The 227,325-nt window shown below is 51.5% G+C and carries 220 protein-coding genes, 2 tRNA genes and 6 pseudogenes (2 of these 228 running past the window's edge); 102 read left to right on the top strand and 126 right to left on the bottom strand.

All coding sequences use genetic code 11. The features are described from left to right. Positions 1-354 carry the 3' end of a TDT family transporter gene (locus NWAT_RS12410; protein WP_013221401.1) on the top strand. The gene continues 801 nt to the left of window position 1, outside the view, so the window shows 354 of its 1,155 coding nt (coding positions 802-1,155); its start codon lies beyond the left edge, outside the window; the stop codon is at positions 352-354. Positions 355-385: 31 nt separating this feature from the next. Here the strand turns inward: NWAT_RS12410 and NWAT_RS12415 are convergent, their stop codons facing one another. The 3 genes from NWAT_RS12415 to NWAT_RS12425 form a co-directional block, all read right to left on the bottom strand. Further along, on the bottom strand, positions 386-2,542 hold the full coding sequence (locus NWAT_RS12415) for a TonB-dependent receptor plug domain-containing protein (RefSeq protein WP_013221402.1): 2,157 nt from the start codon (positions 2,540-2,542) through the stop codon (positions 386-388). A 365-nt stretch (positions 2,543-2,907) separates the two neighbouring features. Continuing rightward, positions 2,908-4,398, bottom strand: coding sequence for an ABC transporter permease/substrate-binding protein (locus NWAT_RS12420; protein WP_232420128.1), 1,491 nt, complete (start codon positions 4,396-4,398; stop codon positions 2,908-2,910). After that, positions 4,391-5,146, bottom strand: coding sequence for an ATP-binding cassette domain-containing protein (locus tag NWAT_RS12425; protein WP_013221403.1), 756 nt, complete (start codon positions 5,144-5,146; stop codon positions 4,391-4,393). Before NWAT_RS12425 ends, NWAT_RS12420 begins: the two co-directional genes overlap by 8 nt. A gap of 311 nt (positions 5,147-5,457) precedes the next feature. Between NWAT_RS12425 and NWAT_RS12430 the strand changes: the two genes are divergently transcribed. The 5 genes and pseudogenes from NWAT_RS12430 to NWAT_RS12450 all read left to right on the top strand — a co-directional run bounded on the left by NWAT_RS12430 (position 5,458) and on the right by NWAT_RS12450 (position 10,662). Continuing rightward, on the top strand, positions 5,458-6,177 hold the full coding sequence (locus NWAT_RS12430; protein WP_013221404.1) for a sulfite exporter TauE/SafE family protein: 720 nt from the start codon (positions 5,458-5,460) through the stop codon (positions 6,175-6,177). Positions 6,178-6,247: 70 nt separating this feature from the next. Further along, positions 6,248-7,219 carry a sigma-54 interaction domain-containing protein gene (locus NWAT_RS12435; RefSeq protein WP_013221405.1) on the top strand — a complete coding sequence of 324 codons (972 nt, stop codon included), beginning with the start codon at positions 6,248-6,250 and terminating at the stop codon, positions 7,217-7,219. A 112-nt stretch (positions 7,220-7,331) separates the two neighbouring features. Next, positions 7,332-8,537, top strand: a complete 1,206-nt coding sequence (locus tag NWAT_RS12440) for a TraB/GumN family protein (RefSeq protein ID WP_013221406.1) — start codon at positions 7,332-7,334, stop codon at positions 8,535-8,537. A 210-nt stretch (positions 8,538-8,747) separates the two neighbouring features. Then, positions 8,748-9,239, top strand: coding sequence for a DUF411 domain-containing protein (locus NWAT_RS12445; RefSeq protein WP_013221407.1), 492 nt, complete (start codon positions 8,748-8,750; stop codon positions 9,237-9,239). A gap of 242 nt (positions 9,240-9,481) precedes the next feature. Further along, a pseudogene (locus NWAT_RS12450) lies at positions 9,482-10,662 on the top strand (RNA-guided endonuclease InsQ/TnpB family protein). 181 nt (positions 10,663-10,843) lie between these two features. On the opposite strand, the gene NWAT_RS17595 reads toward NWAT_RS12450, so the two are convergent. The 5 genes and pseudogenes from NWAT_RS17595 to NWAT_RS16305 form a co-directional block, all read right to left on the bottom strand. Beyond that, positions 10,844-11,014 carry a ferritin family protein gene (locus NWAT_RS17595; RefSeq protein ID WP_232420129.1) on the bottom strand — a complete coding sequence of 57 codons (171 nt, stop codon included), beginning with the start codon at positions 11,012-11,014 and terminating at the stop codon, positions 10,844-10,846. A gap of 105 nt (positions 11,015-11,119) precedes the next feature. Then, complete coding sequence (locus NWAT_RS17600) at positions 11,120-11,290, bottom strand: ferritin family protein (RefSeq protein ID WP_232420130.1); 171 nt, start codon at positions 11,288-11,290, stop codon at positions 11,120-11,122. Positions 11,291-11,379: 89 nt separating this feature from the next. Next, positions 11,380-11,949: an NnrU family protein gene (locus NWAT_RS12460; protein WP_013221408.1), complete on the bottom strand. Its 570-nt coding sequence runs from the start codon at positions 11,947-11,949 to the stop codon at positions 11,380-11,382. Positions 11,950-11,967: 18 nt separating this feature from the next. Beyond that, positions 11,968-12,183, bottom strand: coding sequence for a hypothetical protein (locus NWAT_RS12465; RefSeq protein WP_013221409.1), 216 nt, complete (start codon positions 12,181-12,183; stop codon positions 11,968-11,970). A 345-nt stretch (positions 12,184-12,528) separates the two neighbouring features. After that, positions 12,529-12,759, bottom strand: a pseudogene (locus tag NWAT_RS16305) (DUF433 domain-containing protein). Positions 12,760-12,941: 182 nt separating this feature from the next. On the opposite strand from NWAT_RS16305, the gene NWAT_RS17820 reads away from it, so the two are divergent. Both NWAT_RS17820 and mazF read left to right on the top strand, forming a co-directional pair. Then, on the top strand, positions 12,942-13,172 hold the full coding sequence (locus NWAT_RS17820) for an AbrB/MazE/SpoVT family DNA-binding domain-containing protein (RefSeq protein ID WP_013221410.1): 231 nt from the start codon (positions 12,942-12,944) through the stop codon (positions 13,170-13,172). Next, a complete protein-coding gene (mazF, locus tag NWAT_RS12480; protein WP_013221411.1) occupies positions 13,169-13,504 on the top strand; it encodes an endoribonuclease MazF in 336 nt (111 codons plus the stop codon). Before NWAT_RS17820 ends, mazF begins: the two co-directional genes overlap by 4 nt. A 132-nt stretch (positions 13,505-13,636) precedes the next feature. Here mazF and NWAT_RS18115 read toward each other — a convergent pair whose 3' ends face one another. The 9 genes from NWAT_RS18115 to NWAT_RS12520 form a co-directional block, all read right to left on the bottom strand. After that, entirely contained in the window at positions 13,637-13,828 is a 192-nt protein-coding gene (locus NWAT_RS18115; RefSeq protein ID WP_013221412.1) for a type II toxin-antitoxin system RelE family toxin, read from the bottom strand. Further along, a complete protein-coding gene (locus NWAT_RS12485) occupies positions 13,815-14,015 on the bottom strand; it encodes a hypothetical protein (protein ID WP_013221413.1) in 201 nt (66 codons plus the stop codon). The genes NWAT_RS18115 and NWAT_RS12485 overlap by 14 nt, the downstream gene beginning before the upstream one ends. Before the next feature lie 73 nt (positions 14,016-14,088). Continuing rightward, entirely contained in the window at positions 14,089-14,499 is a 411-nt protein-coding gene (locus NWAT_RS12490; RefSeq protein ID WP_013221414.1) for a hypothetical protein, read from the bottom strand. 366 nt (positions 14,500-14,865) lie between these two features. Then, positions 14,866-15,315 (bottom strand): phospholipase D-like domain-containing protein, encoded by a 450-nt coding sequence (locus tag NWAT_RS17115; protein WP_198342156.1) that lies wholly within the window; start codon positions 15,313-15,315, stop codon positions 14,866-14,868. An 85-nt stretch (positions 15,316-15,400) separates the two neighbouring features. Next, positions 15,401-15,616 carry a type II toxin-antitoxin system HicB family antitoxin gene (locus NWAT_RS12500; protein WP_013221415.1) on the bottom strand — a complete coding sequence of 72 codons (216 nt, stop codon included), beginning with the start codon at positions 15,614-15,616 and terminating at the stop codon, positions 15,401-15,403. A gap of 9 nt (positions 15,617-15,625) precedes the next feature. Next, positions 15,626-15,814 carry a type II toxin-antitoxin system HicA family toxin gene (locus tag NWAT_RS12505; protein ID WP_013221416.1) on the bottom strand — a complete coding sequence of 63 codons (189 nt, stop codon included), beginning with the start codon at positions 15,812-15,814 and terminating at the stop codon, positions 15,626-15,628. Positions 15,815-15,926: 112 nt separating this feature from the next. Further along, on the bottom strand, positions 15,927-16,145 hold the full coding sequence (locus NWAT_RS12510; protein WP_013221417.1) for a type II toxin-antitoxin system HicA family toxin: 219 nt from the start codon (positions 16,143-16,145) through the stop codon (positions 15,927-15,929). Then, on the bottom strand, positions 16,138-16,359 hold the full coding sequence (locus NWAT_RS12515; protein ID WP_013221418.1) for a type II toxin-antitoxin system HicB family antitoxin: 222 nt from the start codon (positions 16,357-16,359) through the stop codon (positions 16,138-16,140). The genes NWAT_RS12510 and NWAT_RS12515 overlap by 8 nt, the downstream gene beginning before the upstream one ends. A 320-nt stretch (positions 16,360-16,679) precedes the next feature. Beyond that, a complete protein-coding gene (locus NWAT_RS12520; RefSeq protein WP_013221419.1) occupies positions 16,680-17,051 on the bottom strand; it encodes a hypothetical protein in 372 nt (123 codons plus the stop codon). Between the two features lie 594 nt (positions 17,052-17,645). Between NWAT_RS12520 and NWAT_RS12525 the strand changes: the two genes are divergently transcribed. After that, positions 17,646-19,472 carry a cation:proton antiporter gene (locus NWAT_RS12525; RefSeq protein ID WP_013221420.1) on the top strand — a complete coding sequence of 609 codons (1,827 nt, stop codon included), beginning with the start codon at positions 17,646-17,648 and terminating at the stop codon, positions 19,470-19,472. A gap of 259 nt (positions 19,473-19,731) precedes the next feature. Continuing rightward, a complete protein-coding gene (locus tag NWAT_RS16785) occupies positions 19,732-19,890 on the top strand; it encodes a hypothetical protein (RefSeq protein WP_157679920.1) in 159 nt (52 codons plus the stop codon). Between the two features lie 140 nt (positions 19,891-20,030). Here the strand turns inward: NWAT_RS16785 and NWAT_RS12530 are convergent, their stop codons facing one another. The 12 genes from NWAT_RS12530 to NWAT_RS12585 form a co-directional block, all read right to left on the bottom strand. Further along, the gene (locus NWAT_RS12530; RefSeq protein WP_013221421.1) at positions 20,031-22,373 is read right to left on the bottom strand and encodes an arylsulfatase; all 2,343 of its coding nucleotides are present in this window, start codon (positions 22,371-22,373) and stop codon (positions 20,031-20,033) included. Between the two features lie 93 nt (positions 22,374-22,466). Beyond that, entirely contained in the window at positions 22,467-23,135 is a 669-nt protein-coding gene (locus NWAT_RS12535; RefSeq protein WP_332309895.1) for a sulfatase-like hydrolase/transferase, read from the bottom strand. 27 nt (positions 23,136-23,162) lie between these two features. After that, a complete protein-coding gene (locus NWAT_RS12540) occupies positions 23,163-25,595 on the bottom strand; it encodes an arylsulfatase (RefSeq protein ID WP_013221422.1) in 2,433 nt (810 codons plus the stop codon). Between the two features lie 293 nt (positions 25,596-25,888). Next, positions 25,889-25,965: transfer RNA gene (locus tag NWAT_RS12545), tRNA-Met, on the bottom strand. Between the two features lie 108 nt (positions 25,966-26,073). After that, positions 26,074-27,162 (bottom strand): redox-regulated ATPase YchF, encoded by a 1,089-nt coding sequence (ychF, locus tag NWAT_RS12550; protein WP_013221423.1) that lies wholly within the window; start codon positions 27,160-27,162, stop codon positions 26,074-26,076. A gap of 12 nt (positions 27,163-27,174) precedes the next feature. Next, positions 27,175-27,756 carry an aminoacyl-tRNA hydrolase gene (pth, locus tag NWAT_RS12555; RefSeq protein ID WP_013221424.1) on the bottom strand — a complete coding sequence of 194 codons (582 nt, stop codon included), beginning with the start codon at positions 27,754-27,756 and terminating at the stop codon, positions 27,175-27,177. Positions 27,757-27,771: 15 nt separating this feature from the next. Next, a complete protein-coding gene (locus NWAT_RS12560) occupies positions 27,772-28,419 on the bottom strand; it encodes a 50S ribosomal protein L25/general stress protein Ctc (protein ID WP_013221425.1) in 648 nt (215 codons plus the stop codon). 94 nt (positions 28,420-28,513) lie between these two features. Continuing rightward, entirely contained in the window at positions 28,514-29,449 is a 936-nt protein-coding gene (locus NWAT_RS12565) for a ribose-phosphate diphosphokinase (protein ID WP_041350744.1), read from the bottom strand. Positions 29,450-29,574: 125 nt separating this feature from the next. Beyond that, a tRNA-Gln gene (locus NWAT_RS12570) sits at positions 29,575-29,649 on the bottom strand. A 17-nt stretch (positions 29,650-29,666) separates the two neighbouring features. After that, the gene (gene ispE, locus NWAT_RS12575; protein ID WP_013221427.1) at positions 29,667-30,509 is read right to left on the bottom strand and encodes a 4-(cytidine 5'-diphospho)-2-C-methyl-D-erythritol kinase; all 843 of its coding nucleotides are present in this window, start codon (positions 30,507-30,509) and stop codon (positions 29,667-29,669) included. 7 nt (positions 30,510-30,516) lie between these two features. Next, positions 30,517-31,107: a lipoprotein insertase outer membrane protein LolB gene (gene lolB, locus NWAT_RS12580; RefSeq protein ID WP_013221428.1), complete on the bottom strand. Its 591-nt coding sequence runs from the start codon at positions 31,105-31,107 to the stop codon at positions 30,517-30,519. Between the two features lie 14 nt (positions 31,108-31,121). After that, on the bottom strand, positions 31,122-32,864 hold the full coding sequence (locus NWAT_RS12585; RefSeq protein ID WP_013221429.1) for a tetratricopeptide repeat protein: 1,743 nt from the start codon (positions 32,862-32,864) through the stop codon (positions 31,122-31,124). Between the two features lie 273 nt (positions 32,865-33,137). On the opposite strand from NWAT_RS12585, the gene hemA reads away from it, so the two are divergent. The 5 genes from hemA (at position 33,138) to minE (ending at position 37,518) form a co-directional block, all read left to right on the top strand. Continuing rightward, positions 33,138-34,400 carry a glutamyl-tRNA reductase gene (gene hemA / locus NWAT_RS12590; protein ID WP_013221430.1) on the top strand — a complete coding sequence of 421 codons (1,263 nt, stop codon included), beginning with the start codon at positions 33,138-33,140 and terminating at the stop codon, positions 34,398-34,400. A 12-nt stretch (positions 34,401-34,412) separates the two neighbouring features. Further along, positions 34,413-35,495: a peptide chain release factor 1 gene (prfA, locus tag NWAT_RS12595; protein ID WP_013221431.1), complete on the top strand. Its 1,083-nt coding sequence runs from the start codon at positions 34,413-34,415 to the stop codon at positions 35,493-35,495. 144 nt (positions 35,496-35,639) lie between these two features. After that, the gene (gene minC / locus NWAT_RS12600) at positions 35,640-36,374 is read left to right on the top strand and encodes a septum site-determining protein MinC (protein ID WP_013221432.1); all 735 of its coding nucleotides are present in this window, start codon (positions 35,640-35,642) and stop codon (positions 36,372-36,374) included. Positions 36,375-36,413: 39 nt separating this feature from the next. Then, positions 36,414-37,220 carry a septum site-determining protein MinD gene (gene minD, locus NWAT_RS12605; RefSeq protein WP_013221433.1) on the top strand — a complete coding sequence of 269 codons (807 nt, stop codon included), beginning with the start codon at positions 36,414-36,416 and terminating at the stop codon, positions 37,218-37,220. Positions 37,221-37,227: 7 nt separating this feature from the next. After that, entirely contained in the window at positions 37,228-37,518 is a 291-nt protein-coding gene (minE, locus tag NWAT_RS12610; protein WP_013221434.1) for a cell division topological specificity factor MinE, read from the top strand. A 199-nt stretch (positions 37,519-37,717) separates the two neighbouring features. On the opposite strand, the gene NWAT_RS12615 is transcribed toward minE, so the two are convergent. From NWAT_RS12615 to hemC, 4 genes are read right to left on the bottom strand one after another with little or no spacing between them, the layout of a single operon-like run. After that, positions 37,718-39,010: a heme biosynthesis protein HemY gene (locus NWAT_RS12615; protein ID WP_013221435.1), complete on the bottom strand. Its 1,293-nt coding sequence runs from the start codon at positions 39,008-39,010 to the stop codon at positions 37,718-37,720. After that, the gene (locus tag NWAT_RS12620; RefSeq protein WP_013221436.1) at positions 39,007-40,707 is read right to left on the bottom strand and encodes a uroporphyrinogen-III C-methyltransferase; all 1,701 of its coding nucleotides are present in this window, start codon (positions 40,705-40,707) and stop codon (positions 39,007-39,009) included. The genes NWAT_RS12615 and NWAT_RS12620 overlap by 4 nt, the downstream gene beginning before the upstream one ends. After that, positions 40,704-41,501 carry a uroporphyrinogen-III synthase gene (locus NWAT_RS12625; RefSeq protein WP_013221437.1) on the bottom strand — a complete coding sequence of 266 codons (798 nt, stop codon included), beginning with the start codon at positions 41,499-41,501 and terminating at the stop codon, positions 40,704-40,706. The genes NWAT_RS12620 and NWAT_RS12625 overlap by 4 nt, the downstream gene beginning before the upstream one ends. After that, the gene (gene hemC, locus NWAT_RS12630; RefSeq protein WP_198342157.1) at positions 41,494-42,426 is read right to left on the bottom strand and encodes a hydroxymethylbilane synthase; all 933 of its coding nucleotides are present in this window, start codon (positions 42,424-42,426) and stop codon (positions 41,494-41,496) included. The genes NWAT_RS12625 and hemC overlap by 8 nt, the downstream gene beginning before the upstream one ends. Before the next feature lie 253 nt (positions 42,427-42,679). On the opposite strand from hemC, the gene argH reads away from it, so the two are divergent. Beyond that, positions 42,680-44,107 (top strand): argininosuccinate lyase, encoded by a 1,428-nt coding sequence (argH, locus tag NWAT_RS12640; protein ID WP_013221439.1) that lies wholly within the window; start codon positions 42,680-42,682, stop codon positions 44,105-44,107. Here argH and gcvT read toward each other — a convergent pair. The 4 genes from gcvT to NWAT_RS12660 form a co-directional block, all read right to left on the bottom strand. Continuing rightward, entirely contained in the window at positions 44,082-45,197 is a 1,116-nt protein-coding gene (gene gcvT, locus NWAT_RS12645; RefSeq protein ID WP_013221440.1) for a glycine cleavage system aminomethyltransferase GcvT, read from the bottom strand. The two genes, argH and gcvT, sit on opposite strands and share 26 nt — an antisense overlap. 149 nt (positions 45,198-45,346) lie before the next feature. Beyond that, the gene (locus NWAT_RS17825; RefSeq protein ID WP_013221441.1) at positions 45,347-45,535 is read right to left on the bottom strand and encodes a sigma factor-like helix-turn-helix DNA-binding protein; all 189 of its coding nucleotides are present in this window, start codon (positions 45,533-45,535) and stop codon (positions 45,347-45,349) included. Between the two features lie 314 nt (positions 45,536-45,849). Beyond that, positions 45,850-46,455 (bottom strand): PIN domain-containing protein, encoded by a 606-nt coding sequence (locus NWAT_RS12655; protein ID WP_013221443.1) that lies wholly within the window; start codon positions 46,453-46,455, stop codon positions 45,850-45,852. A gap of 91 nt (positions 46,456-46,546) precedes the next feature. Then, a complete protein-coding gene (locus NWAT_RS12660) occupies positions 46,547-46,807 on the bottom strand; it encodes a DUF3192 domain-containing protein (RefSeq protein ID WP_041350748.1) in 261 nt (86 codons plus the stop codon). Positions 46,808-46,952: 145 nt separating this feature from the next. Here NWAT_RS12660 and NWAT_RS17120 point away from each other — a divergent pair. Beyond that, positions 46,953-47,174 (top strand): annotated as a pseudogene (locus tag NWAT_RS17120) (IS630 transposase-related protein); the annotation flags it as partial. 106 nt (positions 47,175-47,280) lie between these two features. Next, positions 47,281-47,709, top strand: coding sequence for a transposase (locus NWAT_RS16315; RefSeq protein WP_232420132.1), 429 nt, complete (start codon positions 47,281-47,283; stop codon positions 47,707-47,709). A 3-nt stretch (positions 47,710-47,712) separates the two neighbouring features. Here NWAT_RS16315 and NWAT_RS16320 read toward each other — a convergent pair whose 3' ends face one another. From NWAT_RS16320 to NWAT_RS17625, 5 genes and pseudogenes are all read right to left on the bottom strand, one after another. Further along, positions 47,713-47,859, bottom strand: coding sequence for a VOC family protein (locus NWAT_RS16320; protein WP_198342158.1), 147 nt, complete (start codon positions 47,857-47,859; stop codon positions 47,713-47,715). A gap of 51 nt (positions 47,860-47,910) precedes the next feature. Next, positions 47,911-48,483, bottom strand: coding sequence for an NADPH-dependent FMN reductase (locus tag NWAT_RS12675; RefSeq protein WP_013221445.1), 573 nt, complete (start codon positions 48,481-48,483; stop codon positions 47,911-47,913). A 75-nt stretch (positions 48,484-48,558) separates the two neighbouring features. Continuing rightward, on the bottom strand, positions 48,559-49,338 hold the full coding sequence (locus tag NWAT_RS12680; protein WP_013221446.1) for an acetoin reductase: 780 nt from the start codon (positions 49,336-49,338) through the stop codon (positions 48,559-48,561). Positions 49,339-49,446: 108 nt separating this feature from the next. After that, positions 49,447-49,668 (bottom strand): transposase, encoded by a 222-nt coding sequence (locus NWAT_RS17620; protein ID WP_332309881.1) that lies wholly within the window; start codon positions 49,666-49,668, stop codon positions 49,447-49,449. After that, positions 49,668-50,066, bottom strand: a pseudogene (locus NWAT_RS17625) (IS630 transposase-related protein); the annotation flags it as partial. The gene NWAT_RS17620 and the pseudogene NWAT_RS17625, both read right to left, overlap by 1 nt. A gap of 652 nt (positions 50,067-50,718) precedes the next feature. On the opposite strand from NWAT_RS17625, the gene NWAT_RS16325 reads away from it, so the two are divergent. Together NWAT_RS16325 and NWAT_RS12700 are read left to right on the top strand one after the other, a co-directional pair. After that, entirely contained in the window at positions 50,719-51,747 is a 1,029-nt protein-coding gene (locus tag NWAT_RS16325) for a YbaY family lipoprotein (RefSeq protein WP_013221447.1), read from the top strand. 182 nt (positions 51,748-51,929) lie between these two features. Then, a complete protein-coding gene (locus NWAT_RS12700; RefSeq protein WP_013221448.1) occupies positions 51,930-52,313 on the top strand; it encodes a VOC family protein in 384 nt (127 codons plus the stop codon). A gap of 45 nt (positions 52,314-52,358) precedes the next feature. On the opposite strand, the gene NWAT_RS12705 is transcribed toward NWAT_RS12700, so the two are convergent. Further along, positions 52,359-53,849: an FAD-linked oxidase C-terminal domain-containing protein gene (locus NWAT_RS12705; RefSeq protein ID WP_013221449.1), complete on the bottom strand. Its 1,491-nt coding sequence runs from the start codon at positions 53,847-53,849 to the stop codon at positions 52,359-52,361. Between the two features lie 79 nt (positions 53,850-53,928). Between NWAT_RS12705 and NWAT_RS12710 the strand changes: the two genes are divergently transcribed. After that, positions 53,929-55,050 carry a kinase gene (locus NWAT_RS12710; RefSeq protein WP_013221450.1) on the top strand — a complete coding sequence of 374 codons (1,122 nt, stop codon included), beginning with the start codon at positions 53,929-53,931 and terminating at the stop codon, positions 55,048-55,050. A gap of 46 nt (positions 55,051-55,096) precedes the next feature. Here the strand turns inward: NWAT_RS12710 and NWAT_RS12715 are convergent, their stop codons facing one another. The 5 genes from NWAT_RS12715 to NWAT_RS12735 form a co-directional block, all read right to left on the bottom strand. Then, entirely contained in the window at positions 55,097-56,209 is a 1,113-nt protein-coding gene (locus tag NWAT_RS12715) for a hypothetical protein (RefSeq protein ID WP_013221451.1), read from the bottom strand. Between the two features lie 308 nt (positions 56,210-56,517). Continuing rightward, positions 56,518-56,829 (bottom strand): hypothetical protein, encoded by a 312-nt coding sequence (locus NWAT_RS12720; RefSeq protein ID WP_013221452.1) that lies wholly within the window; start codon positions 56,827-56,829, stop codon positions 56,518-56,520. A 286-nt stretch (positions 56,830-57,115) separates the two neighbouring features. Next, positions 57,116-58,198, bottom strand: coding sequence for an AI-2E family transporter (locus NWAT_RS12725; RefSeq protein WP_013221453.1), 1,083 nt, complete (start codon positions 58,196-58,198; stop codon positions 57,116-57,118). A 100-nt stretch (positions 58,199-58,298) separates the two neighbouring features. Further along, a complete protein-coding gene (gene mdoH / locus NWAT_RS12730) occupies positions 58,299-60,341 on the bottom strand; it encodes a glucans biosynthesis glucosyltransferase MdoH (RefSeq protein WP_013221454.1) in 2,043 nt (680 codons plus the stop codon). Continuing rightward, positions 60,338-61,906: a glucan biosynthesis protein G gene (locus NWAT_RS12735; RefSeq protein ID WP_013221455.1), complete on the bottom strand. Its 1,569-nt coding sequence runs from the start codon at positions 61,904-61,906 to the stop codon at positions 60,338-60,340. The genes mdoH and NWAT_RS12735 overlap by 4 nt, the downstream gene beginning before the upstream one ends. Before the next feature lie 528 nt (positions 61,907-62,434). Between NWAT_RS12735 and NWAT_RS12745 the strand changes: the two genes are divergently transcribed. Continuing rightward, entirely contained in the window at positions 62,435-63,406 is a 972-nt protein-coding gene (locus NWAT_RS12745) for a LysM peptidoglycan-binding domain-containing protein (protein WP_013221456.1), read from the top strand. 150 nt (positions 63,407-63,556) lie between these two features. Next, the gene (locus tag NWAT_RS12750; protein ID WP_013221457.1) at positions 63,557-63,736 is read left to right on the top strand and encodes a hypothetical protein; all 180 of its coding nucleotides are present in this window, start codon (positions 63,557-63,559) and stop codon (positions 63,734-63,736) included. A 356-nt stretch (positions 63,737-64,092) separates the two neighbouring features. Here NWAT_RS12750 and NWAT_RS12755 read toward each other — a convergent pair whose 3' ends face one another. The 4 genes from NWAT_RS12755 to NWAT_RS12770 all read right to left on the bottom strand — a co-directional run bounded on the left by NWAT_RS12755 (position 64,093) and on the right by NWAT_RS12770 (position 69,404). Beyond that, a complete protein-coding gene (locus NWAT_RS12755) occupies positions 64,093-66,096 on the bottom strand; it encodes an AsmA family protein (RefSeq protein WP_013221458.1) in 2,004 nt (667 codons plus the stop codon). A 374-nt stretch (positions 66,097-66,470) separates the two neighbouring features. Beyond that, a complete protein-coding gene (locus NWAT_RS12760) occupies positions 66,471-67,874 on the bottom strand; it encodes a cytochrome b6 (protein WP_013221459.1) in 1,404 nt (467 codons plus the stop codon). 299 nt (positions 67,875-68,173) lie between these two features. Beyond that, entirely contained in the window at positions 68,174-68,698 is a 525-nt protein-coding gene (locus NWAT_RS12765) for a hypothetical protein (RefSeq protein ID WP_041350754.1), read from the bottom strand. A 181-nt stretch (positions 68,699-68,879) separates the two neighbouring features. Continuing rightward, a complete protein-coding gene (locus tag NWAT_RS12770) occupies positions 68,880-69,404 on the bottom strand; it encodes a hypothetical protein (protein ID WP_013221461.1) in 525 nt (174 codons plus the stop codon). Between the two features lie 407 nt (positions 69,405-69,811). On the opposite strand from NWAT_RS12770, the gene NWAT_RS12775 reads away from it, so the two are divergent. Next, positions 69,812-70,249, top strand: a complete 438-nt coding sequence (locus tag NWAT_RS12775) for a PRC-barrel domain-containing protein (RefSeq protein ID WP_013221462.1) — start codon at positions 69,812-69,814, stop codon at positions 70,247-70,249. Between the two features lie 194 nt (positions 70,250-70,443). Here NWAT_RS12775 and NWAT_RS12780 read toward each other — a convergent pair whose 3' ends face one another. Continuing rightward, complete coding sequence (locus NWAT_RS12780; RefSeq protein ID WP_013221463.1) at positions 70,444-71,157, bottom strand: hypothetical protein; 714 nt, start codon at positions 71,155-71,157, stop codon at positions 70,444-70,446. A 384-nt stretch (positions 71,158-71,541) separates the two neighbouring features. Here NWAT_RS12780 and NWAT_RS12785 point away from each other — a divergent pair, with 384 nt between their 5' ends. From NWAT_RS12785 to NWAT_RS16335, 3 genes are all read left to right on the top strand, one after another. Beyond that, positions 71,542-72,594 carry an AI-2E family transporter gene (locus NWAT_RS12785; RefSeq protein ID WP_013221464.1) on the top strand — a complete coding sequence of 351 codons (1,053 nt, stop codon included), beginning with the start codon at positions 71,542-71,544 and terminating at the stop codon, positions 72,592-72,594. A 108-nt stretch (positions 72,595-72,702) separates the two neighbouring features. Further along, entirely contained in the window at positions 72,703-72,870 is a 168-nt protein-coding gene (locus tag NWAT_RS16330) for a DUF1328 domain-containing protein (protein ID WP_013221465.1), read from the top strand. 50 nt (positions 72,871-72,920) lie between these two features. Next, positions 72,921-73,088: a DUF1328 domain-containing protein gene (locus NWAT_RS16335; protein ID WP_013221466.1), complete on the top strand. Its 168-nt coding sequence runs from the start codon at positions 72,921-72,923 to the stop codon at positions 73,086-73,088. Positions 73,089-73,199: 111 nt separating this feature from the next. On the opposite strand, the gene NWAT_RS12800 is transcribed toward NWAT_RS16335, so the two are convergent. Together NWAT_RS12800 and NWAT_RS12805 are read right to left on the bottom strand one after the other, a co-directional pair. Further along, entirely contained in the window at positions 73,200-74,612 is a 1,413-nt protein-coding gene (locus NWAT_RS12800) for an NADH-quinone oxidoreductase subunit N (protein ID WP_013221467.1), read from the bottom strand. After that, a complete protein-coding gene (locus NWAT_RS12805) occupies positions 74,609-76,084 on the bottom strand; it encodes a complex I subunit 4 family protein (protein WP_013221468.1) in 1,476 nt (491 codons plus the stop codon). The genes NWAT_RS12800 and NWAT_RS12805 overlap by 4 nt, the downstream gene beginning before the upstream one ends. Positions 76,085-76,206: 122 nt before the next feature. Here NWAT_RS12805 and tnpA point away from each other — a divergent pair, with 122 nt between their 5' ends. Next, entirely contained in the window at positions 76,207-76,602 is a 396-nt protein-coding gene (gene tnpA / locus NWAT_RS12810) for an IS200/IS605 family transposase (protein WP_013221469.1), read from the top strand. Next, positions 76,603-77,721, top strand: coding sequence for an RNA-guided endonuclease InsQ/TnpB family protein (locus NWAT_RS12815; protein ID WP_013221470.1), 1,119 nt, complete (start codon positions 76,603-76,605; stop codon positions 77,719-77,721). It abuts the gene before it with no gap. 48 nt (positions 77,722-77,769) lie between these two features. Here NWAT_RS12815 and NWAT_RS12820 read toward each other — a convergent pair whose 3' ends face one another. Genes NWAT_RS12820 through NWAT_RS12840 form a run of 5 tightly spaced genes read right to left on the bottom strand, consistent with a single transcriptional unit; the run spans position 77,770 to position 82,114 of the window. Beyond that, positions 77,770-79,728 carry an NADH-quinone oxidoreductase subunit 5 family protein gene (locus tag NWAT_RS12820; protein ID WP_013221471.1) on the bottom strand — a complete coding sequence of 653 codons (1,959 nt, stop codon included), beginning with the start codon at positions 79,726-79,728 and terminating at the stop codon, positions 77,770-77,772. After that, a complete protein-coding gene (nuoK, locus tag NWAT_RS12825) occupies positions 79,725-80,039 on the bottom strand; it encodes an NADH-quinone oxidoreductase subunit NuoK (protein WP_013221472.1) in 315 nt (104 codons plus the stop codon). The genes NWAT_RS12820 and nuoK overlap by 4 nt, the downstream gene beginning before the upstream one ends. A gap of 48 nt (positions 80,040-80,087) precedes the next feature. Continuing rightward, entirely contained in the window at positions 80,088-80,873 is a 786-nt protein-coding gene (locus NWAT_RS12830; RefSeq protein WP_013221473.1) for an NADH-quinone oxidoreductase subunit J family protein, read from the bottom strand. Continuing rightward, the gene (locus tag NWAT_RS12835; protein ID WP_232420134.1) at positions 80,874-81,797 is read right to left on the bottom strand and encodes a complex I subunit 1/NuoH family protein; all 924 of its coding nucleotides are present in this window, start codon (positions 81,795-81,797) and stop codon (positions 80,874-80,876) included. It abuts the gene before it with no gap. Continuing rightward, positions 81,797-82,114: an NADH-quinone oxidoreductase subunit A gene (locus tag NWAT_RS12840; RefSeq protein ID WP_013221475.1), complete on the bottom strand. Its 318-nt coding sequence runs from the start codon at positions 82,112-82,114 to the stop codon at positions 81,797-81,799. Before NWAT_RS12840 ends, NWAT_RS12835 begins: the two co-directional genes overlap by 1 nt. A 232-nt stretch (positions 82,115-82,346) precedes the next feature. On the opposite strand from NWAT_RS12840, the gene NWAT_RS12845 reads away from it, so the two are divergent. From NWAT_RS12845 to NWAT_RS12885, 9 genes are all read left to right on the top strand, one after another. Further along, on the top strand, positions 82,347-83,123 hold the full coding sequence (locus NWAT_RS12845) for a PRC-barrel domain-containing protein (RefSeq protein ID WP_013221476.1): 777 nt from the start codon (positions 82,347-82,349) through the stop codon (positions 83,121-83,123). 107 nt (positions 83,124-83,230) lie between these two features. Continuing rightward, positions 83,231-84,220 (top strand): SDR family oxidoreductase, encoded by a 990-nt coding sequence (locus NWAT_RS12850; protein ID WP_013221477.1) that lies wholly within the window; start codon positions 83,231-83,233, stop codon positions 84,218-84,220. Between the two features lie 89 nt (positions 84,221-84,309). Next, entirely contained in the window at positions 84,310-86,112 is a 1,803-nt protein-coding gene (locus tag NWAT_RS12855) for a thiamine pyrophosphate-requiring protein (protein WP_013221478.1), read from the top strand. A 6-nt stretch (positions 86,113-86,118) separates the two neighbouring features. Beyond that, positions 86,119-87,222, top strand: a complete 1,104-nt coding sequence (locus NWAT_RS12860) for an enolase C-terminal domain-like protein (protein WP_013221479.1) — start codon at positions 86,119-86,121, stop codon at positions 87,220-87,222. 31 nt (positions 87,223-87,253) lie between these two features. Then, a complete protein-coding gene (locus NWAT_RS12865) occupies positions 87,254-88,879 on the top strand; it encodes an FAD-dependent oxidoreductase (protein ID WP_013221480.1) in 1,626 nt (541 codons plus the stop codon). Then, entirely contained in the window at positions 88,876-89,412 is a 537-nt protein-coding gene (locus NWAT_RS12870; RefSeq protein ID WP_013221481.1) for a DoxX family protein, read from the top strand. Before NWAT_RS12865 ends, NWAT_RS12870 begins: the two co-directional genes overlap by 4 nt. Further along, a complete protein-coding gene (locus NWAT_RS12875) occupies positions 89,402-89,854 on the top strand; it encodes a cupin domain-containing protein (RefSeq protein ID WP_013221482.1) in 453 nt (150 codons plus the stop codon). The genes NWAT_RS12870 and NWAT_RS12875 overlap by 11 nt, the downstream gene beginning before the upstream one ends. 9 nt (positions 89,855-89,863) lie before the next feature. After that, positions 89,864-90,781 (top strand): SMP-30/gluconolactonase/LRE family protein, encoded by a 918-nt coding sequence (locus tag NWAT_RS12880; RefSeq protein WP_013221483.1) that lies wholly within the window; start codon positions 89,864-89,866, stop codon positions 90,779-90,781. Continuing rightward, positions 90,778-91,707 (top strand): VOC family protein, encoded by a 930-nt coding sequence (locus NWAT_RS12885; RefSeq protein WP_013221484.1) that lies wholly within the window; start codon positions 90,778-90,780, stop codon positions 91,705-91,707. The genes NWAT_RS12880 and NWAT_RS12885 overlap by 4 nt, the downstream gene beginning before the upstream one ends. Here the strand turns inward: NWAT_RS12885 and NWAT_RS12890 are convergent. Genes NWAT_RS12890 through NWAT_RS12905 form a run of 4 tightly spaced genes read right to left on the bottom strand, consistent with a single transcriptional unit; the run spans position 91,698 to position 96,264 of the window. Then, entirely contained in the window at positions 91,698-93,026 is a 1,329-nt protein-coding gene (locus tag NWAT_RS12890; RefSeq protein ID WP_013221485.1) for a DUF2254 domain-containing protein, read from the bottom strand. The two genes, NWAT_RS12885 and NWAT_RS12890, sit on opposite strands and share 10 nt — an antisense overlap. Next, positions 93,026-94,678 carry a GMC family oxidoreductase gene (locus NWAT_RS12895; protein WP_232420135.1) on the bottom strand — a complete coding sequence of 551 codons (1,653 nt, stop codon included), beginning with the start codon at positions 94,676-94,678 and terminating at the stop codon, positions 93,026-93,028. The genes NWAT_RS12890 and NWAT_RS12895 overlap by 1 nt, the downstream gene beginning before the upstream one ends. Next, entirely contained in the window at positions 94,662-95,303 is a 642-nt protein-coding gene (locus NWAT_RS12900) for a gluconate 2-dehydrogenase subunit 3 family protein (protein ID WP_013221487.1), read from the bottom strand. The genes NWAT_RS12895 and NWAT_RS12900 overlap by 17 nt, the downstream gene beginning before the upstream one ends. Then, positions 95,296-96,264 (bottom strand): hypothetical protein, encoded by a 969-nt coding sequence (locus NWAT_RS12905; RefSeq protein WP_013221488.1) that lies wholly within the window; start codon positions 96,262-96,264, stop codon positions 95,296-95,298. The genes NWAT_RS12900 and NWAT_RS12905 overlap by 8 nt, the downstream gene beginning before the upstream one ends. A 348-nt stretch (positions 96,265-96,612) precedes the next feature. Here NWAT_RS12905 and NWAT_RS12910 point away from each other — a divergent pair, with 348 nt between their 5' ends. Then, positions 96,613-96,990: a sensory rhodopsin transducer gene (locus NWAT_RS12910; protein WP_013221490.1), complete on the top strand. Its 378-nt coding sequence runs from the start codon at positions 96,613-96,615 to the stop codon at positions 96,988-96,990. A gap of 88 nt (positions 96,991-97,078) precedes the next feature. On the opposite strand, the gene NWAT_RS12915 is transcribed toward NWAT_RS12910, so the two are convergent. Continuing rightward, positions 97,079-97,993: a formate/nitrite transporter family protein gene (locus NWAT_RS12915; RefSeq protein WP_013221491.1), complete on the bottom strand. Its 915-nt coding sequence runs from the start codon at positions 97,991-97,993 to the stop codon at positions 97,079-97,081. Positions 97,994-98,269: 276 nt separating this feature from the next. Here NWAT_RS12915 and NWAT_RS12920 point away from each other — a divergent pair, with 276 nt between their 5' ends. Continuing rightward, positions 98,270-98,653 carry a YidH family protein gene (locus NWAT_RS12920; RefSeq protein WP_013221492.1) on the top strand — a complete coding sequence of 128 codons (384 nt, stop codon included), beginning with the start codon at positions 98,270-98,272 and terminating at the stop codon, positions 98,651-98,653. 151 nt (positions 98,654-98,804) lie between these two features. Here the strand turns inward: NWAT_RS12920 and NWAT_RS12925 are convergent, their stop codons facing one another. After that, positions 98,805-99,035, bottom strand: coding sequence for a ChaB family protein (locus NWAT_RS12925; RefSeq protein ID WP_013221494.1), 231 nt, complete (start codon positions 99,033-99,035; stop codon positions 98,805-98,807). Between the two features lie 299 nt (positions 99,036-99,334). Here NWAT_RS12925 and NWAT_RS12930 point away from each other — a divergent pair, with 299 nt between their 5' ends. After that, entirely contained in the window at positions 99,335-100,210 is an 876-nt protein-coding gene (locus NWAT_RS12930) for an SDR family oxidoreductase (protein ID WP_041350757.1), read from the top strand. A 52-nt stretch (positions 100,211-100,262) separates the two neighbouring features. Here the strand turns inward: NWAT_RS12930 and NWAT_RS12935 are convergent, their stop codons facing one another. The 4 genes from NWAT_RS12935 to rssA form a co-directional block, all read right to left on the bottom strand. Then, positions 100,263-100,901 (bottom strand): DsbA family protein, encoded by a 639-nt coding sequence (locus NWAT_RS12935; protein ID WP_013221496.1) that lies wholly within the window; start codon positions 100,899-100,901, stop codon positions 100,263-100,265. A gap of 322 nt (positions 100,902-101,223) precedes the next feature. Then, the gene (locus NWAT_RS12945) at positions 101,224-101,964 is read right to left on the bottom strand and encodes an S-methyl-5'-thioinosine phosphorylase (RefSeq protein ID WP_013221498.1); all 741 of its coding nucleotides are present in this window, start codon (positions 101,962-101,964) and stop codon (positions 101,224-101,226) included. A 13-nt stretch (positions 101,965-101,977) separates the two neighbouring features. Beyond that, positions 101,978-102,523 carry a hypoxanthine-guanine phosphoribosyltransferase gene (locus tag NWAT_RS12950; RefSeq protein WP_013221499.1) on the bottom strand — a complete coding sequence of 182 codons (546 nt, stop codon included), beginning with the start codon at positions 102,521-102,523 and terminating at the stop codon, positions 101,978-101,980. 36 nt (positions 102,524-102,559) lie between these two features. Beyond that, positions 102,560-103,528: a patatin-like phospholipase RssA gene (rssA, locus tag NWAT_RS12955; protein ID WP_013221500.1), complete on the bottom strand. Its 969-nt coding sequence runs from the start codon at positions 103,526-103,528 to the stop codon at positions 102,560-102,562. Between the two features lie 185 nt (positions 103,529-103,713). On the opposite strand from rssA, the gene NWAT_RS12960 reads away from it, so the two are divergent. The 11 genes from NWAT_RS12960 (at position 103,714) to NWAT_RS13015 (ending at position 116,200) form a co-directional block, all read left to right on the top strand. After that, entirely contained in the window at positions 103,714-104,625 is a 912-nt protein-coding gene (locus NWAT_RS12960) for a DUF2232 domain-containing protein (protein ID WP_013221501.1), read from the top strand. A gap of 794 nt (positions 104,626-105,419) precedes the next feature. Beyond that, on the top strand, positions 105,420-106,052 hold the full coding sequence (locus NWAT_RS12965; protein ID WP_013221502.1) for an NAD(P)-dependent oxidoreductase: 633 nt from the start codon (positions 105,420-105,422) through the stop codon (positions 106,050-106,052). 106 nt (positions 106,053-106,158) lie between these two features. Continuing rightward, positions 106,159-106,791, top strand: a complete 633-nt coding sequence (locus NWAT_RS12970; RefSeq protein WP_013221503.1) for an MAPEG family protein — start codon at positions 106,159-106,161, stop codon at positions 106,789-106,791. A gap of 20 nt (positions 106,792-106,811) precedes the next feature. Next, positions 106,812-107,438, top strand: a complete 627-nt coding sequence (locus NWAT_RS12975) for a hypothetical protein (protein ID WP_013221504.1) — start codon at positions 106,812-106,814, stop codon at positions 107,436-107,438. 984 nt (positions 107,439-108,422) lie between these two features. Further along, positions 108,423-108,698 carry an amphi-Trp domain-containing protein gene (locus tag NWAT_RS12985; RefSeq protein WP_013221505.1) on the top strand — a complete coding sequence of 92 codons (276 nt, stop codon included), beginning with the start codon at positions 108,423-108,425 and terminating at the stop codon, positions 108,696-108,698. Between the two features lie 234 nt (positions 108,699-108,932). After that, the gene (locus NWAT_RS12990; RefSeq protein WP_013221506.1) at positions 108,933-109,988 is read left to right on the top strand and encodes an NAD(P)-dependent alcohol dehydrogenase; all 1,056 of its coding nucleotides are present in this window, start codon (positions 108,933-108,935) and stop codon (positions 109,986-109,988) included. A gap of 52 nt (positions 109,989-110,040) precedes the next feature. Next, positions 110,041-110,238: a hypothetical protein gene (locus NWAT_RS12995; protein WP_013221507.1), complete on the top strand. Its 198-nt coding sequence runs from the start codon at positions 110,041-110,043 to the stop codon at positions 110,236-110,238. A 2-nt stretch (positions 110,239-110,240) separates the two neighbouring features. After that, positions 110,241-110,510 carry a type II toxin-antitoxin system RelE family toxin gene (locus tag NWAT_RS13000; RefSeq protein ID WP_013221508.1) on the top strand — a complete coding sequence of 90 codons (270 nt, stop codon included), beginning with the start codon at positions 110,241-110,243 and terminating at the stop codon, positions 110,508-110,510. 778 nt (positions 110,511-111,288) lie between these two features. Further along, positions 111,289-112,317, top strand: a complete 1,029-nt coding sequence (locus NWAT_RS13005) for an HlyD family secretion protein (protein ID WP_013221509.1) — start codon at positions 111,289-111,291, stop codon at positions 112,315-112,317. Next, complete coding sequence (gene rbbA / locus NWAT_RS13010) at positions 112,314-115,073, top strand: ribosome-associated ATPase/putative transporter RbbA (protein ID WP_013221510.1); 2,760 nt, start codon at positions 112,314-112,316, stop codon at positions 115,071-115,073. Before NWAT_RS13005 ends, rbbA begins: the two co-directional genes overlap by 4 nt. 2 nt (positions 115,074-115,075) lie before the next feature. Further along, complete coding sequence (locus tag NWAT_RS13015; protein WP_013221511.1) at positions 115,076-116,200, top strand: ABC transporter permease; 1,125 nt, start codon at positions 115,076-115,078, stop codon at positions 116,198-116,200. 82 nt (positions 116,201-116,282) lie between these two features. Here the strand turns inward: NWAT_RS13015 and arfB are convergent, their stop codons facing one another. After that, the gene (gene arfB / locus NWAT_RS13020; RefSeq protein ID WP_013221512.1) at positions 116,283-116,708 is read right to left on the bottom strand and encodes an alternative ribosome rescue aminoacyl-tRNA hydrolase ArfB; all 426 of its coding nucleotides are present in this window, start codon (positions 116,706-116,708) and stop codon (positions 116,283-116,285) included. Between the two features lie 104 nt (positions 116,709-116,812). Further along, a complete protein-coding gene (locus NWAT_RS13025; RefSeq protein ID WP_049773007.1) occupies positions 116,813-117,460 on the bottom strand; it encodes an arylesterase in 648 nt (215 codons plus the stop codon). Between NWAT_RS13025 and NWAT_RS13030 the strand changes: the two genes are divergently transcribed. Both NWAT_RS13030 and NWAT_RS13035 read left to right on the top strand, forming a co-directional pair. Next, the gene (locus NWAT_RS13030) at positions 117,441-118,160 is read left to right on the top strand and encodes an ABC transporter ATP-binding protein (RefSeq protein WP_013221514.1); all 720 of its coding nucleotides are present in this window, start codon (positions 117,441-117,443) and stop codon (positions 118,158-118,160) included. The two genes, NWAT_RS13025 and NWAT_RS13030, sit on opposite strands and share 20 nt — an antisense overlap. Further along, positions 118,157-120,646, top strand: coding sequence for an ABC transporter permease (locus NWAT_RS13035; RefSeq protein WP_013221515.1), 2,490 nt, complete (start codon positions 118,157-118,159; stop codon positions 120,644-120,646). Before NWAT_RS13030 ends, NWAT_RS13035 begins: the two co-directional genes overlap by 4 nt. A 58-nt stretch (positions 120,647-120,704) precedes the next feature. On the opposite strand, the gene NWAT_RS13040 is transcribed toward NWAT_RS13035, so the two are convergent. After that, a complete protein-coding gene (locus NWAT_RS13040; RefSeq protein WP_013221516.1) occupies positions 120,705-122,657 on the bottom strand; it encodes a hypothetical protein in 1,953 nt (650 codons plus the stop codon). Between the two features lie 245 nt (positions 122,658-122,902). Beyond that, positions 122,903-123,637 carry a ZIP family metal transporter gene (locus NWAT_RS13045; protein WP_013221517.1) on the bottom strand — a complete coding sequence of 245 codons (735 nt, stop codon included), beginning with the start codon at positions 123,635-123,637 and terminating at the stop codon, positions 122,903-122,905. Between the two features lie 410 nt (positions 123,638-124,047). Between NWAT_RS13045 and NWAT_RS13050 the strand changes: the two genes are divergently transcribed. Beyond that, the gene (locus NWAT_RS13050) at positions 124,048-124,842 is read left to right on the top strand and encodes a M90 family metallopeptidase (RefSeq protein WP_013221518.1); all 795 of its coding nucleotides are present in this window, start codon (positions 124,048-124,050) and stop codon (positions 124,840-124,842) included. A gap of 76 nt (positions 124,843-124,918) precedes the next feature. Further along, complete coding sequence (locus NWAT_RS13055; protein WP_013221519.1) at positions 124,919-125,401, top strand: CDP-archaeol synthase; 483 nt, start codon at positions 124,919-124,921, stop codon at positions 125,399-125,401. Positions 125,402-125,633: 232 nt separating this feature from the next. Here the strand turns inward: NWAT_RS13055 and NWAT_RS13060 are convergent, their stop codons facing one another. The 3 genes from NWAT_RS13060 to NWAT_RS17125 form a co-directional block, all read right to left on the bottom strand. Further along, positions 125,634-126,986, bottom strand: a complete 1,353-nt coding sequence (locus tag NWAT_RS13060) for an amidohydrolase (protein WP_232420136.1) — start codon at positions 126,984-126,986, stop codon at positions 125,634-125,636. Next, a complete protein-coding gene (locus tag NWAT_RS17630) occupies positions 126,941-127,366 on the bottom strand; it encodes a hypothetical protein (RefSeq protein WP_232420137.1) in 426 nt (141 codons plus the stop codon). Before NWAT_RS17630 ends, NWAT_RS13060 begins: the two co-directional genes overlap by 46 nt. Positions 127,367-127,432: 66 nt before the next feature. After that, positions 127,433-127,600 carry a hypothetical protein gene (locus NWAT_RS17125; RefSeq protein WP_013221521.1) on the bottom strand — a complete coding sequence of 56 codons (168 nt, stop codon included), beginning with the start codon at positions 127,598-127,600 and terminating at the stop codon, positions 127,433-127,435. A 70-nt stretch (positions 127,601-127,670) separates the two neighbouring features. Between NWAT_RS17125 and NWAT_RS13065 the strand changes: the two genes are divergently transcribed. Next, positions 127,671-128,444 carry a DNA-methyltransferase gene (locus NWAT_RS13065; RefSeq protein ID WP_232420138.1) on the top strand — a complete coding sequence of 258 codons (774 nt, stop codon included), beginning with the start codon at positions 127,671-127,673 and terminating at the stop codon, positions 128,442-128,444. Positions 128,445-128,630: 186 nt separating this feature from the next. Here NWAT_RS13065 and NWAT_RS13070 read toward each other — a convergent pair whose 3' ends face one another. The 5 genes from NWAT_RS13070 to NWAT_RS13095 form a co-directional block, all read right to left on the bottom strand. Beyond that, a complete protein-coding gene (locus NWAT_RS13070; protein WP_013221523.1) occupies positions 128,631-128,948 on the bottom strand; it encodes a hypothetical protein in 318 nt (105 codons plus the stop codon). Between the two features lie 455 nt (positions 128,949-129,403). Beyond that, on the bottom strand, positions 129,404-129,718 hold the full coding sequence (locus NWAT_RS13080; protein ID WP_013221525.1) for a HigA family addiction module antitoxin: 315 nt from the start codon (positions 129,716-129,718) through the stop codon (positions 129,404-129,406). Positions 129,719-129,728: 10 nt separating this feature from the next. Continuing rightward, a complete protein-coding gene (locus tag NWAT_RS16345) occupies positions 129,729-130,010 on the bottom strand; it encodes a type II toxin-antitoxin system RelE/ParE family toxin (protein WP_013221526.1) in 282 nt (93 codons plus the stop codon). Between the two features lie 230 nt (positions 130,011-130,240). Then, positions 130,241-130,537, bottom strand: a complete 297-nt coding sequence (locus NWAT_RS13090; RefSeq protein ID WP_013221527.1) for a HigA family addiction module antitoxin — start codon at positions 130,535-130,537, stop codon at positions 130,241-130,243. Between the two features lie 12 nt (positions 130,538-130,549). Then, complete coding sequence (locus NWAT_RS13095; RefSeq protein ID WP_013221528.1) at positions 130,550-130,828, bottom strand: type II toxin-antitoxin system RelE/ParE family toxin; 279 nt, start codon at positions 130,826-130,828, stop codon at positions 130,550-130,552. 344 nt (positions 130,829-131,172) lie between these two features. Here NWAT_RS13095 and NWAT_RS13100 point away from each other — a divergent pair, with 344 nt between their 5' ends. After that, on the top strand, positions 131,173-131,451 hold the full coding sequence (locus NWAT_RS13100; protein ID WP_232420139.1) for a type II toxin-antitoxin system VapB family antitoxin: 279 nt from the start codon (positions 131,173-131,175) through the stop codon (positions 131,449-131,451). Further along, entirely contained in the window at positions 131,448-131,849 is a 402-nt protein-coding gene (gene vapC, locus NWAT_RS13105; RefSeq protein ID WP_013221530.1) for a type II toxin-antitoxin system VapC family toxin, read from the top strand. Before NWAT_RS13100 ends, vapC begins: the two co-directional genes overlap by 4 nt. A 53-nt stretch (positions 131,850-131,902) precedes the next feature. Here the strand turns inward: vapC and NWAT_RS13110 are convergent, their stop codons facing one another. From NWAT_RS13110 to NWAT_RS13165, 10 genes are all read right to left on the bottom strand, one after another. After that, positions 131,903-132,268, bottom strand: coding sequence for an integrase core domain-containing protein (locus tag NWAT_RS13110; protein WP_095522190.1), 366 nt, complete (start codon positions 132,266-132,268; stop codon positions 131,903-131,905). A 54-nt stretch (positions 132,269-132,322) separates the two neighbouring features. Next, entirely contained in the window at positions 132,323-132,856 is a 534-nt protein-coding gene (locus NWAT_RS13115; protein ID WP_013219491.1) for a transposase, read from the bottom strand. Positions 132,857-132,869: 13 nt separating this feature from the next. Then, on the bottom strand, positions 132,870-133,181 hold the full coding sequence (locus tag NWAT_RS17130) for an IS630 transposase-related protein (RefSeq protein WP_013220071.1): 312 nt from the start codon (positions 133,179-133,181) through the stop codon (positions 132,870-132,872). Between the two features lie 516 nt (positions 133,182-133,697). Then, positions 133,698-133,913 carry a hypothetical protein gene (locus NWAT_RS13130; RefSeq protein WP_013221532.1) on the bottom strand — a complete coding sequence of 72 codons (216 nt, stop codon included), beginning with the start codon at positions 133,911-133,913 and terminating at the stop codon, positions 133,698-133,700. Positions 133,914-134,469: 556 nt separating this feature from the next. Continuing rightward, positions 134,470-135,126, bottom strand: a complete 657-nt coding sequence (locus NWAT_RS13140; RefSeq protein ID WP_013221533.1) for a hypothetical protein — start codon at positions 135,124-135,126, stop codon at positions 134,470-134,472. Positions 135,127-135,401: 275 nt separating this feature from the next. Beyond that, positions 135,402-135,695, bottom strand: a complete 294-nt coding sequence (locus NWAT_RS13145; protein WP_013221534.1) for a HigA family addiction module antitoxin — start codon at positions 135,693-135,695, stop codon at positions 135,402-135,404. Then, positions 135,695-135,973, bottom strand: a complete 279-nt coding sequence (locus NWAT_RS13150) for a type II toxin-antitoxin system RelE/ParE family toxin (protein ID WP_013221535.1) — start codon at positions 135,971-135,973, stop codon at positions 135,695-135,697. Before NWAT_RS13150 ends, NWAT_RS13145 begins: the two co-directional genes overlap by 1 nt. 1,289 nt (positions 135,974-137,262) lie before the next feature. Further along, positions 137,263-138,087 (bottom strand): hypothetical protein, encoded by an 825-nt coding sequence (locus NWAT_RS13155; protein WP_013221538.1) that lies wholly within the window; start codon positions 138,085-138,087, stop codon positions 137,263-137,265. Positions 138,088-138,639: 552 nt separating this feature from the next. Continuing rightward, a complete protein-coding gene (locus NWAT_RS13160; protein WP_013221539.1) occupies positions 138,640-139,659 on the bottom strand; it encodes a metallophosphoesterase in 1,020 nt (339 codons plus the stop codon). Positions 139,660-139,690: 31 nt separating this feature from the next. Then, positions 139,691-141,301, bottom strand: coding sequence for a M48 family metalloprotease (locus NWAT_RS13165; protein ID WP_013221540.1), 1,611 nt, complete (start codon positions 141,299-141,301; stop codon positions 139,691-139,693). Between the two features lie 379 nt (positions 141,302-141,680). Here NWAT_RS13165 and NWAT_RS13170 point away from each other — a divergent pair, with 379 nt between their 5' ends. Beyond that, positions 141,681-143,876, top strand: coding sequence for a hypothetical protein (locus tag NWAT_RS13170; RefSeq protein WP_013221541.1), 2,196 nt, complete (start codon positions 141,681-141,683; stop codon positions 143,874-143,876). 262 nt (positions 143,877-144,138) lie between these two features. Then, positions 144,139-144,474, top strand: a complete 336-nt coding sequence (locus tag NWAT_RS13175; protein WP_013221542.1) for a helix-turn-helix transcriptional regulator — start codon at positions 144,139-144,141, stop codon at positions 144,472-144,474. Between the two features lie 193 nt (positions 144,475-144,667). Here the strand turns inward: NWAT_RS13175 and NWAT_RS16800 are convergent, their stop codons facing one another. From NWAT_RS16800 to NWAT_RS17830, 3 genes are all read right to left on the bottom strand, one after another. After that, the gene (locus tag NWAT_RS16800) at positions 144,668-144,865 is read right to left on the bottom strand and encodes a hypothetical protein (protein ID WP_157679926.1); all 198 of its coding nucleotides are present in this window, start codon (positions 144,863-144,865) and stop codon (positions 144,668-144,670) included. Beyond that, positions 144,847-145,182, bottom strand: a complete 336-nt coding sequence (locus tag NWAT_RS13180) for a helix-turn-helix domain-containing protein (RefSeq protein WP_013221543.1) — start codon at positions 145,180-145,182, stop codon at positions 144,847-144,849. Before NWAT_RS13180 ends, NWAT_RS16800 begins: the two co-directional genes overlap by 19 nt. 244 nt (positions 145,183-145,426) lie before the next feature. After that, positions 145,427-145,555 (bottom strand): hypothetical protein, encoded by a 129-nt coding sequence (locus NWAT_RS17830; protein ID WP_269724256.1) that lies wholly within the window; start codon positions 145,553-145,555, stop codon positions 145,427-145,429. Positions 145,556-145,633: 78 nt separating this feature from the next. Here NWAT_RS17830 and NWAT_RS13190 point away from each other — a divergent pair, with 78 nt between their 5' ends. Next, complete coding sequence (locus NWAT_RS13190; RefSeq protein ID WP_013221544.1) at positions 145,634-145,855, top strand: TA system antitoxin ParD family protein; 222 nt, start codon at positions 145,634-145,636, stop codon at positions 145,853-145,855. Continuing rightward, on the top strand, positions 145,836-146,135 hold the full coding sequence (locus tag NWAT_RS13195; RefSeq protein WP_013221545.1) for a type II toxin-antitoxin system RelE/ParE family toxin: 300 nt from the start codon (positions 145,836-145,838) through the stop codon (positions 146,133-146,135). Before NWAT_RS13190 ends, NWAT_RS13195 begins: the two co-directional genes overlap by 20 nt. Positions 146,136-146,272: 137 nt before the next feature. On the opposite strand, the gene NWAT_RS13200 is transcribed toward NWAT_RS13195, so the two are convergent. The 7 genes from NWAT_RS13200 to NWAT_RS13230 form a co-directional block, all read right to left on the bottom strand. Next, a complete protein-coding gene (locus NWAT_RS13200; protein WP_013221546.1) occupies positions 146,273-146,554 on the bottom strand; it encodes a hypothetical protein in 282 nt (93 codons plus the stop codon). Positions 146,555-146,846: 292 nt separating this feature from the next. Beyond that, positions 146,847-147,251, bottom strand: a complete 405-nt coding sequence (locus tag NWAT_RS13205; protein ID WP_013221548.1) for an excalibur calcium-binding domain-containing protein — start codon at positions 147,249-147,251, stop codon at positions 146,847-146,849. Positions 147,252-147,422: 171 nt separating this feature from the next. Beyond that, positions 147,423-148,109: a hypothetical protein gene (locus NWAT_RS13210; protein ID WP_041350763.1), complete on the bottom strand. Its 687-nt coding sequence runs from the start codon at positions 148,107-148,109 to the stop codon at positions 147,423-147,425. 334 nt (positions 148,110-148,443) lie between these two features. Beyond that, a complete protein-coding gene (locus NWAT_RS13215) occupies positions 148,444-149,442 on the bottom strand; it encodes a YbgA family protein (protein WP_013221550.1) in 999 nt (332 codons plus the stop codon). Between the two features lie 65 nt (positions 149,443-149,507). Next, a complete protein-coding gene (gene prmC / locus NWAT_RS13220; RefSeq protein WP_013221551.1) occupies positions 149,508-150,359 on the bottom strand; it encodes a peptide chain release factor N(5)-glutamine methyltransferase in 852 nt (283 codons plus the stop codon). A gap of 464 nt (positions 150,360-150,823) precedes the next feature. Beyond that, complete coding sequence (locus NWAT_RS13225; RefSeq protein ID WP_013221552.1) at positions 150,824-151,864, bottom strand: response regulator; 1,041 nt, start codon at positions 151,862-151,864, stop codon at positions 150,824-150,826. A gap of 161 nt (positions 151,865-152,025) precedes the next feature. Then, positions 152,026-153,390 carry an NAD-dependent succinate-semialdehyde dehydrogenase gene (locus NWAT_RS13230; protein ID WP_013221553.1) on the bottom strand — a complete coding sequence of 455 codons (1,365 nt, stop codon included), beginning with the start codon at positions 153,388-153,390 and terminating at the stop codon, positions 152,026-152,028. A gap of 205 nt (positions 153,391-153,595) precedes the next feature. On the opposite strand from NWAT_RS13230, the gene NWAT_RS13235 reads away from it, so the two are divergent. Genes NWAT_RS13235 through NWAT_RS13245 form a run of 3 tightly spaced genes read left to right on the top strand, consistent with a single transcriptional unit; the run spans position 153,596 to position 157,446 of the window. Continuing rightward, the gene (locus NWAT_RS13235) at positions 153,596-154,567 is read left to right on the top strand and encodes a complex I NDUFA9 subunit family protein (protein ID WP_013221554.1); all 972 of its coding nucleotides are present in this window, start codon (positions 153,596-153,598) and stop codon (positions 154,565-154,567) included. Between the two features lie 27 nt (positions 154,568-154,594). Further along, positions 154,595-155,806 (top strand): multifunctional CCA addition/repair protein, encoded by a 1,212-nt coding sequence (locus tag NWAT_RS13240; protein WP_013221555.1) that lies wholly within the window; start codon positions 154,595-154,597, stop codon positions 155,804-155,806. Positions 155,807-155,862: 56 nt separating this feature from the next. Beyond that, complete coding sequence (locus NWAT_RS13245) at positions 155,863-157,446, top strand: bifunctional aminoglycoside phosphotransferase/ATP-binding protein (RefSeq protein ID WP_013221556.1); 1,584 nt, start codon at positions 155,863-155,865, stop codon at positions 157,444-157,446. A gap of 11 nt (positions 157,447-157,457) precedes the next feature. Here NWAT_RS13245 and NWAT_RS13250 read toward each other — a convergent pair whose 3' ends face one another. Beyond that, entirely contained in the window at positions 157,458-161,138 is a 3,681-nt protein-coding gene (locus tag NWAT_RS13250) for a hydantoinase B/oxoprolinase family protein (protein WP_041351033.1), read from the bottom strand. 43 nt (positions 161,139-161,181) lie between these two features. On the opposite strand from NWAT_RS13250, the gene htpX reads away from it, so the two are divergent. Continuing rightward, positions 161,182-162,066 (top strand): protease HtpX, encoded by an 885-nt coding sequence (gene htpX / locus NWAT_RS13255; protein ID WP_013221558.1) that lies wholly within the window; start codon positions 161,182-161,184, stop codon positions 162,064-162,066. 37 nt (positions 162,067-162,103) lie between these two features. Here the strand turns inward: htpX and NWAT_RS13260 are convergent, their stop codons facing one another. From NWAT_RS13260 to NWAT_RS13290, 7 genes are all read right to left on the bottom strand, one after another. Further along, entirely contained in the window at positions 162,104-164,191 is a 2,088-nt protein-coding gene (locus NWAT_RS13260) for a GGDEF/EAL domain-containing response regulator (RefSeq protein WP_013221559.1), read from the bottom strand. 54 nt (positions 164,192-164,245) lie between these two features. Then, a complete protein-coding gene (locus tag NWAT_RS13265) occupies positions 164,246-165,013 on the bottom strand; it encodes a lysophospholipid acyltransferase family protein (RefSeq protein ID WP_408634630.1) in 768 nt (255 codons plus the stop codon). A 25-nt stretch (positions 165,014-165,038) separates the two neighbouring features. Beyond that, positions 165,039-165,578 carry a D-glycero-beta-D-manno-heptose 1,7-bisphosphate 7-phosphatase gene (gene gmhB, locus NWAT_RS13270; protein ID WP_013221561.1) on the bottom strand — a complete coding sequence of 180 codons (540 nt, stop codon included), beginning with the start codon at positions 165,576-165,578 and terminating at the stop codon, positions 165,039-165,041. 60 nt (positions 165,579-165,638) lie between these two features. After that, a complete protein-coding gene (gene glyS, locus NWAT_RS13275; RefSeq protein WP_013221562.1) occupies positions 165,639-167,714 on the bottom strand; it encodes a glycine--tRNA ligase subunit beta in 2,076 nt (691 codons plus the stop codon). Continuing rightward, positions 167,707-168,651, bottom strand: coding sequence for a glycine--tRNA ligase subunit alpha (gene glyQ / locus NWAT_RS13280; RefSeq protein ID WP_013221563.1), 945 nt, complete (start codon positions 168,649-168,651; stop codon positions 167,707-167,709). Before glyQ ends, glyS begins: the two co-directional genes overlap by 8 nt. Positions 168,652-168,779: 128 nt before the next feature. Continuing rightward, positions 168,780-172,568, bottom strand: a complete 3,789-nt coding sequence (locus NWAT_RS13285) for a translocation/assembly module TamB domain-containing protein (RefSeq protein WP_013221564.1) — start codon at positions 172,566-172,568, stop codon at positions 168,780-168,782. After that, positions 172,565-174,331, bottom strand: coding sequence for an autotransporter assembly complex protein TamA (locus tag NWAT_RS13290; protein ID WP_041350765.1), 1,767 nt, complete (start codon positions 174,329-174,331; stop codon positions 172,565-172,567). Before NWAT_RS13290 ends, NWAT_RS13285 begins: the two co-directional genes overlap by 4 nt. Positions 174,332-174,657: 326 nt before the next feature. Here NWAT_RS13290 and NWAT_RS13295 point away from each other — a divergent pair, with 326 nt between their 5' ends. The 11 genes from NWAT_RS13295 (at position 174,658) to NWAT_RS13345 (ending at position 183,156) form a co-directional block, all read left to right on the top strand. Then, a complete protein-coding gene (locus NWAT_RS13295) occupies positions 174,658-175,566 on the top strand; it encodes an energy transducer TonB (protein ID WP_041350766.1) in 909 nt (302 codons plus the stop codon). A gap of 47 nt (positions 175,567-175,613) precedes the next feature. After that, positions 175,614-176,177: a YqgE/AlgH family protein gene (locus NWAT_RS13300; protein ID WP_041350767.1), complete on the top strand. Its 564-nt coding sequence runs from the start codon at positions 175,614-175,616 to the stop codon at positions 176,175-176,177. Beyond that, positions 176,174-176,632, top strand: coding sequence for a Holliday junction resolvase RuvX (gene ruvX / locus NWAT_RS13305; protein ID WP_013221568.1), 459 nt, complete (start codon positions 176,174-176,176; stop codon positions 176,630-176,632). The genes NWAT_RS13300 and ruvX overlap by 4 nt, the downstream gene beginning before the upstream one ends. A gap of 28 nt (positions 176,633-176,660) precedes the next feature. Beyond that, complete coding sequence (pyrR, locus tag NWAT_RS13310) at positions 176,661-177,197, top strand: bifunctional pyr operon transcriptional regulator/uracil phosphoribosyltransferase PyrR (protein WP_013221569.1); 537 nt, start codon at positions 176,661-176,663, stop codon at positions 177,195-177,197. Then, on the top strand, positions 177,194-178,168 hold the full coding sequence (locus NWAT_RS13315) for an aspartate carbamoyltransferase catalytic subunit (protein ID WP_013221570.1): 975 nt from the start codon (positions 177,194-177,196) through the stop codon (positions 178,166-178,168). The genes pyrR and NWAT_RS13315 overlap by 4 nt, the downstream gene beginning before the upstream one ends. Continuing rightward, on the top strand, positions 178,168-179,457 hold the full coding sequence (locus NWAT_RS13320) for a dihydroorotase (RefSeq protein ID WP_013221571.1): 1,290 nt from the start codon (positions 178,168-178,170) through the stop codon (positions 179,455-179,457). The genes NWAT_RS13315 and NWAT_RS13320 overlap by 1 nt, the downstream gene beginning before the upstream one ends. Then, positions 179,454-180,329, top strand: a complete 876-nt coding sequence (locus NWAT_RS13325; RefSeq protein WP_013221572.1) for a dihydroorotate dehydrogenase electron transfer subunit — start codon at positions 179,454-179,456, stop codon at positions 180,327-180,329. The genes NWAT_RS13320 and NWAT_RS13325 overlap by 4 nt, the downstream gene beginning before the upstream one ends. Continuing rightward, positions 180,326-181,099: a HesA/MoeB/ThiF family protein gene (locus NWAT_RS13330; RefSeq protein WP_013221573.1), complete on the top strand. Its 774-nt coding sequence runs from the start codon at positions 180,326-180,328 to the stop codon at positions 181,097-181,099. The genes NWAT_RS13325 and NWAT_RS13330 overlap by 4 nt, the downstream gene beginning before the upstream one ends. After that, on the top strand, positions 181,099-181,503 hold the full coding sequence (locus NWAT_RS13335; RefSeq protein WP_013221574.1) for a M67 family metallopeptidase: 405 nt from the start codon (positions 181,099-181,101) through the stop codon (positions 181,501-181,503). The genes NWAT_RS13330 and NWAT_RS13335 overlap by 1 nt, the downstream gene beginning before the upstream one ends. Before the next feature lie 83 nt (positions 181,504-181,586). Further along, the gene (locus NWAT_RS13340; protein ID WP_041351035.1) at positions 181,587-182,342 is read left to right on the top strand and encodes a hypothetical protein; all 756 of its coding nucleotides are present in this window, start codon (positions 181,587-181,589) and stop codon (positions 182,340-182,342) included. Positions 182,343-182,427: 85 nt separating this feature from the next. Further along, entirely contained in the window at positions 182,428-183,156 is a 729-nt protein-coding gene (locus NWAT_RS13345) for a tellurite resistance TerB family protein (RefSeq protein ID WP_013221576.1), read from the top strand. A gap of 10 nt (positions 183,157-183,166) precedes the next feature. Here NWAT_RS13345 and NWAT_RS13350 read toward each other — a convergent pair whose 3' ends face one another. Together NWAT_RS13350 and rsmI are read right to left on the bottom strand one after the other, a co-directional pair. Beyond that, positions 183,167-184,885 (bottom strand): chloride channel protein, encoded by a 1,719-nt coding sequence (locus tag NWAT_RS13350; protein WP_013221577.1) that lies wholly within the window; start codon positions 184,883-184,885, stop codon positions 183,167-183,169. Positions 184,886-185,417: 532 nt separating this feature from the next. Continuing rightward, positions 185,418-186,266: a 16S rRNA (cytidine(1402)-2'-O)-methyltransferase gene (gene rsmI / locus NWAT_RS13355; protein WP_013221578.1), complete on the bottom strand. Its 849-nt coding sequence runs from the start codon at positions 186,264-186,266 to the stop codon at positions 185,418-185,420. Between the two features lie 83 nt (positions 186,267-186,349). On the opposite strand from rsmI, the gene NWAT_RS13360 reads away from it, so the two are divergent. The 8 genes from NWAT_RS13360 (at position 186,350) to NWAT_RS13390 (ending at position 194,452) form a co-directional block, all read left to right on the top strand. Further along, positions 186,350-188,239 (top strand): penicillin-binding protein activator, encoded by a 1,890-nt coding sequence (locus NWAT_RS13360; protein WP_013221579.1) that lies wholly within the window; start codon positions 186,350-186,352, stop codon positions 188,237-188,239. A gap of 18 nt (positions 188,240-188,257) precedes the next feature. Further along, entirely contained in the window at positions 188,258-188,632 is a 375-nt protein-coding gene (locus NWAT_RS13365) for a YraN family protein (RefSeq protein WP_013221580.1), read from the top strand. A 196-nt stretch (positions 188,633-188,828) separates the two neighbouring features. Further along, positions 188,829-189,425, top strand: coding sequence for a phosphoheptose isomerase (locus NWAT_RS13370; RefSeq protein WP_013221581.1), 597 nt, complete (start codon positions 188,829-188,831; stop codon positions 189,423-189,425). Further along, positions 189,422-190,024, top strand: coding sequence for a BON domain-containing protein (locus NWAT_RS13375; RefSeq protein WP_013221582.1), 603 nt, complete (start codon positions 189,422-189,424; stop codon positions 190,022-190,024). The genes NWAT_RS13370 and NWAT_RS13375 overlap by 4 nt, the downstream gene beginning before the upstream one ends. Then, complete coding sequence (locus NWAT_RS13380) at positions 190,014-191,423, top strand: FAD-binding oxidoreductase (RefSeq protein WP_013221583.1); 1,410 nt, start codon at positions 190,014-190,016, stop codon at positions 191,421-191,423. Before NWAT_RS13375 ends, NWAT_RS13380 begins: the two co-directional genes overlap by 11 nt. Before the next feature lie 46 nt (positions 191,424-191,469). Further along, entirely contained in the window at positions 191,470-191,742 is a 273-nt protein-coding gene (locus NWAT_RS16355; protein WP_232420140.1) for a putative signal transducing protein, read from the top strand. 169 nt (positions 191,743-191,911) lie between these two features. Further along, complete coding sequence (locus tag NWAT_RS13385) at positions 191,912-193,129, top strand: HD-GYP domain-containing protein (RefSeq protein WP_013221585.1); 1,218 nt, start codon at positions 191,912-191,914, stop codon at positions 193,127-193,129. Between the two features lie 21 nt (positions 193,130-193,150). Continuing rightward, positions 193,151-194,452, top strand: coding sequence for a putative bifunctional diguanylate cyclase/phosphodiesterase (locus NWAT_RS13390; RefSeq protein ID WP_013221586.1), 1,302 nt, complete (start codon positions 193,151-193,153; stop codon positions 194,450-194,452). 101 nt (positions 194,453-194,553) lie between these two features. Here the strand turns inward: NWAT_RS13390 and lolA are convergent, their stop codons facing one another. From lolA to ald, 3 genes are all read right to left on the bottom strand, one after another. After that, on the bottom strand, positions 194,554-195,213 hold the full coding sequence (gene lolA / locus NWAT_RS13395; RefSeq protein WP_013221587.1) for an outer membrane lipoprotein chaperone LolA: 660 nt from the start codon (positions 195,211-195,213) through the stop codon (positions 194,554-194,556). Between the two features lie 11 nt (positions 195,214-195,224). Further along, complete coding sequence (locus NWAT_RS13400) at positions 195,225-197,675, bottom strand: DNA translocase FtsK (RefSeq protein ID WP_013221588.1); 2,451 nt, start codon at positions 197,673-197,675, stop codon at positions 195,225-195,227. A 229-nt stretch (positions 197,676-197,904) separates the two neighbouring features. Further along, positions 197,905-198,978 carry an alanine dehydrogenase gene (gene ald, locus NWAT_RS13405; protein ID WP_013221589.1) on the bottom strand — a complete coding sequence of 358 codons (1,074 nt, stop codon included), beginning with the start codon at positions 198,976-198,978 and terminating at the stop codon, positions 197,905-197,907. An 84-nt stretch (positions 198,979-199,062) separates the two neighbouring features. Here ald and trxB point away from each other — a divergent pair, with 84 nt between their 5' ends. The 5 genes from trxB to NWAT_RS13430 all read left to right on the top strand — a co-directional run bounded on the left by trxB (position 199,063) and on the right by NWAT_RS13430 (position 206,348). Next, positions 199,063-200,022, top strand: coding sequence for a thioredoxin-disulfide reductase (gene trxB / locus NWAT_RS13410; RefSeq protein WP_013221590.1), 960 nt, complete (start codon positions 199,063-199,065; stop codon positions 200,020-200,022). A gap of 257 nt (positions 200,023-200,279) precedes the next feature. Continuing rightward, positions 200,280-201,113, top strand: a complete 834-nt coding sequence (locus NWAT_RS13415; RefSeq protein ID WP_013221591.1) for a Dam family site-specific DNA-(adenine-N6)-methyltransferase — start codon at positions 200,280-200,282, stop codon at positions 201,111-201,113. A gap of 625 nt (positions 201,114-201,738) precedes the next feature. Continuing rightward, positions 201,739-202,890 carry a hypothetical protein gene (locus NWAT_RS13420; RefSeq protein WP_013220986.1) on the top strand — a complete coding sequence of 384 codons (1,152 nt, stop codon included), beginning with the start codon at positions 201,739-201,741 and terminating at the stop codon, positions 202,888-202,890. Between the two features lie 444 nt (positions 202,891-203,334). Next, positions 203,335-204,627: a hypothetical protein gene (locus NWAT_RS17635; protein ID WP_013221592.1), complete on the top strand. Its 1,293-nt coding sequence runs from the start codon at positions 203,335-203,337 to the stop codon at positions 204,625-204,627. A 491-nt stretch (positions 204,628-205,118) separates the two neighbouring features. Further along, complete coding sequence (locus NWAT_RS13430) at positions 205,119-206,348, top strand: hypothetical protein (RefSeq protein ID WP_013221593.1); 1,230 nt, start codon at positions 205,119-205,121, stop codon at positions 206,346-206,348. A 182-nt stretch (positions 206,349-206,530) separates the two neighbouring features. On the opposite strand, the gene NWAT_RS13435 is transcribed toward NWAT_RS13430, so the two are convergent. Further along, complete coding sequence (locus tag NWAT_RS13435; protein WP_232420142.1) at positions 206,531-207,778, bottom strand: M48 family metallopeptidase; 1,248 nt, start codon at positions 207,776-207,778, stop codon at positions 206,531-206,533. Between the two features lie 89 nt (positions 207,779-207,867). Between NWAT_RS13435 and orn the strand changes: the two genes are divergently transcribed. Then, positions 207,868-208,419, top strand: coding sequence for an oligoribonuclease (gene orn, locus NWAT_RS13440; protein WP_013221595.1), 552 nt, complete (start codon positions 207,868-207,870; stop codon positions 208,417-208,419). A gap of 3 nt (positions 208,420-208,422) precedes the next feature. On the opposite strand, the gene queG is transcribed toward orn, so the two are convergent. Continuing rightward, positions 208,423-209,529, bottom strand: coding sequence for a tRNA epoxyqueuosine(34) reductase QueG (gene queG, locus NWAT_RS13445; RefSeq protein WP_013221596.1), 1,107 nt, complete (start codon positions 209,527-209,529; stop codon positions 208,423-208,425). Between the two features lie 351 nt (positions 209,530-209,880). On the opposite strand from queG, the gene NWAT_RS13450 reads away from it, so the two are divergent. The 4 genes from NWAT_RS13450 (at position 209,881) to mutL (ending at position 215,119) form a co-directional block, all read left to right on the top strand. Then, positions 209,881-211,377, top strand: coding sequence for a bifunctional ADP-dependent NAD(P)H-hydrate dehydratase/NAD(P)H-hydrate epimerase (locus tag NWAT_RS13450; RefSeq protein ID WP_013221597.1), 1,497 nt, complete (start codon positions 209,881-209,883; stop codon positions 211,375-211,377). Beyond that, a complete protein-coding gene (tsaE, locus tag NWAT_RS13455; protein ID WP_013221598.1) occupies positions 211,374-211,841 on the top strand; it encodes a tRNA (adenosine(37)-N6)-threonylcarbamoyltransferase complex ATPase subunit type 1 TsaE in 468 nt (155 codons plus the stop codon). The genes NWAT_RS13450 and tsaE overlap by 4 nt, the downstream gene beginning before the upstream one ends. Before the next feature lie 129 nt (positions 211,842-211,970). Then, positions 211,971-213,362 (top strand): N-acetylmuramoyl-L-alanine amidase, encoded by a 1,392-nt coding sequence (locus NWAT_RS13460; protein WP_013221599.1) that lies wholly within the window; start codon positions 211,971-211,973, stop codon positions 213,360-213,362. A 2-nt stretch (positions 213,363-213,364) separates the two neighbouring features. Beyond that, a complete protein-coding gene (gene mutL, locus NWAT_RS13465) occupies positions 213,365-215,119 on the top strand; it encodes a DNA mismatch repair endonuclease MutL (RefSeq protein ID WP_013221600.1) in 1,755 nt (584 codons plus the stop codon). A 21-nt stretch (positions 215,120-215,140) separates the two neighbouring features. On the opposite strand, the gene NWAT_RS13470 is transcribed toward mutL, so the two are convergent. Beyond that, positions 215,141-218,041 carry a bifunctional diguanylate cyclase/phosphodiesterase gene (locus NWAT_RS13470; RefSeq protein WP_013221601.1) on the bottom strand — a complete coding sequence of 967 codons (2,901 nt, stop codon included), beginning with the start codon at positions 218,039-218,041 and terminating at the stop codon, positions 215,141-215,143. Positions 218,042-218,214: 173 nt separating this feature from the next. Beyond that, the gene (locus NWAT_RS13475) at positions 218,215-219,120 is read right to left on the bottom strand and encodes a LysR family transcriptional regulator (RefSeq protein WP_013221602.1); all 906 of its coding nucleotides are present in this window, start codon (positions 219,118-219,120) and stop codon (positions 218,215-218,217) included. A gap of 258 nt (positions 219,121-219,378) precedes the next feature. Between NWAT_RS13475 and NWAT_RS13480 the strand changes: the two genes are divergently transcribed. The 4 genes from NWAT_RS13480 (at position 219,379) to NWAT_RS13495 (ending at position 222,733) form a co-directional block, all read left to right on the top strand. Beyond that, on the top strand, positions 219,379-220,857 hold the full coding sequence (locus NWAT_RS13480; RefSeq protein WP_013221603.1) for a ribulose-bisphosphate carboxylase large subunit: 1,479 nt from the start codon (positions 219,379-219,381) through the stop codon (positions 220,855-220,857). A gap of 19 nt (positions 220,858-220,876) precedes the next feature. Next, complete coding sequence (locus NWAT_RS13485) at positions 220,877-221,311, top strand: ribulose bisphosphate carboxylase small subunit (RefSeq protein ID WP_013221604.1); 435 nt, start codon at positions 220,877-220,879, stop codon at positions 221,309-221,311. A 76-nt stretch (positions 221,312-221,387) separates the two neighbouring features. Beyond that, positions 221,388-222,338 (top strand): CbbX protein, encoded by a 951-nt coding sequence (cbbX, locus tag NWAT_RS13490; protein WP_013221605.1) that lies wholly within the window; start codon positions 221,388-221,390, stop codon positions 222,336-222,338. A 20-nt stretch (positions 222,339-222,358) separates the two neighbouring features. Continuing rightward, the gene (locus NWAT_RS13495) at positions 222,359-222,733 is read left to right on the top strand and encodes a hypothetical protein (protein WP_013221606.1); all 375 of its coding nucleotides are present in this window, start codon (positions 222,359-222,361) and stop codon (positions 222,731-222,733) included. A 250-nt stretch (positions 222,734-222,983) separates the two neighbouring features. Here NWAT_RS13495 and NWAT_RS17135 read toward each other — a convergent pair whose 3' ends face one another. The 4 genes from NWAT_RS17135 to NWAT_RS13510 all read right to left on the bottom strand — a co-directional run bounded on the left by NWAT_RS17135 (position 222,984) and on the right by NWAT_RS13510 (position 225,375). After that, the gene (locus tag NWAT_RS17135) at positions 222,984-223,244 is read right to left on the bottom strand and encodes an efflux RND transporter periplasmic adaptor subunit (RefSeq protein WP_049773011.1); all 261 of its coding nucleotides are present in this window, start codon (positions 223,242-223,244) and stop codon (positions 222,984-222,986) included. Positions 223,245-223,318: 74 nt separating this feature from the next. Beyond that, the gene (locus NWAT_RS17140) at positions 223,319-223,543 is read right to left on the bottom strand and encodes a hypothetical protein (RefSeq protein WP_198342159.1); all 225 of its coding nucleotides are present in this window, start codon (positions 223,541-223,543) and stop codon (positions 223,319-223,321) included. Positions 223,544-223,628: 85 nt separating this feature from the next. Then, positions 223,629-224,861, bottom strand: coding sequence for a sialidase family protein (locus NWAT_RS13505; RefSeq protein ID WP_232420143.1), 1,233 nt, complete (start codon positions 224,859-224,861; stop codon positions 223,629-223,631). 10 nt (positions 224,862-224,871) lie between these two features. After that, positions 224,872-225,375, bottom strand: a complete 504-nt coding sequence (locus NWAT_RS13510; protein WP_013221608.1) for a TlpA family protein disulfide reductase — start codon at positions 225,373-225,375, stop codon at positions 224,872-224,874. Positions 225,376-225,971: 596 nt separating this feature from the next. On the opposite strand from NWAT_RS13510, the gene NWAT_RS18120 reads away from it, so the two are divergent. Beyond that, positions 225,972-226,169, top strand: a complete 198-nt coding sequence (locus NWAT_RS18120; protein WP_408634622.1) for an IS630 transposase-related protein — start codon at positions 225,972-225,974, stop codon at positions 226,167-226,169. Positions 226,170-226,355: 186 nt separating this feature from the next. Continuing rightward, positions 226,356-226,583, top strand: a pseudogene (locus NWAT_RS18125) (transposase); the annotation flags it as partial. Between the two features lie 96 nt (positions 226,584-226,679). Here the strand turns inward: NWAT_RS18125 and NWAT_RS13520 are convergent. The 3 genes and pseudogenes from NWAT_RS13520 to NWAT_RS16370 form a co-directional block, all read right to left on the bottom strand. Next, positions 226,680-226,982, bottom strand: a complete 303-nt coding sequence (locus NWAT_RS13520) for a TonB-dependent receptor domain-containing protein (RefSeq protein WP_041350774.1) — start codon at positions 226,980-226,982, stop codon at positions 226,680-226,682. Beyond that, positions 226,958-227,134: a hypothetical protein gene (locus NWAT_RS17145; RefSeq protein WP_198342160.1), complete on the bottom strand. Its 177-nt coding sequence runs from the start codon at positions 227,132-227,134 to the stop codon at positions 226,958-226,960. The genes NWAT_RS13520 and NWAT_RS17145 overlap by 25 nt, the downstream gene beginning before the upstream one ends. Further along, positions 227,131-227,325 (bottom strand): annotated as a pseudogene (locus tag NWAT_RS16370) (IS5 family transposase); it runs 554 nt beyond the window's last position. Before NWAT_RS16370 ends, NWAT_RS17145 begins: the two are co-directional and overlap by 4 nt.

Below are 227,325 nucleotides of genomic sequence, written 5' to 3' on the forward strand. Positions count from 1 at the left end.
TTAAGCCTGGAAAAAGCCTTGGACCATTTTCCGCAACTAGCTAGCTTGCAAAATAATCTTTCTCCTTTTATTCATGTATATGTCCCTTTTGTTATCGGTTATGGTTGTTTTTGGGCAATACTAGCGACCCTTATCATGGCCCGTTATGTAAAAGAGAAAAATATTCCTTTTACCCTCGGGTTTTGGGCCTTCGTTTTTCCTGTTGCTGCTTTTGGAATTGCGATATTTTTAACTGCCCAAAACCCCTTATTTTCCTTCCTTAATGGGGTTGCCATTTTTTTATGGGGTACTTCGCTTCTTCTCTGGAGTTTTACCACCTATAAAAACTTGTTGCACCTTCTGCCTAGAAATTAATATATGGGTCTGCCGTTCGCGGCTAAACAAACTAAAACTCATAGCGCAGAGCAGCATAGAAGTTGCGGCCAGGGCCAGGTAAGCGCCGTCCTTGAGGGACATCGCTATTGAGCACGCGGTTAAAGCCTGTTAGGTGGTTAGTATACGTTTTATCGAGTAAATTATTGATTCCCGCAGTGAAGGTAATGCCTTGATTAAGCAACCGGTATTGGCCATAGAGATTAACCAAGACATAGCCTGGAGTCGCTTTATTGGTATTGTTGGGGTTTCCTGGGTCCAAGGTATTGGTATCCGAAATATCTTCCTGCCGATACACCAACACGCTTTCAACGGTGGTAAACCAATGGACCCGTTCATGGGTAAGGGAGAGGCGCAAATTGGGTGGGGCAATACGGTATAAATTATCATCAATATCCCACCGTTTACCCCGGACATAACTCGCCACGCCATCCAACCGCCATTGGGGATGGAAACGGTAGCCGAAATCCGCATCGAGGCCGTAAATCTCGGCATCCACATTGCTAAATTGGAGCGGGGTGGCATCCCCAGCAGCATTGGTGCTGACCGCAATCACCACGGAATCGGTGGCCGGAGTTCCTTGAATATAATCATCGACCCGGCGGTAGTAGGCTTGCGGCGAAAAGTAGGCAGCCTGAGTCTGCCAATCAAAGCCAAATGCCAGTTCGTGGGATGTCTCCGGATTAAGATTCACATTACCCACATAGGCATTCCCATCCCCCAGACCCGCATTGACTTCCAGGGGAATCCAGAGATAACGTTGAATGTAAGTTGGCGAGCGCATCTTCCGCGCCGCGCCGAAAGTCCAGCGAAGAGCGGAATTCATTTGGTAGCTGAGCTCGGCGACCCAGTCCACATTGTTGTTGTTTTGCCCACGATCGGCGCCATTGAATCGATTCCTGAGCATTTGTATCATCTGCGCCGGCATCCCCCCCATGCCCCTGTCGGCAAGCTGAGCGGGAAAGGCGTTGACCCCATCCGCATCCATCTCTACCCGATCATAACGGGCTCCAAGCTGGAGTTCCCAGTTAGAATAAATCTCCTTGGTCCATTCACTAAAGAAGCCATACTTATTTATTTGCGCATTGTTAAAATTAGTCACGAAAAAGGGCGCAAAATCAGGATCCAAGACAGTCGCGTTGTGCTGCGCGGCATGGCCATCGGCGCCTATGGCTAGATCGCCACCCCAGAGGGCGAAGGTGGCCTTAAGGCCGTAGTTGAAATCTTCACTGCCAGCATTCACCAAACGTTTATCATCGCCCTGGCAAAAGGGGGCCGGTAGAGCGCAAAAATTAGCGGCTTGCCGCAACCTAAAATTATTCATTTGATGATCCACATCAGAATAGCCGAACCGGGTTTCTAGCTGGATATCGTTCCAAAACCCCGTATATTTACCTCCTGCCCGATTGGTCCTGATGAAGCTAATATCCATAGGCAGGCTTGGGGTGCCACTATTCTCGGTATCCAGACGTTGATAGTCAGCGCTAAATTCATGATCGCCTGTTTTAAAACCGTACCCAGCGCCATAAGTATTCCGTTCGTACTCGGTGGCCTTGATAGTGCCGTCGCCAAATTCAGTATCGCCACCATCATCCCGGCTACCAAGAAAATGTAACCGATGACGATCATTGGACAAAGACAAAATACCCCCCAAATTATAACCACCATCGACGGAATGGCCTGCTATATCAACATCGCTGTGAAATTCAAATTGCTCGCTGCCGGTAAAATGGCTGGACTTGGTTTTGGCTTCAACATAGCCGCCGATTCCAGAACCCGTACTGACCGACCCAACCCCCCGGGTAACCTCTATTGACTCTACCAGGCTGCGAGGCGCGTAGCTCAGTGGCGGGTCCATCCAATTAGGTCCTCCTGATTCAATAGGCGTACCATTTATCCGCACGTTCATTCGCGGCCCAAACATCCCCCGGTATTGCACCATACCTGCTATCGGTCCATTCGCATTGACATTAGCGCCAGGGACCCGCCTCAGCAAATCGGCCGTATCAGGCGTGGCGAAAGGCTTATTTTCTGCTTCTACCCCCGCACGCTCAACCGGTTGTCCCACCACCTCAAGCTCCGGCAAGGTCACCTCTTCATCCTGGGCAAGCAACGGGGAGGCAGCGCAGGCGGTAGCTACGAGGACGAAAATGGGCGTTCTTTTAAGCATTATTTTTCCCCTGATAGATTTATTAAGCTGAGCAGTCAAACTTAATAAATAGCAAAATTTATGCTAAATATTTTTTATCAAAACAAGCAGGAACTTACCTACGAAGCCCCCAGAATCAGGGATAAAAGTACGGCATTTCCCGTATTTTTCCTCAGAAATACGGGAAATGCCGTACTTCAGCCTTCTCTACGGATGCACGGCACCCACCGCTTGAGGCTTTTTCTAACCCACCCGCAAAATAATGGTGTTTTTCATGGGCACAGCGCCAATGGCCGTCCGTCTTGCAGGGACGGCTGCCCCCGCCTGCGGGTGAGCAGGGCAGCGCGAAACCAACCGTGCTTTTCTCAAAATTTTTGCTAAAATACTTATCTTTTCCGCTCTGCCAACCGCAGCCCTTTAGGGACTATGGCTCGATCCGCCCACTCAAACAGCCCTTGCACCAGCATGGCCAGTCCGGCGGCAGGAATGGCTCCTTCCAAAATAAGACTCACGTCATCCAAGCGAATTCCAGTCAATATAGGTTGCCCATATCCCCCGGCGCCGATTAAAGCACCCAGGGTAGCCGTGCCCACATTGATCACCGCTGAGGTTTTAATACCCGCCAAAATAGCGCGGGAGGCCATGGGCAGTTCCACTAAACGCAGCCTGGCCCCCGTTGAAAGACCCAGCGCTACTGCCGATTCTCGAAGCTGAGGGGAAATATCATGCAACCCGGTATGGGTATTGCGCAGGATGGGTAAAAGACTGTACAGGAATAAGGCCACAACCGCCGGCGGACCGCCAATGCCAAGGAGAGGAATCATGAAAACCAGCAAGGCCAGCGCGGGAATAGTTTGAATAATCCCCGCTATACTCAAGATAATCGACCCTAGCCGGGGCCGGTAGGCTGCGATAACTCCGAGCGGGATGGCGACAACAATGGCGCTTGTCAGGGAAATGCCGACCAAAACCAAGTGCTCCTTGGTATGGCGGTAAAAACGCTGCCAGGCGGTTACCGGAGAGGCTTGCGGGCGATGGCCAAAAGTTTGTTCCAGAAAATTTCCGGCTACCTGGAAATCGGGGACGCGCTCCAGCTTAACCTGGGCATTCATGGCGGCCATGCTTGCCGAATCAAGGCGCCCCTCCAAAGAATGTAAGGCAGTCACTGCCTCTGGCGCCTGTTTCAGCAAGTCACGCCGGTAAAGCAATAGGGCTTTATAGTCGGGAAAGTAATGACGATCATCTTCTAGTACGCGCAATCCATAATAATCAATTTCAGCATCGGTCGAGTAGAGATCAATCACCTGCAAGGAACCCTGCGCTAGTCCCCGGTAAGCGAGATCATGATCCAATCCGCTGACCTGGCGTTGGGGCAACCCATAGCGAGTACGCAGACCCGGCCATCCGTCAGCCCGGGCCATAAACTCATTACTAAATCCCAGCACTAGCTCTGGATGTCTAACCAGATCTGAAATCTTACGAATATTGAGCCGCTCGGCAACCGCTTCTTTCATTCCCAAAGCATACGTATTATTGAATCCCAAGGGACGGCTCATCTCAATTCCCTGGGCCACTAAAAGGCGGCGCAGTTCGGCTTCTTCGGTCACCTGCCGGGAAAAAATTTCGTAATAGAGCGTGCCAGTATATTCAGGATAAATATCGATTTCACCGGTCAGCAAGGCGTTCCAAAGAACCCGCGATCCCCCCAGTTCCCGGCGATGGATCGCGTTCACGCCCGCACTCCGTATCTGCTGAACTACCAGCTCACCCAAAAGAATGGATTCCGTAAACTTCTTGGAGCCAACGATCACCGCGGAATCGGCCAAGCATCCCGAGAATAGCAGCCACAAAGCCAAAGCAAGGCTTGCTTTATTCACTGTGCGGCCTTCCATAAGCCTCCAAGGGCGAACGTTGGGCACGAATAAAGCGTTCTACGAAAGGCGCACCAGGGTTTTCCACTAAATCTCGAATGCTCCCTTGCTGCACGATTCTTCCTTCCTGCAGCAATACGATGTGATCACCAAAATGAGCTGCCTCTCCCATATCGTGGGTCACCATCACCACGGTTTTACCTAACGACCTAAAAACTTCTTTCAGTTCGGCTTGCAGTTCATAGCGGTTCAAAGGATCTAGGGCGCCTAAGGGCTCATCCAGCAATAGCAAGCTTGGATCAAGCATCAATGCACGCATCAAAGCGACTCGCTGACGTTGCCCGCCAGAAAGCTGGATGGGGTATCGGTCCAAAGCCTCGCTGGGAAAACGGGTGAGCGTCACCAGCGCCTCAAGCCGCCGGTGTATCCGCGCTTTATCCCATCCTAGATGCTCGGCCATCAAAACAATATTGCTCCGTGCCGTGAAATGGGGAAACAATCCCCCTTCTTGAATCACGTACCCCATCTCCCGGCGCTGTGCTAAGATGTTGGCGGTGGTTAGGGAGACGCCCTCGAAACGGATGATGCCTGTATCTGGCTGAATGAGCCCTATCATTAATCGCAGCAGTGTAGATTTACCGCAACCGCTAGGGCCGATTAAAACGGTGGTCCAACCTTGGGTAATGGACAGATCCGTAGTATGTAAAGCGATGGTGCTACCGTAGCGTTTAGAAACCGCTTCCAGTTCTAGCATGCCCTTGTACTCTGGAATGGGGGGAGCCGAATATTAAAATTCTGAGCCTATACAGAATAATGTCAAGGAGCAGGATCAATAACCCTCAACAAGTTCCCGCCAGAGAATAATAGTTTCCATATCCTCTAGAAACGGCCCCTTGCGAGTCTTCTTTTGATAATTCCGAATCCATCTACCAGCGGCTATTACTTCATAAACGATGAATACCCGACGGATAATTTGGCCTACGCTTTGCTGGTCGGTTATATAAATAAATGCTTGGCCTTTGATATGGCCTAAAGCTCCCTACTTTTCTATTTATTTTGTTATTTGTGACGCTTTTAGATCCTCTTTTTACCACCTCTTTCACCTTCGCGCTTTTGCTGGGTCTGCTGAGTGGTCTGCATTGTGTTGCCATGTGCGGGGCGATCATCGGCACCCTAACCTTGAGCCTGCCACGGGAAATCCGCAGCGACAAAAAGCGATTGCTCACTTTTGTCTTTGCCTATAATTTAGGCCGAGTCGCAAGTTACATTACCATGGGATTCATCATGGGGCTGCTGGTCGGGTTGCTGGGTTCCCTCAGCCATCCTCTCGTCTTCGGGGTCTCGGGACATGATATATTGCAGGCGGTTTCATCCTTTATCATGTTGGGCACGGGATTGTATCTTGCTAATTGGTTCCCCCGCTTTGCTGTGGTAGAGCGGATAGGGGTTCCTCTATGGCGCCGGCTAGAACCCTTGGGACGGCGGCTAATACCCGTTCGCTCTCGGAAGCAAGCCTTTGTCTTTGGTACCATTTGGGGTTGGCTGCCCTGTGGCTTGGTTTATAATGCCGTTGCGGTAGCCGCCACTACCGGTAGCGGAACCCAAAGTGCCTTAACCATGCTTGCCTTTGGCATCGGCACTCTGCCAACAGTGATGAGCACGGGCATTTTTACCGCTTGGATGGCTCACCTCGCCAGCCTCAATCGCTTGCGCCTCGTAGCCGGTTTAGTCATTATCGCCATGGCCCTGGTTAACTTGCTGGCCGTTGGCTTCTATAAGGGCTAATACGGCTACGGAAAATAGGGTAATATACCGTTTAAATCATCAATAATTAAACGGATAAACAGGTGACGGGATGGATGGGTTTGATTCACTGATTGGTAAAGCGCCGGCTTTCGAAGCCCTTTTGCGCAGCGCACGCATGGTGGCGGCCACAGAGGTGACCGCACTCATTATAGGAGAAACGGGAACAGGTAAAGAGCTGTTGGCACAGGCCATTCATGCCGAGAGCCAGCGGGCAAACAAAGCATTTGCAGCCATTAACTGCGCGGCACTGCCGGAAGGGCTAGCCGAATCAGAACTTTTTGGCCATCGCCGTGGCGCTTTCTCTGGCGCCATCCATGACCATTTGGGACGTTTTCGGGCTGCCGAAGGAGGTACCGTATTCCTGGATGAAGTCAACGAGCTCTCTCCTGCCATTCAAGCTAAGCTGCTCCGCTTCCTGGAATCGGGCGAATGCCAGGCCATTGGCGATACGCGGGTCCAACACTGCGATGTACGGGTTATCGCTGCCACTAATTGCAATCTAAACCAACGAATCCAGGAAGGACGGTTTCGCCAAGATCTTTACTACCGCCTCCATGTGGTGCCCTTGGAGATACCACCCTTGCGGGCACGGGAAGGAGATATCCACAGGCTTTTAAAGCACTTTTGCGCCGTCTTTGCTCAGCACCACCACGGCCTTACGCCAGCGGGCTTTAATGCGGCTGCCTTACGGGTTCTCAACCTCTATTCCTGGCCCGGCAATGTGCGGGAATTGCGTAATTTTTGCGAGCGCATGATGGTGCTATTGCCGGGCCAAATTGTTACCCCTCAAAATCTGCCCTTTAACATTCGCGGCGACTTGAATCTGCTGCCAGAAAAGGGGGAAAAACCACTGATCACCTTGCCAGAAAGCGGTTTAGAACTTGATCGGGTAGAGATGGAACTCATTCACCAAGCCATCGCCAAAACCAAGGGTAATCGCGCTAAAGCCGCGCGGCTGTTGGGTATTAGCCGCGATACGCTCTGTTATCGGCTGCAGAAATACACCCTTCAAACCAATTAAAACAAAACAACGCCAAGGGCATGGTCAACACGGTGCCATACGGACGGACCTGCCCTTTTAGCGCACCTGCAATTATGCCGAACCTGCTAGTTGGCATTCTTATTTTATATAGATGAATAGCACCGAACAGCAACAGCCTCTGAGTATCATTAAATTCGCTGATCGCCAGATTACCCTTCTGGGCACCGCCCATGTCTCGCGAGCTAGTGCCGAGCATGTCAAGGCACTGCTTGCGACAGGGGACTACGATGCCGTGGCGGTTGAACTCTGCCCGAGCCGTTACCAGGCCCTTATCAACCCTAATGCCCTCTCCCGCATGGATCTGCTCGAAGTACTTCGCAAAGGCAAGGCTGCCATGGTAACCGCCAGTCTGGCCCTGGGTGCTTATCAGCAGCGGATAGCCGAGCAGTTCGGTATCGAACCCGGCGCGGAAATGCGCGCGGCCGTCGATTCGGCCCATAGTGCCAAACTTCCCGTATTGTTGATTGACCGAGAAGTCGGCACCACCCTCAAGCGCATCTACCGCAATGTCCCTTGGTGGCAGCGCTTTAACTTGATCGGCGGACTATTTGCCAGCCTAATGTCCCGGGATACGGTCAGCGAAGAAGAAGTAGAGCGCCTTAAGGAGGGAGATGTCCTGGAAACAACCTTCTCTCAGTTTGCAATGGAAGCGGAAAATCTCTACTTACCTCTCATCGACGAGCGGGACCGCTACATGGCGGCCCGCCTCCGGGAAGAAATGAATCAGAATGAATACCGTCATCTCTTAGGGGTCATCGGGGCGGGGCATCTCCGGGGCGTAACCCGTTACCTAGAACAAGACAACGCTACACCCGCGAAAAAAACTATCACCGAACTGGATCAGATCCCCCCCCCGAGCCGTTGGCCTCAAATTATCCCCTGGTTGATCGTGGTTCTGGTGTTGGTTGGCTTCATCTTTGGTTTTTACCGTAGTCCCGAACTGGGCTGGCAGTTGATTATAGACTGGATTTTAATCAACGGTGGCCTGGCTGCCCTGGGCGCCCTCATCGCCGGCGCCCACCCCTTAACCATTGCGGGCGCATTCGCCGCCGCGCCTTTGACTTCCCTCAATCCCACCATCGGAGCAGGTATGGTCACCGCCGCGATTGAAACATTTCTGCGCCGGCCTACCGTGGGAGATTTTAGCCGCCTCCGGCAGGAAACCGTCCATATCAAGGGTTGGTGGAGCAACCGCGTCACTCGGATTCTACTGGTATTTTTACTCAGTACCCTCGGCAGCGCCGTAGGGACTTATGTGGCCGGTTTCAAGATCATTGATCGCCTGACGGGAGCATAATCCCGGTTCCCATAGGACAAGGGGGAATTTCCCGGATTTTCGATTGTCTCACTGTAAGTCTATGGATCAGGACATGCGATTATTTCGCATATCGCCTCCTGAAAATCCATAAAACCTACTGCTGGACGGACTATGTCACTCCCCTTCTTCGCTTTGTGCGACGGGGATCGCGGGTTCGAATTCCGGCAACCTGTCTTTTGGAGCAAATAAATGCGATTAATCTATCAGCTTAGCCTAGGTCTTCTATTAATTTTACCCGTAATCTCTTCCCATGCTGAGGAAGAAAGCGTATGGGACAAGGCCCAGGTCTCCTATTTTGGTCCCTCCAATATCACGGTCTATCGCAGTCCTACCTGCGGCTGCTGTAAGAAATGGGTCGATCACCTAGAACAGCACCACTTCACTGTTAAAGATATCACCACCGATAATATGCAAACCCTAAAGCAACAATATGGTGTTCCCCGGGAGTTGGCTTCCTGCCATACCGCTATCATCAATGGTTATGTCATTGAAGGCCATGTTCCCGCCGACGATATCAAACGCCTCCTTATGGAGAAACCTAAAATAACGGGCCTGACGGTTCCCGCCATGCCGGTAGGCACACCAGGCATGGAAATGGGGGCGAGAAAAGATCCATTCTATGTCCTTCAGTTTAATGAAGCAGGCCAGTCAAAACCATTTAATACCTACCAGAATTACTGAATTTAAAGAATGGATACTACTTAGCGGCAATGGACTGCCGCTTCTTCCCTTGAAGGAATACAGGGATGTATGACGATCCCCCAGCGAGCGTGCGAAGTGAAACTTTGCTGCGAGCGCGAGGGCAAGGTAAAGTGATGTTTGCGGCGGGCAAAATTCGCGGTATCATTGAGGGCGCGGCTAGATAGTGTTGGAAGCGCTACCTAGCCACTTGCCACAGACCCAATAGGAAAAGTATTGAGGCCATGACCGAGCGTGATTCTACCACTATCCAGCGGTCCTATACATTCCGCTTCTACCCCACCAGTGTCCAGCGCCAGCAACTCGCTATGGAATTTGGCCATGCCTGGTGGGTGTGGAATACCGCTTTAGCCTGGCGTGGCCGTCAATACCGAGTGCACGACAAGCGCGTTAGCGGCATTGACTTTAGCCGCCAGCTCACGTTTCTAAAAAAGCTAGGGCCGTACGCGTGGCTGGGCGAGGCCAGCGCTACAACGCTTAATCAAAAGCTCAGGGACCAGGATGTGGCCTTCAGGAACTTCTTTGCTGGGCGGGCCAAGTATCCAAAGTTCAAAAAAAGAGCGCACGGGCAAAGCGTGCGGTATCAGCTAGACTAGCGCCAGGTAGCCAACCTGTATCGTAGCGGCGAATTTCTTAAACTACCCAAGCTCGGGTCGCTCAAGCTCAAGTGGTCCCGCAGGCCCCAAGGCATCCCCAAAATGGTGACGGTTACCCAGGACTGCGCGGGCCGCTATTGTGTCTCCTTCATGTGTGAGGAAACCCTTCAATACCTGCCGCAAAAGCCAAACGGCAGCGGTATTGATTTAGGGGTGTGCGATGTGGTGGTGACTTCCGAGGGCTGGAAGTCCGGCAACCCACGCCACCTACGCAGGCATACCCGGCAACTCAGAAAAACCCAGCGCAGGCTATCCCGCAAGCGCAAGGGAAGCGTTCGTTGGCATCGTCAGCGGATACGGGTCGCCAAAGCCCACGCCAGGGTGAGCAATACCCGCCAAGACTTTCTGCACAAGCTCACCACGGCGCTGATTCGCCAAGCGGGGTTCATTGCCATGGAAACGCTCAACGTCAGGGGCATGATGGCCAATCGGCGCATCGCCAAAGCCTTGGGCGATGTGGGCATGTTTGAGCTCAAGCGGCAACTGGAATACAAGGCTAAGTGGTATGGCCGGGCGTTGGTGCAAGTGGATAGGTGGGCGCCCACCAGTAAAACGTGCTCAGTGTGTGGCGCAGTGCAAGCGGCTATGCCGCTCAAGGTCCGCGAGTGGACTTGCCCGGACTGTAAGTCAGTCCATGACCGCGATATTAACGCGGCTAAAAATATTTTAAGGTTAGCTACACGGTTGGGAGAACCGGAAGTGATGCGCGTGGAGGGGTATACCCACCGGAGGTGGCTTATGGCTGCTGAAGGACTCCGTGGAAACGCGAATTGTAGCAGGCGAGGGAGCTTGTCGGGAACAAGCGAACGAGACTTAGCCGCAAACTCCAAGTCTCGACACATTCCGGCGCGAGTAACAGCGGGTTGCCTGAAACTAATACTCGGCCGAACTATCATGCCATACCATCACCGATGATTTTTTTAGCTGTCCTCAGGCATCGTGGCGATGGCCATGTTGCCAACCTTGCCCCTGCCTTCCGCCTCTTTCAACGCATCGGCGAAAGGCAGGAAGGTGATTATCCATGGATGCTTTTTGTAATTGGGTGAGCACTCTCTGAACGCCTGGATAATCTGTTGTCGATTCAAGCAGCCTATCATACATATTTGCGTTTTCGATTTCCGCTTCGACTCCTATTTGACAGGCTTCCAGAACAGATAAAGGCGCTTCAATTCGTGAAGCCCAATTATCTTCTGGAACAGCAACACCCTATTTTTGAAACAAAGGTAATAATGCTTCGATATGCCGGCTTTCCGCTTCTACGATATTAATGAAGGGACGTATTTCACCGAACTTACGAATGACATGGCGGTATGTTGCACGTGCCTTGTACTCATCGTTAATGGCTTCTATGAGAACATTGCTTACAGTTTCTGACATTGTTTTCTTCTTAAGAAAAAATGCTGAACCTATTTTCGCGCCTGTCGGGTCAAAATTGGGTAGTACCCTAGACCGGAGTGGTCCAGTACCTAGATGAGCGGCTTCACGCCTAGCAGCGTTTCATGAAGCCAGAAAACGATTGCCGCATATACAGCCAAGCCAGCCACAACCACGATAAGGTCGTTTGCTTTCGATTGAGGCATACTAGGTACTGAGCGGGTGACTCGCTTCATCATCGAGATACGATCTACGATGGCCCACAGCAAGAACGACCCGAACAATAATAGGTCGGCTAACGTGCCGTTTACCAATAAGTGCGCCACGGCCCAAATCATCACAGCGACAAGCTGCGGATGTTTTACAGTGTTATTAATTCGCCCAGGAAAGTATGGCGCAAGAAAAAGAATGAATGTGGGCAGCAAAAGAATGGTAACCACATAGCGCAACCAAATAGGCGATACGTAAAGTAAGGTGGGTGCTTGTCTTAGGTCCGCGTAGCCCTTTGATATGAAAATAATCCCAATGAGCGAGATACTGCCATACAGTATTTTCCATCCGATTTCGCTTTTTGCCGCCAATTGATCACGTAGCGGCAAGGCTACGATGGACATAGAATGCATGCCGAAGAATAATGCGAGACCTAGCAAGAATTGCGGCATATAGAGTAGATGGCTCCTTTAGATAAACATTTTAGAGTTTGCGGCTAAGTCTCGCTTGGCTGTTCCCGGCAGCCGTGCTTGCCTTGCTGCAATTCTCGCCTCCACAGAGTCCATGGGCGGCAGCCATACGGCTACCGCCTCCGGTTTGTATACTCCTCCACGGGCATTAAGGTGGTCGGGTACATATGCTGAGTAATTACCTTCAGGTTTCTCGATAACAATTGCGTAGCGCATGCTAATTACCACCTCGATACTCAATCCCTCTAACCACTACGACAAACCCATCTATTTCGACCACGGCAAATATGTCGAGTTGCCCAGCAGCGCCTTCTGTGGCCAATCCAGAATCGAAAAGCAGCGTTTCTATTTGCAGGAAATTACCAGCCCTTGTTTCTCAGAGTAGCATCACTATCCCTCATCCCAACGCTGGAAATCAGCGACGCCGAAGGCGTCCGGTACATGCACTTGATAATTCCATATTTCGATATCACTCGCTGAACCCATACCAATATTACGGACGTGAACTGCTTCATAACCAATCGCATAGTTTCGGCGATAAATTTTGATCCAGCAGGATCTTCATCCTGACTTGAGAACAATGCTATGGCGCGGATCGGCCGCATAGGCTAAACAAGCCAGTATATCTTCCCGCTCCAAATCCGGGAAATCATCAAGGACTTCATCAACGTTTATTCATGAGGCGAGGTATCCCAGCACATCGTAAACCGTTATCCGAAGACCCCTTACGCAGGGCTTCCCCGACCTCTTACTCGGTTCCAATGTTATTCTATCTCTGTAGTTCACAGTCATAGTTTATCCAACTTCTACTTCACACAAGTTCATTATTATTATGATATGAATTGAACGCATTGTTATATGCCTAACCACATCTATACCTATTTGTTCTATGAAGTGGCCGGCTCCATATTGACAGAATGACGAATGTAGCTACAATGTATATACATTATTCAATAGCCTGAAACGAGGTTGTTATGATCGCATCTATCGCAAAATGGGGTAACAGCGCAGCTATTCGACTACCTAAGAAGATACTTGATGCGCTATCTTTGCACATCGGAGACCAGGTGAATATTGTTCAAAGAGGCCGTTCTGTTGTCATCGAGCCCTGCAAGCCCTCACTAGACGATTTGCTGGCTAGAGTAACCCCTCAGAACCGTCACGAAGAAGTCTTCACCGGCCAAGCAGGGCATGAGCTTCTATGAGTCACGCCCCAAACGTGGGAGACATCGTAATAGTTGACTTTGATCCTCAAGCAGGTCATGAGCAGGCTGGTAAGCGTCCCGCACTGGTATTAAGCCCAGTTAAATTTAACAATGTCACCGGCTTTGCTTGGCTCTGCCCTGTTACAAATCAAGAAAAAGGGTATCCTTTCGAAGTTAAAGTTCAAGGAACTAAAAAAACAAAAGGTGTTATTCTTACCGACCAGTTGAAATCGCTAGACTGGTCAGCAAGAAACCTTCACAAAGTAGATAGAATTAACGCTGAATGCTTAACGGAAGTGAAGAGTTTGGTATCGACTATCTTGGGCATATAATGCCGAAGCTCAGTTGCCGCTACGGAGCGAAGCGGAATGTGGGCGGCAAAGTGCCAAGTTAGGTAAGCTTGCGATAAATATCTTTATGATGTCCCACTCTGATAATCTCTATAACCAGAACATTCGAAAATACTAAATAACTCGATAATTTCCTACCCGAATACGGTAGGTGTGCTCACTGCCTCGCAATTTTATGCTGCCTCCAGGATATGGATTTTCAGCTAGCGCTGCTACCGCTTCAAGAACTTTAGGGATAATAGTCTTTGTAAGCTTCCTTAGCTCCTTTCTGGCCGATTGCTTCCATTCGATCCTATATGAGGCCATCTTTTTTTAACTCGATAATCAAGTCTTCATGAGAGATAGCCGGTTCTTCTCTTCTTTCAGCGACAGCAGCTAAATCTTCGATGTCTTCGATCAGTTCTTCAAATTCAGACATCGGAAGAATGACCGATTTCTTTTCACCCTTTTCATCGGTGATGTACTCTAGATGAAGATCATTTAGCTTAATCATTGTATATCTCTATAATTGCTTATCTAACGCCGGAAATCAGCGGCGCGGGTACCCCGTCCGCTGCACTGACTTGTTAGGAGCCTCTGCATGCAAGGCTCAGGATGGAAAAGATGAACGCTGCCGCAGACAAGACTAGAGGCGCTGTGAACCGGAACCATGATTGGTGTAACTCTGCCAGCACTGCCGACAAAAGTGGAAAATTGACTGCATGCTTATCTTTGCCAACCTTAAAAGCAAATAGCTCAACCTTGGAGCCATCATCCTGCCGATAACCGTATTTCTTGTTGAGATGATAATAAAGTCGACCAAATACGATGTCAGGATCAACGTTGAGATCAGATGCGATCACTCGGCAATCTATGGGGGCGTAGATTTTGGATTCGCGCGTTGGCTCGGAGGCTGACAAGTCAAAGTCGCCGAAGTCAATTAAGTAACGATCGTGGATTTTTTTTAAGATTTCTCGATCCGTTGGTGGCCGTTTCATCTAGACTCCAAGTCGCTCCTAACGACAAAGCTCACCGGCAGCAAAAAGCAGAGCGGCGAGGAACGAGGAGCGGCGCTTTTTGCTGTCCGAGTGCATGTGATTGTTAGCACTTTCTTAGGTTTCAATTCGCCATTCTGGCTCTGCCCAATCGGAAGTCCAGTCTAAAGGTTCTGACATTGCAGCTATTTGCCTATACTCATTAAAGAAGGCGTGAACTATGGTTGGCTCAGTAATATAGAGGGCATTTTCTAATGAGTTAGTAGCATTTTTTGTAAAATTGAACGAGCCTGTCCAGACTGCAATGGCTCGATGGTTTCTACTTCATGTTCATTGCTTCCCGCTGAAAACTTTGCAAACACCAGAAACTTATTGTGCATTCTCGTAAATGCTGGTTTTTTTATCTTTATTATGATTTCCAACACATCGCACAGGCTCAATTGACGGGTCAGATGCCACAGATACAGAGCTAAGTATATTTTGGAAGGAATACCGGGTTAGCCCATACTTTAATTTAGAGTATTTGGAACGTAGATCTTTCTTCCAATTACTATTGGCCCCACTATCAGGACGAAGGAAATCTTCTTTTTGGACAATTATAGATACATCGGACAATCTTGATAGCGCCTCAAGAATAGGAGCACTTGTCAGCCATGCCACTGCACCAAATGCGGCATCGGCTTCTAAAATATGTTTGAGTAGCTTGTTTTCGATGTCTCGAAAATATACTGCTACACCAACATTTGAATCGGCACTATTGTCTAATAATTGCTTGTCAAAATTACCATCATTGTCAAGCTGATAGTCATTTAAATTCATGAATGATTTCCCATTTGGTTTATTGTGCTAACGGCTGCCCATCACGGGCCACGACCGAAGGGAGCGGTCCGCATGCATGGGCTTGTTATGCGGTATCCACGTCAACAAGCTCGCTGACGCTGTGCGGTTTCGGCACAGGCTGTCCTTCCTGTTTCAATCCTTCAATGTGGAACTCGATTGCCTCTCTAATGAGTGCTAAAGCTTCTTCGCGAGTTTCTCCTGCTGCTACGCAACCCGGCAGATCGGGAACATATGCTCCGTAGCTTGAGTCGCCTTCCTCAAGAATGACTGTATATTTCATACGCTGTGCTCACTTGTGTAACCCTGCTTGTTTAAGTGCATTCTTCAATGTGCCGACTGGAATATCTACACTTGCCTTGCCGGAAACTGTTACGATCCCCACCTTGGTCGGGTGCCTGAATTGTCGGTGACTGCCTTTCATTCGAATTTGTACCCAACCATCTGCTTCGATGAGCTTGATAAGCTCCTTGACCTTCATCCGTTAACCTTGTTCTTTAGCATGTTCCTGCGCATAACGACCAAGCTCACCTGCTGCTGAGGAGCGTAGCGACGAAGCGGTCAGGTGCAGCGCATTGTTGGGCGATTTCCGCTCATTCAAACTCACTGCGTTGAAGACCTGACTGTCGTATGATAGACATCAGTGTGCCTGCCCTGATTTCTTTATGATCTGGAACTGGTACGGTAACTGTGCTTCCCGATATCTGTTTTTGCATAACTATATGACTTCCACGTTGCCTCACTTTCTCAAAACCGTGGGCTTCCAGTATTTGACAGACCTCTTTACCGGAGAAGACTTTAAGCTTACCCAACTGCTATATCCACATGAGTAATATAAACTTCCTCATGTAGCCGTGACGTTACTTCCTCAGCGGATGCGGCCTCGAAAAATAATTCCAGCGCTTCTTTCAAGTTATTTCTAGCCTCGCCAATAGTATCGCCCTGACTAGCCACATCCACCTCCGGACAGAGTGCTACATAGCCATCGTCTTCCCTTTCAATGATGGCGGTTAGTTTTCTATTCATAGTTAACCTCTCTTTATCTATTTCGTTATATTAAACGCCCAACATGAAATAGACTGACTAACCTGCGCCTTATTATACGCAATTAGCGATTGGCCAATACTTATTTCTATCCTGGTATCAAATAATTATTTATTCGGCCAGCCCCTATTAGCTTTAGCAAATACGCGCGCCATAGGCAAAGTAATTTCGATACTTCTAACCTGATCGACTTGCCTTTATTGAGCTTTTCCGAAAATCTGTGCTAAGGCCCTACTATAAACCCAATCCGATGATGACCATTCAATCCACAAAGGGCAGTGCTATCTTACCCCAAAAGGCGCTTAAAACAGCCCGGCGTATTGAAGCAAGGCACCGAGAAGAAATGCACCGAGAACGCTGCCAAGGCAATACCTTATGGAAATTCCAATAAATGTTCCGGGTGTGGATAGGTACTCGCCTTCTAAAACTTTCTTGAGGTGCATGCCAGCCAATAGCCAAAACACGCCTCCCAGGGCCACCGGAAAAACGATTGCAGCCGGCGGTAAACTACCACTTGCCACATAAACTGCAAGCAAGGGATATCCAAGAATATAGGCTACCGTTCGCGTGGCCTCTGGCGACTTATTTTTAGTTTTAAAAAAACCATAGAGCTCCGCCGCCAGCCAAAATAAAAATATCAGTGCTAACAGAGTAGTTATAATAACGCCTCTCATTGCATTGCCTCCTTTAAAGGATCGGCCTGGCACGCACGGCGCGAGATATTTTTGCTCGGCCAGTATGCGGCACACCCTCGCGCCCGTCGGCTATCTGCTCTAGGAATATGCTCTATTTCACCGTTTAATGGGCGATCATCCTACTCCCAATGTTGTAGAAGTTCCGTTCTCCCGAGAACCGCTTCTATCCTATAGCTGCCATCATGGAGTAAGAGAAACGGTAGCGTTCCATCTCTGAGATGACAAGTTTACGTCTGCATCCTACTCCATATCGTTTAATAGACGGTCCAATGACGATACCATGTCAATAAGTGGATTTTGGCAAAACCCATCGTGGGGCGAGCCCACCGCCTAGCAAAGTCTATCAAGTGAAATGCACGGGAATGAGCGTCCTGGAAAATCCCCGTTTTTCTTCCTTGAGTTTATTGGGTGAACTGCTAGGCTTTTGCCCAGTGTCAATCTACTCAATTTTCCTCATCATCTAAACGCGACCAGAGAAACTACATAGATTGGAATACTTGACGCTGCGGATAAGGGCAAGTCTCCATAGCCTACCGTCCTTATCCTTATTATTTATTTACCAAACAATATCTTATGGAACCTAACTTAATCCTTATTTTTTCATTTATTGTCGTGCTCGGTGTTAGCATCCAGTGGCTAGCATGGCGCTTTCAAGTCCCGGCCATTGTGTTGCTGTTAATGGCTGGTTTCGCGCTTGGACCGGTCTTGGGCTGGCTCAATCCGGAGCAAACTTTCGGCCACATCCTCCCCCCCTTGATCGCCCTCTCGGTGGCTATCATTTTATTCGAAGGCGGACTCAACCTTCAGTGGCACGAATATAAAGAAGCTGGGGTCGATGTAAGGCGTTTAGTCAGCCTAGGATTATTTTTGACCTGGACCCTCAATACAGCAGCAGCGCACTTTATTGCGGATCTCTCTTGGCCCATTGCTACCCTCTTCGGCGCCATCAGTGTAGTCACGGGTCCTACGGTGCTTATGCCGCTGCTAAAACACGCTCGTCTTCAGCGCCGTACGGCAGCGCTGCTTAAATGGGAGGGAATTGTTAATGATCCGCTGGGCGCCTTGCTTGCTATTTTAGTCTTTCAATATTGGGCCGTGTGGTACTGGGTGCTGGAGTCCCCCGAACATGGGATACTCGCGGCGCTAGGCAACCTTGGCCTAGGCTTGCTCGCCGCTATCGGCGCCGGTATCGGCTTTGGCTACTTGTTAAGTTGGGCCTTTCACCGGGGACATGTCCCGGAATTCCTGAAATCTCCCGTGATGCTAGGCGCCGTACTCTTGCTCTATGTGGCCATCAATGCCGTCCAGGAAGAAGCGGGGCTGCTAGCCGTTACCGTGGCAGGCGTCGTAGTCGCCAACCAGCGGCTGCGTAATATTGAAGAACTGCGCCGTTTCAAGGAACATATCACCCTCATCCTCGTTTCAACGCTCTTTATTGTCTTGAGCGCCAATATCGAGCTGGAAACGCTTGCTAGACTCAACTGGCGCAGCCTTGCCTTGCTGGGCATCGCAATCTTCCTCGTGCGGCCCCTCTCCGTCTATCTCGCCACCCTGGGAACCGGGATAAAGTGGCAGGAAAGACTGCTCCTTGCCTGGATTGCTCCCCGGGGCATTGTCGCCGCTTCAATGGCGGGCTTACTAGCCTTTCCCCTTATCCACCAAGGATTTGAAGGCGCCGATCAACTCCTGCCCTTGGTCTTTGCGCTCATCGCCGCCACCGTTATTCTGCATGGTCTCACCATGTCGGGGCTAGGCCGGCTGCTAGGACTTGCCGCTCATAATCCCCATGGCGTACTTATCGTAGGTGCTACCCCTTGGTCTATTGATCTAGCCCGCTCGCTTAAAAAATTAGGCATTCCCGTAATTGTAAACGATACTTCATGGCATCACTTACGGGCCGCGCGCCTATCGAATCTGGAGATATACCGGGGACAAATATTATCTGAAGTTGCGGCAACTTCTCTTGAGCTCAATGCCATCAGCTATGTGCTGGCCGTCACCGCCAACGACGCCTACAATGCTCTTGTGTGTACCCGCTTCGCGCCACAACTGGGCCAGAATCACGTATTCCAGTTGCCTTCCATAGCCAATTCCAGCGAAGAGGATAAAACCTTTGCCCGCTCGGCGCGAGGAAGAATCGCCTTTGATGAAAATACTCAGTATGAAGATTTTATGCGTCACTATTATCATGGTTGGGAATTTCACAACACCCAACTCACAGAAGAATATACCTACGAGGATTACCTTCAGGATCGCCCTCGGGACATGATACTCATCGCGGTGGTAGCTAAAAACGGCCAGCTTACCTTTTATCCCCTTGCTGATTTGAACCCTCCTGAAACGGGGGATACCATCATCAGCTTTAGCCCAGATGACTCTGAAAGCGAGCCAGAAAAATAATATTTTGCTACACGCCAGGTCAAAGATTTTAAAAGGCCCAATTCATACTCCGCCTCTACCCTGCGATCTTGAAGCAGCTATTAAATCGATAGAAATCTACACCCGCACAGGGCATTTGCCGTTCCACTTGGAAGGGTAAGCACCCCCTGCGGGTTGTATCTCTCCCCTATTCGTCTGAAGACAATCCCATTGAAGCGGCAAGCCACAACCGGCTTCTTCGAAAACCATCAACCTCTTTTAGACCGGAACGGATACCAGCTTGCGCTTACCCTTAGAGGCGGGCAAGAACTGGCACCGGGCACCCCATGTGGACATCGAGCAGTTTGTGGCCTGGCAGATATGGGAGCGGAGCGCCAAGGCGCACATCGTGCGCCTTGGCGCTCCAGTTGCTTGGGCTCATTCTACAAAGGGGCTATAAAAAACACCCTCTTACCGAAAAATTATAGTTCCTGCTCGTGCAATGCTTACAAGTCACAATAGGCATCGTCGATGAGTGTAGCCAGATTCGGTCGGCATCCCCGCGGTTACTGGATTTTACTCAAAGACATGGTTAACGGCCTACTTCAACTCGATGACGACCTTCTCGATCTCACCTGTAAAGGGAAATGGTGGCTTGTAATCGTTGATAACGGGTTGTCCGGTATCTGCACCTATACCGAAGGTGTCTATACCAAAACCACCGCCTACCGAGCCGGCCATCTTCTTCTGCGCAACTTGTTCTCCATCAACCAACAGGCTCAGGGTTGCACCTGCACCGAGTTTGCCACCGCCATCGTAAGCAAAATCAACAACGAGGATGGCATCGCCATCAACCACCTTGTTGCCTTTCAGGGTGGTGTAGTCATTGAAGTAGTTGTAGGTAAATACGGGAATCCCTTTATCGATATAGAACGTCATGCCGGCACCTAAACCGCCCCAGGCCATAAGTACGCCCTCGGTTTCCGCGCCCTTTCCTGTGGCATACGCCGTCATGGTCCAGGAACGATTCTTCATCTGCGGCGCAGCCGTCTCGCCGATTCGCGTTGCCCCCGCTGGGTAGGTGAAAACTGTGGCGCCATCTATAGCGCCAGGTACGCCCGGTTTGGGAACAGCAATGCGTGCTGCGCCACGGTCATCAAGGGGATAGACGCCAAATTCCTGGGCAGCCTGGTCAAACTTCGCCTTCATTTCTGCCAGTTTTTCCGGGTTCTTGTCGGCCAGATCGACCGCTTCGGAAAAATCATCCGGTAGGTAATAGAGTTCCCATTGGTCTTGTTCCCAATTGCCGGGCGCATATCCTTGCCGCCACGGGAAGGAATGTTGTGCGTTGGCTTTCCAGCCATCCTCGTAGTAAGAGCGGTTGGAAATAATCTCGAAATATTGCGAATTACGTCCTTTGAAATCCGGATCGCTGAAACTGTTCAGGAAGGAGGCACCTGCCAACGGTACCTGTTCGATGCCGTTGACCGTCTTGGGCATCGGTACGCCGACCGCTTCCAATATCGTCGGCACGACATCGATGACATGTAGAAATGCCTCACGTGGCTTGTCATCATGTTGGATGCGTGCGGGCCAGCTCACTACCATCGGGTTGCGAGTGCCGCCCAAGTGGGACGCCACCTGCTTGACCCACTGGAAAGGGGCATCGCCCGCCCACGCCCAGCCCAAGGGGTAATGGGGTTGCGTGCCGGGTTGACCCACGTCATCAAGACGCGGAATAAGGTCTTCCAAGGGCTTCAGAACACCATTGAGGGACGCGATTTCATTAAACGTGCCGTCCGGACCACCTTCTGCGGATGCCCCATTGTCGCCAACAATATAGATTACCATGGTGTTTTCGGCATCGGGCAATTGCTTGACACCATCAAGCAAACGACCGATTTCGTGGTCGGTAAACGCCATATAGCCGGCGTAGTTTTCCATCAGTGTTGTATAGACACGGATCTGGGTTTCATTGAGTGATGACCACTCGGGTACCCATTCCGGGCGAGGTGTGAGTTTGGTACCTTCGGGAATGATGCCCATTTCCAATTGCTTTTTGAACACCTTTTCGCGATAGGCTTCCCAGCCGTCGTCGAAAGCACCCTTAAAGGGCTCACGCCATTTTGGCGCAGCTTGGTGCGGTGCGTGCATCGCGCCCGGTGCAAAGTACATGAAGAAGGGTTTTTCAGGTGCAACAGCCTTGGCAACCTTCATTCGCTCGATAGCCCGATCGGTCATGTCGGTGAGCAGGTGATACCCCTCATCGGGAGAGGCGGGCGGCTCTATTGCAACCGTGTTCTCGATCAGAACTGGATAATACTGGTCCGTCTCCCCACCGTTGAATCCGTAAAAATAATCAAATCCCATTCCTGTCGGCCAACGGTCAAAAGGACCGGTCATCGTGGATTCCCAACTAGGTGTGTTGTGATTCTTGCCAAACCACCAGGTTGCATAACCGTTATCCTTCAAAACTTCGCTGATCGTAGCCGTCTGTTTAGGAATCATGGTCGTATAGCTGGGGTAACCGGTCGCCCATTCCATCAGAAAGCCATTGCCCGCGGTGTGGTGGTTTCGGCCTGTGAGCAATGCGGCCCGGGTTGGCCCGCAAATTGCCGTGGTATGAAAACGCGTATATTTCAAACCTTCAGCCGCCAACTCATCCAGTTCCGGGGTCGGGATCATGCCCCCAAAGGTTCCAGTCTGGCCAAAGCCCACGTCGTCGAGCAAAATTACAATGATATTCGGCGCGTTCTCTGGTGCCGAGACTGGTTCCTGCCAATCGCCCGTAGAGGTTTTGTAGGTTTTACCGATCTGGCCCTCAAAGGGCGACAACGGTTGCGGCAACTGTGACCTGTCTGGCCAATCCTGTGCTTCGGCGCTTCCTAAAAAAGCACCCAACAGCAGCGCGAGACCGAGCAATCCACTCAGTAATTCCTTCATGTTCCATCCCTCATGTTATTGGTTAGTTGAATTTCTAAGGAACGTCTTATTAACCATGGTTCCTGGTCGTACAATACAATTATGACCAATCCTTCACTTCGAGCTGCCTGGCATGGAGACCTCAATGTTCAGTGGATATTTCGCCAAAACTTTTCCATAGCGGGCGACTTCCTGGCCCATTTGGGTGACGATCGGCAGATAACGGTTTCCAATACCGAAATCCTCCTGCGGATTCTCGTACAGATTCACCATGACGGAACCACCCGTCTCCGAGAGCACGGCACCACTGAACCCTCCCTTAAGACCAAGCGGGAAAATTGCGTTCTGTAACTGAACCACCATATGGTACTTAAACTCATCAATTCGAACCGCCACCAGGTGTGCGTTCATTCCGACGCCCTGCGTCTTGCAACCGGGTTTTTTGAGAATCGATGCAACCGTCGCCGCGCCCTCAAGCCCACCCGACTCTCCGTACATCGGCGGACGCAAAAGGCCATGATGCAAAGGGTTCTCCCCCGTCATGATCGTCGCGCGCGCCGGCGTACAGGACGGCGTCGCATAGGCCGAGGTCAAGATCAAACCCTCGGCTGCGAACTGATCAAGGCTTGGCGTCGCGTTACCCACCGCAATACCACCACCGTTGAAGCCGAAGTCCATCCAACCGACATCATCGGTCATAAAGTACAGGATATTCAGTTTTTTAACGTGGCATTGTTGTAGGCTTTCCTGAAATACTGGGCACTGTACCGTTATTACAGCTATGACTTTGTGGAAGGATGTACAAACCCACTACTTCTTCACGGGCTGAGTGGGGGCAACCTCAAAGATCACATTCTCAATCTTGCCGGTAAAAGCGAAAGGTCGTTGCTCGCGGTAGTCTCCAGCTACCGGGGAGCCCAGATCTTTACCGATGTCCATGGTTTCAGTGGCGGAGAATCGGGCGGGTACCATCTTTTCTATAGCACCCTTTGCTACCGATTTTCCATTGACGAACAGTTCGGCTTCGCCGCCGGTGGGTTCCACGAAGGGCTTGAAGGGGGACTGTACATAGTTCATCGCCACTTCCACTTCGCCCATTGGCAGTTTATCGGGAGATACCAGGTGATATGAATCCCTGCCAAAATAATTGTAGGTGTAGTGAAGTTTGCCGTCCTTCACGTAGAGCGTGTAGCCACCACCGGTGCCGCCACAGGCAATGATGACTCCCTCCGTATTCGGATCGGTGATATTCACCTTGGCCGAAATCTTGTGGGAACGCTGATACGTGGGGGGCGCGCTTCCTTCGGGAATTCGCGTGGTTCCAGGCGAATAGGTGAATTTTGTACGACCGGCAGTCACCGATGGACGAGCCACACCGGCGCGTTCGGCAAAACGGTCATCGAGCGGATAAACCTGATATTTTTTGGCTTCCTGATCAAAGATTTCCACCATTTCGTTCAACTTGTCCGGGTACTTTGCGGCGAGATCATTGGCTTCTGAAAAATCTTCATCAATATTGTAAAGTTGCCAGGTGTTGTATTTCGGATCGGTAAAGCCCACGGAGCCCGTGAGCACCCATGGCGCACCGTGGAAATTGGCCGCTACCCAGCCGTCGTGATAAATGGCCCGGTGGCCACCCGTCTCAAAATATTGGGTTGTCCGCACCTCGTCCGCATCCGCAGAGGCGAAAGTAGAACTCATGTCCACACCAGCCATAGGAATCTGCTCGATGCCATCTACCTCTGCCGGGATTGGAATATGGGCTGCATGGAGGATCGTGGGAACCACATCCACCACGTGGGTAAACTGATCGCGAAGGCCGCCCTTATCTTCGATGACCTTGGGCCAGGATACGACCATACCATTGCGCGTTGCACCAAAGTGCGAGGGTACGCGTTTCATCCATTGGAAGGGCGAGGAGCCTGCCCATGACCAACCAACGGCGTAATGATTCTCGTGCAACGGGCTGCCGAGCTCGTCTATCTTTGACAACTGCTCCTCCACGCTGCCCGGTATGCCGTTTTGGGTCATGATCTCATTGAGGGTTCCCGTCGGCCCACCTTCCGGGCTTGCGCCGTTGTCACCGGCAATATAGATAATGAGTGTATTATCCGCATCGTCGGAATTTTCAATTGCTTGAATAAAACGACCAATCTCGTGGTCGGTATGCGCTACGAATCCGGCGAATACTTCCATCTGGTGCGCATAAAGGCGCTTCTCGTCAGCACTCAGGGAATTCCATGCCCTGATTTCTTCGGGACGGGGTGTGAGCTTGGTGTCCTGCGGAACCACGCCCAATTTTTTTTGCCGTTCAAGTGTTTGCTCACGAAGTTTGTCCCAACCCTGGTCAAACTGTCCCTTGAACTTGTCTATCCACTCCTTGGGTGCGTGATGGGGTGCGTGGGTTGCACCTGTGGACAGGTAAACAAAGTAGGGTTTCTCCGGATTCACAGACTCGTGCACATCGATCCAATCGATGGCGTGGTCCACAAGATCCGTTGTCAGATGATAGCCCTCTTCCGGACTTTTATCAGGTTCTACTGCTTGCGTATTGTAATAAAGCTGTGGCTCCCATTGGCTGGTAGCCGCCCCGTTGAACCCATAGAAGGTTTCGAAGCCCCATCCCATAGGCCAGTGGGTATAGGGTCCTACCGGATTGGACTCCCAGTCCGGGGTGTTGTGGTTCTTGCCGAACATCGCTGTGCTGTACCCATTTTCGCGCAAGGTGTGCGCCACGGTCACGGCATCCCTGGGCAACAGGCTGTTGTACCCTGGATAACCCGTGGAGAGTTCGACAATGGTTCCAAAACCGACCGAGTGATGGTTGCGGCCGGTGAGCAATGCGGCCCTTGTGGGCGAACATACACCGACGGTATGAAAGCGGTTGTAGCGCAGCCCCTCGCTTGCCAACTGGTCGAGTTCAGGCGTTGGCACCGGACCGCCGAAGGTTCCTGGCTGTCCAAAACCGAGGTCGTCGATAAGGATCAATACGACGTTGGGGGCACCCTTGGGAGCCTCTACTGCCTTGGGGAAATCGGGTGTCGATTCCTTGTAAGTCTTGCCTATCTTTCCCTTGAACGGTGGATCTTCCAGAGGAAGATTCGCTCTCTCCTGAGCAGAGGGAACCGTCTGGGAGAGAGGTTCGCTTTGTCTGTTTAGCTCGCCATAGCAGGCAGCGGTAGCGAGTAGAGCAAGGGGAAATAGCAACGCTTGAGTAAGCTTCGTGGGGTGGTTGCGTGACATTGATTTCGGTCCTGTTGCAAAAAATTTGTTAGCGGTGCGCTTGCCTGATTATGGAAAGACAAAGGGTTATATCGCCAAGAGATATCGTCTAGCTTGAGGGACTTAGTCAGATTGAGTATCGCAAGCAAAGACAAACACCAGTCAGCGCCATTGGCGGTAACCCCTTTGATGACCGCTGAGATTACCGCTAGATAGCAATAACCTCTTTGAGACCATCTTGGATATAAAAAAGCCGAAAGCTATTATACTTAACTCGCTTTCCGGCCTTCTGTGCACTTTCTCGGATAGGTAATTGGTGGCTATGGGTGGATTCGAACCACCGACCTCAGCATTATGAGTGCCGCGCTCTAACCAACTGAGCTACATAGCCAAGAAGCTTTGAAGTTTACGATGAGAGCCAGCCGCGCCTAACAACACGACTTCGAGATGGAAAAATATTTTACGTTATCTAGCGGTAAATTGTCCAGAAGAGCAACCATTATACATTGAAGCGAAAATGGATAACGTCGCCATCCTGAACCACGTAGTCCTTTCCTTCAAGGCGCCATTTACCCGCCTCCTTGGCACCCTGCTCTCCCTGGCAAGCAATAAAGTCTTTATAGGAGATAACCTCCGCCCGAATGAAGCCTTTTTCAAAGTCGGTATGAATAACTCCAGCAGCCTGGGGAGCTGTTGCACCCATGGGAACCGTCCAAGCGCGAACTTCTTTCGGACCAGCGGTAAAAAAAGTTTGCAAGCCCAGCAGTTTATAACCGGCACGAATGACCCGGTTCAAACCAGGCTCCTCAATGCCCAACTCCGCCAAAAATTCTTCCTTTTCAGCATCCTCCAGTTGAGACAGCTCCGCTTCAATGGCAGCACACACGGGCACGACCTCGGCTCCTTCCCTGGTCGCGAATTCCTGTAGTGCCTTGAGCCAAGGATTGTTCTCAAAGCCATCCTCGGCCACATTAGCAATATAAAGGACGGGCTTGGAAGTGAGCAAATGTAGGGATTGCAACTCTTTCCATTCCTCCGAGTCAAGCACCAGGGTCCGGACTGATTTACCCTCATTCAGGTGCCCCCGCACCTTCTCTAACAGGCTTTTGAGGACGAGGGCCTCCTTATCCGCTTTTGCCGCCCGGGTTGCGCGGGATAAAGCCTTTTCTACTGTTTCCAGATCCGCTAGGGCCAGTTCGGTGTCGATAACCTCTATATCCCCTAAGGGATCGATTTGCCCGGCTACATGGATCACATTTTGGTCTTCAAAACAGCGTACCACATGGGCAATAGCTTCCGTTTCGCGGATATGAGCAAGAAATTGATTGCCCAGCCCTTCCCCTTGGGAAGCACCTGCAACCAGACCGGCAATATCCACAAACATCATGGTGGTGGGAAGCACTTGTTGAGGACGGACGATGGCAGCGATTTTGTCCAGCCTTGGATCGGGCATGGGCACCATACCCACATTAGGATCAATGGTACAAAAGGGATAATTCTGAGCCTCGATACCCGCCTGGGTAAGCGCATTAAACAACGTGGATTTACCCACATTGGGCAAACCCACAATTCCGCATTTAAATCCCATGAATATGAGCTCCTAGCTTTGACTGTGCAATCGGTGCATGGCCTTTTCCGTGTCGCCCGCCAGCACCTCGGGTAGTACCTCAAACCCAGCACCAATGGCCGTCTCAATGGCTTGCCGATCCTCCCTTGAAGGGCGGTTTAGCACATAGCTCACCACATCCTGACCGCTTCCCGGATGGCCCACCCCTAAACGCAGCCTGAGAAAATCCCTCCGACCAAGGCGGTTAATAATATCCCGCAGGCCATTATGCCCCCCATGGCCCCCAGTGCGCTTGAGTTTGGCTATTCCAGGGGGTAAATCCAAATCGTCATGGGCAATAAGCAAGCGCTCAAGAGGGATTTGGTAGTAATTCAAGAGAGCAAGCACGGCCTGGCCACTGCGGTTCATAAAAGTCGTAGGCTTAAGCAGCCAGAGATCGTGCCCGCGCCAATGAGCGCGGGCATAATCGCCAAAAAACTTCGCCCCTGGCTTAAAGTCAATACCTAGTTCACTGGCAACAGCATCTAGCCACCAAAATCCGGCATTATGACGGGTCTGGGCATACTCTATCCCCGGATTACCAAGCCCAATTAATAACCAAGCAGTGGCAGCCATGGGACGAGCGTCGGCCTATTCGGCATCAGTAGCTTCAACGTCGTCGCCTTCAGCGCCTGTTTCTTCTTCCTCGGCAACAACCCGGGGCTTATGGATAGTGACCACCGGTTGATCGTGGTCTTCGCCAAGCTTCAATGCTGGAATCTCAACCCCCCCGGGGAGTTTCAGATCCGATAGATGCACCGTCTCGCCAACACCTAAATTGGCTAAATCAACTTCGATATACTCAGGTAAGTCTTTAGCCAAGCAACTGACCTCAACATCGTTCAAAAGTCGGGCCACCGTACCGCCTTCTTGCTTCACACCAGGAGCCGTCTCATCACCAATGAAATGCAGGGGCACTTTGATAGTCAGCTTTTGGGCAGCGCTCACTCGCTGCAAATCCAGATGGAGCACTTTGTTAGGATTCACTGGATCTCGCTGCAAGGCCTTAAGAACTACCTTTTCCGCCTTGCCGTTGGCATGAATAGTTAAGATATGGGAGTAAAATGCATCATGGCTTAGATGCCGAAAAAGCAAGTTGTGATCAAAAATAAGAGAAATAGGCTCTTTAGCAGCACCATATAAAACAGCCGGTACCTTGCCGGCGCGGCGCAGGCGGCGGCTCGCACCTTTTCCCTGCTCAGCGCGGACATCGGCGTGGAGTTCAAATAGGTTTTCCATTGTCTTTTAGTCTCCTGTTGACGAATCAAAAGCGCCCCACACGTTATTCTCGCCTTCCCCGCGACCAGGGTTAAGGCACAACGATAAGGGGCATTTATTCCACAAAAAGGGAGCTGACCGACTCCTCGGTACTAATCCGGTATACGGTCTCGGCCAGCATTTCAGCGATACTCAGCTGACGAATCTTACTACAAGCAGCGGCCTCTTGATGCAGCGGGATGGTATCCGTTACCACCAGCTCATCCAGCATGGACTTGTTGATATTGTCTACCGCCGGTCCAGAAAGAACTGGATGGGTGCAATAGGCTATCACCTTGGCTGCCCCCTTTTGCTTAAGGGCGCGGGCAGCCTCGCACAAAGTGCCGGCCGTATCCACCAAATCATCCACCAGTACGCAGGTACGCTGTTCAACATCACCAATAATATGCATGACCTTCGCTTCATTGGGGTGAGGCCGGCGCTTATCAATAATCGCCAACTCTGCTTCCAAGTGCTTTGCCAAGGCACGAGCTCTCACTACCCCGCCCACGTCAGGTGAAACAACGATTAAATTAGCATATTCATGCTTCCAAATATCACCTAGAAGAACTGGCGAGGCATAGACGTTATCCACCGGCAGGTCGAAAAAACCTTGAATCTGGTCCGCGTGGAGATCTACCGTCAGCACCCGGTCGGCCCCTACAACGGTAATCATATTAGCAACGACTTTGGCACTGATAGGGACACGGGCCGACCGGGGCCTGCGGTCTTGGCGAGAATAACCAAAGTAGGGGATCACCGTGGTGATCCGGGCCGCCGAGGAACGCCGAACCGCATCCACCAGAATCAGTAACTCCATTAAATTATCATTAGTAGGCGCGCAAGTAGGTTGAATGATAAAAACATCCTTGCCACGCACATGCTCCATCAGTTCCACCATGACTTCCCCATCGCTGAAGCGACTTACCTGAGCTTTAGTTAGGGGAAGATGGAGATAGGCAGCAATATCCTTCGACAACTGGAGATGGGCATTACCGCTAAGAATAAGCAAGCGAGATGAAGAGCCAGATCCAGTATCGGGAGTTCCTGGAGGGTAAGTACGGAATTTTCCTGTGCGTGTTAGCACTGTTACTCTCAAAGAAGAGGAAGAATAATATTAATCAACACTACCAAAAATGGCTGGGGTGCCAGGATTCGAACCTGGGAATGCGGGGATCAAAACCCCGTGCCTTACCTCTTGGCGACACCCCAACAATACTAAACTATCGTTAACAGCCTGTTTTCTCTAAACAGTCTAACAATAACGAATCATTACAGCCTTTAGCAACAATACCTTGCCAATGGGAAGGCATACATGCTAATGCCGCCAAGGCTTGAGATTTTCCATCAAACGCCGCGAATACACTGCTACCCGTACCTGTCATCCTAGCCGGTGAAAACTGGGACAACCAATCAAGGGCTTCAGCCACCACGGGATAGCGCCCCCGCACCACAGGCTCGCACACATTTTCCCCTTCACCGGCAAGAAGACCCGGTATTGTCATAGGTTTGCAATCCCGTGTCAATTCTGGAGCGGTAAATACCTCACGGGTGGATACGTGAACCGCTGGAGTAACAATCAAATACCAGGGTTCGGGCAACTCAAGCGGCTGCAATTGCTCTCCCACCCCTTCTGCCCAGGCGGCGCGGCCATAGATAAATACAGGCACGTCCGCGCCCAATTCCAGTCCCAATTGGGCCAGTTGGGAGATGGATAACCCTGTTCCCCAAAGATGATTCAACGCCACTAAGGTAGTCGCCGCATCCGAGCTTCCACCACCTAGACCGCCACCCATGGGGAGGTGCTTACGAATTCGGACTTCTACTCCCTGGGAGCAAGCCGTCCTCTGCTGCAAGAGCAAAGCCGCTCGATACACCAAGTCTTGTTCCACCGGCACCGCCGGTAAGGGTGATAAGTGCTCAATACGCCCGTCTGCACCAGGCCGGAATCCCAACCAATCGCAATAATCAATAAATTGAAAAGCGGTTTGGAGCAGATGATAACCATCTTCACGGCGTCCAGTGATATGGAGAAACAAATTTAGTTTGGCGGGAGCAGGCCAAAGCAACACGAAATGCTTACCCTAAATGCCAGTGATCGATAACGAGCCGTAACCGAAGTTTTGGATGCTCTAGAAAGACTTTACCAGGAAGCGCAAGGTTTTCAATCCACTTATAATCCAAATAGCGAATTTGCCAACCGCCTTGGGACAAACGGAGCAGGCGCCCAAAAGAGTCTAAGGACGACTTGGCTACAGGTAATCCTGGTGCTGGCAATCCCAATAACCAATAACGCAGACCACTGACGGGCAACGACCATCCTAAGCGAGTCTCAAGGAGTTCTTCCGCGGAGGTTGCGACCATTGGCTCTTCCTTGGGAGCGCGGAGAGTAACTCTGTCAGGATTGCCATACAATTCCACACTCCCCTGTCCAAGGGGAAAAAGCCACAGAATTTTAAATTCATCACCCCTTTGCGTCCACCGCAAGGTACCCGTCCAAGCCTCTTTGATGGCATTGATTGCTAAGCGTCCACTCAAATTCCAGTCATCAAGTTTTTGCAGGGCAAACTGGCGCTCCTGCCACGTTTGCTGAGGATTGGCGGAAGGAGAAGGTTGGCGAAGGGGCATACAACCCACAAGCAGGATGACGCTCAACACTAGCAAGATCAAAAGTCTGCACCACCTCATTCCTGAAAGCGCTGCATAACTTCCAGAAGCACTTTATTGCCTTGGTTCATTTTAAGCGTATGTTGCCATACTTGGCGGGCGCCTGCCTTATCACCCTTTGCCCACAGCACTTCTCCCAAATGGGCCGCGATTTCCGGGTCTTTGCGAAGCTCCATCGCCTCACGCAGGTATTTCTCCGCCTTATCGTAATCTCCCAAGCGGTAATAAACCCAACCCATGCTGTCAAGAATAAACGCATTATTAGGCTTTAGCTTCATTGCCCGGGAAATATAGCGCAACGCTTCCTCAAGACGTCCCGTTCGATCCGCTAAGGTATAGCCAAGCGCATTAAGAGCCTCAGCATTGCCCGGCTCTAAGGTTATAACCCGCCGCAAATCTTGTTCAGCAATATCCAGCCGGCCTAGGTTTTCTGCCACCAAAGCGCGAGCGTAGAGCAGATTAGTATCATCTGGACGGCTTTGCAGCGCCTTATCATAATGGCTCATCGCCTCTTTATAACGCCCAGCGTTGATAAGAATTTCACCTTCCGCAAGCTGAAACCGATCGGCCTGAGTAGGGAATTTTTTACTTAATAACTGCAAGTGCTGACGGGCAGCCGGTAGATTGCCCCGTTGTGCTGTCACTACTGCCTGGCGAACCTGGGCATCCACCATCAACCTGCCGCCAGTAATCGAAGCATACCAATTAATGGCCTTAGCAGCGTTATTTTGCAATTCGGCTAGCCGTCCTAGATAAAAACGGGCTTGATCTACATTCTGACCCAATGTTAGTAAACGCTGAAAATAGTCTTCCGCCTGCTCATACTCCAATCGTTCCATAGCTAACAGACCTTGCGCCAACAGGACATCTGGATTCTCGGGTTGCGCTTGCTCTAGCTGCTCGAACAGAAGTTCGGCTTTGGCTACTTGACCGGCTTCCATCAGCATTTGCCCATAGACTAAACGTAAAGGAATACTCGCCTCTCCCTTTTCAATCACTGTTTCCAGCGATTGGAGAGCGGCATCCTCCCGTCCTTGCTGCTGGAGAATTCGGGCCCGCATGATCAGGGGCCTATCCGCTTCGGGACGTTGGATAATTACCCGCTCTATCGTGCTCAGAGCAAGATCCAACCGCTTTAACTGTAAGGCAAGGTAAGCGTACCCATAGAGAGCATCTGGATCGTTAGCTTGAAAGGCGGATAGATTACCCATTAACGCCAATGCCGTTTCTGGATCTGCGCTCCCAGCCAACATGGTGGCAATCTTTAAAAAAGTACGTTCACTACTTTCCGGGCTTAGGGCAACCAAATGCTCTAGGTGAGTTTCAACTTCATTGTATTGCTGTTGCCCCAGGAGCAAAGAGACTAAAGCTTGGCGCGCATCCTCGTTGTTCGGGTCCGCTCTCACCCATAACCTGGCCGCCTGGGTAGCTGCACTGATATCCCGGGCAAAAAGGGCGATACGGGTTGCCCGCTCCGCAAGGCGCGGATCGCGAGTCTCTCCCGCTAGCTGCAAGTAAACCTTCATCGCATAGTCAACTTGACCGCGCTGGCCCGCAATGTCAGCGGAAAGCAGTTGATACAGCAGGGCGGGGGTTAGTTCGACATCTGGATAGCTTGTCTCCGGTGTCGTCGCTACTGCTGGTCCCGTGGTATTCTCTTCAGCCTTGGCGGCAGCCGCCGGACGCATTTCCTGCGTAGCACAACCTGCTAGCAGCAACACTACTAACCCAGCGGTCAATCGGAAAGGAGCTTGTTTCATCTATATCTCATCACTCCTAGTGACTTGTTCCCGTAAATTACGAATAATTGGTAATATATAAATTCGCCTTAGGCGATATTTTCGCATATTTAAGCTTAAGGTCCCTTATAAAAATGCTAAATACCATTAAATTTAGTTTGGTTTGAGAGTCAGAGCAAAGATGCTGGGTTCCAGATTAAGGGACTATTTTGAACAGCCTAGATGATAAAATTTGCTCTGTATTTTAAGAGTAACCCCATAATTATAAGCTAGTACGGCTCTTTATTTACTCCTATGCAACTGCTTGCCTTTGGTGTCAACCATAAAACCGCCTCGGTTGCTATCCGAGAACAAATCACGTTTACCCCGGAACGTCTCCCCTCCGCGTTGACGGAGCTTGTGAATCGCAGCGGCGCCAAGGAAGCAGCCATTCTATCCACCTGTAACCGGACCGAACTTTATTGCGGTTGCGCACCGGGGCAACAAGAAGCCGTGATCGAATGGCTGCGCCAATATCACTGCATGGAGCCCAAAATTCTTGAGACTTGCCTCTACACTCATCCAGATCATTCCGCAGTACGGCATCTGCTTCGGGTGGCAAGCGGACTGGATTCCATGGTCCTTGGTGAACCTCAGATTCTGGGTCAAATCAAAGCTGCTTATAGCTATGGACTGGAGGCAGGAACTATTGGCCGGGTATTGGGACGCTTATTCCAACACACCTTCTATGTGGCCAAACAGGTCCGCACCGATACAGCGATTGGTACTAGTCCTGTATCGGTAGCCTTCGCCGCAGTTAGTCTAGCAAAACAGATTTTTGGCGATCTGGAACCCACCACGGCTTTTCTCATCGGTGCGGGTGAAACCATCGAGCTGGCGGCGCGCCATTTATTTACCAACGGGGTTGGGCACATTATTGTTGCTAATCGCAATCTCGATAAAGCTTATCAACTAGCGAACCAATTCAATGGCTATGCCATCCCTCTCACGGAGATGCCAAAACACCTAGCGGAAGCGGATATTGTGATCTCCTCCACCGGGAGCCAACTGCCCATCCTCGGTAAAGGCACGGTTGAACGGGCCTTGCGGATTCGTAAACATCGCCCCATCTTCATGGTAGATATTGCCGTTCCCCGGGATATCGAACCCGAGGTAGGGGAACTACAGGATATCTATCTTTATAATGTGGATGATTTGCAGGAGGTCGTCCAGGAGAACCTCCGCTCCCGTCAGGCGGCAGCTTTGCAAGCCGAGGAAATTATTGATACTCAGGTGGAGTATTTCATGGACTGGGTGCGCACTCAAGATGCCGTACCAGTCATCTGCGCTGTCCGTCAAGAAGCTGATCAGCTACGCAAGGAAGCCTTGGAAAAAGCCCGCCGCCGCTTGGCCCAGGGCCATGACCCGAATGAAGTTTTGACAATGCTGGCCCATAATTTAACTAATAAACTCATGCATGTGCCCACAAGACAACTACGGAGCCTAGGTGCTACAGGAGATGAGCTTGCTTTACAAGCAGCCCTTAAAATTTTCGATGTTGACCACTTCAAAGCTTAAAGAGATCTGTCCATGAAGGACTCTATTCGCAGCAAGCTAGAAACCCTAGCCGAACGACAACAAGAACTCACTGCCCTATTGGCCGAACCGGAGATAGCAAGCGCGCAAAAACAATTTCGTGAACTATCCCAGGAATATGCCCAACTTGAACCCGTTATTAGCTGTTTTCGGGATTTTGAACAAGCCCAAAACGTTCTTGATGAAAGTAAGGCGCTTCTCCAAGATCAAGATCCAGAACTTCGGGTCCTGGCCCAGGAAGAAATTGCCGCTACGGAAAAAAAGCTCGAACGGCTCGACCGGGAGTTGCATACGCTACTCCTGCCTACCGACCCTAATGATAAACGTAATATCTTTTTAGAGATTCGTGCCGGCACAGGGGGGGATGAAGCAGCCTTATTCGCTAGCGATCTCCTGCGCATGTATTTACGGTATGTTGAACAACGGGGCTGGCGAACAGAAATCATGGGGGATAGTCCGGGAGAGCATGGTGGCCATAAAGAAATCATCGTGCGAATCGTGGGTGCGGGCGCCTATTCACGTTTAAAATTCGAATCAGGCGGCCACCGGGTCCAACGGGTTCCTCAAACCGAATCCCAAGGCCGTATTCATACCTCCGCTTGCACGGTTGCTATCATGCCAGAAGCCGAGGAAATCGATGAGATTGACATTAATCCAGCGGATCTGCGCGTGGATACTTTTCGTGCTTCCGGAGCAGGCGGCCAGCACGTCAATAAAACTGACTCAGCCATTCGGATAACCCATCTTCCTAGCGGGATCGTGGTGGAGTGCCAAGATGAACGCTCTCAGCATAAGAATCGGGCTCGGGCCATGTCCCTGCTGCGGACCAAGCTAAAATTGGAGGAAGAAGAAAAACTAGTAGCTGAAGAAACCGCAACCCGGCGTAGCCTTATCGGTAGTGGAGACCGCTCAGAGCGAATTCGCACTTATAATTTTCCCCAAGGCCGGGTGACCGACCATCGAATTAATCTAACGCTTTATAAACTTGATGAAATTCTCCAAGGCAACCTCGATGCGATTATCGATCTATTGGTGGCAGAATACCAAGCTGATCAGTTGGCGGCATTAAGCGATTAAAGGATAGGGGATTTTATTTTCCCCTCCTTGTCTTTCAGCACTCATACCTGTATAAAAGGAAACTTACCCCGTATGAAATGAAAGATACAGTAAGTATAGCCCAAGCAAAACTAGCCGCTCCTATCTCATCCGTATTACCGCTTTATGTCATCCACGGCCTTTGCCCCAAAACGCGCTTTTGAACTTAAAGGCGAGCTATCCGCCCTAAGCGTATTGCGGCTGCAAGATACCGATATGGGACGAATAGCCCGCGAGCTTGCGGCTAAAGTCAAAATCGCTCCTGGATTCTTTTCTAATACGCCGATTGTCATTGACCTTAAGGAACTAGGTGACGGTGAACGCTTGCTCGACTTCGCGGCACTTAAGATCGTACTCATCAAACATGGCCTTGTGCCCATAGGCGTGCGCAATGCCCAAATGAAGGCGCAAGAAGCAGCGACCCAAGCCGGTTTTGCCTTACTTAGAAATAATCCCGCCGGGCATCTTCCGGCTGCAAACACGGAGGGTTCCAGGCGCCAGCGCCACCAATGGAGTTCTGAAGCGCCTCCTCTTCGCAAAAGTCTGATGATCACGCGGCCTGTCCGTTCAGGGCAACAGGTCTACGCACGGGAATGCGATCTTATCGTATTGGCCCAGGCTAGCCCTGGCTCGGAACTGCTAGCAGACGGTAATATTCATGTTTACGGCTCACTGCGAGGGCGCGCGCTAGCAGGAATCCGTGGAGATATAACGGCACGGATATTTTGCCAAAGCTTGGAAGCGGAATTGATTGCCATTGCAGGAAATTACAAACTGATCGACGATACAGAAGATTCGCTCAAGGGCCATCCTGCCCAGATCTATCTGCGGGAAGAGCACTTAATGATTTCACCATTATAATCAAAAAACCAGATCCACAGGCTAGGGAGGATCGAACACGTGACCAAGATAATTGTCGTCACATCCGGTAAGGGTGGCGTGGGCAAAACAACGACGAGTGCCGCGTTTTCCACGGGCCTTGCTATGCAGGGCTATAAAACTGCGGTCATTGATTTTGATGTGGGCCTACGCAACCTAGACCTTATTATGGGATGTGAACGGCGGGTCGTCTATGATTTTGTTAACGTCATCAATCAAGAGGCGCGACTTAACCAAGCGCTTATCAAGGATAAACGTCTTGAAGACTTATATATACTTCCCGCTTCCCAAACCCGTAACAAAGAGGCACTCACTAAGGAAGGAGTAGCACGGGTTTTAGAGGAATTGCGAGAACTAGAGTTTGAATATATCGTTTGCGACTCACCGGCGGGAATAGAACATGGCGCGCTTATGGCCCTTTACTTTGCGGACGAAGCCTTGATAGTCACTAATCCCGAGATTGCCGCAGTCCGGGATTCTGATCGAATTCTTGGCATCATACAAAGCCAATCCCAGCGTGCCGAACGAGAGCAGGAGCCCATCAAGGAACATTTGCTCATCAGTCGCTATAATCCCATGCAAGTCAAGCGGGGAGAGATGTTGAGCGTGGATGATATTCTCGAAATTTTGGCAATTCCCCTACTGGGCGTTATTCCCGAATCCAAAGCAGTTCTATTGTCCTCTAATGCGGGAATGCCGGTTATCCTGGATGAAACCACTGATGCCGGTCACGCCTATTGGGATTCGGTATGTCGCTTTTTGGGCGATGATGTTCCACATCGGTTCATCCATCAGCGCAAGCCTTTCTTCAAACGGCTTTTTGGGTAATATAAAGATGAGTTGGTTCAATTACTTCAGAGCAACAAGGGGAAATTCAGCTCGCACTGCCAAAGAACGATTGCAGATCGTGATTGCTCATGAGCGAATAGATCGCTCTGGCCCCTCTTACCTCCCCAGGTTGCGGGGGGATATCATTGAAGTTATTCGCAAATATATAGAAATTGATGAAGACCAGGTCAAAATTCAGATGGAGCAAGAAGGCGATATGGATGTGCTTGCCTTGAATATTCAACTGCCCGATGCCTCCCCTCTGTTGCCCGAAGCCCGTCATTCTTCTAAGCAATAATTCTTCAACTAGGGGAAGAGCCGCTTTTTGAAGGGCTCAATGGCAGCTATATTATTTAGTTAGCGGTGAAGCAACATCATAGATTTCGCTCTTGAGGCTAGTAACTCCAGGAGCGAGATCTTGCCACGGCCCTACCAACCCTTCTTATAGAGGTAACCACGGCTAAAATGCTCTAACATTTAAAAAGTCTCCTGGATCTCTAGGAAGCAGGTCCCGTCAATTGTGGCGCGGAAGAATCAGCGTCTGATAGGGAAATCTCCCGGGCATTTGCCTTTTCTGGTAAGCTAAATTTAGTGCTTTCCTCCACCGCACCACTGGTAGCCATGGACAACCCTTTACTATAGCACTCAAGCGCCGCCTCCGAATCGCCTATCTCCTCGAGTACTTTCCCAAGTTCACGGTAAGCCTCTGACCTTGGTGCATAAGCAATACTGGTTTCCAAGTATTGCCGAGCCTTGCCCCATAAACCATTATGTTGGGCTAGTCTTCCCAAAGTTAGCAGCAACCAAGGATTATTTCCCTGCTGAGAAAGCCAGGCCTCCGCCCGCGCTAGCTGCGCCACCAGATCTGAGGACTGAACCAATCCATAAAGATAGATCAACTCATCGCTCCAGTTCCCTTTCAGGGTATCCTGGAGGAGTTGCTCCGCTAAATCTTGTTCATTCCGATCAATGAGCGCATAAACATAGGCCGCCACGATTTTTGGATGTTTCCGGAAACGGTTGGGCACCGCCTTCCACCTATCGATTAAAGCGGCATCGCTTTCATTTTGAGCTGCTTCCTGCAAAAGTTCCACATGGGCCATAACCTCTAATGAATGGGCTTCTTCCTTATTCACCAAACGCCGCTTGCATAACTGAGGAAGCAAACCAAGCAGCTGATTCCAATCTCTTTGTTGTAAGTAAAGGGATTTTAGCAGCCTAAGCGGTTGAGAATGCCTAGGGTCCAGGGTTCGCAGATGGTTCAGAATTGCCAATGCCTGCTCAAACTGCCCACTGTTTACTTGCAGTTCCGCCTGAGTCAACTCAACGGCAAAAGTAGCGGCGGGCACGGCCTCCCGAGCCAAACGCAAGTAGTGATCACGCCGCTCGTAAGCACCTTGATTTTGGGCAGATCGGGCAGCGGCAATATAATTGAGCAAGGGAGTATTACTATAGGCAATATCCTTAACCAGAGCCCGTTCGGCCCGGTCCCAATTGCCTTCTTCTATGTCGATTAAACCTTCAATCAGCATTTTGCTAGCACGGGAGCTACGCCGCCGCTGCCGGGTTTTTCCCAATCGCCGGGGGGTTTTCCCTATATGGGAGATGAAGCGCAGTGCTAAATATCCACCGATAAAGGCCAATCCTAAGACGATCACTGCTAATGTCAGCGTCGTTTCTATCATCCATTGACCGTATCCAATAACGAGATAGCCGGAATCATCGTGGGTAAGCAGCTCCAGACCAGCCGCCAGGATCAAAACAATTAAGCCAAAGATAACAGCTTTCATGTCCCGTCTCCTTCACCGCCTCTGGCGGCTTGTGGCTTTATGTGCCTTAATACTTGACTCAACGTCTTCAACGATCCAGCAATATCCGGCAAGGAAGATTCTATAGTCGTCTGTTCTAGCTTAGCGAGCGTATCCTTTATCACTTCAGCCTCAGAACCTTGAAAATAAGTCTGCAACCAACTTTGCGCTAACTCAAGGCTTTGTCGAAAAGCAGCTTCGTTTTTTAGTAAAAGATTTAGCCGGGCTGTCTCTAATTCAAGCCGCAGATTTTGATAGAGGAAATAACGCTCTTCCGGTAGTAAGGTAGGGATACCGCCGCCTTCTGCTTCATGTCGGTGCTTGACCACGACCATGCCCTTGAGGTCGTTCCAGATAACCTGCAAAAATTCCTTGGTTTTCGCAATATAAGTATTGCCTTCCGGTTCCGGAGTCGACTCAGGGGCTTGCTCTTTAGTCTTTGAAGCTGTTTCTGACTCTGCCAAAACCGTTTCTTTGAGTTCTAATGTTTTTACTCGCTCAATAATATTAGTGAGAGAGAGGGCCATACCATCAATATCGGGCTCGGGAACTGCTTTTAGAGAATTAATTTCTTCCGCTAATTTAGCACGTACCGGCGTGAACGCAGGATTAGCCATATCGCGAAGGATCCTATCAGCCGTTTGCAAAGCAACCAGGGCTACGCTTACATTTTGTCCCAATTGCAAGCGTTCATTGGCAATGCGCATGAGATAAGCCGCTTCGGCGATATCCCAATTCCCCGGCTGCGGACCCCTTTCTACTTCGGAACGAAGAAGACTCAGAGTAGACTCTAAGGTCCCCATTCCCTGCTGAAACTTCTTGAGCTCGCCTTTATTCTCCGCAATTTCTTTCTTTAGGTTAGTAACTTCCTGCTGAAGCGATTCTTCTTGTCCAGCAAGCCGTTCATCCATCTCAGAGGCGACTCTTCCGGCAAGTTGCTCATCTACTTGCGCGGCTATGCGGGCATCCATCTGGGGAGACTGGGTCTCTAACCGCTCAGCCAATTGCTCGGACAAAGACTCCCGCGCTTGACGCTCTTTCTCAACCAAGAAGTGCGTATAATAAAGGCTACCTAGTGCTACTAAAATTAGAGCAATGGCCAGTATCACAAACCCTGCCAAACTTTTACCTCGACCCGATCCATCGCTTGCCTTCTCTACTTGGTAGGGATGAGTACGACGAATAGGACGCGCTTTCGGGCTATCTCCTGCAGGAGGTTCTTCCTTTTTGGGCGGCTTAGCCGCGTCTCCGGCTGCTTGGGGATTCTCCGAAAAAGAGACGCTTTTCTCTTTTGGAGTCGATTCTGAAGCTGCTGTTCTTGCCTCAGCCTTCGGATTTTCTGGCTCCGGGGCTTTCGAAGTTAACCTGGCTGCCTTTGTTCCTGGTAAGGCAGCATCTTCGGAAGATTTTCCCGAGGAACGCTCTAGAGGAGGAGTTCCTGTTGGCGTTTTAAAAGCTGATTTATTACTTTCAGATTTCGAAGAAGAAGCACTGCTCTCCTTGGAAGCTTGCTCCGTTGCTTCTACTCTGGGTGCAGCAATAGAAGCCTTGGACTCTGGCTTTTCCAGTCCCGGAGCTTTGGAGTCAACCTCCCCACTAGCCCTCTTAAAATCTGCTTTTTCCGATAATCTGGCTTTCTTTTCTTTCCTTCCCGGCAAGTTCTCTTTTTTATCGCTCATAATTTATCCTCATGTTCAATAATGGTCTGGACGAGAGCGGCATCGCTAGGCTCCTGCGCCACCCATATCTGGGTAAATCCAAGCTCTCTTGCTTGCTGGGCTTGCCGGGAACCGATGACCACCAGCGGGATTCTACGAAGTTCTTTTAGCAGAGTCTCCCCGGCAAGGTGGCAGAGATTTTCCAAAATAGCTTTACTGGTGGTGATCACCACGTCTACCGGAACATTGGTCAGGGCTTGCCGAAGATTAGCGGCCACGGAAGGGGAAGGAAGACAGCGGCGGTATACTTCAGCATATTCGACTTGAGCTCCACGCTTGGCCAACGTCTTTGCTAGCAATTCCCTTCCTCCACTAGCCCGAAAAAGGACGACCTGCTGCCCCTTCATAGCTTGCAATTCATCCATGGCCAACAACGCCTCGCTGTTATAGCCGGAACTAGGGCAAAGATGAGGAGGCAGCCCAAAGTCTTCTAACGCTTGCGCCGTGGCTCGCCCTACTACCGCGATTTTGAGATTTGCAGGCATCTCGCGGCGACAAAGCACCCAAGGTACTCCGCGCTGCACCGCATTAGCGCTGACGAACACAGCCCAGTGAAAATCATCCAAACGGCCAATAATTTCCTCTACTACGGCAGGTACTTCCGAATCGCCGATTTCTACCGTCGGAAAACGTACGGCTTGCCCGCCTTCAAGTTCAATCGCTAGAGATAATTTTTCGGCCTGCTCTGCCGGTCGGGTAACCAACACCCGTCGACCCGCAAGCCGCTGCTGGGAGATGATCCCGCTTTCAGCCACTGTAAACCTCTGCCAGGATCTTATCTGCCCCCCGTCGAAGCAAATCCTCACCCAACGATGCGCCTAAACTCTCTGCATCCCCAGGCATTCCCCATGTTTCTCCTCGAATAACCCGGCCGCCATCGGGCTGCCCCACCAGGGCACGCAGCCTCAGTCGTTCATCTTCTAGCTCAGCATAGCCAGCAATAGGCACCTGGCAGCCACCGGCAAGCCGTGCGTTTAATGCTCGCTCCGCCTGAAGGGTAATCCGCGTTGGGGGATGTTCGAGCACTTTAATAAGTTCCTCGGTAGCGGTATCCCCTTTTCGGCATTCAATGCCGATAGCCCCTTGACCAATAGCAGGAAGGCTGACTTCGGGAGCTAGCGATTCCCTTATTCGGTGGGTTAACTCTAAACGTTTTAAGCCCGCAGTGGCCAAAATAATACCATCAAATTCGTTATTATCTAATTTGGCTAGGCGGGTATTCACATTACCGCGCAGATCCAAAACCTGAAAGTCAGGGCGACGTTCCCGCACTTGGCTTTGCCGGCGCAAACTTGAAGTTCCCAGCCGCGCACCCTCCGGCAAACTATCTAAATCCTGCCAATGATTGGAGACAAAAGCATCTCGTGGGTCGCCGCGCTGGCAAATAACCGCTATATGGAGATTTTCAGGCAAATCTACCGGCACATCTTTCATGGAGTGAACGGCAATATCAGCCTCCCCACTAAAGAGGCCCTGTTCTAGCTCCTTAATGAATAGCCCTTTGCCACCTATCTTGGCCAGGGGCGTATCCAGAATCTTATCGCCTTGGGTACTCATGCGAACCAGCTCTACACTCAAATCAGGATAGTGATGACGCAAGGTATTAGCAACATATTCAGCTTGCCACAAAGCGAGAAGACTCTTACGGGTGGCAATGCGAAGACAGGTCTTTGCACTCATAATAAATACCATTTTACATTGATTTGATAAATTAAAGCTGGTTAAAGAAGAAATGAAACCGGTGCTGGAATTGCAAAACTTGAGTAAATACTTCGCCGAGCGGGGCATTGATCCGAGCTAAAATCAAGGCAAATATTTTATTAACCTGACCGGCTATGGCAGCTTTTCCACAGATATTTAGCGTAAAATTAGTGCAAGATACCTTGATAATAAAAACTTTTCCACTTTCAGCATCCGGAGAATGTCTCTTTATATGAGTCATAACAACATCACTCATGGCAAACCCTGGTCCGGCCGTTTCCACGAACCTACCGATACCTTTGTCGAAGAGTTTACTGCTTCTATCGGCTTTGACCACCGGCTTTACCGGCAAGATATCCACGGCTCCATCGCCCACGCTCGTATGCTAGCCAAGGTAGGCGTACTTTCCAGCGAAGAATGCGAGGCCATCATCCAGGGCCTAGAAACTATTGCCCAAGATATCAGCCGAGGGCAGTTTTCCTGGTCTGTGGCCCTTGAAGATGTGCATATGAACATTGAAGCCGCCCTTACTGAGAGGATTGGCCCCGTCGGAAAAAAGCTCCATACCGGCCGCTCCCGCAATGATCAGATCGCCACCGATATCCGACTCTATCTACGAGATGCCATTGATCTTATCACCGCCCAGCTACAGCGCTTGCAAGAAGGATTGCTAGCGATAGCCGAGCGGGAAGCAGCCACCATCATGCCAGGGTTTACTCACCTACAAACGGCGCAACCGGTCACTTTTGGCCATCATTTAATGGCCTGGTTTGAGATGCTAATCAGAGATACCGAGCGCCTCATTAACTGCCGCCAGCGGGTTAATATCCTGCCCTTGGGAGCAGCAGCGCTAGCGGGAACCACCTTCCCCATCGATCAAGCCTATACAGCCGAGCTGCTAGGCTTTGATGGCATAGCGGAAAACTCACTGGACGCCGTCTCTGATCGGGATTTCGCCATTGAATTTACCGCCGCTGGCGCCCTTCTCATGACCCACTTGTCCCGCTTTGCCGAGGAATTGGTGCTCTGGTCCTCGGCCCAATTTGACTTTATCACTTTGCCTGATCGATTCTGCACGGGCTCTTCCATTATGCCCCAGAAAAAAAATCCGGATGTACCAGAATTGGTACGGGGAAAAACAGGGCGGGTCAACGGTCATTTAGTGGGCCTTCTCACCCTGATGAAAGGCCAACCGCTGGCTTATAACAAGGATAACCAGGAAGACAAGGAACCGCTCTTTGACACCGTGGATACTCTCTTGGGATGCCTGCGGGCCTTTGCGGCTATGATCCCGGCAATCACAACCAATCCCGATAAAATGCGGGAAGCAGCAACTAAAGGCTATGCGACCGCAACGGATCTTGCTGACTATCTGGTACGCAAAGGCGTTTCATTCCGGGATGCCCACGAAATCGTGGGCAAAGCCGTGGCCCTTGCTATCGAACAAAATAAAGATCTGGCCGCGCTCAAGCTGGCTACCCTCCAAAGCTTTTCTCCTGTTATAGAGGAAGATGTCTTCGATGTCCTAACTCTAGAAGGCTCAGTGGCGGCAAGAAATCACTTAGGGGGTACCGCCCCCGCCCAGGTGCGCGCGGCCATCCAACGAGGGCGAAAGAAACTAAGCCCCCTGGCGCCTAACTTGCCTCGATGGACTCCATGAGATCTGCTGGAACACAGGCCCGGCCATTGCGAACGAAGGGCGGTTTAACCATGGCAGCCGGCACCGCCCGCCCCCGGATCTGGACTTCACAGGAGCTATCAGCGCCCACTGGCACGCGGGCGAGGGCAATGGATCGCTCCAAAGTGGGAGAAAACCCACCGCTGGTCACTACGCCTTCCCCCAAGTTAGTGGTGATGGCCTGCCCATTGCGCATGAGCCCCTTGCCCTGGAGCAGCAAGCCCACTTGCTGATGGGGGCAACCCGCGGCTTGTTGGGCTTCTAAAACCGCACGACCTATAAAATCCCGCTCCGGGGGTTTCCAGGCGACCGTCCATCCAAGACCTGCTTCCAGGGGAGTTGTGGCCTCATCCATATCTGCCCCATACAGACACATACCCGCTTCTAGCCTTAACGTATCCCGCGCTCCAAGGCCACAGGGCTTCGCCCCGCCTGCCTGCAAGCGCCGCCACCAGTCCTGGGCTTGTGGGCCTGATAACAATAATTCATAACCATCCTCCCCCGTATAGCCGGTACGGGCAACAAAAAGCCCCTCCTCCCAGGTAGCCTGAAAGCGCTTAAGGTTGGCAACTTTTTCCTTTAAAGATTCGGATAACTGGCCGTGGACCTGGGCGCGGGCTTTAGGTCCTTGAACGGCAATCATCGCTAACTCAGGACGCTCTTCCACTTGAACCTTAAAGGGAGCGGCGTGAGATTCAACCCAGGACAAAACCTTATCCCGGGTTCCCGCATTAGAGATCAAACGAAATTCTTGCTCCGCCATCAGGTAAACAATGAGGTCATCAATAACCCCACCCTGCTCATTAAGCATACAGCTATACAACGCCGTTCCAGGATCGCTCAGCCGATCCACGTTGTTAGCGAGCAACTGGCGCAAAAAAGGACGCACCTTCTCGCCCTTAAGATCCACCACAGTCATATGGGAAACATCAAATATCCCCACCCCCTGGCGCACTGCCTGATGCTCCGCCACTTGGGAACCGTAATGCAAAGGCATATCCCAACCGGCAAAGTCCACTAACCGGGCTCCCGCCGAGCGGTGCAGATCGAATATCGCCGTATGTTTTCCCATGACACACTCCTCCTCAAGGATATTAAATAAGGGCGTAAACCATAGAACCCATGGAAGATTTCGATGGTTCCCGCCCTTGCACGATTAAATTTCTATTTTAGATTTTACCGCCTGAATCGCGAATAAAAGAAGTACTCATCATTGGTTCTTTATCTCTTAGTTTCCCCCGCGGCCCTAATAATTTGGCTGACACGGGAATAACGAAGATCAAAGCGAGCGCCTATTTCCTTCATAGTGTACCCACCACCAGCATAGGCCCGCGCAATGGCCTCACCTTGATCACAGTGCCTTTTGGAAAGAACTTTAGGGATTTTGCTGCGGGCCGCAGAAAGCCACATAATAAAAGGTGTCAGGGAAATTCAATACGTAAAGGCCGAACCATGAATCCAACCCTACCATAAGAATAAAAACAAACAAACTACAAGACTAAACCCTATAGGGATGAGATGATCTATGCTGGCCAGGATTTAACAAGAAAGGCTTTTCCGCTACCAAAAACAAATATTAACAGCCATACTTGTTATATGAAGGAACTTAAAAGAATAGAAGCGCCCATTTTGGTTCTTGCGGTTATAAATTATGAACACACACCCCTTAATGACTAGGGTTTTGTAAGTTAATTAACAGTAGAGGCAATCGTCTCATGGCTTTATTAAGGATGACTAATAGGTGGTTTATAGCTAACGTTTTCAGCCTCTATCACAATATATTTTTGCTGGCGTAATTGTTCAACCAAACCCATTAATTCAGCTTCTGCAAGCTTTTTCATGAACAATGCGTTGATCGTATTTGCTAAAGTTTTAACCTTGCGGGGCCGGGAATGACCACGCGAGGAAAGGCTTTTTACAATAGCAGTTATTTTCTCTTCGGATGAAGTAGCGTTTGAAACACCTAGAAAAGGTATCTCGGATATCGCCTTTTCTCGTTGAGCGTATATCTTTTTTTCTTTCAAATGCCGGATAAGAGGATCGAAGCCGGTATCTTTCGAGATGATGTGAAAGTAGCCCTTCGGGTCCCGCTCCGCTAATTGTCCCACATAGAATGCAATATGAAAATCCAGGGCATTGGAACCATTTCCAGCAATTTTTACGTACTCGGCATTGCCACCTAAGGATTGTAGCGATAAGGCAAAATCAAATGGCACCTTGGTTTGATTAGCGCCTATGAAAACCAGTACTCTACATGGATGGTCCTTGAGAACAGACAAACTCTTTGGCTGAACATTCTCATAATCAATTAATATATAATTATTCTTCACGGGCCATCCTTTTTGCTCACCCTGATTCCTTTATCGGCCACGGGTAAAATGACTTTAGCGCCTACTGAAATGCGGAAAACTTGCCTTCTAATTATTTCACTTCAACCCTTAAATCGGAGAAAAACTGCCTTCCCCACCCAACAAGAATACCCTCCCTGATCATAACGGGCGTCATTTCCTCATCAGTAGTTGTTCCATCAGGAATTCGCTGCGTAACATAGTAAAGTACGAGATAAGTTTGTTCGTTCTCCAGAAAAGAATCTGTTCTCCATGGTTTTCCCATGTGCTGCAACACTTCCTCTTGCGCCATCCCAGTATGGAGTCCATTAAGCCGATCTCGGTTACGAGACACCTCTATTTCCTTGGTATAGTGATTTGTATTAATAATAGGACGCGTTATGTTGTGAAATGACTTATTCGTTGGATATGAGAGAAGCCGTAATCTCGTTTGTAAATAATGGCGGCAGCGGGACAGAGGCGGCGCATATTTTTGTGTTGCACGTTCTACCCTTTACAGGAGGCTTGGCATGGATAATCCGCAGCCCAAGGTGCATGGTTTTAGGCGTGGTAAGATCAATAAATCTGCTCTAAAGAAGCATGTTTGTGTTTATCCTGATATGTTTTTGCATGAACGTGCTGATATTTTTAGTGTTGATACAAGTTCCATGAGCCGCGCTTTAAAGGCGATGCGCATCGTAAAAAAAAGAGCGCGGGTATAGAGCGAGCGCTGTACTATAAAAAGGCAGGCGTTCTGCGAAAAGCTCAGCGCCGAACATCGCATGATGGGCTTTAAAAACTTGATTGACATGGATGAGACAGGCTTTGATGCCCCTTGTTACCGTGATGCGGAATGGGTGCGAAAAGGGCAGAAGATCCTCGGTCTTTGTTCCGGTAAACGTAAACACCGTACCAACCTCATCATGGCGCAGCGTCACAATGGTACCAGGACGCAAAAAAGAATGGCTGGCACCGATGCTGTTTCAAGGATCGTGCAATGCACAGCTTTTTGAAATGTGGGTTGAACAATGCCTGATGAAAGAGCTGCATGAACCCACCATCGTGGTCATGGACAATGCGTCATTTCACAACCATAAACGCGTTCAAGATATTCTGGCCAAGAACTATCACTATGTGATCTCGCTACCACCATATTCACCCGATTTAAATTCCATCGAAAAAACATTCGGAAGCATGAAACGAAGAAGACAGTCTATGCCAATAGGCACGACAATCAATCAGCTTATATTCTCTTAATTCTTAACGCAAATGTCTATAGCCGCCCGCCGAAACAAATGCTGCTTGTGATCCGAAACGTTGAGTCAACTCTAAGCCAAGTACTCCGCAGTAGAAATCCAGCGCGCGTTGCAAAGTGACGACCTTTAAATGCGCGTGACCAATTTTCATCCCAGTGTCAATCGGGCCGGGACTTTAGTTAGTCGGAATTATGAGAAATCATCACTTAGCCTTTGCGTTTTCACGGAGGGTTTTCAACGCACAGCCCCAAGCAATGAGTTGATCCAGCATATCATCAACCGATTTTTGATGGCGCTCGTGCGGCGTGAACTCGCTCATGTTTTGGAAGTCGGTGAAAAGCGAGAACATCACTTGATTGCGGACGTGAGCCATTTGCAATTCGCTTGCTACCAGCCTGAGTTGTTCCACTGCTCGCGCACCCCCGGCGCTGCCGTAACTCACGAAACCTGCTGCTTTGTTGTTCCACTCGGCATAGACAAAATCAAGCGCGTTTTTGAGTGCACCCGGTGTACCGTGATTGTATTCGGGCGTCACGAAAACATAGGCATCGAAGGACGCGACTTTGGCCGCCCACGCTTTAGTGTGCGGCTGGGAGTACTGCCCCATCGAAGGTGGCGCTGGCTCATCGAGCAGCGGCAGGTCGAGCTCTTTGAGATCAACCAGCTCGAACTCGGCATCGCTACGCTGCTCGGCGATGTCATAAACCCAGCGCGCGACGGATTCGCCCACACGCTCCGGACGGGTGCTACCAATAATAACTGCAATTTTAATCATGTTAATTTTCTCGTTAAAAAGTTTTCATTTTAGGTTCGACGAACGTTCTCGCTTTGGAGAACGCGGCATCCAAGCTCAACGATAAACAAGGCCACCGTCAATCAGGGGAGCTTGTCCGGTCATGTAATCCGAATCCGGCCCCGCTAGATAGGAAACGAAAGATGCCACGTCTTCGGGTGTCTGCGCCCGCCCAAGAGCGATGTCGCCGACGAATTTTTCGTAGGTATCGCCGATTTTGGCTCCCGTGATTTCGGCCATGCGCCGGTCAATTTCGACCCACATATCGGTGCCGACAACACCAGGACAGTAAGCATTGACTGTGATTCCATCGCTCGCAAACTCTTTGGCCGCCGCCTGCGTCAAGGCACGGACGGCGAACTTAGTCGCTGAATAGACGCTCAGCAGAGGAATGCCTTCGTGACCCGCGATGGAAGACGCGCTGATGATTTTACCTTTCTGCTCGCGCTCCTTGAACTTCGCGCCTGCGGCCTGAATGCCCCACAGAACGCCTTCAATATTGACCTTGAAGATTTTATCGACTTCTTCGGGCGTGACTTCGGCGATGGATTGGATAGTAGCGATGCCCGCATTGTTGACGATGATGTCGAAACCGCCGAGTTCCTTTTCGGCGTGGTCAACGGCGGCGTAAACCTCATCCCGCTTTGATACGTCGGCTTTGAATGTGGTGGCCTTGCGACCCACCGCCCGCACTTCGTCGGCGACGGCTCCCATTTTCTCTTCGTTAAGATCTACGATGGCGATGTCCGCGCCGTCGTTGGCCAGACGTAATGCAATCGCCCGTCCGATGCCCTGTCCTGCGCCTGTGATTAGGGCGACTTTTCCGTTAATGCCCATGTCAATCTCCTTTTACTTTCACTAACGATACTATAGTAGTTCGCATTAATAAATAGGACAATATGAGTTGATCGGTTGTTGTCTCTTGCGGCATATCTTGCCTTCGTTTCATGGCCCCGAATGTTTTTCGATGGGATTTAAATCGGGTGAGTATGGCGGTAGCGAGATCACATAGTGATAGTTCTTGGCCAGAATATCTTGAACGCGTTTATGGTTGTGAAATGACGCATTGTCCATGACCACGATGGTGGGTTCATGCAGCTCTTTCATCAGGCATTGTTCAACCCACATTTCAAAAAGCTGTGCATTGCACGATCCTTGAAACAGCATCAGCTCTTGATTTCGTCAAAGGTTTTACAGCCCTTCACCGTCCAGCCAGATGGCCTGTGTGTAGGGGTATCAAAGCCAGTCTCATCAACGTAAATCAGGTTCTTGAATCCAAACATTCGATGCTCGGCTTTGAGTTTCTCACAAAACTCTTGCCTTTTCATCATGCAACGCTCTTTATACTGGCGTTCTTTTTTTTTTACGATCCCCAGCTTTTTCAACATCCGCCCCATTGAGCTGGTGTGAACATCAAAGATAGCAGCCCGTTCATGAAGATACAGACCAGGGCATTCCTGAGCATGTGCCTTGAGAACTATTTTATCGATCTTACCACGCCTAAAACCATGCACCTTGGGCTGCCGATTATCCATGCCAAGCCTCCTGTAAAGGGTAGAACGTGCAACACAAAAATATGCGCCGCCTCTGTCCCGCTGCCGCCATTATTTACAAACGAGATTACGGCTTCTCTGAGGTCTATTGAATACGTCATCCGTAAACATAGCATGTAATCTTATTAAGGAGAACTACTATAATAGTGCACCCAATAATCAAAATAAATAGCAATATGAGAACAAACACAACTTTATGCATAAATTTCTCTTTCCCATGATTCAGAATAACAAAGACCCAAACCTAGCCTTATCTTCAAACATTACTTTATAGTCATTTGATCAACAAACTGACCTATTGATTGGAAATCATCAATCGCATTCTTAAAACGGCAGACTGCCTCTAGTAGCTTCGTCTTTTTACCAGCAAAATTTAACCATCTATTGGTATTACCTCTAAGACAAATATTGCTGCTGCATTGGCCCCGCCAATTTCTAGAGGCGCTATAAAATTTCTGGTTTGCGATGGGAGGTTGCCAGATTTTGCTTTATAAATTTATGCGCTCTGGGTAACTGACTTAATAGGGAAATAGCTGGAGTCGGTGCCCATACTGGTAAGCTTCTGGCAATTTAATTATTCTGAGATATATAAATATATATTTTGTAAGGAAAGGTAAAGAAATCAGATTTTATTTTATAACGCTATGTTAATATTAATTCTATTATGTCTAAAACAAAGTGCTTGTTGGCGGTTATGGGGCTCGCAATTCTAACCGCCTGTAGTAATTCCGACGACCAACCAGTAAGTAACGACTCCCATCATGATTTACAGAAAAAAACCATCTCTGGAATGGTAAGCTACCGGGAACGCATGGCACTTCCACCAAACACCACGGTACGGGTTGTTCTGGAAAAGATTAACCAGGCTAGTGGAACTAGCCAACAAATAGCAGAGCAGGTTGTTGAGCCCAGTCACTCGGTACCTATCCCTTTCCGCTTAGAATACAAGCCGGTTCCATTGGAGAGTGATCATAAATTTTCGCTACAGGCGCAAATCCTCAAAGCAGATGGCCAATTACTATGGACAACGACAGTGCGTAAGGAGGTGAATCCTAACGATCCCCCTCCATCCATTACGTTAACGCTGCATCGCGCCGCTTTCCAACAAGGACAGCTACCAAATTCAAAGAAAAAGCCTGCTCGCCCGTGGGTATTTGAGTGCCACGATCTTGCCTTTAGCGCAGTTAGCAGTCCCGACAAAATTACTCTCTATCTTCCCCAAGGCCGCAACGAGACATTAGCTCGAGTACGCGCCGCATCCGGCGCCAAATACGAAGGAAAGGAGATACTTTTTTGGAATAAGGGTAATAGCGCCATACTCGAGATCGGCGGTAAACGCTATCAGAATTGCCACCGCAACCAAGAACGCGAGGCGCGCATTCCAAGTACGTTCTGGCCTGTGGACTTCCATGCCACTGGCAATGAGCCTGGCTGGATAATAGAAATTGTTAAGGGACACAGGGTCAATCTGCTGATGGATTATGGTAAGTCCAGGGTTTCCCTACCTTGGATAAATCCAAAAACAAGTGGTGAAAGCACCATCTACGAGACAAAAACAGGGTCTCATAGACTACGGATCGTAATCGCACCAGAAGCCTGCATGGACAGCATGAGCGGTGAGCAGTTCGAAGCCCAAGTGATTCTCAAATTGGCGGATAAAACATATCGAGGTTGCGGACGTTTCTTGGAATAGACCGCCATATTAACGCCTGCCTTCTTATTCTGGGTACTTCAAGTATTTCAAAAGGTTTTTAACTCGCTAATACTTACGCTGCCCAGAGGAAAAACTCCGCGCATCTTTTAAGATTAAAAGGATACCCTGTTAAAATAAGCATCCAAGCAATAGATTTGCGTTTACAAATAAAGGAGGGCGCTATGGCTGTGCAACTTAATCATACTATTGTGATGTCACGTAATCAGGAAGAGTCGGCAAAATTTCTGACTGAGATACTTGGACTACCTGACGCTAAACGATTCGGTCCGTTCCTGGTGGTTGAAATGGACAACAAGGTAAATCTGGATTTCTATGAAACCGATGGCGACATCACCTCGCAACACTACGCTTTCCTCATTACAGAAACGGAATTTGATGAAATCTTCGCCCGACTTCGCGAACGTAATATTCGCTATTGGGCTGATCCAGGCCAAACCCAAGCAGATAAAATCAACCACAACGATGGTGGTCGCGGCCTATACTTTGAGGACCCTAATGGGCACCTTCTCGAAATTATCACCCGGCCCTATGGTGGCGGCAACTAGGCTATGCTAAAGTTTTCGGCGGGGCTTTTGTTAATCGAATATTGATTAAAATCTGTCCAGTTCTGGAAAAGGAAGTTTACCGTGATGAACATGCATGGCCCCGAATTCGGCACAGCGATGCAAAGTAGGAACGGCTTTCCCCGGATTAAGCAGGCCCTTGGGATCAAAGGCAGCTTTGAGGGCGTGGAATTGTTGTAGTTCAGCGGTGCCAAATTGGATACACATCTGGTTAATTTTTTCTACTCCTACCCCATGTTCGCCGGTGATAGTACCACCAACGGCAACACAAAGCTCCAAGATATTAGCTCCGAGTTGTTCAGCCCGCTCCAGCTCGCCAGGGCGATTAGCATCATAGAGGATGAGAGGGTGCAGGTTTCCGTCTCCCGCGTGGAAAACGTTAGCCACGGGCAGGCCAAACTCCTGGGAAAATTCGTTAATCCGCTCCAGGACCTGGGGCAAACGGTTACGGGGAATGGTCCCATCCATGCAGTAATAGTCGGGCGCTAGGCGGCCAACGGCCGGGAAAGCCGCTTTGCGCCCCTGCCATAATTTTGCCCGTTCTTGCTCATCCAGGGCCGTACGAATATCGACGGCGCCATGGCTCAGCAGCAATTCCCGGACTTTGCGAATCTGATGAGAAACTTCCGCCTGGGTGCCGTCTAGCTCACATAGCAAAATGGCGGCGGCTTCCTGAGGATAGCCCGCATGAACAAAATCCTCGGCGGCCCGGATCGCCAGATTATCCATCATCTCCAAACCCGCGGGAATGATGCCCGCGCTGATAATTCCCCCTACCGCGGCGCCCGCCTTGGCCACGTTATCGAAGGCCGCCAAAATTACCTGTGCCCGCTCGGGGAGGGGCAAAAGCCTGACCGTAACTTCAATGATAACTCCAAGCAGCCCTTCCGATCCCGTCATGAGGGCTAGCAGATCATAGCCAGGGGAATCAAGGGTTTCACTCCCCAGGACAATTTGCTCCCCCGTCATGGTCAGTATCTTTAATCCAAGGATATTATGCACCGTGAGACCATATTTAAGGCAGTGGACGCCGCCAGAGTTTTCTGCCACATTGCCGCCAATGGTACAGGCAATTTGCGAGGAAGGATCAGGAGCGTAATAAAGCCCGGCGGGAGCAGCTGCTTGAGAGATAGCCAGATTACGTACGCCTGGCTGCACCCGGGCTGTGCGGCTAACAGGGTCAATAGCAAGGATACGGTTAAATTTCGCAAGACTAAGCAGTACACCGTTTTTCAGGGGTAAGGCTCCTCCGGAAAGGCCGGTGCCCGCCCCTCGCGCCACCACCGGAATATCCCGACTATGGCAAAGGCGCAGGATTTTTTGAACCTGCGCCACTGTTTCCGGTAAGACTACTATTCCGGGGAGGGCGCGATAGGCGGAAAGTCCATCACACTCATAAGGGCGCAGATCTTCCTCTTCAAAAAGAATAGCTTCTGGGGAAAGGAATGTACTGAATGCTTTAACGAGTTTACGCTTAGGGATGGAACGGCCGAAGATCTCATGAGTTGGCGACGACAAGGGGTCAACTCCTCTAGGACAATTGTATGTTCAATGATAAATCATAACATTTTACAGTCTTCTTGGAGGGAAAACAGAATTGAAGAGTTCCGAATTGATGGAAGCGGATGAAGTCGCTCATGTTCTCCGTAGGCTAGGAAAAGGGGCGAAATTTGGTGATCTCGATGCCCGCGCCCGTTTGCTCCTAAAGCAATTAGAAAGGAAGACAGGCCAATTCTGGGGCGCCTCGGAGACAGCAGCAACCTATACCCAGCAGCTGCTAACGACTAAATGCCACCTGCTACCCTTAATTTATCCTGCCTTCAAGGCTAGATGCCGGCAGTTGCGGTTAAATCCTCCGCCACTAGCAACGCTTTGGCGGATTTATCTCCCGCTAGCCCAGTGGCTAGTGATGCAGAGAGAAAAAAATCCCAAGGAGACATTTGTCCTTGGGGTAAGCGGAGCTCAAGGATCGGGCAAATCTACCCTTTGTGGCCTGCTCCAGATTATTCTTGAGGCCGGTTTTGACCAACGGACGGCTATTTTATCCATCGATGATTTTTACCTTAGCCAGACTGAGCGCCGCCGTCTGGCGGATCAGGTCCATCCTCTTTTCCGGACCCGGGGGGTGCCAGGCACGCACGATATATCGCTGGCCATGGAAATATTGACATCCCTGAAAGAGGTAAACCAAAGCACCGTGACTTCACTGCCGGTTTTTGATAAGGCAACAGATAATCCTTTACCGCGGGAGAAATGGATCGCCTTTCAAGGAAAACCGGCTATCATTTTATTTGAAGGATGGTGTGTGGGGGCCAGGCCAGAACCTGAACCGCGTCTGGTTAAGCCTATGAATACTCTTGAGGCGGAGGAAGACCGGGAAGGAACGTGGCGCCATTATGTCAATCGGATGCTGGAGAATGAGTATGCACAGTTGTTTGGTTTATTGAATGCCCTGCTCTTCCTGGAAATACCCACCTTCGAGGTGGTTTATAGGCAGCGGCTGGAACAGGAACAACAACTTGCCCAACTATTGCAACAAAGGCAGGGCAGTAAGGAAGATCGGCGCACCATGAGCCCATCAGAACTGCGGCATTTTATTATGCACTTTCAACGGCTGACGGAATACCTGTTAGATGAAATGCCAGGGCGGGCTGATCTCGTTCTGAAAATTGACGATTATCGGCGGTTTCAGAGCGTTAAAATAAGATCCCGTACCTAGCTGGAGTCGCCAATCATTTAATTTAATAATTTCTCTCGAGCTTTCTTCAGAAGGCGGCTTCATGGTAAAGGATTTCCTGGGGCGTTTCTTTTTTTATAAGTTCTCCTCCCATCTGGCCCAGGGATAAACCTACGCTGAGGCCAATCACAAGCAGCAGGGCCGCGTATGGCCAGGACCATCCGTTACTGAAGCATAAGGGGAGAAGAAAAATAATGGCTCCCAAGATGGCGCCAACTATTGCAATCTTATAAGTATAATCGCTAAGAAAATAGCGTAACTCGTCCCACCAAGTAGTTGTCATCGACGTTGAGGAAAACTCTGTAGAAAGGCTTTTTTGCAGGATTTCCAGTCGTTCCTGCTGTTCTTCTTTGGGGATTTCCAATACTTCTTGGGGCGCATATTTTATTACCTTGTTCATATAACGTATTCTTGAGCTTACTCGTTCAGGAGCCTTGGAATGCAAGGCTTGAATTTTTTTTTGTATTACTTGGGAGCGGGACGATTTATCTTTTGCTGCTAAAAATGCTTTCAATTGAGATTCAATCTCATAGGTAGCTACATCCCCAGCATGAGCCCTCATCAGTTCAGCCGGATGTACCAAAAGCATAGGGTTATGTTCTACCTCCTTTGCAGCAATCACATTCCCCACGCTGAGCCCGCCACCAATGGTAAGAGGCGCCCAAATGAGTATATCAATACCCATTTTCCGAAGCTGCTCTAACTCTAGTCTATCTTCTCGAATGGCTCTAAAGACAACAATGAGCAGGCCAAGAAGGGCGCCCAGTGCGATTGCTGTCCAGGAAATTGTACCGCGCCTGCGCTTGGTTTCTTTATTCCAAGATTCAATGCGGGAATTAATTTCTTCTTCAAGGAGAAGCGCCCGTTGAAGCGCTTGCAACTGAGATAAGTCGCATATGATTCGGAGATAAGCTTTTAATTCCTTTACTTTCTGCACGAAACCTTCCCTGTCTTCAGTAGTTTTGACAATGTGTTGCACAATTTGATGAGCTTTTAGAACCAAGGGTTCGCTCATATTTTGCTTGCTGGTGAGAAGATAATTTACCTGACGATAAAAGTCAGGGGGAAAAGTTTTAGTAGAAGCAATGAGCAGGGTAGGAATAAAAATTAATATGACTAATAGGGAAAAATAACGAATCATTCTTTTGAAGAAGCAACTTTACTTTATAAATCCACCTTTGAATAAAGAAAAAACTTATGTTTTTGCAGTACTATATTATAAGTCCTTCTATATATCGCTATAGTCTAATGGTCTAGCGGCGAGAATGGATGATTTCTATATCTGCTGAGAAATCGGATAGAGTCGTAGTCAGGGACCAACAGATCTTTAAACAATGTTCATACCTTAATCCATGAAATAGAGCGCCCACTTGCTATGCAAACGGGCGCTCTATAGTTATACGATTATACCCATCGTCATTAAATAAGGAATGTTATTAACCCGAACAATTAGTAACCTCCCCCGCTACCAGAGCCTGATTGTCCTGGACGTTGCGTGGAACTTCCTCCTTCCATGCCCTTATGTTGGCCCTTGTCCATGCCTTCCATGCCCTTATGTTGGCCCTTGTCCATGCCTTCCATGCCCTTATGTTGGCCCTTGTCCATGCCTTCCATGCCCTTATGTTGGCCCTTGTCCATGCCTTCCATGCCCTTATGTTGGCCCTTGTCCATACCTTGATGCTGCTCCGCGGATAGTGTCGCGCTTGCTAGCATAAGGGATAAAGCAGCGGCGGAAATTAAAAGTAAATTTCTCTTTTTCATGAGTTGACTCCTTATTTTCATCAGTTAGAAATATGCCCTACATAGCTTTCAGTAGTTGGAATTAAGGGATCGTAATTCCCTTAAAAATTCTAAACTTTACTACTCGGTTTTCAAATGCCTCCTTTTTTCTTGGACTCAGGGCGGTTGAACTCAGTCACGAGCATCTTTTTTAAGAATAGTCACTCTAGAAGGATAATTCTATACAGGTAAACCCTTAGTAAGAGGTCTAATACAATCAGACATCATAGGAGTAACTTAATGAAAGAAAGTAACTCCTATGGTTAAGTCATTCCACCTGGGAATAAAGATTAGTAAATACTTTTCCATAAATATCGAGTACAGTGATTAACAAGGCGGCGATAATGGGGCCAACAATAACACCCACCATTCCAAACATAAGAATACCACCCAAAGTAGCTAACAAAATCAGTAAATCGGGCATTTTGGTCTCGCTGCCCACAATTCGCGGACGCAGGATGTTGTCAACCGAGCCTACGATAATTATCCCCCATAACGTCATCCCAATGGCCCAGCCTATCTGATTCGTAGCTAGCAAATAAATTACCGCCGGAATCCAAACAACGGGGGCACCGAGCCCCGGAATCGCGGATAACACGACCGTGATGGTACCCCAAAAAATAGCCCCTTTAATGCCAGCTATCCAGAAGGCGAGCCCTACTAGCGTTCCCTGTAATACCCCAATAATAAGAATACCCTTTAAGGTCGCCTTTGTGACTGAAAGCCCTTTTTCAAGAATATGGGAACGATCTTTTTCAGTAAGGGGAAGGTAACGTATTAAGTTAATAAGCGAATCCGGCCCCCATATAAAAAAGAAAAACATGGCATATAACATAATGAAAAATTTTACGATGAAACCGATCGTGCCTTGGGTGGCCTTAGAAATTCCACTTGCGATAAATGCACCTGCATTACCGGCAAACTCCCCTACTTTAGCTAAAATACGCGTTCTATAAGGCTCAAGCTGATCAGCGAACGGTAGCCACTGTGGAAATTCGTGAAGGGAGGAGACGTTTTGATCAGGGATTTTTTTCTCTATCCAGGGGCCAATAGTATCGCTGACTTGAATCGCTTCAGCAGCCACGGCGCCAAGCAAACCTAGCAACGGCAGACCAATCATTAGAATAGCCAACAGGAGCGTAGTCATTGACGATAGCACCTGCTTGCCATGAAATTTCTTTAAAATCCAAGCATACACAGGATACAGCATGGCAGTGAAAATAATCGCTAAAAGAACAGCAATAATATACTCATGAATCATCACTAAAAAGACTGCTAGAATAGAGATCAGCAGTAACATAATAAAGATTTTTCGGTAACGATTTTGCGCTTCATCATCTAGTTGGGTCATATCTTTTTATCTATCTCAAAAATAGCGTTAAAGGATTAAAACATGGCTTAATAGCTTGTAGACAGACTTCTATCTTTAATATAGCTTAGTCTTTTATTGTCTATCCGGTATTGGATAGCTCAATGGATAGACCTTTTAGGGACTTTGGATCGGAGAGTAAGTAACGCTTCTCCCGAGCGGATAGGCTGTCAAACCCTTGTTCTATTAATTTATAATTTAATGCCTTGAGATAGTACCTTTCTCTCTTGCTTAAAGTGCGTTCAGGTAGGAGATGTAGATGGATAGCGCGGACTTCCGAATCTCCGAATAGCCGCTTTGCTCCTTGGCCGTCAAGGCTAGATTGCGTGGATAGGCTGGCAAGGTTTTCATGCAGCAAGATAAGTACCTGCGGTGGCCAGGTTTCTTCCGGGATCAGGAACAATCCTTTTTCTCGGGCGCGCTGGCCTAAGTAAATGCTGCTTGAATACATGGAAAGAGGGATAGATAGTACTAGCCCTATTAATACGGGCGTGAGCCACCAGAAAAAAACTGGAATATAAAAATAGCTTATTAAGCCTGCTGTAAGACCCAATAACGTCTGTCCCCGGTGGGCAACCCATGCTTCCTTTAAGCCAAGCTTATGCTCATCCCGGCGTTGGGAGGGCCAGCCGATGTTCTGGCGTAACAAGATTGCCGTTACGAATCTGCTTTGGTACAGCATGAGTATGGGGGCAATAAGCGCTGAGAATAAGGTTTCTAGTACTACGCTAAGGCTCGCTTTTCCCATGCCGCCATGGAATACCTGTTCTTGCTTATTCAAAAACAAGAGAACAAGGCTTAAAAGCTTAGGGACAAAGAGCATGGAAAGGGTCACTATCAGCACCGTGGTCATCTCAATAGCGTAGGATTCAGGCCATACGGGAAAGAGACTATTGCTTAAAAAATAGTCGATTTCCTTGTGGCTTTGTATATAAGCCTCAATCGCGGCCACTATTAGGAATAGCAGCCAAAGTGGTGAAGCCAAGTAAGACATAATTCCCATAAGAAGATGAAGGCGGCTAATAGATCGCCAGCCAGGGGAAAAGAGGAGGCAAAGATGTTGCAAGTTACCTTGACACCAGCGGCGATCCCGTTTGGCGTAATCAATCAGGGTGGAGGGAAGTTCCTCATAACTTTCCCTGAGATCAGGCGCAAGCCAAACCTCCCAACCGGCCTTGTGGAGTAGAGCCGCTTCAACAAAATCATGACTGAGGATTTCGCCACCAAAGGGTTCGCGGCCAGAGAGCTTCGGCAAATCGCAATGCTGAACAAACGGCTGAATACGGATGATGGCATTGTGACCCCAATAATTGCTCTGCCCTAATTGCCAAAAAGCAATGCCCGCGTTAAACAAGGGACCATAAAGGCTAGCCCCGAATTGCAGGATACGGGCAAACAAAGATTCGCGATTAACGGGGCGGGGGGGCGCCTGGATTAAAGCGGTCGAAGGATGCGCTTCCATCAGCTCAACCATTTGCACCAAAGTGCGGCCTCCCATAAGGCTATCCGCATCAAGAACAATCATATAACGGTAAGCATCTCCCCACCGTTTGCAAAAATCAGCAATATTGCCACTCTTGCGGCCACTATTTTGTTCCCGATTACGATAGAAAATACGCCCATGAGCGTTTAGCTCTTGGCACATTCGATGCCAATGCCACTCCTCCTCCACCCAGAGATCCGGGTCTTGGGTATCGCTAAGGATGAAAATATCGAATGTTTCCGCTTGGCCCGTTTTGAGCAAGGATTGATAAATTGCTCGCAGCCCCGCGAATACTCTTTGCGGTTCCTCATTATAAATCGGCATGACCAGAGCCGTTTTAGCAAGCGGGCTTGGGGTAGTAGTAGGTTTTTTCTTTAAAGTCCAGGCAGAAATTGAGAGCGGATCATCGCCTTGCCGGAGCAAACTCCAGAAGCCGAGGATCGCAGTCCAAAAAGAAGCGCTGATCCATAGAATTAGAAGCATATATAAGAGAAGGAGCAAGCCTTCCAACAGCGTGATACCGCCTTTTTGAAAAACTCCCGTGAGCAAAAAGAGCGCGCCGAAAGTGGTGATAAGAACCAAGCCATAATAAATTTGTCGCCTAAGGATACGTTTATATTTAGAGATAGCCGGAAAAGTCATGGTTTGCTCCATTGATAGATCCAGGTTTCACTTAGCGTCTCTTCACCGACTTTAAGATAAGCCCGCAAATCTATAGGTTTTTCACTCGCTTCCGATTCTAGTTCAAAACTCAGGCGCCAGTGGTTAGTAAAGGGATTCTTATGTACCACAGGATGCATAATACGCCCCTGAGAAGTACTAATATCAGCCTCTACAGGGGCGTGCTTACTGATAAGTCGAAGAGTCTCGCTGGCAAAATCCACTACGAATTTACGCCGCTTACCGTTCAATACCTCTGCTCCGCCACTACCAATCCGGGTAGTGAGTGCCTTACCTCCTCCAGCAGGCTCGGGCGAGTTATTAGCCAAGAAGTGCAAGCGATACTTAAAAACCCAGTCTTCCGCTTCCCTGATCGGTTGCTGAGGAACCCAAAAAGCAGCGATATTATCATTTTGTTCCGCATCGCTTGGAATCTCGATAAGGTAAATAGCGCCTTCCCCCCACTGCCCCACGCTTTCTACCCAGGCGCTTGGCCGTAACTGGTATTTATTCTCCAGATCTTGATAGTGGCCAAAATGTCGATCGCGCTGCATCAGGCCAAAACCAATAGGATCGGTATCACTAAAAACGCTTACCTGCAGGCGGCGAGGGTTAGTGAGCGGCCGCCAGACCCACTCGCCATTACCCTTACCAATGAGCAGACCATCCGAATCATGGACTTCAGGGCGGACATCATCCACAAAATAATCCGTATTTTCCCCATGAAAAAACATGCTCGTGAGGGGGGCCATACCCAGACGCTCAACTCCATGTCGGAAAAATAAATGGGAGGTAACTTCTAGCGTGGTGGTTATGCCTGGCCGAATAATAAATTGATAGGCCCCAGTCATACCTGGACTATCCAACAGAGCATAGACGGTAAGCTCGCTACTTTGCTTGTTGGGCTTTTGGATCCAAAATTCTTTAAATAGTGGGAATTCTTCCGTTTTTGTTAGGCCCGTATCTACCGCTAAGCCTCTAGCGGAAAGGCCATACACTTGCCCTAAACCAATGGCACGGAAGTAGCTAGCCCCCAAGAAAGCAGCTATTTCGTTCAGCTCCTTATCCTTACGAAGGGGGTAAAATATCCGAAAACCAGCAAAGCCAAGATCGGGGGGAAGTGGTTCAGAGAATGAATGATTTCCAAAATCAAATAGACTGTTCGAGTAGGTAACCGTGTGGGGGATACCTTTTTCAATAATATGAATCGTAACCTGGTCCTTGAACAAAAACCCACGAGGGAAAAACTGCAATTGAAAGGGCAGATCTTGCCCCCGCCAAAGAGTCTGTTTTGGGTTATAACGGATATTATGGTATTGGTCATTGTCAAGGCCAGCCAACGATTCAGGTAGTACGCCTGCTTCCGAGTTTTCGCTATAGGGCTGTGTTGCCTGCTGGCGCGCTATTTTCTCCACTATGGAAAAATCAAAAGGCTTAGTAGAGGGGGTATCCGTTTGTTGAGCGGGTATTAAATTCGGCTCCGCCTTAGCCATCCCTGGGGCTAGGAAAAGAAATAATATTAAAAAATAACCTATTTTTTGTTTCATAGCAAAACATTTACGCTTATTGGTTGTATGATTCATTAGTATAAAAACAGATAAAGCAAACAGAGTTTCCAGGCTTAAAAATGCCTGCTGGCATCATCAGAAGCCAGTAGAAATTAAATGGTTTCAGATACCAGAGTAATAATCGTAAGCTTGTTGAAATCAGCAAGGACGGGGAGCATGTCTACTGATAAACAATCAGGGAATTTAAGGAACGGTCAGTGAAGCTAACGAATGAACAAGCATGACGCCCTTCTTTAATGCGAAGAATGATATTAGAGAGTTACTTCTATACATTCAAGTTTTATTATTTATTACTGGTTCCATATCCAACAAGCCAAATCCATCTAATGCTTTCAGTTCGCTTGATTTTTGCGGTAAAGCTATCAACCAACGCATCCATCAGGTTCAAAAACTGCTCACTACTAAGGGCCTGCGCCTCATACCAAAAAAATCTTAACTGTAAAAGTAGTTTAGTTGTACTATAAGTTTAGTACGCCTCGGTAAACTATAAAAAAAGGAAGGATAAAAATGAAAGCCTATTTATCCCTTATTTCGACTTTAACTGGCTTAAAAAATACTACTGTTGGAGTAATGATGGATCATTCCAGGTCCAACGTTCATAATTACTACCGCCGAGCTAACCATAAGCCTTTTGGGTGCGGTCCCACGAGAAGTTATGGTGGGATTTTGTCCGTAGTCATTGTACTCTTATTGATTGTAATATTAGCAGCAGGTGCAGTATGGACATACCTTGGCCGCCAGGGTGAAGAAGTAAAGGTAACCAACCAGGAAAATAAAGCACTCGCTCCCCAGGCAAGCGCAACTAAATCCGCGGAACCCGAATCTACTGATGAGCTAGCTGCTAATGATAAAAAATATACATTAGCTACTAACGAACAGGAAGCTACGCTAAAAGAGGAAAAGGATGACTTTGCCGCGATTTTAGAGGAATTAAATAGGGAGGAAGAGAAGGCTGAATCTGAAAAACCCGGAGAGTCTTCTCCACAGCTAGCGCGGGATAAGATGCCTGCCCAAACAGTCCCTAAACAGACCGAACCCACCTCGCACGAGGAAAACTCATTTGAACCAGCCCCCAAGAAACCCTATGAGAGAGGGAAAGTCCCGACAGCGGAAGAGCTAGAGAACACGGAATCTTTCCGCTCTCAATCTAGCGAATCTTCTCCCCTTCAAACGGAACAACCCGAACCTTCGGGAATAGGGCAAAAGGGAGAGGAAGCCTCGACAGAGCGTCCTAAATCCATTGGGCTACCCAGCACTCCACCAGAGCAGCCCAAACCTTCAGGGATGGACCAGCGCGGAGAAGAAATTAACTCAAAATCAGTCACTATTCAACGGGGTGATTCTCTTTCATCTCTTGCCGCGAGAGTCTACGGCGATGCGAATAAGTGGCGTGTGATTTACGAGGCAAATCAGGATAAGATCAAAAATCCTGATCAATTATTGGTAGGGACTAAGTTAACTATTCCTGCATCGAAGTAACAAGGAGGCTGCAAAGAGGGAGAAAGCTATAAGTATGACTAATTTATTTATAATTAACTTGAAATATTTAAAAAATAGACTATTATTTTTTAGAAGTCCGTAGTCATCAACTAATTTTTAAACCCATATAAAATGAAGAGGATCATAAAAATGATGAAGATTAAGCTTGTAATCATTGCTCTACTTCTTGCAGGAAGCGCCTGGCTAAGCGGTTGTGAACAGGAGGGCCCGGCTGAGCGTGCGGGTGAGAATATAGACCAAACAATGGAAGATGCGGGTGATCGCATGGAAGACGCTGGGGATCGTATGGAAGATGCTACCGATCGATAAAGTAAAAATTTAAGAACCCTCATCCAGCGTAACATTGCACAGCTTTATGCTGAGAGAGTGAACGAAGATAGATGAGCAAACAGCCTAATGCTACCCGCATTGGGCTGTTTGGCCTAGATCTGCTTATACCTTTCTCCTTCATTTCAGAGTAGGTGAAGTATGCGCAGCGTCGCCCCACAAAATAAGTAGAATTTCCTAGAAATCCTTCCAAAAAATGTAAACAAAGCAACTTATTATAATATCTATACCGACAGCATAGCCCACCTGACACACACTGGCCAATGGTCCGTCAGATTCAAGTCTCAATTTTTACAGATTTACCGGCGTCTCCCCCACCCACACACTCTTTTCATAAATTAACGGATTTTTTCATAACGCCTGCTTTCTTGCTGAATACGAGCAATATCGGCCATAAACTTCTTACAATTAGTTAATTTTTTATTCTTACTCTCTCTTCCACCGCTAAAGATATTTTTAAAGCTTTTGGCGATAGGGGTAGCAAACACCTCGGCAGCCACCTCAAGCACTGAATCTTTGCCACCAATATCAATTCTGGGATTCAATAGATCGCCCTCTGTCACTATTTTAATGGGCGCCCCGGTTAAAGAGAAATCTTTTTCCCTGGCAGTCAACACGTACCTCACTAACTCCTTATCCAGATCCACGAATCCATTACCCACTACATTAGAGTCATCAGTATTGATCAGCAGGGACTTGGTTTCGATACGTCCGGAATTGATATCAAATAATCCCACCAGACAGTTCAATTCCGGCTTTGGATTATCGGCCAGCCAAGAAACGAGCGCTTCAGTCACATCGAGCTGCAGGGCTTCTACCAGCAAACTGCTGATATAGCCGTCCTCAACCAGGAAGTTCAGATCCCCATTCAAGGTGGAAGCCACCCCTTGCGGTGAACTACCACTGGCATGCAAGTTAGCCACCGCATCAAAATTCCCTCCAATGATGTCATCCATATTGAGCTTATTGTCAAGATCGGCTAGCTCTTCAGAGATTTTCTTGAGTCCAAAATGATTAGCGGTTAGTTTAAGGTCGGCTCCTGTTAAATTATTCCTAGATTGATCGATGAGCCCTTTCAGAACAGCCTTTCCTCCTAGCATCCTTATTTTTAATGGATGCAGCGCAAGCTGCCTTTCCTTGATTGCAATATTAAGTTTACCTCCTTGAATAAGCCTATCCCAATCACCGCCGACATATTTATCCACTTTTATACGTAGGTAAAGTTCAAGCCTTGCTGGGATAAAAGGCTCGATAGGATCATCATCGAAGAGCTTTTTCTTCTCGCTTTGCTTTTCTTGCGCCTTAACATCAATATCCGTGACTTCTTCTTTTAACTCGGCCGCGCCTTTTTTAGCCACGGGCCTGAAATCTGGGCTTGCCAGCACCGGGAATAGCAGATTTCCTCTAACAAGCGTTCGTTTTTCATTTAAGTCTATCTTCAACTTCCCTCTCATTTGACTCTGACCATAATTAATCGTCAGCTGAGTCAGATTTAACCATCTATCCTCTATATTTGCATCAATAGTGCCAGAACCGTCATAAGCATGAAAAGTTCTGGTTTCTAAACCGGCTAGCTTGGCTAACCGCGATAATGTTTCCCCGGTCCCCTTTACCCGCACTTTACCCTTTACTCTCTTAGGATGGCCGGAAATATCGCCAGTAGCATAAAGTGCTATCGTGTCGATATGACCTGTCAGCACGAGAAGTTTATCTACCTTTTTTTCATTGCTTGCTTTTTGATCAATTTGAAAACTAACTGGAATAGTATCAATCCTCCCATGGAAGGAGACTTTTCTTTGGGGGGAATAAAAATCTCGCAACCGAATGTTTTCCATCCGCAAGGTATGGGTTTCTTTTTTTGCTTTGTTATGGTAAGCCACCGTAAAATTACTTAGCTTAAAACTTCTGATCTTCTCTACTGCAAAATAACCCGGAGGCTTTTTCTCTTGCGGTAAGAAAGTATTCCAATTAGTTTTGTTCTTTTGCTCAGCCAAAAACACTTGACCATCCCTGATTTCCCCATCTAGGAGGTTGATTTTTCCCAGTATTAACGGCAAAAGTTCAAACTGGAAAAAAACTTTACTGATAGTCGCCATATTGGGCTTATCCGCCCATTCCGCGTTTTCTAGCCTTATTCCTTTTATTGTAATGCTAGGTTGCAATGTCAATAAATCTAACTTGAGATCACCCGCTATCACCAATTCTCTGCCATACGCTTGTTCTACGTAGCTGGAAGCCCATTTTTTAACCCTATTCTCATCAAGCACTATTATCGCCACTATTATTACTAACAGCAGGACTGCAATGATAAGGGCTAATAGGACACATAATTTTTTTAGCATGAATTCGCTTAATTTAAAAAAGGCAGATTATTGGAATAAAATGTTAACGTTTGTAATCACTACTTGCGCTTATTTTCCCCCATTCTCTTTCTAATTAGATAGGATGGGGCGGAGAACGAACTACTCATGAGTGTAGATGCTTATTCTTATCCATCCACCACAAAAAAAGGTGAATTTTAATAAAGTCCAAAACAGTTTAATGTAGGGGTATGTCCTTATAGAACAGCTCTCTTACAGAGCATAAAATAATTAATACTACTAGTGTTTTGACCTCCTCTCTTCAGCCTGGCTACTCGCCAGGCTTTTTTTTATCCGTCCTATTTATCTGATCTGCATTCTAATGGCTTTTTAACCTCTATGGGGGCGTTGGCTGCTTAGAGAGCATAGAGATAGGATAATAAATCCTCTTTCTCCTGAGAAGTCAGATCCAACTGCAAAACTAAATTAAAGAATTCTACGGTGTCAGCTAAAGTTAAGAGTCGGCCATCGGCGAGATAAGGAGGAGAATCCTTGATGCCCCGTAGGGTAAAGGTTTTAATCGGACCATTAGCTACATTATATTGATGGTTGATTTTTTCTGGCTCATAGAAGCGCTCTAGGTGGAGATCATGCATTTGATGATCTAAAAAGGCTGGCGGTATATGACAAACGCTGCACTTACCTTTACCAAAAAAGAGCTTCTCGCCGCGCTGCTCTTTCTCGGACGCCGTTGCGGGTATCAAGCGACCCGTTGCGTCTAATTTGGGCGCTGGCGGAAAATCAAACATATTTTGCATCTGGGCCATCATTGCCACTTGCTCGGTACGATTAGGCAGATGAACCCCTTTTTTAGCTGCAATCACATGATCGCCATCAAAGTAGGCGGTCCGCTGCTCGAATTGGGAAAAATCCTCCACCGAGCGCAGGGAACGCTTGGAGCCATGGATCTGCTGATTGTACATACCTCGTAGACTTACCGTGTCCAGCCGAAACCTATTCTCTTGAGGACGGGTATCCGGGTTGAGATGGAAAGCGGCATTGGTGTGTCCATTGACATGGCAATCGAGACAGGTAACCCCTAAGGTGGGCTCCTTAACTTTTCTATCCTCAGTCTGGTTAAACTCCTGCTGGGGAAAGGGAGTGAGTAGTAACCGTAAGCCTTCCATTTGAACAGGCGTAATGATTCCATTCAGAAGCCGATAGTAATTCTTGATGGTGAGCACCTCGCCCCGCGAAACATCTCCTAGTTCCGGATGAGTCGTTAAATAGACAGGCGGAGGAAACTCAGGTAAGAAGTGCTCTGGTAGATCAAACTCTACATCGAAGCGAGAAAGATCCCGACCCTCCGCTTTTTGGATAGCCTCGATTTGGTTGGGGGGGTAAACTTGGCCGCCTATATTATGTTTAGGATGAGGAAGGGGCCGAAAGCCTTGGGGGAATAGATCCCGCTGCTTAATTTCCTCGGCAGTCATTGCAGCAAGCTGCTCCCAGGTGGTTCCCTCCGGCAGCTTTACCCGAACTCCCTCCTGCACGGGTTTCCCCGCCGACATAGTGATCGTCTTGGAAGGCTGGTCCTGAAGCTCATAACGCTGCTCCAAAAGGGTTTTCTGATGCTTCGTGACGTTAGGTTTAGCGGCAATATCCTGTTGCTTCACTTCATCAAAAGTTTTTTTTATCGCAACTGGTTTATAGCTCGTTGCTTGCTCATCCGCCAATAGAATTCCGCTACCGCCAACCAACGCCAAACCCATACTGATTGCTATCCACCAGCTTTTGAAAAAATACCTTTTTCTTTCCATGTCTGTTCCTCTAAAATAGTTCTTAAGTAAATATTAATGATTATTTGAATAATAGCTAACGATAAGAAACAGTCTAGGAAATTTTTAAAAACGTTAAGCCTCAGAACAGAAGGTTTTAGAAATTGAATGAATCCCTACAAAAGCGAAAAAAGAGGTTAACAATAACCCCCCACGACAGCCCCACATAGGACCGCCGCAAAAAGCTTTCAAGGCGGGGTAATTGTCTTTTGCGGTAGAGAATAGAAAATATAATTCCTAGCGATCCTAGTTAGGATCGCTAGGAGGTTTTTTTAAGGCAACTAATCGTCCCGTTCTGTTACATCAACATGGTCCGCAATAAGAAACGCATCCACGTCTTCTATCTCGGTTCTAATTTCTTCATCCAGAACCCAATCGTATTCACGCTCAACGTCCACAAACTTCACCGCGCGAACCGTTCCGGTAACGGTAACCTCGTCGTCTTCCTGAACATTAAGATTGCCTTTTGGCATCACAACCACTATCTCATCGTTAAAAAGCCCGCCGCTTTCGAGGATAAAGGCTTTCTTATCAATCCTTTCTTCTACTTCTCCGGAAACGGTAACTTTCTGGCCATCGTAACGTTCTATATTATCTAGCAGTTTTTCTACATCTTCTACTGTCTGGGCTTGGCCACCTGCTTGCTGCCCATCCATCCGAGAGGATTGGTCGGCACCTGAAGAAGGCGGGACAGTTGTCTGCGCGCTACCCAGGGCAGGCAGAGACATAAGCGCAGCGCTAGCCATGGCGGCTATAAACGTTTTTGTGACGGTGTCTATGTTTAGTTGCTGTAAAAATTTCATCATTTTTACCTCTTTATAATAGGAAATCAGAATCGTTATAAATAAAAAATTTATGGATAGCCGCTACCAATGATCATTAAGATTTTATAGAAAGACTTAAAAATAATGAATAGCTTATAGGCATTAGGAAACGCAACCCTGGCGATCCTAGATGGGATCGCCAGGAGGTTTTATTTCAAGGTAACTAATCGTCCTGTTCTGTTATATCTACATGGTCTGCAATAAGAAATGCTTTTGTATCTTCTATCTCATCTTTAATTTCTTCGTTAACTACCCACTGATATTCATTTTCAATGTCAGCAAATTTGGCCGAACGAACTGTTCCGGTAACCGTAACCTCATCGTCTTCCTGAACGTTTAGATTGCCTTTCGGCACTATTACGACTATTTCATCATTGAATATCCCGCCACTTTCAAGGATAAAGGCTTTCTTATCAATCCTTTCTTCCACTTCCCCGGAAACGGTAACTTTCTGGCCATCGTAACGTTCTATATTTTTCAGGAGCTTTTTCACATCTTCTACCGTCTGGGCTTGGCCACTTGCTTGCTGCCCACCCATCCGAGAGGATTGGTCGGCACCTGGAGAAGGCGGGACAGCTGTCTGAGCTATACCCAGGGCAGGCAGGGACATAAGCGCAGCGCTAGCCATGGCGGCTATAGTCATTTTTGGGAGAGTGCCCATCCTTTCTTTCCAGAAAATCTTTTTCATACTTATCTCCTTTACTTAACATATAAAATTTAGTTTGGGAAATGTTCTCTATACCATAGGTAACTAAAAACAGAACTCTTTCTATCAAAATCTTTTAACACATAACTATAGAACGTTTTCTAGAATTGTCTAGCATAAATAATATTTAAAAATAGAATCGTTTTCTTATGGATGCTGAGCGTGCATATAACTTGAAATTATTACATCACCAAGAAAATTTTTACATAAATAAAAATGTAGTTGCTTGCTAACTAAAATAAAAAAAGCGAGCTAAATCAAGAAAAATAGGCCCTAGTCATCATTTTATTTTGCTTAGACGAGGGCCTAATATTATCGGTATATTTTTTGCTACAAATATCAGGGCACGCTATAGATATGAAATAAATCATTAACCTTTGGAGGAAACCATGAATACACCTATAACTACTCCCCCCGGCAGCGAACAACCCCGAGTCATTGGAGGCGAAGACAATACTAGCGGACCGGGTCCCTATCTCATGACCGCCAATTCTCTGGAAAATAATGAAGTGTACAATCTGGAAGGAGAAGAGTTAGGTAAAATCAAGGACATCATGATAGATGTACCTAAAGGCCGGATAGCCTATGCGGTTTTATCCTTTGGGGGGATTCTCGGCATGGGAGATAAATTATTTGCCGTACCGTGGAATGCCTTAACCTTGGACGCGAATGAAAAGTGTTTTGTATTAAGAGTTAATAAAGAAGTCCTTGAGAACGACCCCGGATTTGATAAAGATAATTGGCCATCAATGGCTGATCAACGGTGGGCTAGCGATGTCCATAGCCGTTATGGAACTCGTCCCTATTGGGAAGGTTATACGCCCTAGGGTTATTAGTCTATTAAACGTGTTCGCCAGGGACGGCAAGCACGAAAAAACTTTGGGGTGTTCCTCACAACCTTGGAAAGGAACAGTGCATTTCCCTGTATTTCTCCAAATAAGTAGGACTTCTTTTTTATTTTTACTAAATCCATCTATCCCTCTCTGTCGTTCTCTTTTCATCAAGGTTCTAAGAGGATGCATCACTGCACCCTGAATGGAATCCGGATTTCGCCAAAAAATTGATTGCTCTGGGCGCTGCTCAAATCGGCCCGGAAGGTCACCCGTGACAAGTCATCCGAGACGCGTTCAAAATAAAGATAGCCTTCAATGTGGCCGCCAGCCTCTAGTACGCCTTCTGGTAGTGCCCGCTTAAACATTTCTTGAGTTGGCAATGGTAGATTTATCCAGTAAGCATTGTAAGTATCATAGTAGAATGGATCGTAGGCAAATGTGCCGCGATAAGCCGCCATAGTAGGATAGATCTCGGCGTAGAACGGGGCAACTGTGAAAGCATGGTATACGAAATGGGGTTCAGTTATTGCCGTGTAGCCAGGGTTGACGACAGGCTCCGGAATAGATCCCACGATTTGATACAGGGGCAAGGCAGCGTAGCGCATGCCGTCATCGGCGATGAGGGCGAAGTCATTGTAACGCAAGCGCAGTGCCGTCTCGCTTTGGTTATCGATGAGTACCCGTACCGGCGTCACTTCATTTTGAATGGGTTGGGGTCCGGGCCATGGGCCCGCTTGCACGATTACCTGAACCCCTTTCACCCGGCTAACAGCAGCGTCCTCTAAGCGCGTCACTTCATTCGCCGTGGAGGCTGGCTTTAAGTTAGCTGCCGGCGGTGTACAGCTGGCAACGAATAGTATAAGAGGAATAAACGTAGTGAGCATCCTATTGGATTGTCTCATAACGGCTTTCTCCTATATATCTGCCGACCGGCCACTACTATAAAAATGATCGCTGGCTTGAGCGCATATTTAAATACATACAAGAAGGAACTCATCTTTTTTTACCCTTCAGCTTGTAGCTTTAAATTAATCTTATATACCCAAAGAGAAATTTTCCAAAGCTCTAATCAAAATTTTGGCTTACCAACCTCTATAGTTCCTTTCCATACCAGGTGTTCTAAACTAATTACTTAAAACTTAGGAAGAGGAATGCCGTGAATGATGGGCGTTCTCCCGACGAGAGTTTTAGGCAGTTAGTCATCCCCGATTCTCTGGGGTTTAGCCAGTAAAGCCATTTCTATCGCCGAAACCTAGTATAGCTAGTGGCCCTAAAGGAGAGGGCTTATGGAGCCAACGAATTTTCCGGTGAATTTTTTTATACGCCGCCTATTAATCGCCGTAGGGATCGGGGTAGCCGTCTTTATTCTTTTGTTCTTGCTTGGGCATCTAGCTCATCTATTGCTGCTGGTGTTTGCGGGCATCTTGGTAGGGGTATTTTTGCGTGGCGTCGCAAACTGGCTGAGCAATCATGTGCCTCTTTCCGTGGGTTGGTCGCTTACGCTGGTGATTTTCCTTGTGTTTTATTTGGCAATCATGGGCAGTTTGCTGCTAGGACCCACGATCGCCAATAATTTCAGCGAACTCAATCAAATTATTCCGCAAGCCTTGGCCCGTCTCCAAACGTTTTTAAAAGGACACGATATCATCGAGCAGTTATTGGAGAACTTTCTTCAGCAGGATAAAGCGACTCTCCTTGCCCAAAATATGTTTTCTCGAATAGCGGGGGTTTTCTCCAGCCTAATGGGCTTGGTGGTGGGACTTCTCATTATCTTTGCTAATGGTTTCTATTTTAGCGTGGAGCCCCAGGTTTATATAAATGGCGTCCTGCATTTATTCCCCAAGCATAGACGCAAACGCGCTAGCTTAGTTTTAAGCGAACTAGGGCATGTGTTGCGTTGGTGGCTCGTAGGAAGAATAGCCTCGATGACGGTGATAGGCATTTTGACCTGGGGAGGACTACTATTATTGGATATTCCTTCCGCGGCCGCCTTGGCTTTTTTAGCAGCGGTTTTATCGTTTGTGCCTAACATTGGCCCGCTGCTGTCAGTGGTGCCTGCCGCATTAGTGGGCTGGCTGCAAGGGCCCATGAGCGTGCTGTATGTAATCCTACTCTATACTATTATCCAAACCCTTGAGAGCTATGTGATCACACCCTTAATCCAGCGGCAAGTCATTATGCTCCCGCCCGCGCTTATTTTGACGGCACAGTTAGCCATGGGAATGGCTTTTGGCATCCTTGGCGTATTGCTAGCCACACCCTTTGCCGTTGTAATACTGGTGCTGATACAAATGCTTTATATAGAAGATATATTAGAAGAGTCGGTAAATTTGCCTTAGGGGAAAAAGGCGTCGGATTGAGATGGATAATTTTTAAAAATTTATGCGCTTCTAAAAATCATGAACTATACTTTTATTTCGTAATAATGACATACAAGAGGTGAAAAAATGTTTGGCTGGGCAGTAACTTTTTTGATTATTGCGCTCGTGGCGGCTCTTCTGGGTTTCACGGGCATAGCGGGGATGGCCACGGAGATCGCATGGATTTTATTTGTGGTGGGAATAATTTTATTTGTCGTCTTCTTAATTTTAGGGCGGCGACGACCTCCTTTGTAGGTTGAAATATACTTTTATGCCGTAAAATAGAAATAGATAAGGAGAAAAAAATGTTTGGCTGGGCAGTAACTTTTTTAATTATTGCGCTCATAGCAGCTATCTTTGGCTTCACAGGATTAGCGGGGGTGGCTACCCATATCGCATGGATTTTATTTGTGGTGGGAATTATTTTATTCGTGGTCTTCTTACTTTTAGGGCGACGAGCGCCTCCCCTCTAATATTAAGGAGTGTGCTTCACCGGACCGATGGACAGGGAGGTCTTCGGTGTTTGGGGGTTGACCATTTCAGCGATGGGATCAACAAAGGTTATCACCCACCCAAGTGATTATTTATCCCATTACCTCCAGCAATGCCAATAACGGTCCAGGCCAAATTCCTAAACCGAGGATGCCTGCTAAACAGCTACTATACAGCGCAAGGTAATCTTTTTTCATCGGCATGGAATACACCTGAACAGGAGAGTAAAGGTATACCTCGGCGATAATCTTGACATAATAATACAGCGCCAGCGTCATATTAATCACCGCGATGACGGCAAGCCCTATCATCTCCCCCTCAAGCACTGCTGCTAGCAAAAAAACTTTGCCGGCAAACCCGGCCAGGGGTGGGATGCCCGCCAGCGACAATAGGCATAGAGCCAAAACTCCAGCAGTCCCCGGCGCATGCTGACTTAAGCCCCGGAGCGCTTCGTAGGAGTCGCTGCCTGTCGCCCGTTCCAAATGAGCCCCCACCGCAAAGGCGCCCAAGGTCATAAATAAATAACCAGCGAGGTAATAACCAATAGCCGCCAAGGCGCCCGTTTCCCGTTCGGCCACGGCCACCGTCATGAGAAGATAACCTGCGTGGGCGATGCTCGACCAGGCGAGCAAGCGCTTTAGATGGTTTTGCCGCAGGGCGATCAGATTGCCCAGCGTCATGGTTACGGCGGCGCCTATCGCGAGCCAGAGGGGCCATCCGGCCATTTCACCGAGCATTCCTTCCAGCATAAAGCGCAGCAGGGCCGCCATGCCGGCCGCTTTGGGCACCACGGCGAGAAAACCCGCCACCGGCGCCGTCGCTCCGGCAAATACATCCGGCGCCCACACATGAAAGGGCGCCAGCGTGATCTCGAAGCCATAGCCCACCAGGATTAAGATCAGGGCCAGGGTTACCCACAGCCCATCTGCGTCCCGCAAGCCGCTGCCAATCGTCTGTAAATTCAGGCTACCCGTTAAACCATACAAGAAAGTCAGCCCGTAGGCCATAATGGCTAAAGCGACCCCCGCGTAAATAAAATATTTAAGAGCGGCTTCCAGAGCGGGTCGGTGGCAGCGTTCAAGGGCGACCAGCACATAGCTGGCCATGCTCATCATCTGAAAGAAAAGTACGATTAGGCCCAGATCCCGGCTAGAAGCCAGCCCCACGGCCCCCAGGGTGGCGAACATCACCGCGACCGCCGCCGGGGCCTGTTGGGAGCGGCCGCGGAAATATATCATCAGCAACGCCACAGTCATAAGGCTGCTTAGCTCAATAATTAGCTTAAAAACATGGGCAAAACCATCCAGGGCGTAACTGCCATGGAAAGCCATCACCGGCTGCCAGGAAAGCATTCTGGCGGTCGCCACCAGGCAGGCAAGCATTCCCAGCAGGGCCATTAGCCCTGGCAGCACCCGCCATTGACCCCGTACCCAGCCCGCTAGGGGGACCAGTACTAGACACAGGCCTCCCAGGATAAGTTCGGGGATGAGCGCCCACAGTTTCATCCTGCCGCCAGGCCCCGCGTGGTTTCCCGAATGATGCCCAACAGCCAACTTGGCAATATCCCTAGCAGCAGGGATAAAATCGTTAAGCTCCCCAGGATCGCCAGCTTTCGTCCTTCCGGCTCCCGCATCGCCGCCGCCTGCGCGTGGGGCTCGCCCCAGAGCACCGAGATCACGATACGCAGATATAAACCCGTGGTGATCACTAACGCCGCCAGGGTCACCCCGGCGACCCCGAAATTCCAGGAAACGGCCGCTCCCAGTAGTTGAAATTCCCCAATAAATCCCGAAAGTCCAGGCAACCCTAACGAGCCGAACACCAGCACCCCAGTTAGCAAGGAAAAGACCGTTGCCTGGCGGGATAAGCCACTCAGCCGGCCCATCTCCCGCGTCCCCGTTTGATCTTGAATCACGCCAACGGCGAAAAACATCCCTCCCGTCAGCAGGCCATGGCTAATGATCTGGTAAATGCCGCCATTTAGGGCCAATGCCTGCACGCTTGCAGTGGGCGCCAACACGGCCAGCGCCGCTGCCAGCATGATATACCCCATATGATTGATGGAGGTGTAGGCAATGAGGCGCTTTAGATCCTGCTGGGCCAGCGCGGCCAGTGCCCCGTAAACAAGGGAAATCAAGGCCAGCGCCAGCAACAGCCAAGCGTACTCCAACATTACCCGCGGCATAGTGGGCAGCATAATGGCGAGCAGGCCATACGCGCCCATCTTAAGTTGAATGCCAGCGAGCATCACGCTGCCTTCGGTGGGCGCTTCCACATGGGCATCGGGCAACCAGTTATGGAGGGGCACGGTAGGCAGTTTCACGCCAAAGCCAAGGAGCATTCCCAGCATGATCCAGCCGCCAGCCGTGCTCCCTTGGGCCAGGGGCTGGGCCTCGATGATGGTGGGCAACGAAAAAGTATGGGGCTCCATCAACAGATATAGCGCCAGAAAGCTTAGCAAAATCGCCAGACTAGCGGCCCGGGTATAGAGAAAAAATTTCATGGCGGCGTAGCGGCGATCCTCATGACCCCAGAGGCCGATAATGAAATACATGGGCACCAAGCCCACTTCAAAGAAAAGATAAAATAGCAGTAAGTCTTGAGCGGCGAAGACCCCCAACAGGCCGGTGGCCATGAGCAGAAAGAGCGCGGCGTGGCCCTTGGGGCGATCGTCATTCCGCAGCACATAGACCATCACCGTAACCAGCAACCACGCCGTCAGTAAAATCAGCGCCAGCGAAAAACCATTGACGCCCACATCGTAGGCCGCATTGACAGGCGGAATCCAAGGCAAGGTGGCGCGCCACTGCAATCCCGGCCGGGCGGCATCGAACCCGGTCAATAAACCTAAGGCGGCGGTAAAGGCCAGCAAGGCGCCCGCCAAAGCGACCCACCGAATCAGAAAAGGGCGTGAACGGGGCAGGATTAACACCACCAAGGCCGTGGCTAAGGGCAAAAAAATAGTCAAGCTCAACATGAATTGAGATACCTTGCCATAAATTACGCCGCGCGGGGACTACCGACTTTAGGCGGCAGAGGAAGCGCGGCCCTCCGTAAGGTTGTTTGCAGTATATGTCTGCCGGATGTATAATTACCGGCATGACTCGTTACGCCAAAAATGCCGGCGCAGTGTTTGCGCTCAAATATCACCTGGTTTGGTGCCCCAAATACCGTCGCAGTGTATTGGTTGATGGCGTCGCCAAGCGGCTGGGCCAGTTGATTCGAGAAGTCGCAAGTGAGTTTGAAATGACCGTGCATGCGATGGAGATCATGCCAGATCAGGTGCATCTGTTCGTTGAGTCTGATCCACGCTGGTGCGTTGCCGAGATAGTTAATCGTTTTAAAGGGCGAAGCAGCCGCGTCTTGCGTTCCGAATTTCCGGTTTTGCGCAGCCGCTTGCCGACCCTGTGGAGCCGCAGTTACTACGCGGGCACGGTAGGCCGCGTGTCCGAGGCGACCGTGCGCCGTTATATTGAGAACCAGGTCGGCAAGTAGATGATCAAGGCGTTTAAATACCGTCTTTATCCAAACGCCCATCAAGCGCGCGAGCTTGAAATCATGCTCGAAACGCATCGACGTTTGTATAACGAATGCCTGGCTCAACGAAAAGAGCGCTTTGAGACCGCCCAAGAAAGCGTGAAGTACACGCAGCAATCGGCTTGGTTTAAATCCGCTCGCGGCGCTAACGATTGGTACGCTCTGCTTAATTTCTCCTCTGCCCAGGCCACGATGAGACGCCTGGATAAAGCCTTCCAAGCGTTCTTCCGGCGCATTAAGGCCGGTGGAAAGCCCGGTTATCCGCGCTTCAAGGCCCGGGGCCGCTTCGATAGCTGGACATACCCAGCGCACGGCGACGGCGCATGGTTGCTCAATGGCAAGCTGCGCCTTCAGCACCTTGGTGTGGTTAAGGTGCGCCAGCATCGCCCTGTAGAGGGTACGGTCAAAACCGTGCAGCTCAAGAATGAAGCCGGGAAATGGTTCGTCGTTGCCAGTTGCGATGTTGGCGCTGCGCCACCGCCGCGAGCCAGTGAGACGGCTGTCGGCATTGATGTCGGATTGGAATACTTCCTGTCCACCGATCAAGGCGAACACGTTGATAACCCGCGTTATCAAAAAGAAGCGTTGCGCCAGTTGCGGGTTGCTGGGCGTGCTGTTTCGCGCAAGAAAAAAGGCAGCCGGAACCGACGCAAAGCGGTTGCCAGATTGCGTGCTGTACATGCGCACGTAGCCAACAAAAGGCGGGACCACCACAAAGTGGCCCGCGATTTGGTGAGTCGATACGCCTTCATCGCGGCGGAAAGCCTGACCGTGAGAAACATAGTCAGAAATCGCCGGTTGAGTCGGTCGATTTCGGATGCTGGCTGGCGCCAGTTTCTGAACATACTCCGCGCCAAGGCTAAAAGCGCCGGGTCGGTGTTGGTTGAAGTTCCTCCGCAGGGCACGTCGCAAGCGTGTTCCGGGTGCGGCGCAATGGTGCGCAAAGCGCTGTCCGTGCGCATGCACCAGTGCCTGGAGTGCGGCCTGATCCTGCAAAGAGATGTCAACGCCGCCAGTAATATCCTGGCCCGTGGCCCGGCTCGGATGGAGCCTGTGCAGCTTAACGTGGCGCAATAGCGCGTGCGTGCCACAAGAAGCCGTCTGCTTTAGCTGACGGTGCATCACTTAGTCATTCCCCGCCAGCAATAGCCCAACCGCGACAATCCCGACGCCTATCAGAAAGATGAAAGCGAACACGCTCAAAGTATAAAGATAAAGCTTGCCGCTCTGGGAGGAGCGCAGCTTCTGCCCACCCCATTGAAAAAAGCCCGCCAAGCGGTCATGACCCGCACCCCATATTGCTGACTCAAAGCGTGCCGCTGCCTCGCCAGCCGCCATAGCTGTGTCCCTGCTAGCGCGGGCAGCCCCATTGAAAAAGCTTTCGTAAAGCAGAACGCCCTTGGCTAGCAACAACGCCCCGGTAGCAAAAAACCGCCCTGACCTATCAACATGCCGTTCCAACCTAGCCAGTGTCACCGCCCCTGCTATGGCAGTGCGGGCTGTCACAGCGACCAGGCCATAAATGATAACAGCCAGTCTGCTAGGCCAGCGGCCAAGGGCGGGCGCCGGCCCCCGCTGGTAAACCCGCCCCGCGCCTAGTCCTAAGCCGATGAGGCTTGCCAGAACAGCGCCCTGGGACCAGGCACCACTTAAGGCCGCACTACTAGCCGCAAAAGGCAGCATGGCCTCGATGGGAGTTTTAATCAGCGCCCCGAGCCCGGCGGCAGCCAGGGCCAAACCCAGGGCAGGCCCAACCAGCGCTACGGATTCGCGCGAGTTTGCCGGCGTGGCCGTCCGCGGCGTAACCCCAAAAGTAGCCATGGTAGCCCGGCCTATATAGATTCCAGCCAGTAAAGTCAACACCAGCATGATGATTCCCCAGGCGGCATGGACGGAGATGGCCTGCCTTAATAGATGCTCCCCGCTCCAATAGCCCGACAACAGCGGAAAACCCGCCAGCGCGAGGGCAGAGGCAAGGAAGGCGCCCGCCGTCCACGGCAAGCGCTTTCCCAGCCCGCCAAGCCGGCGCAGATCCCGGGTGCCCGTGGCCCGCTCCAGCGCGCCGGCGCTAAGAAAAAGCGCTGATTTAAAAGTAGCGTGGACGGTCAAATGAAAAGCCGCCGCCAGCGGCCCCCCCAGCCCTAGCGCGAGCATCATCTCCCCCAGTTGGGAAACGGTGGACCAAGCAAGAAGGCGCTTTAGATCGTATTGGGCGGTAGCCACCAAGGCGGCGATCAAAGCGGTGAAGGCGCCAACCCCCAACACCACTGCTAAGGCCAAGGGCGTATGTTCAAACAAGGGAAACAGCCGCAGCACCAGAAATACTCCCGCGGCGGCCATGGTGGCTGAGTGAATCAGGGCCGATACCGGCGTTGGCCCCGCCATCGCTTCCGGAAGCCAAGCGGTCAAGGGCAATTGGGCGCTTTTTCCCATAGCTGCAAGGAAAAACAGCAGGGCCAGCCCATTGAGCGTCCCGGTGGTAAAAACGCCATTTTCCACCTGCGCAAAAAAAAGCGGCAATTGGGTCGTGCCGGTGATTGTCAGGACCCAAAGCCAGCCGAGCAGCAGGCCCATATCCGCGAGCCGGGTCATGAGCAGCGCCTTAATGGCCGCTTGCCGGGCCTTGGTCTGGCCATGGCGCTGGCCAATTAAAGCAAACGAGGCCAGCCCTACCCCTTCCCAAGCGATAAATAGCAGTAGCAACGACTGGCTCAGCACCAGGAGCAGCATCATCCCTACAAAAAAGCTCAGCCAGGCGAAAAATCGTTGGCGGCCCCCTTCATCAGCCATGTAGGACACGGAATAAACGGCCACGGGCAGCGCAATCCAGGCGACTAGCGTAGCCATCCACCAGCCCAGGCTATCGGCCGCCAGGCTTAGCGTCAGCGCAAAGCGGCCTACCGTGAACCAGGTCAGTGTCATCTCAGTGTCGGTGCCGGACAAGGGCAGCATCGCCAAGGCGGCGATAAAAATCCCCCCGAGCGCAAGTCCGCCCCCCCGGTCTGGCAGCCAGCGCCCGCCAAGGGCAATCAGCGCCGCCATGAATAGGGGAGCAAAGGGCGCTAGCAGCAACAATGCCGTCATCCTTTCAGCGCTTTATATTTATCCACTTGTACGGTTTGATGGCGGCGATAGAGCAACATCATGATGGCCAAGCCGATGGCCATTTCAATGGCGCCAATGGTCACAATGATAATCACGAAAATTTGGCCGGAGTAATCCTGGGGAGCGGTGAAACGCCAAAACGCCACCAGATTTAATCCTGTGGCATTCAGCAATAGTTCAATTCCCATGAGCACCATCACCGCGGTACGCTGGGCGATGATGGCATAGAGTCCAATGGCGAACAGCACCGCCGCTACCAGTAAAAAAGCAGTTAAGGGAATCGCAATCATGGGGTCATCTTTTCTCCCATATACATACGGATAAGCGCAACAAAAATTTTATTTTTCCGTCTCCTGGTCGGGTTCGGCCGTCTCAAAGGGAGAATCAGTTTTAATGGGAGCAGGAGGCGCGTCTACCGCAGCCTGGAGGTCCTCCCTCTGGGTCGGGTCAGGATGCTTGCCAGGGCGTTGCAGCATAACAGCGCCAAAAATACCCAGCAGAATTAATAAACCCGCCCCTTCAAAGGCAAGCATGTATTTATCCATGAGCAAGTGACCAATCCGCCGGGGCGAGTCTTGGTCCGGCATTTGCCTGACTACCGCCCAGTGGGGTCGCCATAGTAAAAGCGCAATCAGTAAAGCGCCGATGCCCACGGACAGCAGGGCGGCCGCGCGCTTAACGGGGGTAAACATGGACATATCATCATTGCCGTGGTTTCCTTCCTTCTCCCCTTCTTCCTCGTGGTTGCCCTTATCGGGGGAAGAATCATCCTTATTTCCATCCGCTTTGGATTGAGGGGAGCGGGCCAAGCCCAGGCTAAAGAACCACTCGGGGCCCCGAAGCCGCATGTGAGTGCTCATCATCGCGCCGCCGGGATCGCCGCTGAACAGCAGCATGAACAAAATCATCACCAACATACCGCCGATGTACATCATGATTTGCAATAGGGCTAGCAAGTCAGCAAGCAGCAAAATAAATAAGCCCGCCACCCCTATGAAAGAGGCCATCAGAAAAATACCGCTGCGAAACATGCTCATGGTGGTGGCCATGCCCAAGGCTCCGGCGATGCTGATAAAAGCAAAGATCCCAAACGTAATCCATTGCAGAACCGGACTCACTTCCATTTAGTAGTCTGCGCCTGGAGAAAAGGGTTCTTGACCGACGCCTAGCAGGATTAATCCGCCCACGATGAGCACATTAAGCAAGCCCACCGGGATAAGAATTTTCCATGACAGCATGAGTATCTCAGCCGTGCTTAGCAGCCGCGCCTGACGGCCCAACCAAACCATAAGGGCCATGAGCCCCACGGTCTTGATGACCATCCAAACCGGCCCCGGCAAAAGCGGGCCGCTATAGCCCCCCAGAAAAATAACCGCCCCCATGGCGGCGACCACAAACAGCACCCCCGACAGGGCCAGCCGCCAGAGCAAACCTTTCCAGCCGCCAAACACCCCGAGCACGCCCCGGTTGAGGAGCTCGGCGAAAGGCTCCAGAAAAGGCGCCCGATACGTTTGTATCAAGCCGGTGGCCACATAAAGGGCAAAACCAAGGGGCTGGGGAATGAGGTACCAGAGTTGAGCGTTGGCCTGCGCCTCAACAATATTCACCGTCGATAAGGAGCGGGCCATCATAATCGGCCCGATAATCGCCAACCCGAGCGGGATTACATAGGCAATCAATTGGGCGATAGTCCGGTAACAGGCTTCCACGCTAGCGGGCGTATTGGCGCCCCATCCCCCCAGCGCGATGCCGAGCACCACAAAGTCCACCACTACAATGAAATAAAAAAGCCCGATATTGACATCATTGCCTACTAGGGAAGGGCTAAAGGGAATGCAGACCATGGCCCAGCTCACGCCCATAAACGCAATGACCGGTCCGGCATAATAGAGCCAGGGATCGGATTGAGTTAACCGCACATCGGCAGCAATTTTTACCGGACTTGCCGGTCCCCGCTCGCTACCAGCGCCAAGCCAGTTAGGCTCCAGCCAGGCGGTAAGCCACGCCCCCGCCAAAAGGGCGAGCAACGGTGCCAGAACGCTCATCATCACTCCCATTTCAATCCACCCATTCCCCAGGCATAGGCAATACCGCCGCTCAGCAATGCGATAAAGACCAGCATATCGAGAAAAGCTTTTAGTCCAATCTCCGCGAATACCACCGCCCAGGGATACATAAAAATCATCTCCATATCGAAGGCCACAAAAATAAGCGCATAAGTTGTAAAACCGAAACGATATTTTTTCCAGGAATCGGGCGCTGACAACGATTCGCTGGGAGGACGCCAGAAGGCGGCGGCCAGCAGCGACACTCCCAGGGCGGACAGTCCAATAAGCGCGACAATGGTGTAAGTTTGCAAAATCATTTTTATATTTGATCGCGTTAAGGAGCGGCGTATTTAAGAATTAAAGACAGGCAATCACAATAAATCTACTTTTAATTTTTGGTGCGTTCGGTATTAAAAGCCGGGGCCTTTGCGACGCATCGTTTTTAATCGCTATATCTAAGGGTTTTCCCGTATAGAAAATTCCTTAACCCGAAATAGGCTTAAGTTAGTAATCGCCTACTTTTTGTTAGAACAAGAGGAAAATATCATTATGAACAAATTCATTTCCCTTATTTCATTACCTGGTAAAAACAAAATTTTCTCCTTCCTCGCTATCCTGTCAACGTTGCTTTTAAGCACCGCCTTATTAGCAGATGAACAGTCGCAGCAACCCGGCGCAGACGAGGGCCAACCACCTTCTAATCAGAGCCAGGAATCCAATCAAGGATTCCGGGTGACGGGCTCTTATTCAAATATTTACAAAGCCACGGGCGTGATTGGCACAACGGTTAAAAATAAACAAGATAAAAAATTAGGAGAAATTAGCGATCTGGTTATTGATAAATCAGGTCAAGTAAAATATGCGGTTTTAACTCATGGCGAAACCCTTGGCGTGGGCGGAAAAAAAACTGCTATTTCCTGGGATCTGATTCAGTTTTCTTCCGATGGAAAGAAGTATTCCTTAGTCCTGGATGCCACGCCAGAAGAGTTAGAGAATGCGCCTTCCTTCAATAAGGATAATTGGCCCGCCAACGCCCAAGTGACTGATACCAGCTCCTTGCAAGGGCAGCAACAATCCTCGGATAGCTCCTCTACGGACCAAGACTCAACCAGCAAAGGATCACAATCCCAGCAGGGCGGCAACGGAAACGGAGCTAACAGAACAGTCACTGTCCAAGAGGGCGATACCCTTGCCGACATTGCCCACCATGCTTACGGCGATGCCAGTAAGTGGCGCCTGATTTATAACGCCAACAAGGACAAAATTAAAGATCCCAAGGATTTGCTGGTAGGGACGAAATTGACCATCCCCTCGCCCAATGAATAAGTGATAAAAAATATAAGCATGGACGGGTTGTTAATCATCCGTCCATGCGTGGCTTGTTAAGTCTTTCCTAAGCTTAATAGTAACCACCAACGTCTAGGCGATAAAAAATGTCTTTTTCCCCTAAAGTCGTTGTGATCACGGGCGCCTCCGCAGGCGTGGGCCGAGCAACCGCCCAGGCGTTCGCGAGAAACGGCGCCTCCATTGGATTACTGGCGCGAGGGCGTGAAGGGCTGGAAGGCGTGCGCCGGGAAGTCGAATCCCAGGGTGGAAAAGCTTTGATCCTGCCAACGGATGTGGCCGATGCGGACCAAGTAGAAGCTGCGGCGGCCGCCGTTGAAAAAACCTTTGGCCCCATTGATGTCTGGGTTAACGATGCCATGACTAGCGTGTTCTCGCCGGTCAAGACAATGACTCCCGAGGAATTTCGGCGGGTCACCGAGGTGACTTATTTAGGCTGCGTCAATGGAACCTTGGCTGCCCTTAAACGTATGTTATCCCGCAATCGAGGGGTGATTATTCAGGTGGGTTCGGCATTGGCTTATCGGGCCATTCCCTTGCAATCATCCTATTGCGCCGCCAAGCACGCCATTCGGGGCTTTACCGACTCCCTGCGGTGCGAACTGCTCTATGAAAAATCCCAGGTCCGCGTGACCATGGTGCAAATGCCCGCGCTCAACACGCCCCAGTTTGACTGGGTTAAATCGAGGCTGCCCCGCAAGGCTCAACCGGTGCCGCCGGTTTATCAACCGGAGGTTGCAGCCCGGGCCATCTTGTGGGCCGTCAAACATCCCCACCGTGAACTTAAAGTGGGGCTACCGACGATTTTAATCGTGGCCATTAATAAGATTGCGCCGGGCCTGCTAGATCATTATTTAGCCCGCACGGGCTATCAATCCCAGCAGCGGGAAGAACCCGAAGATCCCAACCGCCCTCATAATCTGTGGAATCCGGTTGCAGGTGATTTCGGCGCCCATGGCAGCTTTGACAAGATAGCCCATCGCGGCAGCATTGCTCTTTGGGTAACCACCCACCCCCGTCGTCGGCTTGCCCTGGCGGTAGGGTTGATGTTAGCGCTATGGGTTCTAATTTTTTTATAAGGGCAAGCGCCCGCCGGTTTTGCAGGCATCTAGGTGAGACCCGTTCAGGTGATATTACCAACAATCCTCAGCACAGGAGGTTGAGCAGCATGAGCCAATTAGTCAGCGATTTTCTCCTACAGCGATTAGGCGAGTGGGGTATCCGGCGAATTTATGGTTACCCTGGTGATGGCATCAATGGAATTATCGGCGCCCTCGGCCGGATTCAAGATCGGATGGAGTTTATTCAAACCCGCCATGAGGAAATGGCGGCTTTTATGGCCTGCGCCCATGCTAAATTCACCAGCGAGGTGGGCGTTTGCCTGGCCACTTCAGGGCCCGGCGCCATCCATCTATTGAATGGCCTGTATGACGCCAAACTGGATCACCAACCGGTGGTGGCCATTGTCGGTCAACAATCCCGCGCCGCTCTAGGAGGGCATTACCAACAGGAAGTGGATCTCATCTCCTTGTTCAAGGATGTGGCCCATGAATACGTGCATATGTGCGCCTCTCCCATCCAGGCGCGTCATTTAATTGATCGCGCGGTCCGCATCGCCAAGGCCGAACGCACCGTCACCTGCCTTATCTTTCCCAATGACGTGCAGGAGCTGGAAGCGGTTGAGAAACCGCCCCGGGCCCACGGCACTGTTCATTCCGGCGTTGGCTATACAATTCCCCAGGTGATTCCCCGGCAGGAAGATCTGCAGCGGGCCGCCGAAGTGCTCAACAAAGGCAGCAAGGTAGCTATCCTGGTAGGCGCCGGCGCTTTGGGAGCCACCGATGAGGTTATCCAGGTCGCTGAACTGCTCGGGGCGGGGGTTGCGAAAGCCTTGCTGGGCAAGGCCGCGCTGCCCGATGAACTCCCTTTTGTGACTGGCTCTATTGGCCTTTTGGGGACTAAGCCAAGCTGGGAGCTAATGGATGGCTGCGACACCTTTTTTATGATTGGCTCTGCTTTTCCCTACTCTGAGTTTCTGCCAGAAGAAGGTCAAGCCCGGGGTGTACAGATTGACCTGGATGGGCGCATGCTAAGCTTGCGTTACCCCATGGAAGTCAATCTGGTAGGCGACAGCGCAGAAACTCTGCGAGCATTAATTCCCCTTCTTAAACAAAAAACGAACCGGGCTTGGCGGGAGAAAATTGAAAGGGAGGTCGCCCAATGGTGGCAAGTGCTCGAAAGCCGCGCCATGCACGATGCCGATCCCATTAATCCGCAGCGGGTTTTCTGGGAGCTGTCTTCCCGGCTGCCGGAGAACTGCATCATCAGCAGCGACTCCGGTTCCGCCGCCAACTGGTATGCCCGGGATATCAAGATCCGCCGGGGCATGATGGGTTCTCTCTCGGGGGGCTTGGCGACCATGGGGCCCGGCGTTCCCTATGCCATTGCCGCCAAATTCGCCTTTCCCGATCGGGTAGTAATCGCCACCGTTGGCGACGGGGCCATGCAAATGAACGGTAACAGTGAACTAGTCACCGCCGCTAAATATTGGCAACAATGGCAAGATCCACGCCTCATTGTCCTGGTACTCAATAATCGGGATCTCAACCAAGTTACCTGGGAGCAGCGAGTAATGGCGGGCGATCCCAAATTCGAAGGTTCTCAGAGCTTGCCCGATTTTCCCTATGCCCGCTATGCCGAATTATTAGGATTTAAAGGCATCCGCGTAGACCAGCCAGAAGATATCGGTCCCGCTTGGGAGGAAGCCCTAGCCGCTGACCGGCCAGTGGTGCTAGAGGCGTATACGGATGGGAACGTGCCACCCCTGCCGCCCCATATCAAACTGGAACAAGCCAAAGCCTACGTCTCCGCCCTGCTGCACCAGGATCCAGAAGCCATCAATATTATCAAGCAATCCATTAAGGAAATTAAGGAAAGCTGGTTTCCCAGCGATCAGGAAAAGAGGGGGTAAGGAGCGATGGCCGCCCGCAGCATTGAGGTTCCTGTCGAAAAATTGGAAGTTTCGGCTTACCAAATTCCTACCGATTTTCCCGAGGCGGATGGAACCCTGAGCTGGGACGCCACGACTCTGGTTTTGGTCACCGCCACGGGAGGTGGCAAGCAGAGCCTGGGCTATACCTATGGCAATAAAGCCGTGGCGACTTTGATTGCCGGCAAGCTTACAGAAATGGTGGTTGGCCAAAACGCCATGGCCATTACCAGCAGCTGGCAAGCCATGGTAAAAGCCATCCGTAACCTAGGCCGGCCCGGCATCTGCTCCATGGCCATTGCCGCCGTGGATACCGCCCTGTGGGATCTGAAAGCCCGGCTTCTTGATTTGCCTCTGGTTGCCCTGCTAGGCGCGGCGCGGGCGGAAGCTCCTATTTATGGCAGCGGCGGTTTTACCAGTTACTCTTCCGAGCAGCTTCAAAAACAGCTAAGCGGCTGGGTAAGCGAGGGGATGCAGGCAGTCAAAATGAAGGTGGGCAGCCAGCCCCATCAGGACCCGGAGCGGGTGCGGCTCGCCCGCGAGGCCATTGGCGAGGAGGTGGCGCTGTTTGTGGACGGCAACGGCGCCTATGGGCGCAAACAGGCGCTCGCCCTGGCCGAAGCCTTTGCCCAACACCGGGTAACGTGGTTTGAGGAGCCGGTCTCATCGGATGATTTGGAGGGCCTTCGCCTGCTCCGGGATCGGGGTCCAGCTGGGATGGACATCGCCGCCGGGGAATACGGCTATGATCAATATTACTTCCGCCATATGTTGGCGGCGGGCGCGGTGGACGTGCTGCAAGCAGACGCTACCCGCTGTGGGGGTATCACCGGCTTTATGGCAGCCAGCGCTCTTTGTCAAGGTTATGGCATTCCTCTGTCCGCCCATACGGCGCCGTCCCTCCATGCCCATGCTGTCTGCGCGCTCCCCCATATCCGCCCCCTGGAGTATTTCCACGATCATGCTCGCATTGAGGCGATATTCTTCGATGGTGTGCTCAAACCTGTAAATGGGGCCCTTAAGCCAGATACTTCCCGTCCTGGGCTGGGTCTAGAGTTGCGGCAGGCAGATGCCGCCCAATATGCAATGTAATAAGCCTAAGCTTTTAATTTAGAGGGTAACGATGGAAGCAGTGATTAACCATTATGATCTGATTGTCATCGGCAGTGGTCCCGGAGGCGCTTCTCTAGCCCAGCGTCTCGCACCCACTGGCAAGCGTATTCTTTTGATTGAGCGGGGCGGCTACCTGCCGCGCTCAATCGACAATTGGAACACGCGCAAGATATTCGTTGAGGGCCTTTACCAGGCGCGGGAAACTTGGTACGGCGGGAACGGCGAGGCCTTTCATCCTGGGTTGCACTACTATGTTGGCGGTAATTCAAAGGTCTACGGCGCGGCGCTGTTCCGGCTGCGCGAGCGCGACTTCCAGGAAGTTCGCCACGCTGACGGCGTCTCGCCCGAGTGGCCACTGAAATATGATGTATTCGAGCCCTATTATGCCGAGGCCGAGCGGCTCTACCACGTGCATGGCGAGCGGGGCGAGGATCCAACCGAGCCGCCGGCGAACGGTCCTTACCCCTATCCAGCCGTTGCACACGAGGCGCGCATCGAGGAACTCGGCAGAAATTTCCGCCGGCAGGGGTTGCGGCCTTTTCATCTGCCGCTTGGCATTTTGCTGGACGAACGCGACGGCGTGACGCTGCCGACCAGCCCCTGCATCCGCACGCCTTACTTCGATGGCTATCCCTCGCCTCTGAATGGTAAAGCCGACGCCCAGGTGATGTGCATCGATCCTATGCTTGCGGCCCACGATAACGTCACGCTCCTCACCCATGCCTATGTCTCGAAACTCGACACTGATGCCTCGGGCCGGCGCGTTAGCGCGGTCCGCGTCAAGCGCAATGGCGAAGAAGAAGACTATTCAGCCGACATCGTAGTAGTAGCCTGCGGCGCACTTTCCTCCGCGCTGCTGCTCCTGCGCTCGGCCAGCGATAAGCACCCGAACGGGCTTGCCAACGGCTCCGATCAGGTCGGCCGCAACTACATGCGCCACAACCAATCGGTGCTGATGGCGCTCGCTCCCAGGACAAACGACACCGTGTTCCAGAAGACACTCGCCGTGAGCGATTTCTATTTCAGCGCCGACGATTGGAATTATCCACTCGGCCTGATCCAGATGATGGCCAAATCACATCCCGACCAGATTCGCGGCGAGGCGCTGCCGCAGTGGTTGCAGTGGCTACCGAAGATGCCGTTCGAAGCAATGGCAAAACACGCGATGGATTTCTGGTTATCCAGCGAAGATTTACCGCAGCCGGAGAACCGCATCCGCTACGATGGCGAGCGGGTGGTACTCGATCTGACCGAGAACAACATGGAGGCGCATCACCGGCTAAAGCGCAAGCTCAAACATTTGCTGAGCAAGGCGGACACACGCCCGCATCTGCTGATGGAGCGCAGGCTCTACTTCGGCAAGAAAATTCCTATCGGCGGTACTGCCCACCAGGCTGGCACCGCGCGCTTCGGCACCGATCCGGCAACCTCGGTGCTGGACCTCGATTGCAAGGCGCACGAGCTGGATAATCTGTACATCGCGGATGCGAGCTTTTTCCCCTCCATCGGCGCGGTTAACCCGACCCTTACCATCATTGCCAATGGGCTGCGCATTGCCGACCGCATCAAGGAGCGCCTGAGCGCGTCCGTCCCGGTTACTAGCGGAGCCCAGGCGGACGCGAGGGGAAGCTTATGACCTGGCTGTCTGTTGACCTTGTTCCTCTCCTGATTCGCATCTGCCTGGTGATCCTGTTCCCCTTTAGCGCGCTCGACAAAATCTTCGATTGGCAGGGGGCGCTGAAGCAAGCGAAATCGAGCTTTCTGCCTAACGCGAGCGCGCCGTGGCTGTTGGTTGCCGCCATCATCGTGGAGTTGGCGGCGCCCTTTTGCATCGTACTCCGCTGGCATGATCAGCTCGCCGCCTTCGTACTTGCGGGCTTTTGCGTCGTCAGCGCGCTCCTTTATCACAATTTCTGGAACTACCCGGATTTCTGGATCAGGGGCGAGAGCAAGGCCCGTAGCCATTTCTGGGATTTTCTTAAGAACTTTGGGCTGGTCGGCGGCCTGTTGCTCATCGCCTGCGGCGCCACGCTGGCTCCCGCCGACAAGGTAGCTTCGCAGCCGCTATCCTCGGCCCCGGTTTATTCACGGAGCGCGTCAGCCGCTCCGCCAGCACCTAGCCAAGCATTCGACCCATCAAATGAAAAGGTATCCGTCAATGAACAATAAGCAGGATGATAAACCCACAGTGCCCTACTGGCACATCTGGACTGATGAGGAGGGCGTGAGCCATCAGAATCAGTGCGCGCTGAAGGACTTCGAGCTAAGCAGCGTTGGCGACGCCGCGGCGCAGTGGAACAACCAGCAAGCACGCGGCGAGGCGACTATCGTGTTTGTGGTACTGCCAGAAAACTGGGTTGGCGAGTGGCACGAGAATCCCGCCCCGCAATGGATTCTGCCACTCTCGGGCCGCTGGTTCGTCGAATCAATGGACGGCACACGGGTGGAAATGGGCGCCGGCGAATTATCATTCGGCGAAGACCAGAACTGTGTTGCCAACGACCAGGGTCACAAGGGTCATCGCTCTGGCACGATCGGCGACGAACCGGCGGTACTGATGACCGTGCGCCTACACGAGCCGCCGGTACGCAAACCTTGCCACATTCACTAAGGGGCTTCCATGAACACCGGTATGGCAAACATTGAGGTCCTAGACCCGCGTTTCAGATCCATGGTGCTGCCCAACGCGCCGCTAGAGAAGCTGGGAGAAGGTTTCCGCTGGCTGGAAGGCCCAGTATGGTTTGCCGATCATCAGTGCCTGCTGGTGAGCGACATTCCCAACGACCGCATCCTGCGCTGGACTGAATCCGGCGGTGTGTCGATCTTTCGCGAACCCTCGAACTTCGCCAATGGCCACACGCGCGATTGCGAAGGACGGCTGGTTGGCTGCTCACACCAGGATCGTTGCATCAAGCGCACCGAACTCGATGGCCGCATAACCGTGCTTGCGGACTGCTACCAGGGTAAGCGTCTGAACTCGCCCAATGACATCGTGGTCAAGTCCGACGGCACGATCTGGTTTAGCGATCCGACCTTTGGCATCACTCGGGATTACGAAGGCGGCAAGCAGGAGTCGGAACTACCGCCGAGCTTGTACCGCTTCGATCCCCGCGATGGCGCGCTCACGGTAGTCGCCGATGATTTCCTTGGCCCCAATGGACTCTGCTTTTCGCCCGATGAAAGTTTGCTTTATGTAGCTGAGAGCGGGCCACCATTCGCAGACGATCCAGAGCAGTCTATCCGCGTGTTCGATGTCGCCGACGATGGCGCGCGTTTGCAAAACCCGCGCCTATTCCATCAGGTCAATCCGGGCATGGCCGATGGCTTCCGCTGCGACGAGGAAGGCAATATCTGGACAAGCGCCGCCGACGGGGTGCACTGTATTAGCCCGTCCGGCGACTTATTGGGCAAGCTCAAGGTACCCTTCGTCGTCTCCAACCTGGCTTTCGGTGGGCGTAATCGTAGTCGACTTTTCATCTGTGGCTCTCAGACCTTGTTTGCACAGTATGTAAACCGGCGTGGCGCGGCGCGGCCATGAGGGGCCGCGTGCAGCGGCTACTTCGTGTTAGCCGCAATGCCCTCGATCTGGTCCGCGCCATGAGCTTTTATAGGGACGCCCTAGGCTTTTCCCTGGTTAGCGAGAGGCCGATGGATGATCCCGCCTGGAGCGAGTTGATGGGTCTTCCCGGCACAGGCGGACGATCGGCCATTTTGCAGTTGGGCGAACAAACCCTAGAACTGGTGGCCTTTGATCCGCTAGGCCGCGCTTATCCATCGCAAAGCCGCGCGAGCGATCACTGGTTTCAGCACCTCGCAATTGTCGTTGCCGATATGGAGGCAGCCTACGCAAATCTTTGCCGTCATTTCTTCACAACGATTACCACCGGAGGCCCGCAACAGCTTCCGCCCAACGCAGGGTCGGTAACAGCCTTAAAATTCCGTGATCCCGTCGGCCATCCACTAGAATTACTCCATTTCCCTTCCGGCGGCAGCGATGCCCGCTGGCAGCAAAAGCGCGGTGGGCACGATGTGTTCCTTGGCATTGACCATTCGGCCATAACCGTTGCCGACATCACAGAATCCATTGATTTCTACACGTGCTTGCTGGGCTTTCAAGTGGCTGCGCGCTCGCTCAATTCTGGCCCGGAGCAGGCGCACCTTGATAATGCGCCTGGGGTGCGCGTGGAAGTGGTAGCGCTTCAGCCGGAACAGGCGGGGCCACCACATCTCGAATTGCTCGGCTATGAACGTCCCGCCGGACATCCCATTCCCGCAGGGGTAAAAGCCCATGATCTCCTAGCTGACCGATTGATCCTAGAAGTGGACGACCTGCCGTCCCTGGCGCAGGCCATCGAAGGCGAAGGCATTGAATTTATTTCTCCGGGGATTGTCACCTTGCGCGATGGGCATCGCGCGGCATTGCTGCGGGATCCAACCGGCCATATGCTAATGCTTTATGAATGATTTTGCCCACCCTCATCGACTGGTTGTGAAAAAAAGATGCGGTCTCTGATAGCTTGAATGGGCATGCGATCATAGGCCATGGGGACGCTGCGCTCAGCGGTTTCAATAACAACAGCAGCTTGTTGACGGAGCACCTGATGTCGTTGTGTGTCCGCCGTTAGCTTGGTAAGGGTTTCCAGATGCTGAAGAAGCCGGGTGAGGACGGCAACATTGCCTTCGGCATTCTGGCGGATTTGATCACAGGCTTCGGCTAGTAGCTGAGAGAAAGTGGGTCCGCGAGCAATAAGACGCAGCCGCCCGCTATCAGAGCGATAGGTTTTTTCAATATGGCGGCCAATAAGGCGCGCGAGGATCACCCCTAGGAAGTCAACGCAAATAATAGCGGTAGTGGTATCGTTGATAGCAGGTGACAGCGCTTTGAGCGCCACGTCCACAATCTGCCGGATACCGTAGGCCACGTCCTGCTCCACCGTCCGTTTCCCGTTTATGTTGTAGACCGCCTCCAGTTCTCCAATGAACTCATCATCTGGCGGCTTGCCCGCCACGGATACCAGCGGGGAGGCCTCGATGACAAAGTCGCCGACTTTCTTTTCCATTCGCACCAGGATGTCCTGGGCGCAGGCGATATCAAGCAGGGCCTCAGTGTCGATCCCTTGAATATAGCCAGATTGCTGCGCTGGAATAGTTACCCACGCCTGGATCGTCAAGTCCGCATCTACGCGCTCGACGATGGCCTTGCCTATCTCCTCGGGGAACAAGCGGTCAATAGCCTGGAGAGTCTCTTTGGCCGCTGATTCAATAATACTCGTAGCTTGAATGGAGGCGGCAATATGGTGGATGAAGAAGATGAAAAAACCAATGGCTACTAAGGTCAGTACCAGGGCGCCGAATACCGCTAGCGCCGGAACAAATATTCCTTCGTCGCCACCGCGAATCGCCCGTAGCACTAACAGGCAATAAACAAAGACCCCCACAAAGACACCGAGGACTGTTTGGTTGGCCCGATCCCGCATGAAATTCCGTAAGATGCGCGATGTATACTGATTCGAGGCCAGGGCTAGCGCGACGACCGTGATCGAAAAGGTAACGCCCGCGACCGTAATCATCGAACTGGCGATAGCGGAAAGCAGCGTGCGCGAGCCCTCCGCGTCGGCCCCGAAGAACACCCTGGGCCAATGCTCTGCTAGCTGCTTGCGTTCTACCGCCGACTCTAGCTCAATGAGCCCCAGCGCAAGTATGATCGCGCCGATGACAATACACGTTGGGATAAACCACAAGCTCTCGCGTAGGACTTCCCATAGGTAAGTCAGTTTACTCATCAAAGCATGCCTTGCGCCGCCATCGCCTGGATTCGATCGGCGGTGCGGCAGGCAATGGCCTGAATTGTCAGCGATGGATTGACGCCACCGACAGTGGGAAACACCGAGCCGTCGCAGACCCACAAATTGGGAATGTCCCACGAGCGGCAGTCAGCGTCGACGACGCTGGTGCTCGGCTCATCGCCCATGCGCGCGGTGCCGCCCAGATGGCAGGTATCGTCGCTCTCGGCCCAGATGTCGCGAGCGTCGATTGCAGCGAGGCTTTGGGACATAAAATCGATCGCATGTCTCACCAACGCCTGATCGTTTTCGCAAAGCGAGTAGGTGACCCGGGCGATGGGTAATCCGTACTGGTCCTTTTCATCGGCAAGGGTGACGCGGTTGCGCTCCTGGGGCAACACTTCGCCAACGATTTTAAGCCCCGCCTGGTGGTTATATTTTTCCATCTCGGCGAGCAACGCCTCGCCCCACAGGCCGTGATTGCTAGCCTGCGACCTGGCCCAGGCTTGTGGCAGCGGACCTTGGGCCATGTAGGCGTAACCGCCGAAGAAATCCTTGCCCTCATCGGTGTAGTTCCAATGCTCCGTCAGCGTCAGAGAGGGCGGTCCCTTGTACCAGCGAATCTCATCTTCCATTACGCCAAAGACGCCTTGGTTGGTCTGCGCCATGAGATACTTGCCCACCAGCCCAGAGCTATTCGCTAAGCCATCGGGATGACGTGTGCTTGCCGAATTCAGCAACAGCCTGGGAGTTTCAATCGCATAACCCGCGACCACGACATTGCGCGCGCGCTGGAAGCGCCAGGCGCCTTCGCGATAATAATGCACACCGGTGGCGCGTCCGGCGTCATTAGTTTCGATGCGACCGACCATGGCTAGATCCCGGATCTCCGCGCCCGCCTTTACGGCGCGGGGAATCCAGGTGATCAGTGCGCTCTGTTTGGCATTGGTGGAGCAGCCCGTCACGCAGAAGCCCCGATAGGCGCACGGATGGGAGAGGCCGCGCGGCGCGGACACCGTGGCAAGGGGTGTTTCCGACCAGGGAATACCCATGGCCTCGCAACTCTTCGCTAGCACCCAGCCAGCGGCATTAATCTCGTGGGCGCGGTAGGGATAACGCGGCCGCGGCGGACCCCAGGGATAGGTCACCGGTCCGGCGATTTTCAACGCCTGTTCGACTTCGGCGTAATAGTGCCACAACTCGCGCCAATCGAGCGGCCAGTCAGCGCCATAGCCGAGCAAGGTACGCGATTTGAGCCGCTCAGGACCCATGCGCAGCGATACCATTGCAAAATGCACCGTTGAGCCGCCAACTGCCTTGCCGCTATTATTGCTGCCCAGCATCAGTGGATTATCGCCGTCGCAAAGGCGCTCGTCGGTCCAGTAGAGTTTGCCTTGATGGGTTTCGTCGGAGGCGAATTCCTCGAGCGGACGCCACCATGCGCCGGCGTCGAAACCAATAACCGAAAAACCCGCTTCGGCCAGCTTGGCCGCCAATGTGCCGCCACCGGCGCCGGTGCCGACGATGACGAAATCGACTTCCTCATTCTCGCCGAATTGCCGCATTGGCACCCAGCCACCGAGCCGTAGGGGATCAGGAGCGCGCCCATTCTTGCCGCGCGGCGTGCGTAGGGCGTCATCCGACATGTTCATTGGCCTCGCGCGCCTTGGTTTCTTCGCCGGGTTTGGCTTCCACCGCTTCCCACGGATCACGGCGATTGTAGTACATCCGCACATAGCCCCGGGGGCTCGCAGGGCCACCGAAACCGATTTCGTTCCAGGAGGTTGGATGGGAATAATAAGCAGAAAGGATATCGTGGGCGACGCGGGTGGAGAAAAACGTAGCCGCCGACATGCCGCCCCATGCTGGGCCGTCAAGCTTGCCCGCCTGCATCGCCTGTAGCAGCAGATCCTGCTCTGCGGCGACGAGCTGGTGGAAGCGTTGGTGGTGTTTCGTCACCGCGGCCGTATCCAACGCGGCGAGCCCCCGTTGCCACGCTTCCTGCATTTTCGGCATCCCGACCTGACGATAGCCGTCGCGTTCGTCGTTGGCCATTTTGCGGTCCACCAGGGCCGCAATCGGAACGGGCGCACGGTTTTTCGGCTGCGGCACGATGCGGTCGCAGAGCGCGGTCAGCGTTTGCCATTCCGCAGCATTGAAAAAACGCGGCTCGTCCGCCGTGGCGAGCCGCGCGGCAATCACGCGGCGGGTTGGCTCGTTCCAGGAGGGCGTGTCGCGCTTGGCGAGCACGTCGTAGCCGGGGTAAAGGTCAGGCATCGTCATGTTCCTCCAATAAACTGAGGGCGGCAAGGCCAGCAAAGGCAAGACCGGTGAAACTGGGCGGCGCCGGTATGGGTGGGCCATTAAGCACATTTTGGCGCCAGTTACGCCAACCACCCATGTTGCGGGACACGCCGTAGATATGAAAGCCCGCGCCGGCGAAACCCATCAGCGCGGTCAGACGCAGCCACCAGCGGGTGAGGCGGCGTGGCGGTTTCGGGTGACTGCCCGCGGTTTCGGCCAGCAGCGCCGCCGCCAGCGGAGGCGCCGTCACTGGCGCGTACATGAACGGATCGTGAAAGGCGCCGCGAAAGTGCAGTAATCCTGCTTCGGCGGCGGTGGCCGCCATGCCAGCGCTGGAGAGCGCGGCCAGCGCGCGGCCAGCTCGTAAACCAAAAACCCGGACCGGTTTGCCGGACTCGTTCTCGCGCAAGCGTTCGGAGTAATAGCCCAGCAACCCCGAGAGAGCGACGGCGGCAGGTGCGCCGAGCGGTGAACCGTAAAACAGATTCTGCCAGGAGAAGCCACCCGGCCGCTTGCTGACGTTGTAGATGTGAAAGCCGGTGCCAATGAAACCCGTCAGCGCCGCCGCTAGGTAGATAGCGTCGCGGGTTTTATGCACCGCGGGACGACTATCAGCGGTGCCATGGGCACTGACCGCCAGAGTCAATGCCGAGACGATCAGCGGCGTATACATCGCTTTGTTTTGAAACGAGCCGCGGTAATGCTCAATCGCGCTGTCCAGCAATGTGGACGTTGCGATCAATCCCGCGGCGCGGTTTAGACGCCGCGCCGCTCTGACGGTTGGTGGCGGGTCGACGGGGGAAAGTGTGTGATCCAAATAGGGGCGCCTTTTCGTCCTGGCGGCAACCTTTTGATGCCGCAGCAGCGCCGCGCCTCCAAGTCCAAGCGCAAGGGTAACAAGGACGCCGGTTCCTAGTTGCTGGTCGGTAAGCATTGATTCTTTCCTTGTCTGTAACTAGTGTTGATAAATACTAGTTGATACCAAACCATACTGCTAGGACTAGCAGAATGAGGCTGTGCGGCGGGCACCGTAAGTGAGTTGTGCAGTCGCGGAATAGACGTGACCTGGATGGAGGCAGCGCCTTCTCCCCGTCCTGAAAGGATACCTTGATTATGACCCATGGTGATGCTTGCCAGGTGCAAATTGTGCAAGCTACTGATCGCGCCGCACCGCATGAAGGACAGCAAGGAACAAGCGGCACTTATCCGGAGCGAAAATAATGAACAGACAGAAAAAAGTCCTGATTCTAAGTATTAAGTATCCTTACCACAGGAGGCAATTATGAGCACGCGCATCGGAAAAACATGCTGGGCGATTGCCGAAGGCTACATCCCCTCCAGCAGCACCGGGCCAGCGCCCCAAATGACCAGCCACGAAACCGCCTGCATTCTTAACGCTACCGACCAAGCAGCCCAAATCACCATCACCGTTTACTTTAGCGATAGGGAACCCATTGGCCCTTACCAATTGACCATCCCCGCCCGACGGGCCCGTCATGTCCGCTTTAATGAGCTACATGACCCAGAGCCTATCCCAAAAGATACGGATTACGCCAGTATCATTCAATCCAATGTGCCGATTGTGGTGCAGCACACCCGGCTGGATTCACGCCAAGCAGAATTAGCGTTGTTATCAACTATGGCTTATGCTAGTGAATAAGGGCCAGTGGAAGCTATAGAGTCGGCGGCATGTGCAACAAGTTAGTAAAGACAAAACTTCATCGCTTAGCTATGGGAGATGATGCTCCTTAATCAGGGTGCTCATTAGAAAATATTTTTTCAGCGTGGGCGTTCCCTGTTTCACTCTTTTCTAAACCTAGTTCCCTCGCGGTTTCTTCTACTTCGGTCTCTTCTGCTACTTTGGCCGACTGCACGGCATGACTAAATTTGATAATGGCCACGAAAAGCACCCCACCTACGGCATTGCCCAGGGTAGTCCACCATAGAAAGCGTCCAAAATCCCCAACCGTTATTCCTTGGGCGGCAAAAAGCCCTGCCAAAATCTCCACCGTTCCCACGATGCAATGGGGCAAGTGTCCTAAACCAATGGCGGATGTCACTAGCCATACGATAAAAATCTGGCTGATAGTTTCAGTCGCTGCTTTTACCAGCCAGGAAAGTAATCCCATCAACCAACCCGCCAAGATTCCCCCCAGCAAGAGCACCGCCCCGCTGTGGTTCGTCAGCCGCTGAGCCAGGTGTCCATACGCTTCCGGTGAAGCTACCTCCAAACCGAGTCCCACCAACGTAGCAAGCAGGGCGAATATGGTCGCGCCCACAAGATTTGAAAAATAAACCAAGCCCCATAACCGTACCAGGGCGGTTACTTTTGCCTGCTTAGCGAGCACGGGAAACACAGCAAGGGTAGTGTGCTCGGTAAACAGTTCCGAGCGGCCAATGACCACAAAAATAAAACCGACCGCATACAGGTTGGCTACTAGGATCTCCACAATTGCAGACGGAAGCTGGTTTTGCACCAGCGTGAACATCACGGCCATGAGAAAAACGCTGAAACCAATATCAAGGCCCGCGGAGAACCCGGACAAAAGCAGTCCCCCCGTGGATCGCTTTAGTTCTCCTTCGCCTTGCAGAATTTCACCAAGCAAAATTTCACGATAAGACTTCTGCGTTTCTCTTGGAAAATCCGAGCTATCCGATTTCATGGAAAATGTGCTTTTATAAAAAGCTTTTTTCAAATATACATTTCAACGCTGTGAACTCTTGTTACAAGACAACGGAAAAGCTAACACTACCTTCCATACTTAATAATAGTAAGTAAAGCGAAAAGTATCCAAGCTAGGATGCCAGCAATAATCGCAGCCGGAAATTTTTTTGAATTGTCACCTCCACCTTTCCCGACTCAAAAATCTAGACAACCCGTTAAATAGTAAGCTAGGCTTTGATTAAGGATTGATTTAATTTATTGATAACGGCTTCATATGCAGGAAAAGAGTAAAGAACAATTAGCGCTTGACCGCACCGAGTTGGCTTTCCACCGTAACTTACTCGCCGAACAGCGAACCTTTAGCGCCTGGATGCGTACGGGGATCGCGGCGATAGCCCTAGGCTTTGCAGACATTAAACTGCTGGCGGAAGCCGAGCCGAAGTGGGCGGTTTATGCCGCCGGCATCATCCTAATTGTGATTGGCATGGCTATTCATATCTTCAGTTTCTGGGGCTATTACAGGACTTTCCGTAATTTAAAGCGAGAGAGGCTCCCTCGACTACCTATTTGGTCGGTTGCGCTTATTACCTTTTCTCTCTTTATTGCTGGGTTACTCATATTAATTTTGCTCCTTGCAGGACTCATTAACCCTCCTTAATTGGATTAATGCAGAAATAACCACTCGCTATTCACTATTAACATTTCATTCGCTTTTAAGAAAAGGATAAGTGCTATGATAAAAGCTTCCCCGGAACTGTGGGGTATTGGGGTATGCATGGAATTCCTAGTGAAGGTAGATAACCATCAAATTATTTGTTTTTTCGCACCCAGCGATCATCTTTTTTCTTATACTCATTCTTTATCGCCGTCCAGGCTACTTTATGGGAGACTTCTTCCCGGGATTGGTCACCCCGACGCTTAACCGGATCGGCGTACTGCTCCCAAGCACTATTGTAGGCTTCTTTATAAATTTCCTGCCCATGTTTAGGTAGATTATCCTTAACCGAATCAGGCAACTCCCCTAAGCTTTTATAAGGCACGATATCTCCTCCTTTCTGATAGCGTATAAACGTGATTGATAGCGTCCCATTTATCTCACAAATAATAGTCTATTAGGAAGAATTTTCACCCCCGCAAAGTGATTTTTTTTCTCAGACAACAAATATTTTTTATTATCCTTAATCAAACAACAATGAAACCTCCTAACCCCAAAATAAAATTACCTTCTACTTGCAAATACTCTTTCTGAATCTATACTAACCGTTTAATACTTTTACCAGAATGAAGGCTGAACTGCAGATTTCATAACTATCCCCCCAACTTCTAAAGAATGACCAAGATGGCAAATAACAATCAGGAGCCAAAACCTCCTTTTCCAGAGCAGCATCAAGAAAAACCTGGGCAAGAATCCGAATTACAGCCCCAGCCCCATTATTCAGCTCCCTTATATAAAGGTGCGAATAAATTACAAGGGCAAGTGGCCTTAATTACGGGGGGCGATTCGGGCATTGGACGGGCGGTCGCCGTCCTGTTTGCCCGGGAAGGTGCAAACGTCGCCATCATCCATCTTGCCGAGGAAAATACCGATGCCCAAGAAACCCAACGGGCCGTTGAAGCCGAAGGACAAAAAGCATTATTAGTCTGTGGTGATGTGAGTGACAGGGCCTTCTGCCGAAGCGCCGTGGAGCAAACTATCCAGGAATTCGGCCAGCTAAATATTTTAGTGAATAATGCCGCCTATCAGCAGCACCAGAAGAAACTAGATGAGCTTACGGAACAGCAGTGGGATCACTCCTTCAAAACCAATATTTATGGCTATTTTTATATGGTGAAGGCGGCGATACCTCATTTGAAATCAGGAAGCGCGATTATTAATACGGGGTCAATTACTGGCCTTGAGGGCAACGGCGCACTGCTAGATTATTCTTCTACCAAAGGCGCTATCCATGCATTCACCAAATCCCTAGCCCAAAATCTGGTAGAGGCCGGTATTCGTGTCAACTGCGTATCTCCAGGTCCGGTCTGGACACCACTCAACCCAGCAGATAGGCCCGCCGAGGAAGTCAGCCAATTTGGCGCTCAAACTCCCTATCAGCGACCCGCTCAACCCGAGGAAATCGCCCCTGCTTATGTTTATTTTGCGTCAACAGCGGATTCCAGTTATGTCACTGGCGAGATATTAACCCTGCTAGGCGGTAGTACGCGGGCGGGATGATTGAATCTCTTTTTAAGAACGCACAATAATTTTTGCAAGGCCGCGGGTTACCTTAACCTCCAGCTTGCCGCACATCCAATAGTTCCTTAATTTGTATTAAGGCTATGGAGGCATCCTGATAACTGAAGTGGATAGGATGATACCTTTCCGCCTGGTGGAAAATTAAACTAGGAAATCCCTGGGCGCCAGTTTGCCGCGCGAATTGTATTTGCCGAAATAACTCTTCCTGGGTTGCCGCTGAATTTAAATCGGCTATAAAGCATTGTTGATCCAACCCTAGCTCCATGGCCAATTCCATAAGCGTACTATCATCAGAAGGGTTACGCGCTTGAAGATAGTAGGCTTGCTGTATTAGCAGGATCATGGTTTCCCCAAAGGAGGCTTCCTGCTTTGTCGCGGCAATCACCGCACGGCAAGCTGGATAAGTAGAACGGCGTGGTTGGCATTGAGCCCAGAAATCAAAATTAAACTCAGTTCCCGGCACCTGTTCTTTTATCGTTCTCCAAATTCCTTGAATTTTCTGTTGCAGTTCAAAAGGCATGGGCTTATTCGTATCGGGCGCTAGCCCCCCCAATACATATTGGATAGGAATACTTTCAGGAAGAGACTCGCGTATTTCTTGCCAAACCGAACGAAAGGCCCAACACCAACTGCACATGGGATCGTGGACATAATAAAGAATCGTTGGCATCGGTAAAAACTTAAATAAAGTAGCACTCTCTTATCAAGTAGCTCGGAAACGCGCCATAGCCGCAATTATAAATATAAGGGGAATACTCAGTTCAAAAACTTCTTCCACGGTTTCCACCAACCGCGCCATGTTATCGCTAACGATGATATTCACGCTTGCAAGTTTTCTCCATCCAGTATTTTGTTTATCAACATAAGCAATATCCCCCATCGATTCCTAAAGCGGATGGTTCTGCTTTATAAAGAAAAGCTAAATGCCGAGCGATGGAAAGGAGCAAAATAACAACGCTACTATTTCCTGGGAAACGGTTGGAGAAACAACATTACACCAGGGGGATGAGCTGCTCTAGCAGCCGACGAACTTTCTCCACCCCTCTATTAAGATTTTGTTCGATACTCGCCATCTCAATCAGACTTTCTCCGCGACCGGCTGCCTGGTTGGCAACAACCGCGATTGCCGCGTAGCTTAGCTCTAACTCTCGTGCAAGAACAGCCTCGGGCATGCCGGTCATGCCCACCACATGACAGCCGTCCCGTTCCAAACGATCAATTTCCGCCGCCGTTTCTAGGCGAGGTCCTTGGGTGGCGCCATAGGTCACCCAATCGGCCATGCTTAACCCAGCCGCCGCTGCGGCCTTAAGCAGCAAGTTCCGCAATTTCGAACAATAAGGATAGGTAAAATCAACATGGACAACCTCTCTGAGGTCTTCTTCAAAAAAAGAATGGCCACGACCCCAAGTATAATCAATAATCTGATCAGGAAGCGCAAGTTCGCTCACAGCAAGCTTGGCGCTAATACTCCCCACCGCAGCAACGGCTACCACCCGGGTGATACCTATTTTTTTGAGAGCCCAAAGATTGGCGCGATAATTAATCTTGTGAGGCGGAATCGTATGCCCGGAACCGTGGCGAGGTAAGAAAACCACCTCCTTACCGCACAGTTGACCATAGGTGAGGGGGCAGGAAGGCTCCCCAAAAGGAGTATGCACCACTTGTCGCCGGGTAATTTCTAGATCTTTCAGGGTAGTCAGCCCGGTGCCGCCGATAATTGCAAGATCCATCATAACAATCTCCCTATCATTCCTTTACCGCGTAAATTCCAGGCGCATTGCGGAGATATTCCTTATAATCCATACCATATCCAAATAAGTAGCGATCGTCGGTTTCAAGTCCCGCAAAATCCGCCGGGGCGCCCTGCTTGCGCTTATGTTGCTTATCCACTAGCACGGCACTGTAAACCTTTGCGCCTTCTCCTTGGCAATATTCCCTGATGGCGGTTAACGTGTGTCCCTCATCAAGAATATCATCCACTATCAGTACCACCCGATCCTGGAGAGGAACTCTGGGCTTGCGTAGCCAATGCAATTCCCCGCCTTCGGTAGCACCCTGGTAACGGGTCACATGGACATAATCCAACTGCAACGGAAAATCAAGCCGTGGCAGAAGACACCCGCAAGGAATCATCCCCCCCACCATACAACATAGCAACAAGGGATTACGGCCACTTAGCTCCGCCGTAATTTCTCCGGCGAGCCGATCCAGCGCCGCTTCTACTTGAGACTGTGTATAAAGACAGTCTGCTTCGCTATAAAGCAGTTGGATCTTCTCCAAACTATCTCCCATAGTTGGGGCTTCTCCAGTCAAGAGGTAACGCTGAGGTTACCTTATTAACATAGCAAGTTCCGAGCGAATCCGGGCTACGGCTTCTTGTCCTTCAGCGATGGCCTCCTCCGCCCGGTGAAAATCTAACAGCGCGAGATCGGTAAGGCGAGGCGTGATGGATAGGTCGGGCGGATCTCCCGCCAAACGGCTGCGGGTAATATGCACTTGCATGATATTAATACTATTGGCGACGATATCAAGCAAGGAAGGAGGAGTATCCATCGCCTGACTCTCATTTTGTCCTCCGGATTCTCCCCAAAAATTGGCCCACAAGGCTTGTGTTAGAGCAGAGCCCAAACCCCGAGAGTTCGTCGCGGCCAGGAGGCGGGATTGATCCGCCGAGCGCACCACCCGCCGGCCCAGCAAACCGGCATTGAGATCTACCGCAATGACTCGCGCCGCACCTAACGCCCGGCAGACACTTACCGGTACGGGATTGACCAAGCCGCCATCCACTAACCAATGACCGCTCCAGTTTACGGGAGTCAATAATCCGGGTAAAGCGGCGGAAGCATGCACCGCCTCCAGTAAAGGGCCTTGTTGCAGCCAAACTTCCCGGCCATTTTCCAGATTAGTCGCCACGGCTGCAAAAGGCATGGGCAAGTCTTCAATCGCCTGATAGGGAAAACGCCGGGCCAAGAATTTAAAGAGCTTTTTACCCTCGATAAGCCCGCCACGAAGCCGAATATCAAAGAAGCCAACCGTGTCTCTCCATGTTAGAGAACGAACCCATTGTTCCAAGTCATCCAGAATCCCAGCTCCATAGGCCGCCCCCACTAACGCCCCGATAGAGGAACCCGCCACGACATCGGGAACGATACCATTTTCCGCCAAAGCGCGGAGCACGCCAATATGGGCCCAGCCACGGGCAGCGCCACCCCCTAAGGCAACCCCGATACACGGAGGGGATTGCGGGTTATTAGGGATGGTTATTTCAGGTCCATGATCAGCATTCTCTGAGATCAATGGAAAGCTCCTCCAAGATCTTATCCTCCAAGTGTCCGCCCTCGTCCAGTGGCAATATCACCCAAACTTACAGTAGTCTATGTTAAAAACTTATTTTTTATATCATCCGTTTGCTAGGGTGGCAAATAAACACCTGCATAACGCAAACGTCTTTTAAAGACAAAAAACATATAGGTAATAAAAACATGCGTGAATTTGCCCGGTTTATTATGCGGGGCCGTCTCTACGCAATAGCTACCGCGGGATTGTTCGGCGCACTTGCTGTTGCGCTCCCTCCCCTATCTCTCTTTAGCGGCGCCACCGTCGGCTTAACGACCTTGCGCCACGGCATGAAAGAAGGACTGGCCATTACCGCAGGCGCGGCCTTAGTGGTGGCAGTGATATTCTTAGCCATCGCGGGAAGGGCAGACTTATCCCTTCTCCTGCTGCTGGGATTATGGCTCCCCAATACCCTGGGGTGTTGGATTTTGCGGATCACGCAATCCCAAGCTTCCACCCTGTTAATGGTTGGAGGCTTCTCTGCCTTGTTTGTAGTAAGCATGCATGCGTTAACAGGTGATGTCATCGCTTGGTGGCAGCAATGGATTGAACAGGCCATAACTCGGGCGAACATCAAGGATGTTACGGTTGACCAGCTCGCTCAAGAAGGCGCGCTTACCTTGATGAACGGCCTGGTGGCCATGGTTTTTGGTCTTAATCTCATGTTGACCATTCTGCTGGCCCGCTGGTGGCAATCCCTTCTCTACAATCCTGGAGGCTTTGCGAAAGAGTTCTATGAGTTACGGTTGCCCCGCAGCCTTACCTATCTCACCGTACTTCTCTCTGCTCCGGTGCTTACGGGCGTTCTCGGTGAGAGAGGCCACCTATTGACCGATCTGTTTATCGTAGCGGTCATGATGTATTTATTTCAGGGATTAGCCGCCATGCATAGCATGACAGCTACCCGTAATTTATCCCAATGGTGGCTGTTGCCTATCTATCTAGGGCTTTTCCTGATGCCCCCTCATTTTATCATTGGGCTGGCCCTGGTCGGAGTCGTGGATGGCTTGATCAATCTTCGCGGCAATCCTCCCCCTCCGCCGCCTGCCAAGGCATAGCGTAGACGGCCGAATTTTGATATTCCTGAATCGCTCACCAGGCACCACCGGAGGTGGGTAACCGCCTCCGGCTTCCACAAAGCACAGCATCAGTTTCCATACTCCAACGTTACTTCCGCTTACTTTGCCAACACGCCGCCCTCCTCGGCCTGCGATCATATCGACGGTAAAACTTAATCGCTTTTTTCCGCTGCCTACTGAACCAGCCAAATAGCCAATCCACGTCCAGCCACTACGGCACTTCCATTTCTCCAGACATCAAGTTGGCCTATCATCCAGTTTTCCAACCATACCGGCTCACTGCAAACTCAAGAGTTCTTATCTTACCGGTCTCAGCAAATAGGTTTTCTAATGATTAAAGCGCTGCGCATAGACGCCCCTCAGCTGCTGCATCTCCTGCGAGATTGCCCAACTTCATTAAAACAGTTGCAAACAGCGCCAAAGAATTCCTACTAAAACTCTCTCTTCTCATCCTCCAGATAGATATCCTTGTACCTATCTCCTCTCAAGCTCACATGATACAACACACTCGCAAAACCCCCGATGGTAGACCTTTCCTCTCCCTGTTCCATAGGAACGCTCTCGTGCCTGACACTGAACAGGCTCCCGTACTTGCTCAAAGAGCTTAGGTTGAAATTTAAGTTTTAAAGTTCATATGTATATCACCCCTTGGCAAAATTAAAGACCTTGAGCTATAAGTATGATATTGGCGATTTTTTCCTGTGTATAGATAAGGCGCAGGTTAGACAATCTATTTCATGTTCGGCAGCGCAACCCACGATGGAGTTAGATCTGTGAATGTGCTCGTATTCGGTGCATCGGGTGCGACCGGCCGTGAGGTAGTTAAGCACGCACTTGAACGCGGGCACTCCGTTGCCGCGTTTGTCCGTGACCCCGGCAAGTTTGAGATCAAGCATGCCAACCTGGCCCTGGCGGTCGGCGACGCGACGGAGTATGTGTCGGTTGAACATGCCTGCACGGGTCAGGATGCCGTCGCGAGTGCGTTGGGATCCGGCAATTCCCTGGGTTCGCACCCGACTTTGACCGATGGTGTCCAGAACATCATTCGAGCTATGGATCACGCAGAAATTCGCCGTTTCGTGTATTTGTCGATGCTCGGGGTCGATGGCAGCGGCTGGCAGCTCGGCTTAGTGGACCGATTCATCGTGCTACCGCTGCTGTTGCGCAACGTAGTGAAAGATCACGCGAGAGAGGAAGCGCTCATCAAGCAAAGCACGTTGGATTGGGTGATCGTGCGTCCTCCACGATTGACGAACGGACCGTACACAGGGAGATATCGAAGCGGCGAGGATGTCAGGGAGAGAACGCTCCTGGCGTCAATTTCGCGTGCTGACGTGGCCGATTTTATGGTGAAGCAGTTTACGGGCGATCGCTATGTGCATGGAACACCGGCGGTACGGGGCTGATCGATAATCATGCAGCCAGCGGCGGCACCGAACAGGTCGTCAATCCAGTGGACGCGCTGCGCGCGCCACTGATTTCTGGCGTTAGCTGAAACGGTGGAACCTTGTCGTGCTAGACGTAAAACAGAAAGGCGTGTTGCGGGGCATGCTTATTGGTACAGCTTTTGCTCTAGCTATTACTGTATTAGGTTCATGGCTCAACCCATTTTCGTTCTGCCCGAACATGAGCGAACTCGCACGATTAAATGTCGCCATCAAAAATAGCTTGTTACCGGCGATTTGCTTGGCTATTGCTATCGGACGTCTAGCTAAGCACCGCTTCTTTAGCCCTGAAGATATTGATGGCGGAGACCTGACAGAGGCAACAGAGCAGGCAAAATTGTTGCAATCATTATTGCAAAATACGCTTGAGCAGTTTGCTTTCGCGGTGGCAGCGTACTGCGCTTGGGCTGTTGTGATGCCGTCAGCATGGTTATCTGTTGTGCCTTTGGCGGCTGCAGCTTTCATCGTGGGACGCATTTTGTTTTTTATTGGATATTCGCGCGGAGCATCCGCAAGAGCTATTGGCTTTACCTTGGCGTTTTACACCTCAGCAGCAATGTTGGTCTCCGTAACTGCAACCGTCTTTGTGCAACTTATTACAGCTAATAGATCGCTGCAGTTGGCCGCCCAAAGCGCTGGTGCGCTTGGTTTCCCTCCGCGGCCTGCGGCCGCTCCGGCGGCAACTGAGCTTCAGTGTTAGCGTTTGTAATGGAGGGAAGCATGGACCCGTTAGTAATTGTCGGAATGATCGGCGTGGCAACTACAGCGATTGCCTCGTTTCTAAGCTATAGACTTGGACGTCAGTCTGAGTTTGCCATGGCTGAATGGATGCGCGAGGTACGCTCATGGGGAGCGCAGGTGGTATCCGCGTTATCTGACGCAGCGTATGGAATAACCAATCAACGGGGCGAATCAAAAGACGAATCGCAATGGGTTAAACAGCTTTCTGTTCTTATTGAAGTTGGCCGATTCTATCTGCCAAACCAACATCAAGATCAGTACGGCCTAGATAAACCTCTGGCTTATCGGGGATTTCGCCACGCGACTCTAGACCCCTTGGTGGCGGCGATCAGAGTTATTCAGGGTGCGGCGCCTACTAGTATAGACAAGGGCCAGGTGCTTTGGGAACTTAGGCGGGAATTTGTGTCAAGCTTATTCGAAATACTTGGTCCCGATCATCACAATAGAATGATTGCAAAAATAATCCGAAAAAGCCATAGCTCCCGAAGCAATGATCTGCCATTAGGGGGGCTTCTACCTAGAAACGGGACTATTCCCCTTGGTTCTAAAGCAGTGCTCGACACGGTGGTTAAGCGGATTAGATCTAAAAGCACATGTCAGAGCTAGATGTTCGTGGATTCCAAGGCTAACAATAGCGTCAACACGGACGTCTTAACCTTTCGCTTTGCTCCGGGTAAAGACGCCGGTTACGCTTAGCGTTATATGTTTCAAAATTCAAGGTAGCGAAGGGGCTCGGGCTAAACTAAAGCTTACTACCTAACCAATCTCGCAGTGAGAGTTGGTTGCAATCAGCCCTCTAACGAATCGCAGCAGGTGACGTTTGACTCGTTAGGCCCGAAAACAAGTTTAGCATTTTTTCTTACCGAGAAAACAATGTCAGAAACTGTAGATAATATTCTCATAGAAGCAATCAACGATGAATACAAGGCACGTGCAACATACCGCCATGTCATTCGTAAGTTCGGTGAAATACGTCCCTTCATTAATATCGTAGATGCGGAAAGCCGGCATATCGAAGCATTGTTACCTTTGTTTCAAAAATAGGGTGTTGCTGTTCCAGAAGATAATTGGGCTTCACGAACTGAAGCGCCTCAAGCTGTTCTGGAAGCCCGTCAAATTGGAGTCGAGGCGGAAATCGAAAACGCAAATATGTATGATAGGTTACTTCAATCGATAGCAGATTATCCAGACGTTCAGAGAGTACTCATTCAATTACAAAGAGCATCCATGGATAATCACCTTCCTGCCTTTCGCCGATGCGTTGAAAGAGGCGGAAGGCAGGGGCAAGGTTGGCAACAGCGCCATCGCCACGATGCCTGAGACCAACTAATCGCCTAACAAAGCAACCGCAAGAGGTAATCGCCCCATGGGATGAATTTCAAGAACTCGCAGAAATTCTGGGCTTAGATTTAGATTCAGAAGCTCTGGAAGATTTGAGACAAACTCGTGAGGACAGAGAGAGTAGAAAATGTGACGCCTACATAGATCTGCATAGTATCTGATCATGTATACAATGGTGGTACATCACCATAGACCATATTGGACCGCGTGGCGATGTATTGTAGATTATTTTGAAGTAAAGGAACTAAAATGGGAAAAGAAACCAGCTTGTTCAAAAGTGAAGAATCGAAGAAACGGGCCGAAGTGAGTGAGTTTCTGCGCCAAATTGCTGAAAGAATCGCAAAGGGTGAAGTTGTCTTGCGACAGGGAACAGAAGAACTTGTGCTACAAATCCCAGAGAATCTGATTTTGGAGGTCCAAGTCGAGAACGAGGATAAGAAAACCAGAGGCCTCCAACATAGCTTGGAGATAGAGATAAAATGGTTTGATAATGATGGGTCAAGCGGTCCATTAGAGCTAGGCTGAAGCAGCAACAAGCTACGATTGATTTAGGCAACGGTCTGAATCAGATGATGATGGGAAGATCGAAGATGGATGAAGACAAGTTTCGCAATCTCAAGAGACCGAGATATCCGCTGCTGGATTTCATTAAAGATGCGCTCCCTTGGGCGGATAAATGACTGCACGTACGAACACCGGTTCATGGGTAGGATGGATGATCCATTTTGTTTAATGGTACCGAAAGCTGAGGAGGTTTCCATGAAGGCATTCGTAATGTTAAACATCGGGCAAGTGGGGGTCGTTGAAAAGGATCGGCCGATCTGTGGGCCTCTGGACGCGATCCTGCGCCCGACGAAGGGGCTAATCTGCACATCTGATGTGCATACCGTCCATGGTGCGATTGGAGAACGGGAGAACCTCACCCTGGGACATGAAGTTGTCGGCGTGGTCGAGGAAGTTGGAGCGTTGGTTGCCAACTTCAAACAGGGAGACCGGGTAGCGGTTGGTGCTATCACCCCGGACTGGGGTTCAGACGCTGCGCAGGGAGGCCATTCGTCGCAGTCTGGTGGAGCACTGGGAGGCTGGAAGTTTGCCAATATCAAAGACGGCACCTTTGCCGAGTACGTGCATGTCAACGAAGCGGACGCCAACCTCGCGCTGATCCCCAAGGGTGTGCCAGACGAGTCGGCTGTGTATGTGTGCGACATGATGAGCACTGGATTCATGGCCGCAGAGAACGCCAAAATCCCCATCGGTGGCACTGTCGTAGTCTTCGCCCAGGGACCTGTGGGCCTCATGTGCACTGCGGGGGCACGACTGCAGGGTGCCGGTTTCGTAATCGCTGTTGAAAGCGTGCCCAAGCGCCAGGAGCTGGCCCGGCACTTCGGGGCTGACAAGGTGGTGGACTTTACCAAGGTGGACGTGGTAGAGCGGATTCTTGAGTTCACGAACGGCGAAGGCGTGGATGCGGCCATCGATGCGCTAGGCACATCCAAGGTGCTCCAACAGTGCGTCAAGGTGACCAAGCCCGGCGGTATGATCTCCAACGCTGGTTACCATGGTGACGGCGAGTTTGTCGAAATTCCCCGCGTGGAGTGGGGCGTCGGAATGGCGGAGAAGGACATCGCCACGGGTCTCTGCCCAGGCGGACATCTACGGCTCTCCCGTCTACTGAGGTTGCTGGAAACCGGGCGGATCGATCCCACTCCGATGACTACCCATACCTTTGGATTCAATGAAATCGAGAAGGCATTCCGCATGATGGAGAAAAAAGAGGACGGTATGATCAAACCGATGATTGATTTCGAAGCCTGAAGAGTTCTGTCAAGTGCGCAGGCCCGTTAGGCGCTGTGGAGTAAATGACCTGATGAACATTCATAAAAAAATAGTTGTTGACGAACAAGGCAATCCGCAAGAGGTAATCATCCCATGGGATGAATTTCAAGAACTTGCAGAAATTTTGGGCTTAGATTTAGATTCAGAAGCTCTGGAAGATTTGAGACAATCTCGTGAAGACAGAGAGAGTGGTAAACGCGACGCCTACATAGATCTGGATAGCATCTGATCATGTATGCAATGGTGGTACATCGCCGGGCTGCTCGTTATTTGAGAAAACTGTCTCAAGATCAGCAAGTCAAAATAAAACATGTACTGACCCAGATGAAGAACGGTCCGCTTGGATTATCAGGTATTAAGAGTATGGTCGGTGATTGGGCAGGTTATCGTAGAATACGAGTGGGCAATGTTCGGATCATTTTTTGGATTGATGAACTCAAGAATGTCGTCTATGTAGACCATATTGGACCGCGTGGCGATGTATACAAGAATAAAGCCTAATAGATCCATGCACGTGGACCGCTTCCTTCGGTCGCGGCAGGCGATCAGTTTGATAGGTCTAAGTTGCACCCACGGCCGCTACGGTGGCTCGAAGCGCCGTCTACCTCCCGTCGGAGCGGACACCAGGACACCACTACGCGGCTTTGCCCCCGTGCTCGCGATGTGCTCATCCTGAGCGCCCGCCCCGCGCCGGGTATCGCTCAACTTCGACCCGATAGCGCTTCTTGGACATCATCAGGTAAAATTCGGCCATAGCCAAGACCAATAAGTTGATAGAGAAAATCCTACGAGGCCGATCAGATGCCAGCATAGGCGTTGAAGAGTTGCGCTCATTGCTGAAGAGCCTGGGCTTTGAAGAACGTATTCGCGGTAGTCATCAAACCCTATCAAGTTCATTAAGTACGTACTGTTATTCTGAAATATCGGCTAGGAGTCGATGGCGACGCATAAATACGAAGTGATTATTTATTGGAGCCAAGAAGATAAAACGTTTATAGCTAGGGTGCCGGTACTGTATACGTAGGGCGCTCATCGAAGGAGTGCATGGACGCACGACGACCCCCTGCCTGCTGCAGGCAGGCGTGGAGGAGTATACCCACCGGCGGTGGCTTATGGCTACTAAAGGATTCCTGAGAAACGCGGATGGCAGCAAGGCGAGTGCGACCGCCTGCCTATGCGATGCACGCAGACAGGTCGGGAACAGCCAAGCGAGACTTAGCCGCAAACTCCAAGAAGCGGAGAAGATCTGAGCCACATATCGAAGAAGGAGCAGGCATACATGTCCCGTAAAATTTCTATTTCTATCGTGCTCATTGCCCTTCTATCTCTCCTGGGTTTTGGCGCATGGACGGTGTTGTTCAAACCTGCCGGCGGGCCGCCCGTGGGGTTCGCCCGTGGCAATGGCCGGATCGAGGCGGACCTTATGGATATCTCGCCACGCCTGGCCGGACGGGTGGCCGAGATCAGGGTGCGGGAGGGTGAGCGAGTACGGTCAGGCGATGTTCTGGCAGTGATGGACACAGCCGAACTAAATTCGCAGCTGATGCGCGCCGAAGCGGCGGTGGCCAGCGCTGAGGCGACGGCCGGGGTGGCGACGGCACAGGTGGCCGAGGCCGATGCGAAACTAGCGCTAGCACGCAGTGAACAGGCCCGCGCTGAAACGCTGAGTAAGCGCGACATGCTTTCGTGCCAGGATCTCGACATCCGCCGCACCGAGACGCAGGTGGCCGAGGCCGCGCTGACCGCCGCCAAGGCCAACCTGCGGGCCCGGCAACGCGCCGTCGACGCTGAAGCCGCAGCGCGCGCAGAGATCGCGACACGCATCGCCGACAGCACCCTCTACGCCCAGGGCGCGGGGCGAGTGCTTTACCGTCTGGCGCAGCCAGGCGAGATCCTGAGTAGCGGCGGCAAGCTACTGACGTTGGTCAGCCTTGAAGATGTCTACATGGAGTTCTTCCTGCCCGCCACTGAGGCTCCGCGCGTCAGGATCGGCGATGAGGCACGCATCGTCCCGGATATCATGCCCCACACTGCCGTACCCGCAGTGGTGACCTTCGTCTCGCCGCAGGCCCAATTCACGCCCAAGCAAGTGGAAACTGAGGCTGAGCGCAAAAGCCTGATGTTCCGTATCCGCGTGAGCATTCCGCCCGAACTGGTCGCGGCGCGGATGGATCAGGTCAAGACCGGCGTGCGCGGCGTCGCCTGGGTGCGGCTGGTGAAAGACGACGGCAGTCTACCAAAGTGGCCGGAGGGGCTGACTCCACCGCTGCTCGCTACACCCACTCAATCCTCCACAGAGCAACCATGACACAATCCACGCCGGTTGCCCATCTTGAACGCGTCAGCCACCACTATGGTAAGGTTGCCGCGCTCCACGATCTGACGCTGACGCTGCCGGCTGGACAGATGGTGGGTTTGATCGGCCCCGATGGTGTAGGCAAATCGACGCTGATGGGTTTGATTGCGGGTGCCAAGCGCCCACAGCAGGGTCAAGTACTCACTCTGGACGGAGACATGGCTAATAAGCGTCACCGCGCCGCCGTGGGCGGGCGCATCGCCTATATGCCCCAGGGACTGGGGCGCAATCTCTATCATGATCTCAGCCTACGCGAGAATCTGGAATTTTTCGGTAAGCTGTTCGGCCTGGATGGGGCCGAGCGCGCCGCGCGCATCGAGCGGTTGACGCGCGCCACTGGCCTGTATCCTTTTCTCGACCGGCTCGCGGGCAAGCTATCCGGCGGAATGAAACAGAAGCTGGGGTTGTGCTCGGCGCTGATCCATAGCCCTGATTTTCTCCTACTGGACGAACCCACCACCGGCGTCGATCCGTTATCGCGCCGCCAATTCTGGGATCTCATCGATGCCATTCGCGCCGACCGACCGCAGATGAGCGTACTAGTGTCCACGGCCTATATGGAAGAAGCCGCGCGCTTTGACCACCTGGTGGCGATGAACGCGGGCAGTGTGCTGGCCGAGGGCAGCCCCCAGGCACTGATGAACCAGACTGGCACCGGATCGGTTGGTGAAGCCTTTGCCGCGCTGCTGCAACCGGGCACGGCCATTACCGACATAGCCACCGACCGTGCAGCGGATACCGCCCTGCCAGACACAAGTAGTGAACTGGCGATCCGCGCCCGTGCCCTCAGTCGGCGCTTTGGTGACTTCACCGCCGTAGATGCGGTTAGCTTCGACATCGCACGGGGGGAAATTTTTGGCTTTCTCGGCTCCAATGGCTGCGGCAAGACCACGACCATGAAAATGCTGACCGGCCTGCTGCCCGCCTCGGAGGGTGAGGCATGGATCTGCGGTCAACCGGTGGATGCACAGAACCTGAATGCTCGCCGCCGCGTGGGCTTTATGTCGCAGACCTTTTCGCTTTATGGTGAACTGAGCGTGCGCGAAAACCTGTTGCTGCATGCACGCCTCTTTCATCTCGGCCGGACACTGACCGAGCAACGGCTGGCTGACCTAGTGCCCCGCTTCGGCCTCGAACCCTACCTGGACCAGCGCGCCGACGCGCTGCCCCTGGGCTTGCGCCAGCGACTGTCCCTCGCGGTAGCGGTGATTCACGCGCCGGAGATCCTGATCCTCGACGAGCCGACATCGGGCGTCGACCCCCAGGCGCGCGATGACTTTTGGCGACTCTTGTTGGATTTATCACGCAACGAGGGCGTGACCATCTTCATCTCGACTCATTTCATGGACGAGGCCCTGCGCTGTGATCGTATATCGCTGATGCACGCTGGCCAAGTGCTGGTCACCGACACGCCGGCGGGAATCATCCGCTCGCACCATGCCACAACCCTGGAAGAAGCCTTTATCGCCTCTATCTCCGCCAAAATCCCCCCAGAGTCCGCCACGGGCGCGACGCTGACTATCGCTCCCGCAAGCGCCCGTGTGGCCCATGATGTCTTTGGCTTCAGTCCACGCCGTCTACTCGCCTTTACCGCACGGGAGACATTACAAGTGCGCCGTGATCCAGTGCGGCTGGCCTTCGCCTTTCTGGGTAGCGCACTGCTGTTGTTAATCATGTCGTTTGGCATTTCCCAGGAGGTGCGCAATATCCCCTTTGCCGCCCTGGATCAGGATGACAGCCCCGAAAGTCGCGCCTATCTCTCGACGTTCGAGGATTCGGTCTGGTTTCGGGGCCATGCGCCGCTGCAAGATGTCGAACAACTGGAACGCCGCCTGGCCAGTGGTGAACTGGCACTGGCACTGCAGATCCCACCCGCTTTTGGCATCGAACTGCGGCGCGGCTCTGGGGCTGAAGTAGCGGCGCTGATCGATGGCACCGATACTGGGCGCGCGGGCACCATCGAAAGCTATGTCTCGGCTGCTCACGCCTATGTGCTGGCGGCGGACGCAGGCCCAGTGCCCGCGCTCGATATGCTCGCCCAGAAGCCAGCAGCCAGAACCCCACCGGTGGTGCTGGAACCGCGCTTTCGCTATAATCCGGCGATGGCCAGCTTGCCCGCGATTGGCCCTTCGATCCCACCGTTGTTACTGCTGCTAATTCCGGCGATCCTGATGGCTGTCAGCGTGGCGCGGGAAAAGGAAATCGGGACCATCACCAATTTCTACGTCACCCCCACCGGCCGGGCCGAGTTTCTGCTCGGCAAACAACTGGTCTATATCGGCATCACGCTGTTGAACTTCGCGATCCTGACGGCGCTGGTGGTCCTGGTGCTGGGGGTGCCGCTGCACGGTGACCCGCTGCTGCTAGTGCTGGCATCACTGGTTTATGCGGTGGCGGCTACCGGCTTTGGCTTGATGGTTTCAATGATGACAGCGACCCAGGTCACCGCGGTGTTTGCCACCACCATCCTGTCGGTCATGCCGACCCTGCAATTTTCCGGGATGATGGAGCCTGTTTCCTCGCTCCAGGGCCCGGCGCGATTGCTGGGCACCTTCTGGCCCACGACCTGGTACATGGCGATCAGTGTCGGCAGTTTTACCAAAGGACTGGGGCTGGCGGATCTGAGCGGGGCACTGCTCCGACTAGCAGCTTTCGGCCCGGTATTCACCGGACTGGCCATCCTCGCGCTGCGCAAGCAGGAGCGGTGATCATGCAGCGTCTAGCCAATATCTTCTGGTTGTTCGGCAAGGAGTTGAAAAGCGTGCTGGGCGATCCAGTCATGGTGATCCTGATTGTGTGGTCTTTCGTCGTCGCCGTAATATTAGAGGCCAGCGGTGCCGGTGACACGGTACGCAACGCCGCTATCGCCGTTGTGGACGAAGATCAGTCTTCCCTCAGCAGGCAGATTTCCGCAACGCTGATACCGCCCTGGTTCCAGGAACCGGTGGCCATGAACCCTGATCAGGCCAGCGCTGCCATGGACCGGGGGCAAATCATGTTTGCACTGTCCTTTCCACCGGATTTTGCCGCCGACGTGATGGCTGGAAAAGTTCCCGCCGCGCAACTTCTGGTGGATGCTACCGCGGTGTCGCAGGCGGAGCTCGGTACCGACTACATCAGTAATATCGTGCAATCGGAAACGCGCGCCTTTCTGACCGGCAGCCCCGACGCCCCCGACCCGCCGCTGCGGCTGGAATTGCGTCGTGCCTTTAACCCCAACGGCAATCCAGTCTGGTTCAAGGCCGTGTCCTCATTGCTCAACCAACTATCGCTACTGACTATCGCGTTGACCGGCGCGGCGATGCTGCGCGAACGGGAACACGGCACCATCGAGCATCTAATGGTGATGCCACTGACCCCCGTGGAAGTGGCGCTGTCCAAGGTTCTGGCAACGATGGCGGTGGTGTTGTTAGCGTTTATCGGCTCGCTTCTTTTTGTCGTGCAAGGGGCATTGCAGATACCGGTGGCAGGATCGGTGCCGCTGCTGGTCGCGGGTGCGGCGATTTATCTATGGGCAGCCGCCGCGATTGGCATGTTCTTGGGCACCATAGCGCGCAGCATGGCGCAGTTCGCGCTGCTGGTAATCATGGTGATCATCCCGATAATCATGCTTTCGGGCGGCATGGGTGCAGTGGAAAGCCAGCCCGAGATCGTCCAGCGCCTGACACTGGCGTTGCCTTCCCGCCATTTCCTCGCCTTTGCCAAGGCGGTGGTATTTCGCGGCGCGGGTATCGAATTGGTCTGGCCCGAACTCGTGCTAATGGCCGGGCTAGGTACCGGCTTCTTCGGGGCAAGCCTGGCACTATTTCGCCGCTCGATGAGCCTCAACGGTTAAAGCACGCACAAGTATGCCTGCCTGCAACTCGTCATGGACCCGTGAGTTCAATACTGGCTTTTTGAAAAATCTCCGTTCATCCTCAATCCGGCAGAACCTTCACCGAGCGCCGCGCCTGCTTCTGTTCTCCACGGCGGCGTTTCTCTTCCAGACGCCGTTGCCTGGCAGCTCGCGAAGGCTTGGTCAAACGCCTCGGTTTGGGTTTTTCCGCCGCCTGCCGTAGGAGGACGACCAGACGCTTGATGGCATCCTGGCGATTACGCTCCTGGCTGCGAAATCGCTTGGCGGTTATCAGCAACTCCCCTTCCCTGGTAAGCCGGTTGCCCGCCAGTTTCATCAACCGTTGGCGGACATCCTCGGGCAGGGAGGAGGAATGGGCGGCATCAAAGCGCAATTGTACCGCTGTCGCTACTTTGTTCACATTTTGACCACCTGGGCCGGAGGCCAGCACAAACTGGAAGTGGAGTTCTTCCTCTTTGAGCTGAATGTGCGGCGTTACGGTAATCATTTGACATCCTCCCCGGCCTGAAGATCAGAGATTCCTACATTGCTCCGGCGCGGCATTGAACTTGCCGCTGGCTCAGGGACAACTCCCGGCGCGCAACTAAGATTTTATTTTCCAGCCTTATCCGTTGCTAGTAAGGACGCTAATGCCGGCCAGATATTATCTAGCATTAACGTCTGGGCCTCGGCGCGGGGATGAATACCATCCGCTTGCATTAACTCCGCCTGAGTGGCGATCCCCCGGAGGATGAAAGGCGCGATTGTTACCCCGTATTCATCTTTCAGATCGGTAAATAACTGCTCAAAACGCTCGGTATATAAAGGTCCGTAATTAGGCGGCAGACGCATTTTAACGAGCAGCACCTGAGCGCCGTTTTGCTGGGATTTTTCAATAATCCGGGCAAAATTTTGGCGTATTTCCGCCAGGGACAAGCCACGCAAGCCATCATTGCCTCCCAGTTCAATCACCACAATTTCCGGCTGATGGGCGGCCAGCAGGGAATCCAGGCGGCCAAGCGCCCCCCGGGTGGTTTCGCCGCTAATACTGGCATTCACCACCTGATAAGGGTAGCCTTTACGTAGTAATCGTTCCTGAAGACGGGCCACCCAGCCTTGCTCCAGGGAAAGACCATAGCTGGCGCTAAGACTGTCTCCCAGAATGACAATGGCGGGTTGAGCCGCAGCTCCTGGGACGATGGGCTGAAGCAGTAAACCCACTAATATACTGAATCGAAATATGGCGGATAATTTCATCATACGCGCAGAACACCTTAGCAAACGGGTGGAAAGCCCAGAGGGCCTACTAACCATACTAGATGATATCAGCTTTTCCATCGCCCCCGCTGAAGCCTTGGCGGTGATCGGCGCTTCCGGTTCCGGCAAATCTACCTTGCTGGGGCTGCTGGCTGGTCTGGACACGCCAACCTCCGGGCGGGTTATTTTGGACGGCGTCGACTTGCAGACCCTGGATGAAGACGGGCGGGCTCAGTTACGCAGCGACCGGGTGGGTTTCATCTTTCAGAGCTTTCATCTCCTGCCCAATCTCACCGCTCTGGAAAACGTTATGCTGGGCCTAGAGCTAGGGGGGCACACTCAACCACGGGAAGCCGCCTTGGCAGAGCTAACAGCCGTTGGCCTAGGCGCTCGAACTGGCCACTACCCTAATCAGCTCTCGGGCGGCGAGCAGCAACGGGTCGCCATCGCCCGCGCCTTTGCGCCCCGCCCATCCATCCTCTTTGCCGATGAGCCTACTGGCAATTTGGACAGCCAAACCAGCGCTAAAATCAGCGATCTCCTGTTTACCATGAAAAAAGAACATGGCGCCACGCTGGTGCTGGTCACCCATGATAAAACCCTGACCAAGCATTGTGACCGTACCCTGGCCCTGGATAATGGCCGCCTGCTACCCTCCTCTTCTAACCGTCGGTTACTACTGCCCTGGAAGCAGACGTCATGAAAATATTAGCGTTCTCCCTTGCTACCCTGAAGCGGGACTGGCGTTCTGGCGAGATTCGGTTAATCGCCATGGCCCTTATCATCGCGGTGAGCGCCGTTACCACCGTTAATTTTTTCGTTGAACGGCTGCGCCAGGCCATGGAAACGGAAGCCGGGACGGTGCTAGGCGGGGATCTGGTGGTGGAATCCCGCGAGCCGTTGCCCGAAACCTTTATCACTCAGGCTCATACCCTGGGGCTGAAAACCTCCCAGACTGTCTCCTTTCGGAGCATGGTGCCCGCGGGCGATCGGCTACAGCTCACGGAGATCAAAGCCGTTGAGGAAAATTATCCCCTACGGGGCCAGTTAATGGTAGGGGAAGATCCCTTTACGGAACCTGGGGTAACTAAGCAAACCCCATCCCCTGGCACGGTATGGATGGATCCACAGCTCACCCAGACCCTCCAACGAACGGTGGGCGATGACATTGATCTAGGACAGTTACGCTTAGTAATAGACAAACTCTTGTTCCTGGAACCGGATCGGGGCGCTCAGGTTTTCAATATCGCCCCCCGGCTGTTAATAAATTTTAAGGATGTGAAGCGTACCGACTTATTGCTGCCGGGAAGCCAAGCCCGCTACCGCCTGCTCCTGGCGGGTCCCTACCGGGACATCCTGTCCTACAAACACTGGGCCAAAGTCCATGCGCCGGACAATGTGCAGGTGATGGGGGTCCGGGATGGACGACCCGAGTTGCGGACCGCCCTTCAGCGGGCCGATCAATTCCTGACCCTGGCGGCCTTGACAAGCGTTTTCCTGGCGGGTGTAGCCATTGCCATTGCAGCGCGGCGATACGCGGATCGACACCAGGACAACTGCGCCATCATGCGCTGCCTGGGCGCGACTCAAGGATGGATTATCCAAACCTATGCCATGACCATGCTGTGGCTGGGACTCATCACCAGCCTGCTCGGTTGCCTGGTGGCCTGGCTCGCCCAATCGGTGCTGGCTTATCTCATGATTCAACTCTTTCAAAGTGAACTGCCCCCCGCCTCTCTCTTGCCCCTGCTGACCGGTACCCTGACGGGGCTCATTGCTCTGCTCGGCTTTGCCTTGCCGCCCCTGATGCGGCTCAAGGATGTACCACCTTCCCGGGTACTGCACCGGGATAGGGAAAGTGCTCAGCAGGGTGGCTATAGGGTCTATGTAGGCGCGCTCATCGCTATTGCGGCGCTTATTCCCTGGCAGTCAGGAGAAATAACCCTAACCCTCTATGTCCTTGGCGGCAGCCTCTTGACTGTCGCGGTGCTGGCAACTTGCTCCTGGCTACTTATCAACGGTCTCAAATTGCTGCGCCCACGGGTGGGCGTGGCCTGGCGTTATGGTTTCGCCAGCCTGGCGCGGCGGGCGGGAAGCAGCATCGTGCAAACCATCGCCCTGGGACTGGGGATCATGGTGATGCTGCTACTCACCGTGGTACGCTCTGATTTGCTGGCGAACTGGCAGGCTAATCTCCCTCCCGATGCGCCTAATCATTTTGTCATCAATATCCAGCCGGATCAGGTCGAAGACATGCAAACCTTTTTTGCTGAGCAAGGCCAACCCGTGCCCCGGCTGTATCCCAATATCCACGGCCGCTTAATCGCTATCAACGAGACCCCTATCACAGAGAAAGATTACCGCGACCCGCGCGCTCAACGACTGTCACAGCGTGAATTTCACCTCACTTGGGCCGCTAAATTCCAAACTGATAACCACATCGTGGCCGGCGACTGGTGGTCCTCCCAACCCTCACCCCCGCCTCAGTTTTCGGTAGAGGTTGATCTGGCCGAAACCCTCGGAATCAAACTGGGCGATTCCCTCACCTTTCAGGTAGCCGATAAAAAAATTGAGGCCCCGGTCAGCAGCTTGCGGACTATTGAATGGAACTCCTTTAATCCCAACTTTTTCGTCATGGCTTCACCAGGATTGCTGGACGATTCTCCTGGCACCTATTTGACCAGTTTTTATTTGCCGGAAGGCAATAACGCGCTCCCAACCGCCTTGGTAAAGCAATTTCCTAGCGTCACCATTCTCGATGTAAAAGCATTGATGGCCCAAATCAGAACTATCATTGATCGGGTCACCTTGGCCGTTGAATTTATTTTTATTTTCACCGTAGCCGCGGGGCTGGTGGTGTTATTTGCCGCTATTCAATCCACCAATGATGAACGACGCCATGAAAGCGCCGTATTTCGAACCCTGGGAGCAAGCAGAGGCACTATCGTGCGCGGTCTAGCGGCGGAATTTCTCTCCCTGGGAGCGGTAGCAGGAACCGTAGCCGCCATTGGCGCCCTTGCTATTGGCTATGTACTGGCGGAACGGGTACTGCATACCGGCTTTCAGTTCAACGGCTGGCTGCTTATTCTCGGCTTGCTGGCCGGCAGTCTGGGCGTGAGCCTTGCCGGCCTTTTAGGCACCCGCTCGGTGCTGCAAGTACCACCCTCGCAAACATTGCGGCAGGTCTAAAAGCGCAGGGGAAAAGGCGGGAACCTCCTTGTTCCTGAGAATGCCTCCTTGTTGACTTTTATTGCGGCGGCACGCAAAAGGCAATGCCCTCATCTACCCAGCCTTGGTCTAATAAGGGCGTGAGCAAGGCCCGGTCGGTCACAAAGCGGTGGTTGCTCTCCTCCCCCCGGGCAAAGCCATTGTTATAAGCCCGGTAGACGGGGGCGAAGGTCTCCGGACACTGCCGCCCTTCCCCCTTCCCCTGGGCGGGGATGGCCATAAAGGCATCGCCCTCGAAGTTCCAGCGGGGCGCGGTGGGGGGCGTTTGGGCTTGCAGATCCATCAACAAGCCGCACTCCTGGGGAGAGGGGGTAAAGAAATGGCTATTAGGGCCAGGAGAGACGGAGCCATAGAAACGGCACAGGTACACTCCCACGTTACTGCCTAACAGGCTCCAGGCTTGAAAGGTATGGCCGGTGCGCTCCCAGCCAGGTCCCGCCATACCCCTATCTATCATCTCGATTTCCCAGGGGAAGGGGGTCATGAAGTAGTGGCCCAATTCGGTGTTGAAAAATTCCACCACCGTGACCTCGCCCCGCGCCTGTTCGACTGGTACGGCTTGACCCTCCCCGAAGCAATCGGTCTGGGGGCAAACAAAATAGCCGGCGGCGCTCACGCCTATCAGCAGGCCGTCCGTATAAACCACCGTATGGGGAATAGCCAACAGGCCCTTACTCAGGGGTTTCCAAGCTTTCCAGGTACTGAAAGGCACCGGGCGCACTTTGACCCCCGTGTCGGTGCCCGCCACCAGCAGCGGTGGCAGGGGCGCCTTCTGGGGCACGAAAACCAGCCCATGGACCGGCTCCTGTAAGGCAGTCAAGTGCCAGGACACCCCCCGATCTTCGCTCTGGTATAGTCCTTGCTCAGAGAGGGCGTAGGCCACCTGGGGATCGCCCGGATCATGGACCACCCGCACCGTATCGACCGGAAAGCTGCCATCGTCCACCCGCTGCCAGGTGGCGCCTAAATCCAGAGATTCCCGCAGTTCCGCCGGACGGTCAAAAAACTCGGAGGTAATCGCCCACAGTCCCGTGCCTTCCGGATTAGCCAGCAGATTATAGCGATCGTCCCCAAGTCGATGATTTGCCACTTGTTCCTGCCAGGTGAGGCCATCATCCTCACTGTGGTAAATAAACTGTTGGGCGGGACCCCGAATCCCTACGAAAAGGGAACCCCCTGCCCGTACCGGCGGACCAGTGAAGGCGGCGTTATTCAGACCCAACACACTGCGGTCGGACCAATTAAGGGCGTCGATGAGCTCGCCCTCGGGGGATAACCGCAACATCCCATAGAGGTCAAAAACCAGGGTACTGCCATCGTCAGCCTCGATGGCGTTAAAATCGGACACATTCAGATAAGTAGGCTGAATATTAGGCGGATCGAAGACCTCCTCCAGGTCCGAGGAGCCCAGATCGGGATCGGGGGTTTCCGGGGGAGAGTCCTGAAGGGGTAGCAGGATCTCCATCGCCGTTTGGGGCGGGTGAATCCGAAAGACCCCTCGTGGACGCAGTTGCAGGGGATCAGGCTCGAATTTATCGGAATACTGCAACCACACGCTATCTGTTCTCACCAGAGGGGTCAAGGCGGGGGCCAGCAGCTCCGACCGGCCTAAGGAATTAGAGTTAATAAAAATTTGAGGGTTGACGCAGGAGACCTCTTCCGGACACAAAGGACGCCATGGGGCCCCTTGGGTGGTGCTTGGCTCTGCAGGCGTGATCCCAATTCGAAAGCCCTCTGCTCTTAGCGCAGCGATATCCGCCTCATCCAGGTAAACTTCCTCTATCGTATAAGTGCGGCTTTCGGGGTCGAAAGTCAGGCTGGTTCTAAATAAATTACCCGCCGGGTCTTCGTCCACATAGACGGGCGGCAACACGGCGGGGTCCACCTCTTCTGTATGGATAGCGGATTCATCTCCATAGGAAGAAGTACCAAGGGTTGCGACCCATAACAAAACAATCCACAAATAACGCATTATTGCTCCTTAGTTGGGCGACTACTTTTGGGTGAGCCATATTCTAAAAGATATATTTATTGTACTTTTTTTCTAGTATACCTTGGCGATGACTCATCCATCCATCAACGTAGTAGGCGCTTAAGAGTCAAGGTAGGGCGGGAAAGCGTAGCGCATCCCGCCATGAATAAAGATGGATTTCGGCGGGATGCGCTCCGCTTTCCCGCCCTACGTGCTACGTGCTTTCCTATCAAATCAAAAGGTACTTATAAGGATAGATAGGCCACGGCGAGACTGAGGCCCACAAAGCCGCCTGCAAAGGACAGAGTTGAAATCCAGCGTGATGGCTGTGGCCGATCGCCCTCCGGAATCATATCCTCGATGGTGGCCAGCAACAGCAGGCCGACGATAAAGGCAAGCGCGGCATGCTGAACGAAATCATTCTGTCCGCCCAACAGCCAAAAACCTATCGTAGCGCTGGCTGCTACCAGCAGGAACATAGAAAAACAAAGCAGCCAGCGCCGACCGCGTGGCACCTTATTTTCCTGAAGATTCTTAGTGGTCGCAAAACCGCCGGGAATATTAGCCACTGCCTGGGTCAGGCCGATCAGCAGGCCAAGACCACTGGTGACCGCCGAACCCGCGCCGGTCATCAGGCCATCGCTAAACAGATCAGCACCGATAACAGTATAGACCATCAAAGCCCCAGTGCGGGTTCCGCCAAACTGACCGCGCAGCGCTCCAGCACCCTGCCATAATAACAGCGAGAACCCAGCGCCAAACAGGAAAGCAATGACAATGATCCACATGGGGATTGTCTCAAGGATGCGTGGCATTAAATCGACCGCAACCAGTGCGATCGCAATACCCGCGGCGCCATGCAAAGCAGCCCCAATAACCCAGCGCGGGGAGTGTAAACGCTCCGCAAGGGCAACACCCATTAGATTACCGGCTGCTGGCAGCAGGGCGTAGAGCAGCACAAGCAGAAAATCGGTGAGCACGGTCTCCTTACTTAGTACCTAGGGGGACTGAGAAGAAAACTCATGCTAGTTGACAGTAGGGCTACTTGCAAGCCATGACTGCTCATAAAAGTCCAGAATAAAATCTGACAACCTGAGCTCATTCAAGCCATCCACACCGATAGATAAGGCAGTCCTAGTCAGCTCTTGCGCGCGTTTCACGGCTGGCTTGGATCTACTGGCAGGGAGCAATTTGCCGGGCGCCTCCCCTTTTCTGCGTGTAACCGCTACACTGCCGGTAAATCAGCACAACCCGGTCAAACTCTACGCCATCACCGGGAGTGACTTAGATGCCATTGGAACCGCTTGGCATTATCGCTGAGGCTAGAGGCTTTAAACCATGGAGATTTTGTTTCATGTTTACTGGCTATTAATTTTCCCTTATCGTTCTTATGCTAATCCTTTCACTTGCCCACACGCTTAAAGCTTACTGGCGGCGGAAAATTATCAACCGCCACCCTATTCCCCTCGACCAGTGGGAAGCAGCGGTAGCTTGTCTGCCCCTTCTCCAAGGTCTCAGCCTAGCGGAATTAAGCCATCTTCGAGATCTAAGCACCTTATTTTTACACCATAAATCCATTTATGGCGCTCAGGGTTTCAAAGTTAATGAGAAAATGCGCTTGATAGTGGCAATGCAGGCATCGCTCCTTATTCTCTATCTGGATTGGGACGATTACCGGCATTGGCATACAGTGCTTCTTTATCCAGGAGCATTCGTGGCTAAGCATGAAGAACGGGATGAAAGCGGTATCGTCCACGCGGTGCAACACCCCCTGATCGGAGAGTCCTGGCACCGGGGGCCAGTCATTCTTTCCTGGGATGATGTAGCGCATACACTGGTGCCCTCCGAGTCATCAAGCAATGTGGTGATTCATGAGTTTGCCCATCTTTTGGACATGGGCAATGGAGTGGCTAATGGCATGCCACCCTTGCACCGCACGATGAACCGTCGCACCTGGACATCCGTTTTCTTTCAGACTTATAAAAACCTGAACGAGCGCTGGGCAGCGGGAGAACCCATCCCGCTGGATTCTTATGCCCTAGAGAGCCCCGCCGAGTTCTTCGCCGTTGCCAGCGAGGTCTTTTTCGTTTCTCCCCAAAAACTGCAAACCGCGCTTCCTCAGATCTATCACCAACTACAACTGTATTACCGCCAAGATCCCGCCAGTCGTACCCTACTCTTTTAAATAGCCGCTTAAAAAAGAGTGCGTTTATGCTATTTTCCTGATATTTTTTGGAAAAACATCAGGAAAGATTGACCCTGTGGATTTGCTTTCTCCGCTGCTACTGTTAATGGTGGCCAATGGTGCTCCGGTAGTAACCGCCTTGCTACTGAAAAACCGTTTCAACCAGCCCCTGGATGGGAATCTCCATCTCCCGGACGGCTACCCCCTCTTTGGCGCCTCTAAAACTATTCGGGGTATTGTCGCTGCTCTCCTGGCAACCGCCTTCATCGCTCCCCTTCTCAACTTCTCCTTCATAACCGGCACGCTGGTAGGCTTTTGGGCCATGGTAGGAGATCTCCTGTCCAGTTTCATTAAACGGCGCTTGGGACGACAACCTTCTAGCGCTCATATGCCTGGCTTGGATCACATTCCCGAGTCTCTTCTCCCTCTTTGTTTTTTACGGAGCCAAATGAACTTATCTTGGCCAGATTTAGTGCTCATTATCCTGGCCTTTGCCTTGCTTGACCTCTTCCTGTGGTATTTATTGAAGCGGCTTTATCCTCTCTTCCATTCCCGCTAGCGGCACGTAAAAGAGGATGAGACGGCTCCAAAAAAGGAATCGAACTGCTGTCTCTAGGGCCGCCACATACATAGTCCTTAAAAAAGCATAATCGTGGATCTGACGGGCAAGTTTTCCCCCATACATAGACACGCAGCGTCTATGTATGGGGAGGCTCTGCCAGTCGAATAACTGTTCAGAGACATCGGCTTGATTATATGATTATAGATTGGGCTAGACTGACCATATACGCTTACTGCGCTTTATAGACAGTCTGACCCTCCTTGATCGTTTCCAATACACGTATGTTCATGATCATTGCTGGGTCAACCTGTGTCGGATCTTGGTCCAATATCACAAGATCGGCCAGCTTGCCCTTCGTAAGCATACCCTTACTATCCTGCTCGAAATATTGCCAGGCCGCCCAGTCGGTGATTGACTTCAGCGCCTGATAGGGACTAACGCGCTGGTCCGGCCCGATTATCTCGCCACTGCGGCTGGTCCGGTTGACTGTAGTATGAAGAATCATGATCGCGCTCGGCAGAGCGACGGGCGCATCATGATGCTCGGTGAATCGCATGCCACGCTTCAGGGCAGAGGCGGTCGGCGAGATGCGTGCTGCTCGTTCCGGACCGAGGGTCTCATCCCGATGCCAGTCACCCCAATAATAAGTATGCATGGAGAAAAACGATGGCAGGATGCCAAGTTTTTTCATCCGCTCGAGCTGACTCTCGCGGACAGTCTGTGCATGGATCATCACGGTACGACGGTCATCCTTGCCATATTTCTCGCTAGCCACGGCGACGGCATCAATCATCGCTTCAGCCGCTGCATCGCCGTTACAATGCACCAGCAGTTGCCAGTTCTTCTGGTATGCAAGGTTAAACAGTGCCTGTCTCTCCTTGTCGCTCGGAATGGCCGGGTATCCTGTATAACTATCCGGTTTTTGGGAAGGCGGATTAAGATAGGGTTTGCTGAGCCAGGCCGTTTTGCCTTGCGGCGAGCCATCCAGACTCAGCTTTACACCCGCCACCCGAAAATGATGAGTGTAGCCCTCATGAATTCCAACTTGCTTGATGTACGCGGTTTCTGATTGGAGATCGGGATAGACTGCAACATCGATTTTAAGCTTGCGCTCATGGGCAAGTTTTCGCCACGTCTCAGTCGCTGCCTTATTAGCTCGACCCTCCTGCGCCGTAGTAAAACCGTGCTGAGTGTAGGCATCTACTCCAGCCAGGGCAATTTTCTCGTTGGCTTCCGAATCGAGAGCTCCCAGGATTTTGAAAATCGGTCCGAAGGAGGCCATCTCCTCAAGCACTCCGTTCGGAGTCCTGCCGTCGTCCTGACGGCGAATTACGCCACCAGTCGGATCCCTAGTTTCAGCCGTGATTCCGGCTAATTTCAGTCCTTTATGGTTCATCGTGGCCAAGTGGCCGGATTGATGGATGATCACCACTGGCAACTCGGTGGATACCTGATCCAGTTCCGTCGCCGTGGGATGACGTGCTTCCGCCAGCCGTGAATCATCGTAGCCGAAGCCAATGATCCAGCCTGATTTCTTCATAGCGGCGGCATTTTTATCCCGCCATTTTTTGAGCAGCGCCACGAGAGATGCCACGTCCTTACCATCACCATCGGGGGTGGTAGTAAATTGGCTGCGAGTTTCTGAAAGCCAGCATTGAACACATGGCCGTGGGCATCGATGAACCCCGGCAGCAGCGCCCTGCCGTCGAGGTCGATTTTTCTCGCCGCCGCACTTGCTAAATGCTCGGCCTGCGTTTTAGTACCAACGAAAAGGATGCGGCCATCCTTAACAACTAGGGCCTCCGCATAGCTCGGAGCACGCCCCTCCATAGTAAGTATCGAGCCGCCATAATAAAGGGTGCTACTCCCCCTATCAGACGCTGCCTTTGTGGAGCCGAAGGCCAGTGTCATGAGTAGAGTTCCCGCCGTCAATGACAGCAGAAATTTGCTAGGTATGCACATACTAACTTTCATTTTGTTATCTTCCCAAGCTTTGTAGCCAACGCCACGATTACCTTGTTGTAGGCATCAATTGCAAAATGTTGAATCACCAATACGAGTGACGGCTATACCTAATGCTTTGGAGATATCGACTTTAAAAAGCTTTACAGGGATTTTTTGGATAATTAAGTCAATATTTTGAACGTCCTTCGCTTCAATTTGCCGCTGCTTCACCGGCGGGCGAAGCACATCCATTGCAATCTTGGATTGGGCAAAACCTAGATTAGCGGCAAGACCGGACAGACGATGCTATGGCAGAAACGCATTGACACCGCATATATGGCATTATATGGTCTCATATTTCTTGCTATTCTCTCCCGAAATGAGCGTTTACAGTCATACACGAGACGCTGGAGACCTTCTATCCGTTTCCGCGAAGAAAACCATTCCTTTTGACCAAAAAATCAAAATGGATGGCCTGAAATTTCTTGGACGCCTCGTTGATAATTCGGTGCCAGCCGCGTTCTTTGACCCCCAGTATCGGGGCGTGATGGATAAGCTCAAGTACGGGAACGAAGGATCTCGCCAGCAGTTGCGAGCGCAGATGAAACAAATGCCGGAAGAGACAATATTTGATTTTGTTTCAGAAATTGCTCGAGTGCTCTGTCCTTCGGGACACTTGTTCCTTTGGATTGACAAGTTCCATCTGTGCGAGGGGACTTCGAGCTGGTTCGACGGAACGCCAATGAAAACTGTTGACCTGATTACTTGGGACAAGGAGCGGATTGGTATGGGGTACCGTTCACGTCGCAAAGCTGAGTATTTACTTGTCGCCCAAAAGAAACCTGTCCGCGCGAAAGGCGTTTGGACGAACCACAGCATACCTGATGTTTATCAAGAGAGGTTTCAGCGTAATATGTCGTTTGCACATCCTAAGCCAATAGGACTGCAAGCAAAGCTAATTGATGCCGTAACGAACTCCGGTGATGTCGTGATCGATCCTGCGGCAGGTTCTTTTTCGGTGCTCGCGGCGGCGCAACAAACAGGGCGCAAGTTCCTCGGCTGTGACATAGCATTAGGGGAATTCGAATGGTCTTGATGTCTTCTTCGCGCGGGCGCGCAGATGGCAAGTCAAACTACCGGTAGGCACGGGAGTTCGCTCTACCGCCCAACAACCAAGTTCACCGGCAAAATAAAGCTGCATAGCGACGCGGAGTGGCGCAGGCAGCCGTTTGAGAGAGTCATCTCCTCGATTTATGCCGCACAGCGGCGCGAACGCCAGAAATCAGCGGCGCGGCTTTGCCGCGTCCGACTGCATGCGCTTGTTAGCGGATACGTCTTTGAGCGAGCCTGATATGTACTTATGAATAATGCTTGATACCAGGGTTTGATAGGGAATACCTTCTTCTGATGCTTTCAGTTGAACGGCCTTCAAATCCCTATTGGAAATTCTAATATTTATCCGTTTGTCTTTGCGTACTGTGTTCTTTGCCGCACTGACTAGTTCAGCCCTTCGTTTTTTGGTAAGGACTGATTCAAATTCGCCGGCTTCGACAGCTTTGAGAAGCTGCTGCTCTTCTTTACTTAATTTAACATTACTCATGTATCGTCTCCAAGATAAAGCTTTGTAAATTTTCGGCTAGGGATGATTGTTTTTAGAAATATTTCGTCCTCATTCTCGACGTATGGGACAAGATAGACGTAGTCTTCAACTGCTACGACGAAGATTCGTTGATGAGAGTAGTCTTGTGTATTTGGGTGGGCAATTTCGTCCAGCAGGCCACCGTTTTCAATATAGAAGACAACTTCCTCGAAGGACATTCCTCGGTCAATAAGCAAGATCTCGTTCTTCTCTCCATTCCAATTGTAGATCTTCATGTGAAAGAGAGTAACATGGATGTGTGCATTATGTCATCAAACCAAACTTCCACAAGGCGAGCTCCTGCATACATAGGCGCACGGCGTCTGATGATGCAGGGGGTTCTGCCAGTCGAACGGGCATTCGCGCCGGTTTGAAGCTGCAAAGCGGCAGAAAACCGGTCGCTATGCAACCATTGGTTATGCCCTAGGCCCGGTTTCTGGCACAGAGCCCCACGGACGGATATTTTTCAACTGATCTTCAAGAGTATCCTTTGCAATCTCTGTGTCGTAGGCTGCTTGAGCCCGCAACCAATAACCGTTGGAAAGACCAAAAAAACGGCAGAGCCGGAGATCCGTGTCTGCAGTTATCGAACGCTTTCCGGCAATAATCTGACCGATTCTCTGAGCCGGCACTCCGATTTCTTTAGCCAAGCGGTATTGAGAAATCCCCATAGGCTCCAGAAATTCTTCTTTCAGCAACTCGCCTGGCGTTACAGCATCAATGTTCCGCATGAGCTACCTCCTAATAATGGTAATCAACAATTTCGACATCTTCCGCACCGGCCTTCGTCCAACGAAAGCAAACCCGGAACCGCCTGTTGATTCGAATGCTGTGCTGACCCTGGTGGTCACCAGACAACGCTTCCAACCTATTGCCGGGCGGTACTTTAAGATCATCAAGCTGACTGGCAGCCTGGAGTTGCCTGATCTTCCTCAACGCAACACGCTCAAAGTTGACAAAGCGCTTGATGCGACGACCGTTTGCCAGCTTTTCGGTATCCTTACACTTGAACGATAGGATCATGACTTAATAATAACGCAACGAGACAATAACGCAAAACGTTACTATTGAGTAAGCTCTTAGTGAAGGGCACAATCGAGGAGTTGATGGGTGGGTTCTCCTGCATACACAGGCGCACGGCATCTGATGATGCAGGAGGTTCTGCCAGTCGAACGGTTGTTTGCGACGCGGAGCGGCGCGGGCAGCCGTGTGGCGCCGTCGGCTAGAGCGCCGAGTTAGGCCAAATATAAGCATTAAGCAACATGGGTTTTCACAGGCGTAACGTGAATATCGGCGCAATGCTGACGAGTTTGCCAGAGATCATAGGCGTTCTGCAGCCTGAGCCAGTGAGCGGCATTCGGCTTGCCGAATGCCATTTCAAGCCGCAACGCCATCTCCGGCGTAACTACACCACGACCGTTGAGTACCTTGGAAAGAGTCTTTCGACTTATACTCAAATGACGGGCAGCCTCAGTGACCGATAGCCCCAAAGGCTCAATTACCAGTTCTCTTAGAATCTCGCCTGGATGAGCGGGATTATGCATATTCATGAGCCAATCTCATCAGTGATAATCTTCGTAATTCACAGTTTCTGCATCACGGCCCACAAAGCGAAACGTCACGCGCCAGTTGCCACTGACCTTAACCGCCCAAACACCCTCACGATTACCCTTAAGTTCGTGTAATCCAAGACCGGGCAAATTCATGTCCTCCGAACCTTCCGCTTGATCCAGGTTAGAGAGGATTAGCCGCAGTTGCGTAGCATGTTTCGCTTGAATGCCCGACTTGCTACCAGTTTGGTAAAACCGTTCCATGCCTTTGTGAGCAAAACTCCTAATCATTAAGGATTGTAACCGCTGAGGTTACGGTATGCAACCTTGTAGGTTACGCCCCCTAGATACGAGGTCTAACGACCAGAAGCATTGGATTAACTCTGATAATACATCAACAATTTCGTATGCTTTATGATGGAACTCAGCAAGCTCAGCTACAGTGTAGGAAACAAAGCCCCTTCTATGCTTCTTCCTTTCAGGGATGCCTCCGGAGAAGTTCGTGCCGAAGATTTCATCGTCATTACTCCGTGACCAGCAAAAATGAGCGAATTTGTTTCTGGCTGATCTGAGTTGCGTAATCTAATTATTTATGCGGTCGCAAGACAGAACACCACGGGTTTACCCGTGGATGAATGAGCCCGGCTGCGGTATGTTGTGGATTTATTTTTGTTTCACTGTATAATGTGTATTTATTAACTAATTATACACATATTCCCATGAGAACAAATATTGTAATTGACGATAAATTGATGGCAGAGGCTTTAAAAGCTACCGGTTTAAGAACCAAAAAGGAAGCTGTAGAAGAAGGTCTCAAACTACTGGTTAAGCGGAATAAACAACAGGCTATCCGTAAGCTTCGAGGTAAGTTGCATTGGGAAGGTGATTTAGAAGAGCTGAGAGGGGGCAAGTGATTCTTGCCGATACCGGTGTTTGGATAGATTACTTCAACGGTGCAGTAAACGAAAAAACTGATCTCCTTGATTTTGCGCTGGATGAAGGGACCATTGCCATGGGGGATCTAATTCTTTTGGAGATACTCCAGGGTTTTCGCGAAGATAGCGAATATAATAAAGCAAAGCGAACTTTGACCACTCTCGACCAGTACGAGTTATTTGGTCGACATATGGTTGATAAGTGTGCCGATAATTATCGATTTCTGAGAAAAAAGGGAATTACCATCAGGAAAACTGCCGACCTTATAATTGCTACATTTTGCATTGATAACAGATTTCAGCTGCTATTTTCTGACAAAGACTTTGCCCCTTTCGCGGACTATTTAAATCTGGAGCAGTTTCAACCAAAAACATAACGCCACGCATCACCGGCAGCAAAAGTGGACACCATTGTGGTGGACTGATTGGCTTAGAACTCTATGGGTGAACGATACCCCAAAGACGAGTGAAGGCGGTAACGATTGTAAAACTCGACGTAGCTGCGCACTGCGGCGCGCAGTGCGTGATCGGTAGTGAAGTGCTGGCGGTGATACCTGTCTGATTTCATCGTCTTGTTCCACGACTCCATGTGCGCATTGTCAGTCATGCGGCGCGGTCGGTTGAGGCTTTGCACCAAATCGGTGCGGGCCAATGCCCGCTTGTACTTGTCCGCCAGAAACTCCACACCGCGGTCGCTGTGTACCAGGGTTCCTGGCGGCGGCTGGCTTAGTCGAACAGCCACCGACTTGAATTCAGCGCTGTAACGGTTCGTGGTACGAGGGCCAGGTTTGACCATGGGACACTCCTGAATGGTTAGGTCAAGGTGTCCACCAAAGCGGAGGAACTATAGTCATTTCATTGAATTATAAGACAATATAAGTTGGTCGATTGTTGTGTTTTGAGGGATGGATTTTCTCCTTTTTTTCATGGCGCCGAATGTTTTTTCTATGGGGTTAAAGTCTGGCGAGTAAGGCGGCAATGGTATGACCATGTGATAAGCCGGCGCCACGAACTTCTGAATACGTTTATGCTTGTGGAAGCTGGCGTTATCCATGACGATGATGGTGGGTTCATCCAGCTTTTTCATCAGGCATCGCTCAATCCATGTTTCCACAAGAGCTGCTGTACATGAGCCTTCAAAAAGGATGGGAGCCAGCCATTTTTTCTGACGTCCCGATGCATTGTGACGTTGCGCCATGATCAGATTGGTTCTGCGCTTGCGTTTTCCGCTCACAAGACCAAGAATTTTTTGCCCCTTTGTTACCCAGCCCATATCTCTATAGCAAGGCGCATCAAAGCCAGTCTCATCAATGTAAATCAGGTTCTTAAAGCCCCTCATGCGATGCTCGGCGCGGAGCTTTTCCAAATACTCCTGCCTTTTCATAGTACAGCGCTCGCTATACCCGCGCTCTTTTTTTTACGATGCCCAAGCGCTTGAGCGCATAGTGCATTCCGCTCACAGCAACGCCAAAAATCTCAGCACGCTCATGCAAGAACATATCGGGATGGTCCTTAACATGTTTCTTTAAAGCCTCTTTATCAATCTTGCGATCTCTCGAACCATGAATTTTCGGGGTTAAATCTTCCATATCAAGCCATCTGTATAGAGTAGAGCGGGAAAAACCGAAAAGACGGGATGCTTCAACCTTACTGCCGCCGTTTTTTATGTACGAGAGCGCGGCCTCTCTCAAATCAAGTGAATAAGTCATGCTAAAGCATAACATGTCCCATAATTAAATGAAATAACTATATCGTCCCCTGCTGGCTGGCCTTGTTATGCATTAGTTGCAGTAGGTTGAGCTTCCTACCTTTCTGCAAGTTGTACCGTCAGAGCCATAGGTAGCGTTTCCAATCCGGCGTACAGTGCTACCGTCTGAATTATACAGAGTGTTCCCGATTTGCCTTGAGGACGAACCATCGGAGTTATATGTGCTATTGCCAATTCTCCTGGATGAACTGCCATCGGAGCCGTAGGTGGTGTTGCCGATGCCTCTATAGCTCGTTCCATCTGAGCCATAGGTTGTACCCCCGATATTTCGATAAGAAGTTCCAGACTGGCCATGCAGATATTCCTCTGCTTGAACGATGCCAGAGATAAAGATGCTTGCAACTATAGCCAATATTACTTTTTTCATAGGATGTACTCCTTTCTGGTTGATTGCATAACGACCAAGCTAACCACCGCCGACGAAGGAGGCGTCCGAGTTGAGCACCGAGTTAGGCATTTATCCTCCGGAACAACCTTTTACTCGCTTGCCGTTTATTAGGAATTCACATTCAAAATGACGAATAACATCTTCAACAACCTCACATAATTCACCGTATAGTCTTACTGGATCATCTCCGTGAATTCCTGTAATCAAGCCAGGGCATTTTCCAATATAAGTTTGATCTTCTTCACTCCACTCGACCCATTTATGATACTGATCGATCTTTTTCATTTCTTCACCGTTTCTATGGCTTGTTTCATCTGCTTTTCTTGATAAGGTTTCGCGTCGTCACCCCAGCCTTTCCGCTGAGCGTCACGGCACTGGCATACTTGGTATGCGCAAATTTGCGATGCGATCCTTTACCGCCACCTGAGATTTCGTAAAACCCAACTTCTTTTAGATCTTGGATAAGCTCTCTAATTTTTCTTGCCATGTTTGCAAATTCAATCTACGGCAGCAAACCGCGCGATACCTAACAGTTAAATAGTTCAACATCTATGCCCTGGATTCTCTCGCCAAGCCTCTTTTGCAGGTAGTGACAAACTCAGCTTCTGTTGGTGATGGTTGTGTATCGTAACCTTTTTTTCTGGATAATAGATATGCGGCATCTGATGATGCAGGAGGTTCTGCCAGTCGAACAGTTGTTCGCGACGCGTAGCGGCGCAGGCAACCGTTTAGCGTAGTCAACTCCCCGATTCGCGCCGCGAAGCGGCGCGAACGCCCGCATTTGCGGCTGGTTTGGAGCGCAGCGGAAAACCAGTCCGACAACATGCGTTTGTTATGCGAGTTACTGGCCAAATGTTGTTATATCAAATTGCGCTGCAAAGTCAGCAGCTAGTGACTTAGGGTCCACGCCGTCTCTATGCGCTCTTTGTAATGGCTCATGTTCCATGAAATCTATGAGGCTGCTGCCTTTATCGTCGGTTTTAAGCTGAGGATTGATAACTCCAGCCTCCTCCTTAAATTTCGTGAGCCATGCCTCCCAAGTTAAACCTACCTCACTGCCCAGTAACTCATCAATTTCATTAGAAAGTGGCGAGTCTTCGAACTCTTGAGCAATTTCAGAAAAAACTGCGACAGCACCTTCGAGTAGTTGATGATCTAAGCTGTTTAATGGATATAAACGTCCATTTTTTTCTAATTCAGATAGAATATTGCCTAACGACATTACAACCGCATTACCATTTAAGTCGCCACTATCAAATACCTGAGTAGCATTTGCCAAGGCTGAAGCTGCGACGGCAATTTTGTGAGGTCTTTGCCCAAACTTTCCATCGAAAATATCGGGCTTAGACTCCCATACTAATTCAATGAATTTATTAGCCGCCTTGGCTGGGTCTAAATCAAATAAACCTACCCTAGCCTGATGTTCCAGAAGATTCTGAACAACTACAGCTGCTTCACTTTTTTTATACGTGCTTTTTATTCCGCTAAAAAGCCCCATAACTTCCCCTTATTTTATATTGCATAATCGGGGAGTTGACGGGCGGGTTCTCCTGGATAATAGATGTGCGGCATCTGATTATGCAGGAGGTTCTGCCAGTCGAACGGTTGTTCGCGACGCGTAGTGGCGCGGGCAGCCGTTTAGCGTAGTCAACTCCCCGATTCGCGCCGCTGCGCGGCGCGAACGCCTAAGCTCAGCCGCCGCCGGAGCGGGCGGAGCCCGCGGAGAGGACCTTACCCGCGCCAGCGGGTAAGGTGGTCGGCTGCAGCGCTACGTTATGCAACGTCAAATTCAATTCTCTCGACTGTATCGAGATTTACCGTGCGCTTTACCTGCCAAAGATTATAGCTGTCCTGCATGGACAACCAACTTTCAGGAGAACGGCCTAGTGTTTTGGAGAGACGGAGCGCCATCTCCGGACTGACGCCACTATTGCCTTGGAGCAAACGGTTAAGTGTGGATGGCGATACCCCGAGCTTTGCTGCCAACGTGCGCCCCGTGATGCCAAAAGGCTCCATATACACTTGCCGGACAAATTCTCCAGGATGCGGGGGATTGTACATAGACATCAGTGATAATCCTCATAGTCCAAAACGAAGGCATTGCCGTCACGAAACTCAAACGTAAGACGCCAGTTTCCGCTGATCCAGATCGACCAATGCTCTTCGTTCGCGCCTTTCAGCGAATGCAACTTGAAACCCGGGATATCCATATCCTGAATAGTAGTCGCTGTATCCAATGCGATGAGCTGCATCCGCAGTCGCTTCGCATGTTGAGGTTGAATACCAGCCTTTGTCCCAGACTCAAAGTACTTCTTGAGCCCTTTGTGGCGAAATGACTTGATCACATATAAATCATACCGCGTTGCGCATCACGCGACAAGACATAACATTCGACATAACCGACGGGCTTGATGCGGTTGTTCTGTTTCAGAATGCCAACACACGGACGCACTTCTGGATAGACGACGGATGCCATGACTCAATGAGTCCCTTTCTGTGTTCGGTGGACTCTGCGTAGATTACTTGGAATCACTACCGCAGATCCAGCAGTTCATTTTTTTCTTAAACATAATGACCAAGATCACCTGACGCGAGCCACTTATCGGTAAGCGGTCGAGTAGAGCACCATGTTAGGCGCTTTTCTGCACAATAGAATGTCGCTTGGGGAAATTTTATATTAATTTACAATTTATAAAATAACCTCATTTCCTCCGCTTATATAGCTGATTATCCCTGCATGAAAATCACTTTTTATAATGCAAATTAGTATCAATTTTCCATTTTTGATAGCTAATCCAAGCACATAACAGTAAAACGAACCCTATCGTAAGAAGAAAAGGATTAATTTCCACTCCTCTTGACCAGGGCCCACCCAAACTCATTTCTCCTGATCCTGATCGCGCAGGAGTATATGAAAATCCAAGAGAAAGAATCCCTCCAGCGAAACACAGAAATAAATGCAGAAGTCTATTGGATACTAACTTTTTTATTCCTTTCATATTCTTAGCCTCATCGGTTGTCCATCTAAAGCATAACGCCTGAAGCTCAGTTGCGCCGGAGCGCGAAGCGCGGAGGGAACCCAAAGCGCGCCAGCGCTTTGGGCGTCAACTGCAGCGACTTGTTAGGCGCGAAGCTATTCACTTTGGGCGCCACCGTAATGACTCGGCGGACGATATGCTTGAAGCGCCACGGTTAGAAAAGAATGCTGTCGTTTCGGCCTATATTGCAACGGAGCCACCTGGCTGTTTAAGCGGTTTATTTGAACGAGGCCAATATATCTGAATTTTGCAGCAGCTTCACAGGCGGATACCAGAATTTGAGATGGTAGGGCAATACAGACCGGTATATTCCGAACCCACTTATTGGCAACGATTATGCCCAAGAACTTCCCGCTGCCGACTTCGCCTGGCCGAAAGCACGAATGCCAAACGAGAATAGGGTGATAGCCTCAAATTTGCGTATACGCCTGACCGAAGCAGCAACAATAACCACCGGGAATGACTTGATGATTAGCACGGTATTGCTATTGCCGAAACCCGCCGCCTAATCGGGGAGTTGACGGGCGGCAACGGAGCGCAGCGTAGTTGGCGTCCCGTTGACCACTTTGTTAGCTTGTATACAGCATTCGCAGTGTTTAATCATCGGTGCTCTCAAAATGACGTCTCATAGCCTCCCGTTCGGCATCTCTATCCTCCGAAGAATAGATGTTAATGTTCATTCTTTTAGAGGTCATTGTTGTTTGAGAACCTTCGAGAACTCTCCTGATTTTCTCGATCTCTTTATAAATATTATGATTTGGGTCGCCGCCGCCAATTTCTGAAATCCCTTTAAATTCCGAGAAATCAATTAAAGATTCAGACTTATATTCTCGGCCTTCTACATCCTCATAACTTATTGCAACTGACACCTTTATATTAAATACCGCATCTCCCATTTTTTCAGCGTACTCTATGAAGCTGAAAACAAAGCTTCGTCTTTCTTTCCCAGATCCCAAGGAAACAATGCCATTATAAAGCATATTTAGACTAAGGAGTTGGGCTATGAGTTGCCGCTCATTTTTTTCGTTTTCTCCGATAGCATCTGGCTTAATATCAAATTTGATATTTTTGGCGGCACCTTTACCGTTATTTTCGATGTGTACGTTAATAAACTGGAACGATGCTGGAGCCGGAAGAAGATAGAATTCAACATTTGGACGCAGCGCCTCACGCCTCAACTCTTCAATCTGCTCTATCTGGGCCGCTCTCAAACGCCAAGTTTCCATCGCAAGAATAAACGTCAGGACAGCAATGGCCACTGTTGCAAGCGCAGCGACCCAGGATGATATCGAGTCAGCGGTCAATTCAAGCTGAGCTTGGAAGCTCGGCCCTAGAACAACCCCACCAATGAAGATCAAAGGTAAAAGCAGGACTCCAAGAAGCCCAATGGGAAGCCAAAAAACGTTTTCCTTTTTTTTCATTGAGATACCTAAGTCACCGACAACGAGATCAAGCTAATCGGGGAGTTGACGGGCGGGTTCTCCTGGATAATAGATGTGGGCATCTGATTATGCAGGGGGTTCTGCCCGTCGAACGGTTGTTCGCGACGCGTAGCAGCGCGGGCAGCCGTTTAGCGTAGTCAACTCCCCGATTCGCGCTGCGCAGCGGCGCGAACTATTGATTATCAAGCAAATCTACCTGATAAATTGATATTGCCAGCTTTTTCAGGCACTTTTGCCCTGATAATACCCAAAACATGTATATTTGCCTTGATAACCTGATATTAGCCATAAATTCATGCAAGTTCGCCTGCATATTCGTTAGAATATTATCCACAGAGATATCAAAAACAGTAGGCCAACTTTTAATAAGTTCGTCTTCTTACCGGCAAACTTTAATCATCCTGGGAAAAGAAGAAGAACAGAAGCGGATTAAAGAAAATTAAGGACAATGGCGGCGGGGCGTGCTTGACCCAGAGATGGGTAAGCAGGTACTTCGGAGTTCGACTCGAAGGAGAATTTTCCAACGATTTTTCAGGCGCAGCGAAGCCGGTGCAGGGTGATTTCGGGTGGGCAGTTGAAGCGGACATCGACGATAGAAACCCCCGATCCCACCGATGTGTAACCTTGCATCTGGCGGTACCGCCAAGGCCCAGCGCAGATCCGGCGGGGGCAGCGAGCATTGACCATGACGGGGATACCCCCCGGCAAGCAGATCTGGCCGCCATGGGTGTGCCCGCAGAACATGGCATCAAAGTCACAATGGGCGGCACGTTTATAGACTTCCGGGGAATGGGCCAGCAGAATTCGGGGAACGGATTCCGGAATTTGCGCGCAAGCTTTTTTCAGATTATCCGCACGATAATAATGAGGATCGTCAACCCCGGCGAGATAGAAACCCACCCCATCCCGCTCGATGGGTACCGCTTCGTTAAGCAGCATCCGCACACCCATGGCTTCCAGTCCAGGAACCATGCGGAGGCTATCATGGTTACCGAGTACGCCGTAGACTGGCGCTTCAAGATGAGTTCGCAGTTGTGCCATGGCCTCTATGGCTGGCTGATAAGGCCCGTATGTCTTCGCCCGTAAATCCCCGGTGATGACACATACATCATATTTTACCTTCTGAACTTGCTCAATCAGCACCTGGGGAAGTTGTCCGTTCATGTCCAGGTGCAGATCGCTTAAATGCAATAGCGTATATCCCTCAAAAGAAGGTGGTAAACCCTTTATAGGAATATCATTATGGCGGACCCGAAGGGCCAAGGCATTGCGTTTACCTCGCCCGTGAAGCGCCAAACATCGCAAGGTGGTGCGAATAAAAAAATGAAGGGAATACCAATTCTCGATATGAAAAGAATCCTGCTCCTGGGAAGAGACACGGGTTTTATAATTCCCTTCGGTGCCCAGGCGCTGTTTAAAGTGGAAGGCGCCAACGCGCTGTTCAAGTTGTTTTAAAGCCAGAAGTTCCTGATCCGGAGATAGAGGTCCCTTCTCTTCCCGTGCCTCTATTCTCTCTGCAGACGAAGTATATCCATACGTTCTTTGTTTCATCTTGAGATGGTTAAATCAAAATAGCATAGAGCTAATCAGCAGCAGGTTGAGCTTGGATGACTTTAGCCTGAATCTGTTCCAGGGCACGTGGATCTGAAAGCGGCCCCAGATTCGTATTGAGGCGCGCGGTCTGGCCCGCGGCAAGAATCCCTTGAAACGCTTGCTTATGGGACTGGACGTGCCCCTGGGAATCCAGATAACGCACTTCAATGCCAATATCGCGGACGGGGAGCGGTGTCTGATTAGTCACTCGGACAACAAGATAGCCACGCCGATTTAACTTAACCTGAGTCGCCAGATATTTTTGGGGATTATTAGGCAAATCCAGGTAAACTAAAGCGCTTCTTGCTTCAAGGCCCAAAGGGGTTTGGGAGTCGGCTACCTTTTGATAGTAGGTCATGGCGCCTTGCCGATCTCCTTGAGTCAGAGCTAAATCACCTAAGGCTTTATTAGCGCCTTCCGTAGGTAAAAGGGCTATACTCTGCCGCAGATCCTGACGGGCCTTTTCTGAATGACCTAATGCTTTGTTCACCAAACCCCGCTGGTTATAAAAATAAAAGAAATGATCATTGCGCTTAATGGCCCGATTATAATCGGCCAGAGCTTCCTGATAGCGTTCTTTTGCCAGATGGACATCGCCGCGCAAGCCATAGAACAGAGCTTCGCGGGGCTCTTTAGTAATGGCCCGCTCCGCCAAACCCAGCGCCTGCTCCAGGTTACCCTCTTGAAGTGCTTTGCGACCTTGATCATAAGCAGCATAGGCTGTTTCTACCTGTTTCAGAGGAGCAAGCTTGGCCTGGTAGCGCTCCGCCCCTAACTCACCTCCGGCAGGCAAAGTACGGGCAGTCATCTCATTGGCCTCCACCCGCTCCAGGGAAGGAGGATGGCTCGCCAATAACCCTGAAAGCCAATTTTCCTGTTGTCCCTCGGAGAGACGAACGAAAGTTTCCTGCAAGCTCACCGCCGCCCAAGGATCATAGCCGGCGCGGGACATATAGCGCATGCCATAAAGATCCGCTTCCCGCTCCGCATCGCGGCTATATTTCCGATTGACCAATTGCGCTGCCGCCTGCGCGCCACCCAACACCAAAGGAGTGTATTTACTCGCTCCCGTTGCCACCACTGAACCTAACACCGCCCCCTTCAATAATAAATCACGCTCCATGCCTTGGGCGCTATGACCGGCTGCGGCATGGACGATCTCATGGCCTAGCACCGCCGCTAGTTCAGCTTCATTGTTTAGCTCGGTCAACAAACCCCGGTTGAGGGCAATTTTACCGCCCGGCAAGGCCCAAGCATTAGGAGTGGAATCGTTAATAACCGAGAATTCATAGGGCAGCGAACGATCGCTCACGGCCGCCAGACGTTGGCCCACCTGGTTCACATAGGCCGTGAGTGCAGGGTCCGCCGTATAATCCCCTCCTTGCATCTGCCGCATCGTCAAATAATTCTTCTCCCCCATCTCAATTTCCTGGGTTTCAGAGACCAACGACAGCTCCCGCTCACCTGTTACCGGATTAACCGCGCAGGCACTAAGCAGTGCAGCAGCTAGTAGCCACCAAGCGAAACCTACTCGCCCTACTAGAGAAATCGCCGGATGCCGGGCACGATGAGTCGCCCGCTCCCCATTCCTTGCTATCATGGGCTCTTCATATCCTTCGTCCAGAAAAATTTGATATAGAACTGTGTTCCCAACATCCCCGCCACCCTGCTCACCTTCCCCTTAGACCGCGCAGAACAAAGGCTACAAGTTTAGCTGAATATATGAATATTAGGCCCTCTTATTAAAGATAGGCTCTGCGAGGATTGCACACTATGAAATAATTTTAGCAAAGAATCACTAAAATTTACGGGTGATATGTTCCTCTCACATTTCCTATCTCGTGCTGACACTATTTAGGAGACCGCCGGGATTGATCGATTCAACTAATCGTTGGAGAACGGATAAAATCACGAAAGCCAAGAAAAGCCAGAGCAAATAATACAATGCTACCCCTCTCCCCCCACAAAAGGTTATCAAAATGAGATATCGAGCATTTCACGCTGCTACTGCTCCCTCACCGCTGGCGCGTCTATTATTAGCGTCATGTCTGTGCGCGTGGAACCTTTGGGCGCAAGCTATCGAGTGGCCCCAGGAAATCACGACGAGCGAGGGCATCATCACCGTTTATCAGCCGCAACCGGAAAGCCTGAATGGCAATGTGCTGAAAGGCAGGGCCGCTATGTCCCTGAAACTCAAGGGCCACGATGAGCCCATCTTCGGCGCATTCTGGTTCGATGCCAAGATTGCTACCAACCGGGATACGGGAATCGCGATCATTCACGATGTCAAGGTCACGAAGGTCCGTTGGCCAGAATCTAAGGATGCGGGCGAACAACGCTTCACGGCTGTGGTGGAAGCCGCGGTGCCTGAAAATGGTTTCAAAATCTCGCTGGAACGGCTGAGCGCGAGCCTCAAGGCTGCTAATGTCGAAAGAAAAAGCCTTGAAAATCTAAACAACGAGCCGCCCAAAATTTTATTTCGCCAGAAACTGGCGGTATTGCTTCTCTACGATGGTGAGCCTAGGTTTTCGGCTATTGAAGGCAGCGACTATGAGCGCGCCCTGAATACGCCTTTCCTGGTTGCAGGTAAGCAACATAGCCAAGATTATTATCTATCGAACGGTACCTTCTGGTACCAGGCCCGGGACCCAATGGGCCCATGGACGCCAACCAATTCGCCACCTCCAGATCTGGTGGGCATGCTGCCGAAACAAAGTGATGATGAGCCACAAACGAATTCACCACCGGCCATCGTTACGGCATCGCAACCGACTGAACTCATTGTCACCCAGGGTCAACCCGACTGGCAGTCCTTGCCCGGTGGCCAATTGCTTTACGTGCAAAACACCGAGACGCCATGGCTACGGGAACTCTCAACCAACAATATGTACGTGCTGCTATCGGGGCGCTGGTATCGCTCAAAAGTCCAAAATGGACCCTGGACCTTCGTCCGCGCAGATGAATTACCGGACAGTTTCAAAAACATACCACCAGCGTCCGACATCGGGGGTCTGCGTACCTCGGTTGCGGGTACCGAGGAAGCCGAGGAGGCGGTGCTGGATGCGCAGATTCCCCAAACGGCGGCAATTAAACGAGAAGAGGCCAAGCTTACCGTAAAGTACGACGGTTCTCCCAAGTTCGAAAAGATTCCAGGCACTGGCGTAGCGTATGCGGTTAACACAGGGGCGCAGGTTTTGCTGATTAATAATCGCTACTATGCGGTCGATAACGGCGTTTGGTTCACAGCCTCGTCGGCTAATGGGCCATGGGTGGTTGCGGTTTCAATTCCGTCCGAGGAAATTCAAAAGATCCCGCCAAGCTCACCCGTCTATAATACGACCTACGTGCATATTTATGAGGCGACGCCCGAAGTCGTCTATGTGGGCTATACACCCGGCTATCTGTGGTCGTTCCCCTACTACGGCGTGCCAGTGTATGGTACGGGCTGGCTTTACCCGCCCTACTACGGCCGTTGGTATTACCCGCGGCCATTCACCTGGGGCTTCAACGTTGGCTATAACCCTTGGACCGGCTGGAACTTCGGCCTAAGCTGGTCGAACGGCTTCTTTAGTTTCGGCATGCACTGGGGCGGTGGCTACGGCGGCTTCTACCGGCCCTGGGGTTGTTGCGGCGGCTGGTACGGCGGCGGCTATCGTCGACCCGTGCTCATCAATACCGGCAATATAAATATCGGTAACAACATCAACATTGGCAACCGCGCAACGATCAAAAATCGTATCGACCGCCACGCCAACTTCAATCTCCACCATTCTCGGACCAATCTCTATCATCGGCTGGAAAATCGTACCCGCAATGCCGACCGAGCCACGATCCTAGGCAATCGGAAACAGGCGCGGCCGGCCGTCAACCGAGCAAATAATGTCTTCGCCAGCCGCGACGGCAATGTGGCCAGGCGTGTCAACGGCGCGTGGGAAAAAAGGGAGAATGGTCAATGGCAGCGCGACCATCTAACATCCGCAACGCGGCAGCGTGCGCTACCGGCCATAAGAGAGCAAGCGACACCCGAGATGCGGCAACGGCTACAGTCAACAATTCAATCCCAAAACTTCAATCGTTTAAACTTGAATCTCGCCCACCAGGCGAGGCAGCGTGGCGCGAGGCGGGAAGCAGCGCGCCCACTCAACCTGCGAAGATCATTGGGTCGTTGGCGATGAGCAATTATGCCCCCTGCGGAAAATAAGATGGCCGTGAAAAGGATGGCGTTATTCAAGGTTATATTCTTAATTGTAAGAATTGAAACTAACCATTTTTCTTTGGAATAAATCACACCTTTTGCGGCGCGGAACTCCCCGATTTCAGCCTGGGGAGGAAGGGCTGCTGATGCGTTGATAATCCTTGAAGGATTTGAAAAGAAAATAAATAAGACACCAAAGAAAATAATAGATATCTGTAAAGGTCGAATTAAGGAATATGAAAATGAAATTGAGTAAACAAAAGAAACTTGAAAAAGCTGGTTGGAAAGTCGGAACTGTTAATGAGTTTTTAGGCAATCCTCAAGAAGAGTCTGATTATATAGAAATGAAATTGGCTCTCAGTCGGACCTTGAAGAAAAGAAGAATAAAGAAAAGGTTAAGCCAAGTAGCTTTGGCGAAAAAAATTTCTTCGAGTCAATCTAGGGTTGCAAAAATGGAGTCGGGTGATCCATCTGTATCAATAGATCTGCTAATGAAGTCCTTGCTAGCCCTAGGTGCATCTAAAAACGAACTGGCTAAGGTGCTGACCAGTAAATATAGTCGGGAAACTGACGGGTAAGTTCTCCCGCATACATAGGCGCACGGCATCTGATGATGCAGGAGGCTTTGCCAGTCAAACGCCTAGCATCACTGGCAAAATTGAGAGCGTGGCGAGCAATTTTGTCCGAGTGCACGCCATTGTTATGCCAATTCTCTGATGAACCTAAATCGCAAAAGGGTCATCTGTAGCGCCAGAAGAGTTACTAGGGTTATCAATAGGTCATCATGATCGATGACAAGCCGTTGAAAATAACAATACGAAATCTACCTGTAGATTTTTCATCCAGGGCAGAAGCAATCTTAAGGGAAGAAGAAACGGAGTGAGTTGAGGGAAACCAAAGACACCAAGCCGTGGCGACCGCCACCAGCACCACACCCACAAGCATGAAAATTATGCCGAATGTGTCCATGGTTTTTCGCCAGGCTCAGCGAAATTTTGAATGCGGACCTCCCCATCAGGAAATCGCGCGATAATGTCGAGCTCGCCTCCCATGGCTCGAATATGGTTTCGCAAAGTTGACAGGTACATGTCTGTACGCTTTTCCATTTTCGCGATAGCTGGTTGTTGAACCTGCAACACTTCCGCAAGAGTCTGCTGCGAAAGTCCACGCGCCAGACGAAGCTCCTGCAGCGGCATTTCTTGCAGCATCGCTTGGGCCTTAGCTTGTGCTTTAGCTTGAGCATCGGCGGTCATGCTTGCCCGGAGTTTTGAAAATTTCTTAGCCATCAATTAAATCCTCTCGCCTCAGTTCATTTAAATGCTCGTCATAGAGCCTATCCGCAACGGGCACATTCTTGTTATACCATTGCTCATCGCCAGTTTTGTCATCGCCCAAGAGCAAAATTGTCGCTCTTCTTGGATCAAAGGCACACAACAGCAGAAATCTGCTCCTCTTCTGTGAGACCTAACCACCACTCTTCAAATTCATCCGTGTATTCGACTTCCCAGCTCATGAAGCTATCATTCCATATTAGGAATATTCCGCCAAGGGAATGACACCAAAGCGCTTCACGACTCGATGAGTTGCTTCTAGGCGGTTAATCGGGTCGAAATTGAATCTATAGTCGTTATTGCGGACTGTAATTAATTGATTTTTCATACCTGAAACGTTTTGTTACAATTTACCTCATTTGTGGCGTTTTGCTACAATTAAGAAAATTCTTAGGAGGACATCAAAATGGCTACTAATAGCATACGTTTAGATCAGCATCTTATTGAAAGAGCGACCATTATAGCCAAAGCGCTTAATCGCACGCCTCCCAAACAAATTGAGCATTGGGCAAAAATCGGTGAAATGATGGAAGATAATCCCGATTTGCCCTATGAGTTTGTCAAGCAGGCTATTATTGCAAAAGCAGAACGAGAAGCCGGGAAACTAGATGCCTACGATTTTGGCTAAAGCCACCCGTGTCTTACAGTCCCCAACGTTTAAGAAAGCAGTAAAAAAGCTTAAAGCCAACCAGAAAAAAGATCTCGACACAGCCGTCAAGGATTTGATGGCCAATCCCGCGCTTGGGGAACAGAAAAAGGGAGATCTCTCATTCTTACGTGTATACAAATTTAAAATGAACAAGCAACTGATTTTGCTTGGATACAGCTTTGATGATGGCGCCCTCGTTCTCGAATTGCTGGCCCTAGGCTCGCACGAAAACTTTTATCGCGATATCAAGCAGCGCTAGTAAGTTGTCATCGGGGAGTTAACAGGCGGGCTCTCCCGCATACATAGGCGCACGGCATCTGGTGATGCAGGAGGTTCTGCCAATCGAACGCCTCGCATCATCGGCCCGGCTTTGCCGCGTCCGTCTGCATACGATTATCAGAGGGCATTTGTGTTACCTTTAAATAAGAACGTTGTTAGCTTGTACGAAACCACACCAACAACTGCGCCAACTGTGCCCCCAAAAAGTTGTGCAATAAGCCACATTGATGCTCCACCTCCTTCATATGCAGTGAAGTATTCTGTGTAAAGAAGCGCTGCCAATAAGGCAAACCACGGCACAGCACCCGCAACATAAATCGCCCAATTCTTTTTCAGCAAAGTGGCAGTTAAAAAACCAGTCAACGTTGAACCGCCAATTAAAATTAACCAAACATTCATAGTGATTTCTTTATTTTATCTCCCGCCCTCTAATCGGGGAACTGACAGGCGGGTTCTCCTGCATACATAGATGCACGGCGTCTGATGATGCAGGGGGATCTGCCAGTCGAACGGTTATTCGCGACGCGGAGCGGCGCAGGCAACCGTTTGAGGTAGTCAACTCCCCGATTCACGCCGCACAGCGGCGCGAACGACCAGCATAACGGGACGGCTTTGGAAGGTAGCGGAAAAGTCATTCTCTGTTGGTGCCAATGTTAGAAGGTAAGCACACCATATGGTTGGATTAGCCAGCTTAAAACCGGGAATCATTCTCACATGGAACGCCATCGTGATCTCCATCCATTTTAGTATTTGGACAATTTCTAGCAAAAAATTCTGCCTCAGCTCTTGACTTCATCTGACTGCAGTATTGCCGTCCATCGCATCTAAACCCGGAAGCTTTATGGTCATCTCTTTTAAGAATAGAAAATTTTTGAACTGTCAATGAGCCCTCAATCGGCTCTACTTTCTCACATACAGTGCCTTGTGGAATGTCGCCATATAAAACTCGGCCATCTTTCGTAATGCACTTTACTTGCTCATTAGATCCGAATCCGTTTGCAAATTCCCTTATAACTGTCAATTCACCTTGCCTATAGAGAAAGCTACCGTACCATCCGGCAATTATAATCATTGCAGTTACAATTATTTTATTCATCGCAAACGCATATTCTCCTTTTCCGGCTAAATTCTAACGGGTTGAAGTTGAGCGGCAGCCCGCGTAGCGGTTTGACGGTCGGTTTGATTCACTTGTTCACGACGCGTAGCGGCGCGAACGCCGACCTTCACCGGGCGCGACCGAAAGGAGCGCTCCGCGTGCAAGGCATTGTTAGGCAACTGTTGAACTCTCAAATTCTTTACAAAGCATAATTATGCCGGGGTAAACGCCTTGATAACGACGTACAGTGGTGGATAGGCGATCCGAAAAACACCATGCCATGGCATCATAAAACGGGTTTTTCTGGCAATCTCCAAGTATTTCAAGCAGCCCAGCTTTGATGTTTTCCAAATCTAAGTTTGATTGAAAAAAGGGGCATGCAAAAATAACCCCGACTTTTTCAATGTTCTGATACCTTTTCTTCGTGGCAATAGGTGGATTCTCTACAGCCGAAACTTGTTCCAATGCTTCATCCAGGCTTGATTTTGCAGAACGAATAAGTGATCGACTATCTCCTTGTATCCACTTACATTCCACAAGAATCGATTTATCTCGACTTGGATCAAAAAAACAAATATCAAGGTAACCGCCTTTTTTACCACGACTGACATATGCTTCAAGCAGAACGCCGTATCCACATTTCGCAGCAGCAATGCCAAGCATTCCTGAATTTGTCCGTTCCAGTTGCTCATGTACAGCATCTTCATAGTCCATTATTTCACTGAAACGAGTTAATTCAGCAATCCACTGTAAACAGATTACTCGCCAGTCTGACAGTAAGCTCGCTGGCGCTATAAGTAAACCTTCCATCTCCAAGCCTTCAACAATCTTGTTGCCTAACAATTTATTCCCAGGCAAATACGCCCTGATAAGCAGAAATTACAGGTTAATTCAGGCGTTTTTGCCATGATAATGCCTATTCAGGTCAGTTTGCTTCGATAACCCGATATCAGCTTAAGATTCAAGCAAATTTGCCTGCATATCGAATTGGAAATCATCCGCTAGGATATCCTTCGTCTCCTTGCCAGCAAACTTTAACCGTCGGGCAGGGAACCTATCGCGGCGGTTTGTCGGTCATCATGCCCCATGACGACCCGTTAAAAATAACAACACGGAAGCTATCCGGATTTTTCAGGGTAGAAGCAATCTTTAAGAGAAGAAGAACTGGCTTGGGTTGAGGGAAACCGGGAAGTTAAATCAAATTTCTCAGCATCAACTCGGGAGGGTGGGGATTCAGATAATATTGTTGATTGACGTAGGGGTTGGGGTGACGGCGGAAGTGATGCTTGAGCAAGGTCATCGGCACAATTAAAGGCACTAAACCCAAGCGGTAGTTTTCCATGGACTCCAGCAGTTCCGCCCGGTCCGCTTTATCCAGCTGGGTGCGTAAAAAGCCTAGCAGATGCATCAATACATTGGTATGGCCCTTGCGGGTGGCGCGCCGTTGCAAGGCGCTCATCAATTCCGCCTCATAGGACGACACTAATGTTTCCAGGGACTCGCTGCCAGCCTTCGCCACTAAACGTCCCAAACGCCGGTACGCCGCTTGACTATGGGCCATGACCATAAATTTATGCCGGCTGTGGAATTCAACCAGGGCGGCGGGCGTTATCCCCGCCGCCCCTATTTGCCGCCAACGGTAGTGCACGAAAACCCGCTCAAAAAAGTTCTCCCGCAGTACTGGATCGTTCAAGCGCCCCTCTTCTTCTATTGGCAACCACGGCCGCCGCGCCATGAAAGCTTGGGCATACAAGCCGGTTCCTGTCCGGGAAGGCGCGCCACCCGCGCCGTGAACGCGCACCCGTTCCATTCCGCAGCTGGGGGAGTCTTTTTTTAATATATAGCCGTCAATATCTCCCAGTGCGTCGGCCATGGCTTTCCCGAACTGATGCAAGGGGTCGGTGACATCCAACTCCGGATGCCGAACGCCCCTGGCCCGCAGCCCTTGGCCAGTTTTGACTATCCGAATGGGTTCCCGTGGCGTTCCCATGCCAATCGCCACCTCCGGGCAAACGGGGACAAAGTCAAAGTAGGCATTCAAAGCTTCGGTGATATAGGTATCGCGCTTATGGCCACCATCAAAGCGAACTCTCTCCCCCAACAAGCAACTGCTTATAGCGAGGCGCAGGCGAGGCATGGCAGGGGAAGAGAGGGAGGGCGGAACTTCACCCCTGGGAGAAATAGGGTCCATGGGTCTTCTTTGTTAAAGGATAAAGTAAATCGAAACGGCCCAGGCGGGCGATATTTTCCTTAAGCTTAACAAGCCCGCCACTGCCCAATCACCACCCGGGGCAAACCAGCCAAATCACAAAAATCCGTTACCTGCTGGTAGCCTAGCTGGGTGAATAGAGCTAACAGGGACGGTCCCTGATCATAGCCATGTTCTAATAGCAACCACCCTCCATCAACAAGATACTCTCGGGCAGCCCTGGCAATATGGCGCATCGCTCCTAAACCTTTATCCTTTGCGATCAAGGCGATATCAGGCTCAAAGGCTAAACCATCCTGGGTTAGATGGGGGTCCCCTTCGGCAATATAGGGAGGGTTGCTGGCAATGAGGTGGAAGCGTTCTCCCGCTAATGGAGCGAACCAATCGCCTAACCGGAAGGTTACATTGTCCAGCCCGAGGCGATATCCATTGCTCCTGGCCACTTCCAGAGCCGCCGCTGAGATGTCGGTTGCGATTACCCGCGTCCGAGGCCGCTCGCTCCCCATGGCAAGGGCTATAGCGCCACTGCCCGTTCCCAAATCAGCAACGTTAAATGCCCGCTCTAAATCCAGCCGCTGGAGGGCCAATTCCACCAGTTGCTCCGTTTCCGGACGCGGGATCAACGTTGCCTCTGTGACTTGCAAATTAAGAGACCAAAATTCCTGCCAGCCACGAATATAAGCCAAAGGTTCGCCTCTGGCCCGGCGCTGCAATAGCTGTTGGAAGCAGGCCCACTGGGTTGGCGTCAGCCGTTTATCAGACCAAGTATAAAGATAACTTCGTTCTACCTTAAGTAGGTAAGCTAGCAGCCTCTCAGCCTCTAAACGCCCGCCATCCCCAGAGATTAAGCGATCTTCAGCGAATTTAATTGCCTTGGCTATTGAACAATCAAGCGTCACGACCAAACTTATCCATTAAAAAATGGTCTATAAGCTAATTTAGGGGTTGCATTTTATGAAATGACTAATTATATTACTAGGTAAGTCAGCTAATGGACGATCCAGTCATGGTAACCCTTATCCTGATAACTGAGGTTTCGCTTTTTTTCCCTCACAATCGACGGGAAAAGAGATGAACCTTTATATTCTTGCAACCCACTCCCTTCCAGCTAGTTTTCCTCGCTCCAAAAAGCTTGGATTCGCATATAACTATAATATTCTTAAATTCTTATAGAACTTAGCATTTATAAAAAAAATAATGTAGAGAGAGAGGTTCAAAACCTATTAAAAGGCTCCCATTGGAGCCTTTTTTTTACCCGGCATAAAAAAACGCCCGAACAGATCTTCTCTTACCCATTCGGACGTCAAACAATCACATCTGCTGTGCTTATCTCTTACTCATTTCCATCTTAGTGTCCCCGGGCCTAGTCTCTTCCCCAGGGCCATTTCCAAAAACTTGATCGAGCTTTCTGGGCTTGCTCTGCGGCGTATGCGGCATCTTCCTCCTGTATAATCTCATCCATGATACCTTGAATGACAGTCCGACCCTGTGCTTGCAGGTAATGAGAGAAATGGATGCCCACCTGTTTTTCGGCAGCGGTCGCTACACTTTGTTCAACAGTTGCCAGCAAAGACTTATGGAACTGAGCCTCCTGCTCCTCCAAGAAGCCCGCTACCGTTTGGGCACTAACGGAACGCATAGTTTTGACTGTTTCTTCAGCCTTACTTGCTATTTCCTGGTTGGCCTTTAAAATAGCTGTTTCAATCATCGCTTGGGCTTTTTTCTCGGCCCGTTCCTGCGCGACTTCTAGCATCCTATCAGCGATGCCTTGAGAAACGGTCTCGGCGGTTTCCCTTGCAATTCGTTCGGCCAATTCGGTCACTTGTTCTTCAATGAGTCGACGGCTTACCTGATCCGCTGTTTCCCGCGCAATACGTTCCGCCAGTGCTTGCGCAGCCGCGGAAGCTTCAGCGACGGCCCTTTCCACAATCTCTTCCGTAGCCAGCGTAACGGTGCTGCTCTCAGCATCAGCTTCCGCTTCGTGGATAGAGGTAGCGATCACCTCCCTAATATCGCCTACGGTTGCTGACTTAGCCTCGATTATCGTTTCTTTAAGCACTCGATCCAGGTTTTCTTCCCCTGTCGGTTTTGCCAGCACATCTCTTGCACCGACCTCCAAGGCAACACCTCGATCCGCCGCTCCTTCCTTCCCGGTGCACATGACGACAGGCAATGAACGCGTGGCTTCCCGCGACAAAATAGTGCGAGTTGCTTCCAACCCACCCATGCCAGGCATCATAACATCCATAAAAACGATATCAGGCCGATGATTCTCCAAGTATTCCAGAGCTTCCTCGCCAGAGGCGGCATCATCCACATCAAAATCACGGCTTTTGAGTAATTTGGACATGGCGAGTCGGGCAACCTTGGAATCATCAACAACTAAGGCGGTATGTGAGGCCATAAACTTGCATCCTTCTTTTTCTCATAGTAGAGAGACCAGTGATAGTAATTTTTAAATTAAATTCTCAAGGCTTACTATCGGACCGGCGACTACAGACTTGAGACATAAAGCGTGAGCCCGTTCTAAAAACTTTATATAGAAAAAATAATTTTCCCTTCCCCTCATTTGATCCAGAGAGTCTTCTGATTAGTAAACTCCCGCATCCCATGCCACGACAGTTCCCGTCCATAACCAGAACACTTGATCCCGCCAAAGGGCAAGCGAGGATCGCTTTTTACCAGCCCGTTGACAAAAGCCGCTCCGCATTGCAGTTGCAGAGCCAGGCGCTCAGCCCGGGAAGCATCTTGGCTCCAAACGCTACCTCCAAGGCCGTAACGGGAGGCATTGGCCATGGCCACCGCTTCTGTTTCGTTCGCTACGCGGATAATAGCGGCCACGGGGCCAAAAAGTTCCTCATCGAAGGCTGGCATGCCTGGCTGAACTCGATCCAGGATAGAAGGGGTATAATAAGCGCCTGGCCCTGGTAGCGGCCGGCACCCCACAACCGCCATCGCCCCCTGCTGAATGCTCGCCGTCACCTGTTGCTGAAGCCCCGCACGCAGATCCAATCGGGCCAATGGCGCCAAGGTAGTCTGTTCATCCAGCGGATCACCCGGTCGCAGCGCTTCTAAATCAGCTTGAAAGCGGGCAATAAACTCATCCGCTATCTCCTCCATAACGATAAAGCGTTTAGCGGCAATGCAGCTTTGCCCTCCATTGATAAAACGGGACTGCACCGCCACGGGAACCGCCTGCTCTAGATCAGCGTCTGCCAGCACAATAAAAGGATCCGCGCCCCCCAGCTCTAGCACTGTTTTTTTTAAGTGCCGGCCTGCGCACTCAGCAACCTTACGCCCGGCCGCCTCACTGCCTGTGAGGGTTACGCCCTGGACTCTCGGATCAGCCATTATCTTCGCCGTCTGGGATGAACTCGCCAGTAAGGTACGAAATACCTTTGGAGGAAAACCCGCCTCAAGCAAGACCTGCTCAATGGCAAGCCCGCACTGGGGGACATTGGAAGCATGTTTCAGCACTGCCGTATTTCCCACCACGAGGGCAGGCGCACAAAAACGAAAGACCTGCCAGAAAGGAAAATTCCAGGGCATAATCGCTAGCACGGTACCCAACGGCTGGAGCGCAACATAGCTGCGGCGGGCATCGCTTTCGATCACCTCATCGGCAAGAAAACGGGGGGCATGCTCCGCATAATACTCACAGACCCAGGCGCATTTTTCGATCTCCGCCCGGGCCTCGCCGAGTAGCTTGCCCATCTCCAGGGTAATCAGCCGGGCCAAGCCTTCTTTTTGCTCCCGCAACTGCTGGGCCGCCGCCCGTAATAAATGGCAACGCTCCGAAAGATCGCGGGCAGCCCAATGAGGACTTACCTCTTGGGCCTGCTGAAGGGCGCTATCAATAGCCTCCTGATCCCAAGCATCAAAGGTTTTGAGGGATTGGCCGGTGGCGGGATTAACGGATTCAAAAGCCATGCTGAGTTCTCCTTAAGGCGAAAAAAACAATCCAATTTATCAGTATAGAAGGCTAGACTGCCGCCTGGCTAAAAGGAAACAGGACTTATGTTCGCAACATATTGAATAGCAGGGTAATCTTTAGATGATGTAAAGTAATCGCGTTATAATTGAGCCCATCCTGACTTTAATCTTGAACTAAGCGTAACGGAGCACAACTATACTGATGAACATACAGACCGTCTGCATCCTGGGAGGTACAGGCTTCGTGGGCCGGTGGCTAAGCGCCCACTTGGTGGAGCAAGGCTATAAGGTGCGGGTACTTACCCGGCACTGGCAGCGGCACCGTGATCTACTCGTCCTGCCGGGCTTGCGGCTTAAGGAAACCGATGTTCACGATCCGGCCCAGCTTGCGGCTCAATTTAAGGGCTGCCAGAGCGTCATTAACTTAATTGGCATCCTCAATGAAAAAAGATATAACGACGGCCATGGCTTTCGCCAGGTGCACGCCGATCTCCCAGAAAAAGTGGCCCAGGCTTGTCTAGATGCGGACATCAAGCGGCTGCTGCACATGAGCGCACTCAACGCCGACGCTAACCAGGGCGCTAGTTATTATCTGCGCAGCAAAGGGGAAGGGGAAAACCGCGTTCTAGCCTTAGCGAAGCAGGGACTTGAAGTGACGATCTTCCAGCCTTCTGTTATTTTTGGCCCTGGAGACAGCTTTTTCAACCGTTTCGGTACTTTGCTCAAACTTTCACCCTTTATCTTTCCCTTGGCTTGCCCAGAGGCTCGCTTTGCTCCCGTCTACGTGGGGGATGTAGCACGAGCCTTCGCCCGCACCCTCGCGGATAAAGAAGATTTTAGCCAGCGCTATGAGCTATGCGGTCCCAAAATTTATACCCTCAAACAACTGGTTGAATATACGGCCCAGGTACTGGAGCTCAAACGGCGAGTCATCGGGCTTTCCGATAAACTTAGCCGTATTCAGGCCAGCATCTTTGAGTATGTGCCAGGGAAACCTTTTTCCAAGGATAATTATGCCTCTTTACAGGCACCCAGTATTTGTCACCAAAATGGACTGCATGAGCTGGGGATTGCGCCCACGGCTATTGATGCCATCGTCCCGGGGTACTTAGGCCAAGCTAACCAAAGATCCCAGTACCTTGAACTACGGCGGCATGCCCAGCGTGACGAATAAACCAGTTCGCACCTAGAAGGTCCTGCTATGGAAACTTATCTGGTAGGCGGCGCCGTCCGTGACAAGCTCCTGGGACGTCCCGTCAAGGAGCGGGACTATGTGGTCGTGGGAACCACCCCAGCTCACCTGCTCGCTCAGGGCTACCGTCCGGTGGGAAAGGATTTTCCAGTCTTCCTTCATCCCCAAACCCAAGAGGAATACGCTCTGGCCCGGACCGAGCGGAAGACCGGGCCGGGCTATAAGGGCTTTGAGGTGCATGCCACTCCTGATGTTACCCTGGAGGAAGATTTGCAACGCCGGGATCTGACTATCAATGCTATTGCCGAGGCCGCCGACGGCAGTCTTTTAGATCCCTTTGGAGGACAGCAGGATTTAGCGCGGGGAATTTTGCGTCATGTCTCGCCGGCTTTTGCGGAAGATCCGGTTCGTATCCTTCGGGCGGCCCGCTTTGCCGCCCGCTTTGATTTTAAGGTGGCCCCCGAAACATTGGCCCTTATGGAAGCAATGGTGACCGCCGGCGAGGCTGATCACTTAGTGCCCGAAAGGGTGTGGAAGGAACTAGAACGGGCCTTGGGTGAGTCCTATCCCAGGCGCTTTTTTGAAATCCTTAGGGCTTGCGGGGCTCTGGCACGGATTTTCCCTGAAATTGAATGTCTATTCGGTATCCCCCAACCTCGACGCTATCACCCGGAAATTGACACCGGCATCCACACGCTGAAAGTGTTAGAGATAGCCACTCACTTAAGCTCGGATACCCAAGTCCGTTTCGCTGCTTTAACTCACGATCTGGGCAAGGGGCAAACGCCCCCCCATGAATGGCCTCATCACTATGACCATGGAGAGCGGGGGGTCGCGCTGGTTCTTACCCTGTGCCAACGCTTGCGAATCCCCAAGGCTTATCAAGCCCTCGCAGTTCAAGTGGCCCGTTACCATAATCTGGTTCACCAAGCCCAGGAATTGCGTCCTGGTACAATCCTTAAACTGCTCAATAGAGTCGACGCCTTCCGGCGACCTCCCCGATTTGAGCAGTTTTTACTGGCCTGTGAAGCGGATGCCCGAGGCCGTTCTGGGCTAGAAAACCGCGCCTATCCCCAGGCTAATCGACTTCGTTTAGCCTTTCGCGCGGCCGCCGCGGTAACAGCCCGTCCTCTGGTGGCGGCCGGTTTGCAAGGAGAGGCGATTGCAAGAGAACTCCAGCAACAGCGAATAAAAGCTATAAAACAAGCCATCACGCACTGAACAAGGTTAGTTCAATCAAACACACTCAAGCTTGCTTGCTTAACAAGGAGAAATATATGGCTAAACAGCTAGACACGCTGATTGAACGCCTGCAGCAACCTGGAATTTACCATCATGCCGTGGAGAACCTGACCGTCATTGAGACCCACATTTCCTGGGTAGTACTGACTGGACCCTATGCTTACAAAATCAAAAAACCCCTTAATCTGGGTTTTCTTGATTTTTCTACCTTGGACAAGCGCCGTCACTATTGTGACGAAGAGCTGCGAATCAACCGGCGGCTTGCGCCCGAAATTTACCTGGAAGTAGTGCCTATCACCGGCAGTACGGCCCAGCCCCACCTCGGAGGAACCGGCACCCCGATAGAATACGCGGTCAAGATGATCCAATTCCCCCAGCAGACCCGCTTGGACTACTGCTTGCAACGGGGTGAATTATCCCCGAAGCGGGTGGAAGATTTAGCTGGCAAAGTTGCTGCCTTTCATCAAAAGGTTGCAATCGCTCCACGGGACAGCCCTTATGGTGCGCCCGAAGCCATAGAGCAGCCTGCCCTGGAAAATTTTCAACAGATGGAGATTTTCCTTAAGGAAGCGGAAGATCAAAAAAAATTGGCGTGCCTCCGGCGCTGGACGGAGGAAAAATGGCAACAACTACAACCAGAATTCACCGATCGCCAAAAAGCGGGCTTTGTCCGGGAATGTCACGGTGATCTGCATCTGGGGAATATCGCCCTAAGAGAGGATCAATTCATTATCTTTGATGGGATTGAGTTTAACGAGAACCTGCGCTGGATCGATGTCATGAACGAGCTTGCCTTCCTGCTCATGGATTTGGAAAAGCGGGGCCGTCCAGATTTGGCCCACCGTTGTTTGAATAGCTACCTGGAGCGCAGCGGCGACTATCCAGGCTTGGCGGTGCTTGCTTACTACCAGGTTTATCGCGCTCTGGTCCGGGCGAAAGTCACCGCTATCCGCCTAGGACAAATGCCTCCAGACATCCAAGCTATTAAGGAACACTGCCGCGATTATCTGAATCTGGCTTTACACTATATCCAGCCGGCCAGACCTTTTTTGCTCATTACCCATGGCTTTTCTGGTAGCGGCAAAACCACCTTGAGCCAGCCTCTCATCGAACGATTCGGTATCATTCATTTACGCTCGGATATTGAACGCAAGCGTCGCCATGGTTTGCAACCTCGGAATCGGTACAATAAAGGGATTGGCATCGGGATGTATTCCCCAGCATCCACCCATGAGACTTATCAGCACCTTCAGCAACTTGCCCAAGCAGTCCTGAAAGCAGGCTACCCTCTCATTGTGGATGGGGCTTTTCTTAAGCAGCAACAACGCCAAATCTTCCAGGATCTAGCTAATAAGCTTGGCATACCCTTTACTATTTTGGATTTTCATTGCGATCCTCGGCTGCTACCGCAACGGATACGGGAGCGCCAGCATAAGAATCAGGATGCCTCCGACGCTGATCTCGCTGTTCTGGAACATCAACAAGCCACTCATGAGCCCTTGACCAAGGCGGAGCAAGCAATCACCCTGGCAATTGATACTTCCCAGGCTGAGGCCATGGAGACAGTCATCCAGCAACTCCAAGTCCTCACCGGGGAAAAAACCCTTAAAGCCGAATAGGGAGAAATTTGTTATGGTTCCCGGGAGCCATATCCTCCCCCTCCCGGCGTTTCGATAACAAACACATCTCCCGGCTGCATTTCAATACTCCCCGTGCTAGATAACATTTCCCTAGTGCCGTTTGCCCGGAGCACGTAATTGCACCCCACCGTCCCTGGTTGACCCCCGGCCAGCCCAAAGGGGGGCACTTGCCGGCGGTTAGAAAGAATGGAAGCCGTCATGGCCTCACGAAATTTAATCCGCCGCACTACACCATCACCGCCCCGATACCGGCCACCGCCACCGGAGTCTGCACGGATATAAAATCCATCGACCAGCACGGGAAAACGCCACTCCAAGACTTCCGGATCGGTCAGGCGGGTATTGGTCATATGGGTATGCACCGCGGAAGTGCCGTCGAAGTTCGGCCCCGCCCCGCTGCCACCGCAAATAGTCTCATAATACTGATAGCGCTCATTACCGAAGGTGAAGTTATTCATGGTCCCCTGGGCCGCCGCCATGACCCCCAAAGCACCATACAAAGCATCAACGATGCACTGGGAGGTTTCCACATTGCCAGCAACAACTGCGGCCGGGTAACGAGGATTGAGCAGACAACCTTCAGGGATCATCATTTCCAGTGGCCTAAGACCGCCAGCGTTGAGGGGAATATCTTCCTCCACCAGGGTGCGGAAAACATACAGCACCGCTGCCTGGCAAATCGCCACCGGGGCGTTAAAATTGTTCGCTTGCTGCGGCGAAGTGCCGGTAAAATCCAAGCTGGCGGAACGCTGCTGCCGGTTAATGGTAATAGCCACATGGATACGACTCCCATTATCCATTTGGTAGCTAAATTCGCCGGATTTGAAGGCGGCTAGAACCTGCCTGACTTGCTCCTCGGCATTGTTTTGGATATGCCCCATATAGGCATGTACTACTCCTAGGCCAAAGTGTTTCACCATTTGCCGCAGTTCATGGATGCCCTTTTCATTGGCGGCAACCTGGGCGCGTAAATCAGCCAGATTTTGTTTAAAATTACGCACCGGATAAGGGCCTGAGGTCAGCAGTTCAACGAGTTCTTCTTCTCGAAAACAGCCCTGATCGACCAGCTTGAAATTGTCGATGATCACGCCCTCTTCCGCGATGGTTTTACTATCGGGAGGGATAGAGCCGGGAGTCATGCCGCCAATATCCGCCTGATGCCCCCGGGAACCCACATAGAACAAGATCTCGGTACCTTGCTCATCGAACACCGGGGTGATCACCGTCACATCCGGCAGGTGGGTGCCGCCGTCGTAGGGGGCGTTCAAGACATACACATCCCCAGGACGGATGTGACCCCTATTGCGGCGAATCACCGTTTGTACCGACTCCCCCATGGAACCCAGATGCACCGGAATATGGGGGGCATTGGCCACTAGCTGACCGTCCTTATCGAACACCGCGCAGGAGAAATCCAAGCGTTCCTTGATATTTACCGAGTAAGCGGTATTAGCCAAAGTAACGCCCATCTGTTCGGCAATAGCCATGAATAGATTATTAAACACCTCCAGCATCACCGGGTCCACCTCGGTACCCACGGCGAAACGTACGGGCAACGGCTCCATCCGCGTCAAGATCAGATGATTGCCTTTGGTGACTTCAGCCTGCCAGCCATGTTCAATGACCGTGGTGGCATGGCTCTCGATGACAAGGGCTGGGCCACTAATACAGGCACCAGCTCCCAGCCCCTCGCGCTTGTAAACCGAGGTAGAATAACGGCTACCATTGGCATATATGGCGACGGCATCTATCGGCCTCGCCGGCTCCCGGTAGGGGAACGTCCCCCTGATCTTATCTTCGGCTGCCTGAGTGCCGCCAATGATCTCCACGGCTACTGCTTCCACAACATGACCTTTCTCAAGCATGATGAAACCGAAGTATTGCCGATGGGCTTGCTCAAAATCCGCACGGATCGCCTGAAGATCGCCAAAACTGACGATGAGCGCAGTATCGCTGCCTTCATAGCGCAGATGGACCTTTCTTTCTACCCGAATAGATCTCTCTCCGGCACCCTGTTGCCGCATTTCCATGCGACCCTCAGTCTCCAATTCCTGAAACGCCGCTTCCATAGGGGCGACGAGCGAGGCAGAAAGGAGGGCTTCGATAGGCTGTTGCTTAATCACCCGCAATTCAGCCAAACCCATCCCATAGGCTGAAAGCACACCCGCCAGCGGATGAATAAACACGGTCTTTATCCCCAGGGCGTCGGCCACTCCGCAAGCGTGCTGCCCCCCCGCAGCCCCAAAGCAGCATAGGGCGTATTCGGTAACGTCGTAGCCACGCTGGGTGGAGATTTGCTTGATGGCATTGGCCATGTTCTCAATCTCGATCTTCAGAAATCCCTCGGCGACCTCCACTGCCGAGAGGCTTTTCCCAGTAGCAGCCTTGATTTCAGTAGCCAGGGTTTCAAATTTCTGCCGCACGATGTCCCGGTCAATAGGCTGATTCTGATTGGGTCCGAAAACCTGGGGGAAATATGCTGGCTGAATTTTACCCACCATGACATTACAATCGGTAATGGTAATTGGCCCCCCTCGCCGGTAGCAGGCCGGCCCCGGATTGGCGCCGGCCGACTGGGGCCCCACCCGGAAACGCGCCCCATCGAATTGGCAAATGGAACCGCCGCCAGCCGCCACGGTATGGATACGCAGCATCGGCGCGCGCATGCGCACTCCAGCCACTTCTGTTTCGAAGGCGCGCTCGTATCCGCCATCATAGTGAGCGACATCGGTGGAAGTGCCACCCATGTCAAAGCTGATGATCTTGTGAAACCCTGCGCTGATGGCGGTCCGCACCGCGCCGACGATGCCCCCGGCCGGCCCTGACAAGATGCTATCCTTGCCCTGGAAGAAATGAGCGTCAACCAGACCGCCATTAGATTGCATAAACAGCAGGTGGGTATCCCCCAGTTCCCGAGTCACATGGTCCACATAGCGCCTGAGAATGGGCGACAAATAGGCATCAACCACGGTGGTATCACCCCGGCCAACAAGCTTCATCGAAGGGCTGGCCTCATGGGAGAGGGAGACTTGAGTGTAGCCTATCTTTCGGGCCAATTCCGCTACCCGCTGCTCGTGCTCGTGATAGCGATAGCCATGCAAAAAAACGATGGCCACCGTGCGGATACCCTCCCGATAGGCTGTCTCCAAAGGTTGGCGGGCACTGTCCAGGTTAAGGGGAGTGAGCACTTCACCCTGGGCCGAAAGACGCTCCTCAACCTCGACCACCCGCTCATAGAGCAACTCCGGCAGGAGGATATGACGAGCAAATAGCTTCGGCCGGCTCTGATAACCGATGCGCAGTGCATCCCGGAAGCCTTGGGTAATCAGAAGCAGAGTGCGCTCCCCCCGGCGTTCCAAGAGGGCATTGGTGGCCACGGTGGTGCCCATCCGCACTTCCTGGATCTGCGCGCCGGGAAGGGGTTGATCCCTAGCTACGCCGAGAAGATCCCGGATTCCTTGCAAGGCTGCATCCGAATAATGTTCAGGATTCTCTGATAAGAGTTTACGGGTTAACAGGCGGCCGTCCGGCCGCCGCGCCACGATGTCGGTGAAAGTCCCGCCCCGATCAATCCAAAACTGCCAAAGGCGTTGCTTTTTCCAAGATTGTGGCCTATCCACCTTACCGGACGGCAACACGATTCGCTTGAAATACGTAAGCAATTCCCTCATATAATATGATCCCATCAGCACTTCTTGTAAGGAGCTTTTATCAATGATAAAACGCGTGCTACTTTTTCTGGCGACTAACCTTGCGGTCCTGCTGGTGCTTAGCATTTCCATGCGGCTTCTCGGAATTGAGAGCCTGCTCAATCAGCAAGGGACCGATCTTAACCTTAACGCTCTGCTCATATTCGCCGCAATCATTGGCTTTAGCGGCTCTTTAATCTCCCTGGCAATCTCTAAGTTTACCGCTAAGCGCCTCACCGGCGCCCAGGTGATTGAACGCCCCCGTAACGCCACTGAGACTTGGCTGCTAGAGACCGTTCAGCGTCACGCCCGAACCGTGGGGATAGATATGCCAGAGGTGGCCATTTACCACTCGCCGCAACCTAATGCCTTTGCCACCGGCTGGAATCGTGATGCCGCCCTGGTGGCCGTGAGCAGTGGTCTTTTGGAGCGCATGAATCAAGAGGAAGTAGAGGCGGTATTAGGCCATGAAATTAGTCATGTAGCGAACGGCGATATGGTGACCTTGGCTTTGATTCAGGGTGTTGTCAACACATTCGTAATTTTTCTCGCCCGAATTATCGGCCACTTAGTAGATCGGGTTGTCTTTAAAACCGAGCGCGGTTATGGCCCCGCTTTTTTCATTACCACTCTCATCGCGCAAATGGTGCTTGCCATCCTTGCCAGCCTCATTGTCCTGTGGTTTAGCCGCCAACGTGAATTTCGGGCAGATGCGGGAGGGGCACGGCTGGCGGGCAAGGAAAAAATGATCGCAGCGCTGGAACGGCTAGGCAGGATGGCCCAGGAGGGTCTTCCAGATCAGCTTCAGGCTTTTGGTATAGCGGGGGGGAGATCTCAAGGATGGAAGCGCCTATTCATGTCCCATCCGCCCATTGAAGAGCGGATCGCCGCACTTCGAACCGAACGCTAATAAGAGAAGTTAACTCTTGGAGCTAGAAAAATTAAGATTAGATACCGCCAGAAAACTCATAGCTTAGAAACTCATTGGGTTCCTGAATATAATGGCCTTGGGCATAATCCACGCCAAATTGCCAAAGCAGGGCTAGCGTATTAGCATCGGAAACGAATTCAGCGATGGTGGGCTTACCGACCTCCTTGGCCATTTCAATGATGGTTTTAACAGCCTCCTGGTTCTGCTCATCTTGGAGAAGGTTTTCTATGAAAGCGCCGTTAATTTTAAGATAATCCACTTTAATATGTTTCAAACAATTGGATGTATCCAACCCTGTACCAACATGCTCCAGGGCAAACTGGCACCCTAAAGCTCGAAGTCCCTCAGCAAGTTGCTGCACTCGTTTTAAATAATTGAGGGCGGAACGCTCGCTGATTTCAAAAATTAGCGAGCGGGCATCCAGCCCGCTCTCTTGCAAATGTTTCTTAAGCCAAGGCAAGAGTTTTTTGTCATGGATAGAAGGATCAGACAATTTAACAAAAAACCGGGTAAGTTGGCCTACTTGATGTCGGCTGTGCAAAACACTAATGGCCTTGGCAATTACCCAACGATCAATCTCGCCCATCAATTTAAGCTGAGCGGCTGGTTCCAGGAATATTTCTGGAAGCACATAATTGCCGGCTTCATCGATCATGCGCAACAAAACTTCATAAATCTCTTCGGTCTCCCCGTGGAGGCTAACTATAGGTTGATGGAGCAGAGAAAAACCATCCTTATTCATAGCCTCCCAGAGTTGAGCTTCCCATCGCTTTATTTTTTCCTGATCGGTAAGGTCCTCGATCACCGGCCTATAACGCTCAATCCGATTGCCACCTGCCTCCTGAGCTTTAAGGCATGCTTTATGGGCTCGCTCTAGTATTTGCTGGACCCCCGGCGCGCTTTCTCCTATTCGGCAAATCCCGATGCTGCAAGTCACATTGACACTACGTTCACCTATCTCCACTAAATGCTGATCCACGGCCTGACGCAACTGTTCAGCCAAAGCGTCCTCTTGCTCATCACTTCCATGGGGAAGTAAAAGAGTAAAAATATCATCTCCAAAACGAGCCAGAATGACTTTTTCATCACAATATTGTTGTAGAATTCGAGCCACATCAACAACGACCAAATCGCTGGCTCCAATCCCAACCCGCGCCCTGACGCGATTGAATTGATCGATGGCGATATAGAGCAAACCACTCTCCCTATCTCCCGCCCTGGCTGCAAGTACCCGTTTTTCTATTAATTCCAGATAATGGGGGCGGCTAAAAAGGCCGGTTAATATATCTCGTTGCTGAACCTGCTTAATCTTTTCCTCCGCAGCAGGATCGGAAGTTTCATCTCGAATGACAATTTGGGTGCAAAACTCACCTTCAATACTCGCGGGAGTCAATTCCCAGGCCGCGGTAAAAGTATGGCCATCCGCTTTGCGCGCCTGCAGGGTAAAACGGGCATTTTCCCCCTCGCTAGCGCCATATTCCTTAAGAAAAACTTTAAAACGGCCGTGCTCCTCGGGAGCTATCATATCCAGTAGGGGCATCCCCTCGATTTCATCAAGTTCATGACAGCCAAACAACTCCAGGTAAGCCCGGTTCGCATAAATATGCATGCCTTCATGCACATAGCCTATCGCATCCCGGGAGCTCTCTAGCAAGGCGCGGACCCGGCGCTCGCTTTCCTCTAAAACCATCTCACTATGGCGGCGCACCCGGCGGTTTTCCAGATCCTGGAGTTCGCGCCTAATAACAGATTGAAGACGGAGGGGTCGGCTCTTAAACACTACATCCCGTACACCGGCAGCATACATTTCATCGATATCATCGGAGTCAATTTTTTCATCCACTATAATAATAAGCGGGATATCCTTCTCCGATTGCAGAAGGATCTGAGCTACCTGCGCTACACTGAATTGCGGCAGCATGGCTGCGCAAACGATAATATCCCAACTTTGCTCCTCTACTGCCCCCCGAAATTCTTCTACTTCCTCCACCCGAGAGGCTCGCGCCGCAAATCCCAGCTTGCGCAACAGGTTCGTCACCATTTCCGCATCCTCAAAGGAGGCATCCACAATCAATAACCGCACCGTATTATGGGGACTTAACATTGGATTTTCAGTGCTCTCAGTCGGTGTAATTAGATTCACCCCCTATTAGGATATTTAATGGAATTCCGTAAGACTTGGCGGGTCGATTGCCTTCATGGTTCTTTCTATCCAATCGTGCGCTTCCTGATTAACTTGAGTCGCGGATTTACCTTGAGTCTCGATAGTGGGACCAATGACAACCTCAATAACCCCAGGATATTTAATAAACCCACCGCGCGGCCAGTAACGTCCCGCATTATGGGCCACCGGCACCACGGGATAGCCAGTAGCTTGGGCCAAGGCAGCGCCCCCGACACCAAAACGACCCATAATGCCAGGCGGCATCCGAGTCCCCTCCGGGAAAACTACCACCCAGCGGCCCGCGGCAAGACGTTGTCGCCCCTGTTGTATAATTTGTCTAAGAGCTCGGCGCCCCGCCTTACGATCAACCGCGATGGGCTCCAGCAAGGCGAGACCCCAGCCAAAGAAGGGAATCCATAAAAGCTCCCGCTTCAACACCCAGATCTGGGGTGGAAAAATCTGTTGCAAGGCAATCGTCTCCCAGGCTGATTGGTGCTTGCAGAGTACCACCGCAGGTCCGGGAGGAATATGTTCCGTACCTCGAACGCGGAAGCTAAGTCCACAGGTTTTCTTAAGCCACCAAAAATTAAAGCGGCCCCATTGGATAAGAAAATGGTAACGATAGCGAAAAGGCAAAAAAAACAAGCATAAACCCACTAGACCGAAGATAGGGGTAGAGAAAAACTGTCCCAAGCTGAAGGCAAAGGAGCGCCAAAGTAATTGCTGCCGAACCACCAAGGCTGGAAAAGAAGTTCTACTCATGGCGCGGCTGGATTTCGGGGCTTGCTTATCCATACTTTAGCAATGCATCAGCAACTGAAGCTAGATCATCGTAAATCTCTACCCCCATCGGCAGATCAGGGTTTTCCGCCGTCCTCCTACCTTTTCCCGTACGCACTAACAGGGGGGTAGCACCCACCGCTTGGGCCGCCTGCAAATCTCGTAAGGAGTCGCCAACTACGGGTACCCCTTTTAATTGAATACGCAGGCGCCGAGCGAGATCATGGAATAAACCTGGGCGGGGCTTACGGCAGCTGCAATCTTCCTCGGGGGCGTGGGGGCAAAATAAAATTGCCTCGATGCCACCTCCCATCTGCGCCAGAAGATGATGCATCTTACTGTGAATTCGGTTGAGGCTAGGGACATCAAAAAAACCTCGCCCTATCCCTGATTGGTTGGTGGCAACGATAATTTGATAACCCGCCTGATTAAGCCGAACGATAGCTTCCAGGCTGTGAGGAATCGGTATCCACTCGGCCGGGCATTTGATATATTCGTCAGAATCTTCATTGATGACCCCATCCCGATCTAAAATAACCAAGCGCATGGCTATTCTCCTCTTGACTTATTCAAGCAGTCTTACCCTCCTCCCATCCCCCAAGCAAAATCAAACCTGCAAGCGGGAAATATCCGCCACCTGAAGGAACAATGTTTGCAGGCGCTCTAGTAAAGCTAAACGGTTAGCACGCAGTTTCGGATCTTCCACCATGACCATCACCTCGTCAAAAAATTGATCTACCGCGCTCCGCAAACCGGCTAGAGCCGTCAGCGTAGCACGGTGATCCTGCCTCTCTAATAAGGGCACCACTTCCCGTTCCAAGCCGTACATCTGGGCTGCAAGAGTCTGCTCCGCGGAGTCTTGCAGTAGATCAGATTCAATTTGTGCTGGCAGTCTTTCCCCGCTCTTGCGCAAAATATTTCGGATTCGTTTATTGGCCGCTGATAAAGATTCGGCCTCTGGCAGCTTGCGGAAAGAAGCCACCGCTTTGAGACGGCGATCAAAATCCAGAGGCTGGTCCGGCCTCACAGCTAAAACCGCTTCGATTTCATCAGGCCGAAAGCCCGCTTCCAAATAATAACCCCGAAGACGCTCTAGTAAGTAAGCATAGACGTGGGCTGCGGTATTGTTCTCAGTTAAACGATCATGATAAGTTTCACAAGCTAACTTGAGTAAAGAAGGCAGATCCAGCGCAAGCTCGGACTCGATAATAATACGCAATACACCCAGGGCAGCCCGGCGCAAACCATAGGGGTCTTTATCACCACTGGGAGGTGTGCCGGTACCAAATAATCCCACCAAGGTATCTAAGCGATCTGCCAAACTTAATGCCTGGCCAGGGGCAGTGCATGGCAGCACATCACCAGCAAAGCGGGGCAGATATTGCTCTCTAAGCGCTTCGGCAACCTCTTGAGGTTCTTTGTCGTGGAGGGCGTAATAGCGCCCCATGCTCCCTTGTAGCTCCGGAAATTCGGTAACCATCTCGGTCACCAGGTCGCACTTGGACAATAATCCAGCACGCCTAGCCCAATCCCCATTGCCGCCAATATCCTTAGCAATGTGCCCGGCAAGTTTAGCCAGCCGCTCAGTTCTCTCGAAAACGGTGCCTAATTTCTCTTGGAAGGTAATTTTTTTGAGTCTCTCGCGGCGGCTAACCAGAGATTCCTTGCGATCAGTGGTATAGAAAAAGGCTGCATCGGTAAGACGGGGTCGAATGACTCGCTCATTACCTTCTACCACGGCCTCTGGACATTGGCTCTCGATATTGCATACGGTAATAAAACAGGGTAGCAAGTGTCCTTGTTCATCCTGTACCGGAAAATACTTCTGGTGATCTTGCATAGTGGCAATGAGCACCTCTTCCGGCAGTTTGAGAAAATCCTCATCAAACCGGCCAGCCAAGGCCATAGGCCATTCCACCAGGCCCGTCACTTCATCTAACAAAGCTTCCTCAATCAGGGCTTTTCCGCCCATCTGCTGGGCAGCTGCCACTACCTGGGCATAGATAGCCTCCCGGCGGGCAGTAAAATCAGCCAGTACCTTACCTTCGGTTTCCAGCAAAGACGCATAAACAGCAGGCTCTGTCAGATAGAGGGATTCGGGATGATGAAAACGATGTCCCCAAGTCTCCCGACCCGCTTGGACACCCAGCAAAGTCGCCGGGATCACCTCTTCGCCAAAAAGTAGGACGAGCCAATGAACCGGGCGTATGAATTCCCCTGGGAGATCGCTCCAGCGCATGGGCTTGGGAATAGGTAACCCGTGGAGGACCTGGGCCAGGATAGTCGGCAATAATTCGCGGGTGGGCGCCCCCTGCCGCCGTTGCCGGTATACTAGCCAAGCCCCTTTCTCATTCTTCAAACTCTCTAGGGCCTCTACCGGCACCCCGCAGCTACCGGCAAAGCCTCGAGCTGCGGCGGTAGGCTTACCCTCTTCGTTAACGGCTGCTGCCAATGCTGGCCCTCGGCGCTCCAACACCTGTTCAGGTTGGGAAACGGTCAGAGCCTGTACCCATACCGCCAAGCGACGCGGCGCGCCATAGCCTTTTAAATCCGCATAGATTAATCCCGCCGCCTGTAGTCCGCGACCAAGTTCTTGAAGCAAACTCTCGGATAGCTTGCGCAGGGCCTTAGGAGGTAACTCTTCGGTGCCAATCTCGATTAAAAGATCCCGGGTCTCAGTCACAGGCTATCTCCTTACCAACGCCCGCTAATATGGGAAAACCCAAAGCCTGGCGCCGCGCCAGATAAGCCTCGGCCACCGCCCGCGCCAGCGCCCGAACTCGCAAGATGTAACGTTGGCGCTCAGTCACGGAAATGGCATGGCGGGCATCCAAAAGATTAAAAGTATGAGAAGCTTTCAGCATCATTTCATAGGCAGGTAAAGAAAGTTCAGCTTCAACCAAGCGCTTGCTTTCTGCCTCGCAGCTGCCAAACCAGGCAAATAAGCTCTTTGTATCGGCTTGCTCAAAATTATAGATCGACATCTCGACTTCATTCTGATGAAAAACATCCCCATAAGTCACTCGCCCGAATGGGCCCTCCGTCCAAACCAAATCGAAGACACTGCCAACCCCCTGCAAATACATCGCAATCCGCTCTAGGCCGTAGGTAATTTCACCCGTCACTGGACGGCACTCTAACCCTCCCGCCTGCTGGAAGTAAGTAAACTGGGTAATCTCCATACCATTCAGCCACACTTCCCAGCCCAACCCCCAGGCACCGAGGGTTGGGGACTCCCAATTGTCTTCCACAAAGCGGATATCATGCACCAGAGGCGATATCCCCAACATCCGCAACGATCCTAAATAGAGTTCTTGGATTTCCAGAGGCGACGGCTTGAGCACCACTTGATATTGATAATAGTGCTGAAGCCGATTCGGGTTATCCCCATAACGCCCATCCGTGGGGCGGCGCGAAGGTTGGACATAGGCGGCGTTCCAAGGCTCCGGGCCAAGAGCGCGTAAAAAAGTAGCCGGATGAAAGGTTCCTGCCCCCATTTCCATATCATAGGGCTGAAGAAGCACGCACCCCTGCTCGGCCCAATATTGTTGCAGCCGCAAGATAAGTTCCTGAAAGGTTGCAGGCATGGTGCCTGCGATATCGCGGGACTTGCTGGTCAAAGGATCTCCCCTTTCTTTTTCCGTGGTGGCTTTTAATTTAAGTAAGCAAGTATATCGTCCCGAAAAATTCAAACAGCAACGATGACAGGACTTTTACTCATGGACAAAGCTGCATAACTTTCATCTTCTCACCGCTCCAGGCTGTAGAATAGATCGGCGCCAGTTTCAAGACCTGTTTCGGCTCGTATGCTCCAATTTTTACTCAAGGTATAGCGTATGCGAAAAGAACTAAAACGCTCAAATAACCCGATTCCATAACCAATGTAAAGGCTGGGCGAGAGCTGCTTGCCTAGCATCAGCATCTCGCTTTGGGTCTGCCCGTTACCATTATCAGCGGATTCAATCCCCACGTCTTCCAAACCAAAGATTTTTCCGATCCGTTTAGCAAGGAGGTTTCCACCGGATAAGCCAAGAGAAGTTGCGGCTTTGGCCAATAATTCCCCGTCATCCCCAGAAGCTCCCGTCAAGGGCCGCCCCAAGACCAAATAGGCCAGAATATTGCTCTCATCCATTGACGGCTCAGAAAATAAAGTGAGGACGGGTTCACTGGCAGCCCCCCGGATGCGTGCTCCAACAACGATGTTACCATTATCTACTTCACGCACGGCTTCTACATTCAGCCTGGGATCGTCAACAGGCCCGGCAAAAACCACCTGGCCCCGCCGAATATGTAACTGCTGCCCATAAGCTTTATATTCGCCCTTAACGATCTCGAGCTCACCGCTTCCCCGGGTAGGCTTCCCGGGAGTTTCCGTCACCAATAGGCTACCGGTTACTCCTCCTTTAAATCCAAAGGCCCGCACTGCGATATCATCGCCCAAAATAATTCTGACTCGGGCATAAATAGGCACAGCCTTTTTTTCAGCTTCCTTTTCCTGGGATATGATCACTACATCTTGGGAAACAGGCACCCCCCCTCTGCTCTCAATATCCTTGATCACTAGAGTGGCCTCTGGTATGACAACTTCCCCTTCCGCGCGAATGCCTTCTTCTGCCTTTGTGATCTGCAACTGGGGTGAGACCAATACCCTGATATCCGAGGTCCCCATGGCTTCAAAACGTTCTCCGGTCACCGTCACCTTAGCGGGCCAACCCGCCTCGGGTTCCAGGCGAACCTGGCCATTAATAGCTAGCTGGCCCTCCCCCGAGTGTACCCCACCCGTGAAAACGAGCCTATCTTGCTCACTCGCCTCCATCCGCAGCCGGATCTTCGTCAACTTTAATCCAAGGGGAACAACCTGGGCGCGTCCTTCTTCAAGCACCACTTCTCCCCGCAGTCGAGGTACAGCAACGCGTCCCCCCAAAGTCAGATTCGCTCGCAACCGTCCTTGAACCGCCTGCAACTCTGGCAGCAAAGTCTCCAAAAAGGCGAGATCATTAAAGGCCATTGAGACCTGGCCTTCTAAAGGCAATTGCCCCATGGCGGTCAGATCCAAAGGGGCGGAAGGCAGGCGCAAGGATGCCTTGACTGGCGCTACGCTAGGATCGGCTAAAAGTAACTCAAAGCTTGCTTCTCCTCCGCGTTCTTCCACATTAAGTCTGGCCTCCGCACCTTGGTAAGGAAAACGCAAAGACTGTCCCTCGGGGGTCACTTGGGTCAACTGCCCCCCGGAAACCGCAAACTGCATCCGGGCTTGAGCTAATAGGTGGCTCTCTCCCTGGACCTGTGCTTCACCGGCAACCATCCCTTCCAGCGCTGTTTTTTCCGGTAAAAGCGGCCCTAGCATTGCTAGCGGGAAATTCGCTAGCTTGAAACTTCCTTGCCAAGGTCCTTCTTCCTGCCAACCGCCGCCCAGGCAAAGCTGGGCAGACTGCCGCTGCCAACACCAGGGAGCAAGATCAACTTGGCTGCGACTCAGCATAAGAGGGGTGGAGCCCGGCGCCTCCCAGCGGCCTATAAGTGAGTCTGTAAGCTCAGTCTTGGTAATTTCCCCCCGCCAAACCTCCTCTTTCTCTTTCCAGGAACCCTGGACTCCAAGGTCCAGGGAACGCTCCGGCGCCTTCACTGCCAGACTCAGTTTATGGTGCAATGGCGTGCCGCCCCCCTCAATAGCCACAGAGCGGAGAGTCTGGTCTGCCAAAATGAGATTCGAAGCATCGATCCGCACCCGCGATGAGTGCTTCCCCTGTAAGTCCACATCCACATTAGCCTGTACCGATTTCACTTGATAATCCTGATAGGCTAAGGCTTGCCCCTGGAGTCGAAAGGTAAGCTCCGGGCGTGTAAGCGGCCCTCCCGCATGGCCCTTTACCAGCAAATCCCCCTGAGCCTCTGGCAGCAATTGGGAAAGATCCGGGGAAGAGAGATACCACTTTAGCGCCAGCTGCTCACTCACTGTTCCCCCCAGAGAAAGCCGGGAATCTCCCGAGCGTAATTTTAAATCGGCGATACGCCAGGTATTATCTTGTCGTTGAACCCTTCCTTGGGCCGCTACTGGATAGCCCCGCAGGGAGCCAGAAAGGGTGTGGAGATCAAGCGTGATATCCTGGGCGTTCTCCTCTAAAACACCGTTAGTATCAGTGCTAAAAGACAGCACACCCGGCCATTCCGGCCATTGCTTCGCCAAATTAAGCGACTCTCCGGTTAATTGCAGCTCCCAAGCCAAGTCGGGAGTCCAGCGGAAATGACCCGTTCCGCTCAAATCCCCATCCAACAATTGTCCCCGTAGCTTCTCTAGCTCAAATTGGGTGGTATCACCCGTGCCCAGCAAATGCCACTCGCTGACAGGGATATCCTGACCGGCAAGGGCACTATGCAACTGCAACCGGTAGGCGGCAGGAGAGCCCTTCAAAGTCAATTGACCCCGGTTGCTGGAGACTTGAGCTACCCCTGTCAGGGGCCAAGCCATAGCTTGCCATTGCCCCGCAAGGCTCATGTGAGGCTGGTCTTCTGCCATCATCACCTCCCCACGGAGCGCCAACCGAGCAGGCCCTTCAACTTGCCGTAGGGTCAGCCGCTCCAGGAGCCAATGTCCCATGGCAAGCTGTTCGACCGAGAGATTGCCCCTAAGCGTGCCTGCTTGCGCCTCCTGAAGCTGATAGGAAGCTTGCGCCTTAAACTGTTTTAAACTTCCTGCTCCCTTAAGGTCCAGGCTAACGCGTATCGCCGGCCACTGGGCGGATAAATGCTGCAATTCGACTCCGGGAACCTCCAGCGCCGCAACCCAGCGAGGCTGTTCCAATAGATCAAAAAGCCTGCTTCGGAATTGCAGATGGAAGGGAGCCTGCACTGTTTGGTATAGGGTCAGCTGGCGAAGATCTCCTTTTACTTTACCCACGCCAGTGAGCTTCCCCAGCTCGGGAACCGGCGCTCCCCAAGCCAGGGCGAACGCCATGGGATAAGCCTCCTGAAAAGCAATCTCTCCACTCACCCGCACCCGTCCTTGAGGGGCAGCAACCCCCAATTCGCCTACTTGTAAGGTTTGGCCATCAAAATCCCCATTGAAAACAACAGCATCAATAACCACCGGGGACGATTCGAGAGGAGTTAAGGAAATATTTTGAAGCCGGACATCTTCCGCCTTGACTTTTAAAGGGAGCTGCACTTCGGGAAGCACTATCGGCTCTTGCGAGGCCGTAGACTCCCCTGGGCGTTCTTGGCGCCAGCTAACTTCTCGAAGATGAAGCTGTTCCACCCAGAAGGTTGCCTCCAACAAGGCTGCCGGCCGCCAGGCAAAGTGAAAGTACCCGATTTCAAGAATAAAATCCGGAGTCTGGTAGCGTAATCCAGTCAGGGTAAGCGCCTTCCCCAAAGTCCCCTCAACCTGGTGGGTTTCTAACTCTCCCGGAACCACCCGGGCCACTTGGGATAATAGTTGCCGAGTTCCCACCTCGGTCAAAGTCAAATAGGCAAGCCCCCCTACCAGCAGCACTAAAAACAGCAGAATAAAAACGCCAATCGAGCGCAGTAGCTTCACAAATCAGGGCCTAAATTAACATGAAGACGGAAAGGGGTACCAGGTTTAGAAAGGGCGAAGGCAAAATCCACCCGGATAGGACCCACTGGAGAAATCCAGCGGACACCCACCCCTGCTCCCTGTTGTACCTCCAGCGAAGAAAAATCATTAAAGGCATTGCCCGCATCATAAAAAGCAGCGGCAGCCCACTTATCCAAAAAACGATATTCGTACTCCACGCTCCCCACGAGAAGATTTTTTCCGCCTATCACTCGATCCCTCTCGTTAATGGCGCCCAAAGAACTGAAGGCATAACCACGTATACTCTGATCGCCCCCAGCAAAATAACGCACCGAAGGAGGAAGGTTGGCAAAATCCGAGACCCAAGTGGTGCCCGCATCCCCCCGGACTAGCAAACGGCTACGGCGGCCCAAACTCCGGATGATCTTGCCTTGCAAGGTAAACTGGAGAAAAGTGTTGTTGGAAAGAAGTTCCTGCGCAGCGCCCTGTAATTCTAAACTTACTCGGTGACCTCGCTGGGGATAAACAGGATCGTCGGCCTGCCTCCGAAACCAGGTAATTCCTGGAATCAAAAGCTTAGCTAGACCTGAATCGCCACCGACGTCAAAATCCTCTAACCGGTAGTCTAAAAACAAGGTTTCCTGCCAGCCACCTGGCCGGGCAACAATCCGCCGAATTCCAAACAGCGCAATGTGGCTATTGCTAGTGACCGTTGAACGTCGGCCAATACTCGAAGCAATACTGACTCGATCAGTACGGGGATTGCCGATCGGAATAACATAGCTTGCATCGAAAGTTTGGTTAATTTTAGAAGTATTCAAGGCAAAGTTGAAACGATGCCCATAACGGTTAATATACCGATTCTCCCATCCCAGATTAAGTCGTGGCCCCGTATTTGTTCCAAAACCTACTCCTACTGAATAGCGATTGTGTTTCTCTGCTTGCAAGTAGACCGATATAGGCACTTCCAAGTTTGCCGCTCGTTGCGGGTGAGGTTCTACTTCTACTACCGCAAAGTAATCACTATCCACCAACGCTGTCTGTAGTTCAACGACCTTTGAACTCCGATAAAATTCTCCTTCCTGGAAAGGCACATAGCGAGCTAAGAGCTGAGGACGCACGACAGTTTCGGTAAAGGTAACCGGACCAAACCGGTAACGGGGGCCCGTATCAAAACGTAAAACAGCACCAGATGAGTACGTATCCAGGTTTATTCGCAACGCCTGCTGGGTAAAATTTGCCTGGAAATAACCGCGTTCGCTAGCTAATCGCTGCAAGGCCGACTTCCCCTGTTCATAATGGGTTTGATTTAAGAATTCTCCCTCTTTAATAGGAAAATCCTGTTGTAATGCCTGGAAAGCAGGATCTTCCGCCCCCTCTCCCGTGACTGTTAAATCCACCTTTCCCACTCTCATCCGGGGACCCGGGTCGATGCGATAGCGGGCTAGCCATTTCTTAGGACGCTGCTGCAGTTCCGCCTCGATCTGGGGCTGATAGTAACCATACACTTCAAGGGCTGTTTTAATTTCACCCTCCGCCTTGCCATAAAGGCGATGAATGACTCCCTCGGCTAATTGAGCATCCTTCTTCTGGTGGGCAATACTCAGATAAGCCATAACATTTTCCAGGACTTCTCCTTTAACACCCTCCACTTTTGTTTCAAGATAGACTTGAGACCAAGCCGCTCCAATCTTCAGGGAAAAAAATAAGAGACAGAAAAAAAACCGCACTGGGACCGCCCACACTAGTTTATTAATTCTCAAAGATAAATCCCTTTAAAATGCGATCCTGTAGTTTACAAATCTACGGTGTCGTCGCTCAATATGAGATACTTAAAGTGCGCCGAGAAACAGTTTAAAATATCTTTTAGAATAGCGGGTGCGTCCTTTGAACAACGCTTAGTCCGGTCTTTGGCATGAAATATGCTATTTTTTAAAAGCGGGTTTTTAAGTAACTTACAATAAGATTACTTCAACTAATATTAACGTAAACAATCCCCTCTTGTATCTGGAATTGGATACCTATATTACCCCAATATCAGTGTTCAACTGATGCATAGTAAACCAAACCGACTGATAGAAAAATAGAAATGCTCTCTCCAAGCGCCATGGTCCCCACCATAAACTACCCATTGATTTTGACCTTACTTCTCTCAGCCCTATTTCATGGAATATTGCTATTAGGTCTGGATGAACTAAAGTTCTTTCCTCCCTCTACGCCAACCCCCCTCCCTTTGGAAATTATTCTTGTTCCCTTCAAGCAAGAAGAAGCTCCGAAAAAACCAACCCCTCTTACCCAAACCAACAGGATTGACAAGGACGAAAAGGAGGAAAAACATCCACCAGCGCCGGAGGCTCCTTCCCCTTTAGCCACCCCTCCACAGGTACACTCCACTCCCACAATTCAGCCCGCGCCGACAGCTCCTGCTAAGCAAAGACGTCCTCCGCCCAAACAGGCAGCCGGACCTCCCTTGCTCACCCAAAAACAGGTGACTCTTGCCACCAGCAAGCCACAACAGTTACCGGCGCTCACCTCCCCAGAAGTTCCGGAAACGATCTCTCCTCCCCGTCCCTCGGCCCGAGAACTCATCGCTGCCCTAGAAGGACAACTTGCTAGGGAAATTCAGCGTTATGCCAATCAGCCTCGTAAGCGACACCTGGACTCCAGCACCACGGAATATGCGGCGACCGCCTACCTAGATGCCTGGCGCAAGAAAATAGAACGGGTCGGAAGAATGAATTATCCAGAGGAAGCCAAGCGGCGGGGACTCTCGGGAAGTCTCATCCTCGTAGTCGATCTTAATCCGAATGGGACGGTAGCCAACATTGTGATGCGCCACTCTTCCGGCCATCAGGCATTAGATAAGGCGGCTATCCGAATCGTACGCTTAGCCGCCCCCTTCGCTAACGTGCCTGACAACGTACTCCGAGGCCACGATATACTTTCTATTACCCGGACCTGGCAATTCCACAGTGGGAAAGATTTTAGTTCTCGCTAAGACCGGGGTCGCAAGAAAAATGTTGCTTGGTATAATGATGCTTAATCATGAAAACAATGTGCTATTTCCGTAATCATTTCTTGATAGCCATGCCCGCTTTGAATGATGCCAATTTTGCCCGCACGGTCACTCTCATCTGCGAGCATAACCAGGATGGCGCCATGGGGATCATTATCAACCGCCCTTTGAGTATCACGCTTGACCAAATGCTGCAGCATATAAAAGTCAAAGACTACCCTCAAGCAGTAGGAGAGATGCCCGTGTTTCTGGGTGGCCCTGTCCAGCAGGAACGGGGGTTTGTGTTGCACCGTCCCATTGGCCACTGGGAAACCACGCTCAAGATTGGTGATGAAGTGGGCATGACCACCTCCCGTGATATCCTGGACGCTATTACCCAAGGGAAAGGCCCTCCACAAACTCTCATCGCTCTGGGTTACGCTGGCTGGGGACCTCATCAACTGGAACAAGAGTTAGCGGAAAATGCCTGGTTAAGCACCCCCGCCAGCAGTACGGTTGTTTTCGATACTCCCTACCAACAACGCTGGGAAGCAGCGGCGGCCCTGGCAGGCGTTGACCTTTCCCGTCTCTCCGGAGAAATTGGACACGCATGAGCGCAACCCTTGATACCCCCTTTCCCTCAAAACCCCGGATCGCCCTCGGCTTTGACTTTGGGTTACGCTATATTGGGGTCGCTGTAGGTCAAGAAATAACCCATAGCGCTAACCCTTTAACAACCCTGAAAGCCCATGAAGGCAATCCCGACTGGAACCAAATTACTCAACTCATCAGGCAATGGAACCCTGACTTGCTGATTGTCGGGTTACCGCTTAATATGGACCAATCGGAACAGTTTTTGACTAAAGCAGCCCGCCGCTTTGGTCGTCGTTTGCACGGCCGGTATGGTCTGACCATAGAATGGATTGATGAGCGTTTATCTACCGTTGAGGCCCGGGAGCGGTTAAATATTAAGTCTTCCGCCTCTGGTCGCCGCCAAGGCATCGATCAGATGGCCGCCCAATGTATCTTGCAGACTTGGCTAACAGAACAGCAAACTATCCATCACTAACATTACGGCTTTTCTGCGTGAGGTCCCTATGAATATCCCGCAGCCCGTTTCATTAAATGTAAACGTTTTATTCCGCAATCTAGCCATAGATCTGAGTCAGCGGATGGCTGAACAACAGCGGAATAAACCAGCCATGATTGGCATTCATACAGGGGGGGTATGGGTTGCAGAACGTTTATTGACTCAGGAATTAGATAACCTCGTCTCTGATCCCTTGGGTGTGCTTAACATTGCCTACTATCGGGATGATTTTACCCGCATCGGCATGCATCCCCAAGTACAACCCTCTCAATTGCCCTTTTCCGTAGCCAATCGGCATATCATCCTGGTAGATGATGTCCTCTATACTGGGCGAACGGTAAGGGCGGCGTTAAACGAAATTTTTGACTACGGCCGCCCAGCCAGCGTCACGCTCGCCGTCCTGGTAGAACGCGCCGGCCGGGAATTACCGATACAAGCGGATGTGGTCGGCCATCAATTGGATTTAGCGCCCAACGAGCAGGTCAAATTAACTGGCCCAGACCCTCTGCAGTTCAGTATCCAATATGTTGACCCCACGGAATGAGCAACCTGCAACTGGATCAGAAAGGCCAATTACGCCATTTCCTTAGCATCCAGGGGTTAAACCGGGAGTTACTGACCCGAATTTTGGATACAGCCGAGTCTTTTTCCAGCATCGGCGCCCAGCAGGTAAAAAAGGTCCCCCTATTGCGGGGAAAAACCATTGTCAATCTCTTTTTTGAAAGCAGTACCCGAACCTTAAGCACCTTCGAGCTGGCCGCTAAACGTCTATCGGCGGATGTTATGAATTTGAATGTACGCACCTCCTCGACCCAGAAAGGGGAAAGTCTACTGGACACCCTCCGCAGCCTGGAGGCCATGCATTGCGACATGTTCGTGGTCCGCCACTCTGATAGCGGCGCCGCCTACTTTATTGCTCGTCATGTTCCTTCCCATGTCAGCGTCATCAACGCCGGGGATGGCTGCCATTCCCACCCTTCCCAGGCCATGCTGGATATGTTTACTATCCGCCGCCACAAGGGCTCGTTTCCCAATCTGCGGGTAGCAATCATCGGCGATATCCTCCACTCTCGGGTAGCCCGCTCCGAAATTCATGCCTTGGCGACCTTGGGCACGGGAGAAATCCGGGTGATTGCCCCCCGAACACTGCTGCCGCGCAACGTGGACTCATTAGGCGTTCACATCTTTCATGATATGCGGGTGGGACTTAAAGGGGTGGATGTGGTGATCATGCTGCGGCTCCAACGGGAACGCATGGAAGGGGCACGGCTACCCAGTGAGCGGGAATATTTTCAGCTCTATGGCTTAACCGAAGAAAAACTCGCCCTGGCCCAACCAGAGGCTATCGTGATGCATCCAGGGCCTATTAACCGCGGTATAGAAATCGAATCGGCTGTGGCCGATGGTCCCCGCTCGGTCATCCTGGAGCAGATCAGCCATGGTATTGCCATTCGCATGGCGGTCATGGCCATGACCATGCAGATACCAGTCCCTGAAACCAAGGAGGTTCGCTAGTGCGGACACTCATCCGGGGCGGGCGCCTCATCGACCCCTATAACGGAATAGACGGGCTCCAGGATCTTTATCTGGCTGAAGGCCGGGTGATAGCCATTGGCAGCGCTCCCGAAGACTTTAGGGTCGAGCAAACAATTGATGCCCAAGACCAAATTGTGTGCCCAGGGTTGATTGACTTACAAGCACGCTTACGGGAACCGGGCCAGGAACAAAAAGGAACCATTGCTACGGAAACCCTAGCTGCCGCTAAAGGCGGTATCACCACCCTCTGTTGTCCGCCGGATACCCTTGCCATCATTGATACTCCTGCCGTGGTCGATCTCATTGCCCACCGGGAAGCCCAGTACCAACGAACCCGCATTCTACCCTTGGGCGCCCTCACCCAAGGACTGCAAGGATTACAATTGGCGGAAATGGGCATTTTGCAGGAAGCAGGCTGCGTGGGAGTCAGCAATGGCCTGATGCCCATTACCAATAGCCAGGTCATGCGGCAGGCCATGGAATATGCAGCCACCCTGGGAATCACCCTTTTCCTTTATCCCCGCGATCCTTGGCTCGGCATTGAAGGCTGCTGTCATGAAGGGATCGTCAGCGCCCGCCTCGGTTTAGCGGGCATTCCCGAAACCGCGGAGACCGTCTCCCTGGCGCGGGATCTGTTGCTCATTGAGCAAACTGGCGTGCAAGCCCATTTTTGCCATCTTTCCAGCGCCCGGGCGGTGCGAATGGTCCGGCAAGCGCAAACCGAAGGATTGCCAATAAGCGCGGACGTAACAGCTTATCATCTCCACCTAACTGAACACGACATTGGAGAATTTGACAGCCAGTGCCACGTCATCCCGCCCCTGCGCACCCTGCGGGATCGGGATGCCCTCCACGAAGGTCTGCGGGAGGGTACTTTCAGCGCCATTTGCTCCGATCATCAACCCCATGAGGTCGATGCCAAGCTGGGCGCTTTTCCTATTACCGAACCGGGAATCTCGGGACTGGAAACTTTGCTGCCCCTTTCTTTGCGGCTAACCCAGGACGATATACTAACGCTTCCCGAAGTTATTGCCTATCTTACCTGTCAGCCCGCCCAGGTGCTGGGTATTGAAGGTGGCCATTTAGCGCCGGGACAACGGGCGGATATTTGTATATTTGATCCCCACTGCCATTGGATCTTCAAGCCTGAAGAAATGGCTAGCCAGGGAAAAAATACTCCCTTTGGAGGCTGGGAATTTCAAGGACGGGTCACTTATACCCTCCTGGAAGGGCGGGTGGTTTTTGCGGCGGCAGCCGAAACACTATGACGCCTAAATCCCACCGGAACACCATCCTGGTAGAAGAGGGAAAGATTTTGGCCCAGGATGCCCACCCAGGGGAGCAATATGTGCTGTGGGTTGCCGCCCCTAGCATCGCTTCTTGCGCTACCCCAGGCAGCTTCGCCCACCTCCAGTGTGATTCTAGCCTTCCCATGCGGCGTCCCTTTTCCATCATGCGAGCCGATGCCGAGCATGGCTGGATCGAGTTTCTTTACAAAGTGGTGGGGCAGGGCACACGGCTGCTCGCCCAGCGAAAGCCGGGTGAGCAGATCAACATCCTAGGCCCCATCGGGCAACCCTTTCAGGTGAACCCAGACTATCCCCGGCCCTTGCTCCTTGGCGGCGGGGTAGGTATCCCTCCCATGGTGTTTTTGGCCGATACTCTGCGCCAAACCGAGCATTTCAATCCCTTGGTGCTCATGGGCTCGGAAATTCCTTTCCCCTTCCGGCAACGGCCTTCCCAATTTCTAATACCAGGGCTACCAGAGGGAGTGATCGGCGCTATGCCTCTCTTAGAGGATTGGAAAATTCCCAGCCGATTGGCCAGCCTTCAAGGCTATCCTGGCTGCTTCGAAGGCTTTATTACTGACCTGGCTCGCCATTGGCTCCACACGCTTACCCCAGCCCAACAGCGAGAAGTTGCTATATATGCCTGTGGCCCCCACCCTATGCTGGCGGCCACGGCGCAACTTGCGCGGGAATTTGGCTTTCCTTGCCAAGTCTCCCTGGAAGAATTCATGGCCTGTGCCGTGGGCGGTTGCGCTGGCTGCGTAGTCAAGGTCCAGACCCGGCAAGGACCCGCCATGAAGCGAGTCTGCGTGGATGGACCCGTATTTGATGCCGAGGCGGTGTTTATATGAATGACCAGCAGCTCCTACGCTACAGTCGGCAAATTTTACTGCCTCAGATTGATATCGAGGGCCAGCAAAAATTGCTCGATTCCCGGGTTCTAGTGGTGGGCGTGGGCGGTTTAGGATCACCCATCGCCTTGTATCTAGCTGGAGCCGGGGTAGGACGATTGACTCTCGTTGATCCCGATGAGGTAGAGCTTTCTAATCTGCAACGGCAAATTTTGCATGACGGCAACGTTATTGGCTTACCCAAGGTAGAATCGGCACGCCGCCGCCTGCAGGCCCTGAACCCCGAGGTGGAAGTGCGGGCAATAGCCGCCCGGTTGGAAGGAAAAGGCTTAGAAGCAGCGGTTGCCCAAGCGGACGTAATCGTGGATGGGAGCGATAATTTCGCTACCCGCTTTGCCCTTAATATAGCTTGCGTCCGAATAGGCCGGCCCTTGGTTTCTGGCGCCGCCATTCGCATGGAAGGACAGGTGGCGGTGTTTGATAGCCGGCAACCGGATGGGGCCTGCTACCATTGCTTGTTTCGGGAAGATGAGAAGAGCGAAGAGGAGAGCTGTTCCCAAACCGGCGTGCTAGCCCCCTTGCTAGGGATTATCGGCAGCGTCCAAGCGATGGAAGCCCTAAAGTTGCTATTGGGTATAGGGCAAAGCCTACATAATCGGCTACTGCTGCTAGATGGGCTGAATATGCGCTGGCGCGAAATCAGAATTCATCAAGATCCCCAGTGCCCCATCTGTAACGGCCCGCAAAAGAAATGGCGAGCGTTGGCCTAATGGCAGCAGTAGCACTTCCCCGCCCCTTGGTGAATCAACTGCTGCACCAGGCGCAGGCCAAGCCCCAGCAGGAAATATGCGGACTGATCGGTGCCCGTAACGGCCTCCCTTTTCGCTGCTACCCCATGAATAATATTGCGCCGGAACCACAACGGCATTTTCTCATGGACCCCCAGGGCCAAATCGCGGCCATGCGCCGTATGCGTGAGGAAGGCGAAGAATTATTTGGCATCTACCATTCCCATCCCGAAACTGCTCCTTTGCCCTCAAAAAGCGATCTTGCCCAAGCAGCTTACCCGGGTGTGCTATATTTGATTATTTCCTTAAATACGAAAGGCGTACTGGAGATGCGGGGTTTCCGGTTACAGGGGGAAGTATATGAGGAGATCGAGCTACAATTATAGTTTATGCTCCTCAGATGCAGAGGAGATCCTAATTGATATTTCCCCTGCTTAGCCATTTTATTATCCAAATGGGATCAGTCACGATGAAAAAACTGATAATGCTTAGCTTGCTGGGCGGGTTTCTTTTGGGAAACGTCACCTATCCTAACTTGACGGGCCACCTGTCCGCTGATTTGATTCTGGGCGATAATACTTTTCCTGCCTTAAGAATATGGGACTTTGTTGATCGCTTGATCAATCCCCATCTCTTTGTTTCCAATACTGCTCGCTCTGAAGGAGACACCCCTACCTACCTTTATACCTATATCCCTGCTGACGTTTCAGGTACTCACACGCCCCTTGCCGCGGCCGTCCGTTCAGAAGGAACGGCAGAGGCGGCAGGCGCTTTTTTTTATGGGGAGACCGAAGGTCCGGGTCCTGCCTTTGGCGCCAACAGTCTTGCCGCTACCTATTCAGGCGCTCCGGCCATCGGAGTTGAAGTCAATGGATTAAATTTTTCCGGCGACCCCCAGGCCCCGGTGCGGGGCATTGACATTGTCAATGGCGGAAATGCGGCTACGCAATGGGCGTTAGGAATTGAGACCTCAGCTAGCCAGCCCCAAGGAAAACCCAAAGTCGGCATTATGCTAGCCGGCTCTGCCCAGGGCTTTCCCCACGCTCCCGCAAGCGAAAGCGGACTGGTGATTGATCATATTGATTCCGGTGAAGCCATCCGTATTCAAGCCGGTGATCGCATCAGCTTTAATAACGAAGGCACCATTTACATGAAATACAATCCGGCGGCCCAGCAAATCGAATTTTATAATCAGGATCAATTAAAGTTCGCAATTCCTATGTAATTGAAATTAGCTCTATGGGCCAAGACCCTCTTTGAATATTCTTAATAAAGTTTGAAAAAATCTTCTCTTAACTAAGGAATAAGCGATGAGCTTTGGAAATATCGTGGGACAGTTACTACAGAACATGAGCAGTCAGAGTCATTCCAGGCTAGAACGCACGACTAGCTCGGAGGGCCTGGGTGGTCTAATGGATATTGCGCAAAACTTTCTTAGCAATAAACAGGCGGGTAACATGACGGGTGGGCAAGCTAGCGGCCTTGGCGCCCTGGCGGGGGCCCTGCTTGGCGGCGGTAGCAGCGCGGCAACGGGTGCGCTTGGCGGAAGTGCCATGGCGATTTTAGGCACATTAGCAGTCAGCGCGCTTCAAAACTGGCAAAACAATACCCCGGCTTCAGCGGCAGGCCCCGCTTCTGAAGCGCCCCAATCTCTGCCGCAAGAGCAAATCGAGGCGCTAGCCGCGCCCCAAACGGAACGGCTTATGATTAAAGCCATGATTACCGCGGCTAAGGCAGATGGGCAGCTTGATCAGAAAGAAATGGATAATATCTTCGGCAAGATTGGCGCTGACGGCATAACCGATGAAGAGCGACGGCTCGTCATGGAAGAACTAGGCCGTCCCATGGATTTGCAAGCATTAGTTTCAATGGTGCCAAATGAAGCGGTTGCCGCCCAAGTTTATGCCGCTTCACTGTTCGCCATCGACATTGATACCGAGGCTGAAAGAGCTTATCTGCGGCAGCTGGCCCAGGCTCTGAAACTGGATGGGGGAACCGTTAGCCGTCTCCACGAACTGACAGGCTCGCCTATGGCGTAATCCATACTAACTAACCGTAATAAGATTCAATGTCTTGTCGGCTTAACACGCCACACGTCCGCAGGCTAGTTGGCCCTATACGCTGCTCCACATACAGCATTTTAGCTTGACTGCTGTCAAGAATCGCCAGGGCTTCCTGAAGCGTGGCATAGAAAGGAACAGGCCGAATATCCTCCCGGGCTGCTGGAATTTCCATGAGATTAAGAGGATCGTCTTTCTCGTCGTTCAAGGCTCGGGCCACATCAGCAGCCTGCACCACGGAGCGAGGCTGGAAATCTCGTTTTATCAATACCCAGCGGGGATTTTGCGCGAGGGCTCGAAGCGCGGTTTCCCGATCAACCACAACGGGGAGTTCCACAAAATGGCGCTCCATCACACTGGCCACACCAGCTTGACGAAGTCTGAGAGAAAGAGGCGCATAATGATAATCCAAGCCCCGGGCCCGCAACAACATCAAAAATAGGGCCTCCTGACCAAACACCTCCCGCGCCACGAGATTCGCCACGACTACCGCCAGCATTCCCGGAAAAAGAATATGGGGGTTAGCGGTGAGTTCTACCAAAGCCATAAGCGCTGCCAGGGGTGCTTGCAACGTTGCGCTCATCATAGCAGCCATCCCCACTATGGCGTAGAGAGCAATAGGGGATGCTTCTTGCGGGAGCAAAGCCGTACCGATAACCCCCAGCGCGCCACCTGCCGCGGTACCAATAACCAGGGTAGGGCCAATGAGCCCTCCTGGTATGCCGAGACCCACGCAGGCGGTGGTAGCCAACAATTTAACGACGGTGATGGCGACCAGAGCGCCCAGGCCAAATTGGCCAAGAAATATGGCGTTTACCGTATCGTAACCCAGGCCCATGATCTCAGGGACAGGGATACTGCAAAAACCCACCACCAGCCCAGCGGCGGTGCAACGCTGCCAGACAGGCCGATGTCCCCCTAATCCGGAAAAAAAGCCCATTAACCAGTTATAAGCAGCCGCCAGGATTCCCACGACGAAACCGATCAAAATCAGATAAGGGAAATCAAGCAGGGAATGCATTTCAGTGGGAGGCACAAAAAAAGCTGTAGAGGGTCCAAATACAACCCAAGCGATGGCAGCCCCTACTACGGCGGCCAGGATAATAGGCGCCACCCCCGCAAGATGATATTGCATCATAATGACTTCCATCGAAAAAATCACACCTGCCAGGGGGGTATTAAAAGAGGCCGCGATAGCCGCCGCGATACCGCAGGCCACCAAAGTGCGGAGGGCATTGTTGGGTAATTCCAACCATTGCCCCAGCAAGCTGCCACTAGCGGCCCCCAAATGCACGCTAGGGCCTTCCCGCCCTACCGAATGACCACAGATAAGGGAAAGCGCGGCAGTGACAAATTGTTGCAGAGTATTACGCCAAGGCAGGCGGCCTTGATAATAGGCAATCCGCTCCAAAACATGGACGACCCCTACCGCCCGGTAAGTATGGGCCAGTTCTTGTAGCAACCCGATGCCTAGCCCGCCAACAACGGGAAGCAATAGTCGGTCGAGCCAGCCAAGACTTTCAAAATCATCGACCCGGTGGCTAGGAAGAAAAGCGATCTGATCCATATCCACTGCTAGCCGAAAAGCCACGGTAACCCCTCCCGCTAGTAACCCGGTTAGTAAGCCAAGAAGAGAGAGCTGGAGCAAAGCCTCCGCCGAGGCGACGCGTATTCGCAGGTTTTCTAAGGGGATTTTTAGGTTAAACAAGGGGGTTTGTAAAGCTAACTAGAAAATGCACCGTTAGGCTAAGAAATTATCAGCTAGATCAAAATCGGCTTGAAAACCGATCAATCTTACAACCGAACGTTGGTGCATAAAGAGCAATGGATGGCGTAAATTACATCACTGCCCATCATGGAATGCCATCGATTTTCAAAAGCTACAGCGAATAAAGATACATCCGCGGAAATTGAGACCAGCCAGCAGTTGCCCGTTGTTCATCATTGCTATCGCCAACCCCAAAGCTGACGTATTTATAATACCTATACCCATTTACGGGAGCAAATAAAATAATTTCATGAAGCCAGGACGCAACTGCTTTTATTGTCCAAATTTACCCCAGGTGCCCACGTTCGATGAGGTGAATATTTACTTGCAATTCCCAGGGCCGACTTCAATTAACCATGCCCAGAATGGCCAGCCAAACCGCAATGTCAAGAGGATACCCCGAGTTTTTTCTCTGTCCAGAGCGGAAAAATATTGCTGGGGAAACAACGCGCTAGCCGCGCTACACGATGGCTCAATGTTTTTTAGCTGCCTGTTGTAACTCCAATGCCCATTGATAAAGGCGGTTTTTTTTAAAACCAGTAATATCAACCGCTAGGGTAACCGCTTGCTTCAAGGGTAAAACTGCCACCAGAGGCTGCAGTACCCGTAGGGCCTCCTGCTGCATAGCGTCTTGTTTTTTTTCCGCGCCATGGACCAATAATACCAACTCCCCCCGTCCCGACTCTGGCGTTTGCCTAGCCCAGTTGAAAAGAAAAGAAAGCGTACCCCCCTGGACTGTCTCATAGCGCTTAGTCAATTCCCGGGCGACTACCGCCTCCCTATCCGCCCCAAAGACTTCTATCATCGCCTGGAGAGTCTCCAGCAAACGGCGGGGTGTTTCATAAAAAATCAGCGTGCGGCTCTCCTCAGCTAATTGCAGCAATCGAGTCTGTCGGGCACCCGTTTTGGCAGGTAAAAAACCCTCGAACACAAAGCGATCCGAAGGCAGCCCCGCTACCGATAAGGCGGCCACCAAAGCGCAGGGACCAGGAACAGGCAGCACCTCTATCCCTGCTTGCCGTGCCTGCCGAACAACCCGGTAGCCAGGATCGCTAATCAGCGGTGTCCCAGCATCGCTGATCAGCGCCACCGAAAGCCCCTCCCGGCAACGGGCGATCAAAAGCTCGGCCCGACGCCGTTCGTTATACTCATGCAACGAGATCATCGTCGTGGCAATGCCAAAATGACGTAATAAAGCCGCGCTGTGACGGGTATCCTCAGCGGCAATCAGATCTGCCTCCCGCAGGATCTGTTGAGCCCGGGGGCTGAAGTCTCCCAAATTGCCAATAGGCGTCGCCACGACATACAGAGTACCGTTCATATCATGAAAGATCAGATAGACTGCCTCTAGGCTACTTTACAGGTAACAGTTAATATTAACCGTTTTAAGTAGATTGATGTGACATGTATTCCCTTATTCCCATGGTGATCTCTTTTCGAAAAGCAGGTCATTGCCTGCCGTTAATGGGCCTTGCCATCCTGCTTGGGCTAACCGCCTGCACTACACCGCCTACCAAGGTTTCCCCCCAGGCGCCATCATCGGAACTTGCTCAGGCTAAGGCCCTGGCAGCCGAGGGGCGCTATCGTGCCGCCGCTGCAGCGTATACCCAATTGGCGGCTAGCGCGCAATCGCCACAACGCCAAGATTACCAATTACACGCTGCCGCTGCCCTGCTCCAAGGCAATTATCAGCAAGAAGCAAACATGCTCCTTGATAGTATTACACTCGAAGATTTAGAGTCGCCCTTGAAACTCCGCTATCATCTTCTGGCGGCCCAGCTTGCAATAGCAGAAGGAGAAGTAAAAAGAGCCTTGCTCCTTTTAGAAGGCATCGAAACTTTAGGACCAAGCCTAGAGCAACAAGCCGCCCTCCATCGGCTCCGGGCGCAAGCCTATGAGCTTGAAGATAACCTTCTTGCCGCAGCCCGCGAACGAGTCCAATTAGAACCTCTGCTCTCCAATGCCCAGGCCCTGCAGGAAAATCAGCTCGCCCTGTGGGGTCTGCTTATGAAGCTCACTCCCGACATCCTAGCAACGTTGCCTAAAGAATCTATCTCCCCTGTGTTCGATGGCTGGTTGAAACTTGCGCAACTTTTTCAGCGCTACCCATTAGGTTCGCCCGGTTTACAGCAAGCAATAGAGGACTGGCGAGCGCGCTACCCTGGGCACCCTGCCTCCTTGCCTCTGCTCCAGGCCGAAATGGCCACTCTCCCCACGATGGCCTACCGACCCTCTATCGCTTTATTACTCCCCACGGAAGGTCCGTTTGCGGCTTCCGCCAAAGCGGTGCAAAATGGCTTTTTTGCAGCCTACTACGATGATAATAGTGGCTGGGCATCTAACATTCGTTTTTATGAAGTCACAATTGACTCTGACACCGGCCACAGCAATGTCGATAGTATTTATCAGCAAGCACAGGCAGAAGGCGCCAGTTTCGTGGTGGGACCGCTAGTTAAGCAATCATTGGCGCAGCTTGCCGCAACCGGCGACTTGCTCTTACCCACCCTGGCTCTTAACTACCTGGACAAATCCCATGGAACCGTGGAAAATCTCTATCAATTCACCCTTTCCCCAGAGGATGAGGCCCGAGAGGTCGCTGAGAGAGCCTGGCATGACGGGCACCGCAATGCTTTAGCCCTCATCCCCGATACCCAATGGGGACAGCGGGTAGAAGATGCTTTTGCCGAGCGATGGGAAAGTCTAGGCGGCACCCTAGTGGGATTTCAAGCTTACGATCCCGAACAAGAAGATTACTCCCTGCTGATTCAACGTTTGCTCAACATTAATGAAAAACAATCCCGTCAACAAGTACGCCAGGAGTTCACCTTGGAGCCGCAGCGGCACCATGAGGCTGATTTTATTTTCCTTGCTGCCTTTCCACGACAAGCCCGCCTCTTAGTCCCCCAGCTCCAGTTCCATCAAGCAAAGGAACTGCCTGTCTATAGTTCTTCCCATATCTATTCGGGGTACCCCGATCCGGAAAATGATCTGGATCTAAACGGCGTGTTATTCTGTGACATTCCATGGGTACTCGATAAAAACGCACACGACGATCCCAGTTACCAAAGCCTGGCCACTGCTTATCCAAAGAATTTTGAACAACTAAAGCGATTCTATGCCTTAGGCGTCGATGCTTACCGAATCATCCCCCATTTAAAGATCCTCCAGCAGAGTCAGGATATGACTTTTGATGGAGCTACGGGAACATTACAGATGGATACTGGACGACACTTGCGCCGCGCGCTAGATTGGGCCCAGTTTAAAAAAGGACAGCCCCAGCCGGTGGCTAAATAATTCCCTTTCTAAAACGAGATGAAGCCAGTTACTAGCCGGGACAAGGGAGAGCAGGCAGAACAACTAGCCTGCCATTATCTGCAAACGCAAGGGCTACGCCTAGCCCAGCGTAATTATCACTGCCGCCTTGGCGAAATTGATCTCATTATGGAAGACCGAGAGAGTTTGGTTTTTATAGAGGTGCGCTGCCGCCGCAAGGGACGCTTTGGAAATGCCATAGATAGCATCACTCCAGCCAAACAGGCCCGCCTCATTGCAGCGGCACAACACTACCTTCAACGAACCGGCAGGACTCAAAATAAACCCTGTCGCTTTGACGTCGTGGGAATCACACCTGAAAAAGGAGTGAATAACATTACGTGGCTGCGGGATGCTTTTCGAGTAGAATCATAGGAAAGCTTTACAGGTACATACTTGGAGGCGTATTTTCCCAAAATGCTGTTGCGGCAAAAAAGCTACGCATGCCATAAAATTCTTTATTCTTTATTTAATGGCACCTCATTCTGGTAGGTAATTGAAGTGCCCAATATCGGATAGAACACTCCTTAATGACGTCAATAACAACCCAAGCCTTTCTGCTAAAACAGCTATGAGCAGTCGAGAACGTATCGAGCAACATTTCTTCAATAGCGCCCAGCTCAAATTATCGGCCATGAAAACCCTGGCGCCCTACATCGAACGCGCCGGCCACCATCTATTGGAAAGCCTCCGGCATCGTCATAAAGTTTTAAGTTGCGGTAACGGTGGTAGCGCGGCCGATGCCCAGCATTTCTCCTCAGAACTCGTTAATCGCTTCGAACGGGAACGCCCCGGTTTACCTGCAATCGCTCTGACTACGGATTCTTCGGCCTTAACTTCTATTGCTAACGATTACCATTATGATAATGTCTTCGCTCGCCAGATCGAAGCCTTGGGCAATGCAGGAGATATCCTTCTGGCTATTAGCACCAGCGGCCACTCAACCAATGTTATCTGCGGAATTAAAGCCGCCCATGACTGTGAAATGACTGTTATTGCCTTGACCGGAGGCGATGGCGGTAAAATCGCCCCTTTGCTGACTGAACGGGATGTGGAAATCCGCGTGCCTGCTCACAATACCGCCCGTATCCAAGAGGTACACCTGCTCGTGATTCACTGTCTATGTGATCTGCTTGATCATGGCCTGTACCCGGAGAAAAATCCATGAAATTCAGTCTCACTCTTTTACTATTTTGCTTCATAATAACTTTTCAAGGCTGCGCTGCTGTGGTCGCCACCGGAGTCGCCGCTGGCGCGGCTACCGGCATTTCCACAGCCTACGATCGCCGCACTTTCAATACCGTTATTGATGATCAAAGTATTGAACTCAAGGCCAGCGCTGCCCTCCGCAATGATCAGGAACTCCATGAAAATACTCATATTAACGTTACTAGCTATAATGGCATCGTTTTACTGACAGGAGAAGCACCAGACGAGGAGTTCAAAAAAAAAGCCGCGGAGCTAGTTAGGCCGATTCCAGACGTCAAGCAGATCTACAATGAAGTGGCTATTCTGGCGCCCAGTTCCCTAGTCTCCCGCTCCAGCGACTCCTGGATCACCACCAAGGTTAAAACTAAAATGACTGCTGCGAAGGGACTCAATCCCGCTCGCATCAAGGTGGTGACTGAGCGGGGCACGGTTTACCTAATGGGGCTGGTAACCACCCAGGAGGCCGAGCGGGCCGTTGCTGTCACCAGTCATACTGGCGGCACCCAGCGAGTCGTCAAAATTTTTGAGTATTTACACGAAACCGCCCTTGAACAATAGCGCTCCGACCACCACGCCAGAATTCCTGGCGGCCCTTATCCAAATCGTGGGCAAGCAACGGGTTCGTTTCAATCCAGCCGATTGCTGGCCCTATGGTTATGACAACAGCCGCCGGCACGCCTTGCCCGAATGGGTTGTCTTCGCCCTCACCCACGAAGAAGTTCGCGCCCTTGTCCGTCTCTGTAATCAAGCCCACGTCCCCATCGTTCCCCGCGGACGGGGGACCGGCACGACGGGCGCGACAGTGCCGATCGGTGGCGGTCTAGTGCTTTCCCTAGAGCGTATGAACCGCATCCGTATGCTTGATCCTACTAACCGGGCGATGGTGGTAGAACCTGGCGTTACCAATCAAGAAGTTCAAATAGCAGCCAGCCAGCAGGGATTTTTTTGGCCCCCAGACCCCACCAGCGCCGCTTTCTGCACCATTGGCGGCAACCTCGCCTATAATTCCTCCGGCCCGCGTGCGGTAAAATATGGCACTCCCCGGGAAAATGTGCTGGCTCTTCGGGCCGTTACCGGTACCGGAGAAGAGATTCGCTGCGGCACCTATACCACTAAAGGGGTCGTGGGCTACGATCTTACCCGGCTGCTTATCGGCTCGGAGGGAACCCTTGCGATTATTACCGAGGCAACCCTTAGATTAACGCCCTTACCCGAAGCTAAACGAACCCTCCGTGCCGCCTATAAGGATACGGAAAGCGCGGGTCAAGCGGTAGCGAATCTAATGAGCCAGCCCCTCACTCCCTGCGCCCTGGAATTGATGGACCGTCAGGCGGTAACTCTGGTGCAAGCACAAGGTGGGATCGAACTGCCTCGGGGGACGGGAGCATTACTCATGATTGAGGTGGACGGTCCAACTGCGGCCATGGAAGACGCCGTCGCGAAACTCAAAAAAGTAGCCGCTAACGGAGGGCTGCTAGAAATTGTCGCGGCACGCACCCCCCAAGAGAGCAAACAGTTATGGGCAGCCCGCAAGGCTCTTTCGCCCGCCCTGCGCACGCTGGCTCCCAAAAAAATCAATGAGGATGTAGTGGTTCCCGTCTCCTACTTACCGGCGCTTATTAGCGGCCTTGAAAGGCTGGCCAAGGAATTTGCCATCATGATTGTCAATTTTGGCCATGCAGGTAACGGTAATCTCCACGTTAATTTATTGACCGATCCGGATGATCCTGGCGAAAGGGAGCGCACAAAACAATGCCTAGAGCATGTTTTTGAACTGGTTTTAAGCCTCAAAGGCTCCCTTTCCGGGGAACACGGAGTAGGATTGGAAAAGCGCGATTTCGTGGCCCGAGAGCTCGATCCTGCCGCACTGAAGCTAATGGGACACATTAAGGCCCAGTTCGACCCCCAGGGGATACTCAATCCACAAAAGACGCTCCCCTTAAAATCATCACCTTAGATTAAATACCTTGAGACTCATTTATTGCGCACCGAATCTTTTGCTGGTGAAACATTTTCAAAATTTACTGGACTCTCACGGGATTGCCTGTATCGTAAAAAATGAAAACCTTAATAGCGCAGCTGGCGAGCTCCCTCCCACGGAATGTTGGCCAGAACTTTGGCTTACTGACGAGACAAACTACGACAAAGCTACCCGGCTTTTACTCCCCAATGGGGATGGGAAGATTCAGCCACCTTGGACCTGCCCCCGCTGTGACGAATGGTTAGAAGGACAGTTCGATCAGTGCTGGAACTGTGGCGAATACCGGATTAGCTAGAGAATTCCTCAGATATTGCAATTATCTTCCGCCCGGAAATATATCTTCTTAAAGTTCCTCCCTTTAAACACGATAAACATAATTGAACGCCTAACCGTTGTTTTGTGTGAACGTAAACGCAAAACAACTAGAAGCCATTAGATTAACCTCTTTACGTACCTCTTACCCCATGGAAAAACAAGTTAGCTGCGAGTACCTAAAACCTGGAATGTATGTTTCCCAACTAGATCGTCCTTGGGTGGAGACGCCTTTCTTGTTTCAAGGCTTTTTCATCAAAAGCTCCGAGGACATGGATGAGCTTCGGAAGCATTGCCGCTATGTATATATAGACGTGGAGCGAGGGGTAGATGCTGAGCAAGAGACGGGCCCTGCTTCCGACCAAAAAATTGCTGCTAAACCGGCGCTCTGCCCCAACCAGGCGGTTACCTATGAGGACACCGCTTCCTTTGAGGAAGAATTCCCTACCGCCAAAAAAAATTACCAGCAAGCCTGTACGCTGATGAATTCCATTATGGACGAAGTACGTGCGGGTAGGAAATTAAATACTGCTGCGGCGCGGGAGATCGTCAACAAAACAATGCCCGGTATCCTGCGTAACCCTAATACCTTCATGTGGTTATCCCGGCTTAAGAAGCAAGACACCTATACGTATGCTCATTGCGTCGATGCTTGCACATTGGCCATCGTCTTTGGCCGCCATCTGGGTTTGCCACGGGAAGAGTTAGAAATCCTCGCCCAGGGAACACTCCTCGCCGACATCGGTAAAATGAAAATCCCACCAGCTTTATTACAAAAAAAGACCCGCCTTATCCCAGAAGAGTTCGCTCTCATTAAAAGGCATGTCCACTATACGGTGGAAATTTTAAAAAAAACCGAAGGAATCAGCGAAGAAGTTATCGAGGTCGCTTATCACCACCATGAACGCCATAATGGCAGCGGCTATCCTCAGGGGTTAGGGGGCGACAATATACCTTTGTACGCCCGAATAGCAGCTATTGCTGACTGTTATGATGCCATGACTAGCAACCGCCCTTACGCTAGGGCACTATCTCCCCATACCGCGATCCAAAAATTGTATGAATTTCGCAACGTCGATTTTCAGGACGAACTAGTAGAGCAGTTTGTGCAATGCCTTGGAGCCTATCCGGTAGGAACTCTCGTTGAGCTAAGTACAGGGCAAATTGGGGTCGTGCTGGCGCAAAACCGAGTCCGGCGCCTGCGCCCCCAAGTGATGATACTGCTCGATGCTGATAAAAAGACCTGCAGTTCTTACTCTGTTATCAACCTACTCCATGAACTTGATGATGAGAAAGGTAATCCTCTCATGATCACAAATGTTCTGGAAGCGGGCGCCTATGGCATCAACCCCAGGGATTTTTATCTATAAGCGCCCTTATTTCTTGCAACCATGTCCCTTCCAAATCTGCCTCAACCCCAGCGGGATACGGTGTTGGCAAGGCTGCGCCACCATCTGCAATCACCCCATCCCCAACTGTTGGGCCTGCTCACTATCAAGCTGTGCCGTTTCCGGGAGATCAACACCACTTTTGGCTACCAGGCAGGAGACTCGCTCTTAGCCCAGTTTGCAGAGCACATTCGCGAGCATATCCGCCCCCAGGATGAGCTCGTTCGGGTTGGAGATGCAGAATTTAGCCTCATTTTGCCCTCCCTCCATACCGGAGGCCAGGCGTTGCTAGCCGCCAACCGGGTATGGGCGCTGGCTCAACAATACCCCTTTACCGTCAATGGCCATACGCCGTTGCCCCACGTTGCCATGGGTATCGCCCTTTGCCCCGAGCATGAAAAAGAGCCCGAATCACTGTTGCGGGCAGCCGATCTAGCCTTGGCGGAGGCGCAAAAGACGGGCAACCCCTATCACATTTACCATTCCCGGTTGCTGGAAGTAGCAAGGGACGATCTCGTACTGGAAGAAGAATTAGAGCATGCCCTTGAAAACGATGAATTCAGGCTGTTTTTCCAGCCTAAAATAGCCTTCTCCACCAATCAGATAATGGGAACAGAAGCCCTGATCCGCTGGCAGCATCCCACCCAAGGAATGATCCCTCCCGGCAAGTTCATACCTCTAATAGAAAAAACCGCGCTTATCGAACCGGTGACCTTATGGGTGCTCAATACTGCCCTGCGCTACTGCGCGGAATGGGCTAAAAAAGGGGCTCCTCTCTCCGTGGCCGTTAATTTTCCGCCTACCTTATTAATAAACCCGGAGATCGTCGAGCTAGTAAGGCAAGCTCTCCAGATATGGGGAACTCGCCAGGGGGGGCTTATCCTCGAGGTTACGGAAAGCGCCGTGATGACGGATCCCAAACGCAGCCTTGAAACGCTCCAGCACCTTTCGAACCTTGGCGTTAAACTGGCCATTGACGATTTTGGAACTGGCTACTCCTCGTTAGCCTACCTAAAAAACATGCCTGTCAACGAGCTTAAAATTGATAAATCTTTCGTGGACGAAATGGCTGCTAACCAAAACGATAGCCTTATCGTACAAGCCGTGACTGATCTGGGACATAATTTTGATTTGCAGGTAACGGCCGAAGGCATCGAGGATCAGGCTACCCTAGAAGGACTTCGGGACATAGGTTGCGACTATGGGCAAGGTTATTTCCTTGGACGCCCCATGGCACCTCAAAATTTGGAAAATTGGATGCAAGAATCGCCCTGGGGCACGGCTATCAAAGCAACTACGGCATAGGACGCCGCTTCGTAAGAACCGAAGATTGTCCTTACCCTCTCGGGGACGGCTCCCACCCTCCTCGCAAGATCGGCCGTCTTTAGCATGGACAGACATGGCGCTTACGGGGAATTTCCCCCAATGACATCAGCCCCTTCCGGGGGAGTAAAAACAAACAGGGAAGGGTCAAGAGAAGGATTGATTTCAAGTTTGGAAAAAACAAGCCGGGTGGTGCGGCCAAAACTGTCGTGCAGTTCCATTTGGCGCAAACCATCATCATCAAATCCCAGCAGTAACCGCTCGAAGGCAGCCTCCTTATCACGAGGCCGCAGTTCCACCCAAGCCAGGTGGTTACCAGAGGGGAGATTGCTGATGCTGAAATTCTCTACGGGTAGGCGCTTACCGGATAGCAGCAAGGCGGGTGTATCTCCCAGCGCCGACGCTTGGTTTTTAACCGTTACCTGCGCCAGGTCGGGATCATAAAACCAGACATGTTCCCCATCTGCCACGATCGTCTGGGAAAAAGGTTTATGATAGTCCCAACGGAATTTACCAGGGCGTTGCAGGAAAAAAACGCCTCGGCTCTCCTCCATAGGCTGATTACGCTCATCTAGCAAGATCTGCTGAAATTCAGCGCGCAGGCTATGGGTCTTTTGCAGGAAAGTGTCTAGGCGGGCTCCAGGTTCCTCCGCGCGCAGAGTAAAAACCAGACTACCCAATATCATCCCTAACAGGGCTCCTTGAAACCCTAGCCTGCTTCGATAGAAATTTTTAATAAACACTCGCTTTCGCCTTAATTCTCTGGCGGAGGAGGCGCCAAGACTTCCCGGCTTCCATTGGCTTGCATGGTGCTCACGACACCACTATGCTCCATGGCTTCGACTAACCGCGCCGCTCGATTATAGCCAATCCGCAGCCGCCGCTGAACCCCTGAGACCGAAGCCCGCTGGGTTTCGGTAACCACTCGCACCGCTTGGTCGTAGAGAGGGTCATTTTCCGCTTCCAAGCTCCCGATCGATCCATTAGCGCCTTCCCCAAGCTCATCTATTCCTTGGGTGATTTCCTCCAGATATTGGGGCGCCCCCTGCTGCTTAAGAAACTCTACTACATTATGAACTTCGTGATCATCCACAAAAACGCCATGTATCCGTCCAGGCATGGCTGTTCCTGGCGGCAGATAGAGCATATCTCCCTGTCCCAGCAGTTGCTCTGCCCCCATTTGATCCAGGATAGTTCTAGAATCCACCCGCGATGCAACTTGAAAAGCCATTCGGGCTGGAATGTTGGCCTTGATGAGGCCCGTAATCACATCCACGGAAGGCCGTTGGGTAGCGAGAATCAAATGAATACCGGAGGCGCGGGCCTTTTGAGCCAGGCGGGCAATTAATTCCTCCACTTTTTTCCCTACCACCATCATCATATCCGCAAGCTCATCTATGACGACAACGATTAAAGGTAGAGGCTCTAACAACAAAGGTTCCTCATGGGGAGGAGATGAAGACAAGGGGTCCTTCAACGGCTCGCCTGCTCTAATGGCCTCGCGTACTTTACGATTAAATCCAGCCAGATTACGAACCCCCAAGGCCGCCATTAACCGGTAGCGCCGTTCCATCTCCGCCACGCACCAACGCAAAGCATGTCCAGCTTCACTCATATCAATGACCACGGGAGCCAACAGGTGGGGAATGCCTTCATAGACCGAGAGCTCCAGCATTTTAGGATCAATCAGAATTAAGCGTACCTGTTGGGGAGTAGCCTTGTACAGAAGACTTAAAATCATGGCGTTAATGGCCACGGATTTACCCGATCCGGTGGCCCCCGCCACCAGCAAGTGGGGCATCTTGGCAAGATCCGCAACGACCGGATGACCGCTGATATCCTTACCCAGAGCTAGGGTCAGAGAGGCCCGGCTTTCAAGATAAGCAGCGCTATGCAGAACTTCCGAAAGGTACACGATTTCCCGAGTCTCATTAGGAATCTCTAGGCCCACCACCGGCTTGCCAGGGATAACCTCGACTACCCGAACGCTCAATACCGATAATGCCCGGGCTAAATCCTTCGCCAGTCCAGAGATTCGACTGACCTTAACTCCCGGTGCCGGCCGCAATTCAAAACTGGTAATAACCGGTCCCGGATGGACGGCCACTACGTGTACCTCCACTCCAAAATCTTTCAGCTTCTCTTCTACTTGGCAGGACAAACGCTCAAGCGTTTCCTTAGTATAGCCTCCCTGGAAGGAAGAAGGCTTATCCAGCAAGGAGAGGACCGGAAGTCCTTCTCCTGCTGAAGGTTGAAACACAGGCGGAGGCTGTTGCCGTGCTTGCCGCGGGCTTATCTCCGTCCGTGGCTTCACTTCCCTTCCGATTGGAGCAGCTTCCTTAATCGGGGCAGGGTTCTCTTTGATTGAAGCAAGCATTCTAGGTGGAGCGGGCTCCTCCCGCATGGAAGCTACCTCCCCGCCTGGAATTGCTGCTAACTCGCCTATAACCGGTTCAATACGTACTTTGCTTCGTTGCTTCTCAAGCCTAGACTTACTCTCCTTTTTCTCATCAGGCGCCCTTTTTATTTCCGGCATCTTGGGCAAGTGAGTTAACTGCCCGCTAATTAACTTGCCCCAATGCCCTATATGCCCAAACAGCTCTAAGGTATAGCGGCCGGTGATATCCATCAGCCACACCCAGGAAAGGCCTGTCAACAAGGTCACACCGGTAAGCAACAAGGCTAATAATAATAAGATTGTCCCCAAAGAGCCAAACATACCCAGCAGGCCATATCCTACTATTTTGCCTAGAATACCTCCCTCAGCCACCGGCAGACTTCCTGGAGACGCAGGGAAATGCAGCGCAGCAAGACCGCAGGCCGCACCCAAAGCCAAAATAAATCCAGCAATCCTTACTACCCAAAACTGAAGCAAATCCCGATCTTGGCTTCCTCCGCTACGGGTCAGCAAAAAATAGCCACTGTAAATCATCGTAGCCGGCAGCAAATAAGCTGGATGGCCCAACAAATAGAGGAGAAGATCAGCGAGCCAAGCCCCAACCTTTCCTCCTTTGTTATGCACTACCTCAGTGCTGCCGGTGTGGGACCAACCGGGATCGGTGGCAGTATAAGTTGATAAAGACAGCAATAAATAAGCTGCCAATGCCAAGCATACGATAAACGCCACTTCTTTAAGGCGATGACGGATATGAATGCTAACCGGGGTACGCTTGGAACGTTTAGTGATGGGAGAAGCTTGAGCCATAATATTTAATGGGGTTGCAATACTAAAAACCGAAGACTTGTCAAATCCTAATAAATATACTTTCCTATTCCTGCCAAAACCCTATCGGCGATAGACGGAGCGTCTGCTCGACCTTATTTAGCAAAAAAGTTAGTACCTTTTTAACAGAAGCATCCTATAAGGGTCCTATTATCGTAAGAGCGGCGGCGCTCCGTAAATAACTATCTATCTCTTTCCTCGTCCGCTTGAACTAGGCGCTGGCCGTGAGGGACTCCCGTACCGCGGCGTGGACCACTGCTCCCGCCTTAATGTTGATTCCGGCCGCCAGTGCAGGGTGGTTGTTCCAGCCTTTTCGGGACAATATAAGCACATAGGGCAAAAGTGCCGAAGATAATGCTTGAGAAGCACTGCGGGGAACGGCACCGGGCATATTCGTCACTGCAAAAGGGACTACCTCCTCCCAAATATAGGTAGGCTCGATATAGGTAGTGGGGCGGGTGGTTTCAACACACCCCCCTTGGTCAACAGAAATATCCACTACTATACTGCCTGGTCGCATGCCACGCACCATTTCCGCACTCACCAACCGCGGCGTTCGCGCTCCGGCTTGCAATACCGCGCCGATAAGCAAATCCGCACCCGCAATAGCTTCTTTTAACCGCTCTTGGTAAGGATAAAGGGCCGTTACATTCTGACCCAGATGATACATTTGAGCCAATCGGTCACGGCGGCGCTCAAACACAATAACCTCACTGCCCAAAGCCGCAGCAACCGCAACAGCGCTCCGCCCAGCCGTCCCCGCCCCCAAAATGACTACCCGCCCGCGGGAAACTCCAGGGAGTCCGCCTAGCAGCAAACCTTTCCCTCCCTGGGATCTGTGTAATAAGGTGGCGCCAATTTGAATGCTCAAACGACCGGCAATATCACTCATGGGTATCAATAGCGGCAATTCATCGCCCACTGCCACGGTCTCAAAAGCCACAGCCGTCAAGCCAATCTCCACCAAGCACTGAGCTAATTTGGGTTCCGCCGCTAAATGCAGAAAAGAGAATAATAAATGGTCAGCACGGAGCAGATCCAACTCCGGGCCTATGGGCTCTTTAACCTTGACGATGAGCTCTACAGTATCATAAAGAGAGCGAGCATCAGGGAGAAGAGTAACCCCGGCGGCCTGATAGGCATCATCAGGATAACCGCTCGGATCGCCCGCGGCGCGCTCAATAAACACTTCATGTCCCTGTTGCACGAGTTCCGCTGTCGCCTCGGGTACTAAAGCAACCCGTCCTTCCAACGTCTTGATCTCTCGCGGGATACCTATGCGCATACGCTCTCCTTTACCTCTTTAATGACTACGCGTAATATCTAAGGTTTACCATAAATTAATGTTCTGCCGCTCAATTAATTTAATATGTCTAAAATCAAACACTGTCGACTCCTTATCCTCGGCTCGGGCCCAGCAGGCTATACAGCCGCCGTCTACGCTGCCCGTGCCGCCCTTGAACCCGTGCTTATCACGGGTGTGGAACAAGGGGGCCAACTCATGACGACCACCGATGTGGACAATTGGCCTGGCGATGACCAAGGAGTCCAAGGGCCAGAGCTGATGGAACGAATGCGCAAGCATGCGGAACGCTTTGGAACCGAAGTTATCCTTGAACACATCAATGAAGTCGATTTTTCCCAGCTTCCTTTTTTACTCAAGGGCGATACGGACCATTACACCGCAGATGCGCTTATTATTGCTACTGGCGCCTCAGCTCAATACTTAGGTTTACCTTCAGAAGGAGCTTATATGGGACGAGGCGTTTCCGCCTGCGCCACTTGCGATGGCTTTTTTTACCGCGGTAAACCCGTCGCCGTTATTGGTGGCGGCAACACGGCGGTTGAAGAAGCACTTTATCTCTCCAATATGGCTGACCATGTCACGGTAGTCCATCGCCGGGATAGATTCCGGGCTGAAAAAATCCTAGCCAACCGGCTGCTGCAAAAAGCCGCTAAAGGCAATGTCACCATTGAATGGAATCATGTTCTGGAAGAAGTGCTTGGAGATGAAGCGGGAGTCACCGGTATCCGTATCAAAGAGGTCGATACCAATCAGACGAAAAAACTTCCTTTACACGGGGTGTTTATCGCAATTGGTCATAAACCCAATACCGATATATTTACCGGCCAGTTAGCAATGGAACAAGGATATATCCAGGTACGGGGCGGCTTCAAGGGTTTTGCCACCCAAACCAGTGTCCAAGGCGTTTTTGCCGCAGGCGATGTGATTGACCCTACCTACCGCCAGGCGGTGACCTCCGCAGGTACTGGCTGTATGGCCGCGCTGGATGCGGAAAAATACCTAGATGGCCTGGAGGAGCAATAAACTTCCGTTTAATTCGCACTGCTATCTCTGTTAACAGCGCCGCCTGAAATCCAGAAAGGTTTGAAAATACCGTCACCCTTCCCAAGCAAAGAAACGAGTCGGCAAAAACCCTGGCTGCCATAGAAAAATCACTGCCAGAGATGATGACTATCTCAAGGCGCGAATTTGCCGGACTGATAAGAGACCGTAGAGGAACAACATTGAAATGAACCACCTAAAGCTCTAATGGTTTATTCCGCCTGCTTCCAATAACCTCCATGCCGCCGAACACTGTTTTAGTAAGAGATTACCAGCGCCCTTTCTTAAAATGGGCAGGCAATAAATATCGCCTCTTAACGCGGATTATCTCCGTGCTTCCCCCAGGGAAACGCCTCATCGAACCTTTTGCCGGATCGGCAGCCCTTTTTCTTAATGCGGAATATGAACATTATTGGGTTAATGATATTAATCCCGATCTCATTGCACTTTACCAAATCCTTCAACAGGAGGGTAAAGAATTTATCCACTACGCAGGCCGTCTTTTTACCCCCCCTAATAATACGCCCAAAACTTATTACAAGCTGCGAGCACGCTTCAACACCACCGCCGATCTTACCGAGAAAGCAGCTCTCTTTGTGTACTTAAACCGCCATGGCTACAATGGTCTTTGCCGCTATAGCCGTTCGGGCATTTTTAATGTCCCTTTTGGCCGCTATCAACGGCCTTATTTTCCCTCTAAGGAAATGATGGCTTTCCACATCAAAGCTAGGCGGGCTAAGTTTACCTGCCTGGATTTCCGCAAAGTCCTTGCCCGTATTAGGCGCGGTACCATCGTTTACGCTGATCCGCCTTATACCCCTCTAAGTCAGACAGCTTGTTTTACCCACTATAGCGGTAACGGCTTTGGCCCCCAGGAACAGAAGGCATTAACTCAAAGCGCGCAGCGGCTCGCTAAACGGGGAATTCCCGTTCTAATTTCTAACCATGACACCCCGTCCGTCCGCCAAGCCTATTGTAACGCCCAATTAACGGACTTTTCTGTCACACGATTGATTAGTTGCAAAGGCGCTCAACGCACGCCGGCGAATGAAGTTCTCGCTCTTTTTATCTAGGCTTTCCCTTCATCAGGAGAGATAGCAAAGCACACCTACTGGCCCATGTAGGGGTTAGTGGGTTCACTTCTTCAGGCTACGGGGTATACATGCCCCTCAGCGGCCTATTATACCGGGCACCCGATATCCCACCCTAGCGGCCTCGATACCTAAAAGCCTCATTTCTCAGCCCCATAGCGCTGGCCAAGCGGGACGACAGTCCCCCTTTGGGCTATGGCTCCTTCCCTGAGGGTCTTATTCAACACACCCCTTAGTCCGCCTTCTGTACAGAGAAGTTGACAAGGGGGAGGGGAGAGGTAAGGGATTGAATTGAGGTCGATTGTTAGTGTTTTTAGGGGGTGGGGGGTAGAAGTGTTACATAGCTGAAACAAGGAGCGAGGGGGAGCGGGGGGAGGAGAGGGTCTTTCCGGGGTGCGGGGGATAGGAATGGTGTGTAGTAACAAGGGCTTAGAAGGTTTGGCATGGACTTAGCAATGTCTAGGGGCAGACAAGGGATGTCAAGGACAGAGCTTCCCACAGAAAAAGGGGATACCTGATGAGTAAACACGCTTGAGAAGGGCGTAGCAGGGCCAACACGGCGCAGGGACAGGCGCACCCAGACAACCAATGCTAAGGAGCACATTTGATGAAACACACTACCCTTATGATGAGCGCGGTTGTAGCCGCCTCCATGCTAAGCACCTCCGCCCTGGCGCTAGACCGGGCCAATACCTCCGAGAAAGGCAGCCTCTTGGTGTTCCCGAAAATCGATGTGAGTGGAGAGCGCAATACGATTATTCGTCTCCAAAATGATTACTCCGATTCGGTGAGTTTGAAGTGCTACTGGAAAAACGGCACCAAGCACTTTGCTGATTTTCAAATCAAGCTGACCAAGTTTCAACCCATCTGGCTCAGCGCCCGGGATGGCAACGGGACCTACCAAGTGCCGCCCTTTCCCACCGCCACCAACCAGCGCTACCTGGATAAAATAGGTCTCAGTGGTGGTGAACATGCCACCCCCAGCAAGGTCTCCTTGCCCGAGAACGCCACCCATACCGGCGAGCTGCAATGCTGGGCGGTGGATAGCGCCGGGGCCAGTGAAATTCGCTGGAACCATCTGGTTGGCACCGCCACCGTGGTCGATGCCTCCCAGGGAACCGCCTATGAGTACAACGCCTGGGGCTTCCGCTGCCTGGTGGGCGACAATGGGGAGGCATGCGTGGTCGCCGATGCGGGTCAACTGGACCTCAATGGCAGCGAATACGAAGCCTGCCCCAAAAAGCTCATTAGTCAATTTACCCCAGCGGGCAGAGAGATGGGTGGGTTTGATGTCCAGCGCAATGAGCTGACCCTGGCCTCCTGCAATCAGGACCTGACCGAAGAGCAGCAATACCACTTCAGCTTTTTGAAGTTTAACGTCTGGAACGAGCAGGAAGTTAAATACACCGGCGCCTACCAGTGCATAGACAGCTGGCATCAGGGGCTGCTCGATGAGATGCAGAACAATGGGCGTAACTTCTCCGCCGCCAGCCTCAAAAGCGATGTGGCCCGCTTCAAGGTCAAGGCGATGAAGGGCAGCGTCTGTGAGCGTGCCGATAACCGCAAGACCTTCAACATTGACGAGAGCATTGTCACCGAAGAGGCCGGGCTGCTCGGGGTCATGGCCACCACCTACGGCATCGGGGAAGAGGTGGGCATCGCCCAAACAGGCACCACACTGCACATGCTCGGTCAGATGGAGGGCTTTATCCTCTACGATCCCGCCGATGGGGAGATTGAGGAGCGTCCCGCTCGCTAAGGCCAGCGCTCAACTAGAACTAGAATCCATCTAGCATACATCTTTTATCCAGGGGTCCGCCATACCAGGCAGACCCCTTCTTTTATAGGGGCCGTTAACACCGCTAGGCTCCCTCCGATACAGCGCCTTGGGCTGCCCGGCGATAGAACAGGCTTGTCCCTGTACCCCCCCCTTAACGCCCACGAGCTTTCATCAAAACGCTACTCAGCAGCCCTCCTCCCTCTCACCCCCCTTAGCATCCTCAAGTTTTCCCGCTATTGGCAGATAACCCTCTTACGGGATGAGGGTGTTGACCGCCCAGGACCCACGGCACGGAAAGGGGAAACAATTATTTTCCCCAACGCCTCAAGTCCCTCATCCCCAGTCCGATATAAATAGGGAAAGGATAGCGCCCGAAGGCGCCAATCAAGACACAACCATGCTAAATGCTAAGGAGCACGATTGATGAAACGTTATACGCTAATACTCGGCACCGCAGTGGCCGCCTCTTTGTTAAGCACCCCCCTCCTGGCCCTGGACCGGGCCAATACCTCCCAAAAAGGCAGTTTGCTGGTGTTCCCGAAAGTGGATGTGAGCGGGAATCACAACACCCTTATTCGTATCCAGAATGACTATTCCGACTCCGTGAGCCTGAAATGCTACTGGAAAAATGGCACCAAGTTCTTGAGAGATTTTCAACTTGAACTGACCAAGTTTCAGCCCATCTGGATCAGCGCCAAGGACGGGGGTGGCACCTACGCTGTACCGCCGTTTCCTGTGTACCAGCCCGCAGTTGAGGGCCAGGACGCGGTTCCATACCAGCCTGAGGAGACAGACCCCGATACTGGTGCGGTTATCACGCCTTCCCAACCGGCCCAGCCCGCGATTCCAGCCCAGCCCGCACAGAATATCAATCAAGACTATCTGGATAAAATAGGTTATACCATAGACGAGAATGGCGACATCTCCCCTTCCGGTTCCAGCGAAGTCGGGCTGCCAGCCAATGCCACAACGGCAGGCGAGCTGCAATGCTGGGCGGTAGGCGCCGGGGGCGAAATTCGCTGGAACCATCTGGCTGGCTCGGCCACCGTGGTGGACGCCACCAAGGGAACGGCCTACGACTACAACGCCTGGGGTTTCCGCTGCCTGGTGGGGGGCAATGGCGAGGAATGCGTGGTAGCCGATGCGGGTCGACTAGACCTGGATGGCGCCGAATACGAAGCCTGCCCGAAAAAACTCATGGGCCATTTTAGCCCGGCGGACGAGGAGATAGTGGATGGCGTTTTTGTGACCCAAAATGAACTGACCATTGCCTCCTGTAATCAGGATCTGGATGTGGCGAACCAGCAGTTTCATTTCACCATGCTAAGTTTTAACGTCTGGAACGAGCAGGAAGTTAAATACACCGGCGCCTCTCAGTGCATGGACAGCTGGCATTCTGGACTGCTTGGTGAGATGCAGAACAATGGCGAGCACTTCACCGCCGAGAGCCTTATGAGCAAGGTAGCCCGCTTCAAGGTCAAGGGGTTCAAGAGCACGACCTGCGAGCAGGCGGATGACGAAGACACCTATGAGGTTGACGAGAGTATCGTCACCGAAGACGCGGGGCTGCTCGGGGTCATGGCCACCACCTACGAGTTTGGAACAGGGACTGGCTTTTACGACGAGACAGGCACCTCCCTGCGCGGGGTAGGCAACATGAACGGCTTTATCGCCTACGATTCAGATGGGGAAATTGAGGAGCGTTCCGCCCGCTAAGCTACCCCTCAGCTCTCAAGCAGCGCTGGCGGTCAAGAACAACGCTGATATTCAACCAACCACGGGCCCGCCTCAAAGGCGGGCCTTTTCTTGTGTGTAGCTCCTTCACCGGTCACTGCGAATGCCTGCGAAAAGCGTCAACCGCTAAGTTGGCCTCCCTGCTACCGCACGCCTTTTGGGCTTTCCCGGCGCCAGCCTGGCCGACCTCCTGCCCCCCCCGTAACGCCTACGAGCTTTCATCAAAACGCTACTCAGCAGCCCTCCTCCCTCTCACCCCCGTTAGCATCCTCAAGTTTTCCCGCTATTGGCAGATAACCCTCTTACGGGATGAGGGCGTTGACCGCCCAGGACCCACGGCACGGAAAGGGGAAACAATTATTTTCCCCAACGCCTCAAGTCCCTCATCCCCAGTCCGATATAAATAGGGAAAGGATAGCGCCCGAAGGCGCCAATCAAGACACAACCATGCTAAATGCTAAGGAGCACGATTGATGAAACGTTATACGCTAATACTCGGCACAGCAGTGGCCGCCTCTTTGTTAAGCACCCCCCTCCTGGCCCTGGACCGGGCCAATACCTCCGAGAGAGGCAGCTTGCTGGTGTTCCCGAAAGTGGATGTGAGCGAGAATCACAATACCCTTATTCGTCTCGAGAACGATTATTTCGAACCCGTGAACCTGAAATGCTACTGGAAAAATGGCACCAAGTTCTTAACCGACTTTCAGCTGGAGCTGAAAGAAAACCAGCCCATCTGGATCAGCGCCAAGGACGGAAAAGGCACCTACGCTGTACCGCCGTTTCCCCAATCCAGCAATTGGGACTATGTATCTACGGTAGATGACGATGAGGATCATGGCGAGTCTTATTTCTCCAGCCCAGTTCAGTTACCAGACGATGCCGCGCAGAAGGGCGAGCTGCAATGCTGGGCGGTGAACGGGGCCGGGGACAGCGAAATCCGCTGGAACCATCTGGCCGGCTCAGCCACCGTGATGGACACTGCCGATAACACCGCCTTTGAGTACAACGCCTGGAATTTCCGCTGCCTGGTCGGTAACACAGGGGACGAATGCGTGATAGCCGATATCGGCAAGCTGGACCTGGATGGCGCCGAATACGAAGCCTGCCCGAAGAAACTCGTCGGTCATTTTAGCCCGAAAGAGACCGATCTTGTTAAGAGCGAATTGGGGGCTGATACTCTTGGGGACCTTCAGGTAACCCAAAATGAGCTGACCATTGCCTCCTGCAATCAGGATCTGACCCAGGACCAGCAGTTCCACTTCACCAAGCTGAAATTTAATGTCTGGAACGAGCAGGAAACCAAATACACCGGCGCCTATCAGTGTATGGATAGCTGGCACTCAGTATTGCTCGATGGTGGCATTCAGAACAATGGTGACCACTTCACCGCCAATAGCCTCCGGACCGATGTGGCCCGCTTTAAGGTCAAGGGGATGAAAAGCAGCGTCTGCGAACGCCCGAGTATCCAACCGTCTGGCTACTTCCCCTTCTCTGCTGAGGCCATTGTGACCGAAGAGACCGGGCTGCTAGGGGTTCTGGCCACCAACTACGATATTGTGGCTGTGGATGACGCCGAAGCAGAACCACCAACCACAAAAACAGCAAAAGGCGCGACAGGCTCCCCACTGCACATGTTGGGTAAAATGAGCGGCTTTATCACCTACGACCCAGCAGAACCGATTGAGGAGCGTCCTGCCCGCTAAGGCTAACGCCCCCTCAAACTTTAACAACACTGACCCTTCCTCCAGGGGCCCGCCTTAAAGGCAGGCCCCTTTTCTTATGGCTCTAAAAAAGCGCCGTAGCTCCACGGAATTGGTATCCCGTGACTCCCGATGCAACGCCTCTAACCTTTTCCAGCAACATACAATTTCTGGCACGCCAGGCGCTAGCTAGCACCACGGGCCTGCAAGTGAGCTAGACGCACCGGCGCAGGAGGATGAGAATCATAAACCGCCGAATGGAGGGGATCGGGAGTTAAGGTGCCTGCATTTTCTTGATAAAGTTTGACTAAGGCCTGGGCTAACGCCTGACTATGGGTCATGTTAACGGCGAACTCATCCGCTTCAAATTCATAACGGCGGGAGAGATAAGTCAATAAAGGGTGAAGAAAAAAGGTGAGCACCGGCGCTACCAACATAAACAATGCCAAAGCCATATAGTGAGAAGGATAGCCAACGCCTAGGCCCTGGTAAAAGGCGGGCTGGGCACTCAGCCAACCTAATAAGGCCAGCCCGGCAAAGCTAAGCAGCGCCATCATGCTTAAATTTTTAAAAATATGGCGACGCTTAAAATGGCCTAGCTCATGGGCTAATACGGCCTCAATTTGTTCCGGATTGAGGGACTCCAGTAAAGTATCGAAAAAAACGATCCGCTTATTGTTCCCAAGCCCGGTGAAATAAGCATTACCATGCCCGGAACGGCGCGAGCCGTCCATCACAAAAATGCCCTGGCTTTTAAAACCACAGCGGGCCAGCAAGCCCTCGACCCGCTGTCTGAGGCTCTCATCCGGCAGGGGTGTAAACGTATTAAACAGAGGGGCAATAAAGGCAGGATAAGCCCACATCATCAAAAAAACGAAACCTAACCATGACAGCCACAGATACAGCCACCAGTAATTCCCCGCATGCTCCATCAGCCACAGAGCACCCGCCGCAAGGGGAACACCCAGCATGAGCATTAGCGCTCCCTGTTTGAGGAAATCCTGAAAAAATAGCGTCCCTGTCATCCGATTAAAGCCAAATTTTTGTTCTAGCACAAAAGTTCGATAAATTCTCACCGGCAGCTCAAGTAAGGTTCCGATCAACACAAAACTGAGCAGTACGGCAACCCCCGTCCCAAGGTCACTCCAACCCAGCTTCCGCCACAGACTATCCAGCCATGTCAGCCCCCCGCCCAGGGTCCACAGCAACACAATCGCAATGCCTAATCCCTTGCTAGCGATACCTACCTGGAGCTTGGCTACCGTATAGTCAGCCGCTTTTTGATGGGCTGCCAGTGAAATATGATCCTGAAAAAGCAAGGGAACCTGGGCCCGATGTAACCGCACATGGCGAAACTGGCGGCGCGCCAACCATACTTCCAAGATCCACATCAAACCGAGAAAAGCTAAAAACAGAACACTATAGAGATTCATGGCAATCATCTTAAATTGAAACCTGTGAGGGAGAGTAGCTTCTGATAGAATGCGGTGCAAGTTATCTTACATTGATTGGCGACCCAGCTATGACCCAGGACTCCAGCAACTTAATCTGGCTAGATCTAGAAATGAGCGGTCTTAATACGACCCAGGACGTTATCCTCGAAATCGCAACCGTAGTGACGGATAGTCAACTTAACGTTATCGAGGAAGGGCCCGTGATTGCTATCCATCAAAAAAACACCATTTTAGATAATATGGACGAATGGAATACCCGCCAACATCATAAATCCGGTCTGGTCGAACGGGTACGCCAAAGCCTCATCAACGAAGCAACCGCCGAGCAGCAGACGCTAGCATTTTTAAACCGCCATACCCCTGCCAATAGTTCACCCATGTGTGGCAACAGCATTTGCCAGGATCGGCGTTTCCTGGCCCGTTACATGCCAAAATTGGAGGCCCATTTCCACTACCGCAACTTGGACGTCAGCACCCTTAAAGAACTGGCTAAACGTTGGGCACCAGAGATCGCTAAGGGGTTCAAAAAAGAAAATACTCATCTTGCCCTAGCCGATGTCCATGAATCCATCCAGGAACTGCTTTATTATCGAACCCATTTCCTGCACTTGCCAGATTAACAGTTAATCCCTCTCTTCCTGGCGGATTGGAACGGCTCTTTTGCGTCGTTGCTCTTCCAAAGCCCACATTACATGTTCCCGCACTAAAGGCGACGGATGATCAGCGCGGGAACGGAGAGCATGAACAATCTCTGGGCGGGGCGCGGCGTTGCCCAAAGCCACGGCAATATTGCGCAGCCAACCCACATACCCAATGCGGCGAATCGCCGAACCTTCGGTTCGGGATAAAAATTCCTCCTCGCTCCAGGCGAACAAATCCAGCAATTGAGGGGCTTCCAGTCCATGTCGAGGGTGGAAATCCTGCTCCCCGGTTACCTGGGCATAACGATTCCAGGGACAAATGAGCTGGCAATCATCACAGCCGTAGATCCGATTGCCGATCAAAGGCCGCAGAGATTCTGGAATAGCGCCGCGCAGCTCTATAGTCAGATAGGAAATACAGCGGCGCGCATCCAGCTGATAAGGCGCCACAATGGCCTGGGTAGGACAAATATCGATACACGCCCGGCAACTTCCGCAATGGCTGGTTGTTGCCCCATCCAGCGGCAAAGGTAAATCGGTATAGATTTCTCCGAGAAAAAACCATGAGCCAACATCACGGGCCAGAAGATTGGTATGCTTGCCGATCCAGCCTAGTCCCGCCTTTGCCGCCAACGCCTTTTCCATCACCGGAGCACTGTCGCTAAAAACCCGATAACCAAAAGGCCCAATAGCCGCTTCAATTTGCTTTGCCAATTGCTGGAGCCGCTTCCGCAATACTTTATGGTAATCCCGCCCCAACGCATAACGGGAAATATAACCACGGGAATCATCTTTCAGAATATGCCAAGGATTATCCTCCGTCTCAGGCCAGTAATCCATCCGTGCTGAAATAACTCGCAGGGTTCCCGGAACCAATTCCTCGGGGCGGGTACGCTTGAGACCATGCCGGGCCATATAGTCCATCTCTCCATGGCGTCCAGTCTGAAGCCAGGCCAATAAATGCTGTTCAGCCTCCCCCAATTCAATATCGGCGATACCTACCTGCTGAAAACCTAGCTGACAACCCCACTGCTTGATGTCAGCGGCTAGGGTATGAAGATCGGGCCCCGTTTTTTCTACTCCATGCATGACGTTTATAGTTTCATTGCTGATGATGGCTTCCCCGTTGTCGAGAAGGACTGCCCGTTTCTTAAGCTATTACGGAGTTTTTACCTGCCTTACGCAAGCATCTACTGGCTGCCTTTCCATCTTATTTGAAGTTTAAATGATGAGCTTCCTATGGATGTCAGAGCCAACCTACGCTTGTAGCCTCGCCCGATCCGGGCAAGGGTTTCCCCTGGATTTTTGCTACTATAGGCTGGATTCCTACCCTAGCTCAGGGTAGAACCACCCGTACATAGTATTAAACGCTGGTAAGTACTGACCCATAAGATCCCTGCTCCTCATTTCAAAATAACAACATCCATCGAGGTACCCCAAATGGCTATTCTCCCCCTTAATTTATACACAGCTGCCCAAGTACGTGAATTGGACAGGCGCACCATTGAAGAGTTTGGCATACCTGGCGCCACGTTAATGGAACGGGCTGGTAAGGCTTCCCTAGAACAACTACGCACACACTGGCCACAAGCACAACGCTTAGTGATTGTCTGCGGGGTCGGCAACAATGGTGGCGACGGCTATGTCCTGGCCCGCCTAGCCCGTAAGGCCGAAATGTATGTATCCATCTATCAGCTAGGCGATGATAGCAAGCTCGGTCCCGATGCCCAAGCCGCACGGCAAATGCTATTAGACAGCGGTATGGAAATCCTTCCCTTCCAACCCCAAGCACTCCGCTCCGCGGATGTGGTCATAGATGCTATTTTCGGCACAGGACTCAGCCGGGGAGTCACGGGCCAGTGGGCCGAAGCTATCGAAGCCATCAATGCCTGTGGACAACCGGTGTTTGCCATGGATATCCCCTCTGGGCTCCATGCCGATACCGGGAATATCCTGGGTGTCGCCATCCAAGCCCACGTGACCGCTACCTTTGGGGGTCTCAAACAAGGGATGTTCACCTATCTGGGTCCGGATTACTGTGGCGAGATTACATTCGACTCCCTTAGTATTCCTCCCGAAGCCTATCATGGGGTAGCACCTTCGGCCCGCCGCATTATCCTGGAAGATCACATCACCAAACTCCCTTCCCGTGCCAAGGCAGGCCATAAAGGCGATTACGGTCATGTTGTTATCATTGGAGGCGAAAGAGGAATGCCAGGGGCCGCACGCATGGCGGGGGAAGCAGCTTATCGGGTAGGGGCGGGGCTGGTCAGTATCGCCACCCGGGAGAAACATGCCTCCCTACTCAACCTAGCCCGCCCAGAATTAATGTGCTACGGGGTAGAAAGCGCTGAAGAGTTAAAACTGTTGCTGAACAAGGCCACTACCATTGTCGTTGGCCCAGGCCTAGGCCAGGATCTTTGGGGTCAAACGATGCTCGCCGAGGCGCTTAACCATTCCCATCCTCTGGTAGTGGATGCGGATGCCCTTAATCTGCTAGCCAGTCAGCCCCATCAGCATAACCGTTGGATCATGACCCCCCATCCCGGCGAAGCATCACGGCTGCTGAATATTAATATTGAAGAAATACAAGCAGACCGTTTTGCCGCGGTCCAAGCCCTTCAACAACGCTACGGCGGGGTTGCGGTACTCAAAGGAAACGGGTCTCTGGTATGTGCCACGAATCATCCCCTAGGGCTATGCACGGCGGGCAATCCAGGCATGGCCAGCGGTGGTATGGGGGATGTCCTCTCCGGGGCCATCGCCGGCCTGCTGGCGCAAGGACTGACCCTGAGTGATGCAGCCCATTTAGGGGTAACGATCCATGCTATGGCTGGCGATCGCGCTGCCCGTGAAGGAGGTGAACGGGGTCTGCTAGCAGGCGATTTAATGGAACATTTGCGACGACTGGCCAACCTTCAACAAATGGGCCAATGATGGAAGTCATTTTAGTCAACGAGGAAGCTACCCTCGCCTTAGGGACTCGCTTGGGCACTGCCTGTAGAAAGGAAGGGGCCATTATTTTTCTTCAGGGAGCCCTAGGAGCCGGGAAAACCACCCTGGCCCGGGGGATTTTGCAAGCCCTTGGGCACCAGGGAACGGTCAAGAGTCCCACTTATACTTTGGTTGAACCCTATCTCTTAAACCAACAGCTCATCTATCATTTTGATCTTTATCGCTTAACCGATCCACGGGAGTTGGAATTCATGGGTATCCAAGATTATTTCGCTCCGGGGGTCATCGCTCTTGTGGAATGGCCAGAGCGGGCGTTTGACTGGCTTCCGCCTGCGGATCTCCAGATGTCCCTGGAGCACCTTGGTAGCAGAGGCCGATCAGTCCGCCTGGAGGCTAAAACGGAACGGGGGCAACATTTGCTTCACCCTAACTATAATAGAAATTAATTGCTAGAAAGCTTGACAAGAACACATCCTATCTATAAAAAAACAATAGAGAATTATTATAAATAAACTTGCCATTATAACCAAGGATGGTTAAAGATTGGCCCTAAAATAGTCGATATTCCACTTACCGTGAAACGAATAATCTACTTTTTACTATGCCTAGTGCCTGTCCTGGCTTTCGCTAGGGTACAGGTACAAGATGTACGGGTATGGTCCGCTGAGGAAAAAACACGGCTGGTCTTGGATTTAAGCGCCCCCGTGCAGCATCGGGTTTTCACGCTGGCGAGTCCCCATCGAATTGTGATTGATCTCGCTAATACCCGCTTAACCCAGCCTCTACCGTCCAATAGCCATAACAGCAAGCTGCTCCGTGGTCTCCGTAGCGCTAATAAGAGCACTGGAATTCTGCGAATAGTCCTTGAGCTATCCCATGCTGCGCGTGCCAAAAGCTTTTCGCTCAAACCCTATAAAAACCATAGTCACCGCCTAGTCGTTGATTTAACCCGAACTGGCAAGAAAAAATCACAGAAAAATCCCGTGCAAACGGTCACCACCACCCATAAAATTAAAGCAGGCTCTGACAATAAAACCCCTACAAACAGCGCTCCCCAGAGAGTCAAAAGGGAAAAAAATCAGCCAAAGTCTACTACGATTGTAGCTGCTGCCAGGGACAAGCCGCGAGACATTGTTATTGCCATCGATGCGGGTCATGGAGGCGAAGATCCAGGGGCTATTGGCCCCCAAGGAACCCAGGAAAAGCAGGTAGTACTGGCTATTGCCCAAAAACTTGCCCGGCTGCTGGAGCGAGAGCCAGGCATGCGTCCGGTGATGATACGCACGGGGGATTACTACGTCGGTTTGCGAGAGCGGATCAATGAAGCCCGTCAGCATAAAGCGGATCTCTTCATTTCCATCCACGCCGATGCTTTCACTCATCCTAAAGCGCGTGGCTCTTCCGTCTATATTCTCTCTGAAAAAGGGGCCAGCAGTGAGGCTGCACGCTATCTCGCCCAAAGGGAGAATGAATCGGAATTCATCGGTGGTGTGAATTTAAACGAGAAAGGCGATCTCTTGGCCCGCGTCCTGCTTGACTTATCCCAAACCTCCACCCATGAAGCAAGCCTGGAAATAGCGGATACCCTCCTGGCTGGACTCAAAAATGTTGGCCAGGTTCACAGCCAGCACGTCCAGCATGCCGGCTTTGCCGTACTCAAATCTCCCGATATTCCCTCGGTACTGATAGAAACCGCTTTTATTTCCAACCCCCACGAAGAACGGCAACTGCGCAGCCAACACCATCAACAGCAATTAGCCAACGCGATGATAAATGGCATCCGGTATTATTTCTATAGCAATCCCCTGCCAGATACCTTCCTCGCTCAGCGCCGCCACATCATCAACCGCGGCGATACCCTTTCTGGTGTTGCCCAGCATTATGATGTGAGTCTCAATCAACTGCGTTTAGCTAATGATCTCAAGGGCGACCGCATCCAGGTAGGAGATATCTTGCTGATTCCCTAAATATGGCGGCTCCTTCTATCCCCCGTATTCAGATTTTGCCTCCGGCTCTAGCTAATCAGATTGCTGCCGGGGAGGTGGTGGAGCGCCCCGCCTCAGTGCTCAAAGAACTGGTGGAAAACGCTCTGGATGCAGGCGCCCAACGCATCGAAATTGAAGCAGAAGTGGGAGGCATTGGGCTTATCCGGGTCCGGGACGATGGTTGCGGCATCCACCATGATGATTTGCCTATGGCTTTAAGTCCCCATGCTACCAGTAAAATCCACCACGAAGAAGAATTGCTCAACATTACTACTTTGGGCTTCCGTGGCGAAGCCTTGGCAAGTATAGGCGCTGTTTCCCGTCTTAGCCTCTGTTCCCGGATAGCAGATAGTGAACATGGCTGGTGCGTTCGGGAAAATACACCAGCACAACCCATTGCCCATCCCGTAGGCACCACCGTTGAAGCCCGTGATCTGTTTTATAATACGCCAGCTCGGCGGCGCTTCCTGCGGGGAGAGAAAACCGAGTTTATACGTTTACGTACAATACAAACACAATTAGCCCTCAGCCATTTCGAGATAAGCTTCCGAATAAGTTATAACCGGCGTCCTTTTCTCACCCTGCCTGCTTGTGCCCGCCCCCTTGAGCAGTTGAAACGGATTACTGAACTCTGCGGACGAACTTTTACTGAGCACAGTATGTACTTCAAGCGGGAAACAGAAGGGCTGTGCCTATGGGGTTGGTTAGGGCATCCCGAATTCGCCCGTAGCCAAACCGATCTCCAATACTGTTATGTCAACCATCGCATGGTTCGAGATAAGCTATTACGCCATGCAGCTCGCCAAGCTTATGGCGACCGCCTACCCCAAGGACGCCACCCCAGCTATTTACTATATCTGGAACTACCCACCCATCAAATAGATGTCAATGCCCATCCAACTAAACACGAAGTCCGGTTTCGAGAATCCCGACGGGTTCATGGTTTTATCGTTCGCACGTTAGCGGAAATACTAGAACGAACCGAACCCGAAGAAGAGCATCGGCTGGTCTCCGGAGAGTTTCAACCCCAACTCCATGACATGGGCAACAAAGGACAGGCTGACAAAACGTATCCAATAGTAGCAGAACCTTCAGAAAATTATAGTCCCCTGAAACTTGAGAAACGTACTTCCCCATCCAAAGAAAGAAACGAAGTTCCATCACGGCTCGGCCAGGTTCAGGCGTTAGTGCTTGGACGCTATCTGCTGGCAGAAAACAAGCAAGGGTTGGTGCTAGTAGACTTGCCTGTGGCCCGCGCCCATCTAGCTCAAGCGTACCTGCGCACCGCCTATACTACCGGCCATATCATTCGGCAACCTTTACTTCTTCCTCTCACTTTCCAGCTTTCCCTACAGCAGGCAGCGTGGACAGAGCAACATGCCCCGGAACTGCGGGAACTAGGCCTCGGGCTGCACCAGCTAGGACCTCAAACCGTCATTCTGCGGGAGATACCGGCTGCCATCCAGGAGCTCGATCTCAAGGGTTTACTGCTAGCTTTATTCGCCCAAATAACCCGCCAGCAACACATTATGCCTGCTAATAAAACCCCGTTGAGAGAACTCATCGTGGATCTTACAGCGCGATATCCTGCTTCAACGGTATCCCGCCCCTCCCTCCAGGAAATGAATGCTCTCCTGCAAGAGTTGGAAAACCTTTATCAAACTGCACCCAGACTTGATCCCTCCCCTTGGCGGGAATTATCCAAACACGAAATAGAACAATGGTTTCTCCCAAGCTAGAAACCCAAAACGAAACTCACCCTATTGAGCATGGAACCAAGCGACCTTGCCCTCGGAACACGGAGTTTCGGCAATATGAGGAGTTGGCCGGCCAATATAATGACCTTGGGCATAATCCACCCCGTATTCATGGAGCAGCGCCAAGGCCTCGGCATCTTCTACAAATTCGGCTACCGCTTTTTTGCCAAGACCCCTAGCAACCTCGCTTAGGGCCTTGACAAAAACTTGGTCCTGATGGCTTTTCGCTAACTCACGCACAAACATGCCATCAATTTTGACATAATCGACCGGCAGCCGCTTGAGATAAAAAAAGGAGGAAAAACCCACCCCAAAATCGTCCACGGCAAAACGGCAGCCATGGGCTTTTATTCTATACATAAAACGCTCGGCAGCAACCAGATCAGCAACCGCTGCTGTTTCGGTCACCTCAAACATCAATGAGGACGGATTAACACCGGTTGTTCTTAATAAATCTTCTAAGATAGGTACCAATTCGGGATCATCCACTACCCGGCCGGAAAGGTTAATGGAAAGCGTCAAATGATATCCTTGCGACCATAATTTCGCCTGTTGGGTAATGGCTTTCCGCAAAACTAAATGATCGATAGCATGGATCAAGCCCGACTGCTCGGCTACCGGGATAAACTGGGCTGGAGAAATAATCCTGCCCCTATGGTCACGCATACGGAGCAAAACTTCATAATGGCCTATCGTATGAGTGCGGATATCCAATACCGGCTGGAAATAAAGTAAAAATCGATCTTCCCGCAGGGCTTGCTCAATTTGTTCCTTCCAATACACTCGCTGCTGCATCCGTTCGCGAACTTGCTCATCGCTCGAAAATAAATGCCAACGTCCTCTTCCTTCCTCTTTGGCCTGATACATGGCCACATCAGCATTAGCCATGAGATCGCGGATAGTGGCGCCATGGAGGGGAAAAAGCGCAATCCCGATACTGAGGGAGATAGAGTGGTTCCCGCCTCTGGCTGAAAATTCCAATATACTCAATTGATTACAGATATTTTGTGCAATCTGGAGCACGCCTTCAACGTCACACTCACAAATAACCACTGCAAATTCATCACCCCCAAGACGGGCAACGACATCGCTCCCCCGCACGACTTGGCGTAACTTATCGGCAACCATCCGTAGCAGGGCGTCACCCGCCTGATGACCACTGGTATCGTTGATATATTTAAACTGATCCAAGTCAAAGTAAAGCAAACCTCCCCGGTATCCATGGCGAATGGAAGCCCTAAGAATTCGTTCAAACTCATATTGGAAACGGCGCCGGTTAAACAATTCGGTTAAGGGATCATGGTCGGCCAGCCAGGCCAATCGTTGCTCCGCCTGCTCCCTCTCAGTCACATCATGTCCCACGCTAAGAACCACGGCATCACGGGAAGGGTGAACCGCTAAACGAGAATGGAACCAGGAAATAATACGCTGGCTACCATCCCGGCACTGGATCCCCGTATCCACGCATACCTGGCCTCGACGGCCAAGCCGAAGTTCTTCTAGCTGCTGGAATAGTTCCGGTGAAACCTTATCGCCCGTCAATAACTCACAGAAGGGTCGACCTGTGATTTCGTCAGCGCTATAACCGATTATCCTCTGCCCCTGCCGATTTAACATCGTCACTCGTCCAGCGCTATCCTGGGTTAGAATGATAACCTGTGCAGTATTCAATAAGCCGGTAACAAAGTCTCGCTCTCGCGCTAAGTCATCACCCCGTTCGGCTAAATGACGAGTTCGCTCTTGTATTTGTGCCTGCAACGCCTCTAGCTGGTAGGAAAGAGTCATAGCGGTATTATTAAGAACATCGATCTCGTCTCGGCCCCAAGCAGGCTGAACCGAATGGCTGAGGCGTTTCCGGACTTTCTCGAAAGCATTCTCCGCCAAATAAGGCAAGCTTAAAACAACCCGCTGCAAACGGGCCATTGGCTTCCACAGCAAAAATAACAACAGAATCTCAGAAACTACTAGGCCAACCAAACCACCTAGCAAGCTCCGGCGGGTTGCCAGCCGAATATCAGCAAGCGCACGGGTCACATCACTAATGACCACCAACTGCGCCTCTCTATTTTCCACCCCTGCCTTATTTATCGGTATAAGGCGAATTTCATACTCCCGACCCGCATGGTGGTGCCACACATGCCGACTAGCTACCATCGCCAGGGAGTATTCTTCAGAAAGCGACCGTAACACCAGCAAATTACGTTCGGCATTCGTCAAAGCCACCATCCGCATATCCCATTCAGGCATTAGCTGGCGCGGCTCGGCCACACTTCCAAAAGGTAACTGAACAGCAGTCATAATACCAATATCGTCACCAGAGATCTGGCGGAAAGAAAGCACCATATCGGCAAGGGAACGACCAAGCAGCAAAACCCCGGCGCGCTCATTATCAGCCAGTAAAGGGACCGCTACGTACTGGATACACCGCCTCTCACAATCTAATCCAGTCACTGGGCGTTCCCTTTTATTGGCTGCTTGCACCCATTCCCAAACATGATCTTCGCTAATTTGCTGTCCCCAGGAAACCAATAATTTATTGTCAGAAGAGTAAAAAACTGCTACCTCCACCCCCCATACCATCTGCAATAAGTGTCCATGCCGCTCAAATATCGACCGAATTTCCCCAGCCAAGGAATTTTCTTCAGGGTTATCTCCGCGCAAGAGAGGCACAATATCAGCTAACTGCTCCATACGCTGATAAGAGTTTTTAATAAGTCCTTGAATTTTTTTAATATGCCCAAAATAAACTTGCTCGCGCTGCTGAGCAAACTGGCGTTGCAGTCCTAAATAGGCGAGCCCCGCCAAGGAAACATTAATCGTCACCAGGACCAGGCTAAAAACCAAAACAGCCTTCCACTTAAGGCTTAAAAAGCGCGAGGCAGGGGTTTGTTCAGGATCTGGCATGAGTCTATTTTCTGTAGGGAGTGCTGCGCTTTTAAATATTCAGCGCTTTTTTCGCTTGAGTGTATCCCTAAGGCCAATGCCTAAAAAGCGGATACTTTGTTCTAAAACCTTCAAAATTTTGTCAGATTTAGCTCCATTTTGGGATAGAATAATCAAAAACTTTTAATCTTAATTTAATTAAACGTAATTGATTGCTCCCGAGCCTCTTCGAATACCAGATTCTTGAAGGCTTTGTGCAGGGCGGTGGCGCGCTTGTTCTTTCGGTACACAATGTACCAATGACGCATAATCGGGAAGGAGTCAACCTCCAGGATCACTAAGCGCTGTAAAGCGAGTTCTTTCTCCAAGGTATGCTGGGATACGATACCAAGGCCGAACCCCGCTTGTACCGCCTGCTTGATGGCTTCGTTACTGCTAATTTCCATACTAGAAGTAATCGTAGCGCCCAGACGAGCAAAGAATCGCTCCATGGCGATGCGAGTGCCGGACCCATGCTCGCGCAGGATAAAGGTTTCCTGCCGTAATACGGTCAAAGGCACCCGCTGCCCCGCCAGGGGATGCGCCGGCGGAGCAATCACCACCAGCGGATTCTCCATAAAGGGTTTAGCCACCACCTCCAAGCTCTCTGGAGGCTTACCCATGATGGCCATATCAACCGTATTCTCTTCTAGGTGCCGCAGCAAGGATTTGCGATTAGTAACATCAAGGCTGATATTGGCCTCCGGAAAACGCTGGTGGAAACGGCCCAGCAAATGGAGCGCAAAATAAGTAGCGGTACTGGCTACGGCAATAGTAAGCGTGCCTCGCCGGCTGCCCTTAAGCTCTTCCAAAACCCCTTCAGCCTCGCTCAGTTCCCGGGAAATCTGTTGGCTGTAGTGGTAAAGTTCCCGCCCTGCTTCAGTCAGAAAGATTTTCTTGCCCAGCTGCTCAAACAGCGCAAGCCCCACATTATCTTCTAGCTGTTTGATTTGCATAGAAACAGCAGGTTGGCTAAGGTGAAGTTCTTCCGCCGCTCGGGTATAACTTAAATGACGGGCTACTGCTTCAAAGACATGAAGCTGGCGAAGCGTTACATGCATATTCATTCTCAAAAGAGCATTAATAAGTGTTAGCTTATGGAAATAATCAAAAATACTGACTAGCAATTATGAATTAAAGCATTATACTTAGTCTTCAAGGTAAGCACTTAAATCCATGCTTAGCCGAATTGTTACCGAGGCACACTTTATTAATATTTAAGGGTCCCGGTAAATCCTGAAACTGCAAGCTTTGCCTGTTTTCAGAAACTCAGGTAAAGAACAGTGAATGGAAATTTTAACTCGATTAGGAGGCATATGATGGGAAAATCAGAAACAATGGCCGAAGGGAAAGAGCGTTATCAATCCGGCGTTATCCCTTATAAGAAAATGGGTTACTGGGAGCCTGATTACCAACCCAAGGAAACCGACATCATTGCGATGTTCCGCATTACGCCACAGCCGGGTGTCGATCCCGAGGAAGCCGCTGCTGCCGTAGCGGGCGAATCCTCTACGGCTACCTGGACAGTCGTGTGGACGGATCGCTTGACTGCCTGCGAGCTTTATCGTGCTAAAGCCTACCGCATAGACCCGGTACCCAATACGGGCGAAGGCACCAAAAACGAAGCGCAATATTTTGCCTATATTGCCTACGATCTGGATCTGTTCGAGCCCGGTTCTATCGCCAATTTGACAGCATCTATCATCGGTAACGTTTTCGGCTTCAAGGCGGTAAAAGCCCTGCGCCTAGAAGACATGCGTATCCCAGTGGCCTACCTGAAAACCTTTCAGGGACCCGCTACCGGTGTCGTGGTAGAGCGGGAACGCTTGGATAAATTTGGCCGTCCTCTGCTCGGCGCTACCACTAAGCCCAAACTTGGCCTTTCCGGCCGCAATTACGGCCGGGTAGTCTACGAGGCCCTGAAAGGCGGTCTGGACTTCGTCAAGGACGATGAGAACATCAACTCCCAACCCTTCATGCACTGGCGTGATCGGTTCCTTTATTGCATGGAAGCGGTTAACAAGGCCTCCGCGGCTACCGGCGAAGTCAAGGGCCATTACCTCAACGTGACCGCCGCTACCATGGAAGACATGTACGAGCGGGCTGAGTTTGCTAAATCCCTCGGCTCGGTCATCATTATGATTGACTTGGTGGTAGGTTATACCGCGATTCAGTCCATGGCTAAGTGGGCCCGCAAGAACGATATGATCTTGCATCTCCATCGCGCTGGTAATTCAACCTATTCACGGCAGAAGAATCACGGCATGAACTTCCGTGTAATTTGTAAGTGGATGCGCATGGCCGGGGTCGATCATATCCATGCTGGTACCGTGGTCGGCAAGCTGGAAGGCGATCCGCTCATGATCAAGGGTTTCTACGATACCCTCCTTGATTCACACACGCCGACAAGCCTCGAGCATGGGTTATTCTTCGATCAGGATTGGGCATCCTTGAATAAAGTGATGCCGGTTGCCTCTGGTGGTATTCACGCCGGTCAGATGCACCAGCTCATTCAATACCTGGGCGAGGATGTAATACTTCAATTCGGTGGTGGCACCATCGGCCATCCCCAGGGTATCCAAGCGGGTGCGGTTGCTAACCGTGTCGCTCTGGAAGCCATGATCTTGGCGCGTAACGAAGGCCGTGATTATGTGAAGGAAGGCCCTCAAATCCTCCAGGATGCCGCCAAGTGGTGTTCGCCCCTCAAGGCTGCCCTGGACACCTGGAAAGATGTGACCTTCAATTATGAATCGACCGATACGGCCGACTTCGTGCCAACGGCCACAGCCAGCGTTTAAGCTTAGGAGAATTTAGCTTATGATGACCAATCATGGAAACCGTATCACTCAGGGACAGTTCTCGTTCCTGCCTGATTTAACGGACGAGCAGATTTTAGCGCAGATCAAATATGCGCTGAAAAATGATTGGGCGGTCAATGTGGAATACACTGATGATCCCCATCCACGCAATACTTATTGGGAAATGTTTGGCATTCCTATGTTCGATCTGAAAGATCCCGCCGGGATCATGATGGAAATCAACGATTGCCGTAAAACCTACCCTAATCACTACGTCCGGGTAACGGCGTTTAACAGCCATCGGGGCGTTGAGTCACCCTGTATGTCCTTTATCGTTAATCGCCCCGAAAAGGAGCCTGGCTTCGGACTGGTGCGGCAGGAAGTAGATGGCCGCCATATCAACTATACTGTACGCAGCTATGCGGCTGACAGGCCGGAAGGCGAGCGGTATTAATTAAAGAGTAATGCCAAGCGGGCCTGCAAAGGCCCGCTGCCAGGCATAATTATATTATTTAATGGAAGGCAATATCATGAACAATCCCGAGAACACCCGTGTCCCCACGCGCTCAGCTCACCGTGTCGATGATACATCAGTGGATCTCGAGGCTGAATTCAAGGCTTCCAATATTCAAGAAGTACTCGACAAACTTGACCGGGAGCTGATCGGCTTGAAACCGATCAAGACCCGTATTCGGGAAATAGCCGCACTTCTGTTAGTGGACCGGCTACGTCGGCAGTTCGAGCTCACCTCAGAAACACCCACTCTCCACATGAATTTCACCGGCAATCCCGGCACCGGTAAAACCACGGTGGCGCTGCGTATGGGCGAAATCCTGAAAAGGCTCGGCTATGTGCGGGAAGGCCATTTAGTCACTGTCACCCGCGACGATCTCGTAGGCCAATACATTGGCCATACCGCGCCCAAAACCAAGGAAGTCATCAAAAAAGCCATGGGAGGCGTGCTGTTCATTGATGAGGCCTATTATCTCTACAAACCTGAGAACGAAAGAGATTACGGTCAAGAGTCCATTGAAATCCTGCTGCAGATTATGGAAAACAACCGCGACGATCTCGTCGTCGTCCTGGCCGGTTATAAAGATAAAATGGACCGGTTTTTCCAGAGCAATCCAGGTATGCGCTCGCGCATCGCCCATCATCTTGATTTTCCTGACTACTCGCCGGAAGAGCTTATGGCCATTGCCAAACTCATGCTAGCGGAGCAGAATTATCGTTTAAGCACAGAAGCTGAAAAGGCGCTCGCCGAGTACATTCCGGTACGTATGAAACTTGCGCATTTTGCCAACGCACGCTCTATCCGCAATGCCTTGGATCGGGCCCGCCTACGCCAGGCCAACCGTCTCTTTGCATCACGCAGTAAGACCCTTAATAAGCTTGATTTAATTACTATCGAGGCCGAAGATATACGCGCCAGCCAGGTGTTTCAGGAAGGTAATAAGCCCGATGCGGCAGACGATGACTAACCATAAAGCAGCCTAAGAGTATGGGAATCTTGAAGAGATCTGATGAGACAACGCCCCTCCGGGTGCTGTCAAAAACAATCGAAGCAACCCATTTCAACCGGGTGAGGCTTGCCCTCCGGCGACTGGGACGGCCCTTACGGGTGGCGCTACCTGCTCACCGGGGGCTTGAGGTTATACTGGATAACCAGATGTGGTTATGCGTAGATGGCTTACACAAGGATTTGCCGATCCTTGCGTGGCGCTCCTTCGACACCGCCGAGCGTTACGGCCTGCATGAACCAGTAGACTGCGAACTTTGTCTTTACCATAGCCATGCTGGACTCATTATGGGCTCGGCGCTTGAGCAATTAAGCGAAGCATTGGCACAGCGCCTTGCCGAAGAAGCCGAGGTCTGAATTGGCGCGCGAAAGGGCAGGAAAAGGAATACGCTCCCACCTGTAGAAGTCCACTCGCTAGAAGCAAGCGCCTCCCCTTGAAACGGTTACAACAGCGCCTGCTTCCAACGCCGCAAGCAAGGCCACCACGGGTTTTGGTTTTTTCGCGAACCAGACCAGAACAAGAAAAAACGTCCTTCTAAGCCGGTCCTATCTTGACCTCCATGCCTTCCACCGCCTGGGGTAAGGGCGAAACTACCACCGCTTCACCCTACTGTAAACTCCCTTGCACCACCGCCCACTTCCCTCGGGCCCGCAGCACTTCCACCTCCCGAAAACTGACTCGATCCTCACCATTGACCACCAGCAGCTGGCTGCCCTGGCGCAAAGCATGCCAGGGAAGTAAATAGGCATACACCAAGGTCCGGCCTTCAATCTCCGCTTCCACAAACAAGCCCACCAACAGAGGCGCTCCCAGGGAAAGACCCAGATCTCCGTAACGGTTCCGCACTTCGGCGACGGCGCACAACATCCGGGTTTTTTCGGCGATGACTCCTTCGGTGCGAACGATCCACCCAGCGTTTCCCGCCAGGGAAGCCTACAATATCACCTTAGGCCCTTTACCCCCAGGTTCTGCCGGGGAACCACAGCCAGATCCGGAAAAACTAATTTAGCTGGCGTCAGGGGCAGGCGTACCTCCGCTCTATCCACGGCAAATAGCCGGGCCAAGTGGGTACCCTCCTCCACATATTCTCCCACCTCGACCCACCGCTCCTGAACACGGCCATTGAAGGGTTCGGGCCCGCTCCCGGCGCAGACGGGCCTCCTCAAGCGCGGCCATGGCACCGACCAATAACAAGGCCAAGGGAAGGATGACTTTCAGCACATTTTTTATCTCTTTTAGAGCTTAGGCACATTACTCGGCTTTTACAACATCACCCGCCATTGCCGCTGCGCTGGGCGCGGGCCTTTTCACCAATCGTATCTGTGCTTGCTCAAGGTCTAGCCACGCCACATACACCGAATCACCCACTTGAGTCAGGCTTAAATGCCGATTAGGCCAACGGGGAAAGTCGCCGCGATAGAGCGTGGTGCGATGGTCCACTGTACCGTCCTGCCTCACCTGGGCCAGCCGCAACTCCTCCGTCAGACCGGCCCGCCCCCGCCAAATCACCAAAGCGGAACCGTCTTCCAGCAACAGGGCGTTGACGTAGCCATTGGCATGGGTATCAACTTCTATGGGTTTTCCAAAGTGATTCTCTCCATCGGGCCAAAAAGCGGTCCGTACTCGGCCCACGCCGTCCGCCGCCGTAAACCAGCTCACCATGGTGAGCCCGTCACGCCGGGCCACCGCAGGGCCGTTGCTGGGGCAACCTTCAATCACCCACTGATCATCATGCACGATATTCGCCTGGGAGGGCCCCGCCGACGACCAACGGACCAAGGCAATATCCCGTACTTCCCCTCCCCGATGATCCCGGTAGGCTGTCCAGAGGGTATCCCCCTGGGCAATGGTACGGGTATTGCAACAAGAGCAGACATCTTTATCCAGGACTATCTCGGGACCAGGCTTTCCCATCGTATCCAACAGGGCGGCCATGAGCTGATAGCGTTCCGGCTTATGCCGCTGATCGGTCCACACCAATGCCAGACGGCCATCATCGAGGGCGGCCAGGGACATTTGCGCATCATAAATGCGGGCTTCCCCAGAATAAGGCTGTAACGGCTTACTCCAGCTCCCACCTCCGTCCGTGGAACGGGAGAGATAAAGTTCGGCGCCAAAAGGATCATCCTCCTGCTCAGTGCTGACTATCCAGGCAGCGGCCAATGCCCCATTTCTCAGACCCAATACCACCGGGGCCGCGGCGAGCTTGCGGCGAACCGCCACCACGGTTTGGGGAGTGGACCAACCCCCTGTCTCAAGGACGGCAAACCGCAGCTGGCCACCCCGTTCTCCCCTTTCTACCCAGCTTAATAGCAACTGTCCTTGAGCTGTTTGATTGAGCTGATGCTGACGGCTGCCTACCGGGGTGGGAGTCTCGATTTCCGGCACCAGCATTTCCGAGGCGCTCGCCATCGTCCCCCCATATCCCATCAACCATAGCAACACCATTGCACGCAGGCAGCTTCGTAAAAAATTCTTCATCATCAATACCTCCCTAAGGATGCACGTGTTCAAGCCAGGCTTGGATTTGGGCTTCTTCCAAAGCTCCACTGACGGCAACCCGTTCATGATTAGCATCGTAAAAATAGCTGCGGGGCATCTCCCCATACCAGCCCGGATCAATCTCGTAACGGAGCCGTTGAGCAGGGCCGGCAAAAAGCCAGGATTCGGTTTTCTCCAGGCCATGGCCCTTAACCGCTGCCGCCACCTGATCTGCCCGTTCCATTTCATCGGTAGAGACGAGCACCACATCCAACTTCGGATGCTGGCGGCGCATTTCCGCCAACAGATCCATTTCTTTACGGCAGGGGGGACACTCCAGGGACCACATGACCAACAAAAACGGCTTGTCAGCACGGGAATCAAGAATTTTTTCCAGACTACCGGACTCAAAAGGCAGTGGGGCCGTTCCTGTTCCTGCTACGGCTGCCGCACCTACCCCCAAGGCAAGCAACCATAGGGCTCCCTTTAGAACCCTATGAAAGAGATATGTCATCATCAGTGCTCTCCGTAAACACAACTTCTTGATAAGCTTAGAATCTAAGAGAAGCGCTAGGGTTCCCAAACTCCCTGTAAGTAAACCCGCGGGTGATAAGAATTGACGGAAAAATAGCCCTACGTGGGCAAGGAAAGATCGGGGTTAACTCGCTGCTACCTCTAAAGAGCATCTAACCGCCGCTTCGGTGAGATTCCAACGAGATCTTTCCACGGGCTTCGCTGCGCCGGCGTATTAGGCGGGGGATTGATAAAAATTCAGTGATTTCACCCATTTCCCTTGTTTTATGCGGTATATCCCGTAAAAATTGTTGCCCTGCTGGTTGCGGCGGATACGCGAAGAAGCGTATCCGTCCTCTAGAGATTTAATATTCAAGGCGCAAAGAACCGAGCACCGTCAGGGGCGCTCCCGGCATGGCGTCCCAGCGCACATAGCCCGGCAATTGCCCAACTCATTGAGCTTACTATAATTATAGTCTAAATGGCGATAGTTATAGTCATTTGAATTAAGAATCGATGTGTTGTGACCTTCATCGAAGAAGGCGGCAGCTAGAGAGAGGCGCACGGCTTGTTTAACCTATCCTGCAATACGATTTACCGTTGGCGCAGGAGCGAAGATCTTCGCCCGAAGGTTCACGGGGTTCGCCTCAACGCAAGCTGGACAAGTCTGCCTTGAAACGCCACGTGCAAGCTCACCCGGATGCAAAGCTTTGTGAACGAGCCGTTCATTTTGGGATCCACACGAGCGCCATCTGGTACGCACTTCGTTCCATGAGCATGGTAAAAAAAAGCGCGTAGCTATTCCCAGAGAAGTAAGAGGCAAAGGGCTGCGTAGCTTGCCCGCTTGCGCGGCTTTTTTAAAAGCCACGGCCAAGAAAACATCGTTTACTTTGATGAGAGCGGGTTTGAGAAATACGCCTATTGCCCGCATAGCTGGACGCCGCGTGGGCAAAAGTATAGGGCGATGTATCGGGCAGTAACCGAAAAGATGTTAATCTGATGAGGGCCCAGCGCCGGGATGAATGGCTCGCGCCTGTTGTTTTTAACGGCTCGTGCAACACGGCTTGGGTCAATACATGGATTAAGGGTTTTTTGCTTAAAGAGCTGAAAAAGCCCAGTGTGATCGTGATGGATAATGCGCGGTTCCACAAACAATCAGAGATACGCAATATCCTTGAGAAGGCAGGCCACCTCTTACTCCCCTGGTTTTAATCCCATTGAGCACTCCTTCGCCCTTCTCAAAAAACGAAGGCAATTCTCCGGTAAAAATATCGAAAAGCCTATATGTCACAAAGTTATTTAGAATGACTATAGCAGCTCGTAGGTAGTCCATACACTCCCCGAGTGCTTGGGCACATTGGGCAGGCGATTGCCTTGATTGCCGTCGTCATCTTTCAGCACTTCCGTAGCGGTATAGGCATAACTGCCAATGAGACTCCACTGCTCGGTTATCTGACCGGAGAAATCCGCCTCAACTCCTTGGCTGCGGGCTTCTCCGATAGCCACTTGGCCAGATGGATCGAGGGTGGAGATATCCGCAGTCAAGACATTCTCCTTGGTCAGTTCATAGACCGCCACGGAGACATTCAAGCACCCTTGAAAAAACGCCATTTTAAGTCCCCCTTCGAATTGCTACGCCACTCCAGCTTAAACGGCCTCCCATCCGCCGAACGTCCATTGTTAGCGCCCAAAGCTTGGGTCCAGTTGGCATGCAGGGACAACCAAGCCAACGGTTGATACACTACACTAGGTGCTGTTGTCATGAGATATTGGCCCAGATGGCGATGTAGCGGATTTGGATGGTAGCGAGGAATGAAGCGGTATTTTTGGCATAGCGTGTGGCGATGCCGCGCCATCGTTTGAGGTGTAAGAAGGCGTTTTCAATGAGATATCGCCACCGATAGAGCACCGGGTTATACGCTCGTTGTCTCTTACGGTTTTTTCGTGGCGGAAT

It is taken from the genome of Nitrosococcus watsonii C-113, from assembly GCF_000143085.1.
In the GTDB taxonomy this organism is placed as follows: Bacteria; Pseudomonadota; Gammaproteobacteria; order Nitrosococcales; family Nitrosococcaceae; genus Nitrosococcus; species Nitrosococcus watsonii.

What these genes read in the sequence shown, in the direction of transcription:
- NWAT_RS12415 (WP_013221402.1), bottom strand. Translation starts at nt 2,542, where the DNA reads ATGCTTAAAAGAACGCCCATTTTCGTCCTCGTAGCTACCGCCTGCGCT.
- NWAT_RS12425 (WP_013221403.1), bottom strand. Translation starts at nt 5,146, where the DNA reads ATGCTAGAACTGGAAGCGGTTTCTAAACGCTACGGTAGCACCATCGCT.
- NWAT_RS12435 (WP_013221405.1), top strand. Translation starts at nt 6,248, where the DNA reads ATGGATGGGTTTGATTCACTGATTGGTAAAGCGCCGGCTTTCGAAGCC.
- NWAT_RS12440 (WP_013221406.1), top strand. Translation starts at nt 7,332, where the DNA reads ATGAATAGCACCGAACAGCAACAGCCTCTGAGTATCATTAAATTCGCT.
- NWAT_RS12445 (WP_013221407.1), top strand. Translation starts at nt 8,748, where the DNA reads ATGCGATTAATCTATCAGCTTAGCCTAGGTCTTCTATTAATTTTACCC.
- NWAT_RS17595 (WP_232420129.1), bottom strand. Translation starts at nt 11,014, where the DNA reads ATGTATGATAGGCTGCTTGAATCGACAACAGATTATCCAGGCGTTCAG.
- NWAT_RS17600 (WP_232420130.1), bottom strand. Translation starts at nt 11,290, where the DNA reads ATGTCAGAAACTGTAAGCAATGTTCTCATAGAAGCCATTAACGATGAG.
- NWAT_RS12460 (WP_013221408.1), bottom strand. Translation starts at nt 11,949, where the DNA reads ATGCCGCAATTCTTGCTAGGTCTCGCATTATTCTTCGGCATGCATTCT.
- NWAT_RS12465 (WP_013221409.1), bottom strand. Translation starts at nt 12,183, where the DNA reads ATGCGCTACGCAATTGTTATCGAGAAACCTGAAGGTAATTACTCAGCA.
- NWAT_RS17820 (WP_013221410.1), top strand. Translation starts at nt 12,942, where the DNA reads ATGATCGCATCTATCGCAAAATGGGGTAACAGCGCAGCTATTCGACTA.
- mazF (WP_013221411.1), top strand. Translation starts at nt 13,169, where the DNA reads ATGAGTCACGCCCCAAACGTGGGAGACATCGTAATAGTTGACTTTGAT.
- NWAT_RS18115 (WP_013221412.1), bottom strand. Translation starts at nt 13,828, where the DNA reads ATGGCCTCATATAGGATCGAATGGAAGCAATCGGCCAGAAAGGAGCTA.
- NWAT_RS12485 (WP_013221413.1), bottom strand. Translation starts at nt 14,015, where the DNA reads ATGATTAAGCTAAATGATCTTCATCTAGAGTACATCACCGATGAAAAG.
- NWAT_RS12490 (WP_013221414.1), bottom strand. Translation starts at nt 14,499, where the DNA reads ATGAAACGGCCACCAACGGATCGAGAAATCTTAAAAAAAATCCACGAT.
- NWAT_RS17115 (WP_198342156.1), bottom strand. Translation starts at nt 15,315, where the DNA reads ATGAATTTAAATGACTATCAGCTTGACAATGATGGTAATTTTGACAAG.
- NWAT_RS12500 (WP_013221415.1), bottom strand. Translation starts at nt 15,616, where the DNA reads ATGAAATATACAGTCATTCTTGAGGAAGGCGACTCAAGCTACGGAGCA.
- NWAT_RS12505 (WP_013221416.1), bottom strand. Translation starts at nt 15,814, where the DNA reads ATGAAGGTCAAGGAGCTTATCAAGCTCATCGAAGCAGATGGTTGGGTA.
- NWAT_RS12515 (WP_013221418.1), bottom strand. Translation starts at nt 16,359, where the DNA reads ATGAATAGAAAACTAACCGCCATCATTGAAAGGGAAGACGATGGCTAT.
- NWAT_RS12520 (WP_013221419.1), bottom strand. Translation starts at nt 17,051, where the DNA reads ATGAGAGGCGTTATTATAACTACTCTGTTAGCACTGATATTTTTATTT.
- NWAT_RS12525 (WP_013221420.1), top strand. Translation starts at nt 17,646, where the DNA reads ATGGAACCTAACTTAATCCTTATTTTTTCATTTATTGTCGTGCTCGGT.
- NWAT_RS12530 (WP_013221421.1), bottom strand. Translation starts at nt 22,373, where the DNA reads ATGAAGGAATTACTGAGTGGATTGCTCGGTCTCGCGCTGCTGTTGGGT.
- NWAT_RS12540 (WP_013221422.1), bottom strand. Translation starts at nt 25,595, where the DNA reads ATGTCACGCAACCACCCCACGAAGCTTACTCAAGCGTTGCTATTTCCC.
- ychF (WP_013221423.1), bottom strand. Translation starts at nt 27,162, where the DNA reads ATGGGATTTAAATGCGGAATTGTGGGTTTGCCCAATGTGGGTAAATCC.
- pth (WP_013221424.1), bottom strand. Translation starts at nt 27,756, where the DNA reads ATGGCTGCCACTGCTTGGTTATTAATTGGGCTTGGTAATCCGGGGATA.
- NWAT_RS12560 (WP_013221425.1), bottom strand. Translation starts at nt 28,419, where the DNA reads ATGGAAAACCTATTTGAACTCCACGCCGATGTCCGCGCTGAGCAGGGA.
- NWAT_RS12585 (WP_013221429.1), bottom strand. Translation starts at nt 32,864, where the DNA reads ATGAAACAAGCTCCTTTCCGATTGACCGCTGGGTTAGTAGTGTTGCTG.
- hemA (WP_013221430.1), top strand. Translation starts at nt 33,138, where the DNA reads ATGCAACTGCTTGCCTTTGGTGTCAACCATAAAACCGCCTCGGTTGCT.
- prfA (WP_013221431.1), top strand. Translation starts at nt 34,413, where the DNA reads ATGAAGGACTCTATTCGCAGCAAGCTAGAAACCCTAGCCGAACGACAA.
- minC (WP_013221432.1), top strand. Translation starts at nt 35,640, where the DNA reads ATGTCATCCACGGCCTTTGCCCCAAAACGCGCTTTTGAACTTAAAGGC.
- minE (WP_013221434.1), top strand. Translation starts at nt 37,228, where the DNA reads ATGAGTTGGTTCAATTACTTCAGAGCAACAAGGGGAAATTCAGCTCGC.
- NWAT_RS12615 (WP_013221435.1), bottom strand. Translation starts at nt 39,010, where the DNA reads ATGAAAGCTGTTATCTTTGGCTTAATTGTTTTGATCCTGGCGGCTGGT.
- NWAT_RS12620 (WP_013221436.1), bottom strand. Translation starts at nt 40,707, where the DNA reads ATGAGCGATAAAAAAGAGAACTTGCCGGGAAGGAAAGAAAAGAAAGCC.
- hemC (WP_198342157.1), bottom strand. Translation starts at nt 42,426, where the DNA reads ATGAGTGCAAAGACCTGTCTTCGCATTGCCACCCGTAAGAGTCTTCTC.
- argH (WP_013221439.1), top strand. Translation starts at nt 42,680, where the DNA reads ATGAGTCATAACAACATCACTCATGGCAAACCCTGGTCCGGCCGTTTC.
- gcvT (WP_013221440.1), bottom strand. Translation starts at nt 45,197, where the DNA reads ATGGGAAAACATACGGCGATATTCGATCTGCACCGCTCGGCGGGAGCC.
- NWAT_RS17825 (WP_013221441.1), bottom strand. Translation starts at nt 45,535, where the DNA reads ATGTGGCTTTCTGCGGCCCGCAGCAAAATCCCTAAAGTTCTTTCCAAA.
- NWAT_RS16315 (WP_232420132.1), top strand. Translation starts at nt 47,281, where the DNA reads ATGCCCCTTGTTACCGTGATGCGGAATGGGTGCGAAAAGGGCAGAAGA.
- NWAT_RS16320 (WP_198342158.1), bottom strand. Translation starts at nt 47,859, where the DNA reads ATGAAAATTGGTCACGCGCATTTAAAGGTCGTCACTTTGCAACGCGCG.
- NWAT_RS12675 (WP_013221445.1), bottom strand. Translation starts at nt 48,483, where the DNA reads ATGATTAAAATTGCAGTTATTATTGGTAGCACCCGTCCGGAGCGTGTG.
- NWAT_RS12680 (WP_013221446.1), bottom strand. Translation starts at nt 49,338, where the DNA reads ATGGGCATTAACGGAAAAGTCGCCCTAATCACAGGCGCAGGACAGGGC.
- NWAT_RS17620 (WP_332309881.1), bottom strand. Translation starts at nt 49,668, where the DNA reads ATGCTGTTTCAAGGATCGTGCAATGCACAGCTTTTTGAAATGTGGGTT.
- NWAT_RS16325 (WP_013221447.1), top strand. Translation starts at nt 50,719, where the DNA reads ATGTCTAAAACAAAGTGCTTGTTGGCGGTTATGGGGCTCGCAATTCTA.
- NWAT_RS12700 (WP_013221448.1), top strand. Translation starts at nt 51,930, where the DNA reads ATGGCTGTGCAACTTAATCATACTATTGTGATGTCACGTAATCAGGAA.
- NWAT_RS12715 (WP_013221451.1), bottom strand. Translation starts at nt 56,209, where the DNA reads ATGATTCGTTATTTTTCCCTATTAGTCATATTAATTTTTATTCCTACC.
- NWAT_RS12720 (WP_013221452.1), bottom strand. Translation starts at nt 56,829, where the DNA reads ATGAAAAAGAGAAATTTACTTTTAATTTCCGCCGCTGCTTTATCCCTT.
- NWAT_RS12725 (WP_013221453.1), bottom strand. Translation starts at nt 58,198, where the DNA reads ATGACCCAACTAGATGATGAAGCGCAAAATCGTTACCGAAAAATCTTT.
- mdoH (WP_013221454.1), bottom strand. Translation starts at nt 60,341, where the DNA reads ATGACTTTTCCGGCTATCTCTAAATATAAACGTATCCTTAGGCGACAA.
- NWAT_RS12735 (WP_013221455.1), bottom strand. Translation starts at nt 61,906, where the DNA reads ATGAAACAAAAAATAGGTTATTTTTTAATATTATTTCTTTTCCTAGCC.
- NWAT_RS12745 (WP_013221456.1), top strand. Translation starts at nt 62,435, where the DNA reads ATGAAAGCCTATTTATCCCTTATTTCGACTTTAACTGGCTTAAAAAAT.
- NWAT_RS12750 (WP_013221457.1), top strand. Translation starts at nt 63,557, where the DNA reads ATGATGAAGATTAAGCTTGTAATCATTGCTCTACTTCTTGCAGGAAGC.
- NWAT_RS12755 (WP_013221458.1), bottom strand. Translation starts at nt 66,096, where the DNA reads ATGCTAAAAAAATTATGTGTCCTATTAGCCCTTATCATTGCAGTCCTG.
- NWAT_RS12760 (WP_013221459.1), bottom strand. Translation starts at nt 67,874, where the DNA reads ATGGAAAGAAAAAGGTATTTTTTCAAAAGCTGGTGGATAGCAATCAGT.
- NWAT_RS12765 (WP_041350754.1), bottom strand. Translation starts at nt 68,698, where the DNA reads ATGATGAAATTTTTACAGCAACTAAACATAGACACCGTCACAAAAACG.
- NWAT_RS12770 (WP_013221461.1), bottom strand. Translation starts at nt 69,404, where the DNA reads ATGAAAAAGATTTTCTGGAAAGAAAGGATGGGCACTCTCCCAAAAATG.
- NWAT_RS12775 (WP_013221462.1), top strand. Translation starts at nt 69,812, where the DNA reads ATGAATACACCTATAACTACTCCCCCCGGCAGCGAACAACCCCGAGTC.
- NWAT_RS12780 (WP_013221463.1), bottom strand. Translation starts at nt 71,157, where the DNA reads ATGAGACAATCCAATAGGATGCTCACTACGTTTATTCCTCTTATACTA.
- NWAT_RS12785 (WP_013221464.1), top strand. Translation starts at nt 71,542, where the DNA reads ATGGAGCCAACGAATTTTCCGGTGAATTTTTTTATACGCCGCCTATTA.
- NWAT_RS16330 (WP_013221465.1), top strand. Translation starts at nt 72,703, where the DNA reads ATGTTTGGCTGGGCAGTAACTTTTTTGATTATTGCGCTCGTGGCGGCT.
- NWAT_RS16335 (WP_013221466.1), top strand. Translation starts at nt 72,921, where the DNA reads ATGTTTGGCTGGGCAGTAACTTTTTTAATTATTGCGCTCATAGCAGCT.
- NWAT_RS12800 (WP_013221467.1), bottom strand. Translation starts at nt 74,612, where the DNA reads ATGAAACTGTGGGCGCTCATCCCCGAACTTATCCTGGGAGGCCTGTGT.
- NWAT_RS12805 (WP_013221468.1), bottom strand. Translation starts at nt 76,084, where the DNA reads ATGTTGAGCTTGACTATTTTTTTGCCCTTAGCCACGGCCTTGGTGGTG.
- tnpA (WP_013221469.1), top strand. Translation starts at nt 76,207, where the DNA reads ATGACTCGTTACGCCAAAAATGCCGGCGCAGTGTTTGCGCTCAAATAT.
- NWAT_RS12815 (WP_013221470.1), top strand. Translation starts at nt 76,603, where the DNA reads ATGATCAAGGCGTTTAAATACCGTCTTTATCCAAACGCCCATCAAGCG.
- NWAT_RS12820 (WP_013221471.1), bottom strand. Translation starts at nt 79,728, where the DNA reads ATGACGGCATTGTTGCTGCTAGCGCCCTTTGCTCCCCTATTCATGGCG.
- nuoK (WP_013221472.1), bottom strand. Translation starts at nt 80,039, where the DNA reads ATGATTGCGATTCCCTTAACTGCTTTTTTACTGGTAGCGGCGGTGCTG.
- NWAT_RS12830 (WP_013221473.1), bottom strand. Translation starts at nt 80,873, where the DNA reads ATGGAAGTGAGTCCGGTTCTGCAATGGATTACGTTTGGGATCTTTGCT.
- NWAT_RS12835 (WP_232420134.1), bottom strand. Translation starts at nt 81,797, where the DNA reads ATGATGAGCGTTCTGGCACCGTTGCTCGCCCTTTTGGCGGGGGCGTGG.
- NWAT_RS12840 (WP_013221475.1), bottom strand. Translation starts at nt 82,114, where the DNA reads ATGATTTTGCAAACTTACACCATTGTCGCGCTTATTGGACTGTCCGCC.
- NWAT_RS12845 (WP_013221476.1), top strand. Translation starts at nt 82,347, where the DNA reads ATGAACAAATTCATTTCCCTTATTTCATTACCTGGTAAAAACAAAATT.
- NWAT_RS12850 (WP_013221477.1), top strand. Translation starts at nt 83,231, where the DNA reads ATGTCTTTTTCCCCTAAAGTCGTTGTGATCACGGGCGCCTCCGCAGGC.
- NWAT_RS12855 (WP_013221478.1), top strand. Translation starts at nt 84,310, where the DNA reads ATGAGCCAATTAGTCAGCGATTTTCTCCTACAGCGATTAGGCGAGTGG.
- NWAT_RS12860 (WP_013221479.1), top strand. Translation starts at nt 86,119, where the DNA reads ATGGCCGCCCGCAGCATTGAGGTTCCTGTCGAAAAATTGGAAGTTTCG.
- NWAT_RS12865 (WP_013221480.1), top strand. Translation starts at nt 87,254, where the DNA reads ATGGAAGCAGTGATTAACCATTATGATCTGATTGTCATCGGCAGTGGT.
- NWAT_RS12870 (WP_013221481.1), top strand. Translation starts at nt 88,876, where the DNA reads ATGACCTGGCTGTCTGTTGACCTTGTTCCTCTCCTGATTCGCATCTGC.
- NWAT_RS12875 (WP_013221482.1), top strand. Translation starts at nt 89,402, where the DNA reads ATGAACAATAAGCAGGATGATAAACCCACAGTGCCCTACTGGCACATC.
- NWAT_RS12880 (WP_013221483.1), top strand. Translation starts at nt 89,864, where the DNA reads ATGAACACCGGTATGGCAAACATTGAGGTCCTAGACCCGCGTTTCAGA.
- NWAT_RS12885 (WP_013221484.1), top strand. Translation starts at nt 90,778, where the DNA reads ATGAGGGGCCGCGTGCAGCGGCTACTTCGTGTTAGCCGCAATGCCCTC.
- NWAT_RS12890 (WP_013221485.1), bottom strand. Translation starts at nt 93,026, where the DNA reads ATGAGTAAACTGACTTACCTATGGGAAGTCCTACGCGAGAGCTTGTGG.
- NWAT_RS12895 (WP_232420135.1), bottom strand. Translation starts at nt 94,678, where the DNA reads ATGAACATGTCGGATGACGCCCTACGCACGCCGCGCGGCAAGAATGGG.
- NWAT_RS12900 (WP_013221487.1), bottom strand. Translation starts at nt 95,303, where the DNA reads ATGCCTGACCTTTACCCCGGCTACGACGTGCTCGCCAAGCGCGACACG.
- NWAT_RS12905 (WP_013221488.1), bottom strand. Translation starts at nt 96,264, where the DNA reads ATGCTTACCGACCAGCAACTAGGAACCGGCGTCCTTGTTACCCTTGCG.
- NWAT_RS12910 (WP_013221490.1), top strand. Translation starts at nt 96,613, where the DNA reads ATGAGCACGCGCATCGGAAAAACATGCTGGGCGATTGCCGAAGGCTAC.
- NWAT_RS12915 (WP_013221491.1), bottom strand. Translation starts at nt 97,993, where the DNA reads ATGAAATCGGATAGCTCGGATTTTCCAAGAGAAACGCAGAAGTCTTAT.
- NWAT_RS12920 (WP_013221492.1), top strand. Translation starts at nt 98,270, where the DNA reads ATGCAGGAAAAGAGTAAAGAACAATTAGCGCTTGACCGCACCGAGTTG.
- NWAT_RS12930 (WP_041350757.1), top strand. Translation starts at nt 99,335, where the DNA reads ATGGCAAATAACAATCAGGAGCCAAAACCTCCTTTTCCAGAGCAGCAT.
- NWAT_RS12935 (WP_013221496.1), bottom strand. Translation starts at nt 100,901, where the DNA reads ATGCCAACGATTCTTTATTATGTCCACGATCCCATGTGCAGTTGGTGT.
- NWAT_RS12945 (WP_013221498.1), bottom strand. Translation starts at nt 101,964, where the DNA reads ATGATGGATCTTGCAATTATCGGCGGCACCGGGCTGACTACCCTGAAA.
- NWAT_RS12950 (WP_013221499.1), bottom strand. Translation starts at nt 102,523, where the DNA reads ATGGGAGATAGTTTGGAGAAGATCCAACTGCTTTATAGCGAAGCAGAC.
- NWAT_RS12960 (WP_013221501.1), top strand. Translation starts at nt 103,714, where the DNA reads ATGCGTGAATTTGCCCGGTTTATTATGCGGGGCCGTCTCTACGCAATA.
- NWAT_RS12975 (WP_013221504.1), top strand. Translation starts at nt 106,812, where the DNA reads ATGGACCCGTTAGTAATTGTCGGAATGATCGGCGTGGCAACTACAGCG.
- NWAT_RS12985 (WP_013221505.1), top strand. Translation starts at nt 108,423, where the DNA reads ATGGGAAAAGAAACCAGCTTGTTCAAAAGTGAAGAATCGAAGAAACGG.
- NWAT_RS12990 (WP_013221506.1), top strand. Translation starts at nt 108,933, where the DNA reads ATGAAGGCATTCGTAATGTTAAACATCGGGCAAGTGGGGGTCGTTGAA.
- NWAT_RS12995 (WP_013221507.1), top strand. Translation starts at nt 110,041, where the DNA reads ATGAACATTCATAAAAAAATAGTTGTTGACGAACAAGGCAATCCGCAA.
- NWAT_RS13000 (WP_013221508.1), top strand. Translation starts at nt 110,241, where the DNA reads ATGTATGCAATGGTGGTACATCGCCGGGCTGCTCGTTATTTGAGAAAA.
- NWAT_RS13005 (WP_013221509.1), top strand. Translation starts at nt 111,289, where the DNA reads ATGTCCCGTAAAATTTCTATTTCTATCGTGCTCATTGCCCTTCTATCT.
- rbbA (WP_013221510.1), top strand. Translation starts at nt 112,314, where the DNA reads ATGACACAATCCACGCCGGTTGCCCATCTTGAACGCGTCAGCCACCAC.
- NWAT_RS13015 (WP_013221511.1), top strand. Translation starts at nt 115,076, where the DNA reads ATGCAGCGTCTAGCCAATATCTTCTGGTTGTTCGGCAAGGAGTTGAAA.
- arfB (WP_013221512.1), bottom strand. Translation starts at nt 116,708, where the DNA reads ATGATTACCGTAACGCCGCACATTCAGCTCAAAGAGGAAGAACTCCAC.
- NWAT_RS13030 (WP_013221514.1), top strand. Translation starts at nt 117,441, where the DNA reads ATGGCGGATAATTTCATCATACGCGCAGAACACCTTAGCAAACGGGTG.
- NWAT_RS13025 (WP_049773007.1), bottom strand. Translation starts at nt 117,460, where the DNA reads ATGATGAAATTATCCGCCATATTTCGATTCAGTATATTAGTGGGTTTA.
- NWAT_RS13035 (WP_013221515.1), top strand. Translation starts at nt 118,157, where the DNA reads ATGAAAATATTAGCGTTCTCCCTTGCTACCCTGAAGCGGGACTGGCGT.
- NWAT_RS13040 (WP_013221516.1), bottom strand. Translation starts at nt 122,657, where the DNA reads ATGCGTTATTTGTGGATTGTTTTGTTATGGGTCGCAACCCTTGGTACT.
- NWAT_RS13050 (WP_013221518.1), top strand. Translation starts at nt 124,048, where the DNA reads ATGCTAATCCTTTCACTTGCCCACACGCTTAAAGCTTACTGGCGGCGG.
- NWAT_RS17630 (WP_232420137.1), bottom strand. Translation starts at nt 127,366, where the DNA reads ATGTGCATACCTAGCAAATTTCTGCTGTCATTGACGGCGGGAACTCTA.
- NWAT_RS17125 (WP_013221521.1), bottom strand. Translation starts at nt 127,600, where the DNA reads ATGGATGTGCTTCGCCCGCCGGTGAAGCAGCGGCAAATTGAAGCGAAG.
- NWAT_RS13070 (WP_013221523.1), bottom strand. Translation starts at nt 128,948, where the DNA reads ATGAGTAATGTTAAATTAAGTAAAGAAGAGCAGCAGCTTCTCAAAGCT.
- NWAT_RS13080 (WP_013221525.1), bottom strand. Translation starts at nt 129,718, where the DNA reads ATGCGGAACATTGATGCTGTAACGCCAGGCGAGTTGCTGAAAGAAGAA.
- NWAT_RS16345 (WP_013221526.1), bottom strand. Translation starts at nt 130,010, where the DNA reads ATGATCCTATCGTTCAAGTGTAAGGATACCGAAAAGCTGGCAAACGGT.
- NWAT_RS13090 (WP_013221527.1), bottom strand. Translation starts at nt 130,537, where the DNA reads ATGAATATGCATAATCCCGCTCATCCAGGCGAGATTCTAAGAGAACTG.
- NWAT_RS13095 (WP_013221528.1), bottom strand. Translation starts at nt 130,828, where the DNA reads ATGATTAGGAGTTTTGCTCACAAAGGCATGGAACGGTTTTACCAAACT.
- NWAT_RS13100 (WP_232420139.1), top strand. Translation starts at nt 131,173, where the DNA reads ATGAGCCCGGCTGCGGTATGTTGTGGATTTATTTTTGTTTCACTGTAT.
- NWAT_RS13110 (WP_095522190.1), bottom strand. Translation starts at nt 132,268, where the DNA reads ATGGTCAAACCTGGCCCTCGTACCACGAACCGTTACAGCGCTGAATTC.
- NWAT_RS13115 (WP_013219491.1), bottom strand. Translation starts at nt 132,856, where the DNA reads ATGAAAAGGCAGGAGTATTTGGAAAAGCTCCGCGCCGAGCATCGCATG.
- NWAT_RS17130 (WP_013220071.1), bottom strand. Translation starts at nt 133,181, where the DNA reads ATGACTTATTCACTTGATTTGAGAGAGGCCGCGCTCTCGTACATAAAA.
- NWAT_RS13130 (WP_013221532.1), bottom strand. Translation starts at nt 133,913, where the DNA reads ATGAAAAAGATCGATCAGTATCATAAATGGGTCGAGTGGAGTGAAGAA.
- NWAT_RS13140 (WP_013221533.1), bottom strand. Translation starts at nt 135,126, where the DNA reads ATGGGGCTTTTTAGCGGAATAAAAAGCACGTATAAAAAAAGTGAAGCA.
- NWAT_RS13145 (WP_013221534.1), bottom strand. Translation starts at nt 135,695, where the DNA reads ATGTCTATGTACAATCCCCCGCATCCTGGAGAATTTGTCCGGCAAGTG.
- NWAT_RS13155 (WP_013221538.1), bottom strand. Translation starts at nt 138,087, where the DNA reads ATGAAAAAAAAGGAAAACGTTTTTTGGCTTCCCATTGGGCTTCTTGGA.
- NWAT_RS13160 (WP_013221539.1), bottom strand. Translation starts at nt 139,659, where the DNA reads ATGAAACAAAGAACGTATGGATATACTTCGTCTGCAGAGAGAATAGAG.
- NWAT_RS13165 (WP_013221540.1), bottom strand. Translation starts at nt 141,301, where the DNA reads ATGATAGCAAGGAATGGGGAGCGGGCGACTCATCGTGCCCGGCATCCG.
- NWAT_RS13170 (WP_013221541.1), top strand. Translation starts at nt 141,681, where the DNA reads ATGAGATATCGAGCATTTCACGCTGCTACTGCTCCCTCACCGCTGGCG.
- NWAT_RS13175 (WP_013221542.1), top strand. Translation starts at nt 144,139, where the DNA reads ATGAAATTGAGTAAACAAAAGAAACTTGAAAAAGCTGGTTGGAAAGTC.
- NWAT_RS16800 (WP_157679926.1), bottom strand. Translation starts at nt 144,865, where the DNA reads ATGGACACATTCGGCATAATTTTCATGCTTGTGGGTGTGGTGCTGGTG.
- NWAT_RS13180 (WP_013221543.1), bottom strand. Translation starts at nt 145,182, where the DNA reads ATGGCTAAGAAATTTTCAAAACTCCGGGCAAGCATGACCGCCGATGCT.
- NWAT_RS17830 (WP_269724256.1), bottom strand. Translation starts at nt 145,555, where the DNA reads ATGAAAAATCAATTAATTACAGTCCGCAATAACGACTATAGATTCAAT.
- NWAT_RS13190 (WP_013221544.1), top strand. Translation starts at nt 145,634, where the DNA reads ATGGCTACTAATAGCATACGTTTAGATCAGCATCTTATTGAAAGAGCG.
- NWAT_RS13195 (WP_013221545.1), top strand. Translation starts at nt 145,836, where the DNA reads ATGCCTACGATTTTGGCTAAAGCCACCCGTGTCTTACAGTCCCCAACG.
- NWAT_RS13200 (WP_013221546.1), bottom strand. Translation starts at nt 146,554, where the DNA reads ATGAATGTTTGGTTAATTTTAATTGGCGGTTCAACGTTGACTGGTTTT.
- NWAT_RS13205 (WP_013221548.1), bottom strand. Translation starts at nt 147,251, where the DNA reads ATGAATAAAATAATTGTAACTGCAATGATTATAATTGCCGGATGGTAC.
- NWAT_RS13215 (WP_013221550.1), bottom strand. Translation starts at nt 149,442, where the DNA reads ATGGACCCTATTTCTCCCAGGGGTGAAGTTCCGCCCTCCCTCTCTTCC.
- NWAT_RS13225 (WP_013221552.1), bottom strand. Translation starts at nt 151,864, where the DNA reads ATGGCCTCACATACCGCCTTAGTTGTTGATGATTCCAAGGTTGCCCGA.
- NWAT_RS13230 (WP_013221553.1), bottom strand. Translation starts at nt 153,390, where the DNA reads ATGGCTTTTGAATCCGTTAATCCCGCCACCGGCCAATCCCTCAAAACC.
- NWAT_RS13235 (WP_013221554.1), top strand. Translation starts at nt 153,596, where the DNA reads ATGAACATACAGACCGTCTGCATCCTGGGAGGTACAGGCTTCGTGGGC.
- NWAT_RS13240 (WP_013221555.1), top strand. Translation starts at nt 154,595, where the DNA reads ATGGAAACTTATCTGGTAGGCGGCGCCGTCCGTGACAAGCTCCTGGGA.
- NWAT_RS13245 (WP_013221556.1), top strand. Translation starts at nt 155,863, where the DNA reads ATGGCTAAACAGCTAGACACGCTGATTGAACGCCTGCAGCAACCTGGA.
- NWAT_RS13250 (WP_041351033.1), bottom strand. Translation starts at nt 161,138, where the DNA reads ATGAGGGAATTGCTTACGTATTTCAAGCGAATCGTGTTGCCGTCCGGT.
- htpX (WP_013221558.1), top strand. Translation starts at nt 161,182, where the DNA reads ATGATAAAACGCGTGCTACTTTTTCTGGCGACTAACCTTGCGGTCCTG.
- NWAT_RS13260 (WP_013221559.1), bottom strand. Translation starts at nt 164,191, where the DNA reads ATGTTAAGTCCCCATAATACGGTGCGGTTATTGATTGTGGATGCCTCC.
- NWAT_RS13265 (WP_408634630.1), bottom strand. Translation starts at nt 165,013, where the DNA reads ATGAGTAGAACTTCTTTTCCAGCCTTGGTGGTTCGGCAGCAATTACTT.
- gmhB (WP_013221561.1), bottom strand. Translation starts at nt 165,578, where the DNA reads ATGCGCTTGGTTATTTTAGATCGGGATGGGGTCATCAATGAAGATTCT.
- NWAT_RS13295 (WP_041350766.1), top strand. Translation starts at nt 174,658, where the DNA reads ATGCTCTCTCCAAGCGCCATGGTCCCCACCATAAACTACCCATTGATT.
- NWAT_RS13300 (WP_041350767.1), top strand. Translation starts at nt 175,614, where the DNA reads ATGAAAACAATGTGCTATTTCCGTAATCATTTCTTGATAGCCATGCCC.
- ruvX (WP_013221568.1), top strand. Translation starts at nt 176,174, where the DNA reads ATGAGCGCAACCCTTGATACCCCCTTTCCCTCAAAACCCCGGATCGCC.
- pyrR (WP_013221569.1), top strand. Translation starts at nt 176,661, where the DNA reads ATGAATATCCCGCAGCCCGTTTCATTAAATGTAAACGTTTTATTCCGC.
- NWAT_RS13315 (WP_013221570.1), top strand. Translation starts at nt 177,194, where the DNA reads ATGAGCAACCTGCAACTGGATCAGAAAGGCCAATTACGCCATTTCCTT.
- NWAT_RS13325 (WP_013221572.1), top strand. Translation starts at nt 179,454, where the DNA reads ATGACGCCTAAATCCCACCGGAACACCATCCTGGTAGAAGAGGGAAAG.
- NWAT_RS13330 (WP_013221573.1), top strand. Translation starts at nt 180,326, where the DNA reads ATGAATGACCAGCAGCTCCTACGCTACAGTCGGCAAATTTTACTGCCT.
- NWAT_RS13335 (WP_013221574.1), top strand. Translation starts at nt 181,099, where the DNA reads ATGGCAGCAGTAGCACTTCCCCGCCCCTTGGTGAATCAACTGCTGCAC.
- NWAT_RS13340 (WP_041351035.1), top strand. Translation starts at nt 181,587, where the DNA reads ATGAAAAAACTGATAATGCTTAGCTTGCTGGGCGGGTTTCTTTTGGGA.
- NWAT_RS13345 (WP_013221576.1), top strand. Translation starts at nt 182,428, where the DNA reads ATGAGCTTTGGAAATATCGTGGGACAGTTACTACAGAACATGAGCAGT.
- rsmI (WP_013221578.1), bottom strand. Translation starts at nt 186,266, where the DNA reads ATGAACGGTACTCTGTATGTCGTGGCGACGCCTATTGGCAATTTGGGA.
- NWAT_RS13360 (WP_013221579.1), top strand. Translation starts at nt 186,350, where the DNA reads ATGTATTCCCTTATTCCCATGGTGATCTCTTTTCGAAAAGCAGGTCAT.
- NWAT_RS13365 (WP_013221580.1), top strand. Translation starts at nt 188,258, where the DNA reads ATGAAGCCAGTTACTAGCCGGGACAAGGGAGAGCAGGCAGAACAACTA.
- NWAT_RS13370 (WP_013221581.1), top strand. Translation starts at nt 188,829, where the DNA reads ATGAGCAGTCGAGAACGTATCGAGCAACATTTCTTCAATAGCGCCCAG.
- NWAT_RS13375 (WP_013221582.1), top strand. Translation starts at nt 189,422, where the DNA reads ATGAAATTCAGTCTCACTCTTTTACTATTTTGCTTCATAATAACTTTT.
- NWAT_RS13385 (WP_013221585.1), top strand. Translation starts at nt 191,912, where the DNA reads ATGGAAAAACAAGTTAGCTGCGAGTACCTAAAACCTGGAATGTATGTT.
- NWAT_RS13390 (WP_013221586.1), top strand. Translation starts at nt 193,151, where the DNA reads ATGTCCCTTCCAAATCTGCCTCAACCCCAGCGGGATACGGTGTTGGCA.
- NWAT_RS13400 (WP_013221588.1), bottom strand. Translation starts at nt 197,675, where the DNA reads ATGGCTCAAGCTTCTCCCATCACTAAACGTTCCAAGCGTACCCCGGTT.
- ald (WP_013221589.1), bottom strand. Translation starts at nt 198,978, where the DNA reads ATGCGCATAGGTATCCCGCGAGAGATCAAGACGTTGGAAGGACGGGTT.
- trxB (WP_013221590.1), top strand. Translation starts at nt 199,063, where the DNA reads ATGTCTAAAATCAAACACTGTCGACTCCTTATCCTCGGCTCGGGCCCA.
- NWAT_RS13415 (WP_013221591.1), top strand. Translation starts at nt 200,280, where the DNA reads ATGCCGCCGAACACTGTTTTAGTAAGAGATTACCAGCGCCCTTTCTTA.
- NWAT_RS13420 (WP_013220986.1), top strand. Translation starts at nt 201,739, where the DNA reads ATGAAACACACTACCCTTATGATGAGCGCGGTTGTAGCCGCCTCCATG.
- NWAT_RS17635 (WP_013221592.1), top strand. Translation starts at nt 203,335, where the DNA reads ATGAAACGTTATACGCTAATACTCGGCACCGCAGTGGCCGCCTCTTTG.
- NWAT_RS13430 (WP_013221593.1), top strand. Translation starts at nt 205,119, where the DNA reads ATGAAACGTTATACGCTAATACTCGGCACAGCAGTGGCCGCCTCTTTG.
- NWAT_RS13435 (WP_232420142.1), bottom strand. Translation starts at nt 207,778, where the DNA reads ATGAATCTCTATAGTGTTCTGTTTTTAGCTTTTCTCGGTTTGATGTGG.
- orn (WP_013221595.1), top strand. Translation starts at nt 207,868, where the DNA reads ATGACCCAGGACTCCAGCAACTTAATCTGGCTAGATCTAGAAATGAGC.
- queG (WP_013221596.1), bottom strand. Translation starts at nt 209,529, where the DNA reads ATGCATGGAGTAGAAAAAACGGGGCCCGATCTTCATACCCTAGCCGCT.
- NWAT_RS13450 (WP_013221597.1), top strand. Translation starts at nt 209,881, where the DNA reads ATGGCTATTCTCCCCCTTAATTTATACACAGCTGCCCAAGTACGTGAA.
- tsaE (WP_013221598.1), top strand. Translation starts at nt 211,374, where the DNA reads ATGATGGAAGTCATTTTAGTCAACGAGGAAGCTACCCTCGCCTTAGGG.
- mutL (WP_013221600.1), top strand. Translation starts at nt 213,365, where the DNA reads ATGGCGGCTCCTTCTATCCCCCGTATTCAGATTTTGCCTCCGGCTCTA.
- NWAT_RS13470 (WP_013221601.1), bottom strand. Translation starts at nt 218,041, where the DNA reads ATGCCAGATCCTGAACAAACCCCTGCCTCGCGCTTTTTAAGCCTTAAG.
- NWAT_RS13475 (WP_013221602.1), bottom strand. Translation starts at nt 219,120, where the DNA reads ATGCATGTAACGCTTCGCCAGCTTCATGTCTTTGAAGCAGTAGCCCGT.
- NWAT_RS13480 (WP_013221603.1), top strand. Translation starts at nt 219,379, where the DNA reads ATGGGAAAATCAGAAACAATGGCCGAAGGGAAAGAGCGTTATCAATCC.
- NWAT_RS13485 (WP_013221604.1), top strand. Translation starts at nt 220,877, where the DNA reads ATGATGACCAATCATGGAAACCGTATCACTCAGGGACAGTTCTCGTTC.
- cbbX (WP_013221605.1), top strand. Translation starts at nt 221,388, where the DNA reads ATGAACAATCCCGAGAACACCCGTGTCCCCACGCGCTCAGCTCACCGT.
- NWAT_RS13495 (WP_013221606.1), top strand. Translation starts at nt 222,359, where the DNA reads ATGGGAATCTTGAAGAGATCTGATGAGACAACGCCCCTCCGGGTGCTG.
- NWAT_RS17135 (WP_049773011.1), bottom strand. Translation starts at nt 223,244, where the DNA reads ATGTTGTGCGCCGTCGCCGAAGTGCGGAACCGTTACGGAGATCTGGGT.
- NWAT_RS13505 (WP_232420143.1), bottom strand. Translation starts at nt 224,861, where the DNA reads ATGATGAAGAATTTTTTACGAAGCTGCCTGCGTGCAATGGTGTTGCTA.
- NWAT_RS13510 (WP_013221608.1), bottom strand. Translation starts at nt 225,375, where the DNA reads ATGATGACATATCTCTTTCATAGGGTTCTAAAGGGAGCCCTATGGTTG.
- NWAT_RS13520 (WP_041350774.1), bottom strand. Translation starts at nt 226,982, where the DNA reads ATGGCGTTTTTTCAAGGGTGCTTGAATGTCTCCGTGGCGGTCTATGAA.
- NWAT_RS17145 (WP_198342160.1), bottom strand. Translation starts at nt 227,134, where the DNA reads ATGACAACAGCACCTAGTGTAGTGTATCAACCGTTGGCTTGGTTGTCC.